Genomic DNA, 230,686 nt, shown 5'->3' on the forward strand with positions numbered 1-230,686 from the left:
TAGACACGCTAGGCTCTGTACGAAAAGTGATGTCTTAGACATCGCATGGCACAAGCCAATGAGGCCATTGCGGCAAAACCTCAAGCTGCATCCGAAATTTCGTATCGATTTGCGATCAATGGATTCCTTTCCTTGATGGTCGCGAACTCTACAGACTGCCAGGCATCCTGCGGTCACTTTGGGTTATCGAGGGATTTCGTACAGAGCCTAAAGACTATCAGGATCCCCAAAAAACATCTGAATCCGCGATCTCAACCAACGCTCCCCCGGATCATTATCCTGCGCGCCACGCCAGGCCATGTGCAGTTCAAACGTACGAGTCTCGATAGGCAGGTTCTCGGAGCGAACGCCTCCGGCTGCGGTCAGGACCTGCGCGGCGTAATCCGGCACGGTGGCGATGATGTCGGTGCCGGTCAGCAGTGTGGCCAGGCCGTTGAACTGCGGTACGGCGAGGACGACGTGGCGTTTGCGGTCGAGTTTTTCCAGGTGCTCGTCGATGAACCCGCTCAGGTCGCCGGCGAATGACACCAGTGCGTGGGGGCGGGCGCAGAAGTCGTCGAGGCTTAGCGGGCCGGGAATCGAGTCGGCGCGCAGCAACTGTGGCTTGCTGCGGCGCAAGACCTTGCGTTTGGCGTTGGCGGGTAGGTCCTGGGTGTAGCTGACGCCCACCGAAATCTCGCCCGAGGCCAGCAGCGGTGGCATCAGAATGTAATTGACCCGCCTGACCACCAGTACGATGCCGGGTGCTTCGGAGCGCAGGCGCTTGAGCAGGGTGGGCAGCAGGGCGAACTCGACATCGTCGGACAGACCGATGCGGAATACCGAGGTGCTGGTGGCCGGGTCGAATTCGGAGGCACGGCTGACGGCGGTCGAGATGGAGTCCAGGGCCGGGGAGAGCAGGCCGAAGATCTCCGTAGCACGGGCGGTAGGCTCCATGCTGCGTCCGGTACGCACGAACAATGGGTCATCGAACAGGCTGCGCAAGCGTGAGAGCGCGGCGCTGATAGCCGGTTGGCCGAGGAACAGTTTTTCCGCCGCACGCGTCACGCTTCTTTCATGCATCAGGGTTTCGAAAACGATGAGCAGATTGAGGTCGACACGACGCAGGTCGTTACGATTCATACAGAAGATCTCGGGCCATTGGTCGGTTGAGGACGTGAGCAGGGTGCGATAGTACGAGCAAATGCAGGTCGGGCGCAGGGAAAATTAGCTACCGCGCCGTCGAATGTTCACATGGCTTGCAATGTCCCGTCGACATGCGAACAATGGCGGCCAATATGCACCGTGGCGTTCAGACGCTGTCTGGCTGCGACCTGCAGCGCACAGGACACAATCGATGACAGGCATGTCGACTATTAATAGCCACCGATGGTGTTGCCGGCAATGCCCGGATAAAGTTTGTGGCATCAAGGTTTACCAGGCGAGGTTCTAAATGTCCCGCACGATCCGTTTTCACCAGTTCGGCCCGGCCGAGGTGCTCAAGGTTGAAGAGCAACCCGTAGCGTCGCCTGCACCCGGCGAGGTGCAAGTGCGCGTCCAGGCCATTGGTGTCAGCTGGTATGACGTACTCTGGCGGCAAAATCTCGCTTCGACCCAAGCACGTCTGCCTGCCGGTCTGGGTTACGAAATGGCCGGTGTGGTCACTGCGCTGGGCGACGGGGTAGATGACCTGCACGTGGGCGACAAGGTGGCCAGTTTTCCTGCGGCCGATGCCAACCAGCACCCGGTCTATGGCGAGAACATCGTCATGCCGCGTCTGGCACTGACTCGTTACCCCGATGCACTGACGCCGGTGGAAGCCAGCGTGCATTACACGCCGTACCTGGTGGCCTACTTTGCCTATGTCGATCTGGCGCGCATCAAGGCCGGGCAGACCGTGCTGGTCACCGATGCCAGTCATTGTTCAGGTCCTGCGTTCGTCCAGTTGGGCAAGGCGCTGGGCGTTCGCGTGATTGCGGCTACCAAGACTGACGATGCGCGTGAGTATCTGCAGTCGCTGGGTGCTGACAAGGTGGTGGTCACTGAAGATCAGGACCTGTTGATGGCGATCAACAAGTACACAGACAACCGTGGTGTCGATGCGGTTTTCGATGGCCTGGGCGGTCCGCAGATGTCGATCATGGGCGACGTGCTGGCACCACGCGGCAGTCTGGTGCTGTACGGCCTGCAAGGCGGCAATCAGACCCCGTTCCCGGCCTGCGCAGCCTTTCAGAAGAACATCCAGTTTTACGTACACTGTCTGGGCAACTTCACCGGCAAGCCGGAACTGGGCATCACTCAGGATCAGCAAGCATTGCAACGTGCCCTGCAGGACATCAACCAGATGACCGCAGACAGGGTGCTGGCGCCTCTGCAAACGCGCAGCTTCCCGTTCGAGCAGGTGGTGCAGGCGCACCGTTACATGGATGTCTGCCCGATTGGCGGGCGTGCGGTGCTGGAAGTCGAGTCGGTCTGACTCAGCACTTTTCCAGTCGACAGCGTTAGTGAGAAAGCCTTCCCCGCGGAAGGCTTTTTGCAGTGGACGCAATAAAAGGTACGGTTTATTAAGAGTCATCTGACTGATGTGTCTGCTTATCCTTTGCAGAAAGGACAGGGATGCTTGAGGTATGGAAGTTATTCGCCCGCATGAACATGCACAGCATGATCAACGGTGTGTTTGGGTTTATAAGTTTCTTCTATAGCGCGAATATACAGTCGAGATTTCCTACGGCCCCTGATGTAAGCGTTGCACGAGGCAAAGACGGTCAGGTGCGAGACGGCCTTTGTGTAAAGCCTTTGCGACGGCTGCGTGTCGGGGATTTAAGGGCATAAGTTATAAGGTTTGCTCGGTGGTTAAACAAACTGTTTAAAGCGAGTGTAAGCGACCGTTCAGGTGTGTCTGTTTTGTAGAACAAACTGTATATTGTAATTATTTGGGAGGCACTGATAATACTTGGGTAATTATTACTCAGGGAATGAGTCATGCTCGCATACATAGTTGATCGTCAGTCTGGTGTTCGAGGCTCTGCCTGCACAGTGCGGTGTCTTGATCGACAGGCAGGTGGCAGACAATGAGCTCCATACACGAACAAGCAATGAATTACGTTTACCAGCAGGTGTTGCAACGTCTGCTTGGTTATTTCTCACGTGCCGAGCGCACAGCGCTGCAGTTGTTGATTCAGCGCCTTATTGTCGCGGCGGGTGGTATCGAACGGATTTCCGCTTTCAAGGTACTGGTGACTTTCGGAGGAGGCAAGGACAGTGCCTACACACTGGCCTTTTTGCGTGCGGCTCAATTGAGCATTGCCTGCCGCTCGCCCGGCACCTTCAATTTGCGCGTCGCCACTCGCCGTCATGTGGGCATGACACCGGCGGTGATGGGTAATATCAACCGCACCTATTCAGCATTGTTTCTATACGACGATCCCCGGGTTGAAATGCTGGTGATCGACAACCAGTACACCCAAGCCTTCGAGCCAGACCTGCCTTTTTCCAGTGCTGGTCGCGAGCAGAACCGCATGGAAGTGCTGCTCGGTGGCCACCTTTCTGCGGGTGATGCGCGCACCACTTTTTGCAACACCTGTTACCTGGGGCTGGCAGAGTTTCTAGGGCGCGCACTGAGCTGGGGCAGCGGTGTCGACGCGGTGGTCAGTGGCGACTCGCGTAGAGAGCAGAAGCAGTACATCACCTGGATCATGCGCCTGGCGCAGCGCAACGGCCAACATCCCGCCCATTGGAGCAGCCAGACTCTGAGCGGAGTTCTGAAGATGATCGATACCATCGGCCAGGCCTACTATCACGAACTTTATGGTGAGGGCGGGGAAGGCCCTCGCGGTAGCCGGCCTGCCGCGTACTCCGGCAAAGCCAGCGCGCCAGCCTTCATCACCATTGCCGATCTGATCAGTTGCAAAGCCGACGAGCACTGGAACCTGCTCACCGAGTTTCTGGATTTTCGCTTCGACGATCTGGCGTTCAGCTTCAGTGAGTCGGATTGCGCCAATCCTTTACTCATGGCTCACATGCGTGGCCTGACCATGCAATACCTGCATGGGCGCAGCTACGCTGACGGGATCGCCGAATACCTGGAGCTGGCGGCTTCGTTGATGCGTCGAAAGCAAATGCCAGCGCGTCTGATTGACAAGGCGCTGAGTGCTTACGCCGGGCAGGCGCGCATCGATATGCGTCGGGAGCTGGCCTCAAGCTTCGCGCAGGAAGGCTTCGGCCTGAGTGAAACACAACTGGTGTGTATGGTGTTCTCGCCCTTCGTCGATCAGGGGCGCGGTCTGGAAACGTTTTTGCGCAGTTGCCATCCCGGCATGCTGGTCGCACTGCCAGACCTGCACAAGGCACTGTCAGGCTCGACTGCACCGGATCAGGTGATGCAGTGGCTGGTGGACATCAGCGGTCTGAGTCTCAAAGGGTTACAGAACCTCTATGACAAACAACGCGTGGACTTTGGCGACCCGAATTCGCTGATCGCCCGAATACGCGCTGCCGACCCTGACAAGGGACGGGTCATGAGCGTAGATCCGGTCACCGGCGAGGCGCTCGCTGAAGTGCTTTCCGGGCGCTGACCCGGCAGCGGATTATGGCTGCTGCCGCTTGCTCGGCATCAGCCTTGTCGTGATTGCCCGGACCCTTTGTTGAATGAGCGCCGGATGACTGCCATGAAAGACCACACGGACTTCGCCTATCAGGCGGTTTATCGCTATCTCGCTCGTCTTGTCGCTCAGGATCAGGCCGGGGCGGCACTCAAGATGCCGTCGCTGCGCCAGCTTGCGCGCCGCCTGCAGGTATCGATATCCACGGTGCAAAGTGCTTACTCGCTACTGGAAAAAGAAGGGCGCGTCTATTCGGTTGCCAAGTCGGGTTATTACTCGATGCCGCGCAGCAACGCATCAGACGAGCTGCCATGCCGCAGTGGCGACCTTTTGCACGCACTGCAATGCAATGCCAGGCGTGCCGGGATGCTGCTGTTGGGCGGCGATGAGCCAAGCGTGCTGCAAGTGCCGGAAAGCCCTTTACTGACGATGGAACGGGAGCTGGCGCGCCATTATCCGCGCTCGCGCGACGCCGATTTTCAGCCGTTCGGTGAGCTGGAATTGCGCACGGCACTGGCGGCTCGGTACACCCATGATGCCGAGCATTGCTGGCACGCAGACAATGTTTACGTCACGCCCGACCTATACGGGGCATTCAAAGTGGTGATCGATACGCTGCGGCTGCGCGGCGGCATTGTAGTGGTGGAGTCACCCTGCGCCTGGACCTTGCTGCGGTTACTGCAATCGTTCGATATCCGGGTTCTGGAGTTGCCGCAGGACGAACCCGGCAGCCTTGATCCGGGGAAACTGGAGCACCTGTTGCGGGAGAATAGCGTCGGGCTTGCGATATTTTCGTCGTTCCTGAACCCGCTGCGCGGCAGTGCACGAGCGTCGATTAATAGTCAGGCGCTGGCCGAAGTCATCAATCGCCATCAGGTCTGGGTATTGGAAAATGACAGTCACAGCGAATTGAGGTTTGCTTGCGAGCCCCATAATCTGCGTCATCTGATTGACCCGCAAAGACTGGTGATTATCGGTGCGTTCGACAAGAGCCTTGGCCCTGAGGCGCCTTACGGTTATTTGCTGTGCAAACAGCTTGAAGACCGCTGGCAAGCCGGTTTTCTGTTGCGCGCGTTCGAGCTGCCGCGCATACGGCAGAGGGCGATTGCCAGACTGTGCAGCAGCGGTCGTCTGGATACTCACTTGAACGGGTTGCGCGCTGTTCTGGCTGAGCGCGCGTCAGCGATGACGCAGCAGCTGGATGAGCAACTGGGTGAGGCGTTGCGCTACGAAGTGCCAGTGGGTGGCTGCGGTGTGTGGGCGCAAAGCAGGTACCCGGTAAACATGCGTCAGGTTTTCGAAATGATGCTGGCTGAGCGCATTGTCATCGCGCCCGGCGAGCTGTTCAGCCTGCAAGGCCGATATGCACAGCACCTGCGCATCAGTTATGCCATCGACTGGAGCCGGAACGTGGCCGGGTGGCTGGCTGTGCTGCGAGAGGCATTAAGTCGGGCGCGGCTGCGGTAAGCCGAGAATGGCGCAGCCGCCGATCCATTTGTATTTGCCAGACGCGATTCAAGGCTGTTAACTGGACGCTTGTCCAGTATTTGAAACCAGTGGCTTTTCCCAGCAGTGACTTCCCAGACCACCATTAATCCTGATCAGGCGCCAGCCCCTTCCAGCGATTCGCCCAAGCGCTATGTCGTGGCGGTACGCGCATTGTGCGAGTTCACGGCCAAGGTGGGCGACCTTGACCTGCGTTTCACGCCATCACCGACCGCTCAGGAAGGCATTGCCGGGCATAGGACCGTTGCGTCGCGGCGCAGCGCGGATTATCAGGCCGAACTGTCGTTGACGGGTGACTACCGCGAGCTGACCGTACGCGGCAGAGCGGATGGCTATGACGCAGCCCGCAATCAGCTGGAAGAAGTGAAAACCTATCGCGGCGATCTGGACGCCATGCCCGACAACCATCGCCAACTGCACTGGGCACAGGTGAAGGTCTACGGCTGGCTGCTCTGCCAACGCCTGCAACTGAAGGAGGTCAAGCTGGCGCTGGTGTATTTCAATATTGTCAGCGAGCAGGAAACCCTGATCAGCGAGCACTTCAGTGCCGCCACGCTGCAACAATTCTTCGAGCAGCAGTGCGCGATATTTCTTGGCTGGGCACAGCAGGAGCTGGCGCATACGCGGGCGTTGCATGCCACGCTGACAACCCTGAAGTTTCCACATCCAGCGTTCCGCACCGGGCAACGTGCTCTGGCTGAATCGGTGTACAAGGCAGCCAGCACCGGTTGTTGCCTGATGGCTCAGGCCCCGACCGGTATCGGCAAAACCGTTGGCACGTTGTTCCCGTTGCTCAAGGCTGCGCCCGGTCAGCAGCTCGACAGGATTTTCTTTCTCACGGCCAAGACGCCGGGACGCAGACTGGCGCTGGATGCCTTGCAGGTAATCAACTGCAGTGCGCCCGAACTCAGGCTGCGGGTGCTGGAACTGGTGGCGCGAGACAAGACCTGCGAGTACCCGGACAAGGCCTGCAACGGTGATTCCTGTCCGCTGGCCAACGGTTTTTATGATCGCCTGCCTGCGGCGCGCTCGGCTGCGCTGCAATCGCGCTGGCTGGATCAGGCCAGCGTGCGCGAGGCTGCGTTGCTGCATCAGGTCTGTCCGTACTACCTGAGCCAGGAGCTGGCGCGCTGGGCCGATGTGGTGATTGCCGACTACAACTATTACTTCGACCTCAGCGCATTGCTGTTCGGACTTGGCCAGCTCAATCAATGGCGAGTGGCGGTACTGGTCGATGAGGCGCACAACATGGTCGAGCGGACGCGGCAAATGTACAGCGCCAGCCTTGATCAGAGCCAGTTGAAAGCGCTGATCCAGACTGCACCCGAGCCAGTGAAAAAAGCCTTGCAGCGTCTCGATCGAGAATGGAATGCGTTACACAAGGCGCAACTCACTGATTATCAAGCCTACTCGGTGGCACCGGATAAATTCATCAATAGCCTGAACCTGTGCATTTCGACCCTCGGGGATCATTTCAACGAAAACCCGCAGGCCGTGGATGGCACGTTGCAGGGGTTTTATCTTGAGGCCATCGGTTTTGCGCGCATCGCCGAGCTGTTCGACGAGCACTTCATTTTCGATATCAGCCGACGCGAGGCGGGTGGCAAGCGCGTTTTGTCGCGGCTGAGCCTGCGCAACGTGGTGCCCGCACGTTTCATTCGGCCGCGCCTGACCGCTGCGCGCAGCAGCGTGCTGTTTTCTGCAACGCTCAGCCCCCGTCATTACTACGCCGACCTGCTCGGGCTGCCGACCAATACCGCCTGGATCGACGTCGAGTCGCCGTTTCATCACGACCAGTTGGACGTGCGGATTATCAGCCGAATTTCGACCCGGTTCACTCATAGGCAGGCGTCATTGGCACCGATTGTCGAGCTGCTGGCTGAGCAGTTCGAGGCCAGGCCGGGCAATTATCTGGCGTTTTTCAGCAGCTTCGATTACCTGCAACAGGTCGCGGAACTGATGGCGCGCACTCATCCGCACATTACCTTGTGGCAGCAGGCCCGCGGCATGGGGGAGGCTGAGCGCCATGCCTTTCTCGAGCGGTTTACCCTGAGCAGCCAGGGCATCGGCTTTGCGGTGCTGGGGGGCGCGTTCGGGGAGGGCATCGATTTGCCGGGCGCGCGCTTGATCGGCGCATTCATCGCCACCCTGGGCCTGCCGCAACTCAATCCGGTCAATGAACAGTTCAAACAGCGCATGGCCGCACTGTTCGGCGCTGGCTACGATTACACCTATCTCTACCCCGGCCTGCAGAAGGTGGTGCAAGCAGCGGGCAGGGTGATCCGTAGCCAGAATGACAATGGCGTCGTGATGCTGATTGATGACCGCTTTGCCGAGCCCAAGGTGGCTCAGCTGTTTCCGGCGTGGTGGCGACCTCAAACCTCAGGCGGTTAGGGATCAATACCCGAGCGTCGCTGTCGAACTGCCAGTAAACTGCCACGCTGATCATGTTTTAGCGCATGTCTTGAAATCGTGGCAGCCTTTTGTTTTTTTCAGTATTCGATGTGTTCATGGAGGTTGTATGAGTCTCAGTCCTTTCGCCGGCAAGCTGGCACCTGCGCAGTTACTGGTTGATATCCCGAGACTGGTCACGGCTTATTACACCGGCCAGCCTGATGCGTCGGTGCCAACGCAGCGTGTGGCGTTCGGCACGTCCGGGCATCGCGGCACCTCGTTCGAGCTGGGCTTCAACGAATGGCACGTGCTGGCCATCAGTCAGGCGATCTGCCTGTACCGCAAGGCCAATGGCATCGACGGTCCACTGTTTCTGGGAGCTGACACCCACGCGCTGTCAACGCCAGCTGCGGCCACTGCGCTTGAAGTGCTGGCTGCCAATGGCGTGCAGGTCATGATTTCGGAAGGTGACGAATACACCCCGACGCCAGCGGTGTCCCACGCGATCATCTGCTACAACCGTGGTCGCACGTCGGGCCTGGCTGACGGCATCGTCATCACGCCGTCGCACAATCCGCCGCAAAGCGGTGGCTTCAAGTACAACCCACCGAATGGCGGCCCGGCCGACAGCGATATCACCAAATGGATCGAGAACAAGGCCAACGAACTGCTGGCCGAAAAGATCGTCGGTGTCTCGCGCATCAGCCATGAAAAGGCCCTGCGTGCCGATACCACGCACCGCCACGATTACCTGAATACCTACGTCGCCGATCTGAAAAGCGTCATTGACCTGGACGCGATCCGCAATTCGGGTCTGCGTCTTGGTGTTGATCCGCTGGGCGGTGCCGGGGTGAATTACTGGTCGGCGATTGGCGAGCATTACGGCCTGAATCTGGACGTGGTGAACAAGTTCGTCGATTCCACGTTCCGCTTCATGACCGTGGACTGGGATGGCCAGATTCGTATGGACCCGTCCTCCAGCCACGCCATGCAAAGCCTGATCGGTCTTAAAGATCGCTATCAGGTTGCCTTTGCCTGCGATCCTGATCACGACCGTCACGGCATCGTGACGCCGTCGGGCGGGTTGATGACGCCTAACAGCTACCTGGCAGTGTCCATCGACTATCTGTTTCAGAACCGCCCTGAATGGCGCGCTGATGCAGCGGTCGGCAAGACCGTGGTCAGCAGTGGCATGATTGATCGTGTTGCCGCACGTCTCGGCCGTCGCCTGTACGAGGTGCCCGTCGGCTTCAAGTACTTCGCTCAAGGGCTGTTCGAGGGCTCGCTTGGCTTTGGCGGCGAAGAGAGCGCGGGGGCTTCGTTCCTGCGTCGTGACGGCACGGTCTGGACCACTGACAAGGACGGTCTGATCCCGGCGTTGCTGGCTGCAGAAATGACCGCGCGTACCGGTCGTGATCCAAGCGAAATCTACAAGACCATGACCGACGACCTGGGCGAGCCGTTTTCGACCCGTGTCGACGCCAAGGCCAACCCGCAGCAGAAGGCGCTGTTGAGCAAGCTGTCGCCGGAGCAGGTGACCTCCACAGAGCTGGCAGGCGAGCCGATCCAGCAGGTACTCAGCAAGGCACCAGGCAATGATCAGGCGTTTGGCGGGGTGAAAGTCATGACCGAGAACGGCTGGTTCGCGGCGCGTCCGTCAGGCACCGAGGATATCTACAAGATCTACGCCGAGAGTTTTGTCAGCGAAGATCACCTCAAGCGTCTGGTTGCAGAAGCCCAGGTGCTGGTCGATGGTGCTATTTCGCCGAAGTAAGGTGAACAGGGGCATGCCTGGGCTCACACAGGCCTGTCCTTGCTGATGCTTTTTGAAACCTCGGGTCGCAAAACGACCCGAGGTTTTTTGCTTCAAGGCGTAATGGTCAGTCGCGATAGAAGACTTGCACCAGGTGGTAACCGAATTTGCTCTTGATTGGGCCATGCACGACGCGTAACGGCTTTTTGAAGATCACTTGATCGATGGCGCCCACCATCTGTCCCGGCCGGACTTCGCCCAGATCGCCGCCACGTTTGCCGGACGGGCAGCTAGAATGCTTCCTGGCCAGCACATCGAACGCCTCGCCTTTGGCGATACGCTGCTTGAGCTGCTCGGCTTCTTCGGCGGTCTTCACCAGAATGTGGCGGGCCTGGGCTTTCATGTCGCAATATCACCTGTCGCAAAAGGCTGCCATTATGCCTGTACTGATCAGCACTTTCCTGCCTGGCGAGAAGCTGTTGCGCTTTACGCGTGCCGTCATGACGGCTCACTGTTTGTTCATTCATTTTGTACGGTATTGATTATGGATTTTCCGGCGCTGTTGAAGATTCTGGCCAATCAGGACGGATCGGACCTCTATCTTTCCACCGGAGCACCGCCGTGCGCCAAGTTCAATGGCGTGCTCAAGCCACTCGGCAGCGAGACGTTCAAACCCGGCGATGTGGCGTTGATTGCCCAAGGGCTGATGGACGAAGAGCAGAAGCTCGAATTTCTGCGTGAACTGGAGATGAACCTTGCGGTGTCGCTGGCGGGCATCGGTCGCTTCCGGATCAATATCTTCATGCAGCGCAACGAAGTGTCTATTGTTGCCCGTAACATCAAGCTGGACATCCCGCGCTTCGAGGAGCTTTTCCTGCCGCCTGTGTTACTCGATGTGGTCATGGAAAAGCACGGTCTGGTGCTGTTCGTCGGTGCAACCGGTTCGGGTAAGTCGACCTCGCTGGCAGCCCTGATCGATTACCGAAATCGCAACGCCAGCGGGCACATCATCACCATTGAAGACCCGGTGGAGTTTATCCATCGGCACAAGAAGTCCATCGTCAACCAGCGCGAAGTCGGCGTCGATACCCGCAGCTTCCGCGCCGCGTTGAAGAACACCTTGCGCCAGGCGCCGGATGTGATTCTGATCGGCGAAATTCGTGATCGCGAAACCATGGAGCATGCGCTGGCGTTTGCCGACACCGGACACTTGGTGATCTCGACCCTGCATGCCAACAACGCCAATCAGGCACTGGACAGGATCATCAACTTTTTCCCGGAAGAGCGGCGCGCGCAGTTGCTGCATGACCTGGGCAATAACCTCAAGGCGTTTGTTTCCCAGCGGCTGGTCAAAACGCCGGATGGCAAGCGTCGGGCGGCGGTGGAAGTGATGATGGGCACGCCGACCATTCGCGATCTGATTCAGCGCAACGAACTGACCGAACTCAAGGGCATCATGGAAAAATCCGCCAGCCTTGGTATGCAGACCTTTGACTCGGCCTTGTTCAATCTGGCAGTGGAAGGGGCGATCAGCGAAGAGGAAGCGTTGAAGAATGCCGACTCGCAGAACAACGTACGGCTGCGCCTCAAGCTTCACAGCGAAGGCGGAGCTGCGACCCTGACCACGCCGCCCCCGGCACCGACCGGCAGCAGCACCGCAAACACGGCGGAGTGGGGGCTGGTCGATGACGACGAGCGGGGCCCGCAGGCATAAGGTGGCGCGTAACACGCCAAGGCGGACGCGGAGCGTCGCACGATAATTGAGGTTATCGTTCCCTACGCTCCAGCGTGGGAGCGCCGTTCGTGACGCTCTGCGTCACAGATCTACGTCACGCTGCAGACTCAAGACCGGACGCATGAGGCCCAGCTCCTTATCACCCACTGAACAGCCGACAATGATCAACCCGAGTGCGCAGCTGCCAGCAATTCCTGGGTGTAGGGATGCTGCGGCGCATCGAACACGTCATGGCTGGCGCCGCGTTCTACCACTTTGCCGTCCTTGACCACAATGACGTCATGGGCCAGGGCTTTGACCACGGCCAGGTCATGGCTGATGAACAGGTAGGTCAGGCCATGTTTTTGCTGCAGATCGCGGAGCAGGGCGACGACCTGTTTCTGCACGGTACGGTCCAGCGCCGAGGTCGGTTCGTCGAGCAGAATCAGGGCCGGTTTCAGCACCAGCGCGCGAGCAATGGCGATGCGCTGGCGTTGACCACCGGAGAACTCATGGGGGTAGCGGTGACGACTCTGCGGGTCGATGCCGACCTCTTGCAGCGCACGAATTACCTCGGCGTCGCGTTGCGCGGGGGACAGTGGGCTGTGCACCTCCAGCCCTTCGCTGATGATCTGCGCCACGGACATGCGCGGGCTGAGGCTGCCGTAAGGGTCCTGAAAGACCACTTGCATCTCTTTACGCCACGGTCGCATCTGTTTCTGGCTCAAGCCGTCCAGTGCCTGCCCGCGAAAGCGGATGCTGCCTTGCGATTCCTGCAGGCGCAGGATCGCCTGGCCCAGTGTCGACTTGCCGGAACCCGATTCGCCGACGATACCCAGTGTCTTGCCGCGCTCGATGCTCAGGCTGATGTCGTCCACTGCTTTCAGGTATTCCTTATGGCGACGTAGAATGCCGCCGGTCAGCGAGAACCAGACTTTCAGGTTATCGACTTGCAGCACCGTTTCCCGGCTGTCGCGAGGCAGTGGCTCTCCCGCAGGCTCGGCATCCAGCAGCAAACGGCTGTAAGGGTGTTGCGGCGATTTGAACAGTGACTTGCAATCGGCCTGCTCGACAATCTCGCCAGCGCGCATAACACACACCCGCTGCGCCACGCTGTGCACCAGGTTCAAATCGTGGCTGATCAGCAGCAGCGACATGTTCAGGCGCTGTTGCAGTTCCTTGAGCAGCAAAAGGATTTTGCGTTGCACGGTGACGTCCAGCGCAGTGGTCGGTTCGTCGGCAATCAGCAACTCCGGCTCACAGGCCAGCGCCATGGCGATCATCACCCGCTGCCGCTGGCCGCCCGACAACTGGTGCGGATAGGCTTTCAAGCGCTTTTCAGGCTGTTGAATACCGACCAGTTGCAACAGCTCGACGATACGTTTTTGCGCTTCACGGCCGCTGATGCCGCGATGCAGCAACAACGTCTCGCCGATCTGCCGAGACACGCTGTGCAGTGGGTTCAGCGAAGTCATCGGCTCCTGGAAGATCATCGCAATCCGGTTGCCACGCAGCTCACGCAGGGTGCGATCATCGGCGCCCACCAACTGCTGCCCTCGATAAGTAATGCTGCCGGTGGTCTGCGTGCCGCTACGGGGCAGCAGTTGCAGGATCGAGTGCGCAGTAACGGATTTGCCTGAGCCGGATTCACCGACCAGCGCCAGACACTCCCCGCGCCGCACATCCAGGCTTAGGTCGCTGACCACTTTCTGGCCGTTGAACGCAACGCTCAGGTGGCGAATTTCGATCAGATTTTCCGACATGTCAGGACCTCGGGTCGAAGGCATCGCGCAGCGCCTCGCCAATGAACACCAGCAGCGTAAGAATCAGGGCGAGGGCAAAAAACGCGGTCAGGCCGAGCCAGGGCGCTTGCAGATTCTGTTTGCCCTGAGCGATCAGCTCGCCCAACGAAGCGCTACCTGCGGGCATACCGAAACCGAGAAAGTCCAGCGCGGTCAGGGTCGAGATAGCCCCGGTAAGGATGAAAGGCAAATAGCTCAATGTGGCCGTCATCGCATTGGGCAGGATGTGGCGCATGATCACTTTGCGATCCCCCAGGCCAAGCGCACGCGCGGCCTTGACGTACTCCAGGTTACGGCCGCGGAGGAACTCGGCACGCACCACATCCACCAGGGTCAGCCAGGAAAACAACGCCATGATACCCAGCAGCCACCAGAAGTCGGGTTCGACAAAGCCTGACAGGATGATCAGCAGATAGAGCACCGGCAAACCCGACCAGACTTCAAGCAACCGCTGCCCGAACAGGTCCACCCAGCCGCCGTAATAGCCTTGCAATGCGCCAGCGGTGATGCCGATCAGCGCACTTATGAAGGTCAGGGCCAGGGCAAACAGAATCGACACACGTGCGCCGAAAATGACCCGTGCCATTACGTCCCGCGCCTGATCGTCAGTCCCCAGCCAGTTGGTAGATGAGGGTGGGCTGGGGGCCGGAATGGTCAAATCGTAATTGGGCGTATCGGCGCTGAACGCAATCGGCGGAAACAGCATCCAGCCATCGCCCTTGGCAATCAGCTTGCGCACGTAATCGCTGCGGTAATCGGGCTGGAAAGGCAATTCCCCGCCAAATTGCTGCTCGGTGTAGCGTTTGAAAACCGGAAAATAAAGCGAGTGCTGATAACTGACGACCAACGGCTTGTCGTTGGCGATCAGTTCGCCGCCCAGGGTCAGGGCAAACAGGCCGCAGAACAGCCACAGCGACCACCAGCCGCGACGATTGCTGCGAAAGCGCTCCAGGCGGCGACGCGCCAGCGGTGAAAGGCTGCGCATCAGGCACTCCTCGCGCTGAAGTCGATTCTGGGGTCAACCAGCATGTAGCAAATGTCACCGACCAGTTTGATCAGCAGGCCGAACACCGTGAAGATGAACAGCGAACCGAACACCACAGGGTAGTCCCGTGAAACAGCCGCTTCATAGCTCATGCGCCCCAGACCATCCAGCGAGAAAATCACTTCGATCAGCAACGAGCCGGCAAAGAACACGCTGATAAACGCCTGAGGTATGCCACACACCACCAGCAGCATGGCGTTACGGAACACATGCCCATACAGCACACGCCGCTCGCTCATGCCTTTGGCGCGGGCTGTAGTCACGTACTGGCGGGTGATCTCGTTGAGGAAAGAGTGTTTGGTGAGCAGGGTCAGCGTGGCAAAGCCGCCGATTACCAGTGCAGAAACGGGCAGCACCAGATGCCAGAAATAATCGGCGATCTTGCCGAGGGTCGATAACTCATCGAAGTTGTCCGAGACCAGCCCGCGCACCGGAAACCAGTTGAGGGAGGTGCCGCCGCAGAACACCACCACCAGCAACATGGCGAACAGAAAAGCCGGCATTGCGTAGCCGATGATAATCGCGGTGCTGCTCCAGATATCGAACTGGCTGCCGTGTTTGACCGCCTTGCGAATCCCCAGCGGGATCGACACCAGGTACGTCAACAGCGTCGCCCAGAGCCCCAATGAAATCGATACCGGCATCTTTTGCAGGATCAGGTCCGTGACGCTGGCGCCGCGAAAGAAGCTGTTGCCGAAGTCCAGGCTCGCGTAGTTCTTCAACATCAGCCACATGCGCTCATGCAGCGGCTTGTCGAAGCCATACTGCCGTTCGATATCCTTGATCAGCTTGGGGTCCAGGCCGCGTGAGGCTCGGGAATGGCCGGCACCGACCGACTCGCTGGCGCCCGCGCCCGCTGTGACCCCGCCGATACCTTGCAGACGGGCAATGGCCTGTTCGACCGGACCGCCGGGCGCCGCTTGCACGATGAAGAAGTTGACCAGCAGGATGCACAGCAGGGTAGGGATGATCAGCAGCAGGCGCCGCAGAATGTAACCGAGCATTCAGTTGATCTCCGAAGGGAGGGCTGACGCACCGCGTTTCTCGGCAAATTGGGCATTGGTCAGCGGCGTCGGGCTGATCTCCCACCAGGTTTCGATGGCTTCGCTGTTGCTGGCCTGAATCTTCGGAATACCGAAACGGTTCCACCACACGGTGGATGAGCCTGGCGGGTAATAGTTGGGAATCCAATAGTCATTCCATTGCAGCACCCGGTCCAGACAGCGTGCGTAGTCGGTCATCGTCTCCTTGCTGTCGGCCTTGATGAGCCCGGCAATCAAGGTGTCCACTGCGGGGTCCTGAAGGGCCATGTAATTGCTTGAACCTGGGTCCATGGCCACCTTCGAGCCAAAGTTGTTGTACAGCTCGGCTCCAGGCGAGGTGGAGACTGCGTAACCGCTGACAATCATGTCGTAATCACGAGCCATGACCCGGTTCAGATACTGCGCTGCGTCGATCCGGCGAATGTCGAAATGGATACCGATCTGCGCCAGGGTGCGCTTATAGGGCAGCAGCATGCGCTCGAAACCGGTCTGGCTGTTGAGGAAGGTAAAACTGAACGGCTCGCCCTGAGCATTGACCAGATCATCGCCTTTCGGGGTCCAGCCTGCTTCTTTCATCAGGGCAAGAGCCTGCAGCTGTTTGTCACGAATAACGCCCGAGCCATCCGTTTGCGGCGCTCTGAACACGCTATGGAACACCTCTTCGGGAACCTTGCCTCGCAGAGGCTCGAGAATTTTCAGCTCGGCAGCCGTGGGCAATTGAGTGGCGGCCAGTTCAGAGTTGGAGAAATAGCTGCTTTGGCGGATGTACATGTTGCGCATCATCTGCCGGTTGGTCCATTCGAAGTCCCAGAGCATGGCCAGCGCCTTGCGCACGCGGCGGTCCTGAAACATGGGCTTGCTCAGATTGAATACGAAACCTTGTGAGCTTTGTATTGCGCCTGTGGCCAGTTGACCTTTTTGCAGACGCCCGTCACTGAGGGGCGGGCCGTCATAACGGATGGAGTAGCCGGTTGCTGAAAACTCGCGGTTGTAATCGTAGGCACCGCCTTTGAGGACCGTGCGCGCTACGTCGATATCACCAAAATACTCGACGGTGAACGTGTCGAAATTGTAGAAGCCCTTGTTGACCGGCAGATCCTTGCCCCACCAGTCGGCGTCGCGCTTGAAGGTAATGCTCCGGCCTGGGTCGACATGGCTGATGCGGTAAGGACCGCTGCCCGGCGGGATCTCGAATCCGGCGCCACTGGCGAAGTCGCGGGTTTTCCACCAGTGCTCCGGAAACACCGGCAGTGAGGCGAGGTCGAGGGGCAGGGTACGGCTGTCGTTGTTCTTGAAGTCAAAGCGGATCCGGGTTGCCGATTCGACCTGCAGGCCTTTGACCGCCTCGAATTGCGTGCGGTACTGCATGCTGCCTTGGGTCATCAGCAGTTCGTAGGTGTATTTCACGTCTTCGGCAGTGATGGGTGTGCCGTCAGCGAAGCGCGCCTTCGGGTTCAGGTAGAACCGCAGGGACAACCCATCCGCGCCGCGTTCCATTTTCTCCGCGACAAGTCCGTAAACCGTGTAGGGCTCATCCAGTGAACGTGTGGCCAGGGGTGAATAGAGCATGCCCGTGATTTGAGACACGCCCATGCCCTTGTCGGTAAACGGCATAAGGTGATCGAACTGGCCGATCTCGATGGCCGAGCGACGCATGCTGCCGCCTTTGGGGGCATCGGGGTTTACGTAATCGAAGTGTTTGAAGTCGGCCGGGTAACGTGGCGCTTCTCCGTAGACAGTCAGGGCGTGGTGTGGCTCTGCGGACACATCCTGGAAGGTGCCGACCAACGTCAGCGTTAAAGCGATCAACGATAAACAGGCAAAACGCATGACTCGAATCCTGACTGACATTCGTGGGCTGATGTCAGGGTTAAGGGCAAACTACTGGTACATGGCTCTATCTTCTACAGGCAAATCAGCGCTTCGCCAAGCCGCCGCTGTTCATTGCGCTGAACCTCGTGACCAACGAAAAAACAGGGCGCAAACGACAACGGCCCATCCGAAGATGGGCCGTCTGGTGCTCAGCGTGACAGGATTAATCCTGGCGGCTGGTCACTTCCAGCAGGTGATAGCCGAACTGGGTCTTTACCGGACCCTGGACGACGTTCACTGGCGCGCTGAATACGACAGTGTCGAATTCCTTGACCATCTGGCCTGGACCGAACGAACCCAGATCACCGCCCTGACGGCTGGATGGGCAGCTGGAATTGGCCTTGGCGATTTCTGCGAAATCAGCGCCGCCTTCAATTTGGGTCTTCAGTTCGTTGCACTTGTCTTCGCTGGAAACGAGGATGTGGCGGGCAGTGGCTTTAGCCATGGGAAACAATCTCCTGTTAAAAAAAAGAATCAGCCTACCGGATTCAGTGCGGCATTTCCCGACAAAGTTCCATCACCGGCATCATCTGTAGCGCAGCCGGTCAACCGCTCCGCGCAGCAATTCCTCGGTGCCTGCCCAGCCAAGGCAACCGTCGGTGACTGAAACGCCATACTTCAGCGTTCCTCCAAGCGGCTGGCAACCGTCGAACAAATGACTCTCGATCATCATGCCGATCAATGAGGTGTCACCCAGCAGCCTCTGTCCCAGCACATCATTGAACACCTGTGGCTGGCGCAATGGGTCTTTGCCGCTGTTGGCGTGGCTGCAATCCACCATGATTCGTGAGGCGATGTGGTTCTTCGCCAGACTGGCCTGCACCTGGGCAATCTGGTGCCGGGCATAATTGGGGCCGCCATGCCCACCGCGCAGCACGATGTGCGTGTTCGGGTTGCCCTGAGTGTCGATAATTGCCGGATGACCCTGTCGGTCCATACCGAAATGGCGATGCGGGTGAGCTGCTGAGCGCATGGCATCGCAGGCCACCGCTACGCCACCGTCGGTACCGTTCTTGAAGCCGACCGCCATGGGCAGGCCGCTGGCCATTTCCCGATGGATCTGCGACTCGGTGGTGCGCGCGCCAATAGCCACCCAGCTCAGCAGGTCGTCGAAATAGCCGGCAGCCATCGGTTGCAGTATTTCGGTGGCGATCGGTAAGCCCAGCTTGAGCATCTCGAGCATGAGTTGCCGCGATAACGCCAGCCCGGCGGCCATGTCGTCACTGCCGTCGAGATGCGGATCGTAGGCGAGGCCTTTCCAGCCTACCGTGGTGCGGGGTTTCTCGACGTAGGCGCGCATCACCAGCAGCATCTGGTCGCTGACTTCAGCAGCCAGCGCGGCGAGGTGCTCTGCGTATTCGAGCGCCGCCTGCGGGTCGTGGATCGAGCAGGGGCCGACGATGATCAACAGACGGGAGTCTTCACCTTCGAGAATGGCTCTTAACGCACGGCGATGGGTGGCGACCTGTCCGGTCAGCGCTGCATTCAGTGGCAAGCGGTTCTTGAGCTCAAGTGTGCTTGGCAGGCGTTTTGAGGCAGGGCTGGCGTTCAGCAGAGAAACGGCATTGCTGGACAGATCGGACGGTTTTACGGCAACGGACGAATTCATGTTCTGGCTTCCTGGGGCAGCGGGGCGCTCCCGCTCGAACCCTACTGGGGTGTTCGACAATGGGCTGTATCGGCCTGACGTTTACAGTTGCCACCTGGCAGTGACCGGTCGGAGGCGGCAGGCTGTTCCGAACGGGGCTGGCTAAATCGCCAGGCGGAGTCGAATTCGTTGCGGTAATAAGTGGCGTAGTTCATGTCGTTATCCTCGAATTGATGCAGTGATATTTTTCAGGGCTCTAAAAAACAAAACCCCCGATCGGGAAGCCGACCGGGGGTAGAGAATTCTCTGGTTGGCGTCCCCTTGGAGTGGGCGCCAGACAGGTATCAGGCGCGCCAGTGGCTAAACCAATACCCATAATAAGTGTTGAACTGAAGACCGCTGTCCGACGAGGCCGCACGCCCAGCCACAGCAAATGCACAGCGATCGACGCTGGAGCAGGCTTGAGGCAGTGGAAGGGCGGTTCGTGACATGGTGAATCTCCGTTGAATGAGCCGGAGCTTACTTCAAGAAAGGCAGGGCATTCAATTGGAAAATTCAATCGGGCTGATTATCAACGAACGCCGGATATGCGCTGCGAGCGGCAGGGAAGATACTCGGTTGAACTAGCGGTTTAACGAAGCACCCTGCGGTTTATTCCTTGTTTTCATTCAGCGTGGGGGTCTTCAGTAGTCGGAATCGTGCCTATCTTCATGCCCAGCAATACGGCCACCTTGTGCGCCTCGCCACGCCGTCCTTTCTTGCGACCTGCAAGCACCTGATAAGTCGTCGCCGGGTCAATGCTGTTTTCACGGGCAAATTGCTGAACAGATTTACCTTGTTGTTCTAGCCAGGCCTTGGCTTGTGCAGCGCTACGTATTCCGGGCATAGTTCAAAACCGTTCAAAATCGTTTAAATTTAGATCGATTCTACCATTCGTAAGGATGGGGTCAACAGGGTTATGCATTCAAATGAGTGGAATTGGATACCGACTAAGAAAAGAAAGAGAACGTCTGCGATTGTCCCAGCGTGTTTTCGGGGAGATCGGCGGTGTTGAAGCAAACGCTCAGGGCAAGTATGAAAGCGGTGAACGGACTCCAAAGGCCGATTACCTGGCCGCAGTGGCGGCCAGAGGTGTGGATGTGCTTTACGTGCTGACTGGAACGCCCACTCCGACCCCGGTCAATGATCTAAGCGATGCCGAAGAAAAAGTTCTGGGCAGCTATCGCATCCTGGACAAGAAGGATCAGGACGCAATAAGGCGTTTGACGATCACCATCGCCGAGCTTTCCTCACCCGGAAGTCCGGTGTGAGCACGCGGTTTACGTTACCTGTAACACGGCGCCTTTCAGGCAAGCAGAACTCTATGCAGGCTCATTCAAACACAACAATGACTAATTATTGCGAGTCATACTTCTCAATGCTAGGTCTGACTCGCCGTTTTTGTTATGGTGATTGGCATTCGTTATGACCGTTGCGCGAGGTGTCTGCTTGATTAGGGTGCTAGTTGTCGATGACCATGATCTTGTCCGGACAGGCATCACTCGCATGCTGGCCGACATAGACGGTCTGCAGGTTGTCGGGCAGGCGGACTCCGGTGAGGAGTCGCTGAAGAAGGCGCGGGAGCTGAAGCCCGATGTGGTGCTGATGGACGTCAAGATGCCAGGCATCGGCGGCCTCGAAGCCACGCGTAAAATGCTGCGCAGCCATCCTGACATCAAGGTGGTTGCCGTCACCGTCTGTGAAGAAGACCCGTTTCCGACCCGCTTGCTGCAGGCCGGGGCTGCTGGCTACATGACCAAAGGTGCAGGGCTGGCGGAAATGGTGCAGGCCATTCGTCTGGTGTTTGCCGGTCAGCGGTACATCAGCCCGCAGATCGCCCAGCAACTGGCGTTGAAATCGTTTCAGCCGCAGGTCAACAATTCGCCATTCGATCTGCTCTCCGAGCGCGAGATCCAGATTGCCCTGATGATCGTCGGCTGCCAGAAGGTGCAGACCATCTCGGACAAGCTGTGCCTGTCGCCGAAAACCGTGAATACCTACCGATATCGTATCTTTGAAAAGCTTTCGATCAGCAGTGATGTTGAACTGGCTTTACTCGCTGTACGCCACGGCATGGTAGATGCCAGCGCCTGAACATGACCCAGACATTCGACCCAAGTGCATTTCTTGCGACCTGTAGCGGTCGCCCCGGCGTCTATCGCATGTTTGACGCCGAAGCCACCCTGCTTTACGTCGGCAAGGCCAAGAACCTCAAGAAGCGTCTCGCCAGTTACTTTCGCAAGACTGGCCACGCGCCGAAGACCGGCGCGCTGGTGGCGCGCATCGCCCAGATTGAAACGACTATTACGGGTAATGAAACCGAAGCGTTGTTGCTGGAGCAGACCCTCATCAAGGAGTGGCGACCTCCTTACAACATTCTGCTGCGCGATGATAAGTCCTATCCTTATGTGTTTCTGTCCGATAGTGCGTTTCCGCGGCTGAGTATTCATCGTGGCGCCAAGAAGGCCAAGGGCCGATATTTCGGGCCTTACCCGAGTGCGGGCGCGATTCGCGAAAGCCTCAGCCTGCTGCAGAAGACCTTTCAGGTTCGGCAGTGCGAAGACAGCTATTTCAAGAACCGTACCCGACCGTGCCTGCAATACCAGATCAAACGCTGCAAAGGCCCTTGTGTCGGGCTGGTCGAGCCAGAGGTCTACGCCGAAGACGTGCGCCACTCGGTCATGTTTCTCGAAGGGCGCAGCAATGCGTTGAGCGACGAACTGAACACTGCGATGGAAAAAGCCGCGATGGCGCTCGATTTCGAACGTGCGGCCGAGTTGCGTGATCAGGTGGCGTTGTTGCGCCGTGTTCAGGATCAGCAAAGCATGGATGGCGGTACCGGTGATGTGGATGTGGTCGCTGCATTCGTCAATCCTGGCGGTGCCTGCGTGCATCTGATCAGTGTCCGCGGTGGCCGGGTGCTGGGCAGCAAGAACTTCTTCCCGCAGGTGGGCATAGAAGAGGAGGTCGGCGAAGTGATGTCGGCCTTCCTGGCTCAGTATTTTCTCGGCGGCATTGATCGGGAGCTGCCTGGCGAAGTGATTGTCAACGTCGTCAATGAAGACTTCCCGGCACTGATTGACGCCATCGAAGAGCTGCGCGGCGTTGAAATGGTCATCAGCCACCGCGTGCGCGGAACCCGGGCTCGCTGGCAGCAAATGGCAGTCACCAATGCCGAGCAGGCGCTGGCAGCGCGTCTGGCCAATCGTCAGCACGTCGCCTCGCGGTTTGAGGCGCTGGCTGTGGTGCTGGGTCTCGACGACCCGCCGATGCGCCTTGAATGCTATGACATCAGCCATTCCAGTGGTGAGGCGACGGTAGCGTCATGCGTCGTGTTCGGCCCTGAAGGCCCTATCAAGTCGGATTACCGGCGTTTCAATATTGAAGGCGTGACGGCGGGCGATGACTATGCGGCCATGCATCAGGCGCTGACCCGGCGCTACAGCCGCATCAAGGCCGGGGAGGGCAAGTTGCCCGACGTGCTGCTGGTGGACGGTGGCAAGGGGCAGATGTCCATGGCGCGCGACGTGCTCAACGAGCTGCAGGTCCCGGACCTGATTCTGCTGGGCGTGGCCAAGGGCACAACGCGCAAGGCCGGTTTTGAAACACTTTACCTGAATGACGCCGCTCATGAATTCACCTTGCCCGGTGATTCGCCTGCGCTGCACCTGATCCAGCAGATTCGTGACGAGGCTCACCGCTTCGCCATCACCGGTCACCGGGCGCGCCGTGGCAAGACCCGGCGCACGTCGACCCTTGAAGGGGTTGCCGGAGTAGGACCGACCCGGCGTCGTGATCTGCTTAAACACTTTGGCGGATTGCAGGAATTGTCCCGTGCGAGTATTGATGAAATCGCAAAAGCACCCGGAATCAGCAAAAAGCTGGCAGAGTCGATTTATGCAAACCTGCACAGCGAGTAGAATGCCCGCTCACCTCGTAGCTAGTTGTGCCGATGAATATCCCTAATCTGATTACCGTACTACGCGTTTTACTGATTCCGATCTTCATTTTGTTGTTCTACATGCCTTATCACTGGAGCTACATGGCAGCCAGTGCAGTCTTTGCGTTCGCTGCGGCGACCGACTGGCTCGACGGGTATCTCGCACGTCGTCTTGAGCAAAGCACGCCGTTTGGCGCTTTTCTCGACCCGGTAGCAGACAAACTGATGGTGGCGGTGGCTTTGGTGCTGCTGGTTCAGGCGCATGCCAACCTCTGGCTGACGCTGCCTGCGGCAGTCATCATTGGCCGTGAAATCGTGATCTCCGCACTCCGTGAGTGGATGGCAGAGATAGGCGCGCGTGCCCAGGTGGCCGTTTCCAATATGGGCAAATGGAAAACTGCTGCACAGATGCTGGCTCTGGTGATCCTGCTGGGCAACCCGCCCGCCATCACCTTTTGGGTAATTTTCGGCTATGCATTGCTGCTCGTTGCAGCGGGGCTGACCCTATGGTCGATGGTGCAATACCTCAGAGCCGCCTGGCCGCATCTCAAGACCACTGCCGAGAAAAAATAAGTTTTTGAATCAAAGGCTTGACGTCGTTATTCGAATCGCTAGAATAGCGGCCTGTCATCGAGACAATGCGGGAATAGCTCAGTTGGTAGAGCACGACCTTGCCAAGGTCGGGGTCGCGAGTTCGAGTCTCGTTTCCCGCTCCAAATTTTGATCTACAGACTTCCATTGGCATCTGTAGGTCGTTGAAAAGAGAAGCTTCGGCTTCTTTTTTCGTTCCAGTAAAAGCCACGGAAATCCACCGACAGCCAGCGTTTTTGAGGCCAAAATTGAGGCCAAAGAATGCGGGTGGTACCGGTTCCGGGTTGTTGCTAGGGTTGGATTGGGTTGACCAGCAGCATTGAGCCTAAGTCTCACGACTTAGGAGTTCGATGATGGCACTCTCTGATCTGACCGTGCGGCAAGCCAAGGCCGCACAGAAAACCTACAGTATCCCCGACACCGACGGCCTTAGCCTGGTGGTCACCACCGTCGGTGGAAAGTCGTGGCATCTGCGCTACTACTGGCTCGGAAAGCAAAAGCGCATCTCCTTGGGCAGCTACCCCGAGATCGGACTGCGCGAAGCACGCGCCTTGCGTGATGAAGCCCGGGCGCTTGTGGCGAAGGGCATCAATCCCCATACAGAACGCAAACAGAAGCGACACGCTATCAAGCTGGCCTCGGACTACACGTTCAAGGCCGTCTTCGATGCTTGGGTCGAGCATCGTGCGAAGGAACTCAAGGAAGGCAGAAACAGCACGCTGTCGCAGATCCAGCGAGTCTTCGGCAAGGACGTGCTGCCCTGCCTTGAGAAGATGTCGATCTACGACATTCGCCGGCCTCAACTCATGGGCGTCCTGGCGCGGATCGAGCGGCGCAAGGCTTTCACCACTGCCGAGAAGGTCCGCACTTGGCTGGGCCAGTTGTTCCGCTACGCCCTGGTCATTGTCGAGGGCATGGAGGCCAATCCGGCCACCGACCTCGATGTGGTAGCCGAGCCCAAGCCACCGGTAAACCACAATCCCTACCTGCATCTGTCCGAACTGCCCGACTTCCTCCAGAAGCTCAGGCTCTACAATCCGCGTGGCTGGCAAACGCAGCTCGGCATTCGGTTGCTGTTCCTGACCGGGGTTCGTACCGGCGAACTGCGGCTAGCCACCCCGGATCAATTCGACCTCGACCGAGGTCTTTGGATTATTCCGCCGCAGATCGTCAAGCAGCTTCAGGACGAGATGCGCAAGGCGGGTAGGCGTCCGCAGGACATACCGCCTTACATCGTGCCCCTTTCTGTCCAGGCCATCGAGATCGTGCGCTACCTCCTGCGTGTAATGCGGCCTGCCCAAAAGCATTTGCTGGCGCACCGCAGCGAACTCAAGAAGCGCATCAGTGAGAACACCCTCAACGCTGCCTTGAAACGAATGGGCTACGAGAATCAACTGACCGGCCACGGCATCCGGGGAACAATATCGACGGCGCTCAACGAGATCGGTTATCCCAAGATTTGGGTGGACGCGCAGCTTTCGCACTCCGATCCGAACAAGGTGAGTTTGGCCTACAACCACGCCATGTATGTCGAGCCGCGCCGCCGGATGATGCAGGATTGGGCTGACCGTCTCGATCTGCTTGAACAGGGCCATGTGAAAGATGCCAGTGCACATCTCACCATCCATATTGAAGGGACGCCTGCGATGGCGGAAGAGCCGGCGGCCATTGCCGCTGCTTCCGCTAAAGGCGACGTGTTGTCCACGCCGATCGCTGTGGCACCAAGCACTAAAGGAACCACCTTCCAGCGGCTTTCGCAGGTGCCTCCGCCCCCCATTCGGACGCCGAAACCGGAAGCATCCGCAATCCAGCGCGAGCGCGAGGAAATGCTGGCCATGTACGAGTCGCCTAGCTGCCTGCCGGTGCCGCTGTTCGGCAAGCTCGCCGGTAAGTCCAAGGACCAGATCAACCGCGAGCTGAAGGCAGGCAAGCTGCTGTCCATCAGCCTGGGTAATCGGGGGCAGCGTGTTCCCGATTGGCAACTGGTGCCACTCAAGCACAAGCTGGCCCAGGTACTTATGAATCAGTGCCAAGGAGCTGACTCATGGGACCTGTACCGAATGCTGACTCGGCCGCACCCGGATCTTGGTAATTGCGCAGCGATCGATGTAGTCACGCCGACCAATGTTGTCGCGGTCGTTCGGACCATTATGGGCGGCCGACATCATCCAGATGCCTCCGATACCGTCTCACCGCAAGCTATCCCCGGGGGCGCGCGGCAGAGCATTCGCCGGATGAATGGTGCGGCTGTATTAGAAAGCGCTTGAATGCCAACGCTGCGGCCTGATGACCAGAGCGGGGCTGCCCATTGTCACCAGGTTTCGGGTCGGGGTCGTCTCCAGACTTGGCGACCTGTTGTGCTCTGGGCTCAAGCTACTCAGCAGGTACGTCGGTTTCCCCTGACGCTAAATTTTTTGGGTTGATCGTTTGTGGGAAGCTCGCTAATTGCAAATATGGGTGCTTAGGCGAGAGATAAATCGCTCCAACGGAGCCGACAGGGTGCCACTGTCGGGGCGAAGCAGATAGGTAGTGATCACTGCCGACTCCGCCGCCAAGGGACGGATTACCACATCAGGCCGTTGGCAGCAGGATGCGGCCCTAGTTTCCGTGGTGAAGCCGAGGCCGAAGCCCGCGCCGACGAGAGTGAACATCATATCCAATGAAGACGTATATTCAACGACATTGGGCTCGCGCTTCAAAGGCCGAAGGAAGCGCCTTAGTTCACGGTAATAGCCCTCGCAAAGCTGCGGGTCACATAAGACAAGTGGGTGGTTCCCAAGCTCATGAAGTGGGACCTCCTTATGGACTAACAACTCATGCCGAGCAGGTACCGCAATCACTAGCGAGTCTTGCCAAAGTGGTTCGGCAACAAAGTCATCATCAATCTCGGCCGTGTATGCCAAACCTGCGGTGAAGTCGCCTGACCGTAGGCCACGCAACTGCTCGGCCAAAGGAACTTCGGACAGCCTTATTTCAATCTCCGGTTCTTTTTCACGGCAATGGGCCAAGAATGTGGAAAGTCGCCGGTCAACTGCGCCATCGGAAATTGCGATGCGCAGATTACCTCTTGAACCGGCTGCAATGGCCTTGGTATTTTCTCGTGCCTGCTTCAGGACGGTGAATAGCCTTCTAGTGTCATGCAAGAACGCAGTGCCGGCCGCAGTCAGTCGGGTGCCTCTACGATCCCGATCAAAAAGCACTGCGCCCAATTCATCCTCAAGTTCCTTGATAGTTCTGGAAAGCGGTGGCTGCTCAATATGGAGACGGTCTGCGGCCCTTGTAAAGTGCAACTCCTCAGCCAATACAACGAAGCAGCGAAGGTGTCGAAGTTCCATTAATTGCTTGCTACTTATTGTTTCGAATTGATGTGTGATCTGACTGCCAAGCCTCGTCAAGATCGGTGTCGAAGAAGATTTGGGTGCTACTTGTTTATTGCTTTGCCTGATTTGTTTGCGGAAAGAATTTATTCTCCAATAATGAAATTATTGACATGCATCTTATAGTCACTCCTGCCTTTGAGTGGCTTGACTTACAGTTGGATTATGTCCAGCTAAACGACTATTTTATCCGCGCTGGAACTATAGTAAGTCCCTATCTCATATTTCCATAGTGCATCTGTACTATTGATTAGGTAGTAGGAGGATGTGGATGAAACCATTTCGTAAATCATTATGAGGGCGTCTGTGCCTCGGTTAAAGCCACACCATACCTTGTTCGCATAAACAGAGGTCCATAGGCGTTCACTGAACGAAAAATCGTCTACGCACTTTTGAGCCGGTAAGGCGCGCCGAACATGCTAGTTCGCTTCTGAAGCGCGTACCGTAGGGAGGCCTGGCAAGCAGGCGTATTCCCCTGACGGGGCGAGGACGATTGATGAATCAGAAAGTGAAGACCGTGGTGATCGTGGCCGGATTCATAGCCGGCTTGGCACTTTCAACCAGCGCGTTGGCGCAGGCGTGTTGCCCAGGCGATGGGCATACCATTGCTGCGACCACTGGCTTGGGTCAAAGCATGCCGCCGGCGACCAACCTTGCGGTCGATCCATCATGGCGGGTCTATGCGTTTCGGCGCGATGGCGTGGAGTATCTGCAGGTCAACGATACCAAGGGCGTTGTGCGCGCAGCCCTAGGCCACATCAACGAAACGACGTGGGTCATGCCCATAGGTACGGACGTGAACCGCGTCACGATCACCTCCAGCGCCAATGACAATTCGGGCACTTTGATCTATCGATCGGGTCCGATTGCCATCAGAGTCTTGCAGGCAGCGCAGGGCAATTCCTGGGTATTCACGACATCCGAGAACTGATGCGATCTTGAACGGGTTCTGAGATAAGGAAGCTCAGGCTCAACGCATGGCGGCGGCGACAGGTGCCGCCATGCGTTGTGAGCCTGTCCAAAAACTCACCCTCCAGCGTCTCGTCGCCGCGCGGGACCGCATCGAGCACCGATGCGTCGGCGATGAGTTGGACGGCGACGCCCAGCCGTCCGCGCGACTGCCAGACCCGTGCTTTGACCAGATGCCGCCGTGCTAGCGGCAAAAACTCTACCGCGTTGAGCAGGCAGCGGTACGCGGCAAGCTGCAGGCCGACCGACATTCTTCTTGGATCCCCAAGCAAGCGGCAGCGAAACTCCGTGTCGCACTTGTTTGCGAGGGATACCGAAGCCAGCACGTGGTAGAGACCGTGCGTCTCGATCGCCAACGGATAGAGTACCTCGACATAGTTATCCAGCAACCGTGCCTGGATCAACCCGTTGCGGGTCATCTCCATCGCCGCAGCATAGTGGCCGCGTGTGCGCAGATACGTTATCGCGTTTCGGCGCAACCTGTTGAGCTGGACATTTATGTCCGTGTACTCGGCAACGCGGTTGCGCATTGCACGTTCGGAGGAGAGGTAGCCGGAATGGGCCATCTGTAGCGCCTGATCCCTGGATTGGCTGAAACTGCGGGCGTTCGCATACGCCGCCGAAAGTTGCGTACCGAAAGCCACCAGACCTATCGCGACGGCGCTGAGCAGCAACTGGACATTGAAGACATCGGCACTGAAGTACCCGTCGATACTCACCTTGGGCAGCGATAGCGCCACAGCCACGTTCACCACCACGATACCGAGCGCCGCACCCCGCCAGCCGTGACGCAGCGTCAACCCGATAGCGGGTGAGATCAGCGCGAGCATGAGCAATTGCTTGAGCAGCACGTCGGTGGACAAGGCGATCGCCACGAACAGCGCGCCGACCGCGGCAAGCGTCCAGACTGCGTGACGCAGAAGCGCTGCCGCTTCTTTTTCGCTCCTTGGTCGACGTTGCCAGAGCAGTGCCGGCAGAAGCAGCATCAACATGCCGAGAAAATCGCCCAGGGTGTACTTCACCAGCGTTTGCCACACCGCCGACACTTGAGGCCCGCCGAGGACGGCGTTGAAGGCCAGGCTGCAGCACGATCCCCAGATTGCCATCATCAACGCGAGCGCGAGGAGCCAATGGTTCTTGTGGGTTAGATTGGGAATGTGGCTGCGGGCGATCAGCGGCAGCAACGACACGATAGGCATGTAGAAAAATGCGCTGACGTAGGCCCATGCTAGGGTGTAGCCACGCACTTCCACCATTGGCACGCGGAGCATCAAGACGGCGGCGATGTCACCGATCAGCAGGTAAGGCCATTGGCGCCATGGCATCAGCAGCAACGTCACCAGCCTGAGCCCTGCGGGTAGATACCACTGATCGACGGACCAGCGTCGAAGCAGAAGAAACACAGCGCAGTAAACGATACTGAGCAGACATCCCCTTGCGAAATCCTTTGCAGCCATGTGCCCTTCCCTGGTACGGATACAGAGTAACTATAGAAGCCACTCCGACACGGGCGGTAGACAATTGCCCCGGTACCGTCATTGGTTACGAGGCGACCACCTCAAATAGGCGGCGGCTCGATAGCGGCACGTGTCGGGGCTCAGCGATGGTGCTGCTTTTATGTATTGGTGTCAGCGCGAGCGCACCAGCCGGTACTGGCGACGATCACCGTAGGCTGGTCCCTGCGTCTCGGTATTGGCGCATAGACGACCCTCGCACAGCGTCACGTCGGCTGCGTTGTAAGCACGCAAAAGCTCGGCGCGTAGTTGGTTGTCGCGGATGTCCTGCCGGTACTGCATAAGTAGCCAGCCGCCGCCAGCGAGCAACAGCAGCAAGCTCCCAAGCGTGATGGCGGCGCTCTTCCACAGCAGCAGGCGTTGCATGCGCTCGACGTGCTTGAGTTGGGTGGACAACGACTGCGCGCCCTCGCTGATCAAACTACCCGCGTGCTGCAGCCGCTTTTCAAAGCCGGCAACGGACTCGTCAAGGCCATTCTGCACCTGGCGAATCAAAGCATCCGGAACACGCTGCAACGTCTCCTGCACCGAACGCACGGTCACGCCCGGCAATGATTGCGTGACTTGTTCGAGGTGCTGTATTAGTCGCTGTTGTTGTCGATTGAGGTCAGCGCAGCTGCGCTCGAACTGTTCCATCAGCGCAGCGGCCTTGCTCGCCAGCGCCAGCGTGTCGAACTGGTTCATCATGATTCCTAGAACAGGACGTATGGACGATCAGAGACTGCGCGCACCGATACGCGGCGTTTCCTGTTGCTGCCTTTCAACCTGTTGCCGTTGAGTCTGCAGTGTTTGCTGCGCCGCCTGGTGCTCCTGCTGGTTCACCGTTTCGATCGCTTCAGCGCGCAGCGCACGACCAGGCTCGGCATTGGCCAGTTCCTTCGTCATCTGCCGGAACTGGCCCCGGTCGCCGCTCTGCGCGGCGGCCAGCATTCGATCCAGGAAGGCGCCGGGGTCCTCGTTCAGCGAGACATGCGCCTTGGGCTGCGCCGCCACGCCCTCGGGTACATTCAGCGGGGTCTGCCAGCCCTGCGGCGCGGTGCCGTGCTGTTTTGTGTCGTTCAACTGCTGCATATGCTCGGGCCAGTTGGGTACGCCAATGATGTTTCGCCCGGTGCCGGGCGGGAGGGGACCGCGCAATTCATCGACACCATCGAGGATCAAACCTTGCCAGCTGCGTGCGCCTAGTGTCACCCCGGTGCGAATCGACGCCACGTCGCCGCGGTATTTGTCGATCATCGGCGCATAGTGCTGCGCCAGTTGCTGCGCCGCTGGGTCTTCCAGCACCGAGCGATCCTGCTTGCCGTCGCTGTCCACTGGAAGGAAGTTATGTATGCGGTGCGAATCGCCTAAGCCTATCGCCGCTGCAAGCGGATTGCGCAGGTCGAGCGCGCTGTGGCTGTTGGCGTAGCCATCCCGCTCCAGCGTGGCGATCTCCTTAGGCACGGCATAGATCCGCACCTCGCCGTAGTGCCGGCTGGCCGCGCTGACCGGATCTCCGGCCATCACGTGATTGATGACATCGTGGCCGCCTTCGGGAATGCGCCGGTCCAGGCTGACCGCACCGTAGGCATTGAAGGTCTCCCCCTTTAAACCGAAATGGTGTGCCGTGATCTGGGTCAGGCCACCGCCAAGGGAATGGCCGGTGACGGTGACTTCGGGCCGATGGCCAGCACGCTTAGCTTGATGCTCCGCCATATTCATTGCGTGCCGGGTCAATTCGATAGCATCTGCTGCCTGCGCGTTGTGACGCGTGGCGACCATGCCACCATCCGCTAATAAACCATCTTGTATCGGCTGTCGGCCGAACTCACTACCGCGGTGCGCGACGACGATTTCGCCGTTGTCAACTCGCTGATAAATGATGCCTTGGTAGCCCGAAGGGCTATCCACATATTCGAGGCGTTTATACGAAACGCCGCCGATGTTGACGGGATTACTGCGCTCACCGACTTCTCGCGGCTTGCTATAGACATCATCGGCGAGCGCCGCATACTGCTGACTTGTTATGCTCATGGCGTTTCCTTGGTGGAGACGACAGTTACTTTAAACAGCTGGTTGCGCAATTCCTCCTTGAACCGCGATGGATCGGAGTAACCCGTGTCGGGGTAATTATCCATCTCGTCTTTTGGATATCCCCCTGACCAAAAATAGGTGACGCTAGGAACTGCGCTATAAATTTCCTCCTTGAATAGTCCCGGTTGAAACCGTGTCTCTTCGTGCTTTCCAGTTGCTCTCAACGTAATTGCGACTCCACTCAGCTCGAAATGACACACGCCTTTTCCGTAATAGTCGGAATCAACCATGCCATCGGCATAAATCGTCGCCACATACGTCGTTTCATTGGTTTTTTGAAAGCGCATGGGAATTCCATCTTCCTTCGACTTGCTCCACACACCCTCGATCGGCTCCATTGGCGTACATTGTTTATGGTTGGTCATCTGATAAAGCGCCGCGGCATCCACGAATCCAAACGGCCCCGGCGCATTCTCGATAGTCATCGTGATCCGATACGCCTGGGTGGGATGAGGATTTTTGCGGTAGATCGGATCGCCATCGGCGTCTGTCTTGCCAGGAACAGCATTCATAGGGTTACACCCCGCCAAGAAAAGAAAGAGAAGAACACCGGGAATATGAATTTTCATAGGCCGCCTCACACGACCAGCGTGCGTTGCGCAGCCTGTTGGGCCGCGGGGATTTCTTTGGCTAATTGCCGGCATGCGCGCTGGATGTTGATACGCTGCATGAGCAGTGCAACTATCAGAAATGCGAACAGCGTGCCGGTTTCAGGCACCCGCATTACAACAGAAAGTGAAATCGGAAGCGCAAACGCGCCAATGGTTAATGGCAACATAAACATCGTCGCGATCATTAGGCTCCATATCGATTTCCACAATTGCTTGGATTCCGCAGTACGCTTGCTGTTGGATTGTAAGCACTTGCAGACAAGTGCCGCCTGCACTGTGAGCCTCGACAACATGACCACTACCGCAACGTGCAAAAGTGCGCTCAAGCCGGCTACCCATTGCGCCAAAACGAATGAGATGCCGCTGTATAGGCTGTAAGTCAAGGCCGTCATGCAGGCAGTCAGAGACACCGACAGAATGACGGTGGTGAACAAGATGTAGATACGCTGAATCGATTGTTCCCAATCTGTATGTCGAGACGTGGCTTTCTGCGCCATCAGGTTTCTCCTTTACGCTGCGCTCAGAATGTGCGACTGACGGAATTTAGTGGCGTCCATCAATTACTAGAGAGGCCGATGGTATAGAAGAGGAAGAGCATGTTGTATGGGCTGAATTCATACTAGACCGCCGGTCTGAGCCAGTGACTGAACAGCCACCACGTACAACAAGAACGTCTCGAGAAATCCACGCTTTCTCATGACTCTCCCTCTTTGGGCAGGGTTTAGTGCCTTTGTCTATTTTGTATATCTTCTGGACTTCCTCAATCTGAGGTGCGATGTCATGTCTAGTGCCAAGCAAGACCAGTAATTAGTACTTCTGGAAAATTGGCTCCGAGCACGCTGCATAGATTACTCTGCATTCACCGCCATTCTCCTGCGAGCAAATACGTTCCACCTCCTTTTTAATGCTTTCAGGCGATGCTCCTGTTTTAATATGCAATGTCCCTGCTGACGATCGGCCATCGCGATAAGGCTCCGCAACGGCAGCGCATTGGTTTTCATAGGCCACCCAATCTCGACAGTCCTTTCCTCCTGCCTTGACACATCCAGCAATCGCATCTTGCTGCGCTTCGCTCTTAGATAGTTTTCCAATGGAAACACCAAGCGCTCCTACATCGGATTTATCAATTGAAACGGCACCCCAAGTTTTTATCCACTTGCCACTTGGGCGGGACTGCTGCTGAATAGGATTTTCTTGAGGGATTGGCGCGCATGCAGCAACGCCCTGTCCGCCTATTGGGTATTGTCCAGGTGGACAACCCTGCTCAGCCATCGCAGAGGACGCAAAGATAAACAGTAAAAAGGAAAGCTTATCCCATCTCATATTCATAACGCCTATCTAAATAATTAACTCTAACTCAAGCGCTACCGCCTTCATTTTTTATAGCATTGCCACGAGAGCCTGCAATTTGAGTTGGCTGCGAGTTTCCCGTTGACCCGATTGAGCGGGTTGAGTGTTGAGGGGCGGCAGCAGATGCGCGATCATCAATTTGATTGGAATTTCTAGCAATTTGCTGAGGAACATACGACCCCGCTGGCTGCCCCTGCGGCCCAGGGGACGAGGCTGCGCCATTATTGAATGCAGTGTAGGCCATGAACGTCCCCATCTGTCCCTGCCAGACTGCAGCCACCATTCCTGGCACCGTGACAATCACCAAGGTCATAATCAATCCAATCCCGCCTTGCTGCAAGGCTTGCGAAGACAATCCTTCCGCATTGTTCAGCGTGATGATTTTCGCCGCCCAATAGGCGGCGGCCGCCTTCGCGGTGAATTTTAGTACCATGCCAGTGACTACTGACAACATCGACATCGAAAACAGCGTGCCGATCACATAGAAAAGCCACCGTTTGAACAGGTCTTTGGTCTGATCGAACATCAGGAACAAGATGAAGATCGGGCCGATGCCGATCAGGAAAGCCATGGTGAACTTGAACAGCAGAAGCATCGCGCCGGCCACCATCGGCGGACCGGCGGTGCCGAAGCCCGCCATGAAGATGGCCCGGCCTTTCTTTTCCAATGCTTCGGGATCGTCGTGTACGACATTCACCGCATCCAGGGCGGTCAGCGCAATCTGCGTATAGGCCAGGTTCTTGTCTATCGCTTCGGCGGAACTCTCTTCCTCGCCCGTGAATAGCTCGTGGATCTCCTTGTCCAGATTCTGGGTCGCTGTTTGTATGGAGGAGCCATTGGCGCCTACTGCGGAGGCGAAGGTCACTATGATCACGATCTTAGCCGCCTTGGTCATCGTGGTCAGTGCGCTTTCGCGCGATTGCCCGGTTGCGATGCGATAGCCCAGCAGTAGTACCCACAGCGTGGTCGCCGTCAAGGCAATCGCGCTGACCCACTTCATGGCGCGGCCCATCACCTCGAAACCGAACTTGTCGATCTCGTTGGTAAAGTAGTTGTTGACCAGTTTGAAGAAAACGAAATCGCCGATGTTCATGTCCGCCATGGGCTGCAACCAGCTCATCGCTCCGTGGAAACTTCCGTCCATTGCTGCCTGCCTGTTTGTCGTGGTGGGACTCACGCGTCCCGGCGAATCAGTTCTCTAGTGCTTTTGCCAACGTGGCTGCTTGCACGATTTGTCCCAACGGGGCAAGCCAACCGGTCTTGTCGCCGTCCAGAGCCTTTCGAGACAAACGCGATTGGTCATCCTTGAGCGAGACGATGTAGTTGTCGTACGCTGTCATCTGGGCCTGCCAGTAGTCCAGGTCCATGGCGTTCTGTGCCACGAAGCGGTGGACCTCATTGTCGTTTGCCGCCAGGGCGCCCTGGCTGGTACCGCCGCTGTCGCGTTGCGCTTCCACCTGCTTGTTGAACTGAGTGTTTCGCTGGATCAAGCGCTTGAGCATGCGCACCGACTCGTTGTACTGCGCATTCTGGGCCAGCACCATGCGTGCGCAAATCTTGAGCTGTTCCTCCACCATGTCGCCTTCGTAGTTGGGGGCGAGCGACTTGAACTTATCCAGCAGGCCTTTGAGACCGGTGGTTTTGGCGCCTGGGCAGGTATCCCTCAGGCCGTAATCCTGCGGGCGTTCCTCAAAATTGTCCGGCATGGTGGATTCGCCAAGATTCAACCGCGGCAGCGAGATGAGCTGCTGCTTATAGTGCCCCAGCTCTTGCGTATACTGCTTGCGCGTTTCATTAAAACGTTCGGCCTGCTTTGTGTATTCCTGTGTCGCCTTTCCCATGGACATGTTGTCATTGACGAGCACCTGGGCGTTGGCTTGACCAGCGCAGAGCCCGCTAGCAAGCAACAGGCCGACAACGAAACGTGAAAACAGAAGGCGCGGGCGGCGGGAATGTTCAGTCATGACGAGCCTCAACGGTCTTGTTCGTACAGGTGGATGGCGGGACAGTAATGCGGAACCAGACGGCGCTGGCTGGCGGGCGATGAGCCTGCCAGATGGAGAAGGCATGTGCGGGATACGAGGAGGGCGTGAGTCGGGACGGCGCGAGGCGGTTTCGTTCATGCACAGATGCCCGAGCGGGCTGTTGGCCCGCAAGACATCGGTAGGTTTGGAGCCTGCTGCGGCCATCGTCCTTATGTGCAGTTGAGGCAGGTTGGCCAAACTCTGGCATAGACGAGATCAAATTTCCACTGCCGGCCACCATCGGCCAGTGTGGTCATCGCCTGTCGCTTGCCAATTCAAGGATATGGCGGGGAGGGTAGGAAAAATCTGACACGCCGCCACGGCAGTTTCCGGCCCGCCGCAAGGTGTTCGTTGCGCAGATCGGCGCACTGGACGATCTGGCTGACCGGCTCCCTGAGCAGATCGCGCAAAAAACGAAACGCGTAGGCCCAGATCCAGATCCAGATCCGGGCCAGAGGCGTTAGTGGACGCGCAGATATGGGTTGTTCGGCGGAACCTCATCAAAAAGATGCCTGGGATCTTGTAACAGGTAGCCGTGCAGCCGCCGTGATTTGCGTGGTCCGATGACATCGCAGGTCCAGATGTTCAATCCATTGTCTTGTTTGCGGTGTAGCAGCAGCTTCTCGAAGTGCTTCTGTACCCATTGCCATTCCTGCACGTTCTCCTGCTTAGCCAGAGCAGCGATCTGCGGGTGTTCCTGGGCATAGCGCTGGAAGACACCGGGACTGACCAGGTAAGCGGTATCGGCGACCGTATGCACCAACGCTTTGGCGTCGTTGATGATCAGCTTGCGTGATTCGATGCCTTGCTTCAGCCAGGCAATGAAGTGTTTGGGGGAGGGCAGTGCTTGCGACGGCTGGCCTTCAGCTGGGTCGGGTGTTTGCCTCTGTGTGGCGGTGGATTCCGCCTCGCCTGGCGGCAGGCTGGCAGATGCATCTTCGACAAGAGGCGTTGCCGGAGGAGACGGATCGCTGATCAACGACAGCAAGTCTTCCATCGCATCGACTTGAGCCGACGCGAGGTCGGCGAGTGTCGCTGAAGCCGCGTCCACAAACGAAGGGGGGCCGACGGGAGCGGGCGAAGGGGCAGGGGAGCCGCCGTTCTCCTCGATTGGTTCGCTGCCCGATGCTTCTTCGACGACGGTGCCACTGAAGGGCTGTGGGCGTTCTGCGGCTTCCCAGATCAATGCCGGGGCCAAGCGCAGCAGCGTGAAACTGTGCGACCAGCCGGTCTCGCTGGTGACCGTGGCTTTCCAGATGGCTTTGCCTTCCGGCGTTGCCTGGAGGATACCGTGGTCTTGCAACACATTGAAGACGGCGGTGTTGTTTGAAGGAATGCCATCGATGCCCTGCGCCAGCAAGTGTGCGCGCAGTTTGTCGGAGACGGTCTTGCTGACGAGCCACAGCGCATCGTGCGTCAGCCAGCCATCTGACGCCTGGGGCTGATTGAGCTTCAACTCTTCCTTGAGCAGGTAGCGCAGGCCGTCCAGCAGCTTGCGCTGCAAAGCATGCTTCGGTGCGGCCATCGCCTTTGCCGGATCACCTCCCAGTTCCTGGGCTACGGAGGCACGGTCGGCCTTCTCCACCAGTTCTCCGAGCACCCCGGCGTGCTCGTACTGTCCTGCCATGATGTACAGCAATGCAGCCCACAGCGATGGGAAGCCGCTGAGCCAGTCAAGGATGAAGCGATCAAGCACTTGGTGGTACAGCAGGCCGGTAGCTGCACTGTGCAGTCGGTACTCGCGATCCTCGCGGTAGCGGAATCGGTAGGGTTGCTTCAGCGGACCGTGCCAGGGGTGCCAGACACTGCCGTCGGCATGCTCTACATGTAGATCAACAGCGATCTTGCCGATGTCGTGAAGCAGTGCGGCGTAGGCGGTTGCCGCGGTCCAGGCTTCTGCTTGAGCGGCCTGGTCTTCGGGTGTTGTGCCAGCGGGCAGCAGATAGGACTGCCGCAGCTTGAGCGCGTAGGCAACGATCTCAAGCCCATGGTCGAGCATGCCGCCATGGTAGGCATGGTGGTGGCTCTCGGAGGCGGGGAATTGCTGCACAAGCGCGGCGTAGCGCTCCAAGGGCTTGCGGTACAGCGTGTCAAACTGCTGGCGAGACAGCGAAGTGCGCTGCCAAATGTGTTCCAACAACTTCTGACGGCGCGGGGTTGCTAGCAGAGACGCGGCCGTCTCCGGCCGTGTCAGCCCTTTCGGGAGGTCGGTGGCGGGTGCTGCCGACGGAGCGGTAGCGACCGAGGCCTGTTTTCGCCGGAACAGGGAGAGCATATAGGTGTCCTGGTGGTGGGCCGACCGGGAGGCCTTTTAGCCTTTTCGAGGTAGGGCCTTTCCCCTTGCACCCCATTCCCTTGCCTTTTCTGCCCTTGGGCCTTTAACCGTTTCGGTATAGCGGGGCATAGGTTGCGGTTCCAGCGTCAATGTGGAATCCGTTCGTGTGGATTGGGCGGTCAGCCTACGCTGCGCGGACGCCATTTCCGCCACTTGTGTTCTGGTAAAGGCGACAAAGTTGACAAAGTTGACATGTGAGACTAATGTTCGGTCTACCTTACATCGCCTGGAGATGATCATGTCCAATGCCGTCGAACTCATTGCTGACCGTCTGCCGCGCGTCACGAAGGAAGACGTGCGCCGCTTCGCCGCCATCGTCGATATCCGAGATGTCGGGGCTTTCGCGGCCGAGTTGCAGGCGTTTGTCCACGAGCGTGTAGAGGCGTTGGAGCTTCCCGCTCGCCTGGAGATGGAGACCATGCAGCGGACCTTGGAACGTAAGGCGTCCACGCTGCGCGCCGACAAGCGCTGGACACCGAATGAAACCGAAGTCCAGCGTGGCCGCACCGTGTTGTTGGAAACCTTTAACCAGCCGCATAACGTGCCGATCCCCGAATTCGCCAAGTTGGCGGACAAGTCGCGTCAGCAGATCTACAAGGACATCCTCGCCCGTCGGTTGCTGGCACTGAATGTGGGGATGCGCGGCCAGAAGCTGCCCGACTGGCAACTTGACCCGGTGAGGCAGCAGTTGACCCAAAGCGTGCTTCAGGAGGTCGAGGGCATCGACAACTGGACAATCTACGGTGCGCTGTCCGAACCGCTTGAAGGGTTGGGCGGGCGTTCGCCGGTGGATGCGGTGACGCCAGACTCGATCGACGTCGTAGCTGAGGCCGTGTTCAACGTGCTGGAGCATTGCCCTGTTCGAGCGCGCTGAAGCGAAGGTCAGGGTCATCAAGGATATCGACCTCATTGACCATGTGGACTGGCCGCGTTTCGTTGCCACCTATCGCATCGGCGTGTTGCTCGACCCGGCCCGGTGGAACCGGATGACGAAGCGTCCTGAAGCAGCAAGAGAACACATTGAAGCTCCAAGCCGAATGAATAGGACCAAGCTGGAATAGGCATTCTCGTGTAGCAGGAGACGACTATGAACACGACAACCCGCATCAGTACCGCAGAACGCCTCGGCCGCAGCGTTGGCCGTGGATGGCGCGCCTATGCGCGCGGCGAGCGACGGTTGTCGGGTTGGCTCGCCTCCAAGAGTTTGCCGATCGTTGGAGCCAGCTTGGGGTTGTGGGTGGTCAAGCTGGCTGTGCTGGGACTGCTGCTCTACTTTGCCTTCTGGTTCGCAGTCGTGGTGCTGGGCGTGATGGCCGCGGGATGGGCTGCGGCCGCCAATACTCCGGATGAGGAAGAGTGGCCTTTCACCGACCTCACCGAACTGCGAAAGACTCCTGGCTACGATCCGAATCTGTACAACGACACGTCGCACGAGTTGTACACCGACGATTGATCGCAACCGCAACCGCGCTATTTCAGCTTGCCCCCAGTGAGTGCCCCAGTGCCCTTGCCACCCGCTTGACCTGCGCCCTTGCTGCCATCTGAGAGTCCTTGGATGGCATGTCCGGCCCGAACCCCAACCCAGGTGAGGCTCGCCAGCCAAAATCCCGGAAGGACTAGGAACATTGTCCCTGTGACGAAGTTTAGCAGCATGTCGCCGAACGCATTGTTCAAGCCCACCAGCGGATCGAAGTTGTTGTGCGGCCGGTTCCAGCCCCAGCCCCATCCATAGAGCGCATCGAGGATGGTGCTGTCGATCCAGCGACCCAACTGGAGCCAAAAATCGATGAAGAACAGCGCGAACTGCACGACGCTGATGGTGACGACGGTCTTGAGGTCGTAGGTGCCCACGACCAATACTAGAGGAATGCAAATCACCAACGCCATCTTGAGCAGTGCGAGCACCATGGGCAGGGCCTGGCGCACCACGTCCATTGCGGGGAATGCTGCGATGCCCCCAACGGCCATTCCCACGTCGCCTGCCGCCCGCGTCACGATGTTCGGCAATGTCTTGTCGATCTGACCACCGTAGTCCGTATAGACCGAGCCTTGATTGAGTTTCTGCTGTCGCGGCGAGGCGATTGCACGGATCACCGAATCGTCCACGTCGGCGCGGCTCAGGAACCCAGCCCAACCCGCCAGCCGCGTGAGTAGGTTGGGGTCCACCTGGCCCAACAGCCGCGCCCGCAGGCCGTTGCTGCTATCGGCCCACCATTGCCGGCAGTTCGGGTAGCCGCCGCCGCTAGACACCTGCGCAAGCCCTGCGTCACGGTTGCTGTCGTAGGGCCAGTCCTCGCGCGGGGTGCTGGCGCGATAGCTGTCGTAGTAGCCGGCTGTATCCGTGAAGAAGCGTGAGCCGATCCACGTGACATCGTGCATCTGCTCTTCGTTAAGTTGCGGGCGCTGCATGAACAGCTTGGCACGGGCCGGCCCGTAGCAATCGTGGGTGAAATCCGCCACTTCCTGGGCCAGCACTGGATCGTCGATGCGCGTGGCGTCGATTTCGATCCGCATCTGCCTCAGATCGGTCCCGCAAGGAATTGCCGCAACAGAAGCGCCCGTGACAGCGCGCGAAAGCGCATGCATGAAGGCCCACCACACCGGCAACTTCGCGCTTTGGTTGTTGAGGGTCGAGAAGGACTGCGACCAGCCTGTTTCGGAAGGCTGCGGCACGCTGACTTGGCACTGCGCCGAGCGCGAGCTGTCGTACTGGATGGTGTTCAGATCCACGTCGATAAATGGGATGCCGGCGAACATTACCACCACGATAGCGACGAACACGCGGTTCTCGATACGCGCAGCCGAGAGCACGCCCTTGTTGCCTTCGTCGGCACCTTCCGTGCGCGCTTTGAGCCATTCCTGCACGATGATTGCCACAAAGGGCAGCGCAAACACACCGCTGGATACCAGCACAGCCCAGATCCCGTTATGGATGATCCAGGACACCAGCGTGAGGTAGTACTCCAGGTAGTCGGTTGTAAAAAGCGTCATGGCCTGACTCCCCCTCAGGTCTGCATCCGCAGGCTGATCTCCAGCGCCAGGATGGCGATGACACCGGCGATCTCGCTGCGCACCAGGCGGCGCCGTGCCTGCGCGTCGTCCTCGCGCGCCAGCAGCCGGCGGCGCATCCAGATCCATCCGTAAGCCGTAGCTCCGTACAGGCATAGTCGCCATGCCAAGAAGTAGCCTGCAGTGGCGGCCAGCCACTGCTCCCAGCCGGCAATACTGCCGACCAGGTAGATGCCGGCGACATTGGCCCCTACGGCAATCGCGACAATCGACACCGCCCACAGCAGCGCCTTCGCCGCGCGTCGGCTAAAGAGCCAGTGCGGGCGCAGCCAAGTCATGCTCATGGCCGGTCTCCTGGCTTGCCTTTCTGCAACTGATCGAGACGGTCAGGCACCGGGTCGCCTTCGTAGATACCGCGCGAACCCGCCGCGCGCGTGCCGTGGCGCTGGATGATGGCCATGGGCGAGTTGTTGGCCAACTCGCGGCGCAGTTCCAACTCGGTTTTGAGGTTGCGGATCTCCTGATCGAGCGTGTCGCTCTCGTGGTTCACGGCCTCGACCGCCAACTGGTTGGCCGCTACGTTGGGTTCGTTCTTACCCGTCAGTAACGTGCGCTGGAGCAGCAGCGCCTTTTCCAGCACTGACGAGAGCGCGACTTCGGACGCCAAGCGTCGCGCCAGCAGGTCTTGATCCGGCTCGTCGCGCAGCGCCTCGATGACGCCGCGGGTGATGGGCAGCGAACTACTGCCTGCCCCGCGCAGGTTCTCGAACGTCGTGTTGTTCGTCCCGGAGATGAGTTCTTGCAGGACTACGAGCTTGGCTTCGTACTCCTCCTGGATCAGCGGCGTTAGCCCTACGCCGGGCACTGTCTCGGTCTTGGTACAGGCATCGCAAGTGCGCTGCTCCTTCTCTCCCAGGACCCGCGTAGCCCATTCGACCGCCTGTTGCGGCGAGGTCCAGGTCTGGCAGGACAGAGTGGAGCAACTCGTCTGATCGATGGATGACGTGTCGGTCACGCCGCGGCCGTTGACCAGGTTGTAGCCCGCCCGAGTGACATCGCTGACTACTCGGATGGACGGCTGACCCACGCCGCCGGCATTGCTGCCGCCCACCCAGGGCACGCCATCGTTACCGCGCTTGGTTTCCGCTCGCTCGATCGCCGATACGGCGTCCGTACTCGACACTGCATCGCGCAGTGCCATGCTTTCCGCCATCTGGCTCCATCCAAGCTGTCCTCCCGCCTTGTCGGCCATCTTTTCGGCCATGGCGCGGCACGTCAGCTTCGAGCGATCGTAGTCCAGTCGCGCCTGCAGCACGCCATTGGTGAGCAGGTTGTACAAACCTGGATCGGCGCGCTGGATGATCAGCGCAGGCAGAGATGCCACGGCACTTGTTGCGCTCTGGATCACATTGCTCATGATCTGCTGGAAACCGTTCGTAACACCGTTGAGCTGGTTTTTCAGCGTGGTCTGGATGTCCATATCGCCGCAGATCAGGTTGCTGTTCCAGCCTGCACCGACTCCAATCGAGCGCATGCCTGCCGCGCCGCCCATAGACACCGCACTGCCACCGCCGATCGAGTACATCACCTCATCGCCGATGACGGGACCGCCCGTTTGAAAACCGGTCTGCGCCCACGCTAGGCCGCAGCCAAGGGAGAGCGCGCCAGCCAGCGCCGTGGGGCGCAGCAAGCGGCGCGCTTTGGTGGAGAGGTTCATCAATTCAGGACGTTTCATCGCCGTATCCTCAATAGAAATCGACGCTGCCGAGGAATACCTGGCCCCGGCGTTCGCAGCATGCATAGGGCCGCCACAATGCCCAGGCGTAGTCGCCTTGCTGGGCCTGTGTTAGGGAACCGCTGCGCGGGAAGACCGTGCAGGACGAGGACAGGACAGGCGTGAGTTCCTGCCATTTGCCGGTTGAGGCATCACCCTCCCTCAGTGCGCCTGCAGGCCAATAGCCGGGCCGTGAGTTCGCCAGTAGCGGTTGATAGACGTGAATCTGCCCGCGGCGCGTGACCACATCGCCAGCACGCTGAGCTACGACGGCGCCAGCCTTGTAGTCGTCCGTCTGCTGAAGGAAACCGCCGCGAGGATACAAATTGCCCCAAAGGTTCAGCGTCGAGCGCGCGCCGATCTCGCGCTTGCCCGGAATCAGCGACTCCGGGTAGGCCATCTCAGGCACGTTATAGCGCCAGGCTAGTGTGTCCAAGGTGCTGAGCAGATAAGGCATGAACGCCGTGCCCGCGCCCTCGCAGAAATAGCCCGATGACGATACGAACCGGTTAAACACTTCGACGCCTGGATGACCGACGACATCGGCGTTCTTGAATCGCGCGAGGTTGTTTTCATGGTCTTCGTTCGTGGTGCCGTCGCCGCCTGACTGGGCTGATCGGTTGGGCATGCTCATCGCCTGAACTTCGACCCAAGGGTTTTCGCCAGTGTTGCTGTAGCTGGAGACGACCGCATCCGGTATGTAATGACGTACCTTGACGGACGTGCGCACCGTGCAGCCGGTCACGGTGCAGTAAAGCCAGTAACAAATGCCCACCACCCTGTATTCAAGGCAATCGGGCGATGCCACTGAGCCGACGATGGTCGCGGTATTCAGGGCGTAGCTCGCTGTAGCGCTGGCCAACAGTAGCGAGGCCACAGCGACACGCAGGCGGCGTAGCAGGTCGAATGGGCGGATCACGGCTGTGCCCTGCGATACTGTTCGATACGCGCGATGGCGCGCGCCACGTCCGCCTCGCCATAGACCACATAGCGCTGGTCCACCACGACGGCCGGGATGCTGCTGATACCCAGGCTCCATGCGTCGGTGATGCCTTGGTAGGCGATGCCGATGCTGCGTTGAAGATCGGTGCCGTCTTGGCTCAAGCGCTGCCGGACGATGGCTGCTGCCCGTTCGGGGTCGTTTGGCAGATTCGCGGAAAGCTCTGCTTCGGTCTGGGATGCCTGGTCCAGCTCGATCAGCCGCTCGCCTCCCATGGTCTTGACCGGGTGGCGGCTGTCGGTGACGACCACCACATCTGCGGCAAAGGTGGCCGGGCTGAATGCCGCCAGGGAAGCCGGCAGCGCGATAGCCACGCCAAGGGCCCGCCAGCCTGACGCAAACTTGGAGAAAGATGCTGGCATGTCGCGTGCCCCGGAAGTTGATCAGGGCGATAGTCGAACGCCGAACTCGATGCAGCACCTACAAACAATGCGCATTGCGGGCACCCCACATACATCCTGTCTTCCTGGGGCAACAAAAGCACATCGCCGGTTAGAACGGCCTGCATCACGAAGCTTCGATCAAAGATCGGCGAGCGCCAAAAGCGTGCCTGCATGCTATCGATCAGCGACTGTGCTTCGATCTTTTCAGGACGAAGCACAGTTGTATCGGGCCCAGTGGTGACCAGGACATGCAACACAGGTCTATTTTCTGCCCTTCACCTGGCGAAAGCCGAGGGGCCGTCATTTCTGACAAGCTGGGCTATGGTTTCTTCCGCTGCTGATGTCGTTCGAGATGCTTTTCAGCTTGGGCGATGCATTCTTGTTGACGCTTGACGTAGGCATCGCCTTTCCGCAGACGGACCAGCATGCCCAGCGGGAACACGACGCAAAAATACATGGCAAAACCAACGCACAATAAACATGGCACGAGCAGCTTCATGCCGCCGTTCATGAAGGCAAGTGGCAGCAGCAAGAAGCCCATTGCTATTGCACCGAAACAGTATAGGCCCTGGATCAACAGGAAATGGGTGAGATTGGTAGGATCACTTCGGAGCCACTCGATTTTCCTGAGTTCAGCTCGATTGACGAGTAGGCCAAATTTTTTATCCAAAAAGCTGACCTGATCGAAAGCCCATTTCGCAACAATGAGCACAATCGTAGCAACAAGACTGGCCGCCACGTCCGATACATCAAAAGGAATTCCCATCTGCCAACCTCCACAAGTCAGTGATTAAGAGAGCCCATGCCCGGTACGACGCTTAACGTCCTTTGTCAGGTCTCTGATCTCACACCACTGATGTCTCAAAAGCTGCGACTGCCTCCTCAATACTTTCCCTTGTCATAGAGGTCACCAATCGGACTGTCCGGCTCACGGTCAGACGGCGACGCGAATGCGGCGAGGCCAGCGCGGTCAATCGCGTCGTAGTCTTCAAGGCCGAGGGCTACCTTGGCATGTCGCCGATGATGTCCGTAGGCATTTGCGTTGTGGGGTCCGCTGGAACGGCGGGTGTATGGATGGTCGTATCGGCCGACAGCATGTCCATGGCCGACAGCAGAGAGTCGCCCTCGATCGGCCCCTGCAGCAGGATGGCCTGACCGGTCTGGCGATCACGCAGCCGGACCGATGGCGTGGCGGTCACGCCGCTCTTCGTCGCTTCCGCGGCCTGGGCACGTATCGCAGCCTCCGCCCGACCGCTCGCCATGCATTGCTCGATAGCGGGCGTGACGTCGGGATAGCGCAGGCCATTGGGCAAGCCTTGGCCGTCGCTGCGCGTATGGGCATAGACCCATTCGATGGCCTGCCAGAAGGCAGCATGTCCGCCGGCCTCAGCGGCGCATTCCGCCCAACGCGCTTCGGCTGACGCTGCGGGCTCATGCGCTGCCAGGGGCATGTGGTGCCATTGCAGGGCCACATCCGCGTGGTCGCCCACCCAGCGCTTGAGCAGCGGGAAGTAGGACCGGCAGAATGGGCATTCGAGGTCCCCATAGAGCGTCAGCGTGAAACGGCCCTGCGAGTTACCCATCTGCCAGGGAGGCCCAGCCACCTGCGCAGTGTTGACTGGCGTTGGCGTCTGCTGTGAGGATTCGCCTGACGACCGGGACGGTAGCCATATCAGCCGGAACCAGATCAGCAGCAGCGCGGCCAGCACAGCAACCAAGGCCCAGAGCCAGCGAGACCGCCAGCGCCTGCGGCGGAACGCCTGCACCTGTATCGGAATGGAAGGACGTTTTGGCGTCATGGCTCTCTCCGGTGGCTATTGCGGCAGGTCCAGGGTCGGCGACTCGATGCCGCGCGCTTGGTCGATCGTCTCGGCTACCTTTACGGCGGCGTCCAATTCGCTGATGCCGTATTGCTGCATGAGCTGATAGCGCTCTGCTTTTTCCTCGGGCTCTGTTTGCGCCAGCGCGAGGTACAGGCTCGGCGGAACGGCTCGGAAAAGCACTTCCATCGACTTCGACAGAATGACCCCCTCTGTGAACTTGCCGGCCTCTTTTCTGGCAGACAGCATCAATGCCTTTTGAGCGGGCGAGAGTTCGCGGAATCGCGCGATCTTCTCCACCTCATCCGGCGGCATCGACAGGCAGATCCACCACTCGATCATGTTGAGCATGGGTTCTGCGGCACGAGGTAGATCGTCAATGTTCTGCGTCGCGAGCCAAAACCACGCACCCAATTTGCGCCACATCTTCGTGATCTTCACGACGTAAGGCGCGAGCAGCGGGTTCTTCGTAATGATGTGGCCTTCATCCGTGACATTGATGATCGGCCGACCGAGGTATTGGTCGCGCTCGGCGATATTGTTGACGGTGCTGATGAGGCTGATGTAAGCGATCGACAGCTGAGCGTTGTAGCCTTCACGGGCATAGGTTGCTAGATCGACCAGCGTGATGTCGGCCTCGGGCCACGGCGTACCGTCGCGGTCGAACATCTCGCCGTCCGTGCCTTGACAGAACATATCCATCGCGTCTGCCATCTCCAGCAGCCGCACGCGACGCATCTCGGGCAACGTCGGGTCTTGGCCGCGAGTGCGAAGCGCGTTGCGGACGTCGCGCGTGAGTACCGTGCGCTCTTCGTCTACGCAATACTCGGCTGCATCGAGGATGCACTGGCGGATCAGTGAGCGATCTGCCCGCGTCATTCTTGCTTCTTCTTTGTCCTCGCCGCCCGTAATCATCAGGCGGGCAGTGATCTCCAGTTCGCCGAGCACGTCGCGCTGCTCGTCCGCCTCCATGGCTAAGGCATCCGGTGGCAGGTCTTCGTCCAGCGCATCGGCATCGAGTGTCTGCATGTCGCTCGGCGTTTCGATCAGCCGGCGCGCATCAGCGAACGGCGCCAGGCTGATGCCCGAGCCAGGGGCCAGCTTGACCCGATTTACGGTCAGGCCTAAGCGCTTGGCGAAGTCGCTGAACAAGCCGAAGCTGTTGCCAGCTTCCACAACGAAGAGTCGTGGCCGGTAGAGCGCAGTGACCTGGTTGAGCAGGTTATTGAGCGTGGCGCTCTTGCCCGAGCCGGTGGGCCCGAAGAGAAACAGGTGGACGTTCATCTGCCTGTCCAGGCGATTGAGTGGGTCGAAGGTGATCGGGCCGCCACCGCGATTGAACATCGTGATGCCAGGGTGTCCTGTACCCTGGGCGCGTCCCCACACGGGCGACAAGTTCGCCAAATGCTGGGCGAACATCAGTTGCGTGTACCACTTGCGCCGATCTTTGGCGGGGTTGTAGCAGCAGGGCAGCCAGCGCAGGTAGCTGTTGAGCGGCGCGACCTCATCGTCCTCGCGCACCGGCTGCAAGCCGGCATTGAGCATCACGTTCGCCAAGTCCAAGCCGCGTCGGTCCAGTTCCGCCTCGTCGCGGCCTCGCAGATAGAACGCCAGGCTGCCTCTGTAGAGCTTGTGCGCGCTGCCGATCAGGGAGCGGGCTTCATGCACGTCCTTGAGCGTCTGCTCCGATGCCAAGGTTTCGCCAACCGCTTTCTTCGCCAGATGGTTCAAGTCCGATTCGAGGACATCCTGCGGCGTGGCAACCATTGTGAGACACATCAAAGTGTCTTCAGGCATTTGGTCGAACAGCGTGTTGATTGCATCGCCCTTGCGGGTTTCGCCTGTCAGGTGTCCTGTGCCAGGCGGTATGCGCAGCCGGTCGGTGATCAGCACGCGGTGCGGCATGCCATCGAAGTACCAGGTGCCGTGCGCCACATCGGAGCGTGGTTGGCTAAAGAACAGCCGCTGGCTGAAATCCCGCCCACTTGCCAGTTCGATTTCGCCGGTCTCGGTCTCATCTGGGTAGCGCGCTAGCGCATAGAAGCGCTCGCGGTCCTCTGCGTCAGGCCCAAGTAGCGCGGGACGCGGATTGAACCAGCGCAGTAGCCAATCGTGCACATCCGCTGCAATCATGCGCCGAGCCTGGATGCCGGCGTTTGCCAGGCCACCACACAGCCGGTCGCAGACGATGTTGAGCATCTGCTCTGGTGTCTGACCACGACGGCTCTCGTGTCCGATGGAGCGCCGATAGACGACCATACGCACGCGCCGCGTCTGGCCGCGCCAACGCAACCGCGTGACCACCGTGTCCTCGAACAGTCCTCCGGGCTTGGCCACCGCGCGCAGGTGATGCGCGAAGAATCGAAGGTAGAACTCAGTGAAAGCGGTATTGCGGGCGCGCGGCTGCACATAGTCGCGCAGAGTCTGCATGTACTGGTCGAAGCAGGGTTCGTCCTGTGCGTATAGCTGGAGCACCCAGGGGTTCTCGTCCAGTTCATCGAAGCTGTCTTGCAGGGCGTTTTCGAGCGCATCGCGGGCATGCGCAAGCCAGCCGGGTTCCCGGCCCTCGGTGCCAAGGGGCACCAGCTCGAAGAAGGCCGCCACCGACTGCCCGTCCTCCAGCAGCATGGACTTCGAGTGAGGCAGGAACTCCACCCATGGCAGCAGTTCAACGAACGATGGCGCGACGTCGTAAAGCGCCTGCTCGTCCCCTATGCTTGCCGGCCTACCGCCCTGAACCGCCGCGCCAGGTTCCGGAATGCCCGCCTGGCGCAAGGACTCTACGTGGCTCTGCCAGCCGTCCTGCTCGTCGTCGCCTGCGCCGGATGCGTTCAGCTTCGGCCAGAGGAGTTTCCAGCGCATCAGTAGTCCTCCACGCGCTCGCCCGGCATCGCGTACTGCACGCGCTGGTACAGCGGGAAGACTGTCGTGTAGCCCGGAACCGGCACGGGGTCCGTGCCCGCCAAATGCGGGAACACGTACATCACCAGGTCGGGGTTCGGCAGGCGTTGGAACTGGCGATAGACCTCGTTGCGTGCCGTGCGCGTGTAGTGCATCTGCTCTGCGGGCGCGGCCTGCATGTCGGCGTCAGTCAAAGGCCTACGCAGGCTTTGGCGCTCTTCGAGCAACTGGCGGCGCGCCACCTGACCGGCACCACCCACCGCGCCGCCGCCGGCCTCCTGCTGCCAGATGTCCATCATCGTGTGGTCGCCGTGGATCAGCAGATCCTCTTTGTTGGTGGCGCAGCCGCCCAGCAGCGCGAGGAGGAGGGCCAGCACAAGGCCCTTAGTCAAGATCGAGAGCATGATTTTCTCCTGCGCGGTGATCAACCTTGCGACCTTCGGGATCAAAGTCGATGGCGAGCGGTTCTTCGAGGTGGACGGCGACCTTGGCGCCGGGCTGGACATAGACGGCCGCGAAGGCCTGGCCGTACAGTTTGTTGACCCAGTTCGACATCTCCTTGACACCGCCCGCGAGAATCCGACCGACCGCTTCCTGACCGGTGATGCCTACGGTGCCAATGGAGCCGTCCGATCCCACGTAGGACATCTGGCCGCTGTCGCTCTTGATGAGCGAGGCCATGCCGGCACCAGCCGCCGTGATGAGGGCTTGCGAGCCGAGGTACTGCTGCGCATTGCTGCGCCGTTCGCCGCTGACGCATGGAATGCCGTAGGGATCGCTGATCCAACCCAGGCCCCCACTTTGTGAATTTTGCTGCTGATTGTTTCGCTGGTTGCCGTCGCGATCTTCGGGAATCGTGCGGATCGTTCCATCATGAAAGACGAAGGTGATGCTGCGCACCTGGCCGCGCACGCATGAAAGCGTCCAGTCCCCCGAAGCCGTGCCGCTGAACACTGCACCGGCCACGTCAGGAATGTCGATGCCGTTGGCGGTGAGATTGTCGGGGCCGACGAGGACTTTGAAGGGGTATGGGTCGTTCACGGTTCCGTCGATTGGGACGCGGCCAATCAGCGCCGTCATTGCCACCGATCCCATGAGCGTCGAGTTCGTCGGCACGGTGTATATGGGTTTGGTGTTTTTGGCCGCAGCGGAGTCCTCGACCGCCTTCGGTGCGGTTTGCTCTGGAGTGTCCAGCGTGCTCTGCGCAGGGCCGAAGCTGGTCGGAAAGTTCGTGCCGCTATTCGCGCCACGGCTGCCATTGCGGCCGTCGTCGGGCTTCTTGTCGTCCGGATCCACCCAGCGCATGCCGCCTTCCATCCCGACCTGGTCGCCGTCGTGCAGCCCCAGGCCCACTGGCAGATCGGTATTGCCGCCCCCGCGTCCGCCGATGCTATCCAAACGCCGCTGCAGGTCGGCGAGCAGACCCTCGGTCTGCTGGCGTTCACTGGTCGCCTGTTGCTGGTCGCGGCGCAGACTCGAGCGTTCGGTTTCCAGCGCCGAGTTGATGCGCTGGTCGATCGAGTTCTCGCGCTGGCGCAGGCGCTGGTTTTCCTCGCGCTGGGACTTGTTGTCTGACAGCGCGGTTTGAAGCTCGGTGCGCAGTTGCTTTACCTGGGCGACGAGCGTTGCCACAGTGTCGCGCGGGGTATCGCCCGCAATGCCCAAGGCCTTCATCTCTTCGGGTGTGAGTTGGTTACCTGTGTCGGATTGGGGCGGAGCCGACGTCCCGCCGCTGGGGAACAGCCGAATACCGACGAACAGCACCAGCAGGGCCACAGGAATCATCAGCCACTTCAGGAGTCCGTTACTGCGCATTGCGGACCTCCTTGCCGTCCATCGGGGCCTCGTCGTTGGCTTCCGGCTGCGGCAAATGTGTGGCCGGGTCGAAGCGCTGGATGGCAGGCAAAAGTGACTGCGCGAGGCCGTGCCCGCGCGTCACCAGGTACAGAACGGTAGTGTCCTCGGGCGTGCCGCGCGGGCCGAGTGCCTCATGCTGGAAGGTCGCGGTGAGGAAATCGCCTTGCAGCACGCGGGGGTCGAGCATGATCCAGCCGGTGCTGGTGTTGGTGAGGCGAACGGCCGTCACCCATTGGTCTTCCAGCCGCCACGAGGCGAGGGCGGTGGCACGTACCGGCAGCGTCGGCATCAAGGTACCAAGGTCCAGGTCCCGGCGCAGGTTGATCCGCATGACGCCCGGCAGCGGTTCGACGGTGCGCAGCGGCGCGTATAGGTGCTGCGCGGCAAAGCGTGTGAGTACCACCGGGATGGGCGTTTCTCGCCGGGGGGACCGTTCATCGGCCTGTTGATCGGCGGCCACTGGCGCCTTGTCGTCACCGGCCGGCTGATCGCCGTAGCGCGAGGGGGGCGCAGCGCTCTCGACGATGCGCACCGGCTCCAGCGCAGGCTCGCCATCCTTGGCCGGCTCGGCAGCAATGTCCAGCAGGATCAATGCCCCGGTGTTGGCGTCTTGCAGCTGCAGCCGCGTGGGTTCGATAGGCTCGTTTGCGCGCAGGTACACCGCGCCGCCTGCGCTCTGCACGCGCAGGCGTTCGCCCACGCCCGCAGGCACGCCGACGCGCACGTTCCGGTCGATGAACACGATGCGCTCCTGGCCGACCTTCAGTGGCACCGCCAGCGGCATGCGTTCCCAACGCAAAATTTCCACGGCCTGGGAGGCAGGAGTCGAGGCCATGGTCAGCAGCCCCAGCAGCGCGAGTACAGAGTGCTTCATGGTGTTTCTCCTTGAGGCGCTTGCGCAGGCAGGCCGCCAGCTGCTGGACGGGCCGACTCCGGTGCACTGATGCGCTGGGGCGTGCCGTCATAGCAATCGAGCGCCAGGCCGAATGGGTTGCGCGAGGGGTCGACATCCACCCGCGTGACTTTGATGGGGTAGCGCACCAGGGCGCGCTTGACCTGCTCCTCGCCGTAGTATTCGTCGGCGCTGATGTCCAGCGTCACCACCCATTCGCGGTCGGAGACCACGCGCACACGGGCGGTGGGATCATCGCCATAGCCGCGGCCAGGTATTTCGTAGATGCCGCGCACACGTTGCCGCAGTTCGCCCGTGTTGCGCCGGTAATCGAAGTCGGCACGCAGAAAGGCTTGGCAAGACGGCGTGAGGTACGGCGAAAGCGCATGCAGGTTTCGCGGGTAGTCTTCTTCGCCATTGGTCGGCCAACGATTCAATTGCTGGAACACGTAGAACGTGAAGGCATAGACCGATTCAGGTGGAACCTCCCACCATTTGCGAGTACTCCCCGAACGCAGGTCTGGGGGGACGTGGATCGTCAAGTCGCGCGGTGCGCTCCACCAGCCGCCGCCCATCACGAGGGCGACGATCACCAGCGCACCAGCTGCCAGACGAAGCGTTTTGATGTGCGCCTGGAGATGGGTGATCTCGTTCTTGAAACGGCTCATCGTGCGCCCCTTGTCATGGACCTATGAGTGGACCAGAAGCCTGAGCGCGAGATCAGCATATGCCCGCCCACCCAGCCAGCGGCGAGCGGATGGCGCGTGGCGATTCGCCACTGCAATTGCCTGTAAAGCCAGGTATCCGGCCGGCCGCGCTTGAGGCGGCGCAGGATTCCGCCGCCGATGAATAGGCCGAGGGCCACGCCTAATACAACGAACGTGGGCGCTAGCGCGATAGTGCGGAACACCCATGACAGCGGCGCGCCGACCAGCAGACCTACGCCGCCGGACAGAAAGCAGCAAATCCACAACTCGTCGGCAGTGAGGCCGCGCACAACCACGGGATGACGGTTGAGCCGGTGCGGAAGGAACGTCAGCGTTCCGTCAGCGCGGACGTGTTCGTGCTCGGACATGGCCAGTCCCCTTACAGGATGCCGGTGGCTTCGGTTAGGAGCCAGATACCGATCACGAGCAGCACTGCACCGATGGCGACGGTGAGTCCGAACTGACCCCAAGTTTTGCGGCCGGTGTGGATTTCCGCGTAGGTGCCGTATGCGTGGTAGCAGACGCCGATGAACATCGACGCCACGACCAGCAAGGCTACGAGCATGATGATGTCGTAGCCGTAATTGCGGATGGTCTCCATGATGCCGTTGCCGGCGCCGCGCGTGGGGTTCTCCAGTTGCGGCAGTCCCTGTGCGAACGACAGCGCGGGCAGCGCGGCTGCGCCCAGGGCCACAGTGGCACGCTGAGCAAGACGGGAAGTGAGGATGCGGCTTTGCATGGTCAGTCCTTTCAGGTCAGGAGAGTAGGAAGAAACTCAGGACGAGGTACATCGCGACGAAGCGGATGCACACGCCGAGGAACTGGCGCTGGTTGAGGCGGCTCTCGGACCACCCCACGTAGGCCGTTCGGATGGCCCAGACGCCCCAGACGAGCAGGACCGCGAAGACGACGCCGACCAGGACGGTCGCCATCGCGGAAGGCGCGATACCGCTGTTGGCCTGGAATGCCGATACCTGGGCAGCGTTCATGGCTGTTCCTCCGCGGTCGTACGCGGCGGCTCGGCTCCCCGCTCGGTGCGGTAGTCGCCGGCCAGTTCGGATGGATCGCGCGGCTGGGCACGCGAAGGATTGAGGTGATCCCGGATACCGGTGCGCACGCGCGCCAGATCAGCCTGGAGGCGCGGATAGTCGAAGTGGTAGCGCTCGCCCGGCGTGACGGGGGCATGCGCGGCGCTGTCCGCGACGGTGCGCTCCAGCGCATCGAGTTGGCGCAGCGCGGCGACCAGCTCCTGGCGCTGTGCCGGAGACTCGGCAAAGGACGTCGGGGACAGCCCCATCAAGAGGGCCATTGCGAGAACAGTGGGTACGCCGCGATGCGCGGCGCGCAGCCAGATCGAAGCTACCATCGCGCCATTCCTGTGTAAGCAGCAATGGCCAGATCGTGGCGATCAGCGCTGCTTTAAGCTGCGAACAATAGGAATCCACGGGTGACCGGATTGGTGGGCTAGTGGTGGGATCGGTGGATGCCTGCGGTATTCCTGCACCAAGGTGCTGGCACTGTGGAGCCCCAGCACATCATTCAGACTGTTGATGAGGGGGCTAAGGCGCACAAGCCGAGTGAACGGGCCGGCCCAGCGTCCTCGGTGCAATCGGACGTTGGGCGAGGCGGATGTAGAAACTCCAGATGTTGAGGTTTTTCATCGCCTCGATAGGCCTCAACGCTGCGGTTTCGGCCAAGGATGCGGCTGACTGGGCGTGTTAGCGCACGGCCCCCTCTGTGCGTCTGGTGGCCAATGTCGCGCCCACCGGCACGATACGGGTGCTGGCGACGAATCTAAGCGCCTAATGATGTGCCTGCGGGGCCTTTGGTGATCTGTATCACCAGCGCTGGCGTATCGAGGAGGTGTTCAAGCGTCTAAAGCATCGCTTGCATCTGGAGGCGGTCTCGGGATTGAGTCAACAGGCGTTGATTGTTGATGTGGCGGCCAAGGTGCTGGCGGACAACATGGATTGGCTGATGTGTGCTACTGCGCTGGATGCCTATCCTGTGGGCGAGGCCGCCCATCGCTGCAATCGGGCTTACGCGGCGGTGTGCTTGCCGCGCTTGCTGCTGCGCCTGGGGGATGTGCTTGCACAGATCAACCAAGCCTTGCAGCAGTTGGCCGCCTACACGCAGCGGTTCATGCAAGGTGGATCTCGCCCGCGGGCGCAACATCGCATCAAGCCTCATGCCCGATATGCGTCCAAGGGGTGACATGGGTTAATTCGGTGGATTCATCCAATCCGGAGGCCATCGGCATCGCCCCCAACGATGAAAACATCACCATTGAAACTCCGATGTCGTCGAATGACATCGACGAGCGACATCGCTCTTGAACATAAAAGGAGGATAAGGCGCAACCACCATCGTGGCCATTGGAGTCGTCAACTTCAATGTCGCTCAACCCTTCATCTGCGATGTCGTGCTAAAATTTGGGATAAACGTTTAAAGGCAGCGGGATAACCGGGCACATGCAACGAGGCCACCGCCATGACAGATAAGACGAATAGCCCCCATTCTCTGTGGGCCAAGATTATCTATTTTCCCCTCGCAATTCTCGCATGTTGCGAGCTTGCTTTCTGGGCTACATTAGAGACACTGCCCATACTTCAGAAGGCCGCCCTAGAGATTGACCCAGGCGGGCTTTTTTATGCTCTGTCCTTCCTTTTGCCTTTTGTCCTTTGGCCAATATATGCCGTGATCAGCGCGATTGCTTGCTTCTGGGCATTTTTCTCCCTACGGCACTCGGCGAGGCTTTTGAAGCTCGTTACAGTGATGCTTGCTGTGCTCTCCGTAGCCTTCTTCTACCAAATCTTTTGTTGGATATGATGACAGCGCGGGTTGGCCCGTGATCTGACGAAGCGCTCATTTGCCTCGTCGCAAATGTCCACAGAAGCCGCGGCTACCTTTGAAAATACAGCTTTCGCGTTTTTAACCTTTGTAAGTCCCGAAGAGGCGCGCAACCAAATCGTCCTGATGGTTGACTGTCCAGCGGCCGGAAAAGCCGACCCCTTTCCTCAACGACAGTACCGCCTCGAAACCAGCAATCGTCCGCCGTGCTGTGCTGAAGGATTGGAAGCCAGCGATATCAGTATCGATCCCGAACGGCCATCGCGTAATTCTTGGAGAAAAACGCCAGCCTACTACTCCACGAATCGTCGTCTTTCGTTCGCCGTGCGTGAGGTCAAGTTCCACTCAACACGAGATGGAGCCCATCGAAGTCAAAGAAAATGGCTTTTATCAAATTTCTTTATCTTCCTTTTGCTGTAGCAGTTTTAGGCTCGGCGTGGTTTAGCTACATGATGTTCATCAAGGACTTTTCCAGAGAACTGCACTTTGAAACCTGGGTATCTTGAGTTTAGCCTCTGTATTTGTTTTTATTTGCACATTTCAACTGTAGTCAATACGCTGGGTTTGGTAGGTTTCCACAATAATGGGGTGACCTTGCGAGGTGTCAACGCAAGAACCTGTTGGGGAAGTCCTGTCAAAAGAGGAAATTTACCTCTCCCATATGTAAAACTTTTCTTTTGGCGGGGGCAAGTGAGCAATAATGCTTGGTGGCGAAGACGTCTCATAATAAGGAGCCCCATACTTGGATATATTAATCGCTTAGCCTCTTCAATATATTTGCCTTTTAATTCGGCAACTATTTCACCCTCGCGACTGAACCGAGCTTAACCCTAGAGCTTTCGTAAGTTGTTAATATAATTAGGGGTTCTGACTTCTTTGTTCTTGCCATGAAGAGCGAATACCTTTGATTCCGTCCAGCATCTTCCGATGGAGCTGTCCCAGGCCATCGCATCGGACTGATTCGCTCAGCACGCGCGACACCCCGATTACCCAACAGCCTTCACGCGCAAGCGCCAGCTGCCGCTGCCCGCGCTGAGCTGGCTCAACGAAACCTTGCGTGCGCGCCGATCAAGCTCGGCTCCGATGATGTGTTGCTGATTGACCGGGGCTATCCGGCTGCCTGGCTAGTGCAATTGCTCCAGGAGCGGGACCATCGCTTCATCATGCGCGGTGACCAAAATCTTACCTTTGGCTCAAGGAAGCCACGGCCCCTCGCTCGGGAACGCGCCCGTAAGCATGGACATCCTAAACGACGTGAAGTAAGTGCCATTCGGGCTAGAGATACTTCTTGAAGCTCCCCGCAGTCAGACTCACGGCCAAGCCCAGCAAGGCTGCGCCGGGCAGCAGGATCAGCAACGGATGCACCGAGGTCGGCAGCGCCAGGTAGGTGACCCAGGGCAGCAAGGCCAGCGGCATCAGGCTTGCTTTTGCCCGGTGATAAATAAACCCAGATTCGCGGCCCGCGCCGAACCGGCGCACATCCCTCCGTACCAAGCCGTCGATCAGGCCCACGAATGCCGCCGTCAAGATCAGCGGCAGCATAAGCACCAGAACAAGCAGTCTCACTAGGAAAGTGAGCGTCGTGAAAGCCGAGGCAATCAGGTAGCTCTCGGTCCAGACATAGATCTGGCTGATGTAGTAGCGAAAGTTGTGCGTTTGCCCGTGGCTGGGCGCGCGGGCGTGCTCGGCAGTCAGGCTCATGCGCTCCAGCAGGCCCGAGCGCACGAACACCCATTCGTAGCCGGTATTCACCAACTCGTGCGCCGTGCGCCCTGGCTCCTGCACGACCAGGCTGCGCGTGAAGTGGTTGGAGAGGTGCCCTAGTTCGTACTGCAACATCTGTTGGGAGTGCCGCCAGCCCTGATCCTTCCAGAATAGGTGCATGCCGACACACTCCACGACGATCGAAAATAGCAGCGAGCCGATCAGCACTCCGAGCAGCCGAAACGGCAGCGTAAGGGTGCTGACGATCAGGCCTTGGCTCTGGTTCTGCTCTCGCTGCGCGGTTGAGGCGACGTCTTTCATGGCGAGGACTCGTTGCCGGCGTCATCTATCGCCCTGGCATCGGCGTTGGGCACAGCGGTGACCGCCTCATCAAGCAGGTCGCTGGGCAAGGCTGTGTCCTGTATGACCGGAGAACTGGTGAACTGCCACCACTGCGTGGTGTTGGTGTAGCTCTGGCGCATATAGCTAGCGAGCTGTTGCAGATCCTGCGGTATGACCTCATCGGGGGCAGGGGCCGGCAGCGGCATTCTGATCTTCCAGAGCTGACCGCCCTGTAGCAGCGCGAAGCACTGTCCTTTGGGTAGACCCACCACGTGCGATGGCTCGATCATCGGCACGCTGGACATACTGATACGGTCCTGCGTGTTCGACGTAAAGTCGGTCGCACCACGGATGTCTGAACTGTCGGTCGCGCCCGAGACGATGGTGGTGCTATAAACCTCGACTTTGGGCAGTTGCCGAGTCAGGAGTTCGGCCGTGGCCGTCTCCCGGACCCGCAACATGAACAGGTTGTTGAAGTTGCCGATCACCTGACCGGCCTTGGCCCGATTGCCAATGCGGGCCTCGATGTCCGAGAGCGTCTGCGTGTATGCGGTGACCTGCAGCCCGGCACCGCCGCCCTTGTTGATGAGCGGAATGAACTCGTCGCCCATCAGTTCGTTGAACTCGTCGGCGTGGATGTTGATTGGCACCCGCGCGCTGGCCGATGTCCCTGGCAGGCCGTCGTCGATTCCGTGCTTGTAGATGTGGCCTGCGACCGAGACGAGATCGCTGAACATCGAGTTGCCGACCGCTGCGGCGACTTCGGCGTCGGACAGCGCATCCAGACCCACGTAGACCATGGCACGCTTCCTGATCACCTGCATCCAATCGAAGATTGGCCGCGGGTCTGCCAGGTCGGAATAGTTCGGCGCCAAGAGCTGCGCGATCTTGCCGCTGGTGAGCTTCTCAAGCAGTGGCAAGAGGCTGGCGACGATCTTGTCGAAGTACGTTTTGTCGTACCGCACAGCTGAGCGCAGGCCATCCAGCACCGGGTCGTAGTTGCGCGCCTGGGAAAGGTACTGCTCCAGCGCCACCACACGTTTCTCGCGCCCGATCATGTTGCGGGGGATGTTCTTCTCGTTGAGCTTGGCCTCGATCTGGACGATTACCTCCCACGCCTTGGGCTCCGTCTTCGCGAAGTAATGCTGGGCGTACTCGATGAACAGCGCGTCGATATTGATGACGTGTCGCTGGATCAGCATGTAGTCCGGGCGCTGCCCAAGTTCCACCAATGCCCGGGCGATGATGTTCACGAAGCGCCAAGCGAACTCGCGGAAAGCCGCGCTGTTGCCTTCGCCGGAGAGCTGGCCGGCAACGCGGGTTGCGACTTCCGAGATGCGCCCGAAGCGCCCCACGGCGTTGTAGCGCGCGGAAATCTCCGGCCATCCCAAATGAAAAACGTAGAACTCGCCTTCGCGGCCCGCGCGTTTGGCCTCCAGGTACATCCGCTTCAGGAGATCGGCATCGCCCTTGGGGTCGATGACAATGACGACTTCATGCTCGCTTGCGGCGTTCTTGCGGCGGATGTCCTGGGTGATGAACAACTCGGCCAGTCTGGTCTTCCCCACGCGCGTCGTGCCCAGCACTAGGGAGTGCCCGACGCGTTCGCCCAGCGGCAGACTGACGTCCACTTCCTCCGGTTCGATGCCATGTAGCCGTGGGAGGCCGCCCACGAGCGGCAGCGGTCGCACCGGGTTGAAAGGCGCATTCCAGCCCGTGAGCCTGGGCAGACGCGAAAGCGGAAACGGCGCGAACTCCAGTCGCTCTTCCAGGCGCCTTGCCAGTCGATATGCGGGTGTCGGATCAACGTAGCGGCGGAACTCAGGCCGGTACGTCTGCATCAGCCGATGGGTGTGTTTCTGCTCCCACAGAAAGCCCCTGCCGATGAAGAGTCGCTGCTGGCTGACCGGCACGTCCTTGCTCGTCATCACATAGCGCGGCAGGCGGCGGATGTTGCGCCGGTAACGCAGGATGATGCGGGCATCGCGATAGCGGATCGCGCCGTAGGTAATGAATGCCAGCGCGCTGCCGACGCCCATGGCCGGGCTCAGCGCCAGCGACCACGGGGCCACCAAGGACAGAAACGCGGCGCCTGCACACGCTGCGACGGTGTATAGCTCCACCGCTGGGCGAAGCAGAACTTCAACCGGCTGTTTCCCCGACATGGCCTCATTGCTCGATGCTGGTGGCGGTGATCAGCGCCGGGTAGTGCCGCAGGCCCAGGCGTTCGGCCAGGTCGTCGCCGGACACGGGCGCGAGCGGCACGCCAGGCACCAGCGTGCGCAGCCGCGTCAAGGCCTGCACGGTCTCGACATTGACCACCAGGCCGACGGCGCGACGCTCGTGCAACGAGGCCGCATGGCGTCGCAGCCAGTCCTGGGAAGCCTTGTCGTCGCCGACGATCACGAAAGGCCGAAGGCCGGGTGCCTCGATTACCCGCCGCGCGACGGTACCGGGCGTGAGCCTGGCGCTGCGCACCGGCAGCATCGCGGCCTCGTCTGCGGGTGTCGCGGGAACCTGGGGCGTCGGGATGGGCGACCGCGCCGCGCCATCGGCCCGCGGCTGGAGGTTGAGGGCTTCGTAGTACGGCAGTGCCGACGCTCCGCCACGGTCCTCGACCACGATCATTGGCTCGCCGGCATACGAGGCCAACGGCAGGGCCGCCAGCAGCATGAGCAGGCCCCGCAGAGTCAGATGGAATTTCATCATGGGGAGATCTCCTGGCTCGCGGCGATCACCGCGGCGGTTGCACACGGGTGAGGTGGCGGGACACACTGCGCCGGTAGCGGGCGGCAGGCTCGCCGCCGGCGGGGCGGTGGTATCGGCCGATCGCGAGCAGCCAGTCTTCGCCGGGCACGTGTTGCTCCTTCAGGATTTCGGCTGCGATCGCAAGGTTTCGGTAAGGGTCCAGCAGGTCGCACGTACTGGTGAAGCGCTGCTTGTGGTAGCCCAGGTTGATTTGGCCCAAGCCGGCGTCGATGCGCGTGTGCGGCGTGGAGCGCATCGCCTGCTGCAAGCTGGAACAGGCGTCGGCGCGCGTGGCGAAGCGGCGTGACTGCCCGGCGATGTTGAGGGACCACGGCCATGGAACATTGCGTCCTTTGCGCTGGATGCCGCTCTCTTGCAAAGCCACGGCGTAGAGCACGGTCGAGGGAATGCCCGCCCGTTGCGCAGCAAGTTGGTAGGCCGGTGGCGGAACCTCTTGGGCTTGGGCAGCGCAGACACAAAGGCCGGCAGAGAGCACCACTGCTCGCAGGGGCCGCAAGAGGGGAGGAGCGGCTACGGCTGACGCTGCCATTGGCCATTTACCTCGCGCACGACGGCCGGCAGGTCGCCAGGTACACCCAGCGACAGCCAGCGACCGCCATCGTGGTTGAGCGTGATGCTGCCACTGCGCACCCGTGCCGGGTCGATCTGGGCGCGCTTGGCCCATTCGCGGATACGCGCGTCGTCCTGGCGACTGCCAACCATGTACAGGTCGAATTCGCCCCCCGAGGTTTGCAGACGCTGCACAAGCTGCTCGCAGGTCGCGCAGCCATCCTTGACGAACACCGCTGTGCGACCGCTGCCGCGCGCGGTGGCACTCGGCTTGTCATCGGGCAGGTTCACACGCTGCATACCGGGGTTCAGCCGCTGCCAGGCTTCGTCGTAGGCGCGCTGGTAGGCGAGCAGTTTCTCGACGCGACGCGCTTCGACCTGGACTTGCAGCTCCGCGTAGTGGCGCCGTTCTTCGTCCGAGCGAGCTTCGATACCTAGCGCGGTCAGTGGGTCCACGTTGGGCGATTGGATGCCCAGCGGGCCCTTCATCAGCTCCTGGTAGCGTGCCCATTCCTGGGGTTGCAGTCCCCAGTCGCGCGCCATGTGGTCGTCGAGGGGGCGGCCCGCCAGGGGGCGTTCCTGGTTGGGCGCATTACGGGACTGGGCTGTGGCAGGCTCCTGGGCCGAGGCCGACAGATGCAGCGCCGCCAGCAGCGAGAAGATCAGGATGGGATGGTGTTTCATCTCATGGTCTCTGCGTTAGGGAATCGCCACACGGCGGGTCTTCTCGCCGTCCTGGAACACGGCGGTATTCCGGTCGATGGCCTGCAAGCGCCAGGAACCAAACGCGTCGCCGGGCAGCAGTACCTGCACTTGGTCGGCGGTGAAATTTCCCGATGATGGGGCGACGGCTACGCTGCGCTGGCCGGCGCGCAACTCGGCACCCACGATGCGGAACGGCAGTGGGGTCGGCTCAGGCTTGGCGGCAGTGGGCTTGTTCTGCGAACGCGGCTTTGCAGGTGCCTGTCGTGTTTTGATCTGCTCGACCTCGGCGCGCAGTGCCTGAAGATCGTCCATGGCGGCAAGGCCGAACAGCGTCTGCTCGATATGTGCGATGCGGGCATCCAGGGCCTGCCGGATATCTTGCAAGCCAGCGGCGGTCGCGGCTGCTGGTCGCTGCTGCAAGGCTTTGGTGGTCTCGGTGAGTCTAGCGATCTGCGTTTCGAGACGCTGCATGCTGGAATCGACACGCTCCCGGTCGGCCAGATTGTTCATCGTTTGATGGTTCAGGATAGCGAAGACGCTCAGGCTGATCAGCCAAAGCCAGAGCAGGCTTTGCACGACGACGGCGGCAGTCGCGCGCCAGGAAGACTGTGAAACGTTGTTCATTGTTGGCCTCCCGCGAAAGGCAACGTCTGCATCGCGTCGGCGGCAGGTTGTCCGGGCGCCGGCGCGGTAGCGTCGCCGCTGACCTGCTCGAAGCAGACTCGGCGCGTGCGGTCATCTACACGCAGCTCCCAGGACGGACCGGCCAGCGTGAGCAGCGCATCGCGCAGTGTCAGGGGGCCCAGGTTCAAGTGCGCCGCCGGTAGCGGCAGCGCGTACAACTCGATCACGGCTTGCCCTGTCTCGCAGAGTTGGTAGCCGCTGCGCTTGAGTACATGCCGAAGTCCGTCGCCGACCGTGGCGCGGGCTTCTTCGGGCATCGAGACATCGACGGTCTGTAGCAGCAGGTCGCGCTGCGCTGCCATAGGGGCGAGTTCCACCAAGGTGTAGCGCCCAGAGCGCACGACCGGAATAAACTGCGGCGCCTCGGGTGTCGATGCGGGCGAGGTTTTCTCGAAGGCATCGGGCGCGTGCGACGCCGCGGTAGTCGCGCAGCCGCTAGCCAGCGCCGACAAGAGCAGGCCGATGAGTCCCGCCCGCAGGTTGCGTGCGGGATGGTGGAAACGGAGTGGAGAGGAGGGCATAGTCCGGCATCCTGAGACAGCGAGCCCTCACCATCACTGCTAAGGATGTGTACGGCAGCAAACAATGCGAATCACGTTGCGCCTGATTTTCCATCGCTTTCAAAGCCTGTCGGCATAGCCTGTGTAGGTAAGAACCTTGCGCCCCAGTGCCTTCCCCTGTTTGCAGGTATTGCTCAGCTCATGCTCTTTACAACAAGCTCGTGAAGCGGTGCTCTCACAGGAGATGTTATTTATAAGACGATGCATTCGCTAACTTCTAAAATAAATCAGTATTTATTAAATATAGGTTCAGAGCATGCGCTATATACAATTTCACATTTTGCTTGGGGCGTATTTTTATTATCTTCTGTGCAAATTTTTATCGCCGCGCTACTTGCCTCTGGGATAGTGGCTCGTCCAACAGCTCTGACGAAGCCGGTCGAGAATGGCTTTCCATTTATATGCGGCTCTACTATGACTGCGCACTGATTTTCGTATGTAAAAATAACTTTGCAATTGGTTTCTCCGTGTGAGGAGCAGCGCCTGATTGCGTCTTCCTCTGCCTCGGATTCAGAAAGCTTGCCAGTAGGAACGCCATAGTTTGTAGTTGAATTAATAGATCCTACTGCGATCGCGCCCCATGTTTTAATCCATTCCCCCGTTGGGCGAGGAGGCTCAGGCTGACGTTGCTGATAATAGCCTTGTGGGATTGGCCCGCAAGAAGTCATGTTTTCCACCAGCTTGCGCGGGAATTTGTCCTGGTGGACAGCCCTGCTCAGCTTGAGCGCTTTCAACGAAGCATGGGAGAAATACGACTAAAATCCCAAGAAATTTCATAGCATTCCTCTCATTCTGCATGGTGCGATTATTGCTCTGATTGGCTATACCATCGCCGCTGGAGTCGGGCCGCTCACGAATATGCGAACTGTACGTCAGGATGCGGTCTGAATAGCACGGTCGTAGGCCTCATTGTCAAATACAAAATAGCGAAACTTGATATATATGTTAATTTCATGCCGCTTGATCTCGAGTTTAGTACCTGTAGAAAAGTGGCTCTGTGCAGGCTGTGTACACAACTTTGCACGTCGTATTAGGCACTTTTTTGTTGAGCTCAATACATCTCTTAGAGGCTTCGGTACTTGCTTCGGCAATTGTTGCTGCACTTATAAATTTAATTAAGCCATCGGTAAGTGGTAATCCGTTTATTTGAGGTTCTGCGATGGCTACACATTGATTGTGATATGTGAACGCTACGTTGCAGTTATCCTTTGCACGCGAGGAACAACGCTTTAGTGAATCTTCCTCTGCATCAGACTTTGAGAGTTTTCCTGTAGTTATGCCATAGATCGTAGTTGAATCAACAGAGCCTACTGCGATTGCCCCCCATGTTTTAATCCATTCCCCCGTTGGACGCGGGGCAACTGGCTGCTGCTGAACGGAGTTTTCTTGTGGAATCGGCGCGCACGCTACCGCTCCTTGACCTCCGATCTGGTATTGCCCTGGGGGACATGCGCCTTCTGCTATGGCGTTAGATGCGAAGGCCATGATAAAGAGTAGAGGTAGGATCTTGAACATTTTGCCCCCCTTAAAGATGCTTGCGAGGCTAATCCGATAAGCTAGTATCCATCTTAACCTCATATCATCTCACCTCGAATTCAGTATTTGTGGAAAATTTGCTCTGTGCAAGCGGAGTACCCCACCTTGCATTGAGCAGAAGGTGTTTGTTTATTTTTTTCTTTACAGTCTTTGGCGGACATTTCACTTGCTTCCGCGATGGTTCCGGCTCTACTTGCACTAATCACGCCTGTAGAAAATGGCATTCCATTTATTTGAGGCTCGGCGAGCGCTACGCATTGATTGTGATATGAAATAAGAACTTTGCAATTATCCTCACCGTGAGAAGCGCAACGCCTTAGCGAATCCTCCTCCGCCTCAGATTTTGAAAGCTTACCAGTAGTTACACCGAAGCTCGTCGTGGCATCAATGGACCCCATCGCGATCGCCCCCCAAGTTTCTATCCATTCTCCGGTTGGACGCGGAGCAACTGGTTGCTGTTGACCGGAGTTTTCTTGTGGAATCGGCGCACATGCTACCGCACCTTGTCCTCCGATCTGGTACTGCCCCGGTGGACAGCCCTGCTCAGCTTGAACGCTTTCAACGAAGCATGGGAGAAATACCACTAAAGTCCAAAGAAATTTCATGGAATTCCTCTCATTCTTGCATGGTACGATTATCAGTGCTTGGGTGTGTGAGATAACAATGATCGATTTATGGCGTCTAAGATCTTATTCAAGCCAGGAAATATAGGTCAAATAAAATATTTTTCCTATAGCACAGCTGCCTTATTGACAGGCGGAGAATGCAGCTTGGTGTCTTGAAACATCAAGCCCTCTACATCAATGCTAACGACGTGTGCAAAAGCAAACAACGCACATCACGCTATATCCGATTTACTGGCCATGGCTCAAAAAAAACGGCCCCGAAGGGCCGTAAGTAGAGAGAGTCAGGCGGCGACAAGCTGCCGGGCCAGTGCGACCTCGACTGAATCACCGTCTTGGTTCAGGACATCAAGCCCCGATTCGGGCACGTCGCCCGAGGTGGACTGCGAGACCATGATTTTCTTGGCCATCAGCCCCAGACAGGTCATCTGCGAGGAGCCGGCGTAGCCAAGGTAGATCACTCGCACGTCCTCTTCTTGCCCGATGCGCCAGGAACGGCGAGCCGCTTGCTGGAGCGAGTACACGTTGTAACCCGATTGCATGAACACGATCGTCGGGAAATCCAACAGGTCCAATCCCGTCTTGACGAGTTCGGGGTTGGTGATGAGCACATCGATGCCGCGGTCCAACCGCTCGGCAATCCAGTCTTCGCGGCGGCTGGCATCTACGCTCGCGCGCAGTACCGCCACCTTGAAGCCTTCCTGTTCCAGCAGCATCTTCAGGCGCGACGTGGTGTCGCGCTTGCCGGTATAGACCGTATAGGTCAGGACCTTGCGCCCCTGCGCCTTCTCCTGCTTGCAGACGTTGATTAGCTCGCGCTCCTTGGGAGTGATCTCGAACTCGTTGAACTGAGCCGGGACGAATGCCAAGGTGTCCCGCGTGCGCGGATGCACCACGGTCTCCGACCGGAAACAGCAATCCGGCCAGGCCAGCAGCACGTTGAGAACCACCCCTAGCAAGGTCGTGTCGCGTCGCGCCAGAGCCTGCTTCAGCTGCGTGTTTAGCCGACCCGCCAGGTCGCGGTAGGCCGCGGCTTGTGCCGTGTCCATCGCGACTTCACGGAACTCCTCGTCATACGGGGGCAGAACGTCGCCACCGATGTCCTTGAGCTTGAGGAAGATCGTGAACGGCAGGATGCAGCGCAGCACGCCCTTGGGGCCGAAGCCCGGAGCCTTGACCGTTCGGACACTGACTTTCGTGCCTTTCGCAGTCTTGTGCGCCGTGCCGGTGCTCTCGGAATAGATGTCCTTGAGGACACCGTGATCGCGCATGAACGCCATCGCGGCCGAGGTCATGCTGCCGTTCGTGGTCGGGCGGTAGCCGTCTTCGATCATCCGCCCGGGAAGGGCTCGGAACAGCAGATAGAACAGGTCGTCACCGTAGCCACCCATCAGCGTGCCAGTGAGCAGCAACGTCTTGCGAGACTTTGCTGCCAGCACACCCATGGCCTGCCCTTGGGCGCTGCCGCCGTTCTTGTACTCGTGCGCCTCGTCGGCGATGAGTAGGTCGAACGTACCTTGAGGAAGGTATCTCTTGATGAACTCGGACGGCTGATAGCCTCCCTCACCAAACCCGAACTCCATGTTCGCCATCGCACGTTCCATGCGCGTCGCCTGGCGGTCTGAGAAGACCAGCTCGCCGCGGTCATCCATCAAGTTGATGAACTCATGGATGTTGTCGCCCAGCATCGATGCCAGAAAGCCGTCACCGAACTTCTGCATCAGCTTCTGCGCGGTTACTTCCCCAATTGTCGGGATGCGTTTCAAGGCTTTGAGGACGGCCGAGGACTGGTCGCTACCGGACAGGCTTCTCGGGCGGACCAGAGTCCAAAGAGGCGCGGCGCAATGGCTGCACTTCCTGCGGTACTCCTCGGCTTCGAGTTCGATCGGATTGACCGGTTCGCCGTCGAGGTCGGTGATGGCATGGCCGCAGTCCGGGCAGGCTGCTACGTCGCCGTCGCGGGTGCGCCGCCGGCTGAAGACGGGCCGCCAGTGGAAGCCCATCCGCATCCGCACGCGCCCCAGGACGAAGAACTCCTGAGCCGTGGGCTGCACGCTCAACTGCTCGCGCAACTTGATGAGCTTGACCAGTGTGTCGGGGCCGTTGAGTACCCAGACCTTTGCGCCGGCCACCGTCTCCTGAATCTCTCGCCGCCACTTGTAAACCAGATGCGGTGGCGAAAGAACCAGGGTGCGGCGGTAGCCCTCGGCATGGAGCACGGCGGCCGTGGCGATGCCGACGGTCGTCTTGCCGCAGCCCATTTCGCCGTTGACGATCGCGGCGCGCTCGCCACGGTCGATAAGCAACTCGGCGGCGGCATGGACGACTTCGGCCTGGGCCTCAAACAGTTTGCGCTTGAGGCTGGTGACAATGAGCTGACGGTGCGCCTGCGGCTGGCCCGTATAGACCGGCGGGTTTGCGCGATTGAGGGAGTCGAGCAGTTCGTCGCCGAACTCACCGACAAAATCCTGAAGGCTCAGGGTCAAAGGGGAAGATTCCGCATCGAGCAGTTCGCCCTGCACGGGAGTGTCTTCTGCGGCAGTAGAGTCGAGATCGAGGGACATGGTGATGCTCCAAAGAAAAATGGGGCATGCACCACCCCCAGCGGGGCAATGGCATGCCCCGGGGTGGGAAGATCAATCTCAATCGGCAAGCGGCCGACGGTGGATGGAAAACGCAGGCCTTGGCAGCCTGTGGGTGAAACGTGCTTAGTCTTCGGACCGCAGCACGATGAGGGTGAAATGGCGTTTCGCATCGGTGACGATGCGAATGCTCAGCTCAGGGTGGACCACGTAGTGCGACTCCAGCGATGCGCCCGATTGCAGTGCGATGCCGTTGGCTTGCCATTGCTCCTCGGTGACTTCACCCCAATCGCCACGGGCGTGGCGACGGAAGTACGGAAGCGGGTCCAGACGGCCAGAGCGGACCATGCGGTCGATGCCTTTGCTGAGGATGAGTGCGCCGATGGGAAACAGCAGCTCCCGGCAGTAGGTCTCTATGCGATGCGATGCCATGGGCTCCTCCTTGATGTAGCATTGAGCCACGACACCCCTGGCGGAGTGAAGTGGCTCCGTCAGGTGGATGGGATGACGATGTGCTGTCTTCAGATCATGTCGCGCTCTTCGGGAAGCTGGACCACCGTTGTCTGGTGGTCTTCGCTGGTCCTGACGATCAGCACCAGCTCCGGCGTGATCCGGTAGTAGGAGATCATCAGGTTTTTCTGTTGGAGTGCGGCGTCGTTGGCTTGGCGGGTCGCCTCGTCGATCTCTCCCCAATCGCCGCGCACATGACGCTGCACATAAGCGAGGGGATCGATGAGACTTTTGCAGGCCAGCCAATGCACCTTTTCGCTCAACTGCAGCGAGGCCGGTGCGAACACTGGTTGCTTCTGCTGCGCAGGCCGCTGGAACAGACGTGAGAGCATGGTGTTTCTCCTTTGATGAAGTGCAGCGGGACGTCAGGCGTCCGGGGATTAGCGGATGGTCAACACCTCGCCCCGTGTCGGGGAGCCAGGCGTCATATCCCATGCGCGGATGACGGGGACGAACTTGTCGGTGAGGATCCGGGTTTCGGCGATGGAGCCGTCGTCGCGTTCGGTGAATTCCCTCTGGAGCGTCTTGTCCTTGTGGGTGTCACCTTTGACGACGAGCAGGCGCCCTGTCTTGGAACGCACCACGCCTGATATCGCGCCCGCGGCCAGGGCCAAAGCGAGATGCCAGTGGGAAAGAGCACGCGCTGGAGGACGCAGCGACTGCTGCGCGGCCCCCAGGTGCGTGTCCAGCGATGGCCAGAGGCCTTGGAGCCGACCAACCTCATCGGCGAACTGCTCCGGCTCCATCGTCACGCGGAAAAAGTGCTCCGGCTCGGCCGGACTGGCGGGGACGATGTAAGGCTGGAGCGGCCATTCGCTCGGCAGCTCCTCGGCTTCGACTTCGCCAAGCCCAACCTGCAGCAGCAGATTGCGCATAGTCTTGACGCCATCCGGCGCCTGCTCGCGCTGGCGCATCCGGCGGCCGAAGATCACCAGCTGCTTGAACTGCGTCTCTACCGCTCGGTAAATCCGCAGGTCCGTGTAGTGGCGCGTCAGCCAGCCGACCAGCTCCGCATCCAGCACGTAGCCTGGAACGATGAAGACCAGCACACCGCCGTACTGCAGCAGCGACAAGGTTCGCTGATAGAACAGCTTTTCGAGGCGGGCGCGGCCCTGGCCCTGATACCCAATGTTGCCGTTGACGTCTTTGGACAGGTCGCCATACGGAGGGTTGAGCCAGAGCAGCCCGAAGGACTGCTTGGAAATCATCGTGTCCATCAGGTCCGCGTGCAGGCAGTGATCGGCCAGGCCGCGGGCATGGCGTGCCCGCTCCGCGTCGAACTCGACAGCGAACGCCTTGGCCTGCTCGCGCCCGAGGGCATGGGCGGCTTCAGCGATCGCCACGCCTTCGCCTGCGCAAGGATCGAGAATGCACATCGGTCCGTCGCTTGGCATGAGTGCGTTGAGAGCTCTTTCGAGCGTGGGTTCATCCGTAGGGAAGTATCCATTGCGAATGAAATTGCGGGCGAGCCGCGGGAACATGAGGGCCATCAATATCTCCTGGTTGGTGGGGATGAATGGTGGAAGCCCGCCAAGGCGTGCCTCCACGGGTAGGTCAAGCCGTTACCGCTTTGGGCGCAGAAATCTTGGCCGGATAGGCATCGGCGGTGAGCACGTCACTGCGGATCAGGGTGCCCAGCGCCAGAGTCAGCGCTGGCACGTCGATGGTGAGCTGATGGCCTTCCAGTGGCCCGAGGGCGAACGGAAGGCGGGTCAGCATCTCGCGGGTTTGCAGCAGTTCCAGCACGGTCTCGCGCCAGTGATCGAGCAAGGGCAACGGGCAGGTGTCCCGCACCAGCATCCACAGGCGGTCGAGCCGGTGGGCGCTGTCGCGTGGCAGCAATGCCAGCGCGCTGGCGTTGGCTTTGTCGGGCTTGACGCAGCGCCGGTCGAACAGCCACACGTTGGAAAGAGAGCCGAACAGCGTGCGCCGGTAGGCGCGTGTGACGCGCTTTTCCAGTCGATCAACGTTGCCGATGAACACCGGGACGCTGCCACCCTGGTCGGTGATGACGTGGAACTGGTCCAGTCCCTGCTCGTCGCCGCCAAGGGTCAGACGAGCTAGGAACTGCTGGACGGCGGTGTCGCGCGCCCAGATCGAAAGGAAGATCAGGTTGCCTTGATTGTTGCCGACGCAGGCGTCGGCCATCACGTCCGGGCATTCGTCGATGCGATACAGCGTGGTGGAAGAAGTGTTTGCGGGCATGGTGATGTCCTCGATTGACCGGGAACAGCACCGCCCTCGGAGGCTGGTGCTGCCCCTGGGCTGGAAGGAAAACGCTCAGTCCGGCTCGAACTGCCGGGTGTGCGGATTGAAATGAAGCACCTCGTCTGATGCTGTGATCGGCGTGAAGCCGTCCAGGTAGATGTTGTTGAGGTACTGGTCGCGGTAGGTCAGTGCCTGCCGCGCCTGTTCCTCGGTGAGACCGTTGTTGATGAAGTACTCCAGCATTTCCTCGTCCGAGGAAACTTCGTCGTTGGACAACTGCTCTTCAACGAATGCCAGCAGCGACCGCGGGAGCATTGCCAGGATCAGGCTCATGTCGGTTTCTCCTGGTTCAGACCATCAGCGCCGCGGCGGGTACGCAGTTTGCAGTTCGGCCTGTCGGCTCCACTCTTGCGTTTTGAAGTCCAGCGCGAAACCCAGCTCGTTCAGGCGGGCGATTTGTGCGCGCAAGGCGCGGCGGTCAATGGTCGAATCCAGCTTCACAGATTCGCCCAGCGGCCACAGTGCGCCGAACAGCGCGGCGTCCGGATCTTCTTCGCTGCCGGGGGCGGCAGACGCAGCGGGCGGCGGCGCATCCACACCGAACGGCGTGGTATCAATCAGCGGGTCCGCCGATGCCTCCAAGGGGGCAGGTTTGGCGGGTCGCGAGGCTCTGGCGGGCTTGGCCGACGTTGCCACCGGCTGCGCCCCAAGCTCTTCTTCGAGCGGATCGACATCCTGTGTGGCGAAGCTGCGTGCCTCGTCACGGCTCAGCTTTTCTATGCCGTTGAGCGTCATTCCGTCCAGGCTGGCGCGGATCTCGAACCGCATGCCGCCGCCGACCGGATAGGACTTCGGAAAGATGTACCTGATGACGAATTCTCCGTCGTACTTGCCTTCGGGGTACTGCTCCAGCTCGGGGTCTTTGACCTCGAACACACCAAGGTGTGTGGAAAGGCGGCCGACCGGGAACGGGCCGTACTTACCGCGGACGGTGCGCAGCGTGAGCTGGCCCGGGACGACGATGGGCGATACCGATCTCTCGGGCACCGATGTGACTGCCATGATGGCTCTCCTTTGAGAAATAGGAAAAAGCGGCTTGGCCCCGTGAGGGGCCAAGCCGGGTCAAAACGAAGCAACCAATGCCAGTTCCTGCTCCTCGACCGCACCTTCGTGCTCGCGCTCGGCGTACTCGATAGGTTGGTCGGAAACGGGGTTGGCGGCCGTGTCGATGATGGTGTCGGCTTTGGTCGCGGATGCGTCCATCTCCGGCGGCGCCTTGGCTTGCGCCTGGCTCGTCGGATAGACCTGGGTGCCGTCGATCTTGATCAGACCGATGTGGACCAGCGTCGATTCCAGGCTCGCGGCAGGTTCCCCGGCGTGCTCGCCCTTGGTGCGGATGTACGGATCGATCTTCATGTCGTTGAGACGGAAGGCGATCAGCACCTTGCGATCCCCTTCGATGGCCTGCACGCATCGGCGAACCAGATGCTCGGCTTCAGGGGTGGCGACGATCGTGTCGAAGTACCGGTATTCCGGTTCATCGACAGGTCCTGTCAGTGCGGCGATGGAGCACGACAGGAACGGATCGCCACCCTTGGGGGTGACGTCCTTCGGACGGTTGAGGTAGCCGATGCCACGGGTAATCAGCTCGTGCTGCTCGATCGAAGCCAGTTCGGCCCTATCGATCAGCTCGGCCTTGAGCAGTCGCGCCTTGAGAGACGCGGCGGCCTTGCCCTTGTGCTCGCCCTTGTCGCGGATGTACGCATCGCCCCAGAGGTCGCCGAGGCGGAAGCGCACCAGCGGGCGCTGCTTGGGATCTTCAACGCCGACGTAGCGCTGAACGAGCTTCTTGGCCTCTGCACCCGAGACCTTGACGTCGAAGTAGCGATAGCTGGGATCCCTGGCGGGGCCGACCAGCGCGGCGATGGTGCATGCAACGAAAGGCTGCGCACGGCGGCCGCCCCTGACGGGTACTTCACGGGCACGTTGCAGATAGCCGATGCCTGAGGTGTGCAGATCGAAGTACGATTTCTCGTTGGACGTGGTGTTCATGGTGAATCTCCATAGGGAAGAAGCGGAGACACACCGAGCCCACGCAAGCGGGGAAGGGTGCGTAACCCCGCGATGGGTTGATAAGGCGAAAGCATCCGCCACCGGACAGGCCGGTGGACGCTCGCAGGTGGATGCGGTGCGAGCTGGCTCGGTCACGCAGCGGGAGCTGCGCCGCAACCTCGAAGACCGATGGTTGCCTGGCATGTCGCTGACAACGTCAGCAGGCATGGGGGCAGCATGGGCGGAGCTTACTCTCGGGGCAGCAATGAATCGGCAACCGATCGCTTCCCTTTGTCCAGGTCGACCATCGTCTGCCACAGCAGTTGCAGCGGAAGCGACGAAATCGTAAGAAATATTCTTAAAATTCAGATGTTTAGCGAATTTCCTAGTCCAGCCCCCCGCACCGGAGACTTTCCTAAAGTTGTGGTCAGGCATAGTTTCGGTAAAGTGGTGCGGCGCGAGCCTCACTCTGGAGCACTCATGCCTAACTATGCAGATGCTTAAGTGCTACACCCCACCTTCTCGCGTAAGACTTGGTACAGAACTTCACCGCACCCCCTCAGACCGCGCCGTCCGCCTCTACGAACCGACTAAGAGCCACCCGCCATGCCGAGAACCACGCATCGCCTAATCCAGCCGACGCCACAGCAAGCGGCGCGGGCGCTGTCTCGCTGAGCCACGCTTATCGCAAGTCGCCCACAGACAAGCACGTCATTTCAATCACTACCAGGGAGGTATTCACCATGAAGCTACGCACTATTTCCGCCACTATCGCACTGGCTGCGACTTTGGGCCTTGGCCTGAGCGCTACAGCTCGCGCCCAGGCGCCGGACCCTTGCACGGTCTTTCTTTGCATGGCCAGCGTGTCCGGCTCCGGAACGCCGACTCCCGAATGCTCGGCGCCGATCGCAGTCTTCCACGCTATCCAGGTATGGAGCCCGCAGTTCAACCCGCCGGCCACGGCGGAGGCACGCCGGACATATCTGACGACATGTCCAGGCACGACCCCAGCAAATCAAGCCATCGTGGAATCCATTATCGAGAAGTGGGGCTACAGACCTTGACTGGCATCGCCCGCTGACCCATAAAAGCGCTTGTTTCTGAGAATTTGCGGGGATACCGCTACACCCCTGTTTGCATGGGTATCGCGCATTTCCTTTCTGTGCCATTGCGCTTCTATGCATCGGGCGGTGGGAAGTGAACCCACTCCCTTTTATATGTTCGTCCGCAGGAAAGCGCACTACGCTTCTACGAACCGATTAGAAACCACTCACCATGCCGAGAACACACATCGCCTAATCGCGCTGCCAAAATAAATAACTGTTTGTCTTAACCTACAGAGGAAGTTCGTTTTGCATACCGCCATCAAGATCGTCGCCATCAGTAGCCTTGCCTTTACGCTTGCTGCGTGCGGCAGCGCCAAAGACGCCAACAAGAGCAACTTCAGCAAGGCCATCCAGGCGTACCTGGACACTCAAGAAGGGCCTATGCGCTTCGATTCCTGCAAAGGGCTTGCCGTTCACCCTGGCGAATCAAGATATGCTGAGCGGCCAGAACAAGAAGCGCGCCGATGCGCTGGTCGATGCCGGACTGTTGACGAAGCGAGACACCGAAGTCAAAGCCATGTTCGGCAACAAGATGGAGCCAGCCACCGAGTACCAAATCACTGACACCGGTAAGAAATTCCTCGTCGCCAACGGTGCGAACACGCTGGCTGGGCAAGATGCCTTCTGTACCGGCAAGTACACCGTCGTGGAAGTGGACAACTTCACTGAACCCAGCGACATGATGGGCGTAAAGCTGTCGCAGGTGAACTACCGCTACAAGGTAGACGGTGCAGAAGACTGGGCCAAATCGGAAGTCATGCGTGCCAACTACAAGAATTTTGCGGAACAGACTCAGGGAGACATACAAGCCAAGGCGGCGGTCATCCTGACCAACGATGGGTGGATGCATGAGCGTCTATTCAAGCGTGGATAAAGAGCGCTGAATAAGTTCTAAAAAAAGGCCCTTCATCATAAGTGAAGGGCTTTTTTCTTCTGGCTGCTGCATCAATGCCCGGAACAGTCCGGATGCTGGCTTACTGGGGATATTGCCGACCACTGGCGAGGGCCGAGTGGCGGTTGCCGCGTTACGCGGGAGGCACCGCCTCCAGCGATAGATGCGTGGCGGTGGCGGAAAGCACCAGGTCGTCAGTGGTGTGCAGAATGCGAGTGAATAAGCTGTCCTTCGGATCAAGGTACTCGGCGAAGTCATCGCCGCCCAGTTCGGCGAGCGCTAGTTCCCACCAGTTGCCAAACGGGTCTGTATCCGGATTGCAGCCGACGGCATAGGCTAGCAGCTTCACCCGCCCATCCGGGCGGCGCTCGCCGTTCTCGGCGAGGAAGTATACGCCTTGGTCCTTGACCAGGATAAGGCGGCATTGGCTGGCGATCGCCTCGGTCAGCACAGGGCGAAGGTCGGCCCCTTTGAATCGCAGTGACATAGTCGAAATCTCCTTCGTGGACTAGAGAAAAGGCCCTCCACCCGGATGGATGGAGAGCCTGTGGGGCACAAGGCCAGAGGGACTGAAACGCCGTGATGAGGGTTCGGTTCAGCCGAAGAACCGTCTGGCTTCAGTGCGGGGCGTCATGCCGGCAGCGCTTGGCGCGGTCGAGTCGCCTTCGTGTTGATGACGCTTACGTCGATCAGGCGCCAACGCCCGTCATCGATGAGTCGCTCCAGCACTTCGCCGAGCATGTCGAAGTACACCTCGTCATGCCGATCGATCAACTCGTCGTCTCGGTGCAACTCCACCACGTAGGCATCCCCTGCGCGGTCGTACAGCACCGTTACACGGCCCTCGAACTTCGCGGTCGAGACCGTGAAGCTGATCGCCGGAGGTGTCTCGATGATCTTGGACGGTTTCGGATCGACCCAGGTGAAATCCCGGGCACCGGCATCGACCAGCATGTGGGTGATGCGCCGGAAGCCATCGGGCGCTGGCATTTCCTCCAGTTGCTCGATGAGCTGGCCCAGTTCCATGCACTGCGGTTTGGGGATAGGCAGCTTGGCCGGTGCGGAACCAAGGATGTGCGTCTTGACGGTGTAGGGAATGCCGTCGGACGTCATCTCGGTGCGTACTTCCGGGGTGTCCGCGCGCAGTCCGTCGAAACGGCGCCGCGCGTAGGGTTGGACATGCACCTTGGCGCCTTCGGAGGGAACGACGGTCACCAGTTTGGGATCGAGCACAGCGAACTCGCTGGGCTTGAGCTTGACGACGATGGCGTCATCAGTCGCCACGACCACGCGCCCATCGAAAGGCATGGGATCGATGGCGAAGCCCAATGTTGAAGACTGCGGCTGATCATCGAATACGCGGTACTTGAACGACCGCACATTGCGAGGTACATGGCCTGCGACAAGCGTAGGCATCATAGATTTGATGAGGGAACGGTCCATGGGAAACTCCTTGAGGAAGAATCAAGGGATTCCCCACCCGCAAGGGAGAGGTCCCTTGTGGGTGGCGTGGATGGACGCGTCCGCGTCCGTGGAAAGAAACGACCAGTGCGGTTTCCCGCACTTGCAGCCTTTAAGGTCTCGGCTGCCTGGGCATGTGTCGGCAACGCCGACGAACATGCAGGGAAGAATGGCGCTGCAGCAGGCTGTCGGCTCGAAGAAAATGACATCGCGCCGCACCCGCTTTTCAGCGCATTGCAGGCAAGAAAAAGACCTGATGAGTGGTTGGCAAGGTCAGGCTTCGGACACGAAGTGGCGTTTGCGCTGACGCGGGAAAGAACACATGCTGTGCTGATTTCTGGCTTTGGGTCAGGCCTTGCGCTGCGCGACGTGAAAGAGCTTGAGGGACATGGCCTAGGCGGCACATGTCCCTTGTGGGTGGGTGAGCGAAAGGCAGTGTTATTCCGGAGACCGGCTTCACCAACCGCTGTAATTCAGTATCAGGTCGGCGAGTACCTTGCGATGTTGTAGATCGAGACCGCCGAAGTCGGCAAGCCCATGGAATCCGCAACGTTTCAGAAGCGCGCCTCCCTTGCGCTCGTTGTAGAAGCTGACCATCGCGGCAAGAAACATGCGTTCCCCACTGCTCAGGACGCTAATGGCCTTGCTGATCCTTGGCACGTCGGGGCACATATCCCATTTGTCGCGTGCCAGGTTTAGCCCTTCGGGTGTGCCATCGCCAAACCATTGAGGCCCAGCGAGTTGCACACCGCGTTTCCAGGCATGGAGAAACGCATCGGACGCCGCAGCGAAATGCCGCTGCTCCTGTGCGATTTGATCGACGATTTCTCGAGGCAGATGCTGGTTCATGACGTGGCTCCTCCAGTTGGATCAGGGATTGGCCAGTTGGGACCAGCCGCCACTTTCGAGGGCGCTTTGAGCTGCGGCATAGCTTCGGAAGTACTCGCGAGATTCCCGCGAGACGGGACCTTCGCTATTGCGTGTGCCGATGTAGTGGCCTGCGGCGCTCTGCAGGACTTCGAGCGGCAGTAACTTGCCGCAATAGATCAAAGCCAATTGGCCGAAAGAGGCTTGTTGGGACATGAGTGGGCTCCTAGGAAAGCGGGGCCTTGTCCCTCACGGGATGGCAGCTCCCGCACGCGGTCGAAAAGAACGCATCAGCGTCACAAGACGCGTGTCCGCAGACTCGATGCGACGGCGGACTGGTGGGTAGCACGGGAGAACCCCGCGGCGGCCTCGAAACTCAGGCTGCTGGCATGGTGCTGACGGATCAGCGACACATGCGGGCAGCGTCGCGCGCGGGCCGGGCCAAGTCAGCGGAAAATTGGAACCCGTTCCGGTCCCGATTGATGGCCGCGAAAAAGAAAGCCCGGCATCGAACTGGCGGATGGCCGGAGTGGAACCTGCAGCAGCCTGGACAACCTGGCTGCTAGATGCTGCCGACATGTCGAGCGTGCCGTAAAGAGAATGGCGTGCCTGGGGTGGCGAGCATCAAACCGAAGCGGTCAACCTCTTCTTGTGCAGGCACTGCACCAGCCGCTGACCCAGCCACGCGACGCAGGGCACGGCCATCGAGTTGCCGATCGCCTTGTATCGCGGGGCATCTGTGGCGGGCTTGCCGCGATAAGGGACCAGCGTGTAGTCGTCGGGCATGCCTTGCAGCCGCTCGCATTCCAGTGGCATCAGGCGCCGCACCTGCCATTGCGACCAGTCTCCCAGAACGGGATCATTCCAGTCGTACCGGAAATGCGCCTCATAGTTAGGTGCCAGCACATGACTCTTGTCCACGCCATCGCCACTGATGCGCAGTGCGGTCGATATGCCGCCGCCAAGCTCGGCTGCAAGACCATGCTGCCTGCCCCGCAAAGCAACGCAGGCCACCATCGGCACCCCGTAGCCTGGCCTGCCATTGGACAGGATGGTGCAAGCCACCTGCCCATGGCCTGACTCAAATCGCACTTCGCCGCGATTGTTCTGCGCGAATGCGATAGCCGGTACCACTCCTGCGTTCGCATGGCTGTGGCGATGCCCGCCTGCACGCAGGGTTGGCGCCCAATCCACTGTCGCATCGGCTCCACAACCTTGGGCGGTGAAGGCAATGATCGGCGCACCTTTGCCCGTACCTTCTTCGCCGCTGCCCTTGCCCCCGTTGGCGGTGTCGAGGGTGTGGGTGATGCTGCCGGCGACTGACAGCGCCATGAACGTCTCCGTGCGGATGTCATGCTTGGTGTCCGCCAACAGGCATGCGGCCACATCGACAGGGCCGATGCCTTCACCGAATCCAAACGTCGTCTTGACCTTGCCGTAGTGTTGCTTCAGTCCCCTGAAGTCGCCTGCTGCCTCAGCGCCAAGTCCAGCAGCGCCGGCAGTGCCTTGCCACGGCGCGAAGCCCGGCGAAGGATGCCCGCGCAGGCCTGCACGCTCAAAAAGTATTTCGGCGGGATCGAAACCATCTCCACCACCTGCCACAAGAAACACACGCTTGCGACGTTGGGCGACGCCGAAATATTGAGCGTCGAGCACGCGCCAGGCGATGCGGCGCCTGGGGCCAGACACGTAACCTGCGTGCGTCCATTTTTCCCCTGGCGGTTCGAGCGCACGGCTTTCTCCGGCCAATGCTCCCAGGAAATGCCCGAAGGCGTTGCTGCGGTCGTTGAGGACGCCTGGGACGTTTTCCCAGACGATCGTGGCCGGCGAGCGGTGTTTTTGGTGACGGGCTTGGTCGATGGCATTGGCTAACTCCACATAGGCAAGGGTCAAGGCGCCGCGCGGGTCATCCAGTCCCCGGCGCGCGCCGGCCACGCTGAACGATTGGCATGGCGTGCCGCCGACCAGGATGTCGGGGGCCGGCACGGTACTGGCCTGAACCTGGCGAGCGATCGTGGTCATGTCGCCCAGGTTGGGCACATGCGGGTAGTGGTGTGCGAGCACGGCGCACGGGAACGGCTCGATTTCGGCAAACCACGCGGCTTCAAGGCCGAGAGGTTGCCAGGCGAGGCTCACGGCCTCGATGCCGCTGCACACGCTGCCGTAAAGCAGCGGCGCGCAAGGTTGAGGGTGCATATCGGCTCTCCTGTTCGTGTGGCCCAGGCCAATGGCCGGGCCGGGATGTTGATGGGCAGGAGAAAGGCGCCGAAGGCCGCAGGGCCTTCGGCTCGGGAGAAAAGAAGAAGCCACCCGTGGGCTGATTTGCAGGCCCGGTCGTCGCTAGAACCGTCTGCTGTCAGCAATCACACCCGGCCCATGTCGTGGCTGGGGCCGGCATCGTCTGGCGCACATCCGCGCACAAAGGGAGCCCGTTTTTGCGCCGGCGGGCACCGGCACCGAATACCGCTGACCGCAAGGGGTCTCCCGATGGCTTGTGTGAGCGGGCAAGCCATCGGGGGACCCTTCGCAGAGGCGGAAGAAATGCAGATCAGCAGCGCGCGCGTGGCGCGATTCTTGGAGGAGTTACCTTCAGGTCCCGCGGCCGGGGGCGGCTCGGCGGGACGCGCACACGGATCAAGAAGGCGATGTGCGCTGGGCGTCCCGAAAGGGCGCGGGACACGAGCCATGCCGCAGAAGGCGAGCACGGCTCACGGGGGAGAGGGGTCGATCAGGAGCCTTTGCGGCCGCCACGGCGCGGACGTGAGGCTGCGCGCTTAGACGTACCGGATTCGACTGGCAGCGTGCCTTTGCAGTCAGGGTAGCGATTGCACGACCAGAACGGGCCGCTTTTGCCGATGCGCTGGCGGGTAGGTGCGCCACATTGCGGGCATGCCGGCCCTTGGGGAACCTTGATGGACAGGGACGCGCTACCGTACTGCGCGATCAATTGTGAAATCCATGCGGCCTGCTTGCCAATGAACACGTCCAGCGTGAGCTGGCCGGCTTCGATCATGTCGAGTGCTTGTTCCCAGACAGCGGTGGTGCCTGGATCGGCAATTGCCGCCGGCACCGCGCCGATCAGAGTGAAGGCCGCGTCCGAGGCGCGGATGGCGCGCCCCTTTTTCACAAGGTAGCCACGTGCGATCAGGCCGCCGATAATGTTGGCTCGCGTCGCTTCGGTACCGATGCCGACCGTATCCTTGAGCTTCTGTTTCAAGCGCGGATCCGAGACCAGCTTGGCAACGCCTTTCATGGACTTGACCAACTCGCCCTGCGTGTAGGGTCGAGGTGGCAACGTCTTGAGCGCCTTCAGATCCACACCGGTCACTTGGCACGCCAGGGTCTCGCTCAGCGCGGGCAGCACCTGGCTGCGCGCAGCGGTATCGCCTTCCTCATCTGGCTGAGGCTCGGCCAGAACCAGGCGCCAGCCCTTGACCACGACCTGCTTGCCGGTCGCTGCCAGTTTCTGCTGGCCGCAGGAGAAGTTCGCTACGGTGCGGTCGAACTCGTGATGAGGAAGGAACTGTGCCAGGTAATGCGCGCGGATCAATCGGTACACGGCCAACTCCTTCTCGCTCATAGCCGAGAGGTTTGCCGGTTCTAGCGTTGGGATGATGCCGTGGTGCGCCGACACCTTCGCATCGTTCCAGGCACGCGAACGCACGGAGCGGTCGAGCTGGTCCATGATCGCTCGTAGCGAGGAATCGGTCTTGAGCAGGCTGTCGAGGACCGTGGGCACCTCGGAGAACATGCTTTCAGGTAGATATCCGGAATCCGAACGGGGGTACGTGGTGGCCTTGTGCGTCTCGTACAGTGCTTGGGCAATGTTCAAGGTTTCCTGCACGTCCAGCCCAAGCTGCTTGGAGCACACCTCCTGCAAGGTGCCCAGGTCAAACGGAAGCGGCGGGCTTTCCCGCACGCGTTCGGTTTCGACCGAGACCACCTGGGCGCTGCCGGCCGCATGTACCTGCTGCGCGGCCTGCTGTGCCACCGGCTGCTGCAGGCATCGGCCGGCGCCGTCGGTGCAGGCGTCGGGCGGGATCCACTGCGCGCTGAAAGCCTGGCCGCCTGCGGATAGGGACACGTCGATGGCCCAGTACGGCACGGAGACGAAGGCGGCAATCTCCCGGTCGCGGTCCACCACTAGCTTGAGAGTTGGGGTCTGGACGCGCCCGACTGACAGCACGCCGTCGTAGCCGGCTTGGCGCCCCAGCACCGTGAACAACCGGCTGAGGTTCATGCCCACGAGCCAGTCGGCGCGCGAGCGCGCCAGCGCCGAGTAGTACATCGGCAGCGTCTCGGCCGATGGCCGAAGCTTACCGAGCGCGGTGCGAATGGACGTATCGTTGAGGGCTGACAGCCATAGCCGTTCGATGGGACCGCGGTAGCCGCACAGGTCGATAATTTCGCGGGCGATGAGTTCGCCCTCGCGGTCGGCATCCGTGGCAATGACCAGTTGGGTCGTCTTAGCCAGGAGCGCTTTGACGACTTTGAATTGCGTGGCGGTCTTCGGTTTGACCTCGACCCGCCAATGCTCGGGAATGATAGGCAACTGCTCGATGGACCAGCGCTTGAGCTGCTCGTCGTAGGCTTCGGGCGGTGCCGCTTCGACGAGATGGCCGATGCACCAAGTGACAGTGACGCCGGAACCGCTGAGGCAGCCTTCACGGCGCTGCGTGGCGCCGAGAATCCGACCAATGTCTTTGCCCTGGGAAGGCTTCTCGCACAAGAATAGCCGCATGTCCGTCCGCTCGATTTCCGTGGTTCATTGAGTTGCTGGAATCGAGGATGCCGAGCGCTGCCAAGAGCAGCAGCAAACAAGCCGCATGCTGCGGCGACCGCTTTCACGGAGGATGAAATCGCTTTGGAGAAAGACGCGTAGCCGGAAGTGCGCGGGCAGGGAGCCGAGGTATACGGGAGGGCGTGGACTTCGGTGGACGTAGGTGGAGCTATCCCCTGGGGATAATTTGTGGCGAGCGGAGGAGGGCGGAGCACTGCGGCGTTCGCCCTCCATGCAGGGTCATTTCCTACGTTTCGCCTCTTTCGTCGCAGTCGTTTCCTGGGCGGCTTGGGGCTTCGTCTCTGCCTCTTGGGGCTTCGGGCTAAGGGTCACGGACTCAATGCGGTACGGCAGGATGCCGACGCTACGCGCGTTGATTTGCCAGGTTTCGCGTGGCTGATCCTCGTTGTCCGTCCAAGATTCACGCTCCATGCGGCCGACGACCAGCACGCGCATGCCTTTCTGGTACAGATCCTTCCAGTGCTCGGCATCGCGGTGCCAGAGTTCGACGGGCGCCCAAAAGCCTCCGCGATCGTCGAAAGAACCGTCCTTCTTGGGAACGGGGTTGTCGAAATAGACGTTCAGGCGCAGGAGGCGGCTGGGCTCGTCGTTGCCATTGGGGAATTCGCGATATTCCGGTGGCGAGCCGATGTTGCCTTCGCCAGAAAAATGCGTGCTCATGATGCAATCTCCGTGGTGGTTGAAATGCCCGTGCCTCTCCGGCCCCAGGCGCGTGCAGGAATGCCTGGCGCAGTCATCAATCGCGCATCGCGGCGGGGAGGGACGTGAGCCGACGCAGATAGGCGGCATCCGCTTCGCTGGCTTTGCTGGCGCATTCCTGCGCCTGCCTGCCCAGGGTGTGCAGCAGGCTGATCTGCATGTTCAACGTGATGCGCTGAAGCTCGATCGCGTGCAGATCGGCCAGCAAGTTGACGGGCGTGCTGGTGCTGGCGATCAGTTCCTGCCACAGCGCCACGCCCATGGCCGACCTGTCGTGCCTGCGCCACCGCAGAAAGGCCGTGCCTGCGCCAGTGGACTGCTGGGCCAGTTCAATGGACAGCAGGTGGAACGGGTGCCCGCACGCCTGTGACAGCACCTGTCGCTGCGCCAAGGCAATCAACTCGTCGCGCATTGCGAAGCACTGACTGGCCCAGGTCTCGAAGGCCCCTTTACCTTTAAAAGGCTTCAAAAGGCCTTTTAGAGAGGCTGCATGTTTCATCCGCATGAAAGCAGCCTGTTCCAGTGGACGGAAACAGCGCGGTTCCCGATTCGTGTCGTTCATGCCTGTTCGTCCTCGACGGTGCTGGCCTCGGCCGGATCGGCGGCAGTGCTTTCGTCGGTGGGAGGTGCAGCTGCGGCAGCGCTATCACCGCGCTGTTGGAGCCCGCGGCGCACGATGGGCGGCGAAAACTTCGAGCGTCGTGTGCCTTCGAGTACGTCTTGCGGCAGCTCGCCGAATTTTTCCAGCGCGACCCGCGCCGCCGCATTCTTGGCCGCGAAATCATCCCGAGTGCAGCCCGAGTAGCGGTATTGCTGTGCCAGGCTGAACAGGCTGCGCAGAGCATGCGCGCCCTCGTTGAGCCAGCGCTCCAGCGTGCTGCGGTCGATGAGTGCGGTGTGATGGGCAAGGATCAGCTTGCGGGCGATGTCGTCATAGTCGGCAAGGAGATAGACCGCAGCAAAGCCGAGCTGGGCGTTGACGAAGAGGGGCAATTTAACCGGCTGCACGTTGAGGTTCTCGCCCAGGCTCAATGCGGCGGGGACGCCCGCCAATGCCTGGTCCACCTGTTCGCGCAGCGATTGCAGCGTGGTTTTGGTCTGGTCGAGTTTTTCCTCGATGCGCAACATCCACCAATCGCTGTATGGGTCGTCCTGCTCCGAGCCGCGCTTCATCTTGTTCATCACGGCGATGTAGCCGTTCAGGCCGACGATGCCCGGTCGCCCCTCGGCGGCAGCGCGGCCATGCCAAATGCGGGATGCGTGATGGGTATGCAGCGTCAGCGACATCGCGCTGCGCAGCGAGCCGAGATTCAATTGCAAAGGTTCATTGGTTGCCATGGTCTGTCCGCTCGCTTTGGAAAAGGAGCAGCCAGCATTGGCATGCGGCAGAAGGCCGTCAGTCAACAAACCGAAATCGGCCAAGCCCCGGTTTAGGGAGTGGCCGCTACGAGCGACGCGAGCTATCCCCAGGGGATAGCTCCATGGCGCGCCAAGGAGCGCTGTTCGCCAAGGACAGGCCGCGCACATATGATCCAGTGCATGGCATCTCGATGCCTGCCCCATATCTGCTTGGCGTCTTGCACATCCGAGCGGCTATCCCCAGGGGATAGCGCTCCTGACAGCCACAGGCATCTGCTTCATGATCTTTCGGTCCGACAAGTCAGGCCTTGCGCAGAAGGTCGCGTAGCTGTTCGATGTTCTGCCGGGCTACCTCGGTCGGAACCACATTGCGCGGTGCCACTGGTGGCTCATTGCACGCAGGAGGAGGAGCCAGTGATGCCATCTCGGCTTGCTTGGCCCACGCATTGAACTCACCCCGGATTGCGCGCTGGATGATGCCGAACAAATATCCCGCTGGATTGCGAATGGTCGAGCCTCGACAGCGGTCCGCCCATTCATCCAGCACGGCTTGCCGCAGTGACGCATCGACCTGCTGTAACGCAACCAATGCGCCCGCCTGCTGCTCTTCCTTCAGCGCGAGGAAGCGATCAGGCATGCGAACATCCGGCGTCCCTCGCACACGCTCACCCTCATGCGCGGTAGTACGTATTTTATTATTACTTTTACTACGTACAGTACGGTCCTGCTTCGGATTCCGAAGAGTGCCGTCGTGCCTGGAATTCAGCCCCGCTTCGGATTCCGAAGAATGGTGTTCGCCATTCCGAAGAAGGCTTGAAGCCCCTTCTTCGGAATCGTGGGTGGCGTCTTCTTGTGGATAACTCTCGCATACAGCTATGCCTTGTTGAGCCAGGCGTTCGGCAAGCACCTGCAGGCGCGATGGCAACGTGCGGCCTGACAGCAGCGGGTCTTCCGCGATTTCCTTAAGCGTGTTGAGTCCAACCATTTGCACAGCCTTTGCAGAATGGCTCAGTGATTGGCTGACCAGCTCCAGATAGTCGGCGTCAAGCTGTATCGCCTCGAACGGAGTCAAGGGCTCATCGTGCAGCACATACAGGTTGCCGAGGATGCGTCCGGTCTTAGGGTCGCGGCGTCTGCGCACCAGACTCAACCAGCGTGTCAGGCGCAATAGCGTCAAGGCGCGGGCCACGGTTTCGTGGGAGGCTTGTCCTGCGCAGGGCGTTGACGCTAGCCATGGTCGAAGTTGCTCGTATGTCGGGAACGCGGTGACGCCATCCTCGTTGAGCATCATCCGGAACACTTGCCATGCATTGCGCTCCAGTGGCGTCAGACGTCGATCGAGGAACAGCCGCCGCGGTACGCTCTCATGCCGATTGCCGCTGAACAGGAAACCGTCTCCGGACGTACGCGCAGACGCGGGCTCGCTGATTTTAGGCGTAAGGTCTTTCAGCGCGCTGTCGAACAAATCGGCGAGTGCTACGGGGCCTTTGCGTGGTGCTCGCGACGTTGCGTCATCCACGGCCATAGGTCATCCCAATCCTTGGTCGATCCAGTTTTTGATCGTGGCCCACACCACCGAAAGCGGCAGTGACATGGCTTCTGCCAAGTCCATGGCCGCATCGAGAATCGAGGACTCGTCCTCCATATCGACGTGTCTGCTGCTGGTCACGGCCTTCCACTGCCGCCACAGCTCCGTGTCCTGGGCTTCGTCTAAAACGGCATGGCGCCCCTTGCGTTTGGGCAGGCCGAGGACTTCGCGGCGAAGGGCGACCTCCTGGTGGGTCAGACCGTAGAAGCGGCTCACCATCTCCGTACTTGCTGCCAGCCTGAGCATGCGATCAACCGTGGCGATTTCCTTCTCCACGTCCTTCGCCTGCTTGAGCAGCCGAAGGAGCACTTCGCGGTTGACCGTCACGGAACACCACGAGACGCTGGCGTTTGCCAGTACGCTTATCAGCACCGGGTGCTTGAGCGCATCCAGCTCTTCCTCACCGAATCCCATGGATTTGCAACGACGCAGTTGCCCATTGCGCAGGTCGTAGAGTGCCTGGGCGATGACCGCTTGGTTGAGGGGGTGGGGTGCAGACATGCTGGTCTTCCTCGTTCAAGAATCGGGAGCCGTGGCACCGGCTTCCAGATCCAGCAGGCGTCGGGCCAACCGCAGCAACCGGAACAGCTTGACCAGCGCGGTATCGCTCAATCGCCTGGTGAAGTCGCCTTGACCGTGTAGCAGTGTCGGCAGATCGGTGACGAGTTGCTCGTTGGGGCCGGCATCGGCCGGCTGCTGACCGGCTAGAGATCCCAGCAACGCCAGCACGGCATGTTCAAGCTGCCAGGGTGCCTGGGCGCGACATGCGAACCCGATGCCGTCGGGACGGTCCTCGATGAACTCGTCCAAGTCCGCCTCGCCGGCGATCTCGCGCGCGAACTGCGCGATATGGATGCGTAGCCGGTCTGGCGCGTCCAGGCCGGGTTCGATGTACCAGACGTCGGAGATGGGATAGAGGCCACCGGCCTGTACTGGGATGGACTGCAATACGTTGGCTGAGAAGTCCGGCGGTACCGCATCGCCCAACTGGTCCGCGATCATCCGTTGGATGGACTGGAGCCGCTCTGTCGTTGGTGCCGGCGAGACGATATGGTCTTGCAGCAGCTCTCCAGCTGCTGCTGCAGGGTTTCCGGCGGATGCTTTGCCAGCGTCCGTATCATTTTCGCACGTGATGGGGTCGCCCGCTGACCGCGTTTTAGGTGGCGAAGGAGTATCGGTGGACGGCGCCGGTTCGACAGGCGGTCGCGCGATGGCTCCAGGCTCAGGCAATGCGGGCGGTGCCGACGGCGGCGTCGGTTGGCTAACCAGCGCACGGTGGCGGCTCTCGGATTCATTCAGGTCCAAGGCCAGCACATCGTAATTGACGCCCAGCAGCTCTGACATCTGGCCGATCAGTTCGTCCTGCACCCGCTGAGGAGCAAATTCGTCCGCCTGGATGTCGAACTGCGACAGCACCTCCTGAAAGAAATTGTTGAAGTTCAATGGAAGGGAGCGACTTTTGGCGTAATACTCCCAGGTGCGCTCGCAGGCCTTGCGCATGACCGAAAGCCGCTCGACCTGATGACGGCCCAAGCCTCCATAGAGCACGGTCGGAATCGCAGGTAGTAGGTAGCGCACTGCATCGGCCATGCGGCTTATGTGCGACTGCTGTACGGGATAGCCGTCGGCAGCGAGGCGGCGGGCTAGTTCGGACTGGCTCAGCGTGGCGCCGCTTTCCTCTTCATAGAACTCGCGGGCTTTTTCGACGCCCAAGGCGCGCTCGATGAACGTGAGGCCGCCGCGCAGCTCGTTCTCGGCGAGGTGTCCGGTCAGCGCGACGATTTCTCCGCGCGCAGGCCAGGGCCGGAAAAGGCACGAAATACGGAAGAAGCGCTCGTCCTTCGTCTCTGTCCAGAGTTCACGTAGGATCGCGAGCCGCGTGTTGCCACCATTACGAATGATGTAGTGCTCGTCGCCCGGACGGCGCGTGATAGCAGGTGCTGCATCCAGGCCGCGTTCGCGGATGGACGCCTTGATTTCTTCATAGGCTGGGTTGCGCTTCATTCGCGGGTCGTGGTCGTAGGGCCGCAGCTGGTCCAGCGTCACGACCATCGGTGTATCGGCAATCGGGTCGCTCAAGGCCGTGACCGATGGACCGCAGCGCTCGAACCCGGCTGCAAGCAGCTTGCCGGCCATGTCCTGGGAGGATATCTCAGCCATCGCCTCGTCCCTCGGCGTTAGCGACCCTTATCATGCTGGCCTCGCGCTCGGCACGGCGGATTTGCGCACGGGCGTTGAGGGGCGCCCGATGGTCGCTTGCGGTTGAGCTGGTGTAGATGGCAGCGCAGCCGGCCTTGGTGAACTTGAGGTGTCCGCCAGGTGTACGCTTGACGTGCCAGCCTTCGCTCGTAGCAAACTCGATCAGAGCGCGCAGGCGCTTATGGCCACGGGCCAGTTCATGTACGTTCGCCATGGGGCCTCCCAGTTTCAAGAGGACGCGCTGGACGGCCGGAGACTTGGATAAATTTGTCTTGCCACTCAGGGAACAGCTCCCCGGCGAGCGTGCGCATGGTGTCGAGCGCGGCGGGCGCAATTCTGCCCGGTGGCTGGCGATGCTCGACGCGATGCACCGGCAGACCACGGGTAGCGGCGCGGGGATAGGCTTCAATGGCTGGCACGTTGGTACCCAGCACGCGAATGCCAGCATGGTTTTGAAACAGGTCGCGCAGCGCCTGTTGGATCAGCCGCGCGTTGATGGATACGGAATGGACTCGATTGATAAGCAGGTGCAGCGGAGGCGGTTCGATGCCGAGGTGTCGATACGGAGCGATGTCCTCCAGCAACTGCATGGTGCCACGCCGCAACTCACGGGCCGCAAGGATTTCCGGAGTGACGGGCGACAGTGCTAGGTTGGAGGCCAACACTGCCATCTCCAGCAGCACCGAACGCGCGCCCTGCGTATCGATCAGCACCAGGTCATAAAGTGGTGCCAGCGCCGGCAGCATGTGGCGCAGCCGCAGGCGTCCATCTGGAGCATGCAAGAGCAAGGTGTTCAGTTCACCTCGATGGTCATTCGAGAGCACCAAGTCCAGACCTGCGATGATGGTGCGGGACACGAGTCGGCCGAGGTCGCGTTCATTGAAGGCCAGCAACTCATAGATGCCGCAGGGTGCGCGGTGGGCCAGTTCATAATAAGAGGAAAGCGTGGGCTGCACGTCGAGGTCGAGCAGCAACACGCGCAGTCCCGCGTCTGCGGCGAGCCCGCCGAGATTGGCGGCCGTGGTCGTTTTGCCAACGCCGCCCTTGGTCGAGATGATGGATACAACCTGCATGGTGCTCTCCGTCTAAAGGATGGGAAAATCCGAGGAGGAGAGAGGATCAGGTTCGGTTATTGAGGCGTTCGGCGATCCACTGATCGATCTCGACCGAATCCCAGCCCACAGCCCGTACGCCGAGGCGCCGCGCCTGTGGGAACTGACGCTTTTTCATCAGGTTGTAGATGTGAGCGCGCTTGAAACCAGACTTCGCTTCGACTTCACTGAGCCGCAGGATGCGGCGCTCGTTCGGTTGCAGTACCGGTGTTTGCAACATGGTGGTCACTCCTGAACGCTCAGTGGCGTTTGTTGGCGTGACCCCTATTCAATAGACATGGCTGCGGAAAGACATCGCAAATGCAATCTCTGCAATCCCGCATACATGCTGGAAACCGTCACGCGGCTGCCCTATGGACATCCTTCTGGACATCGGCTCGCGTTGTTGCCCCACCAAGGGCCGTTGTGTCGTTATGCCTACCGGGTGGACGGACAAGACTTAGCCAGCCCTCGACCAACGAGAAACAACACGCTCGATATCAGAGGTCACGGTTCCAACGTTATGGGGGACGTCAAATCCATCAAGGCCGATTCGATATGGTCTGATACACCCATGGTTTCACTATGCACGCAGGATGGAACAGCGACAGTTCAATGCCCGTTGGATGGAAAAAAAACCAAGCATCTCATTCTGTTTTGGCATCCTGATATATCGAGATAGTATCCAGCAGTGATGTGCCATGGATTGTTTGAAACGGGTGCGTGTAGCTCCCAATCCGACGCCAGTCGGGTGTTCTACGCAGTGACGTGTCCCGCATGAGCATGCCGCGCAAGCCACGACTGTGGCCACCGCGAAGACTGAGAGCACCAAGCTTATATTTCTTGTCCTACCAGCCTTAAGCCAACCTCAATCTCTACGCGGCGCTTCACGCGCAGACTTCGGGGGAAGCGGTCGATGCTGCGATGATGGTTCTATTAGAGCTGAAGACTGTCTAGGTAGAGAATCGTAGATTTCGAAGGCTCAGGGGGAAGGCGCACATTCCATATGTTGAGCGCAATATAAAATTCAATAAATAGCTTGGCCTGCACGCGCTGATCGGGTTTCTGGTTCTAAAGGGACGCTCCACGATTTGGCTATAGCACAGTTGCACTATAGCTTCGATGCGTAGCGTGATTCTAAACTCGAGCAGACATCTGGTACTTATATTGAGTTGCCGCAGAGTGCGATGAATATGATATTTAAATACTTGCCCGGATCAGTATGTTCTTTGACTTCTGACCGCTACCGTTACTTGATTTTCGCAACGCTGTTGCTGCTAAGTGCCTGTGGTCAGCCTGATAACAATGGCCGAGACAACGTGCGTAATAATATGCCACCTATTCACTTCGATCAGACTGTAGAGCTTATTCTTGAAGGTGGCAATTCGGCGCGTGAAACCTATCAGAATACTCTTCGTAATTGTCGGGCTGCGGGGATGCAAACCAGGGAACTGACGGAGCATGACGCCGCCCTGGTAGGCATTACCCGTTATGAAGGCTGGTTTGAACCCAATAGGGAGGTGATTCGAGAGCGCAGTTGGGAGGTCGCCAACGACGGTCCGGCCGGTACCTGTTTGTTCAGGCTGAAAATGTCAGGTTTGCAGGAAACTACAACTGCTGAACACTACGAGCAACTTGATCTCGCGACCGGAGAACGCAATGTGCAACCCTCGACGCCTGATGCTTTATTGCGTCTACCTATCGGAAAGGATGAAGAACAGACAAGTGCGGGCTTCGAGGGGCCTCAACGGAAAACTGTGTTTGGTCAGCCCTGTAATGAATGGCTAAATCGGTCGAGTGGTTTCAGGCAGTGTGTATGGGCAGCAGGCACAGAGTGGGGATTCACCTCGACAGGATTGAACGACTATCGCCCACGTCGCGATTTTATCGTGTTGGAACAGATGCCATTAAATGACCAAGGTTTCAAGGTCACTACGTCCACTATCACGATCGGCAAAGCATTTGATCCATCTACACTTAAGACGCCTTCGTCGGGCGATAGGAACTGATACATAACTGACTTCTACTTAGTCATACTTAATATTCATAAGTTTCCACTTGATCGATGTTGATCGTAATTGGTTCGGTGGTTGATTTCAATGGCAATGTATGTCAGGAGTTTATTGGGTATTTATTTGGGTTTTGCTTTTTGTTTAGAATTGCTCTTGGCTTTCTAGAGAGAAGTGATTTCGGGTTGTGAGCTTTCATGACTTAATTTTTTAATTGGCTAGATGGCTGTGGCTCAGGAGGCGTCGGCCCTAATCCGACCGATCGCGGTAAGCTCGGCGGCAAGCGGCATCCGATCGTCGACCGCAATGGCATCATTCCCTTGGCGTGCAGCGTCATCTGCGCTCAGCGGCTTCCAGGGTTTTGCTAGCCACTCTAAGCCCATGCGCCTACGGTTTGGTTTCCCTCTGTAAATTGGCGAGGCCACAGGCAAGAAATGCGCACAAGGAACTTGCGATCAGGGCCCAGCGAGCCCCTTGCTGGGAGTTAAGACTCAGGAAAGCGGCTGCGATGACGCCACCAATCATTTGGCCCAGCAACCTGACGGTAGCTAGAACGCCGTTGGATCTTCCGCTTTCTTGCGCGGAACTGTAGCTCAGCAGCAGTTTTAGGTTAGGCGTTTGAAATATACCAAAGCCGGCTCCTGCCATATTGCACGTTATCTCCAATCAAGCAATTCCCGGTAATATGTGTGAGCGCCGAGATTCTGACGTTGTCCCCGATCGTGGCGTCTCGCTCTAGGCACACAAAATGTGAAATTACGCTATTAGCGCCTACTTTGACTCGGGCGCGAATAACGAAGTTGTGCCCTATGATGGAATTTTCTCCTATGCAAGCACCCGAGCACAATAGCGCCCCCCCGATCTTATCTTTGCTCCTCGCCCTATCATGATAGGCCCACTATTAACAGCCTCTCACCATTTTTCCTGATGCCAAACATGAGCAAATTAGTATTTATGAAAAATAGGCTCTGAGCACGCGTTATATATAATCACGCACTCCGCCCCCGGGGTTTCTTGATTATTCACAGAGCACTTTTCTTTTGCTAACTTGCTTGCTTCGGAAAGCGTGTTTGCTCCAATGAACTCAGATGATCCATTTGCAAATGGTTTCCCGTTTAATTGAGGCTCAGCGATAACTGCGCACTGATTTATATAAGCCAACCCAATTTGGCAATTTTTTTGCCCGCGAGAGGCGCACCGCTGTAAAGCATCTTGCTCTGCTTCAGCTTTTGATGGCTTTCCCGTGGTCACGCCATAGTTTGGAACGGAATCACTGGACCCCATCGCGATCGCACCCCAGGTTTTAATCCATTCCCCAGTTGGCCGAGGGGCGACAGGTTGCTGCTGAACGGAGTTTTCTTGTGGAATCGGCGCGCACGCCACCGCACCTTGACCTCCGATCTGGTACTGACCTGGGGGACATGCGCCCTCTGCTACGGTATTGGATGCGAAGGCCATGATAAAAAGTAGAGGTAGGATCTTGAGCACTTTGCCTCCCTCAAAGACCCTTGCGAGGCTAATCCGGTAAGCTAGTATCCCTCTTAATCTCATATCAACTCACCTCGAATTCAGTATTTGTGGAAATTTGCTCTGTACAGGCGGTGTACCCCACCTTGCATTGAGCAGAGGGTGTTTTTTTATTTTTTTCTTTACAGTCGTTAGCGGACAATTCACTTGCTTCCGCGATTGTTGCGGCTCTACTTACACTAACCACGCCTGTAGAAAATGGCACTCCATTTATTTGAGGCTCAGCAAGCGCTACACATTGATTGTGGTACGAAATAAGAATTCTGCAATTATCCTCGCCGTGGGAAGCGCAACGCCTTAGCGAATCTTCCTCCGCATCTATCCTCGTTAGCTTTCCTGTAGTGACCCCGTAACTTGTGATGGCGTCAAGGGACCCCATCGCGATCGCCCCCCAAGTTTTTATCCATTCACCGCTCGGACGAGGCGCTGGCGCTGGCTGCTGAGAGCCCTCTTGTGGTATGCGCGCACACCCTGCCACCCCTTGTCCGCCAACAGGATATTGGCCAGGAGGGCAGCCCTGTTCTGCCATGGTGACACCCGAAAGAACCAAGCATGCCACGTAAAATATCGTCCTAAAAATCATAAGGCGTTCACCATTTCCCTTGATGCCAAACATGAGCAATCAATATTTTTGGAGAATAGGACTCTGAGTCCCCCATGCCGGTAATCGAATACAACTCAGCCACTACGCGATGTAAAATGCTATCCATTTGTTCTCCCTCTACGGTCTCTTTAGCGAACGCCTGAGTTGCAATAAGTAGCATGCAAAGCTAATCATTCTACTTTAGAAAAGCAAAGATTCTGCATTCGTATAGTGCACCGCAGATATCAATACTTAGAAAGGAGAATGTGCAATAGTCTATGTGTACTGTTGTTTTTTCCTTTTGTTTTTTGCGGCATGTGATAAGCCATTATTTGCTACCAATTTTTGTTTTTAGAACGACTGGCCCTCGTCGGAGTAAGCAGTAGAAATCCCAGTCCGAGGCATTGCGGATTTCATGCACGTCTACCTGCGTGGCATCAGCCCCGCTCAAGTAGCGCCCGATGTGTCATTCATAAGTATGCTCATAGCGGGCTGCGGTGTGAACTGCATCAAGATTTATGCTGATTTTTCTTCGTCTTTTGTTTCTTCGCTTCGCTCTGTTAAGGAAGCAGCCCTTTGCCAAGACTGAAGGACTTGACCTGCATCCGGCAGCCGCTCCCACCCTTAAGTGGCTCGGCTTCCAGCGGGATGGCGTTCAGATAGGTGCCTGCGCCGTCCACGGTACAGCCAGCCGCATCGCTAGGCAATTCCACAAAGCCCCACTTCATGCCGCCGGACCACGTGCAGACGCTTTGACGGTCGTTCTGCCAGCGTGTACAGGGCTGACCTTTAATCTGCTCTTCGCCTATCAGCTTCCAGCCTATAGACTGCAAGTTCTGACGTTCTTGAATGCGCGAATCGCTGTCGATCGCTTCATACAGACCTGTATCGTCTTCATTCGCGCTTTGGTCCACGTGTGCTTCAAGCTTGATGAGGCATGTAGTTTTTGCTCCATCGCCATCAGCGCCGAATGTCCAACTAGTCTGACGTGCAGATTGACGTCGCGCGTCGATCAATATCTCAACTTCACCGGTCCCCAGTTTCGCCTCGTCCGTCGAAGACAGGGCGCGCGTGGGCATTCCCGATCCTTGGCAAGCGTCTAGTTTCGCTCGATAGTTTTTGCGCTCCCAATTCTCCCCAATCATGATCGACTCCCAAGTAAGGACAACGTGCAAAGCAGGGAGGGATTTAGAGCCGCTATTGGGAGTTGATGCAGGTTTCAATTCTTCTTTGGTTGCATCGTTCGGTGTCGCCTCATAGGCTGAGGTATCGTTCTCCTTACGAACGGTCCCGCCGGAAAAAGTGAATACGCCGATTGCTATGATGGTTGTGAGCAAAATCGTAATGGCTATATAGTTGCTAGAGCCTTGACACAATAGCTTGCTGTAAAAGCGATTTCGTTCAAGAGGTTTTTTCATCTGGAATTATCCTTGGTGGAGTTTCCTTGGGACAGGTTCTTCAATCCGTCCTAGCATAAAACTCGCAATGTCTGAGGTCGTCACCTTATTCTTAGTCGGTACTGCGCTATGCCTATGACATTGCTTTTTATACGGGCGTTTAGCTAGGGTGAGTGGCCCTAGATAGGTAAAATGGTCATCCGATATTCATATGTGGACTAGATTTAATGGGCCAAATTCGGTATGATCGGATCATTACTGATGATGATCGCCAGAGTCATAATTCCACAATTTTCTCCATCTTCCTAGCCGGAAAAATGTGTTTGTTACTGACGGTATAGTGACGCTAGATACCGATGTTGATCACTGTAAAATTTAATCACGCGTACACTTAACTGACTCTGCTTCCGTGGACTATTACATGATCTGCATAGTGCGAGTTCTGGAGTTTTGCTAGCCGCTCTTAGTCCTGCTTTACCAACTCTACCCTGCGGTTTTGCGCCTTACCCGCTTCAGTGGTGTTGTCGGCTACCGGGTTAGCGTCGCCGAAGCCGACAGCCAATAATCTGTCCGCCTCAATTCCTCTGGCGGTAATGGCGGCTACAACTGCCTTAGCCCGGCCTTCCGAAAGCGTCTTGTTGTGCGCGGGATCGCCGATCCCATCGGTATAGCCGTTGACAGCTAGTTTGAGTGCTGCGTCGTCCTTGAGCAACTGCGCGACCTGCGCGATTTGCGGCTGCGAATCCGGCAGTACGTCAGTCTTGTCGGTGGCGAAGTTGACGTGCAGCGCGACCTTGCCGTTCTTGTCGATCTGCGTCTTCAGTTCGCTGGCAGGCAGCAGGCTGGCGGTGACCTGCAGCGGCTTGGTCTCGGCGATCAGCAGGCCGCCGCCGAACTGGTAGCTGCACAGGTGGATCCAGATATCGCGATCGGCGCGATGTACGACGAAGACCTGCGCGGGGTTGTTCCAGATATCGCCCAGGCCGCTGTTGTACTTGCTTGCGACATTGCGCGGCCATTCCTCGATCTTCTGAGTAGCCGCTTCAGTAAGCTTGCCATCGAAGATCTTCTTGCCGCCGAGCGCGGTGACGACAGCCTCGATGTTGCGTTCCAACTCCAGGTCGGAGAAGGTCTTGCCCTGCGCCGCGTCGATGTGCGCCGACCAGACCTTGCCCTCGACCGGCTGCAGGCGATCGCCGGTCCAGAACGGCACCTGATCGAAATCGGCAATATCTGGTGTGGCTCCCGCGACATAGCCGCTGGGTAGGGCAATGTACGGGAAGTCTCCCAGCGGCGCGCTGGACACTGGCAGGCTGCCGGCATCGAATACCTTTTTGTGTGCTGCCTGTGCGGATGATGTGGCCTGAGCACTAAGGCCGAGAATCATGGCTAACGCAAGTGTAACCGCTGCTGTTTCTTTCAATAACGGCATCTTTTCGTCCATACATCAAATTTGTGAATGTTGACCCTATTACTAACACGTTACCGATGCAGTATTACGATGCCGATGCTAGCCATAACACGCAATAGTACATCTGTCCTATTGCCTCGCCTTTCACAACGGGATCACAAATGCTTCGCCGTTAATCTATACCCCGCACTTAACTTTCACGTAATTAATCTTTTCATCGACGTCAACTAGAACTTTTTTAAATATAACTATCTGAAAATTCGAGCGATCTATCGCATTCGTTGGCCTCAACCACAATCCCTATCTGCATCTGTCCGAGCTTCCCGCCTCCCTCCAGAGGCTCAGGCTCTATAACTCGATGGACCGCAAACCCAGCTGGGCATTCGGCTGTTACTTCTTACTGAGGTGCGGACCAGGGAATTGCGGTTGCCTACCTCGGATCAGATTGACTTAGATCTCATCACTCTGCCGCAGCTTGTCAAGTAGTTTCAGAGCGAAATGCCAAAGGCCTGCAAGCGTCCGGAGGATATGTCGCCATCCATCGTATCCCTGTCTGTCTATGCTATCGAGATCGTGAGTTACCTACTGAGCGTAATGCGGCCTGCTAAAATGCTCTTTTCGACGCACCGCATTGCGATCAAGTAAACCATCAGCGAGGATTGCTATTGCGCGGGCTTTTGCTCAACGAGTTGCGGTGCGTGTTGTGGCGTATTTGCGTTATTTGGGGGACTGAGTGCCGCCGGGCTCTTTTTTTGCAACCTGAGCCGGCCCGACAAGGTGGGAATAGTCTGGATCTCTGTTCTGGCGTGGGGTATCAAAGGGAAATGGCTCAGAACTGTTTGAAATCAACACGGAGATCTGCTGCATTTCCACGTCCCGGCTGCCGCTCCAGACCAGGTCATAACCAAGGTTTTTGCCACCACGCTGTTCATAGCGGCGGTAGTATTCTCTGGTGCCGCGATAACCCTCGATGATGAACAAACGGCCTTTTCTGGATGAGTGGGTTACGGTGGTTTGACCGTCACTAGTCAGGTCGTTATACATCCCGTCGATAGCGTCGGGTTTGACGTTATCGGCACGTAATATCTCGATCGAAACACTTTTGTCTTCGAAATCAATATCGACCAACGTGACCAAGTTCGACTCTGGATGCGTGGTTCTGGTGAGTAACATCGAAGGGTAGGCCAGCTTTACGCCGGACTTGGGCTCAATGATGGTCACCCAGTCCCATTTCATCAGGTTAGTCGCCGCCAAGTCTCCCAAGCGCACTGCGAGGTCGGCATTTAGTATCCCGGTGCCAGGTTGCTTGTATTGCCGCTGAGCGGTTGCGATAGCTTCCCGGGTGTCTTTACCAAACTATCCATTAATCCAGCCCTTGTAAAAACCGCCCCAAACCAAGCCTTCCTGAATCAGCTTTCGTTCATCGATATTTAGCATGCCTTCGGTGTTGTCGGCATTCTGCGAGGCGTAGGGTTTAGCCGGAGTTGTCACACCGGCAAGCACGCCTGCAGGATGCGAGGCAAACGTTACAACAGGCGTGATGACTGCTGCGCGCAAGATCCGACTTCTCCAGCTCGTCAAGGAGCGGGTTGCTACGGTCGCTTTCGTCAATGGAATAGCCCCTAAAGTGCGCTTGCCGGAGAAAGTAAGCTTGTCATTTTGTTGTTATTCAGTTATGGGTGGTGCCTCTTAGCACGTCCATTGCATAGCCGCTGATACTCGTTCCCGTCAGGTCGGCTTGATCGCAACTTTAAATTCGCCGTTCGTGACTGTAGAAAGTGGTATCTGCTTTATAACGTGCAGAGGACGCCGGAACTCCCAGCTTTCGTCGACTTCGTAAGTCAGGTGTTTGTGATCAATGGCGATCACACCTTCGTAGCAGATCAAAGTCTGCCTCAATTCGTCGTCACTGAGTAACGGCTGCGGATCGGCTTTCTGCTGATTAGTTCGCCAGCGCGCATTAAGGAAAGCACGGCAGGCGGAAGCGCTGGGCGGCTTGCGGTCTTTGATCGTATCCGATGGCAGTTTTCCACTGGCATTGACGCAGACACATAAGGAAAATTACATGTGCGCCCATAAAACCTGCCGTTGCTTCACAAGGTGTTGCTGCCCAGACGGATGCAGTAGTCATACTCGTTTTTATCCTTGAATACTGCACTATGGACGGCATTTATGTCGGTTGCGAAGTCACGCTATCGGTTGAATCTTCAAAGGTTTGTTAATAGCAATTTACGGGGGAGCGATAAAATTGCAATAGCACATCTGTACCATAGGTGCCGCGACTGCGAGTGTGCTTATAACGAAAGTTAACAAGAGAAATGATGAAGCGGAGGAGTGCGCGAGGAATTGTCGTCCGAAAATATTCTGGCCGAGCCTAATACTTACTATCGGATTGTTGAACTTTATGGTGCTATAGGTCATGGACCATTCAGGTGCTGTTCGTGGTCGCTTTCAGCATCGGGGTGGCGTGCCCACACTTTGGGCGACCGTAGTTTTTTGCTGCGCCAAGGTACCGAGATTAATGCGACGATTACTCATGCGCCGGGTTTTACAAAGAACAAGGGCGGAAAACGTTACCTGATATACATCATGCGAAGAAAGCAAATCCATATTTCTTTGGGATGAAAGTGCACCTCGGTGTCGATGCTGAATCTGGTTTTGTGCATAGCTTAGTGGGCACGTCGATGAATGTCGCGGACTTAAACCGGGTCGATCAATTACCGCACGGGAAAGAAACTTACGTTTCTGGCGACGCGGGTTACACCGGCGTAGTAAAGCGCCCCTAGCATCAAGATCGCCAAACGATCTGGTCGATGCTGCTCGGCCCGTCAGCTATATAATAAAGCATACAAATAAGAGCCTGATCGGGCGCATGCGTCGCAGCATCGAATACACGATAGCTCAAGTGCGTGCTGAGGTTTCCCCTAAGGTATAAATGAAGTCTTCGCAGGCAAGAGTTGCGTATGACGCGCTTATTGAACCCGCTCTCTTACCACCGCAGCAATAGTACAGATGTTCTATCTATAGCGGTGGCATTATGCTGTTAGGTCATGTGTGCTATTGAGGTTGACGGTCGTCAAAGCTCCAATGTCCACCCTATGAATCAAAGCCATTTTCAGCCGGCTCGTACATCTATATCGGTTAATCAAGTTACGGCTGCATAGGCTTCCAAGCATCAGCTTGTCCTTTTATTGAAAAATATGGAGGCAGAATTGTTTTTATGGTGCATTCCTCATGATTGACGCGCTCTACAGTCATGCTATTTCGGTCTGAAGCACTCGACGCGCAGAAGCGCAGTATGTTGGGGACAGTCTTATTAGTCAGCCCTATGTCGATGCGCTTGGCGGCCGCCGTCGCGCTGCTGTTCTGCATCTGCATGGGCCTGTTTCTGACCTTCGCTACCTACACCAAACGTACTGCTGCAAGCGGTGTGCTGCTGCCTGAAACAGGCCTGATCAGGATTTATGCGCCACAAGCCGGTGTGGTCAACCATCTGCGCATTACCGAAGGACAGCCGGTGAATGCCGAAGCCGTGTTGATGGCGTTGTCCAGTGATACGCAAAACGGCGAAGCGGGCGGTGCGCAACGGGCGATCAGTCTGTCGATCAAACGCCGCCAGGAAAGCCTGACTCAGGAGATCGACGAGACTCTGGCCTTGCATCAGCAGGAGCTGGAGGGCAAAAAACGTCAGGTCGAAGCGCTGGAAACCGAGCAGCAGAAAATACTCGCGCAAATCGACCTGGCGCGTCAGCGGCTGGCGTTGACCAAAGGGATTGCCGAACGCTACGCCAACCTGCAACGCCAGGATTACGTATCGCGTGATCAGCTTCAGGAAAAAGAAGACGCTGTGCTGGACATGCGCTTGCGCGGTGAAGAACTGAATCGCTCGCTGCTGACCGTGCGCGCCGAAAGCACCAGGCTGCGCGCGGAGCTGGTCGAGCTGCCGTTCAACCAGAGTAAGCAACTGGCCGACCTGCAACGCAGGCTGGCGGAGAGTCAGGACCAACTGGTCGAAAGTGAGACCAAGCGGGAGATTCTGATCACTGCGCCAACCGACGGTGAGGCAACCGCCCTCTCGGTCGCCAACGGTTCACGGGTCGACAGTGCGCGGCCGCTGCTGAGCATCGTGCCTACCGATGCAACACTTCATGCGGAGTTGTATCTGCCCAGTCGCTCGGTAGGCTTTGTACGCGTGGGCGATACCGTGATGTTGCGTTACCAGGCCTATCCCTATCAGCGCTTCGGCCTGCAGCCGGGCACCGTGTCGTCAATTTCCCGTACCGCATTGCCCGCTGATGAAGTCATGACGCTGGGCAATATCTCCGAACAGATGCGCGAGCAGGGCCCTTTCTATCGGGTCACGGTCGCGCTGGCGTCTCAGACCATCGAGGGTCAGGGCAAACGCGAGCGTTTGCGCTCCGGTATGCAGCTGGACGCCGACATCATGCAGGAAAAGCTACCGCTCTATGAGTGGCTGCTCGAGCCTTTGCGCGGAATAGGAAAGCGCCTTTGAACCTCAAAAATGCGTTCACTTTCGGGGTCGGAAGAAAACTGCCGGTGGTGCTGCAGGCCGAAGCCACTGAGTGTGGCCTGGCGTGCATGGCCATGATCGCCAGTTACCACGGACAACACAGCGACCTTTTTTCTCTGCGTGAACGTCTTTCGCCGTCGATGAAAGGCGTCAACCTCAAGCAGCTGACCCGCATGGCCGCGCAACTCGGACTAGGCAGCCGGGCACTGCGCGTCGAATTGAGTGCGCTGGGTCAACTGCAACTGCCTTGCGTGCTGCACTGGAACTTCAACCATTTTGTGGTGCTCAAGGAGGTCACTGCGCACGGCGTAGTGGTGCACGACCCAGCGCGTGGCCTGTGCAAGCTGTCGCTGGATGAGGTGTCGGCGGCCTTTACCGGCGTGGCGTTGGAGATGTGGCCGGAGAGTGATTTCCAGCCGGTCGCTGTCCGGCCGCCCATTCCGTTGCGCAAACTGCTGGGGCGAGTACGCGGCTTTGGCCGGGTGCTCACCCACGTGCTGCTGTTGGCGCTGGCGCTGGAGCTGTGCACCATTCTCAGTCCGTTCTTCATGCAGACCGTGATCGACAAGGTGCTGGTCAGTGCCGATCTGGATCTGCTGGCGGTGCTGGCCATCGGTTTCGGCATTCTGTTGATCATTCAGCACAGTGTTGCGCTGGCCCGCGGGTGGGCGCTGATGTACCTGGGTACGATGCTCGGTTCACAGTGGCAGATTAACGTGTTCACTCATCTGCTGCGTTTGCCGGTGGCGTTTTTTGAGCGCCGCCATCTGGGCGATATCGTCTCGCGCTTCGGCTCTCTGAAGTCGATCCAGCAGACGGTCACCACTTCGTTCATTGAGGCGATGCTCGACGGACTGATGACCGTCATCACGCTCGGACTGATGATTGCTTACAGCCCGAAGCTGGCGCTCGTCGCCGTGGTGGCGATGGTGATTTATGCCCTGGCGCGCTGGGCCTGGTTCGGGCCGTTGCGGCGAGCCAGCGAGAATCAACTGGTCCATGCGGCTCGTCAACAATCGCACTTTCTGGAAAGCGTGCGCGGCGTGCGCACCATCAAACTGTTCAATCGCCACGAGCAGCGCTGCAACGCCTGGAGTGCCTTGCTGGTGGAAGAAATCAACGCCGGTCTGCATCCCCAGAAACTGCAACTGGCCTATCGTACCTTCAACGGCGTTCTGTTCGGGCTGGTGACGATCATTATCATCTGGCTGGGCGCCAGGCTGGTGCTGGAAGGGCAGTTCAGTGCCGGAATGCTGATTGCATTCAACTCGTACAAAGAGCAGTTCAACGGCCGCGTCGCCGGGCTGATCGACAAGATCGTTGACGTCATCATGCTGCGCCTGCATGGCGAGCGCCTGGCTGACATTGTGCTGCAGGAGGCCGAGCCGGTTTCTGGCCTTGATGCATTCGATGACGCCAGCAGTGAGAAAGCGCCCAGCCTTGAAGTGCGTGATCTGCGCTTTCGCTATTCCGAGTATGAACCTTACGTGCTGGACGGTGTGTCGATCCATGTCCGCGCTGGCGAGTCGGTCGCTATCGTCGGTCCATCGGGCGGCGGCAAAAGCACTTTGCTCAACGTCATGCTCGGCATCCTGGCCCCAAGCGCTGGCAGTGTCCTGCTGAATGGACTGCCGGTCGGGCCTGAGCATGTCAACACGCTGCGGCGCCTGACCGGCACGGTACTTCAGGATGATGTGCTGTTCGCCGGGTCGATTGGCGACAACATCAGCTTTTTCGAGACCGGTGCCGATCAGCACTGGATCGAGCAGTGCGCCCGGCTGGCCGCTGTTCACGATGATATTGCTCAGATGCCGATGGGCTACAACACGCTGGTGGGCGACATGGGCACGGTATTGTCCGGCGGCCAGAAGCAGCGGGTATTGTTGGCCCGGGCGCTGTATAAAAAACCGCAGTTGCTGTTTCTTGATGAAGCGACCAGCCATCTGGACATTGCTCGCGAAGCGGCGGTCAATCAGGCGCTTCAGGCGTTGAACATCACCCGGATCATTGTTGCCCACCGACCAGAAACCATTCGCTCGGCGGATCGGGTCGTGGCGCTTGCCAATGGTCGAATTGCCTACGACGGCCCTGTGCTCGAAGAGCCTTCAGCGCAGGGCTCCGAGCCGTGATGCGCGGTGTCGGCGGGTGGGCTTTGTTGAGTGCCGCCGGTATGTTGCTGGCGTCGCTGTGCATGGCGGATAACCGCGTGGAGGCTTGCCCTGGTTCCAGTAGGCTGCCGGATACCCTGAACCTCGCAACGGCGGTGTCTGTCGCGTTATGTGCCGATCCCAAGCTGCGTGAAGCGTGGCTGACCGAGCTGGCGCGTCAGGCGGAAATGGACGCTGAGCACTCGGCCTACTACCCGAACGTGGAAGGGCAGTTTCAAAAAGGTCGGGCTGGCAAGACCACGCGTTATCCGGGTTTCTCCGAAGCCAATTCAAGGCTGAACGCCAGTACCAGCATCTACGGCCTGAACATGAGCTGGGTGCTCTTCGACTTCGGGCTTCGCGCCGCAAAAGTCGAAAGTGCCCGCCAGTTATTGAACGCCGCCAGTAGCAGCCGCATTGAAGAAGTGCAGAAGTCGATGCTTGCCACCGCCAGGGTCTTTTACCAGGTGCAGGCCAACACCGCGTTGTTGCAGGCCAAAGTCAGTGCTGAACGTCTTGCCGACAACAGCTTGAAAGCTGCTGACGCGAAATACCGTGCTGGCGCCGGCGAGCAGACGGATCGTCTGCAGGCGCAATCCAGTTTTGCCGAAGCGCAGCTGGATCGGGTAATGGCGGAAGGTGACCTGGCCGCGGCGAGAGGCGAATTGGCCAGCCAGCTCGGGTTATCGCCTGCTGCCCCCCTCAAACTGGTTGCGCTGGATGAACCGGGCAGCGAAGACGTGGCGTTTCTGGGCGACGTCAATGCGCTGATGGAGCAGGCCAAGGCGTTACATCCGGCCATAGAAAAAGCCCGCGCAGACTGGGCGGCGAGTCAGGCAAAAGTTGAGGCAGCGAAAGCCCAAGGCCGACCTACCGTCTCGCTGTTCAGCAACTACAGTCGTCAGGACACGCCCGTCGAGCAGGTTTCGACCCGGCAGGAGATAGACACCTGGACAATCGGCGTGCAAATCACGGTGCCGATTTTCGATGGCTTTCTCAATCGGCGCAGGGCGAGGGCTGCCAGTTACGAAAGTGCTGCTCGCGAACAGGCGTTGCATGAGGTTGAAAACAGTATTGCGCTGAGCGTCTGGAAGAGTCAGCAGGCGTTGGAATCCAGAACCCGCGCACTGGCCATCAGTCGTCTGTTTGTCGAAAGTGCGAGTAAGTCTTATGAAATTGCTCAGGGTCGTTACAAAGCTGGTGTTGGCAGTATTCTGGAGCTTCTGCGTTCGCAGAATGATCTGGCTTCAGCAACGCAGAAACGCGTGGAATCTTTGGTCAACTGGCACAACGCCAAGCTGCAACTGGCATCTGACCTTGGCAGTCTGAACATCGGAGACTGAATATTTTCAAGCGCTTAGTAGATCGCCAGGCTGTAGAATTGCGCTGCGGCGGCTCGAGTGGATATGCCCAGCACCTTGAACAGACTGGACACGTGCATACGCACGGTGAAAAGCGATATACCCAGGTCCCTGGCGACCTCCTTGTTGTTTTTTTCGCGCCACCACGCTAAGTATTTGCTTGTGACTGGCAGAAAAGGGGGGTATTGAATTAACGGCCGATTCGATGAAAATCGAGGCTTCAGATGTGTAATTGACGATTGTCCCCCCTGACGGATGGCGACGATGGATTCGGCTATTTCCTGCGGATTGATATTTTCAGCAATAAAGCCGTCAGCACCGTATGTCATTACCTGGGAAATAGTTTCTGGATCGCAGGTCATCGAAACTATGATCATAGAGGTACGTTGGAGTTCAATGCATAATTCTACAATTTTTGCATCGAGTCTAGTCCGGAAAAGTACAGGTTTAGCATGCGTGTATAAACTTCCATTTGCAGAGCGTGCCACGGACAGGAACTCATTAATTTTTCGGGCTTGCTAGATGACGGTCTCTGGCGGAAGATGTTCAGTGGTACGCAACACGCTTTCACAAAAGAAGGAGAGGTTTGGGAGTCACCACCTATGAGGTTACACACTGATCTTATTTCAGATTATAAATAGCTTCATCGTTATTCTCAAAAATTATGTTTATCTTTTGCGACACGCATTCAGGCTGATTGTTTTCGCTAACATCTCAGTTATCAAAAGGCAGGGCAGAATCACAAGAAGTGGAATGGCGCTAGAAATCCGACTAATGTTGAAAGCTTTTTATTGAGTACTTGTTAGAGTCGGCGGGACGGTTGGAGTCCATAATACGATCCTGTCAGCGCTGGTTAATAGTCGATGCAACGGTTTGCCACGCTGGTGCCGAACACGATCTCCAGGTATTCAAGTATCCACTTGGCCACCCAGTGCTGATCGCTATACTCCGCCACAGGTTAGCCTTGTTTATCGGCACAGCCAGTATGCATAATCAGGAGATTGGCATTTGAGCCAAAGAACTATCGCTAATGTGTTACGAGTGCTCTGGATTCAGCATGTCCGCTAAAGTATGTAACAGAGTGCAAGGTAGGTAAGCGTATTTTTTGTCCAAACTGCCGCGGCTTTCAGAGTTGAGTTCGCATTTGTTATTGGTTCGGGAAAGACGCGTCAATACGCCCTTACCTGAACAACGGTAAGGGCGTGTAGCAGATCAGCTCACGAAAGGCCCGCGAATGTCTGACGGCGGAGGTACATCGGGAAACGGGAAGGTGCAGATAGGTTCAGGTTTGATCGCGCCGGGATCTGGCACTGGCAAGATGGTGTAATCTGCGCCACCTGCAACGCAGTGCAACTCCGTGTCAGTCAGTTCATAATCTTGGGACGAGCTGATGCCTGCTAAGGTCTCGATGATTTGCTCGTTGAGAATAATCATTTCAAACCTCCTCACGCTGGTAGGAAAACGTCTTTCCAAACAGTTTTATAAAAAGGATGCCCGAGGCTCATTAGCCATAAACTTCATATCTGGCGGCTAGCAATATGTGATTTCTTTAGCCCGATCGTGAGTTGGAGGCAATATGAGACCCAGGCAAATCCAGCTTACCGTTTTTTACAAGCGTACAGTTCTAAGGGTGAATTTTATTTCTCCTATTATACTCCCAAAGCTGTGTGGTAGTGGCCACTGCAGCAAACATTCCCACTGACCAAAGTTCATTCCAAGCCAGGTCTATAAGTGCTGCAACAAGGAAGCAGATGGCGGCAAGCCAGAACATCTTTGGCGAATTGACGGTTTTTCCAAATAGTTTTTCACGATTAGGAATCACAGCTACACTCCACTTTTATGTGGTTTGAACGTCGTCACCAATACTCTGAGACCTTGCGACTGATGTTCTATAGCGTCGAGTAGGTCTGGTAGGCGTCGAATGCACTGACCGCTGCCACGCCAACCAGTATGGCGCCAGCTCCGACAGCAGTAACCGGCGCCAATGCTGCTGCTGCAGCCACCACGCCAACCGCTTTTACCCCGTCGCTCACTGTCATGGCACCGCCAATTTGTGACATTTCATTATCGCTGAGTTCACGTACAGTCAATTTCTCGCTCATGTCTCATTACCTTCATTTAAAGTTAATAAAAAATGTTTGATAAGTTGGCGACTGTCACTACGAGTCGCGTTGATAATAATCAACTGGTGGCTCGCGGATTTAAATAGTACAGATGTACTAGTGGCTGATTGAGCAATGATTTTCGCATGGGGGCATCTTGTGAGAGCTGTATTGGAGGACTTTCAATTTTGGTGAGATGCACCAGTTCGAAGAAATAAAAGGTCGAGCACGGATGACGCAGAAGCGCGTCGCTGACGCTTGTTAGGCAGGTGAGAGAGAAAATGCCGTAAGCACTTCCTGATCGGGATAGATAGAAATCGTACTCTGAAAGAGCTTGATAACACTGATCGAATCCCTCCACATTTCATCTGAGCGTTGAGCCAGCATCGAAGGCGATACCAAGACGGATAAGGCTAGCCTCGATCGCGCAAGCCGAATCGTTTGATTGAAAGGGCAGGTTATTGATCGAGTGAGTGATTAAGTGTTATGTTTAGTACTCAGACTGCTCTGTCGGAGGTCGAACTGCAAGTCCTTGGTGCTACGAAACGGTACATCAGAGGTTGCTGACGTATGGCGCAGCCAGTGCGCATAGGCCCGCCCCTTCCCAAGCTCCTGCGCGAAGGCACCAGCATTACCGTACGACTGGGCGTAGGCTATTTGCTTTGGCTTGGCGTCAAAGTGCTACGTTCTCGTAGCCCGATTTGCTTCCGACCAGCCGCTCAACAACCTCTGCCGAGCATTTTGCTCACTGGATTCCTCCTGGCAGCACTCAGTCTGAAGCCTGTTTAAGGTTTAGTGAGTTTTCAACTCTTCTTCAATGAATGCAGAGATCATCGCTCTGTATACCCGCTCCACGACATCAGGTGAGGCGCCGGAATCGGTTGCAATTCCGCGCACTTTGCTGATGACCTGCTCAACCCTCGCTGGAGCGCGCACATCATAAGTGGTTTTTTTGAAAGCCGCCGTTGGGTGACGAGGTTGCCGCGCCTGGCGAGGAGTGCAACCACATCGCGGTCGAGGCGGTCTATGTGTTGACGAACTTCTTCGATTGATGTGCAGAGCGTACGTCCATGCGTGCAGTGATTAAAGGCTGTCTTGGGCACCTCTGGCGACGCTTATTGCGGATTTTGTCCATTCTGGCCATTGCCTGAACCGCTGATATTTTTTCATAACGCGGTGCCAGGTATGGCTACAGGATTGCATCAGCTTTGAACGATACTAATGGGAGCCTCAATGTATATTTGAAGACGTTATGATGGATTCTCCGATCGAAGCAGGAAGCCATATCACCATTGGCAAAGCACTGACACCGCTACGCGACGAGGGCGTCCTGATCATCGGCAGTACCGTCAGTTACCACGGCGGGCTGCGCCGCCTTGGCCAGGACATAGCGGGCGCCACGCGGCGCTTCGATTACTGGCTGGCGGCAGGCCTGCAAATACCTGACCCCGTCGCTCGCGCACGCGCTTGAGAAATAGGAGGACGCGGCGGACGCACGGATTTGCCATCCTCTCAGCGAGCATTTAACGCCCCTGTTCGTTACGATTGGTACTATCGGCAGCGACATAGGGTGACGTGTTTTTCACGATCACCTGTTCGGTAACATGAAGTATTCGGCTTACCCATTTGGTTGATCTGCTGCGTAGATTGCATCTAAAACTCTAGGTCGCGTGGTCTTAGAGAGAAAAGCCTGGCCAGATCCTGGCATGGGTGCCAACCGTAACCGATGAGCCAGCTCATTGCGTATCTTTGGCCTTGCGGCGTTGTCACTCGGAACACTTGGGAAATCAAAATCAATGGAACGATCACGGAAGTCTCGGCAATCGGGATTGATGATATCTTCATCCCGGAAGACATCATTATCCCCCTATAAACCGGGCACTGGCGAAAACTCGATCATTGCCCAAGCGCTCAGGGAGCGCCTGGAAATAAACTCAATTTGATTCAACCACCGCTGCCACACGATCAAAGTTCTGGACCGCCAGGTCCTCCCTGGCGATCCAGAAAGTCGCTTGGCCACAATCCCCAAACTTGAGGTTGATGGCGGGATCCCAGGCGAGCTGCAGCAGGCATACCGGCTCCCCCTCGATATCAGGCATGGCGCCCTGCAAAAGCGGAACATGCCCCAACATCTGATGGACTCTTGCCCTGGCACAGTACCTCCGTCCATCGGCATGCTTGCGATAACTTTCCTCATACGGCAAGTGCTCGCCTTCAAGGTCACGATAGAGCGGTGATGGAATCAACCTGGCGGAATCAGGTGAGCCAGCGACGTACGCAATAGAGGCCAGCAGACCTTTTGTGAAGACTTCACCCATTCTTGCATCGGTGATCGTGGTGCCTTCATTCTCGTCGCCGATCTGTCCAATAATCCAGTTTCGGAAGGCCTCCCTCGTGGCCTTATCAGGGACGTTATCCCAGCCGAGTCGACTGGCGTGTTCCACCCAGTCCAGCACATCCTGATCAGCCGCGAAACTGCGTGTTTCCTTGTTTCGGGAATTCCCTGCGATCCGCGCCAGGCGATCTATCATGATACCCACCTGGGGGAAATCAAGCTGATAGCGCAGCCACTGGGCAGGGAACTCCCAGGATTGGGACAGCGGCCGCTCCCAACGGAAAATGGCGTCGGCGTTGGGCATTAGCCCGGTCGCCGCCACGGCTGCTCCCAGGCTCAGTTCTGACCATCGTTGGTGGTAGGCCGCCACGGCTGGCCTTGAGCTGTCTTCCGGCGTTGGCATGTCGTATGGCCAAGTGTCCATCCGCCGTGCAACCAATGACCACTGCACATGGAGGCGCGGTCCACTCTCACCGGGTAACAGCCACCCCGGTCCAGCGTATGGGCTGTCCGCTTTATTCACGTCTTGAATCGGACGCAGATGTTCCGGTGCCGGGCGCTCGGGCTGGTCCGCTGGCACAGTTGGCGCGTACAGCACACGGACGCGTTCCCGGGGGGCATCTGTATCCCATATCTGTTCTTCGTCGTTTACAGCAAAGAAAAACAACATGCCCTGCGTTGGCATCAGCGACTCTACGCGTGGCAACTCCGCGCAGTCGATCTGGGCGAGGAAATGCATGGGAGTTGGCTCACCGTAACTGACACCTGTCGGCCATTCAAAAGTCTGCGGCAGTTGCGGCAGACCGCCCAGCCGACTGCGTACTTTGGGGAATGCGGTGGGTGGATAGACCCGTTGCAGCACGATACCGGTTTTGCGGTACTTGTGGATGTAAGTCTCAAGCCTGGCTTCCGCTTGGTGGTCGCGCAGGCTCGCGTCATAAGGGGACTGTGTTTGAGCTTCCATTTCCTGAGCCTCTACGTTGCAGCGTTAGGACGAAGCCACGACTCGTCAATGCTCGTAAAGAACCACGCCTTTTGGGCAAGTGCCGGGTGCGATGCCGTGAGCATTAACAACTACAAGAAAAAATAGCGCGGGGCCTTTAGATAACCGTGGTTAGCGAATCCACAACCTTTGTCCTGGAATTTAAAACATAATTGAAGGATTGATGAATTTCGATAGCACAGGTGTGCTATTGAAGTGCGGGAGGTCTTGGGTGATCTTCTGATGAGTGCTTTTGTGAATACTCGGCACTGGCTGTCGTTCGATGACAGTGGGGCATTGAGTTGTGCACGTTGGCTCATGGGTTTAAACGGGTCCGGTTTCGCAAGTGACACGCTGCCAATAGAGGTGTCCGCAGTGGACCATGTTTCGCCGGTTGGAAAGCAGCTTGCTCCACGACGCCAAGCGCGTAGCAGCTTGGTTAATTGCTGCGCCGTCGCACTATGGGCCGGTGCGCTGCAGGCTTCTTTCGCGAGCCCACAGCCCGAAATCATGCCTGCTACTAATGCTGTTGGGCAGGCTGTGCTGGAGGTGACCCCAGAGGTGCTGGCGCAACGTATTGTGCGAATGATTATTTCGATCCAGGGCAAGCAGGATGTGGCACGTTTACAGGTCGAGAAAGAATTCGGCGTGAAGTTGAAATACGACGCTAACGATCCTCAGGCGTTCTGGATTTCAGGCGAACTGGTAGGTGGTAAGCGCTACTCGCTGGAGTCAATATCGGACGCGAACGGCCAACTTGCCAGCCGACTGGGCTTTGAGTTCTTTAGGAGTGCTGGGACGCCAGACCAGGTAGCCTGCGCGCAAACCATCGCGCTGTATCGCCAGTCGTTGGTCGATGGCGGCTTCAAAGCACAATGGGTCGGCTCGCCGCGTCGTGGAAGTCCTGCCAGATGGCGTTTCGAGCGCAACAGTGTCGTGGTGACGGCCCTCGACGGCGCCGATACGCGCGAGGATAACGCGCAAGCCTGTGTGTCGAAACTGATGGTTCTGGTTTTATCTTTTCAGCGAGTTCCTTGAATGCCGCTGACGAACTCGCACACTCTTTGAGTTTTAAATCCGTTCCTTGCAGGAGCTGCCCAAGGCTGCGACGCGGCAGTTTTAACGGTAGAGTCGCTCCCGTGGCAGGATCCCTCGCGATAGGCACTGGCTGATCGGCAGGGTTTAGACTGGTGGTATGTGCGACTGCCGACGTCCCGACAGTCATTGCTGCAAGAGTGAGCGGCAGCAGTATTATTTTGCTCAGTACTAGATGTCCATTGTTTCAGAACGCGTACTGGTTTCTAAAGTATTTTTTTCAAAAAAAGTTTCATTGTCTGCGTCCGCTGGCAATCATCAAGAGTGAAAGTACAGTGAGGAAGAGCACGAATACCGGCAATGCGAAGCTGAAAGGCGCAGCCTCGGAATAAGACAGAAGCTGTGTAATCATGAGTCCAGGCTCGGCGGTTGGAGGACTGACTCCGGCGCCTAAATAGGACAGTGTTGCTAAAGCCAGAATGGCTGATGCAGCACCAAGCGCGGAGAAGGTCATGAGTCTTGATGACAACTCAGGCCATAAATGTCGGCGTATCACGTAGAGTGGACGGTGCCCCTGCTGGCGGCTGTCTGACCCTGCTGGTGAAGCTAGCACGGTGCGTGAAAGGGCGCGTGTCATGCTGAAGTATTCAGTCCATAGCACCAGTGCGATAGCGCCATATATCGCCAGAAGATTTCCCGGAAATATCACGACAATCAGTAGCACCAACAGTAATCGGGGCAGGGCCAGAAAAACTTCGGCCAGCAGGCTGAGACATTTATCTATGACACCGCCTGTCCAGCCGGCAAGGATGCCCAGAAGTATTCCGGGTACTGCGGCTGTGATGACAGTAAACACAGCGAACCCTAGCGATAAGCCTACAGCGGCGGCTAGCCGCGCTAGCATGTCACGGCCCAGTTCGTCTGTGCCCAGGGGATGTCCATGCATGGGCCCTGACAGCGGCGCTGTGAGATCCATTTCTACACTGCCCACTCCCCAGATCAACGGCACCAACACGGCAAACAGTATCAGCGATGCGAGAATGGATAATCCTATGAAGCGAGACAGGGCATGCATCGCTGGAGAGTTGCTCTGGATAGCGGCTTCGTGGCTCATGAGTTTCTCCGAGGAGAATTGATGGAGTGGTTCACCAGGTCGACAATAGTATTGAGGAGCACGAACATCAGCCCGATCCCCAAAGCGCTACCCTGCATCATTCGTGAGTCGCGATCGGCGATAGCATGCACCAGTTCCATGCCGATTCCAGGCCAGGCAAAAACTGTCTCAACGACGATGATGCCTTCCATCAGATACACGAGTTGAGCGCCGAGAGCGGTGACTATCGGGCCCCTTATATCGCGTAAGCCGTGCAGCCTGAATACTTCGAATGCGCTGAGTTCTTCAAGTCGTCCGGAGGCGTAATGGGGTGCTGAAGTGACTGCTAATGTGGCGTCTCGCGCGGCAAGCGAAGACACTGCTGCCAAACCCAAAGCGAGGGTGATAGTTGGAAGGATTGAGTGAGCGAATGTTGCGTGCCCTTGAGCCGGCAGCAAACCCATGGGCACAGCGAAGATCAATACAAAAATAATCGCCAGCACAAATTGCGGAATTGCGCGTATTGCTGTGCTCAAGAGCAAAAGCGTGCGATCCGCCCATCCACCCCTGCGCAAGCCTGCAATGATCCCAAGCGGTGGCCCGATCAATAGGGAAAGTATCAACGCACCGACGGCCGGGGGGATTGAACTCCCCAAACTTTGAGCAACCCTGTTCAGTACGGGCTCCCCCGAGACTATCGAACTGCCGAGATCAAAAGTCAGGACGTCACCCAGCCAGCCTAGAAAAAGCCACGACACAGACTGATCAGGGCTCAACGGCGTACGAAGCTGAAGGATTATGGATATGAACGTCAGTGTCCCAACCAGCACTGCAACCACGAATGCATGCAACAGGCGAAGGCTCAACAAGCGAATCATGCTGCGTACTCCTCGGCGCGATCAGGTTGAGGATTGCCAGTGGCATACACCTTCACCTTGCTGATGTAACGGTAGATGCTGTACGGGCGCGACGGCTTTGACGATGAAACCGCTCCAGTGGCCGTATCTGTTGCGACAGGCGCACGTTCGCCGACGGGGTTGGCACGGGTGGTATTAAGCATTGGATGTCCATGTCTTGTGAATACGGAAGTCTGCTAGAGCCAGGCCCGTGCAAACCGTGCTTATGGGAATCACAGCTCTGCGGTGCCCCGCAGTTAGAGGGTGCGGGGCCATGCACCCTTCGCCTAGAAGTCTTCTGAATGCATAAAGTAAATCAGCGGACAATATTTGAAATAGTACACCTGTACTATGTTTGCCTTTCGCGGGAAGTGTTAGGTTCAACCCATTAATCGGTGGCATCGCCTGCTACAAGTATTAAGGATCTTGATTTACAATAGGCATAAAGTTCACAGTAAAACTACTGAAAGGGGAATGTTCATTCTTGAACGGCATCATGAAAGTCTCGGCGGCAGTTGGTTTGGTCGCATCCGCAGCGTGCATGACACTGCCCGGTTTGGCCGCGGGCAATAATCCTGCTCAACCCAGTGCTGCCGAACTTGAAGCTCTATTGAAAGACGTGATGAATTCGGCGTATGGCGCTGATAATTACGACGCGTCGCGAAAGTGCTGGAAGCACTCTTTTCAGGCAGGTCAGGACTCTTTGGATTACTGCATGCTGGGTACTGTTTCCAGAGTCGTCAGTGCTAACAACGGCAGCACTGTTTACGTGCAAGCCCACAGTGATCCTGAAGCTGAAATATATTCCCAGGTTGATCCCGGACTGGAAGGGCTTTTTTTGGCTGTGCTGGATGCTGACCAGAACCTGAAACTACTGGCTTCCAGGCCGGCAGCTGACAAAGGGCAGGCAGGCAATTGCGGATGTCTTGATGCCAGAATAATCCAGGTCGGACCTGATCGATATGGCTGGCTGTCCACCACTGGCGGTATCTGGCAGGGCGTGCAAGTGACTCGTTATTCACTTGAGGTTCCCGTTGGCGATGAGATTCGTGATGTTTCGGGGATTCCGCAGATCAGTGAAAACTCACCGGATGAAACCCACGAACTGAAGATCAAGAGTGACGGCGGTGTGGTAGCAGGCATGTACCCGGTGCAAGTCATCAGCAAACGCGGCGATGAAGTGCTCGACACACGTTTGGTGCAGTACGACGAAGCCAAACGGATTTACCAGTGGGCTCAATGAGTCGCAGCCGCTAAAGCCATGCAGCAAATATTTGCCGCATGCTACAGCGATATATCAGCTCAATGCAGGCGTCGCGTAACCCACGTCTTGCATCTGGTTCATTTTGAAAGTCAGCAGTAATGAGCGGAGTTCAGCAGGGCGTACGGGCTTGGACAGTATCGGAATATCCGGATCGTTGAGTGATTGCTGTACATGCTGTAAATCATGACCGGTAATCACGATAGCGGGTATCCGTCTGCCGTGCATTTCGCGCAGATAGGCAATGCTGTCAGCACCGGACGCGGTCCGGTCAAGGTCGAAGTCGGTGATGACAAGGTCGCAATCCACTCGGGTCTGGGGGATCGCTGACGCGGTCTGCACATCGCAGCCCCATTTTCGCAGCAACATTGCGGTTGCTTGCAGAACGTTGTGGTTATCTTCAATCAGCAACACACGCAAGCCTCCGAGCAGGCGTTTGTTCCAGTCTATATCAGGCGCTGGGGCCACTACATTTGCGGGTACGATAGGCAGGCCGTCAACGATCACGGATGTACCGCGGCCCGGGCGTGACTTGATGCTGAGTTCCAGTTTCAGCAATCGGGCAATACGGCTGACAATACTTAACCCAAGGCCGACACCCTCGATGTCTTGATCACGCTTTTCACGAACCCGATAGAACTCATTGCACAGGTGCGGTAGATGTTCCGCCGATATCCCGCGGCCAAGGTCATAAACGCCAATGCTCAGCTTGCCTTTATGCTGTCGGCAGCCAATCAGGACCGGTTTGTCTGGCGCATATTTGAACGCATTTGAAAGTAAATTCTGCACCAGCGTGCACAATAACGTGGCGTCACATCGAACATGTTGACGACACGGTCGCAGTCGGACTTCAACGCCTGCCCAGTTGGCCGCTTCACTGTTCTGACTGACCAGACTACTCAATAACGCGTCGACATCGATGGTTTCCAGATGCGGCTTCATATCGCCCTGATTGAGGGTGTAGATATCCAGCAACGAGCGGAAAAGTTGCTCAACGGCGCTCAACGCCCGGTCGATGTTGTCGACCAGTTGACGCTCATCAGTGCCTAGTTGCCCGTCGCGCAGGCAGGCAGTGAACAAACTGATGGAGTGAATCGGCTGACGCAGGTCATGACTGGCTTGTGCCAGGAAGCGTGACTTGGCTTCATTCGCGGCCTGGGTTTCCTCAAGCGCGATATGCAAACGCGAGAGCAGAAAGTAAACGAATAACGGCAGCACCAGCATCGTCAGGATCATCATTACCGCGACGGCAGGGTGTTGCTGCAGGAAAGGTGTGAACTGGATGATCAGCGCCAGGGAGGCCAGGGCAAATCCGGTGGACATCAACAGGTAAGTGCGCCCGTAGCGCATGCCGTAGCCTACCGTCATGCTCAACATGACTGAATAGACGGGCAGCATCGTTTCGCCCCCGACAGTAATCGTGACAATCCCGGCCATGTTGTCGACCACCAGGGCAAACATCCTGCGCGTCGTTGAAGCGCCGGGCTTTTGCGCGATGCGTATGATCAACCCCGTATTGACGATACCGAAGGCGAAGCAATAAGCCAGAATGACCCACGTCCGCGTAGCCGTCATATCGTCCATTTCATAGGCGATGAGTGTGTACAGCGCGGAGGTGGCAATTACCGCCATGCGCAATAGAGCCTGGATCATTTCCAGGTCTTTGCATTTGGTGAGTATCGATATCATTGACATCGCTGCGCCTTATCCAGGTATTGACTGAAAGATTGCCAGGTTGGATCAAATAATGCGGTTATAGCACCGGACTCTTTTGTCTTCCCTTGCAAGGGGGGCCGTATGTTTTTAGTGGCCCATGCGCAAGCACGAGGGGGCGCTGGTCCTCTGGAGCGTTGAAGCCGAAATGGAGTCATTCCTGCATTTACTTGATGACCAGACGGGAAAACTGAGCTGCGGCCGCTGAACGTGTCGGCACGCCCAGTACCTTGAGCAGACTGGAAACATGGATGCGTACAGTAAAAGGTGACACACCCAGTTCCTTGGCGATTTCCTTGTTGGTTTTGCCAGAGGCCACCAGACTCAGGACCTGCTTCTGGCGAGCTGTCAGGTGGCTGAGAATCTTCACGTCAGCATCGTCAAGGATCAACCCGCCGGGTTTGTATTTGACGACAATCTCACCTTCGCGGATAGCGAGGATGGATTCTGCAATTTCCTGGGGGTCGATGTTCTTGCCGATAAACCCGTCCGCGCCATTTGACATGACGAGGGAGATGGTCTTCAGGTCATCGACCATGGACACCACAATGATGGACGTGCGTTTGAATTCCGCGCGCAGTTCGGCGATAGCCTGAATCGAACTCAAACCGGGGAAATGCAGATCCAGAAATAACATATCTACTTCAGCACCGGACCGAGCCAATGCCAGCACTTCATCGAGATTGCTGGCCTGCTCAATGACCGACCCGGGCAGCAGTCGCTCGATGGTTCGAAACATGCCTTCACGAAACAGAGGGTGGTCGTCAGCCACGATAATTCTGCACGACATTCGTCTGTCTCCGTAATTCAGGGGAGCATCATACCTACGAGGACGCGATCTGTATCAAATTGATACGCAGTCAGAGTGTGGTTTCGTCGCAAAGTTGCACTGACAAGGGAACTTTTCAGACGAAAATGTGTGTGCGATTGTAGCGGTCTAATGATTCTCGGCCGATTTGCTTCGGGCAAAACACAACCGCAGAACCGCCAAGGCTCTCTTCAAATGGCTCAAAGCCGAGGGCTACGGCGGCTACAGCCAGCTGACCGCCTTCATCCGCGCGTGGCGCGGCTCGCAAGAAAATTCTTGCGAGCCTTCGTTCCGTTGACGTTCGCGCTGGGCGAGGCTCTTCAGTTCGACTGGAGTGAAGAAGGTCTGCTAATTGCCGGGCTGTATCAGAACCGGCAACGTCATGCGTCGAAGCGCATCCCTGTAGATCGTTTCGTAGAATGCATGCCTGCGCCTTGAGGTAGGTCTGAATACCCAGTGCATCGCTATTACGAAGCGTCAGTAGACTCGGCAGTTGCGAGACTCGTTACTGTATCGAATCGACGCGCCCAGTTGGACCACTTACAGTGGTACTTGCGTCACTCTCGTTGCACATCGACGAATTGTGACGCGTTAAGCGCTTATCAGGAGAACCACATGAAGCCTCGGTTGAAAGCCCTCACTATCATTAGCTTGGCGATCTCACTAGGAGGATGCAACGCGTTCTTAGCAACCGCGAAGATCCCAACAGCTTCCGATCACTTGGCGATACCTCGTGATCTTCCGAACCAACGTCTGTTTGACTGCGCCGAACTCAGCATCAGCAGACTCTCTGCCACCGATAGTTCTTGGAGAGAGGTCACTCATAAGGACAGCTCCAATGGAGTACTTGAATCCGGAACCTTTGGCGACAAGAACCGCACCGGTTTCCGTATGCGCATCGAACGTGCACAAGGGGCGAACCAGGCAGATATAACACTTAGAGGTGGTGGCCCTTACTTTATTGACCTAGGGGTTACACAGGCGATGAAGAGCCTCAAGACGTTGTTAGACTCATGTGTCTCTGGCAGATAGCAATAGCAATAGCAAACCACTCATGGATTGAACACAACATGCCCAAGTATACGATTGAAGCGAGATCCCTCGATGTTTTTGGTGTCGCTGGACACGATTTTTGGGTTTCGTGCGATGAGGAAGGTAAAGCCCTAGCTGAATTGCATGGCCTAGCGGCGAAGGGCTGATATTGCGCCCGCGGGGGAGGGGGGGCGAAACGACGCATTCGTGACAAGTTGTAGCTCACACCGCTAATCGAATGATGGCCTGGATCGACCAGATAAATCATGTACAGCGTCCGCCTGAAAACCACTTGGAAGTAAGTATGGTTTGGGTCGTCCTCATCGCCGCGGTTTTTTGTGTCGTACCCCACCTTGAATATCGAAGGGGCGCGCGACGTATTCGTCCACTCGGTGGTGCCCGAGCGCATTCTCAGGAAATTGGCGATGGCAGTACTCAATAGCGGAAATGGATGTGAGCCAAAATATTCCCAGTGCTCTCCATCACCCCTATTCGGTTCCTATTCGGCTGCTACTTCAGAGCTTCCTGAACATAGGCTCAGTCCGATCGGTGTAACTGAGTCAGGACCGCATGTGGCTGCCCGGCGCTACTCAGGCAGGTCGCGCCGTCTGACCAAAGGCGGAGTGAGAAGCCAAAATTACGAGCAACCAACACAGCCCGGTGCGACGCATTACATGCCTGCTCAAAGAAACTGAGTCAATCGGTCGCATCGGTAGCGACTGTCTGGCGCTTACGTTAACGCCAGATCAGTCCCGTGAACAATAGTACGCATGTGCTATTGATGCGCTCTGATCTACGGGCTCAATATGATCAAATGAATATTGATTGAAAGAACATCAGGCTGCAGTAATTAATTTTTTGCGTCCGGCATCCTGGCTTCCTGATTTAAGCAGAGCTGACGTTGCGCGGTATGGACTTAGCGTTTAATTCGCATAGAAAAACAGGGTGCTTTCATGCGCGGGATCAGTGACAAGCTGTTTGGAAGCGCCCCGGTGTGTTGTGTGCTGGTGCTCACTTTTGTATGGGGGAGTACGGCTAGCGCCGAGTCATCCTCTGCGCTCACGGAACCTGTGGGCGGCTGGCGTTACAACGGCCTTCTGGACCGAAGTGAAGCACCGCGAGTCGCGTACCCGACGCCTCCCATCGACCGCGGTGAGCAGCGCAGTCGCACCATGATCGAGGGCCAGATCAAGGCCCTTGGCAAGCAACGCGGCCCCAATGTTCTCGCGGTCAACGGCAACCCTTTGAACCTTTACACCGATGAGCAGGGGCGCTTTGCTCGGCCATACGCCTTTGGTGCGGGGTCCAACAGTGTTGAAGTGCGCAGCGCCGAAGGCAAATCCCTCAAACGCGTGCAGTTTTACGAAGCCAATAACCAGCGCACGCCAGCACGCATTCGAGTCGTGCTGGGATGGGATGATCCAAATGCCGAGCTCGACTTGCACATCGTTACGCCCGACGGCCAGCACGCGTTCTTCGCCCATCCGGTGCTGACCAACGGCGGCGGTCTGGATACCGACAGCGTGGATGGACCTGGCCCCGAGATGTTCACCATGACTGCGCCGCTGCAGGGCACCTACCTGATTTACGTGAATTACTGGGGCAACTACAGCAGTGGCGGCGGTTACAACTTCGATGAAGCCAGTAACGAAAAGGAAGTGATCACTTCGCAGATAAACCTGGTGCTCAACGAAAATACTGTCAATGAAAAACGCGAGACATTCATCGTGCCTTTGCGTGGCATCGGTGACCTGCTCTTGGTCAAAACATTCAACTATTGATCATCCCCTCCCACGGATGAATTGGGTTTTGTGAACATGAGCGATAACTCGACTTCAGCGACTTCCGAGCCAACCGGCACGCCCGTCGTAAAACCTGTCCGACGCTGGCCATTGCTGTTGGGCGGGCTGTGTGTGGTCGCCGGTGTTGCCGGTGCAATGGGTTGGCTGATGCTCAAACCCAAGGGGCCGATGGTCGAAATTGCCAGTGACAAACTGCACTTGAGCCGTCCGGATGGTTTGCTGGAAACCACATCTTTGAGCCAGTTGCCCAAGGATTTGCTGGCGGTACCGTTCCTTAAGGACACACTCACCGAAGATTTCGTTTTTTATTACGAAACCCATACTGATCGCCTTGGATTGATCGGTAGCCTGCGCAGAATCATCTACGAATATGAGCTGACATTGCAGGACACCCTGATTGAGCAACTCCTTGATCAGCCTGCGGACATCGCGCTGTGGCGCGGCAAGGACGGGCGACTCAAAGACTTCCTTATGGTCATTGATCGTGGCGGCATGGCCAAGATGCTGGAGCAATTGGTCAAAGTGCTCTATGACCCGCAACTGAGCGAAATCGGTGTGGTGAAGATCGGTTCCGATGAGGTTCCGCTCTATCTTTTGAATTACAACGCAAGCAAGTCGCTGGCGTTCGCCTCCTATGGCGACAAGCTGGTAGTAGTGTCAAACCCGAACAAAATCGCGGGGCGTGATTCGACCCTGTATGGGCAGGCGCCGTCCAGCCTGAGTCAGCCTCTGGGGCAGGAAGACGGAAAGTCTGCCCCGGAGTCGGGCAGTATTTCGCCCGAAGCCCTCGCCGCATTACTCAATGGCGAAAAACTGTTTACCGAGGCATTTGGGCTGCAGCCGCGCGCGCCGCAGGTCAAGCAACGGCTGTCGGTCAACGCCAGTGTTCTGGCCATGGGGTATCAGCGCTTTATTCCGAACTTCGCTGGCCTGCGTTTCGAAATGGACGAGAAGGGCTGGCACAGCTTTCTGGCGATGAACGAAACCGAGCATCAGCCAGGTTTTGATTTCAATCCGATCTGGCAAGCGATGCCCATAGGTGCCAGCGCGTGTGTGGCTTTGCCCCTAGCGGCCGCGCAACAAAAGCCATTGCTGGTAAAGCTCGGAGCAGAAGAGACGGTTGCGCAGGCGCTCACTGCGCACATCTCTGATGCAGCGGGTCTTTGCTGGTATGCCGATTCACGTTTGTACACGCCGTTGCTGGTTGCTCATCTGACCGACAAGAACAGCGCCAGCCTAGATGGTGATCTGGGCAAGCTGTTCGGTTCCATGGTCGGCTCCTACGAGGCAAATACCGAAGGTCATGTGTTCCCGGTAGTGGAGAAGCAGCAGGGCGACACTCATCAATGGCAGCGACAGGTCAGCACCCGTTTTGGTCCGTATCTGGCCAGAGAGGCGGAAAACCCTGACGCGGTCAGCGGCAATGCGTTCATGAAGGTCAGTCTGGCGCGGCACGGTTCGACACTGCTGTTCTCCTTGGACGACCAACTTTTGGACAAAGCCGTCGGCACCCTCGACAAACGGTTCCCGCCGCTGGCTGACGTGTTGCCGGCCGATCAACTGGTTCCGGTCTATTTCAACCCGAATGCCATTGCGCAACTCCTGCAACAGGAAACTCTGGGCAGTCTGCCCAAGGACATGGAGCCGGTTTTTTACAACGCCGCGCAGACGCATCTGATCCCGAAATTGCAGAAACTCGGTGGGTACGGCAAGTACGCACTGACGCTGCCGCAAGGCACTGAACCCGATGGTCGATGGCAGTGGTTGCCATTGGAGTGGAAGCCGCTGTGATTGCTCTGGGGCGAGGCCTTGCTCTGCTGGCGATACTGCTCGGCAGTCCCGCGTTTGCCAGTCAGATTCCAGCGCTCGACGCGCAGCAGTCTCAGGTATTTCGTGCCTGGTTTGTACGCATTGCTCAGGAACAACTGGCCCAAGGCCCCAGCCCGCGTTGGTATCAGCAGGATTGCGCGGGCTTGGTGCGCTTTGCCAGCAACGAAGCACTGAAGGTTCACGACGACAAATGGCTGCTCAGTAATGGTTTGTCCAATCGTTACCTGCCGCCCGAGATGCAATTGAGCGACGCTCAGCGGGGGCTCGCCCAGCAATGGCAGCAAGGCAACGGACAAACCGGCCCCTACGTGAATGCGATCAAACTGATTCAGTTCAACAGTCATCTGGTAGGGCGCGACATGGCTCAGGCCCGACCCGGTGACCTGATGTTTTTCGATCAGGGCGATGACCAGCACCTGATGATCTGGATGGGTCGCTACATCGCCTATCACACCGGCACCACGACACCCACCGACAACGGCATGCGCTCGGCAAGCTTGCAGCAACTCATGACATGGAAGGACACCCGATGGATACCCGACGCTGCCAACCCGAATTTTATCGGCGTCTATCGACTCAACTTTCTCTCCCAATGATCGGTGCCCGCATGCCGCGTATTTGCTCTCTGATTACATTGTCGCTGGCACTGTTGCTGCCTATGACTGGCGTCAACGCCGATGACAGCGTCGAGCCAAGCGGCTACGGCGCAGTACCGGGAGAAAGTTTTTTTCTGCTGGCGGACAGCAGCTTTTCCAGCGATGAGCAGGCCAAAGTGCGCCTTGAAGCTCCGGGCCGTGACTATCGCCGGTTCCGCATGCAGCCTTATGGCGGCGCAGATATCCGCGTGTATCGCATCGACAAACCCACGGACTTCCTCAAGCGCCAGAAAAATCTGCACCGCGTGGTCAGTGAGGGGCAGTTCAGGGGAGAAGGGTTGTCCAACACTCTCGCGTATCTCTGGGATAGCTGGTATCGCCAGTCCCGGCGTGTCATGCAGCGTGCGTTTTCCTATGAGTCCCGCAAGCAGGTTACAGAAGAAGTACCTGAACTGAAGATGGGTAACGCGATGGCTGCGCCTACACCGTACGAGGCGCAAGCGCAGTTCGCTTTGATCCCCGGCCTGCCGGTGGTGAGTCAGTTCCGTTACCCGATCTGGGAAGCAAAACCGATCCAGCCACCGGCCGGTGTTGACCTTAACGGCTCGTCCAGCAAATTCATCAAAGTCGTGCCCGGCAACGTCTACATCCCGCTGGGCAAGTTAAAGCCCGGGCTGTATCTCGTGGAGGCGCTGATCGGCAAGTACCGCGCCACGACCATGGTGTTCGTCTCCAATACCGTTGCAGTGAGCAAGGTTGCCGGTGAGGAGCTTCTGGTGTGGGCTGCCCGCAAAAACGAAGGCAGTCCAGTCGAGAAGGTAAACGTGCTCTGGACCGATGGCCTGGGCGTCATGAGCAGTGGCGCGACTGATGCGCAGGGTTTGATCAGACTCAAACACGTCAGTCCCGAACGCTCATTCGTGATCGGTGAAGACCAGGAGGGCGGTGTTTTCGTTGCGGAGAATTTCTATTACGATAGCGAGATCTACGACACCAAACTCTTCGCGTTCACTGACCGGCCGTTATACCGCCCAGGAGACTGGGTCTCGTTGAAGATCGTCGGGCGGGAGTTCAAGAATGCCCGGGATTCCGTGGCACCAGCGGCAGCGGACGTAGACGTGACCATCCTCGATGCCACCGGTACTGCGCTGCAGTCCCTGGCGCTCAAGCTGGATTCGGAGGCAGGCGCCCAAGGCCGCTTTCAGCTCCCGGACAATGCCGTTGCCGGTGGTTACGAAGTGCGTTTCAGGTACAAGGATCAGGCCTACAGCAGCGCGTTTCGTGTAGCAGAGTACATCAAGCCGCACTTTGAGATATCCCTGAACCTGGCCAAACAGGACTACAGCATCAACGAGCCGGTGAAAGGCAACCTGACCTTGCTCTATCCGGACGGCAAGCCTGTGGCGAATGCAAAGCTGACTCTGAGCTTGCGCGCTCAGCAGCTGTCGACTGTGGATAATGAGCTGCAATACCTCGGGCAGTTTCCGGTTGAATTGAAGAGCGCCGAGCTCACCACTGACGCGAAGGGTAACGCGACGCTTGACCTGCCTCCTGCGTTCAACCCCAGCCGCTACATGCTCACCGTGTTTGCCAGTGACGGTGCGGCGTATCGGGTCAGGACCACGAAAGAAATCCTGATTGACCGGGGTGCCGCTAGCTACCGGATTACCGCCCCACAACGGTTCAGCGCAGTCGGCGAGAAGGTTGTCTTCGGCTATACGAACGAAGGTGGCAGCGAGCAAAACCGGTCCGTCACACCCGCCAGCTATAAATGGGTACGACTGGAGGACCAGAGCAGCGGCGGTGACAAGCTCGTCTCCGCGAATGAGGCTTTCAGCGTGACCTTTCAGCGCCCAGGTACTTATAACCTGACGTTGATGGATGAAAACGGTCGTTTGCTGGGGGCCACCGGCCATTCGGTAAGCGGTGACGGCGTCAAGGCGGTAGCGGGTACCGTTGAAGTGATTTTCGACAAGCCCGAGTACACCGTCGGCGACGAAGCTACTGCGCTGATCACCTTCCCTGAGCCCGTCAGCGATGCGTTGCTGTCTCTAGAGCGCGACAAGGTTGAAGCCACGGCGTTGCTGTCCAAGGGCGGCGACTGGTTGAAGCTGGAAAAGCTCAACGATATCCAGTACCGGGCGCGAATTGCCGTGAAGGACAACTTCGCTCCGAACCTGACCTTCTCGGTGCTGTACACCAAAGGCGGGCAGTACAGCTTCCAAAACGCCGGGATCAAGGTCGTTGCACCGCAGATCGACGTGGCCATTGCCACCGACAAAGACGCTTATCGGCCGGGCGACACCGTGTCCGTGGACCTGACGACCCAGTTCGCAGGCAAGCCTATCCCGGCACACCTGACGGTCAGCGTGGTTGACGAAATGATCTATGCGCTGCAACCGGAAATTGCGCCCGCCATCGACCAGTTTTTCCACCACCCGCGCCGCAACAATGTGCGCACCAGTGCCAGCTTGTCCTTCATCAGCTACGACGTCGCGTTGCCCGGCAGCCCGACGGCACCAGGCAAAGCCAATCGCAGTGATCGCAGCGTAAAAGTGCTGGAGCGGCCACGTCGTGAGGACGTTGACACCGCTGCGTGGGAGCCTGAACTGGTGACCGATGCAAACGGCAAAGTGCGCTTCACCTTCAAAATGCCGGACTCGCTGACTCGCTGGCGCATCACTGCCAGGGCCATCGATCAAACAGGACAAGTCGGTCAGAAAAGGCAGTTCGTGCGCTCGGAAAAACCGTTGTATCTGAAATGGAGCGGGCCAACCCGATTCCGGGCCGGAGATAAGCCGGACCTCGGCGTGTTCGCGTTCAGCCAGGCCGACCAGCCGGTCAAGTCAGAACTCTTGACCCACTACGCTGGAGCCGAGCAGCGCATACCGGTGACCCTGAACAAAGGCATCAACTACATCGCGTTGCCTGGATTCCCGCTGGCGAGTGGCGAATGGAAGGCCGAGTTGGTGCAGGACGGTAAAACCGCCGATGCGCTGGCCGTGAACCTGACCGCCACCGGTGAGGGCTGGCAAGTCACGCAGAGCCAGAATCTGGACGCCGTCAGTGGTGATACGCCGCTGACCTTGCCGACCGACGCGACCGCCATTCGACTGCGTCTGGATGACAGCGCACAAGCGCTGTTTCGTTCGGCGCTGGATGATCTGCTGAGCTACCCCTATGGCGGTGTCGAGCAGATAGCCAGCCGTTTGCTGCCACTGGGCATGGCGTATCCGGTGCTGTCATCTGATCCGCAAATCAGAGACCGCTTGCGCTTGATTATGCAGAACAGCCGTTTACGTCTGGTGCATCTGGCGGGGCCGTCGGCAAGCTTTACCTGGTGGGGCTATGGCGGTGAGCCCGACGCGTTCCTCACGGCTTACGCTTACTATGCCGACTGGCACGCTAGCAAGGCGTTGGCATTGTCGCTGCCGCCAGAGCATTGGCAGCGCGTGCTGAATGTCTATGCGAAGCAGGCCGGTAAAACGCCGCTGTTGCAACGTGCGCTGATCCTCTCGTTTGCCAGGCAAATGCAATTGCCGATCAATACGTTGCTCGGTGGCTTGATGGATGACCTGGCGAATGCAGGCGAGGGTGCTCAGGCCAACGTGATTGACATGGATGAGGGCAGCATCGTCATGAATGCGCCGGACTCTGCCTTGGGCCTTGCAGCCGCGCGGGTCATGACGGCTTCGCTGGCCAGGCAGAACAAGGTGATCATGCCGGAGGCGTTCAGTCGCCAGTTGCCGGGTGCCCAGCAGCGTCTGGATGTCAGCTCCGAGCCATTCGTCGAAGCCTTGAACCTGTCGCTCAAAGCTTTCGATCAAGAGCGTGCGCGTGCGTTGTTGCAGCGTTTGCTGCCTCAGCAATCAACCCTTGAGCGTGCTCTGGCGTTGAGCTGGTTGCAGCGCAGTATCGATCAGGCGTCGCCGACCATCGCGCTGGCACCAGGCGAAGGCTGGAAGAAGCGCTACGGTGCCAGCGGTGAAATGTACTGGACCTGGGAGGGTGCCAATCCCATACCTTCGTCGTTGTCATTGGCCGGAGCCCAGGAACGCCCTCTGCGTGCGTTGCTCAGCTACCAGACCCGGCAGCCTGCGGTGGAGCCCATGCCTGTGACCGTCACTCGCCGACTTTCTCGTCTTATGCCGGGCACTGAAGCATTCACCTTCAGCCTCGAAGCCGTGGACGGCAAACCGCTGTCCAGCGACAGCCTCTATCTGGATGAAGTCATCATCACCAGCAAGGCTGCCAAGCCACTGCGCTACGGCATGATCGAAGTGCCACTGCCGCCCGGCGCTGATATCGAGCAAACGACCTGGGGTATCAAACTCCAGGGCAAGGTGGGCACGGAAGCGACGGCGCTCGAGAAAGCACGCTTCGAGCCGGGCCAGCTGGGCTACGCGATTCCGGTGGATGCCTTGAGCGGTGAGTTGCGCATGCGGCATCTGGTGCGCTTCTCGCAAAAAGGCCAGTTCAATCTGCCGCCGGTGCGCTTCACGCAGGTCTACGCGCCGCAGCATCAGACCCTTGAGCAAAAACCTGCATACGGCCAGATCAAGGTCAACTGACGTGCGTTCACGCTGGCTCTGGATGGTGCTTTTTTTACTCCCTGCGCTGGCCTCGGCGCAGGAAGACCCAATTCAGGTTGCGTTTAAGGGTGAGCTGTTGTCCCTCAACCGCACCGGACTTGTTTCTAAAGGACCGTTGCCCGCTGATTTACAGGCACCGCTGGGCAGTCTGTGGAAGTTATTTGTCTACGCCTGGTTGGCAGACACCGGCGCCACCGAGCCCGCCTACGAGTGCCGAGGGCAGTCCGAAGAAGAAGTTTATTGCTGCACGGCCGGTAGCAGCATTGGCCGCGACCAGGCATTGGTGAAATCCTGTGGCTTGTATTTTGAGCCTCAGCGTCTCGGCATTTCCGATCCGGACTGGCGGGCTTATTGGCAAGCGCGCAAAGCACCGCCATGGCTGCTCAGCACTTCCACATTGCAACCGCAGACAAAAGTGCCTGTTGCGCAATTACTGGAAACTCTCGGCACGCTTCCGGCACAAGATCAGGCTCGACGAGTGCTGCTTGATGTGGTGCTGGGCGCGGCGGAAAGCAATGTCGTTGGCGCGCTGGGTGGCCTTCTGCGGATCAAAACCTGGAGCTGGTTTGCCGACGACGCCGCTGCGCAACGTGAGGGCGGCTTTGCCGGCTGGACCGTGGACGGCACGCCCATCTGGGCGCAGGGGCGCGGCACCAGCCAGACGGTCCTGCGCAATTACAGCGAGGTCCTGGCGTCGGTACTGCCCGCAGGCTGGCCTGCCGAGCCTGGACGTTGTGTTGAAGTCGATCTGTTTTCACGTTACCCGATCGGGTACGTGCTCAAGGCGGGCCGCGCCGTTGATTCAGGCCCCTTGCAGGGTGACTATCGCGTCGAGTTTTTGAATGGCAACCAACTGGACATCCACAGCGACGGCGAACTCTTTCTGGTGAAGGACAAACTCGTCGCCCGGCTGGACCGCGAAGAATATGTGGCGCGGGTGCTGCAACGCGAAGCCAGGGCAGAGCCCGCCGAAGCCGCCAAGGCGCTGGCCGTCGCGATTCGCACTTACCTGCTGCAAAACGCCGGCCGCACGGGTGAATGCCTGACCATTGATGACAGCAGCAACCGACAGCGCGTAGCGCCGCGCCCGGCGAATGCCGAATCACGCGGTATAGCCGCATTGACCAGCGACCTGATCCTCGTGGGCACGAATGTGACCTATCACTTGACGCAACCGGGTGCCGACAAATTGTCCTGGGAGCAAGCGGTAGAACAAGCCAACGCGGGCCAGCGATACGACGCGATCCTGTCCCACGCCTATCCACGCGCAAGCCTCAGTCGCTGGGACAATCCGGTCGCGTCCTGTACAGCATTGCCCGACGCTCAGGAGTGGCTGCAAACAAAGCGCCGGGTCTGGCGTCAACGGCTCGAAGGGGAGGTGGGTTACAACGAAGTCAGTACGTTTGCAGTATGCCGTGTGGCCTTCGGTAATCCTCATGTCGACCGCGAACGCAACCGGATCTACGTACGCGGCGTGCTGTCGCTCCAGGACCGTCTCGACCTGACACACGAGTACCTGCACCTGGCGTTCGAGGCACATCCCAATGGTCAGGATGAAGCGTATATCGAAGGGCTTGCTCGGCATCTTTTGCTGGAATAGCACCCGTTAACTTACCAGCAATGGCCACACAAACTATCCCGCAATAATTAAGGGTCGTTGGTCATGACGAGGAAGCCGATAGCACACCTGTACTATCGAAAAATTTCAGAGCGTCGAATATGATTTTTTCACGATTCGACCCATTTCAGTAATTTTGAACGAGACGGTATATGACAAGCATGATGAACGAAAGGTCTGAGCCGCCGGTAGAGCTTTCCGTCCAGCCAGCCGCTGTCAGAGTTTTAAGAAGCGCAGCCACAAAACATGCGCTTGTCGCCGCTCTGCTGTCTTCATTGGTGGGGTGTACTTCGATTCCGAGTCAGGAGCTTAGTAGTGTAAAAAATGCCCAGGGGAAAGATGTCAATGAGGCCATCGCAAAACTTGCGCCTCTAATGGGCGGCCCGCCGGATTGGGTACAGCCTAATAGTAAAAATCCGGCGAACACCGACTATGGATGGACCCGATATAAGGGTACGTTTTCGGAGAATAAATATATGGGCTCCACTGATGACCGGAGCGCCGGGTATCTGCAAATTACCGATCATTACCAACAACAAACGTGGAGAGAGTATTGCTCCGTCAACGTCACCGCTGACTCTAAAGACATCGTAGTGGACTACAAGGTGGAAAACTGTGGTTTTATGGACGCTTTTTTTGGAAGTGGTGAACTTAAGAAAAATTGTGGTCTGTGTAAGCTGGCTGAGTAACATTAGTTCAGGACTGTAGGTCTCAAGCTTGCCAATAGTTGGGGGGGCTACCCGTGAGTTGGTGAGCGGTTGATGATACTACATTATGAGATAGCTCTATGAGACGTAGGGTCTATTACTTAGTTATTGTATGCGGTGTCCTACCCACGTGTTTTTTCTCATCTCGTTTGCTACCTCTGTTAAGTCTGTAAGCATACTAAATGCACAACATAACTTGCAGCGCTGTTTGCTACCGTCGTCAATTGTGCTGGTCGCTGCATGTGGGTCTGACTGATACTTCATGGTGTTGCGGCGTATATTTGCTTATTACTCAATGAATAGTCGTCGGCAGGGTACTGGTATAGCTGTTTGACTGAAAGTTTTGCGTTTCGAGTTGTTATACCCATGCTAAAAATCAAAACCCTTTGAGCGATAACAGTGGGAGATCAACTATGCTTGCGGGCGTCCTCAGTATTGCACAGCACAGAGCAGTGTGTGTATTGACTCTATGGCTAAGCGGCGCACTTGCTCCGGCTATGGCGCTGTCGCCTGTAGAGCAGCCCATTGATGCCATGGAAGCGCTGGAGGATTTCCGCTCAGCGGATCTTGCGTGGACATCGCCCAAAATGCGCGATTTTATGCAGGTATGGTTCGATGTGACCGAGCTGGACGAGCCGCCTTGTGGGCCCGCTGACATGAAGTTATCGCCGATCACGACGGTCTGCGAATATAAACCAGACAATCAGACTGATCTGTCAAGGCCGCCACGATTATTGGTTGGCATCGTCGGCAAAGACGCGAATACCGCCCGTATTGTCAGTGTCGTGAGTGAACGGGCGCTCAACGACGTCTCTTGGAATTGCCGTCCTTCGCAACTGAATACAGTTGTGTGCACGCCTGTTGGTGGTGACAGTGCTGAGGATGACCGGTTATTTACCCAATGGGATAAATGGCTGCCCCGGACGGAGAGTGAGTGGTTTGCCTGGCACGCAACAGATCCTGAGATGAGGTACATCCAAAGTGCAGTCGCGTCAGGCGGAACAATGCCGGCTGATGTCCCGCGATTGCTCTCGTGGAAAAATTGGCAAGGCGAGGCCATGAACACTGTACGGATCGAGCGATTGGTCATGATCGGTCAGTTATGTCGGGTGTTGGATCAGGCTGACGCTGAAACCATTACGCGCAATGCTCGCGTGCAACTGAGCTATAGCCAGTTCGCATTGGCTGATCAGGACAGGCGGCGCGCCAAAGAATGGTTGAAGGCGCTGCGTATCGGTGCAACTCAGTCTGCGAGGTTGTCTGACGCGACCGATGAGGCATCCTGCAAGCGTTTTGCTGCGCCCTATGGAACCCTGTCAAAACTCCTGACCTGGACAGACAAACAGCAGGAAGCGAGTCCGGGCGTACGAGCAAGTCCCAGAACATTGCCCTGAGAAACGGCTGGGCGCATATGGATATGTCCTGTTTGAGCGACCGGGGTGGCGTTCCACTTCACTCGCGATAGCGTAAGGCAGACGGTAACTTCTCACGGCGGAATAAGCGTTTTTCTGTTGGAGCGATGGACACCGGGATCTTCAGGACAGCCGTTATTCAGAACAATCCTGCCTTTATCTTTTGCTCAATGATCTGACCTAACTCACGCCCGGGGGATTGATAAAGCAATGAAGAGTGCGGGCAGTGTAGTGCATGTTTGAACGGGTGTGGATCAATCAGATGTTGTGAATAACCACAATGCTGGCAGTACACCAACTCGCCCCAGAGTCTCCAGTGCTTGTTCCATGCCTGCAGTGGGAGATAAGGTATAGTCATCTGGGCCTACCGTATATTGAAAGGTGAGTCGCATGCGTTTAACTGAGTTCGTACGGTTGGCCATCTCCTCAATATCGACGTCATGTGTGGCCGGTATTTAACTCCACAGTCAATTCCTGCATAAAGGACGCCATGATGTCTGCATTAATCTGCCGCTGATCTAACGAAAATCATTCGTTTTTTTATGGCTGTCAGGTTAAGTTTCATATAATGAGTCGCGCAATAGTACGGATGTACTATGCGCTATTACACTCATGTAATCTTCCAGCAAGATGTTATAGGTAGTTTCCCATAGGTCCGCCCGAGGCTGCTGATTACAGCGATTCATCCTGAATGCGGTATAGCATCCAGCACGCTTCTCGCTTGAAGAACAATGAGAGTTGATAGCCCGTATCTGGTTTGGTCAGTTTGATCACTGCCTGGTCTGGTCCCTTGAGCCGCTTGGCAAGCGTCAAACCTTGATCGTGCTGCTGCTGATCGCTGGGCATCAGCGGAAACTCCAGTTGAGACTTGTCCAGTAGCTCAGAGACAGGACGAGGTTCCGGTTGCGCCTCGGGATCGATGTACTCGCTCTGCAACGGCATACTGACAAAGGCTTTCTGTACCTCAATGTCGTTGGCGAAGCGTTTCAGGAAGCCATCGAAATCCTGAGCCGGGCACGCCGCCAAGTTTGCCTGCGCAGGCAGTTGAGTATTTGCGGCGAGTGATGGCGCACTGTAAAGCGTAGCGGCAGAGATCACCGACATAGCCAGCAAAACGGCTCCGCGGGTTCCTCTGTAAGCAAGCGTATTCATCAAAGCGCCTCCGACCATTCTTTGTGGATAGCCGCAATGCGCGCTGCGTACGCCACTGCGAGGCAGACGGCATCCTTGCACGCGCGGGCCAAGGCATCGCGCCACTCTTTCTGTTGTGCGCCCATGGGGTCCAGAGCCTTACCGGTCTCACCATCGACCCCTTTGGTTTCTGCCCTCACGTCGTCGACCAGATTCAGCATTTTGGTTTCCTGAGCTCGCAGGCTGGCACTGGAACAGGCGATATCTTCGAGCGTGGTCAACTTTGCACTTTCATCGTCGCAGCGCTCGGCAAACCCAAAGTTGGAAAAGCCGGGTGGAATATCGTCGGCTCCGGCATTTGCGTGCAGGATCAAGACAAGGAGAAGGGCGCTTGTAACGCACAGGCCAGTCCTTTTTTTCATCTGTCTGCCTTTTTCGATGGTGATCGACACAATAGAGGATCTTTCGACGAATTTAAAAAATACTACACCTGTACTATTGAAAAGTCTTGGGCGTTGGGAAATGCTTAATCTTTGAAACCCCTCATTGAACCGGATTTAAATCATGATGCGATGCCTGGCTGTATTGTGCGCAGTAGTATTCTCCCTGCATGCATCTGCGGAGGACAAATACTCTGCGGAATATGATGCGTGCGTCGAGAAGTCTGAAGGTATTACCTCCAACCTGAACGACTGCAATAGCAAGGAACTGGCGTTACAGAATACCCGTCTGAATGAGTCCTACAAGGCCGCGATAGGCGCACTCTCGGACGAGCAAAAAACCCAACTGCGCGATGCGCAACGGTTATGGGTGAAATACAGGGACGCCAATTGCTTCATGTATTACCACTTTTCGGGCGGCACCATGGATCAGATCAATGGCGCTGGCTGCATGTTGACCATGACCATCGACAGAACTGAGGAGCTCAAGTGGTTTGCCGAAACTGGAGAGTGAACTGAAATGCCCTGATGGCGTATCACAAACGGGTGCGAAGGCCCCATTCAGGATGGGGCCGCTGTTCATCAAGGAGAAGACAGCTTTTTCGGCACTGGATATTGGCTGCCGTCATATTCCAGCGCGAAACGGGTAACAACCGGTTCGGCAGAGATTCTTTCGCACTCTTCGCCCTTGGGCCGGTTCTGGGTGTCAATAACTTTCTGCTCAATTTCCAGGGCCGCGAGACCTTTATTGCTTTTGTCCGAGATGGAGATTGTGCGCTGCGTCTCGGTAAACTCGCCAGCGCAACGAGTGTCCCATTCACCGTTGCTTCTTTTAACCTCCAGCCCGCTCATCACCGGCTGCAATTGAGCGCCTGGCAGCGCTGCGTACAACGTCAGGACTTTACTTTCGAACGGATTGGGACGCGATGAGCCCCCATAGTTCACTCTCACACCAAACGCCCGCAGCTTCGGTGCCAACTGATAGCGGGCAGTATCCAGCTCCAGTCCGTAAAAATAGATGGCGTCTGAACTGATCGCGGCCGCTTGATAGTGCTGCGAGATGATCTTGCCATTGCTGGCGTTCGCGACGATTACACCGAGGCCATAGTCGCCCTGGCCATCCTCGGTGACATTTTCGGCGAAGGGCATAGCTGCCAAAACCTGGCTGGAGTTAGCTGGATTGCTTTTGCACACCGCGTGCTCGCTGTCGAGCTTCAAGTCCGGGCGCAGCGTCTTGGCCCATCCCCGAATGTGGTCTGTACAGTTGGCCGAGGCAAACAACGGTAACGCAAGCAATGGGAAGAAAAGCAGGGGTAAAACGGCAAGTTTACGCATCGAGCTGTAATCCGTTAATAAGGATAAGAAGAATGAGTGCCTGCGGATACCGTCTCGTCAATCTCCACCTCTTGAAGTAGCTCGGATCTCACGATAAGGCATTCTTGTCTGAGTACCCGCTATCAGCGTAGACAGGCGGAATGATACGACCACGACCAGTGTTTTCTGCGGCTGCGAAATAAAGCAGTCAGGATCTTGAGCGGGTTCATTAAGATTTCTTCACAGAGGATTAACGTATTCTCCGGTTAATTTTCTACGGTGAACAAAGGCAGGGCGTTGTAACAGCGCTACTGCATTGACTCCCCCCTCCACCCTGAGTCGAGTTAAGGCCCCCAGCGCTCATCCACAGTTTTTCGGATATCTGTGTCGTAAACCAAGGTCACGTTATCTGTCTCACTAACGGCCTTGGCCAGCGCAAGGAATATCGTGTTGCACGTGTGATGACCCACTCGCAACTCGCCGAATTCAGGCTTCGCCCCCAGTGTCCATATACGACCACGAACTCCATCGTCATGGCTCAATTCTGACCAGATAAAAACCGATGCTTCCGGTTTGCCATCCACATTGAGGTTGACGTTACTACCCACGCGCGCCCCCTCAAACCGCACCTGGTAATAACCCTCGAGAGCTTCCCACTCACCCGATGGGGTTCTTGTGAACAGCAGAGGGGATTCATCGCCATTAGAGCCGGCCCTAGCCTTTGACGGCGAAGCGCGCAGCGTACTGAATGCCATCCAGCCAAGCAAAATAACGCCCAGCACTAGCACCGACCAGAGTCCGATACGCTTCCAGTCGATACCTGATGCGTCATCCGGTGACATCGGGATCAGTTTGACCTGCATATTCTCGGGCTCGGCGCGGCCCAGGCTGTTCATTTTCTGCGCGCTATAGTCCGGGATTAGCGTTGCAAGCGGCAGATTGGCGGGTTTTGCTGCGGAGTTGCCGGTAGCCAGCGTAAACGGGCCGTCGCCCCTGGCCAGGAACACCACCTGCGGCGCACGCAACGCGAAACGCAAGGCGGGCGACGAAGAGCCCAGTCCGCCGCCGCGTTCGTCGAGTTCGAGTTTCACCTGACGCACGATTGTGCCGTTGGTCTCTACTTCATTCTGGATAACCTCCTTACCGTCTTGCGCCAGCCGGTAAAGCAGACCATTGCCGATGGATTGCCAGGGCGCCTTGCTGTCGGTTCGACCGTAAAAGCGGCCCGGGGCGACGCTGTTAGCCTGGGCCATGTCGACTTGCAGGCGCTCGACGGGTAGGCCAGTCGGTAATTGCCAGATATAGCTGCCGGCTTTTTCAACGCTGCCAATCACGGGTTCCGACCAGGCAAGCGGTAACGGCGGGGTGTCGGTATTCACCGTCACCAACTGCACTGACGTGAGCATCGGTGCTTCGGCCGAGGAGCGCCATATCAGGCGCAGATAACGTGCGGTGCGACCGGGCAGGGTGACTTCGCGCTGTTCTACTGTTTGATCGTCGAATGACAGACGCGCTACCTGGCTTGCGCCCCATGGACTCCAGTTCTGCAAATCATCGCTGGCTTCGATGCTGAAACGCTGAAAGCCGTCTTGAGCGCTATCCCAGTCAAGAATCAGTTTTTGCAGAGGTTGTCTGATGGTGCTCGTGTCCAACAACCATCCGCGCAAAACCTGTTCACCGGGGGCTGCGTCATCCTGAGGTTGAACCTCCACGAGCGTACCAGTGGCGCTGCGCTCGACTTTGATCCTGGGCGCTCTGTCGAGCTCGTCCGCTCGGTTGTAGAGAGGGAACCACTTCACCATCGTCGGCGCTTGTGATTGCTTCGCCTGAGGCGGATTTTGGTCGAGGGCATACGCCTGAGCCTGGCCCTGAGCATTAAAAATGCGCAGATCGCCCAGATCCTGCTGTCGAGAATTGAGCTGCACATTCATGGGTAGTTCAATGCGATACCACGGGCCGTTACCGCTTAATTTCAAGGGGGTCTGGCTGGCGAAATCTGCCTGGGTGTCATCAGCGCTGGCAAGTGTCGAGCCAAGCAATGCGACACCACACAGGGCAAGCCGGAACAGCTGCTTATAACTCAAGAGTGTGCTCCTCATAGTGACAGATCCGGCTTGCCGGCACCTGAATCAGCTTTTTGCGCTGTAGTCTTTTTTGGCGGAAGAGGGGCGAAGTAGCCCACCACCAATAGCAGGATGCCGACCCCGATGAAGGAGATGACACGCGCCATACCGCCACGGTCGCTCAGCTCTACCAGGAACAGCTTGGCAACCACGACACCGATCAGCACTGCGCCGGTAACCCACACTTCACGCTGTCTGCGAAGATGACCGCCGATCATCAACGCCAGTGCTATCAGCGTCCAGACGATGGAGAGTGCCGCTTGCAGGAGTGCGGGATCGATGGGGCTGCGGAACACCATCCCGGTGATCAGGGCGAACAACGAAGCCCCCCCCGTAATAATCGCCAGCCGTTCGGCATGCTTAGCCTCAATGCCAAGCAGCGGCAGGTTATTACGGGTCCAGTTCACGATCCCTAACAGGGCAAACAACATGCCCAGTTCCAGAGGGTTGAGCAATGGTATGTAAGGCAGCGGGTCGGCTTTGACGTAGCTGTCATAGTTCATCAACCAGAACCACCCCAGCAACCAAAAGACAAAGGGAACGGCGGCCCAAATGCGATATACCTTTGGATACGCGTCGACCGGCCATGGCCAGCGTCGGCTCGCGGCCATGGCAATCAGGTAAAAGCTGGGGATCAGCGAGCCCGCAAGGGAAAACCAGGCGCTGTAAATAGCATTGGAATCGACAAGGTTGTCTACGCCGTATGCCAGCTCAATGCTAAGCAATACAACGCATAACCAGGCACCCAGAATGTGGGCACCCGCCAAGGCCCTGCGAGGCAGCAAGTCAGGCAGGCGATGCAATGAGAGCATGTGCACCACCAGCAATGCGGTCCACCCCACCCACGCCCAGTGTGCAAACGGGTGCATGTACTCGGTCGCCGAGAAGACAAGTACAAGCCAGCTAACCGGTGTCAGCCCCAGGCATAGCGCAGCCAGGCCGGGCCAACGCCAATGTCTCGCCCCAAAAGTCCACAAACCGATGCTGATCGCGACTGACAGCGGTAACAACGAAGCGAGCAGGGTTCGAGGTGCCAGGTGCATGTTCGCTACGAGTAACGACGTTCCCCACCATGCACCGCCCCAGACCAGCAATAGTGCGGAAAACGCATTCTCATTCATGTAGCGCAAGGTCTTGATGCGGTGCACCTGCAGGGCGCTGAACAGACCGGAAAGGGCGATAATCATGGGTGTCCAGAAATCACCCCCTTCTGTCGAAGGGAAGTACCATGTTGTCATATCGCCCATGAATGCCACACCGGCAGCACCTTGCAGCAGCACGCCAAAGCCACGAGCCAGCAGACGTTGTTGGCGCATGCCCAGCCAGAAGATTGCCGCGCCTTCGATGGCCCAGGCGCTGGTGGTCCATTTCGCGCCCAGCCCCAGCGGAATAGCGAGGGTGGCAAACACGATACCGAGTGCGAGGCAGGTTTCCACCAGTAACAAGGCACGCCCTGGCGCCCGGCCAGAAAGCAGGCGGGCGATTCCCATGTAAAGCAGGCCCAACGCCAACGCGCTGAACGCCGAGCCGAATTCGAGATCGGCTGTCAGTGCATATTGCAGACCGAAGCCTACCAGTGGCGTACCCAACAGCAGCGTGCCGTCAACGTAGTTACCCTGGCGTCGGGACCATTGCAGCATCGCCTCGCGGCTGGCGTCTATCGGTGCGTCGCTGAGCTCCTGCAGTTTGCGTCGGGCAAACAGAAGGCCGATGGCCAGATACATCAGGAAGAACAGAATCAGGAACGGCTCGACGCTCCAGAACATATCCGGGGTGTAGGAGCGCAACCCCCATGCTACGCCAATCCCGAAAGTGCCAAAAAAACCGATCAGGTTGAGCAGACGCCAGGTCTTGAACCAGGCGATAGCGAAAATCCCGACGTTGAGCAAAGCGAAGTAGCTGAACAGCGTGACATGACTGCCCTGGCCTGTGGAGGACAGAATCGGCGCGGCAAAACCGCCCAGTGTCGCCGCACAGGCCAGCGCCAGGGAGTTCTGAGTAATCGCGAGCATGGCGGAGAACAGCATGATGACCACCAACAGCGCAAAGCCCAGCGTCGGGTCCAGTAACTCATGCACGCGAATGGCGCCGCTGACGGTCAGGTACAGCACGCCGACGCCGGTGCCTTGCATCATCAGCGCGAAGGCTGGATTGCGGTGGCGCAGCCACCAGCCCAAGCCGAGCAATGCGATTGCGCTGCCAGCAACCCCCGCGTATCGGGTTTCGATCGGCACTACAACGCCTTCGGTGGCGTAGCGCAACAGAAAAGCGAGCCCCAGAAAGAGCACCACAGCCCCTATTCGCAGCACAGTATTGCCGCCCAATAACCAGTCACGCGCAGCCATGAAAACGACGTTTACAACGTTCGGCGTAGCGGGTTTTAGTGGGGTTGGTCGAGCGGTCGGCTGGCTGGTAACCGGCGGCTCTGCTGGCTTTACGGGTACGTCCGGTGTTTGCGAAGGAAGGTCCCAGACGAACTCCATCTCAGGCACTTGGCGGGCAGAAGTGGAAGTCGTGTCTGGAAGCGGAGCAGATGCGGCGGTTGGCCCTGACGATTCTGATGACTGTACTGGCATCGACTCCAGCAGGGAGATGCGCGCTTGCAAGGTTCCAATCTGTTGCTGCGCTAGCGCCAGCTGTTCGCTTTGCCGGGTAGACTCCAGGCTCAGCGTTGTGACACGACGATTGAGCCATACGCCCAGTGCAAGTAACAGCAGGGGGGCGCCAATGACCCAGATATAAGCCGGATTACCATTGAGAAATTCGGCTATCCCCAGACCCATTTCCAGAAGAAGAGACAGCACTCAATAACATCCTTTTTGGTTGGCAACAGGGGAGCATTGATGGCTCGCTATTAAGCGCCAGTGCGTGACGAGGCAGTCGAAAAATCTGCGAGCCGTCGCCTGAAAGTTATGGCTAAGCGTGAAGTTTGAAATCTGCACTTATTTTCAATAACTTAAAGCGTTTGAGGCGCGTATAAAATAGTACACCTGTACTATACCGTTCTGAGGTAACCCGCTCGTATAAGTGTCAATACAATGATCTTTTATAAACGGAATTTGAATGCACACTTCACCGCTGGCTTTGCCTTCAAGGCCTGTGACCATTCTCGGTTCCGGGCATGCGCTGCCGAAGAGAATAGTCACCAGTATAGCCCTCGATCATGAGTTGGGTCTGGCGGCCGGGAGCGTCGAGCAGATCAGCGGGGTCGTTCAGAGGCATGTCGCGTCCAGCACCGAAACAGCCGCGAGCCTGGGCGCGACTGCCGCGCGAAATGCTTTAGCGGCGGCCGGCATCAAACTGGACCAGATCGACTTGATTGCCTGTGCCAGCGGCACTATGGACCAAGGCATGCCGTGCAATGCTGCGTTGTTGCAACGTGAATTGGGCATTGGTGACTCGGGCATTCCCGCCATGGACATCAACGCCAGTTGCCTGGGGTTTATCGTCGCCGTCGACACCTTGTCATGGCCCCTCGTCGCCGGTCGTTACCGGCGCGTTCTGCTGGTTTGCTCCGACATCGCTTCCTGCGGACTGGACTGGCAGCATGTAGAGGTCAGCGGCATTTTTGGCGACGGTGCAGCGGCTGTGGTCCTTTGCGCTAGCGAAGGCGGGGCAAAAATTATCGCCTCGAACCTCAAGACTTTTTCCGAAGGTGCGCATTTATGCCAGATCCCGGCCGGGGGATCGCGCTTTCACCCCCGGCGTATCAATATCCCGTTTGAACCTTTGACCCGTTTTTCCATGCAGGGCAAAGGCATATTCCGTCTCGCCGCGAAGCACCTGCGCACGTTGATGAATGAGCTGCTGGATCAGGCGGGCCTGACTCAGGAGCAAATTGATTGGGTGATCCCTCATCAAGCCAGTCAGCTAGCGATGCAGCATGCGGCCAGACGCCTGGGTTTTGCTCCGGAGAAAGTCATCGACGTGTTTGCTCACCACGGCAACCAGGTGGCCGCCTCGCTGCCGACAGCGCTGGACATTGCGATTCGTGATCAGCACATCCAGCGCGGGCAGATCCTGATGTTGATCGGTACCGGTGCAGGGTTATCGATCGGCGGCATGATCCTGGAGTATTGATGAAGATTCTGGTGACCGGTGGCACCGGTTTCATTGGTCGGCATATCGTCTGGCGACTTGTCTCCCAAGGTTGTGAAGTGCTGTTCAGCGGCCGCAACGCGGCAGCAGCAGCCGATGTCATTCGCCATAGCCCTGGTGCGGCTCAGTGGCTTGCACTGGAGCACGGTTCTCCAACCGGGGCGAACGCGCTGATCGAGGCTACGCGTGGCTGCACGGCGGTTGTCCATTGTGCCGCGTTGTCCTCGCCTTGGGGAACGACAGAAGCGTTTGCGCGAGCCAATCTGCTGGCCACCGAAGAGGTGCTGAACGCCTGCCGCGTCAATCAGGTGAAACGCCTTGTGCACCTATCGACGCCCAGCCTGTACTTTGCCTTTCTTGATCGGCTCGACATCCATGAAAACGAACCTTTGCCTGCGCCCGTCAACGATTACGCGCGCACCAAAGCGCTGGCCGAAACGATGGTGCAGGAAGCATGTCTTGCCGAGGCGGTGATTCTGCGCCCGCGCGCGGTATTCGGCCCGTGGGACGGTACGTTATTACCGCGCCTGTTGCGTGTCATGCAGCGCGGTCACATACCCCTAATGCGCGGCGGCAGGGCCCAACTGGACCTGACCTGTGTCGACAACCTGGTACACGCCATGGAACTGAGCCTCAATCAACCGTTGCCCCGCAAGGTCTGCACTTACAACGTGAGCAACGGTACGCCGCTGGCCGTTGAAGATCTGCTGCAACGCATTGCCGAACAATTTCAGCTGACGCTGCGAACCCGACGCCTGCCGTGGCGGCTGGTGGATGCCGTGGCGCTGGCGTTCGAAACCAACGCTCGCCTGCGGCAAAGTGGCGAGCCTTTATTGACTCGCTATGGTGCTGGAGTGCTTGCATTCAGCCAGACCCTTAATCTGGACAGAATACGCAACGAGCTCGGTTACCGCACGGTGATCACTCTGGATGAGGGCATTCGCCAACATGCTCAGTGGTGGCTTGCGCAACAGGGCGTTAAACAATGAGCCGGACGGTGAGCCTCAACGTTTTGCGTGCCGGTTGGTGCCGACACCTGGCATGCATGGCAGATCGCTGCGCTCGTTGGGCGCCCACGCGTTTCCCGTCATTGTGCGGGCTGATTCGCCATCCCGTTGCTGGCTGGATCCTGTACGACACGGGCTACGCTGAGCATTTTTTCAAGGCCACCCAGGCCCTGCCAGAGCGCTTGTATCGCACAGCGGTGCCGGTTCAATTACCCGTGCAGGAGCAACTGCTCGCTCAACTGAACGGCTTCGGCATCCAGCCGGACGATATCCGCACGGTGATCGTTTCGCATTTTCACGGCGACCATGTCGCCGGGTTGCGAGACTTCAATCAGGCGTCATTCATTGCCCTAGATGCTGACTGGCAGTACATCGAAAGCCTACGTGGCTCGTGTTGGCGGGCCACCCTTGGCGGTCATTTGCCTGTCTTGTTGCCGGACGATTTCGCCAGTCGGCTGACCCTTGCCGACCGTTGCAGGCAAGCAATCTTGCCGGAATGGATGGCCCCCTTCACTCATGGCCTCGACCTGCTGGGTGACGGCAGCCTGATCGGTGTGCCGCTACCGGGACACAGCCATGGCCAACTGGGTCTGTTTATCCCTGATGCCCAGGGGCGTCCGGTGTTTCTGGTGGCCGACGCCTGCTGGTCCGTGCCTGCTTGCCGCGCAGAGCGGCTGCCTGCGGCGCCTGCGCTGTGGTTTGCCGGTCACGACGCCGGACAATACCGACAGACCTACGCCAGCCTTGGCATGCTGATTCGGCGAGAACCCGCAGTGGCGGTGCTGCCTTCGCACTGCACCCACGCCTGGGAGGCGTTCAGCAATGAGCAGTGAACGCTTGATCGGCAAGCTGCGCAGCGCACTGAGTTTTCTCAACAGTCGCTATCGCTTGCGGTTCACCCGACGAGAGCAACTGGAGGCGTGGCAGGCACAACAGTTAAAGCGTTTTTTGCAAGACATGGTGCCGACAGCCGAGCGCTTCAAAGACCATCGATTCACCCGGCTGGCGGACTTTCCACTGATGGACAAAGCGACAATGATGAACGACTTTGCTGCGTTCAACACTCGCGGTCTTGGTCTGGATCAGGTCTTGCCGCTAGCGCGCCGGGCAGAGGAATCCCGCGACTTCAGCCACACGCTGGACGATATAACCGTGGGGCTTTCAAGTGGCACTTCCGGTAACCAGGGCGTGTTTCTGGTCAGCGCCCTTGAGCGTCAGTGTTGGGCAGGGATTCTCCTAGCGCGGACCTTGCCGGGCCGCTTCCTTCCCCGTCTGCTGTGCTTCTGGCAAGCGCCACTGCGGATCGCTTTTTTTTTGCGTGCCAACAGCCGCTTGTACACCACACTGAGCAGTCGCCGTATCGACTTCGTTTTTCACGACCTGACGCTTGGGCTCGATGCGTCACTTGAACGTCTGCAGACGCAGAATCCTGATGTGCTGGTGGCCCCAGCGACCTTGTTGCGGGGGCTCGCTGAAGCCTCATTGAACGGGCGTTTGTCGATACGCCCAACGCATATTCTTTCGGTGGCCGAGGTGCTTGAAAGCACGGATGCAGATGCCGTACTCAAAGCCTTTGGGGTAATGCCGCAGCAGATTTATCAAGCCAGCGAAGGCTTTCTCGGTTACACCTGCGAGCAGGGGACTTTGCACCTCAATGAAAGCCATCTGCACATTGAGCCTGAGTGGCTCGACGCCGAACACACCCGTTTCCAGCCCATCATTACCGACTTCTCCAGACGCACGCAGATGATCGTGCGGTATCGCCTCAATGATGTGCTGCGCGTTAGCGACGCCGATTGCGCTTGCGGGCGTGTTGAACGGGCGATTGCCGCTATTGAGGGACGTGCCGACGACATCCTCTGGCTTCCTGATTTGGCAGGGCGTCAGTTGTGCGCGCTGTATCCGGATGTCGTGCGCCGGACCTTGCTGATGCATGGCGCTAAGCTGCAGGAATATGAGATCCACCAGACTGGCCTGAACTGGCAGATCAACGTGCCGGCCAGCCGCGATCATGACGCGCTGTGCAAGGTAATCAGCGAAAATCTTCATCAGTTATGTGCCGGGCAGGGCGTGCGTTCACCGGAGTTCAGCTTCGGTCACTGGCGAGCGCCGCCCTCGCACGTCAAACGCCGACGTTTGAAACTCCTGCAATTGCCTGAGGGACTGCCATGCACGTACTGATTCTGGGGGCTCGTGCACCTGCATGTCTGGAGTGGGCGAGGGCCTTCAACGAGGCTGGCTGGTCTGTAAGCGTGGGTGATTCGCTGGGTCAGCCGCTGAGCCGTTTCAGTCGTTCAGTGCACGACTTCGTTCGTTTACCCGAGCCCAGACTCGACCCTGCAGGCTGGATCGAAGCGCTGGCCAGCGCGATCAAGGCACAACGTATCGACCTATTGCTGCCAACCTGCGAAGAAGTGTTCTATCTGGCCCATGGTCTGGAGAGCCTCAGGCCGTTGTGCCGAGTGCTGACCAGTGATTTTGCGCTGTTGCACCGACTGCATCACAAGGGGCATTTCGCGGCCATGATTCATGGCTGGCCGTTATCGACACCCGAAACCCGGCTGCTGACGGATCACCAGGCTGTCCTTGCGCTCAGCACGGAGATTGCGCAGTGGGTGTTCAAACCGGCTTACTCGCGTTTCGCTTCGCAAACCCTGATTCAGCCCGACGCGAGGCAGTTGAGCAAGGTTCAGCCCAGTATCGAGGCGCCGTGGGTTGCGCAGCGTTTCATTAAGGGCCTTGAGTTCTGTAGCTTCAGCGTGTTGATCGAGGGGCAGTTACGCGCTCATGGCGTCTACCAGCCGCGCTATCGGGTGGGCCGGGGTTCGGGGATCTATTTTGCGCCTGCGACGCCCGAACCTGTGCGTCGATTCCTGGAGCAGTTCGGCGGTGAAACCGGCTATACCGGGCAGATCGGTTTTGACTTTATCGAAGATCAAGCAGGCCGTTTCCATGTGCTGGAGTGCAACCCGCGGGCGACCAGTGGCGTACACTTGTTCGACAATCAGCGCCAGGCGTTGGTGAAAAGCCTTGGCGAAGCATCGAGCGGCGTAATTGAGCCTACCCAGGAACCGCGAATGATCGCACTGGCGATGCTTTTACTGGCTGCGCCTTCACGTGCGTTGCGTGCGGGGTTCTGGCGCGATTACCGGCTGGCCTGCGACGTGATCGTTCAGCAAGGAGACGTCCTGCCGCTGGCTGCCCAATGGCTGAGCCTTGGGGAAATCATCTATCGCGCTTCCTCCCGCCGCTGCGGATTGCTGGCCGCGTCCACCGCCGACATCGAATGGAACGGGCAGGCATTAGAGGAGCCACCACAGTGAAGCTATTGTTTCAGGAGCAACTCCTTCAGGAGCCGGTGACCCCCCACGACAGTCCAGCCCGACAATACGTCCGCGGCTGGAGCGAGGCAGGACTGATCGCCAATGTCAGCACGCGGATGGCGCTGCTGGACACCGGGACGCAGCAGCTTGCGGTGAGCATCAATGACGGACACGGCCCTGAAGACAACTGCTATGTGGTGTCGCCCCGTACCGCCTACAGCGGTTACGCCCGCGAAGAACTCAACCGCATTGGCCGCCCGTGGTTGACCCGACCACTGAGCGCCCTGACCCAAGGCGTCGATGCCTTGTTGAGCGCAGCCAAAGTCGACAAGCTGGTTCAGGTCAACAACTGGCTGCTGTCGACCAATCTGCATCCCGCTGACTGGGATCTGAACGAGCTGCCGCAGATCAGTGCTTTTTTGCAGCGAACATTTCCTGATCACGCGCTGTGTTTTCGCTCGATCAATGAGTTCAGTAACCGTGAACTGAAACAGCGTTTGCAAGGGCTCGGCTTCCTGAGTATCCCTAGCCGACAGGTGTATGTATTCGACGGCCGGAGCGGGGCAGATGCACCGTTCCTCCGGCATCACAACACCCGACTCGACCGCACACTGTTGCGCCGCAGCCCCTATGAGGTAGTGCCTGGCTCTGCCCTGAGCGACAGTGATTTTCTGCGGGTAGAACAGCTGTATAACCTGCTGTATCTGGAAAAATATTGCAGGCTCAACCCTCATTACAGCGCCCGCTGGATGCAGCGTGGTCAACGTGAAGACTGGCTGGAGCTGCGTGTTCTGCGCAACCCGGATGGTCGTATTGATGGCGCGTTGGGCTGGTTTGCCAATGCCGCTACCATCAGCACCCCGATTGTGGGATATGACACTGCATTGCCACAGAGAACCGGCTTGTACCGGCAATTGACCTGTCTGTGCCTGCTGGAAGCCGCCGAGCGCCGCACCGTGCTGAACTTCAGCTCTGGCGCTGCAGGTTTCAAACGCCTGCGTGGGGGCCAGCCGCAGATCGAGTACAGCCTGATCAAGGTCGCCCATTTGCCTTGGCAGCGTCGCTGGATATGGCGATTGCTCAGCGTTTTGCTGCATGGAATAGGTGTGCCCCTCATGAGAGCACTCAAACTGTGAATCACCTTACTCAATGGTGGCCGGTAGCGCTGAGCCACAAACTGAAAAAAGACCCGATGGCGTGTCAAGTTCTCGACATGCCACTGGTGCTGTTTCGCGTCGACGATGGACGCGCTGCCGCATTGCCGGACCGCTGTCCCCATCGCTTTGCGCCATTGAGTCAGGGCCGGGTTCGCGATGGACATATCGAATGCCCTTATCACGGTTGGCGGTTTTCCGCAGACGGCCGTTGCACCCGAGTACCCGGCACTGATCAGTGCCCCTCAAGCAAAGCATTGCTCAACAGCCTGGCCTGTTGCGAAGCCCACGGCCTGGTGTGGGTCTGCCTGAGTGATCAGCGTCCAACTGAGGTGCCGGTTGCCCCGGCCCAGCAGGGGCAAAAACTCGATACGTTCTGGATGACGGATCAAGTGCAGTGTTCATTGCAGGACGCCGCAGAAAACTTTCTGGACGGATTTCACACCCATTTTGTTCACGCCGCGTGGATTCGTCACGATAAGCAGCGCCAACGCATCTCGGTCCTGGTTCGTGCGCTCGATGACGGTATCGAAGCGATTTACAGCGATGAGGGCAAACAGTCAGGGCTTATCTCGCGATTGTTCGAAGGGCAGCGGGGCGAGAGCATGGGGCGTTTTCGTCTGCCAGGGCTTTCGGAAATCGAGTACCGCAATGGCAATGATTGCCTCAATCTGCTGGTCAGCGCCTGGATGACTCCTTGTGCTGACGGGCAGCTGCGGGTTTTCGCGCGAGTCGCGACGGCCCGGGGTAAAACTCCCGCCGTGCTGAAACGTGCCGTATTGCGGCAGGCGTTCAAGGTCATCTTGCGGCAGGACCGACAGATTCTGGAGCAGGTCAGTGCCAACAGACGACGCTTCCAGCAATACCCGGTCAAGCCGCTGGATGGCCCGCAAGACTTGCTGGGGCCTGGCATCCGGCATTTGCTTGAGCTGGGGCAGTCGCTGGTTTTTGACGAGCGCTCCGTTGATATATCGCTGTGAGGCAAACCCAATCCGGTAGGACCGAATTCATTCGGGTAGGCGGTATTTCAGTCTATAAAAAGGCTGCGAATGTACCGGCCCCTTCGCGAATAAATTCGCTCCCACGGATTTGTTTTTGCAGGCCAACATTGAATCTCCCACTGGTAAAAGTCTCAGGATCTGCGGTTGGAAAAACTCACTGTCGACTCTGCGCATCCTGGCGATCGACTGAATCGTTGGCGTCTTTCTGGTAGCGCGGCGCGAAGTGCGGCAACAGTAACCGCGCCCAGGCGGACACAATTTTACCGGCTTCTTGAGGACAGCGTGCAGCCCTGGATTGTGGAAGCAGCCCTCGATCAACAATTGAGGCGTACTCCTGTGGATTACGGCCATACACCATGCAGAGCAAGTTGTAATACCGCTGTTCGTTCAGGGAGTGCTCGTCCGAGAATGCATCGTGGAGTGCATCGCTATTTTGCAGTGACGCATTATTTTTGAACCAGGTGGCGGTCATCGACAATACCCGGGTGAGCTGCTCAGGGGTTTCATCACGGTTTACATGCATCAGGATCATGGTCGCCGCCATTTGATCAACTGCGTCTTCTTCGCGGCCGGTAGAGGGCAGGTTCAGCAAGTCGATAAATGCATGGCCGGTTTCATGCAGCAGAATAAAACGCAGGTTGGACTTCACGTAATCGGTCGGGAAATCCGGATCGTTGTTCGTATTCAGTTCATCGGCCTGACGCAGCAAGTAGTTAACCATCTCATAGCAGAGGAAGACCGCCGAGTCTTTCGGGCTGTAGAACGAATTCACCATCCCGCACTCCATGGCCACATAGTGCAGAGGGCGAGGCATCATGAACATGCCGTCCATGGCGTCAATTTCGACGTTACCAACCAACAGGTCGGCCTTGCGTGTGAAACGATAGGCTTCTTCCAGCCTGGCATCGCGAGGGGCTTGGTACGTATAGGAAAAGCGTGTGCCCTTGCCGTCCGAGACATCGATTTTTTGCGCATTCTTTGCTGCAGGTTGCGGCTGGGTGGGTTGCACAGGTTGCTGTGCGGGTGGTGGAGTATTTGCGTTGTTCTGAGGCGGGTTGCCGCCAGACTCGTTTTTCGCAGCCTGAGCCAGCCCGACAAGGTAGGAATAGTCAGGCTCTCTGTTTTGGCGAGGGGTATCAAAGGGCTCGAAGCTGTTTGAAATCAATACCGAGATCGCCTGCATTTCTGCATCCCTGCTGCCGCTCCAGACCAAGTCATAACCACGGACTTCGCCACCACGCTGTTCATAACGGCTGTAGTATTTACCGGTGCCGCGATCACCCGCGATGATGAACAAGCTCCCTTTTCTGAACGAGTAAGTCACGGTGGATTTACCGTTGCCGGTCAGGTCGTTGTACAGCGCGTCGATGGCGTCGGGTTTGACGTTATCAATACGTAATAGCTCGATCGAGACACTTTTGTCTTCGGCGTCGATATTGACGAAGTTGGGTTCCGGGTTAGTGGTTCTGGTGAGCAACTTTGAAGGGTAGGCCAGCGTCACGCCGGATTTGGGTTCGGTGATGGTCGTCCAGCCATACTTCGTCCGGTTATTCAGCGCCATACCACCCAGATGCACGGCGAGGTCGGCATTGAGCATTCCGGTGCCAGGTTGCTTGTATTGCTGCTGAACAGTAGCAATGGCATCCCGTGTGCCTTTGCCGAACTGGCCATCGATCCAGCCGTTGTAAAACCCGCCCCAGATCAAGCCTTCCTGGATCAGCTTTCGCTCATCGAAATTGAGCGAGCCTTCGGTGTCGTCGGCATTCTGGGTGGCGTAGGGGTTCGCGGGTGCCGTGACACCCGCGAACACGCCTGCAGGCTGCCAGGCAAAGGTTGCAACAGTCGTGATCAACGCCACGTGCAGCATTCGATTTTTCCAGCTCGTCGAGGAGCGGGTAGCTACGGTCCCTATCGTCAATGGAATAGCCCCTGAAGTGCGCTCGCCGGATAAAGTAGGTTCGTCATCGTTCAGTTCAGTTGTCAGGTAGTGCTTCATAGCCTTCCAGTGCATAGCCACCGATACTCGTGCCCGTCAGGTGAGCGTCATCGCACCTGTAACTTCGCCGTTCGTAACTGTAAGAAGTCCGTGTCTGCTTTATGTCGCGAAGAAGCTGCCGGAATTGCCAGCCTTCCTCGACTTCGTAAGTCAGGTGTTTGTCATCAATGGCGACCACGCCATCGGAGTAGATCAACGTCTGCCTCGATCCGTTGTCACTGGGCAGAGTATGCGGATCGGCTTTTTGCTGATCGGTTCGCCAGGTCGCCTCAAGGAAAGCACGGCAGGCGGAAGCGCTGGGCAACGTCCGGTCTTCGATCGTGCTGGGTGGCAGTTGCCCGCTGGCATGCGCGCAAATGGGCAGGACCAGAAGTACAAGTGAAACCATGAAGCCTGCTGAGGCTTTACGAGGTGTTGTTCTCCAGACGGATGCAGTAGCCATACTCCGTAGTTATCCTTAAATGCTCCACAGTCGGCGGCTTTTAATGTCGGCTATGAAGTCACGCTATCGGCCGCAATTGCGAAGGTTGGTTATTAGCAATTTACGGGGAAACGATAAAATTCCAATAGACATCCGTACTATAGGTGCCACGATCGTGCGTGTGCTAATAACTAAATTTAACAAGCGTTTTTTTAACGGCTCCGTGAAGATACCGAGATGCTCAAGGTAAGCGCGCTGTTTGTTTTCCTGGCATTGACGGTTGATATAAGTCGCCGCCAGGCGTGCATGGATTAAAGCTTCGGCTGATATTAAAGTCAGCCGCTTCTTGCATGACAATGGTGAAGGTTGCTTCATCCTCGCTTTGCCAGTGCTCCAGTAGCGCCTGGTAACTCGGGACGAGCGTCTTTGGAGCCGTGAAATCCGTTTCGATGTTGAACGCCTGGGGAAACAAACCAATCAAGAAAGCGTCACTCGTGCCGCGCTTTATTCTGCGCATCTCACGCATCGTGTTAATGCGCTGGTCTTTCTCGGCTATTTCGATAAATAAACGGGCACAGATCTTGGCGCGGCCCCACCAGGAAAACATCGCCGCACCGGCAGCCCTCATGCCATATTTAAACTCTCTTGACCAGTTTCCCAGATCCTGACGCATATGGCTGTACATACCGTCCCAACTCAGCAAGAGCGTTCTTAAGGATGCGGCACGCTGGAGCGTGTGGCTGAGCATTGGCCTGTCGCCGCGAAGAAACGCGTTACAGCTGGCCAAATCGTAGTAATGAGCCAGGCTGTCCAAAGGCAGTCCTGTCTTGGCGTGCATTGGCCCTGGAGCATCTGTGTAGCCCTGAACAGCCGCTGTGAAGCGCTCGTATTTGCCACTAAGCCCGGCGTGTTCGTTCCACTCGCGACAATCCAGTGCGATGGGCTTTAGGGAAGGATGGATATTGCTTTGCATGCGAAGCGGCACTCCTGAGTCTGATGATGTGAATGCGATTATTGAGGGTTTTGCAGAAACACCACATACCCCGAAAATCCCTCACTGCGCTCCAGATAAGCCGGTGCGTTCCACTCACCGCCCTGAATCAGTCCCACTTTGAAAGGCAGCCCTAGGCGACTCAGTCGTGGCAGATAGGCTTTGTAATCCGGAATGCTGTGCCTGCCCTGATAGGTTTGAACCACTACCTCATCGATCACGCCTTTGAGCTCGCCGATGACTGAAGCGTCGGCGTTGCTGCTCCAGTCCATCAAGCCCGTGATGCTCAACTGATAGTTGTCGGGAAGGCGCTGGCGCAGATCGCGCAGGAAATCCACATATTCGTTGAGGTAACGCGTACGGGCGTCAAAGTCTATCTGAATGCCGACAACGTTATTACCGGCCTGCTGCCATCTATTGAGTTGCCCGAGCAACTGCGTGTAGACAGATTCCGGCCAGCGTAGGGTATGTGCACGATAAACAATCCAGAGCTCTTCCTGAGGCAGCCTGGAGACTGGCATGCCCTGAGCGAAAAAATTCACGCGCCGATACCGCTCATTGCGTGAACTGCTGATTTGTCCTTGCAGCACATACAGCGTTTTGGCCTTGGCGAGCACGTCTTGCGATGACACTCCTCCCCATAGCCAGAACGCATCATATCCGTCGGCCTTAACTGCGGCAGATGCCGTAGCAACATGCAGCAGGCTGACCAAGGTCAGCCATAACAGCGCCCGCATTTACCAGTAATACTGTTGGGATTTCGCCCAACGCGTATCAGCAAATTCCTTCTTGAGGTCCTGGAACCAGAATCTACGGACTTTGGGTTCTACATCCTCTCCGCCACAACTATTGATACCGGTTGGCCCATAGCAATTGATGCCGCGGTAAAGCGCATAAGCGACGTCTGTATGGGTGGCCTTTGGATCGTTGATGACCGTGACATAAGCGGTATGTCGCGAGAACGACTCGCCCGGGAAACCCGAGGGACCGTTGCCCAGCACGCCATCAGTCGGCCTTTCATTCAGTGGCGAGTCGTCCAGATGGTTACGCAACATGAACTCGCCCATACAAATCAAACCCTGGGAGTCGCCCGGGTTTTTGTCCAGTGCTGCCGCAGTTTCGGCAATGCCTGGGCAACGGTAACCGGACTCTGCCTTTTCACCGTTCCACTTGAACAATGCCAGTGAATGGCCCTGATCATATTGATAGCCCAAGCTGTAACTGAGCTTGGTGTCAGGCACTTGATCAGGCAGTTGTTTCAGGTCCTTGGCAAACGCTGCGAACTGACCGTGCACCAATTGTTTATAGAGCAGCAGGAAGAGGGCGGTGTCGCGTTCAGTTTTGCTGATCCCTTGACTAATTTGTTGACGAAGCAGGTCTGCATTGGCCGATTTGGCTAGCAGGATATACCGCACTTTCTCGTTCTTGATCGGTGAGTCTGCGCGGAATGCATCTGCTACCTGGCCGTTTCGCTCATAGTTCATTGCCAGCACGAGTTGCAGTTGCTCTTGCTGCAAAGGCAATTGGGCCTTGCTCAACAAGTGCAGCCAGAGTTGCTGTGCCTTCTTGTCGTCCTTGATAGCTTCAAGGGCTAGGCCCCGCAACATTTGCTGGCTGAACGCGACATAGCTCAGCGTGTCGGGCACCTCGGACGGCAACAATTGCAGCGCGCGATTCGGATTTTTTTCGGTATAGAAGGCGACCGCTGCTTGCAGATAGCTGAAGAGTGCTGGCTGTTGAGCAAAAATATCCTTCTGCTGAAGCAGCGCCGGTTCAGTCAACGTGTTCGAGATCCCCACCCGCATCCACATCAGGTCATTGACAGCCGTAATCAGTGGCGAACTGACAGGCGCTTTGTTGGGGGTGATCAGCTTCAGATCCAGTTCGCGAATCAGCGCATTGTAGGCGGTGCTGTCGGCTTGAGTGACTTTGTCGATGTCGGCAAACATTGCTTCGTACTCGGCAGCAAGCTTGTTGGTGTCCTGTAACAGCCAGTAGACACGGCGCAGCAGCCCTTTGGCGGTGGCGGAATACGTGCCCGACGGGAACGTTTCAAGGTACTTGTCGAAGGCATTCTCGGCGCGTTGGGCAGCCGCTTTATCGACCCGGTCAGGCTTCAACTCGCCGTAATCAAAGGCCTTCTCCTGAGCCAGGTTCAACTCGCTGCGGCCGATCATGTACAGCGATGTGTCTTTCAACCAGGGGTTGGGATTATCCGCGAGCGACGTGAAGCCATAGGTGGATTCAAGGAACCGACCGCTGTAAAAATCTCCCGCAGCCTCCAGATAGGTAGCAAAAGACTTGCCTGCAGTGGACTTCACATCCACGGGCAGCATGCTTTTAACTTGCTCTCGCTCCCAACTGCACGACGAGAGCATGCGCAACCGACTCGCGCCTAGTGCAGAGCGTTCAGCAGGAGATAAGTCCGCAGTCTTAACCAGCGCCTGAATAAAATTTGCAGCTGTCTGTTCATTGTTGCTTCGGCAACGACTGCCTTCACCGTTGACCAGTGTCGAGCTGGCGACCTCTGCCTGCTCGCGCTTGATTCCAAGGCTTGTCAGCAATGCATCAAGGCTCTGACCTTTTACGCTATCGGGAGACTTCTCGTCCGCATCGTCTGACCCAGGTTGAAGGCGGTAGTAGGCGAAAGGCACCTCACCATAACCTTCTGCGATGTCATCTTTGCTCAAGGGCGCGGGCGTTAGCGGCAGTTTGCCGGAGTCTGCCAGTAACAGGCGCAAGTTGACGGTGCTGTCATTACTGGGGCTGAGAAAAGGGAGATTGCTGCAAACGCTGAATTGATTCTTATTGACTGACCAGGTCGGCGCGCACGAGTCATCATCACTTGCCTGAGCCTGGAAAGCAGTGATCGCACTTACAGCAAGAGCCAGAGTAGTCAGCAACCGATGGTGCATAGAACATCCTTCATAGATAACTAACAGATCAGCGATGCGCATGAGTGGCATTGAGAAAGGCTATACCGAGGGGCCACACGAACAAATAGCACACATGTGCTATTGAAAACGGCCTGGCATGAATGAATTAATTGCTGTCATTGGGTACATCTTTTCGAAGACGATCACCAAACGCGAGTCATAACAGGCGAGCACGATCAGAATCCATCAAGGGGTTGTCCATGGAACTAGCTCCTGGACTGAACGTTAGAAGATTTTTTCGACATGCCGCGCTATACAGTTCAGGGGTCGTCATCGGAGTTTTCATCTTTCTGATGTGGGACTCGGTGCGTTCGCCATCTTTTCTAACTGATGGATTACCCACTTCATGGAACGCCGCGTCTGCGGAATTTGACAGCCGACTGCGCACCCGTTTTCCATTGGGTATGCCCGCAGGTGATTTCATTCGCGAACTCAACAAGGAAGGTTTCAAGCCCACGTGGTTTGAGAGGGCAGGTTATTACGGTGCTGTACGACGCGAGGGATGGATACCGTGCAGAGTGACTGCCCGGGTCCGCTGGCAGCCTGGGCCGGGTGATACGCTGGCTTACGTTGACGGCAACTACCGGGAGGAGGGCTGTCTGTAAAACCCCATCAACAGTTTCCCGGGAAACATCAGATCAAGAATTACCAAGGATTCCCGTAATGAAGTACCCCGCGGTTGCAGTTCTTTTGCTGGCTTTCTCCTCTCAGCATGCTCTGGCGCGATTCATGGATTGTGGTAAGGCATCAGCCGAAATAGAGCATTTGATATGCGCCGACCCCCGCTTGGTGGCTGCTGACGCGGCAATGGGTAAAGCCTATGCGGAGATCCTGAAGAGCACCGATGATGCCGGAATTCGCAGCATGCTGATTTCGAGCCAGCGTCGCTGGATTGCGGCAAGAGATCAGGGGCTCGGGGAACTGCGTAACAGTGTTAATGAGCGGACAGGTGTGCCATACACCCGGCAGGCACGTAGCAATATCGTGCTGAAAGCGATGCAGGAGCGTACTCGGCAACCGGGCCGGACTTCAGATCAGGCATCGGCGAAACCTGGCCTGGTTCAGCGAGCGATTGACCAGCGTACGTTTGATGCAGGATTTACAGGTGGCCAGTTTGACGGAAGTATCGTTGAATGTGAATTTGTGCCACAAGCGGATGCGTATGCTTACGGTTGTTTCGGGACTCGTTTTTTTCAGAATAACAACCGGGTCTGCAGTGTTTCTCAGGACTGGGCCAGCGGGGAGCTGTATCAGACCCGCTCTGTTGCGGACGTCATTGGAGGTAAGCCGAAGATGATTGCCACATGCAAGTCGGGTATCAAGGATTGCGCTGAAGGCAGTCATGGCTGGAGTGCAAGGTCCGGGCAGCCGGATGCAGATACGCAACGTATCTATGACCAGATTGGTAAACAAACGCTGACCAGTCTGGACGTCGAACTCTGGGCCGAAGAGGGCAATGAGCAGTGGTTGAAACAATGCCTGACAGATCCCGGTTTTCCATGGGGCGCGTCTGCAGACCTGAACGCCATGTTTGACGAGATTTACGCGTCGAGAAAGCCAGTCGGGTTTGAGCAAATCGATGTCAGCGATGTGGTCACCCGATATTTTCCGCTGAATACCCGCCATGCTGCGCTCATCCAGTCATTCACGCCACCCGGGACATGGACGATTGTTGAGGATCTGCCAGACAGACTTGTCGTTCGGGATAACCGGGGGCGAGCTATGATTGAACCTGATGCCAGTTCCGTTGTGATGACCTTCGCGTTCAGTAGAGACAGTACGCTTAGTCAGGTAACTGCCGTTCTCATAAAAAGCCAGTAGAGAGAAGCTGGTCTGGATCACATCGCAACTTGGCGCAACATTGAACGCTTTCCCGTGAGCGAGCAGGACACTTCAGTTTGCCCGCCCATACCAACCTTCAATACGTGATGGAGTTATAAATGTCTAAGCTTGCAGAGTTTCGTTTGCTGGAAAGAAAATTGGCCGAACAGCTCAAAGAGCTGGATGCGCTGAAAGGCGATGAAGAGCTAAAGAAAGAGATCGAATTCGAAACCAGATTACGCAACCTGTTGGCTGATTACAGTTTCAGCCTAAAAAATGTGGTGGCGGTGCTTGATCCCCAGGCCTTTGCTCTCCGACTCGAGACTGAAAAGCCCGTCAGCGCGCGTAAAACCCGTAGAGCGCGAGTAATCAAAGTGTTCAAGAACCCTGAAACCGGGGAGGTTGTTGAAACGAAAGGAGGCAATCATCGCACCCTTAAAGAGTGGAAGGCCAAGTACGGTGCAGATGTCGTGGACTCGTGGCTCGCCAACTGATTTGAATAAGCAGACACCCAATAGTGCGCCGGGGTGCGGCCGTATGATTTTTCATACATGACCCCGGCTTTTTCTTCGATACACCTTAATTGCTTTATTCCCTTCCATAGCACATGTGTACTATTTTTTAACGGACTGGTAGCGGGTATAGTCTGTTTTATATCGCTATCGCTCTGGAGACGAAACTGCATGTTAAAAAAAATCGCGTTGACGCTTCTTATTGCTTCAAGTCTCGCAGGCTGCAATGTCATTGCCAGCAAAACCAATGTGCTGGATGACGAGAAGATCAAATCGATTGGCGCTGGAGCTTTGGGTTATGCGCCAGAAGATTTGACCCTCGTCAATCGTCGTACCGACGGCACTAACACCTACGCCAACTTCAAGACCAACGATAAAAAAGAGTTCGTTTGCATTATTAACGGTGGCAACCTGCTGACCATGGGCATGACCAATCCGCCTTCATGCTCGAAAAAGGGCGAACCCGTCAAGCAATCGCCTTACTAATATCGACAGTCACTCGTTCAATTTTAATGGGTTGATCTCGGTGTATGACACGGTGATCAACTCAGGTTTTTTTCAACGCTTAATAACCCTCGTTTTCATAAGTATTAACCATCATGAAATAGTTAATTCTTCCAGCATTGTTAATTATGAGGAAGTCGGGCTGCAGTACGATAAACCCGGAGAGAGGCATCGCCAGCGAGCTGGTAGGGCAGAATGTAAGTGAGGCTTTGAATCGTCTGGTACTCTCCATGGGTAGCCCAGATATATCACTCCCTCGATCAGCAATCCTGAATATACCTTTTATGAGTGGATGAGCAACGAAAGTTATTGCGACGTCCCACGACTCGCCGGCTCATACACTAACGCCTCTCGAGGCCAAGTGCAGGATGTAGCAAATTGGACCTCAGATCGCAAACACGGCCTGCAGGATAAATATGACCGGTAACTCCAAAGGCCTTATCGAGTACTACTAAACCATAGGCTGTGGCTTTATGGGGATGGGTAATGCTGGATCGCTGCACAAGTGGAGGGGGATTAACTAAGGTTACTCGCAATTCAGTTTTCGGGGCCTAATCGACATTGGTCGATCGGCTCTCTTCGGTTCTCATCAAACAGCATGCAGACTACTGGATTGAAAAGTATTTTCTGTAGGATCTGCCGAAGGCTGCGAAGCATTTCTCCTAATCCACCGCGATCGCAGTCTTCGGCAGCTCAGGCCCAATGTTTTCCGCGAGACAGTGCGGTGCCATCGATACCGGGGTAGCTCTCATCAACAAGCTACAACTATTGAGTTTGGAATGCTTTTCCGAGCTCACGAGCACCGCGGGGCGGCGGTGGCGATCTGTCTGATACACCGCTATCGCGGCCTTGTGGTGCTCGATGGAGCGCCAACCCGTTCGTTCCTACAGTCCAATATTTGCTCCGGATACAGGGGCGGCTCCTACGCAATAAAAGCCCACATCTGCAGCATGGTCATATAGCACATATGTGCTATTGAGCGCGTTTGTAGCGACTGATACCGTCCCAGGTTTGTCTTTGCGTCGACGCAGCCAATGATTCGTGCAGCGAGAGCCAGACGGAGGGCGTTTATTACGGGCGAAGAGGCGGTCCATGGGTGAAATCAGTTTCAGGCGTCGTCATTCAAAACAAGCGACGCGCTTGCTAGCTTTGCTGGTCGTGGCCTGGAGCGGGGCATTTGCAGGCTCTGCGGTGGCCAGCGACAAGTCATCAGGGATATGTATTGCCAAGGCCGATTTTCGCCAAGGTTCGCCAGTCGAGACTCAAACGCGGATCAGCAACGCGCGCGGCGTACCTGGTCACAACAAAACCGAAACCCTCGACCGTCAGTCATTTGCCGGCGCCAATTCGCTGGTACAGGTACATAACACGCTGATTAATAACGCCACTGAGTGCACCGGTTACGCCTTCGTCGACCTGGTGGATGGCAAGCTCGTCAAATCCGGCAACCAGCACGGCAGCGGTGCTTCGCTGGTCACTACTTATAACGAGTCCCCACTGGCTGTCCCGAGCGATCTGCAGCCGGGGCAAACCGTCACGGTCAGCTATCTCAGCAAAACTGTCACGACCGGGCCGGGTGTCGAGTACGAGATCACTGAAAAGCACACCTATATCGGGCGAGAGGCAGTAACGACCCCGCTGGCCACCTTCGATGCCTGCAAGTTCCCCAATGAGATTTCCTCAGGACTAACTAACAGCAAAGATGGGCAAAATCTGGCCGTCATCGAGAGTTGGTTTGCGTTTGACGGCAGTATCGCGGCGGCTTATAGAAACTTTTTTCCTGCCCATGGTGGATTGCAGGGCGCGACTAACGAAACGATAAAATCGTCACGACCTTGCAATAACTTGCTATGAAACTGCGCGCTTGATTTATCGGATTGTTGCGTGAACGGACTCGCCTCGGCCTCGCGCCGATTCATGTTGGAAGAAGGCATCGTTGATGATCTTCCCCGGCACTTTTCAATAACGGGTTCTGAAGAAAGAAATGATCATGCTCAAGACAACTCTTGGCCTTGCCGTTGCAATCGTATCGACTCAAGTTTTTGCTGGCGGCTTCGCCCGAACCGAACAAAGCATCAGTTCCATGGGCAGTGGACAGGCGGGGCGTGCATCTGCCGCCAATGACGCTGGTACCGTGTACGGGAATCCGGCAGGCATGGCGCGCCTGGAGGGCACACAGATTACCGCCGGCGCTACGTTTATCGACGCCTCTACGGATATCAGCAATGTCAGCGGTCGTTCCACTGGCAGCAATGACGGCGATATGGTGCCGTTCAGCACTGTGCCCTTTGGCTTCTATACACAAAAGCTCGATGATCATTGGTCCTTTGGCTTCGGAGTCTATGCTCCGTTCGGCCTGTCGACTGATTACGAAAAGGGATTTCAGGGGCGGATGTTTGCCAGCAAGAGCGACATCAAGGTCATCACGCTGCAGCCCACCGTCAGCTACGCCTTCAACGACAGATTGTCGATTGGCTTAGGCCCCACTTTCAACCGGATTGCGGGCACGCTCGAGTCAGATGTAACACTGAATCCGGCCATTCCTGACACCAACGTCAAGGTCAAAGGTGATGACACTGCAGTAGGTTTCAATCTGGGCGTCTTGTTCAATGCCACCGATACCACCCGGGTCGGGCTGACGTACCACTCCAAAGTGGATTACAAACTGGATTGCCACACTCAGGTCGCGACGGGCGCAGGAACCCCTTCGGTATTGCTCGCGAGCAACCGCTATGACTGCACGCTGAAAGTGACCACTCCTGAGTCCTACGATTTTTCGGTTACCCAGGAAGTAACCGATGCCTGGAAACTCTTCGCCAGCGCGACCTGGACCGGCTGGAGCAGCATGCAGGACCTGAGTTTGCGCAATCAGCCGATCTCGGCGGCACAGGGTGGTGTGTTGGCGTCGGCTTTGACTGGCTCCATTCAGGAAGGGCTGAACTGGCATGACACTTGGGCTTATGCCATAGGCACTGCTTACCAGCTGAATCCGCAATGGGTAGTGCGCGCCGGTTTGACATTCGATCAATCGCCGACTAGCAACACCAATCGTTCGCCACGAACGCCAACGGGTGATCGGCAGATATTCAGTGTCGGAGTCGGTTACAACGTGACGCCGCAACTAACGATTGATCTGGCTTATTCCTACCTCAAGGAAGAAAGTGTTGACGTCAGTCGCTCCAATGTCTTAGCGAGTTACAGCGCGACTTATGAGAGTCACGCTAACTTGTTTGGAGTAGGGGCTACCTATCGGTTCTGACCTAGCCCGATTCGCCCTGAGAGCGAGAACCGATGCCTTATCAATATTTAAAAGGCATCGGTCATTGATCAATAGGTTCTGAACGCTCGTACCACGTCACCTCTGAAATCAATATGTATCTCGGTAATTTTTACCTTTTTACCTGGGGTGTTGCTGCCTGAGAGTGTGCCAGCGTCATTCACTACTTCCTGCGCTTCACCCGCCTTGATTTGTCCACCAATGATGGCGCTGCTTGCAGAACTTCCGCCCGCGCCCGAGTACCGACTGGTATATTTATAAGCCATGTCCGCGAGCTTACCTAATTTTGAATCTTTGCTGTCATACACCCACTGAGCAGTGTTATCACCTAAATTATCACGCACAGAGGTAGGGTCACCGAACTTTTCACGAATCTGTTCCTTTGACGATTTTCCAACAATAATGTTCGCCTTGATGAACTCAGGAGCATACTTGGAATCGCCCGTCAAAGAATCCAGTCCCGGAATTGAATTCCCGACACCGCTTGAACAGGCCGTCAAGGCCATCGTGATCATCCCCGCACTTATTAGACCTTTAAATTTTGCCAGTTGGCAATAAGTACCCATGACTGTTACCTCTGATCTAAGAGTAGTGTGGTGTTAATATTTTTTGCGCCGGTGCGACTGCAAATGGCACATACTTGTAATGTGGAGTGACCAGTCAAAGCATACCTTTAACGGTGAGTCGGATTCCGTCTATTGCGCTAGCTTAAAGGTGCTGTTGCAGAATTGCCTATAGTACAGATGTGCTATTGCCTGAAAGAAATGGCAAGCAATAACCTTTGCGCATCTACCCTCAAGTTTTGATTTTTGCTGAAGTGATCAGTCGCCAAGTTGCTGCCACCTGTTGTGGTCACGGACCCCAACAGTGATCAATAGTAGATGCGCGCCAATTTCAACTTTCGCAAACCAGAATGCTACGAGCGGTTGCATCGGAAGGCTTTACTTGCTTAGAAAATTGCTGGCCGGTGCGATTGCGATTCTGTCAGTCGTAACCGGGATGATGGTGCTTTTCGTCGTGTTTCTGTTTAAACAGTTCACGACAGACCGCACGCCAACCTGTAGCGTTGGATATGCAGTACAACAAATCTTGAGGTCTGGGTGACGGAACCAGGTCGTTATGCCGTGACGCTGCGTTACCCCTACAGCGATGGCGTCGAGCGGGAGAAAGCCTGGGCTCTGGCGGGAGGTGATACCCTTGAGAACCACACATATTGTGAGTAGGAATCTCCGTTAGTGTTTCAAGGCCTCATTCAGGAGATACCCAGCGGCATAGAGACGCTGAACCAGCAGGTCATGCACCCTAAATTAAACTCATGGGAAAACACCTATCTGAATGCCGATCTGGTTAAGAGAAACTTGAGACGGGTCATTATCAGGTGAATGTGCAGCGGGGAGGAAGCCTGGCCGATACGCCCCCAGCCCCACTCGAGATCCAGTTTGGCAAGGCTCATCAGGGAAAATAAATCCGACTTTGCGACTTGCTTTATGAGTCTTCCATGCCTCATCTTTAAAATTATACGAAGCAAGATCGGGCATCACCGCCAGGCTAACGGCAGGGTTACTCATGAAAGACCGGAAAAACGCTGAGCTGGATCAGGCCACGCTGAGATTAACTGTGGCGACGGTGGCGATCACTTATGTATCGTTGATAGGTTTTTTGCCGGGATACTATGTCGCGCAATATGAACCGATCATTGCTTACTATGCTGGCTTTCTGGTGGTCTCGTTTATCTTGCGGCAATACATTATCAGTCACCCTGGCGTATTTCCGGCCCGACGGGTATTCGGGATGGTGCACGATTACACCGGAATTTCAGTCGGACTGGTGGTCGGCGGGGAGGCGACGCTGCCGATCTTCAGCGTCATGGTCTGGGTCACGCTAGGGAACGGTATGCGCTACGGCTCGCGCTACCTGGCCATTGCTTCGTCCCTGGCACTGTTGGCGATCCTGATTATTTATCAGTTGACTCCGTACTGGCAGGCTCAACCGTTCATGGTCCTGATGCTGGTCGCGGTCACCATTCTGGTGCCGGGCTACGCTCACATCTTGCTGGTCAGGACACGCCAGGCGTCTGAGCAGGCGACCGTTGCCAATCAGCAGAAAGAACGTTTTCTTGCGCAGGCCAGTCACGACCTGCGTCAGCCCATTCACTCCATAGGCATGTTCACCGCCTGCCTGCGTTCAAGCCCACTTGGGGATTACGAGCGCAAGCTGGTAGACAACATCGATCGGTCGCTGCACAACGTAGCACAACTATTCCGCTCGATCCTGGATATCTACACACTGGACAGCGGAAAGGTGTCGGCCAAATCAGACGTGGTCAATCTGGGCGAAATGCTCGCTGAAATCGCCCAGCAGAATATCGCCGCGGCGCGCTGGGCCGGTGTCGAACTCAGAATCCGGCCATGTAACAAGTGGGTGAGGGTAGACGTTACGCTGCTTGCCACCATGGTTCAGAACATACTGTCCAACTCGCTCAAATACGCACCAAACCATCCGGTACTGATCGGTGTACGCAGCCATAATGGAGGGCTGTCGATCAATGTCCATGATCAGGGGCCGGGCATCGCCGCCAAGCATCTCCCCAGCGTCTGGGATGAGTTCTATCGAATACGTCACGAGCGTGACAAGGATGTAGAAGGCGTGGGATTAGGCCTGTCCATTGTTAAACGACTCAGCCAGATCATCGGCGTGCAGATTCAGATTAAATCCAAGGTGAATCGCGGTACGAGCGTGACCATTCACGGCCTCGAAGAAGTCGCTGCGCCCGTGCAGCAGCCGCGGAAGAAAACACTTGGGCACAGCCTGCTCAAGGGTGTCAAAATTTGCCTGGTGGAGGACGACAACAACGTCCTCATGGCCACCGCAGCTCTGCTTGAACGTTGGGGCTGCGACGTACAGACCGCAAGTTCGGCAGAAGGGTTGAGCACCAACTGCGACATTATCGTGGCGGATTATGATCTGGGTACGAAGGCGAACGGCCTGGATTGCATTGATAGCATCCGGACCGCTCGTGGCTGGGACGTGCCGGCCTTGATTGTCACAGGCCGAGAAGTAGACATGGTCCAGGAGGTTTCGCAGGCGCGGGACATCTCTGTGCTGTCAAAACCGCTGAGACCTTCGGAACTGCGCCTGACGCTGCTGTCGATGTGTGAGAAGCCTGCGGAGCGTGCCTGATCAACATAGCGGCGAATGGTCGCCACTCCACATCTGGTTAACGTGAACAGTATTGAAGATAGGTAAGCATTGAATGTCGCTGAGAGTCATGGTGGTTGGCGGGTACGGAAATTTCGGCACGATTGTTTGCCGACACCTGATCAACATGCCCAACGTTGTGCTTGTGATTGCAGGGCGCAACCCTGAAAGGCTGGCTGATAGTGTCAGCACGCTGCAAGGCCAATCGGGCGCTGTGTGTGAGAGTTGGTGTGTTGATGCCATGGGAGTAGAGTTCGGTTCGGCATTGCGCGGGCGGGATATCCAATGGGTCATCCACACGGGTGGGCCATTTCAAGGGCAGTCCTACGCCGTAGCAAAAGCGTGTATCAAAGTCGGTGTCAACTACTGTGACCTGGCGGACTGCCGCGCTTTCGTCAACGGTATCGACATTTTAGACGCAGCAGCCAGGCAAGCAGGTGTAACCTTGCTCAGCGGCTGCAGCTCTGTACCTACGCTGTCATCAGCCATCATTGATCAGTACCGTCACCGCTTCAGCCGTATTGACGTCATTAAACACGGCATCTCCTCCTCGGCAAAAATGCCAGGATTGTCCACCGTTGAAGGTGTACTCGCTTACGCTGGCAAGCCGATCAAACAGCTACGAGGCGGGCAGGTCCACGAGGTTTCGGGCTGGCAGGATCTGACCTTACGCAAAATGCAGCATCTGGGGACGCGCTTGCTGGCTAACGTCGACGTGCCAGATATCGACATTTTTGGTGACCGTTACGGCGCACACACCCTGAGTTTCAAGGCAGGCTCTGGGCTCAAGCTTGGCGGCATAGCCAATTACTTGTTGGCGGCCGGCTTACGTGCAGGGCTTCTGAAGGACCGGATGGGATGGGCCGCACGACTGCATCGCTGGGGGACGCTATTCGAGCGCTTCGGTGACGGTCTCAGTGCCATGTACATCGATGTCGAGGGTGTCGGATTGGACGGTGAATTCCTGACCATGAATGCCCAGCTAACGGCGCACAACGACAAAGGTCCGGAGATTCCCAGTTGTGCAGCGGTAGCGTTAATGGCTAAAGTCGCTCAGCAGTATCGTCCACAGCCAGGTGCCCGACCCTGTGTGGGGGAGATTAATGTTGACGAGTATCTGGCGGCTATGAACGATCCGCAGAATATACAGCTGGCTGTACGCTTTTCAGATGAGCAGGGTTGATCAATGCTTTATCTGGCGATGAAGTATTTACATGTGATCGCGGCGATCTTCCTGTTCGGATTCGGCATGGGCTCGTTTCTCTATCTGATCGCTGCCAATCGCACTCGCAACCCACAAGTCATCGCTCATGTCTGTGCGATGGTGGTGCGTTTCGATACCTGGATTACCACGCCCGCCGGCTTTCTTCAGCTCGGTACGGGCTACCTGCTGGTGACATTTGCGGGGCTGTCGATGACTTCGCCTTGGTTGATGACTTCGGTGGCGATCTTCATTGGCGTCGGTGCCCTCTGGCTGCCGGTCCTCGTCCTGCAAAAGCGGATGCAAGGGCTGGCATTGAGCGCGGTTGAGCAGGGCCTGTCGCTGGATTATCGATACCACACTCTCTATCAGAAATGGTTCTGGATGGGCATTTTCGGATTTCTGGGCATGTTCGTCGTGGTGCTAATGATGGTGACTAAGCTGACCCCGTGGCAGTGGCTTGAGATATTGGTGGCCTGATTATTTACGGCAGTTGGCTGAGCTGCTCGGCCGTCGGGAACCCGTCGACCCTGAACCTGATCGGGTAGAGCGTCGCGGGCTTCATCAACTCGCCGAACCTTCGTTCAAGTTCTTCCCATTCCACAATGCGAGGATGGGTAGATCCATCCTGTAGAGGTTGCACAAGCGAAACCCAGTCTGTTTTGGGTAGTAGCGTGATTACGTTTTCTGTCCAGCTACAGATAGAAAAAGTGCTTTCGCTGGACTCATCCGATTTGTAGAGCGAGTAAGACGCAACGAACACATCCTCCTGGTGTTCGTCGTGGATCGCATCAAGAAGCGTCTTTTGTGAAGCGTACTCATCCTGAAGGAGAACGCGTTCCAGTGTGGCGAGAAGGACCCGGTTGTCCTTGTCCTGAGGCAAGAACGTGACGACCTTCTCGTCCTGATACGTATATAACTGGCTTGAAACAACGCATTCGCTTTCCGTCACCTGGAAACAGACCTGAATCATGTGGCGAATCGCTTGCTCATCCTCGTCGCCGGCCACCATCAAAACATCGCGGGTCGGAATCATGAAAACGGGTTGTCCCTGCAAGGGGATTCGCTGCAAAACGTCAGGCAGTAGTACCCGACTGATGTCATAGCCGTCGCTCCAACGACCGGCATGAAGTCCCGGCGAGATTTCTTCGAAGCGGTACTCGGTGTCCTCACGCAAGTTTTGAATTGCAATCGATAATCCTTCGTCCAGCGTGATGTCCCAGTCATCGGGTATACCGTTAAACAAGATTGATCGCGAGTCGGGGTAGTCGACGGCGAGCAGTACAGCGCAATCCTTGCCAAAGGCTCGTTGGGCTATTTCGAACGGAGCATCCCAGCCTTTAGTGCGGACCTGGTTCAAGCGAATTTCCTCATACGTCGTCAGGTTACGAATAACCGGTCGCAGCAGGGATCTGGCGTCCTCGAAAGTCCGGCGTGATGCCGAGGGGGCGGAGTTGGCGTGGATAAAGGCCGACACATACTTGACCACTATTTGAGTCTTTTCGGATTTATCAGCGTTCTGATATTCCTCAAAAGCATTATGAAGGTTCAGGTAGCTGTTATCGCCATGCTGGATCCTGAACTCTTCCGGACGGTAGTCAAGGGGGCCAGTGAAGCCTTTTTCTCGCGTAGCAGCGATGAGGTATTCGGCGAACTGCTGTTTCGTCAGCGGACGATTGAGAAGGCGGTTGAGCAGTTTTTTGAGCATGCTTTTCAATCCCTGCAATTATATTTTCGAGACCTGCACTCTAGCTGCCAGACTTGTCGTGTTGAATAGTACAGGTGTGCTATTGAATGCTAAAGAAGGTATGAGATTATCAGGGGCGATTCAAAGTTTGTTCGGTTCTTATTGTCAGCAACTATGGGAGAAACCTTTGGTGCTTAACTACGCTTTGGTTGTGGCGGTCCTATCCCCACTCGTAATCACCCCTGGCATGGCTGTTGCCGCAGAGCCTGACTGGTGGCTAATTTTCGGAAGTGGTGATCAGCCAAAAAGGCAAGTCATATATGCCGATGCTCTTTCCGTCGCGGACACTCCTTCGAAATCAGCATCTGAGCCCTCTCGCTCAGTGGATGTTGTTTATGTATTCGAAGAGAAAGACAAACCTCTCTTCACCCTGTACAACATTTCCTTTCAGTGTAAAGCTGGCCGGTACAGCGTAGAGGCGGCGAATTCCAAAATGCGTTCGGGCGAAATCACCCAGGGACCTACAAGCACTCAGTGGGAACCGGTTGCCCGCACTGTGCTGGAGCGGCCCTATGATTTCGTCTGTAACGCAAGCTCTCGGCGAACTAACGGCATGATCAAAATCGGTGGTGGGCCGGTGACGGCGAGTATGTTGCAGGAGTTCACGTATGAGGCGTTCTGGGATCCTGCGAATAACGTCCCACGTCAATGAACAGGTAACGTCAGGTCAGCGCTGCCATTCCGGTACGCTGAGCGGAAGTCTAGTTCGTTAGCTCATAGTCGACAGAAAAACTTAATATTTGCTAAAAATCGGATCAGAGCAAGCGGTGTATAGGACCTTACACTCACGGCCACCGCTATCTTCTTTGCAACTGTCCATCGCCAAATCATTCGCCCGCTGTTCCGAAGCGGAGCATTGAACGACGCTGTTGATTTCACTTTAGATCAGTGCGACACACTGACTTTTAATTGATTTATCGACTGCAGTCCGTCAGTTGGTTACCAGAAAAAATGCCAACAGCCAGGAAGTGTCGTGCGCACCTGTCGAACGTTTAGGCGCGCGAAGCTCGATGGTGTTTGTTTACGCGGTGGCGCAGTTTCAGGTGCCCATGCATCTGATACGCGGCGTCATTAAATAGGCACAATCCTCCATGAGAACGTAGTGATGAAGCGAACTATTAATATTTGCTATGCTGCTTTTTGCGTTACCGCGTTGATGGTGCCCGTCTCAGTCAGGGCGCAACAGTCACCGCCACATGCAGGCACTTACGCCACCGAAGGTGGTTGGGGCCAACTGGTCATCGGATCTGTCGATGCGAAGGGTATTCAGACGTTTTCGCTGGACACCGAAAACGCCGGTAGTGGCTGTACGTTTTCCGGCCGGCTGAACCCCGGAGGAGGAGCGGTTGTTTACGAAGGCGATGCCCCAGGCCAATGTTCACTGGATCTGACTATCGCGCCCAAAGTGTTGATGGTGAGTTCATCTACAAAAGAACAGTGTCGAGAGTATTGCGGCAGCAATGGAAGTTTCGAAGGTGATTACCACTATGTGCCTGCCTTCTGCGCTCACCCCGCGTTGGACAAGACGCGTCGAGCGTTTAAAAAGCTCTATGACGAGAAAGAGTACGCCCAGGCCGAGACGGCCTTAGCGCCTGTTTATCGTGAGTGCCTCGGCACAGTGGGGATGATTGATGAGGGCGGTCTGCGCAATGACTATGCACTGACGCAGTATAAATTAAATGACAAGGCCGGATGCTTGGCGACGCTGTCGAAATATCGTTATGACGCAGCGAGGGCAGATGACGCAATTACCCAAGACATGGCAGCTGCCGTCGCCGACGATTACTTGAGCATGATCCATGCTGCGCGCACGAACCTTACGCTCTGCGCTCAATAAAGGGGTGTTCAAGGGATAGGCAACTCAGGACGGAAAGTGAGTTGCCAGAGTAAAATGTGAGTTGGCCCGCTTCTTATTGCATCAGTCAATATATGCCCCCAGTCAGGCCCGCACTGAGGGCCTCCGGGGGGAGCGACGCTGCCCGGTCAAGCCGTCTTTGCAAATGCCGTCATGATGGGCCTCAGCCACCTCCGATATCAGAAACAACTCAGGTTGCAGGAATCTAGGCGGCTTCTGCTAGCCGGTGAGCATCGTGCGTCCGGCGTAGCATTCGCTCTTAGTTATGAAAGCGCATCGCAGTTTAGTCGCGTATTCATGGCAGTTCGGTGCGTCGCCTGCCCGTGATGTGCGGGAGATACGGCAGGCGATTGGAATTCAACAAGGTCCTGACGCGAAGCACTGCCCGCGTTGAGAACAGGCAGACCATTCACTCAGGCTCGGTGGCGAGATTAGCGATGGTGACCTATCTTTTCTCAGCGGGGCATTGGGTAAGCGCAGGCGAACACGATTACAGTGTAGGCTTGGGAACGGGAGTGTTAGGAATAAACTTGGCATTTTCAGGTCTTACCGGACAGCCGTCGGACAAGCCCCACCGCGTGATGACGCCACCCTCGACAAGGAACTTTTGAACGCACCAGACATACCTTGGGTTATATCCACCGGCGCCTGCAAGCCTCAGGTACTCATAAGAAAGCATCGTGGAACCGTTCTCCATTTTATAGCTGTTGTTTGGCGTTCCCCATGACATGACCAAATCATCTGCCGAGGATCCTATCCATGAGGCCTGCACATCCTCAACTGTCTGATAACGCTGGTTAGAGCACCCGGAGAGCACGACCCCCAACAACACGACACCCAATAACTTCATACCCTGACTCCGTTAATCAATCGCGCGATAGGCTTGTCGTAGCGCTGAGTTATTCTTGGTTTTCAAGTTTTAACCTGAATGAAAAATTCCACTTTCATCTTGCGGTGTTAAAACTCGCCAGTAGGTTCAGGCTGTTAGATCAGTCATTTGATGAACCGTTATACGCCCCGTCGTCAGCCTGAAAAATAGTACACGTGTACTATTTTGCTGAACGCAGAAACGCTCTAGGTTGAAGAAGAAAATTCTGTCATTCACCTCGGATCTCTGATGACCGCGCAGTGCTGTTGGTTATTTCGACGGCCGTTAAAGTGCTGGGTGAGCGTTCCGGAGCGGTGTGGTGCGATGCTGCGAGTCTCGCTAATCGTGAGTATTACAATCGGCAAAGGACAGTAGCTACGATCCCCAACAAGATTCGTAAACAAATCGAATGGACTGCTAAGCATGGCGGTATAGACAAATATTGGGGCCGCCCCAGCATCACATTGCTGGCTAGCAGGGGATGGCGTTTCTGGCGTTACTGGAAATCGACGAGCTTACAGAAGGGAAGGATTGGCCAAGTTTGCTCAATCCTTTCTGCAGCGGCGATCAGTTGCTATTGTATAAAGGATGGTTAAGCCGCGTTAAAGGGCCCGAGCGTATGCCAGTAGGGCATTACGACAGGATCAGGGAGGCAATATGTACGATTTTATAGGCGACATCCACGGTCAGAGTGAGCGTCTGGAAGCATTGCTGGTACTGATGGGGTACACCAAACGCGGAGGTACATACAGCCACCCGAAACGCAAAGCATTCTTCATCGGCGATCTGATCGATCGAGGTCCTCGACAAGTGGAGACGCTTGAGATCGTAAGGCTGATGGTAGAAGGCGGACACGCTCGAATCGTTCTAGGAAACCACGAGTTCAATGCCTGCGCCTGGGCAACGCCTGACCCAGAAAATGCGGGTAAATTCCTGCGCGATCACAACGAAAAGAATCGCCGTCAACATAGAGCCTTCCTAGACCAAGTCGGAGAAAACAGCGCACTGCACCACGACCTCATCGCGTGGTTCAAGAAAATGCCGGTGTACGTGGAGACGCCTGAGTTCAGAGCGATTCACGCCTGCTGGCATGCGCCGCTTATTGAAAAGTCAGTACCCTATTTGGACGCAAACAACGCCATTCTTCCAGAGTCATGGGCACCGATGAGTCGCAAGGACAGTGAGCCCTATCTCATTATTGAAACGCTGCTGAAGGGCACTGAAATCGATTTGCCCTCCGGCCTGAGCTATCTCGATCCTGATGGTACCGAGCGAACCCGTACCCGTACGCGGTGGTGGGATGAATCAGCAAAAACATATCGCTCAGCCAGTATGCTCAAAAGCAGCTTGCTGCATCAGCTTCCCGAAGACCCGATTCCTGAGAAAAATCTCCTTGTTTACGACAAGGCCGCGCCTTTGTTCATAGGCCATTACTGGCAGACCGGACGTCCCACAGTCCTTAATCCACAGATCGTTTGCCTTGACTACAGCATCGGCAAAGGGGACAAAGGGAACGAAGCTATGTGCTTATCGATGGAATGGGGAAAGGTTGCTTACGAACGTTGCTTTTGTATGGGTTGATGCACTTGAATGCGAGCTCTCCCAGCATTCATTAGCTGAGTAATAGGGCCAGAAGGCAGGCTCACAGGGCTCTGTCACTAGCGAATCTGGATGCAAGCCGACAACTTTTGCTTGCACCTTCGGCGGGCTCAAGACTCGTCGAACTCACATGGCTGATGGTCGATACTAGGTTACGCTCACTCTACGCCATCGCCGTGAGGCCTCAAAAAGCCATTGGCTGGATCGAGGCATCTGACTTAGTTAATAGGCGTGACAGATATTACCGGCTTCTTCTGGCAGCTTCCCCACACCCAAACTTTGTCAAGTGGTCGACGCCTGCGCCTGTACTTTGTCAGAAAAAAGTGTCCGACGAAGTGGCTTTGGAGGTGTTCTGTAACGGCAAGGAGGCGGCCTTATCAAGACGTTGAGCGGTATAGCGGACGACTGCCGGTGACGACCACCACATCTGCAGCAAAGGTAGGATGATCGTTGTTGCACGGGTTGCTGTACGGGTGGGGGCGTATTTGAGTTACTTGGGCGACGGGTTACCGCCGGCGTCGGTATTTGCAGCTTTAGCCAGCTCGACAAGGTGGGAATAATCTGGATCTCTGTTCTGGCGTGGGGTATCAAAGGGAAGGGGCTCAAAACTGTTTGAAATCAACACGGAGATCGGCTGCATTTCCACGTCCCGGCTGCCGCTCCAGACCAGGTCATAACCAAGGATTTTGCTACCACGCTGTTCATAGCGGGCGTAATATTTTCGGGTGCCGCGATGACCCTCGATGATGAACAAACTGCCTTTTCTGAAGGATTTAGTTACAGGGGACTTACCGTCGCTAGTCAGGAACCTGTACATCTCATCCATAGCGTCAGGTTTGACGTCATCGAGACGGAATATCTCGATCGAAACACTTTTGTCTTCGGAATCAATATCGACCAACTTGGCCGGGTTCGATTCCGGATACGTGGTTCTGGTGAGTAACATCGAAGGGTAGGCCAGCTTTACACCGGATGTGGGCTCGAGGATGGCCACCCAGCCGCAATTCATCCGTTTAGTCACCGCCAAGTCACCCAAGCGCACCGCGAGGTCGGCATTTAGCATCCCGGTGCCAGGTTGATTGTACTGGCGCTGAGCGTTTGCAAGAGCGTCCCGGGTGTCTTTACCAAACTGGCCATCAATCCGGCCGTTGTAAAAACCGCCCCAAACTAAGCCTTCCTGAATCAGTTTTCGTTCATCGACATTGAGCGAGCCTTCGGTGTTGTCGGTATTTTCAGAAGAGTTGGCGCGCTCGGGTGCTGCGACATCCGCGAACACGCCTACAGGCTGCCAGACAAAGGTTGCGACAATCGTGATGAACGCCACGTGCAGCATTCGATTTTTCCAGCTCGACGAGGAGCGAGTTACTACGGTATGTATCATCAATGGAATAGCCCCTTAAGTGCGTTTGCCAGATAAAAAATTCGTCATCGTTTGGTTCAGTTATCGGGTATTGCTTGATAGCACTTCGAGTGCATAGCCACTGATGCTTGTTCCGCTCAAGTGTGTGTCAATACACCTATAACTTCGCCGATCGTAAGCCCGGACAACATGTGGTCTTTGATCGTACTGGGTGGCAGTTGCCCGCTGGCATGGACGCAGATGGGCAGAATCAAAAGTACGAGCGACGACATGAAGCCAGCCGTTGCTTCACGAGGTGCCGCTGTCCTGATGCAGGCAGCAGCCATACTCCGTATTTATCCCTAATTGCTGCACTGTCGACGGTTTTTTCTCGGCTGCGAAATCACGCCACCGGCAGAAATAGCAGATGGTTGTTATTATGAATTTACGGGGAAACGATAAAACTCCAATAGCACATCCGTACTATAGGGCGCGCGATAGTGAGTGTGCTAAAAACTGAAGTTACTCCAATTCGCCGAGCACGTCGCGCTGCTCGTCCGCCTCCATGGCTACGGCATCCGGTGGCAGGTCTTCGCCCAGCGCATCGGCATCGAGTGTCTGCATGTCGCTCGGCGTTTCGATCAGCCGACGCACATCAGCGCGCCAGGCTGATGCCCGAGCGAGGAGCCAGCTTGATCCGATTTACGGTCAGGACTAAGCGCTTGGCGAAGTCGCTGAACCACAACGAGAAGCCGTGGCCGGTAGAGCGCAGTGACCTGGTTGAGCAAGTTATTGAGCGTGGCGCTCTTGCCCGAGCCGGTGGGCCCGAAGAGAAACAGGTGGACGTTCATCTGCCTGTCCAGGCGATTGAGTGGGTCGAAGGTGATCGGGCCGCCACCGCGATTGAACATCGTGATGCCAGGGTGTCCCGTGCCCTGGGAGCGTCCCCACACGGGCGACTGTGTGTACCACTTTTTCGCCCAAAATTTTCACATAAGTTTCTAGTCTTCGGCCAAGGCTACTTCTTGAAATAAATCCTGCAATAGCCTCTGTGTACTATTTATTTTTTGAATAATCTATGGGGAGCTGGGAAGATTTTGGAACAGACAGTGGGTGGTTTTGTTGCGGTCAGGCCTGACTTGGCGCCGCAATTGGTGATGATCTACGATGAGAGCGGCACTGCCTGGAACCTGCCCTCCAAATTAGTTTTCTGGCCCCGCCCGAGCAATGGTCAGCCTAATGGCGATCGAAAACGTCTGTTTTTCTTAGCTAATACGTTTCTACTCAGCGGCAAAACGATATGAATCGAGTGCTCTTTCGAAATCTCAATGCGCTCTACAGCTGGACTGTAGCGATAGCATGGTGCGCCATATCAAACTATGCGGCCATTGCACTTTTGCTGAATAAAAGTGGCACAACCGATGTGACCGTTCAGACGATTGTTATCCTGTTCTTGCTGATCGAGCCATTTATTTTCTTTAAATTTACGCAGCCCCCTATCATTTCCATTTGGGAGGAGGGCAGTGATAATTTGTTAATCGTACGCCGATGGCTTTGGAAAGTTCAAAAAGAACATGTCAATCGTCAGCTTCTGCCGATGCCCGCGATTGAAGAGGAAAGCGATAATGAAGGTGGGAAAATCTATCGATGCCTCCTTCGTACGTCTGCTGACAGGGTCGAATTCGGAACCTATCGCCGACGTGAGCGGGCTGAAGTCGCTTGCGACAGAATGCGGAAAATCCTCTCAAGACGGCCGTAACGTTTGCTCTGTTTGCCCTCATGTCTAGGTACGGAGTTTTTCCGGAAGCCTAGAGATGATTTCCTTTAGTAACGGCGCTGCGTTATTCGCGATGGATTCCAGCCTCCGGTGAAGGCCGATGAAGGCGGCATCCTCAACCCATGCTTTCCGTATGCGTACGGGCAAGTCGCCTTGAGCTACTGGGTCAATAAGGTGTGTGGTCCGGACTGTTAGGGTTCAACAGCTACTGTTACCTAAGTTACCGAACGGGAGCGCACCCCAGGTTTTTATCCATTCTCCACTTGGACGAGGAGGCTCAGGCTGACTTTGCTGATAATACCCTTGGGGTTGGCCCGCATGACGTCATGTTTCCACCAGCTTGTGCGGGAATTTTTCATGGCGGACAACCCTCATCAGCTTGTGCGCTTTCAACGAAACATGGGAGAAATACGATTAAAACCCGAAAAAATTTCATAGAATTTTACTCCTTCGTGCTATAGGAATTAATGCTCGAATTTGCTGTGTTATTGCGCCTTGACTTGAGCTGCGCACGATTATACTAATGTGCATGAGGAAACTGCCTAGATACATCAGGCTCCAGCTCTTCAGAGGTACGACGCAGGCTTTTTATTATTCGGGTCGCAAGTAATCGATTGGGTAACAGGGGATATGGCTTTTGTATGTTAACCAGAAGGTATGTCGGGCAAACGCTAACGTAGGGGCCACCCCCTTCTTCTCGCTGCTGCAGCGCGTTCAGATTGAACGCGCTTGTCACAATCATGCTGCACCGACTCAGTTCACTCCGGGGTGATTGAACCCGCCTGCTCTTGATACCCTTTTCGGAGTTTTTCCGCGATCAGCTTTTCTGCTTCACGCAAAGCGCGTTCGGGACTGTCGAGGGACTTGATCAATGTCTGGCCCTTGGTGCCGATACGGCCAAAACTCACCGTGACCTCGACCTCCGCCACGCCAATACGCCAGAACTTGTTGGAGTTGCCTTCTCCAAAGGTGAACTCGCGCATCAAGGGTGACGCTTCAGTGGTGAATGGTACGTCGGCCGCAATTTCGACGGTTCCCTCTGTCTGTTCCAGTTCTTGCAACGCATGCGTTTCCTCCCCCCTTATCAGCCATTCGATGCGATTGAGCACGTCCTCCGAATCGCGCAGCCAATCATGGCTGAGCACGTCGATAATCTTCCAACCGAAACTGCGCAGTACCGTCGGGCGAAAGATATAACGCTCACGCACGTCAGTTGCAGCTCTATCACCGTCCAGCAGCACGCCGAGGCTGAAGTGTTCGCCGCTGGCGTCACTGATCGCCAGGTCACAGCGGAACTGCGAACGTCCAACATATTCCTGGACCGAATGCCCGCGTTTGCGCAACTCGGCTGCGATGGCGCCGCGCAGGTGGTCCTTGGGCAGGCTGACGGCAAAGGACTGCTTGGCGCCTGGATTGAGGTTGGCAAGGATACCCTGGGAGCGCAGCCCATCCCCGCTGGCACTGGCCTGGGCGAATTGCAGGAACGCACGCAGTGCGGCGGCACCATCGTTGTGGGTGTTGGTGATGGCTTCGGACTCAATGCTGGAGACAATTGCCATGCGCTTGCGGGCGCGACTGAGGATCACATTAAGGCGTTTTTCCCCGCCACGCTGGTTGATTGGGCCGAAGTTCATCAGCATCTTGCCGTTCGGTCCTGGCGCGTAGCAGATGCTCAAGATGATCACATCACGCTCATCTCCTTGGACATTCTCCAGGTTCTTGACGAAGAGGCCATTGAATTGCCCGGCATCTTCACGCACGTACTCACGCTCAAGCCGGGTGGCAAAGGCCGAGTCGCCGCTGGCCAAGTCTTCCAGGGCCTGCTCGATGGCACCTTGCTGGGCCTCGGAAAAGGCCACGATACCCAAGCTAAGACCAGTCTCCCGTTGCAGCAGCTCCCGTACCAGGTTGGCGATATACCCGGCTTCGGCCAGGTTGCTGCGGCTGAGGTAGACACCGTCGCTCATCTTCAAGAAGCTGATCGGGTTTTCCAACAGAGTGTCGGCGCCCTGGATCACTGCCTGGGCGTCCGTGGAGCCAAGGGCTGCGTGAGCCGGGGCAGGGCGCTCGATACGACGGTCGGGAATGGTGATCAGCCGCCCTTCGTAGAACGCTGCATTGGAGAAACTGATCAAGGCTTCGTGGCGACTGCGGTAGTGCCAAGCCAAGAGGGTTGCCGGCAAGTTTCGCGCGGCTTGGCTCAGCAGGCTGTCGGCATCAAGGTTAATTGCGATTTGTTCGCCATCCTCCATGGCAATCAGTTCGTTATCGTCCTGATCGCCCGCGCTTGAGAAGAAGTTAGTCGGTGGCAGTTGCATCTCATCACCGACCACAATCACCTGCTGAGCACGGCTCAGTGCAGGCACTGCTTCTTCGCTGGGGATCTGACTGGCTTCGTCGAAAATCACCACGTCAAACAGGTCCGGTGTCAACGGCAGGGTGTCGGAAACCGACAGCGGGCTCATCAACCAGATGGGCTTGAGGTCGTTGATCACGCGGCCACTGTCGCCACTCGCCATTTCGCGAATGGAACGATAGCGCATGGTCTTGCCCAGCTCATGTTCCAGTTCACGGCGGCCTTTGGCGTAGGCTTTTTTGAACTCACGAGCCTGGGCGTCGAGTTGAGTCACAGACATCGTCGATTGCTTCACATGCTCCAGAAAGCGCTGGTGCAGCGTCGCGCTAAGCACTTGGGCATTGCTTTTGAGCAGGTTGCATTCAGCCTGGCTGACCTGGCGCGCGGCCAAACTCAAGGCCGGGCCGTCGAAGCGAGCCAGCTGTGGATTGGCGCGATACAGGCGGGCCAGGTTTTCCTGGGCAATCAAACCGTCCAGTGCGCTTTGCGCCAAGGCGTACTGTTGCACAACCGCCAGGCAGACAGGATCTGCCTGGTGTAGCTCATTGAGCAGGGGCAGGGTGTCTGGCAGCTCGTCGAGTTCTTCACGCAGGTCGCGCAGGTACTCTGCCAACTCGCCCAGGCTCAGCGCCGGGTCGAACACACAATGTTGCGCGACCATCTCGGCCAAGCGCGCCACCGGCTGGCGCAGGCCGGCTTCCTGGCGTACACCGGACAGGGCGTCCGTATTACCTCGCAGGCCCTCAACCCATTGGCGCAACAGCGGTGATGCGCTCAGTTGCTGGAGCAAGGCTTGCAGGTTGTGCACGAACAGGTTGATATCCGGGATGCCATAACGGTCTTGCAAACGTTGCTGCTCGGTATGCAGCTCGCCAGTGGCGCGATGCTCGCCGGCCAGGTTTTCCAGCACGCTCCGGAAACTGGGTCGAATCGCGTGCTGACTGAAGTCGTAGCGTCGTCGCAATTCACCGCGCAGCCGCCACCAAGCGGGTTGCAGCCAACGCAGCAGCGAGCCTTCCAGCCGCTGTACCAGATCGATGGCAGCCTGGGTGTCCTGGGGCGCGAGTTTTTCACGCCAGTGCTGCGTGAATTCACGGGCGTTGTGTTGCTGTACGGCGAGTGCTTGCAATGCCGCCTGCTCGGCGTGCAGCGCTTGCCCTCCCGATGAGTCCGGTTCCAGCAGGTCGAGGTGCGCTGCCAGGTTGGCGCTGGTCAACTGTTCGGCGGCCTGGGTCAGCACGCACGCATCCGCCAGGCGGGTGTCCCCGGACAACAGGCTCGAAGAAGATTCCAGGAATTGCTCGACGCTGTCCATTAGCTCACTGGCTTCATCTAGAAACGCCTTGAGTTGGCCGTACGCATGTTCGTGGGTAATCAGGCTTGAGGCCAAATGGCTAAAAGGATGACGTGCCAAGCTGTCGAGGCCAAAACGTTCTTTGATCGCCTGATACACTCGACCAGTCAGCTCGCTTTGTGCCTGCCAATGGCGCCATTCGGGTAAACGTTCCAAGGCTTCGGGGGGCAGCTTGGCAGCAACGGGCGGCAGCTCGATCAGATGACGCACCAACTCGCGTACCGAGCATGCCAAGGACTCCGGCATACCGCGCATTGCCTGTTCAAAACGCTCTATCAAGCCCAGTTGTTGGCTCAGGCCGGCCAGTAAGGTGTCGCGCCGTGCTTGCAACTGCGCCGACTGCGCATCACCGGCGATCCAGCGCTCATAGCAATCGCGCAGCTTGTCCACGAAGGCCTTCTTGTCGGTCTGGGAATCGTGGATCAGGCAGCACAACTCACCCAGTTCACTTTGTTGCAGACGGTGGAACACCACGTCCAGCGCTGCACGTTTTTCACAGACAAACAGCACTCGCAGGCCGCGACCGGCATAGTCCGCGATCAGGTTTGTGATGGTCTGGGATTTGCCGGTGCCTGGCGGTCCCTGAATGATGAAATTACGCCCGGTACGGGCCAGACTAACGGCAGCATTCTGCGTAGCGTCGCCAGCAACCACGTTCCATTGTTCGGGTAACGGGATCGGGTCGGGGGCCTGGACCTCGACGTCCCGAGGCTCGATGGAGAACATCCGGTCAAACGCTTCGTTCTGCGCCGATTCGTCGATCAACTGTGCATAATCACGCACCAGCGACATCTTGCGATAATTGAAGTTGGCCAAGGTCACCTGGGTCAAGTCTATGTTCCAGGCGTAGCGATGCCCCTGGTTCTCGGGCATGGCGAAGGTGCTATTTTCGGCGCTGCTGGCAACCATCTGAGGGTGTTGGTTGCGCAGAGCGGGCTTGGCGCCTACGGCCAGGCGCAGCGGCAACTCGCTGGGCAGCACCTTCTGCTGGAACAACTGCACGCCCAACGGACGGAAATCTTCGCGGTCGTAGCTGAAATCTGGCTTCATCAAAGGCGCAGACATGCGTTGGCGGGCACGACGGCGCTGGAAGTGGTGCAGATGCTGCACAGCCTTCTGGTGGATCAGCTCGATTTGCGGTTTACTTTGCAGGCGTAACTCGACGCCGGGCTCCGTCAGTTTGATCTGGTGCGCAATATCGGCATGGATGTCTTCCAGCGAAGTCTTTTGTAGGTCGACTGTTTCCGGCAACTGGATGTCGTAGAGCTGACGCAATTGATGACGCAGTACCGGGTTGAATTCGGCCTCGGTTTCATCGCACTGCAACACGAATTGGTCACGTACCCCTTTTTTGCGACTCAATTCCACCGGCAGCCATAGCAGCGGAGTGACGATGCGTTCTTCCGGCGTGTCCTTGAGGTTGTGCCAGCGCATGAACGCCACCACCAAACGAAGATTACTGAAGCCGAATTCGGCGCGGTCTCGGCGGGTTTCCTGGATGATGCGCTCCAGCGACGCCTGCAACCAGCTCTGGTCTTCGAACCGTAGCCATTGCTGCAGGCCGACAGGTTTACCGCTCAGCAATTGTTCGGAGAATCCGCCGAAGGTGGGCTGCCAGGTGCACAGCGCTTCGGGCCGGATACTTTCAATGCGCATCACCAACGGAACACTGGCCACGGTCAAGTTGACAGTGGCCTGGGTAGGCCGGAAATACAGCAGGCGATTGCGACGTGAAAGGTCAAATAACCGGTTGCGCAGATGTTCCAGCACCACAGTGCGCCGCGAAGCAGGGCCTTCGGTCTGGGCCAACACTCGCTCGACATCGAGGCTGACGGGCTGGTCGCGCCAGGACTCCAGACGGCGTGTCAGCGAGCCTACATCTGTGGCGCGCTCATGGCGGTTGAGCTCAGTCATCTCGACGATTAGGTTGGCCAGCACCGGGTTGAGTCGGCCATTTAGCTGGAACAGATTGCGACGGTGCCGTGCAAACGTCTTGAGATCATTGATATCGGCGAAATCCAGCCCGCACGCCAGGCACGCCAGCAACTGGCCGAGCTGGAATATATCGGTGATCTCATCGTGGTGCCCGAGGCGATGCTCCCAACTTTGCAGTTCCGGGAGGAACACCGGGTAGTCGATGGGTTGATGCAGGTCTTCTTGGACTTGCAGGTCGGTAATGGCAACGCCGCTTTCCGAATCCCGAATCAGGCGGACTTTGCCGACGACATTAAGCGCCGATTCCGGATTGGGTTGCACCTGCTTGATTGCTTCCAGCGCCAGTCGCGGAGGGACACCCTCGGGATTGCGCAGTTGCAGCGTGCGTTCCGGCCCCTGCATCACATCGAGATAACCGAGCTGGGCGACACGTCCCAGTTCATGCAGTTGCGCCACTTGACGTAAAAGCGGTAGCGCGAGGAACAACACATCGTCGATGGGCACGGCAGCGCCATCGTGGCTATTCAGTAATTGAGTCAATGTGACGGGCTGAATTACTGGGTCCATGTGTCGACCTCCGCTTTGAGCGTACGAACGATCGGGTCGAGCTCACGTTTTGGTAATTTAATATCGCGCTTAAGCACTTTGATAAAGTCGTCGGCGCTGCCGAGTTTCCTGGCGGTGCGCGCGGCGTGCAGGAGGGCTTCATCCCGCAGGTCGCGGTCCACCACGCTCAGGTCGAGCATAATGAAGTGCAGGTATTCATGGATGCTTGTGTCGATACGCTCGGCATTCAGCGTCGCTAGGTCGAGTGGCGTTTCATTATCTCTCCAGTCGGGAAAGAAACCGCGCACCTGGTTGAGCACAACCTCTGATTGCAACACGGACGTGCCGATGAAATGGGCAATAAAGCTGCGGGTTAGGTCGGTCAACTCGACCTGACCAGTCACGTCCAGGCGATTGAGCGACAACGGCCCGCGCAACCGGCGATCCAGCCAGTTATCCGTATCCGGGAGTTGCTGCCACCAGCTGTCGACCGCCTGGGCGCGTAGAAACGTCTCCGGATGGGAAATGGCCTTCGATAACTGTGCATCCTTGCCATCAAGCTCGCGGGCCTGCTTCAAGTAGCTGGCGGCATCAACGCTGACAATTCCGGTGTGAATCTTGACCAGCGAGGTAATCGACGCTTCTGGCCCATTAGCCACCAGTGCCGCGCCGCGGTCCGCATAAATTTCGGTGTGCAGGCTATATAGACGTGCAGTCTCTTCCAAGCTGGGCGGCGTATTCACATCGGACATGGCATGATTGAGAATCCGCTCGGCGGTGAGAAAGTCGCCACTGTGCTCAGACCATAAACGGTAATGGGCCAACTCATGTCCCAGCAACGCCGGTAACTCTTGGGCGTCCAGCCTCTCAAGAATCGGCCCGTAAAACACCACATGCACTTCACCGGCCAGGTAATACAGGCTCGCATTCATCGCGCCGTCGCCAGCTTGGTAAAGGGTGGCGGGTGCCGTAATCTGCAAACACTGCAATGCTGTTTCACAGGCCTGATAGGCCTGCGGATGGGTTTCGGGACTTAAGCGATAGGTGTCACGCAGCAATTGCGCACGTACATCCTGGGCGTGTTCCTGCTGAACGCCTAAGGACGAGGCCCATTCCCATACTACAGGTTCATGGGCTTTGAGGTAGTCGACCACACGCTGGTGGTAAGGCAGTGGCGTCAGGCTGCTGATATCCAGCACTGGGGTACTCATCGCATTCAAACGTCCTTGAGAGGATACGGCTCCATACACTGCGTGGGCAGCAGAGACTGGGCTGGCATCCCGGTATCAGTGATCGGCAATAAACGCGTAGCATACCTAGGGTGTGGGTAAAATACTTGTGAAAGTATATATATCTGTGCAGCGTCGCGAAGCGGTGGGGGGCTATGGCTGAGCACGTGTGGCAGGAATACCCAAGAGTTATTGCTCAAGGCTATTATTCGATTTTCGGATGATCAGGCAAGGAATCGCATGAACGCGGCAGCACAGTTTCGCAAGATATATTAGCGCAGCTCCCTGATATCGATGCCTGATACACGCTTGAAGGCGACAAGGAGATCGGCGAAGTTAGTGGCTTTGGTACTGTTTGACGTGCGCACGATCACTGGATTGGTTCGAAGGTCGCCATTAAATTTAGTGTATATAATCTCTCGGATAAAGTTCGACTCTGCCGTGAGATTGATGGGAAGACGGTTTGGGTATTTTGATTTCTATAAGGAAGTAAATGGCTGGGAGGCTTATAGAAGTCTGCGCGCGAAGACTTCCCGGTTCGCCAGAGTTTTTAAGCGTCTGAGCATGCCGTCATGCTTCTGTATGCCGATTACTGACGACCCGAATAATAAAAAGCTTGTCTCGTCCCTGTGAAGAGCTGGAGCCTGATGTATCTAGGCAGTTCCCGCCTGTATCCGTACGGTGCAGGATTGGGTAACAGGCGATATGGCTTCTGTATGTTAACCAGAAGGTATATTGGAAAAATGCTAACACAACAGATGCAGATATTAGTGATCTTCTGGGTCGGCAACTGCATCATTCTATTACGTTAAACAGTAATTCAAGGCTGATCGGCGCGAGCGCGCTTTGAGTTAGCAACTTCACGTAAGACTCGACATTGCAAGGATGAGTCCATGTCGACTTCGTAATCGACGTATTTGCCCTCGCATCGTTGGCTGGAAGGCGTCGTTCTCAATGCAGACATCTTGCTCGACGCCTTCGAACGGACGCTCTACGCGAGGAAGCCGGATTGCTCTAGTTGTCTGATTCATCACAGCGACCGAGGAGTTCAGTAGGTATCGATCTATTACATGGGGGGGCACCGAGGTTGGCAGTCCCTGTACGTTGGTGGAAGTCTCTGTATGAGCGTTATTGCCTAGGAAGGAAAACGAGGCTACAATTGAGTCCTTCGCTAACGAAGCAGGCGAAGAAAACAGTTGGAAAACAATGACTTAGTGCTTCAATGCATGTCTCGTTTCCCGCTCCATATATAGCGTTACAGGATTCGAATGAATGTTGTAGCGATGAAATAAAGGACCTTCGGGTCTTTTTTTTCGTTTCCGCGAAAACGCGTCTATTTAGAGCCATCCTCAATTTCCCCACGTCAATCCACGTGCCCGACAGGGTGCTTGAACGCGCTTGATCGGTCACTCGACTAATACGCATCGAGCAGGACCGGCTTAAATATTTCTCAAAAGCATACCGAAGTGTACATTTTAGATTGACGAGCTCTCGTTGAACGTCTAAAACTGTACTCCTTGGTACAGCTTTGATGAGGTCAGCCCTCTTGGTGTCCACACTCCTCAGCTGAACAACGTCAACGTGCATTCCCGCCCGTTAATGCTCTGCGTTGAGCACTGCCGGCGAACGTCTGAATTTAAATGACCCGATTGTTCTGGAGAGTTATGCATGCGCGACCATATGAATCTGACCTGGCTGTTGCTGTCTGGGTTTCTTGTCACGGGGTGTGCCAGTCATGAACCCTCACCTTATTCAGGCGTAGGGTCTTCGCTTGAAATGCGGCCCAACCAACAGGACGGCACCGGTCGTATGCCATTTAAATATTCAACGTCAGTCAACTGGCACAAATACGACCAGATCATGCTGGAGCCAGTAGTGATTTACTCCGGAGCAGACGCGCAGTTTTCAGGCCTGGAGCGTAAGGACAAGACAGTTCTGGCCAACGACATGACGGTCAAATTTTCGGAAGCGCTGGGGCAGCATTTTCGGTTCACGGCAACTCCCGGACAGGGGACATTGAGGATTCGTCTGACACTGACCGGGGCAGAGACCACAGTGGCGGGTTTGTCGACGTTCTCCAGATTCGATATCGGGATGGGGTCCTACAACCTCGTCCAGGCTGCAAGGGACCGTGAAGGTACATTTACCGGGTCCGTCAGCTATGCGGTCGAGATCTACGATGCGTCCACTTCGCAACTTTTGGAGTCTTATGTGAGTCGCCAGTATCCGAAAGTCTATGACATAAGCTCCACGTTCGGGCGCCTGGCGGCGGCGCAGGCAGGCATATCCCGCGGGGCAGAGGAGTTGGTTGATATTTTGCTTTCTGATTGAAGTCGGGTGGTACGTCTTGATCAGATATCCATTCTTATTCCTGTTCGGCACGTTGATCTTTTCAAGTATGCATCGATCAACATTGTTACGTTGAGTGGAGGTTATGCCTGCCCGGCTTCAAGTAAGCTTTCCTGGACGCCACTTCAAGCTGCCCATGGCTTGGAGCGCTCACTGAAGAGTGCACCTATGTTTGAATTGTCGAGTTTTTTCGCAGCGTTGTGTGTCTACGTGATCGGCACCGTCAGCCCAGGGCCGGCTAATCTGGCGATTGCCAATACTTCCCTTAATTACGGCCGTACGCCGGGCCTTGTATTGGCGGCTGGGGTAATTTCCGGTTCGTTGTGCTGGGGGGCGATGACCGCTGCCGGGGTTTCTGCGCTGTTGATGTCCAACCCGCAGATATTGCTGTGGCTGAAAGTGCTGGGGGCCTGCTACCTGTTCTTCCTCGCCTGGAAGTCGATTCGCGGGGCTTTGTCCCCGGACGCCGCTTCGGTGTCGCGGGTAAGTGAAAAGCAGGCCCGTTACCTGGGGTTCTATCTTCAGGGCCTTGGCATTCACCTCACCAATCCCAAAGCGGCTTTCACCTGGTTCACCGTGACCACCGTTGGGCTCAGCGCCAACGCGCCTGCGTGGGCCAGCTTCATGCTGGTGGCGGGTTGCGCGCTCTTGGGATTGCTGATTTTCTGCACGTACGCGCTGGCATTTTCCGCACAGTCGGCGGAGCCGTTCTTCACCAGAACCCGCAAATCGTTCGGGCTGATTTGCGGCGTTTTCTATTCGATCATTGCCATTGGCTTTCTCGGCTCGCTGTTCTGAACATGCCAGGGCAGTAGTTCTGCTGCCGGGCACCTTTCCAGTGAACGTCCGGAAGAAAGGTGCGTGTGTTTCCCGTTTGTTCAACGCCGACCAGCTCGCGTACTCACATCCACCCACACCGCCAGCACCAGAATGCCGCCCTTGACGATCATCTGCCAGTAACTGTCGACATCGAGCATCGACATGCCGTTATCCAGGCTGGTGATCACCAGTGCGCCGAGCAGGGCACCGTAGACGGTTCCTGAGCCGCCGCGCATTGACGTGCCGCCGATGAAGCAGGCCGCGATGGCGTCGAGTTCGCCCATGTTGCCAGCCGAGGGCGAGCCCGCCGCCAGGCGCGCGGTGTTGACCAGCCCGGCGAAGGCACACATGACCCCCATGATGCCGAAGATCCACAGTTTCACCGCTTGCACGTTGATGCCGGACAGGCGCGTGGCTTCCATATTGCTGCCGACGGCGTAAACCCGCCGGCCGAATACGGTCTGGCTGGTGACGTAACTGAACACCCCGAGCAGCACCAGCAACAACAGAACCGGAACCGGAATACCGTCGTAGCTGTTCAGGATGTAGACAAACCCGGCCAGCACGGTGCCAATCAACGCTACGCGCAACAGGTCTCGCACCATCGAGTGCGGCGCCAGACCATGCAGGGCGCGGTTACGGCGCTGTTTCCAGGTCAGGAAAATCGTCAGCGCCATCAGCAGCAGGCCCAGTCCGGTGCCTACCGCGTGCGGCAGATAACCCTGACCCACATAGACCAGCGACGGCGATACGGGTGCAATCGTGGTGCCTCCGGTAATCCCCAGCAATACGCCACGAAACGCCAGCATGCCGCCGAGTCCGACGATGAATGAGGGAATGCGCAGGTACGCGGTCATGTAGCCGTTTGCCAGGCCGATCATCAAACCGCACAAGGCCACCACGCTCAGATTCGCCAGCAGCGGGACGTGATAGACCACGTCGAGAATCGCTGCCAGGCCACCCAGCAAGCCAAGCATCGAGCCGACCGACAGATCGATCTCGCCGCTGATGATCACCAGCACCATGCCGCAGGCCAGGATTCCGGTAATGGACATCTGGCGCAACAGATTGGAGAGGTTGCGCGGGGTCAGAAACCCGCCATCGGTTTGCCAGCTGAAAAACAGCCAGATCACCGCGATGGAAATCACCAGTGCGAGCATCTTGTAGCGGGTGAAGAACTGTTTGACCTGATTCATTTACGCGGTCTTCCGCTCGTTATTGTTAGGTGTGTTATCAGGGGCGTCCGGGTGGCTGAGGGCGGCAGCAAGCACCTGTTCCTGGGTGAGTTCGTGGTTGATGAAGTCGCCGCGCAGCTGGCCTTCGCCGATCACCAGCACGCGGTCGGAAACACCCAAAACTTCGGCCAGTTCCGACGAGACCATGATGATCGAAACGCCTTCAGCGGCCAGCGCGCCCATCAGCTTGTAGATCTCGTATTTGGCGCCTACATCGACGCCTCGCGTGGGTTCATCGAGAATCAGCACGCGAGGTTTGGTCAGGAGCATCTTCGCCAGCACGGCTTTCTGCTGATTGCCTCCAGACAGGCTGGTGATCGGCAGGAACGGGCTGGCGGTCTTGAGGTGCATCCGCGAGATTTCCCGGTCGATGCTGCCCAGTTCGGCTTCGGCGTCGATGCGGGTCATATTGGCGTAATTGTCGAGAACGGCGAGAGTGATGTTCTGGCCCACACCGAGGTCCGGAATGATGCCTTGACGCTTGCGGTCTTCGGGAACCATGCACAGTCCGGCGCTTATGGCCTTGCGCGGTGTACGCGTATCGATGAGCCGGCCGTCCAGCCATACCTCGCCGGTGTAGCGGCCCGGATAGGCACCGAACAGCGCCGAGACCAGTTCCGTACGGCCAGCACCCACCAGCCCGGCAATGCCGAGAATTTCCCCGCGTTTCAGGACAAACGAAATGTCGTCCACGCGTTTGCGTTTGGGGTTATCGACGTCGTAACAGGTGATGTGCCGTGCCTCGAAAATCACCTCGCCGACCTCGTGCGGTTCGGTGGGATACAGGTTGCTCATTTCGCGCCCGACCATCTGGGTGATGATCTTCGGGATGTCCATTTCCGTCATGGCGGTGGTGGCAATGTGTTTGCCGTCGCGGATCACCGAGATGGTGTCACACACGGCCGCCACCTCATCGAGTTTGTGCGAGATGTAGACACAGGCAACGCCTTTGGCTTTCAGGTCGCGAATAATATCCAGCAGCACCTCGATTTCCGAACGCGTCAGGGCCGAGGAGGGCTCATCAAGGATCAACAGCCGTGCCTGCTTGTTCAGCGCCTTGGCGATTTCAACCAGTTGCTGATAGCCACCGCCATACTGCGAAACCGGCAGCGCCACGTTCATGTCGGGGACTTTGAGCTCGCGCATCAGGGCTTCGGCACGGTGGATCATGGCCGGGTAGTTCATGCGGCCGCCCGTCAGGGTCAGCTCGTGGCCCATGAAGATGTTTTCAGCCACAGAGAGGTCCGGGACCAGTGTCAGTTCCTGATGGATAATGACGATCCCGGCGGCCTCGGTTTCGCTGATCGACTGCGCTCTCAGAGGCTGACCGTCCCAGAGAATCTCGCCCTCCCAGGTGCCATAGGGATAGACCGCCGAGAGGACTTTCATCAAGGTCGATTTTCCGGCACCGTTTTCACCGCACAACCCCACGCATTCGCCGGGTCTGACCTTGATGTCGATGCCGTTCAGAGCGTTGACGCCGCCAAAGGTTTTGATGATGCCGTTCATTTGCAGCAGATAGTCGGACATGGCGAATAACTCGGACACAAGCCACGGGCTGGCGCAGGCAGGACACCTGCGGGTCCGATTCAGCGGATCCCGCAGGGTAGCGCTCAGGTTCTCTGTCGATGCTGTTCAGCCCGACCGGTCATTTCCCGTCAATCTGTTCCTTGGTGTAAAAGCCGTCTGTGACCAGCAGGTCGAGGTTGTCTTTGGTCAATGGCGTCGGGGTCAGCAGGATGGTGTCGACCTTTTTGCTGCCATTGTCGTACTGCGAGCTGAAGGCAGGTTTTTCGCTACGCGCCAGTTGCACCGAGAGCTTGGCCGCTTCAGTGGCGATCAGCTTCAGCGGCTTGTAGACCGTCATGGTCTGCGTGCCATCTTTTACCCGCTTGATCGCGGCCAGGTCAGCGTCCTGACCCGAGATAGGCACCTTGCCCGCCAGTTGCTGCGCTGCCAGCGCCTGAATGGCGCCACCGGCTGTGGCGTCGTTGGAGGCTACGATGCCGTCAATCTTGTTGTTATTGCGGGTCAGGGCGTTTTCCACAATGCTCAGCGCTTCGGTGGGGTTCCATTCCTTCACCCACTGTTGGCCGACAATCTTGATATCGCCCTTGTCGATGGCTGGTTGCAGCACTTTCATCTGGCCTTCGCGCAGTATCTTGGCGTTATTGTCGGTCGGCGCGCCACCGAGCAGGAAGTAATTACCTTTGGGTGCCGCTTTGAGCACGCCACTGGCCTGCATCTCGCCGACCTTTTCGTTATCAAACGAAATGTAGGCGTCGATGTCAGCGTTGAGGATCAGCCGGTCATAGGACACGATCTTGATACCGGCCTTCTTGGCTTCGGCAACCGCGTTGGTCAGCACCGTGGCGTTGAACGGCACGATGACAATCACATCCACGCCACGGGAAATGAGGTTCTCGATCTGCGAGATCTGCTTTTGCTCATTGGCATCAGCCGATTGCACAAACACCTTGGCGTCCATTTTTTCAGCCGCTGCAACGAAGTAATCCCGATCTCTGGACCAGCGTTCCAGACGCAGGTCATCAATCGAGAAACCAATTTTCGGGTGGGCGGCGTCAGCCATCACAGGCAGGGACAGGAGTGCCAGAGCACTGGCGAGTAGTGTACGTTTCAGGGTGTTCATGAGGGTGCGTCCTTTTATTGTTGTTTGAAGACACTGGCATCCGTTGTGATGCCGATACAACTGTAGAGCGTTACCGGGTGCCGCGTGCATGGATTTGTCGTGAGAATGTCACAGCGCCCCGGCCTTGCCTTTCGTCAGGTGTAGATAAAGCGGTTGACCACACCTTCGAGCCATTCCTGACGGCCGCTGACCGGCTGCGGGTTCAGCTCGTGGGTGAACGCATGTTCGGCCAGCGAGGCGAGACTGAACTCACCCGCAAGCACCGACTTGCCGAACGGCTGCTGCCACCCGGCGTAACGTTGATCCTTGAATTGTTGCAGCTTATCGTTCTGCAGCATGGCCGCAGCCCGCTCCAGTGACAGGGCGAGCACGTCCATCGCGGCAACATGGCCGTAAAACAGATCTACCTCTTCGAGGCTCTGGCGCCGGACCTTGGAATCAAAATTGTAGCCGCCATGGGTGAAGCCACCTGCCTTGAGGATTTCATAGGTGGCGAGGGTCATTTCTTCGATGCTATTGGGAAACTGGTCGGTGTCCCAACCGTTCTGCGGGTCACCACGGTTGGCGTCGATGCTGCCGAAGATGCCCAGCGAGACGGCGGTGGCGATTTCGTGATGAAAGCTGTGCCCGGCCAGCGTGGCATGGTTGGCTTCGATATTGACCTTGATCTCGTTTTCGAGACCGTACTGTTGCAGAAATCCGAAAACCGTGGCGCTGTCGTAGTCGTACTGGTGCTTGGTCGGTTCCTGGGGCTTGGGTTCGATCAGCAGATCACCTTTGAAACCGATCTTGTGCTTGTGCTCGACCACCATGCGCATGAAGCGTCCCAACTGTTCGCGCTCGTGTTTCAAATCGGTGTTGAGCAGGGTCTCGTAACCCTCGCGACCGCCCCACAGTACGTAGTTGGCTCCTTTCAGGCGCAGGGTAGCGTTCATGGCACTGAACACCTGAGCGGCAGCGTAGGCGAACACCTCAGGGTCCGGGTTGCTGGCAGCACCTGCGGCAAAGCGCGGGTTGCTGAAGCAGTTGGCGGTGCCCCAGAGCAGTTTGATCCCGCTCTGTTCCTGGTGGCGCTCCAGGTGATCGATCATCTGCGCGAAGTTATTGCGGTACTCCTTGATTGAAGTGCCTTCCGGGGCGACATCAGTGTCGTGGAAACTGTAATAGTCGATGCCCAGCTTGGAGAAGAACTCGAACGCCGCCTCGGCCTTGCCGATTGCCACTTCCATCGGATCACCGGCACGTTGCCACGGGCGCTTGAAGGTGCCGACGCCGAACATGTCCGCACCCGGCCAGACGAACGTGTGCCAGTAGCAGGCAGCCATCCGCAGGTGCTCGCGCATGGGTTTGCCGAGGACCAGTTTGTCGGCGTCATAGTGGCGAAAGGCGAGGGGCGAGTCGCTGTCGGGGCCTTCGTAGATAACCTTGTCGACAGTGGGGAAGTACGGCATGTGCGATTTCCTTATTGTTCTTGGATTGATCGTCTGTTGATCTTGGCGATGTCTCGATACTAGCAACGGCCTCATGGCTGCTGATTATGAAAATCATCAACCGGCAGTGCGATTTTGAGTATTGAGATTCGCCTTTCACGCGCCTAGTCTGTTGAAAAGCATCGCGCTTCCCGGATCGGCATAAAAACAATGAAAACCGTACCTCCTGTGCACCGCATCGCACTGTTGTTCAACGGCAGCAAGATCTACGATCGCGGCATTATCAGCGGCATTGGCAATTACCTCAGCAGCACCCGTGTGTCCTGGGACCTGTTCCTTGAGGAAGACTTTCTCTGCCGTCTGAAAGGCATCGAGCGCTGGCAGGGTGACGGGATCATCGCCGACTTCGATGACCCGCTGATTGGCGAGGCGCTGGCCGGCATCAGATTGCCGGTCGTGGCAGTCGGCGGCTCCTACCAGGATGAGCGCGCCTATCCAAAAGGCATCCCCTATGTCGCCACCGACAATCACGCGCTGATCAAGGCCGCCTACGAACACCTGATCGAAGCAGGGCTGACGCGGTTCGCCTGCTTCAGTCTGCCCGAGGCACAAGCCAACCGCTGGGCGCAGGAACGGGAAAAAGCCTTTCGCCGGTTGCTGCACCGCGATGGCCTGCACGCCGAGGTCTATCGCGGCATGGGCACCAGCGCTCCACTCTGGGACAGCGCTGTCGAACAGCAGATCGCCTGGCTGCAAAGCCTGCCCAAACCCATCGGCATTATCGCGGTGACCGACGCCCGCGCCCGGCAGTTGCTGCAGGCTTGCCTGACCGCTGGGATTGCCGTGCCCGAGCAAGTCGCACTGATCGGCATCGATAATGACCCGCTGACCAGAACCCTCACACGTGTGCCGCTGAGCTCGGTGATCCAGGGAACCGAGACTATGGGAAGAACTGCCGCGCGTCTGCTCCATCAAATGTTGCACGGCATGCCGGCCACCGGCACCCAGATCCTAATCCCGCCGGAGGCAATCAACGTGCAGGCCTCTAGCCTGCATCAACCGCTGGGTAACCCCTACGTTATGCAAGCGATGCTGTTCATCCGCCAATACGCCTGTCAGGGCATCAAGACCGCACAAGTCGCCGCCTACGTAGGCGTGTCGCGCTCATCGCTGGAGGCGCACTTTCGCAAAGCGCGCGGCTGCAGCGTGCATGACGAAATCCTGCGCTTCAAACTGGCCGCCGCTGCCAACGGGCTGGAAAAAACCGATTCGGCCATTGCAGAGATTGCCCGCAACTGCGGCTTCAAATCGGCGCAGTACCTGCATACCGTGTTTCGCCGCGAGTTTGGGTGTACGCCGAGGGAGTATCAGACGGGAAATGCGGTGACACGCTGAATGCCTGCGGGAATCGGGTTACTGACCTCCCTGAGCCCCGCCCAGAAACATTCCCACCGCCTGATTTACCAGCATTTCCACCTCGGACATCGGCATGGGAGCGGGCTCCTGCTGGAACAGGCGCTCGCCGGTTTCGGCAGTCAACAGTGACAGAAATTGTCTGGCTCTTAGTCTGGGGCAGGCTTTTGTCAGCTCACCGTTGGCCATCGCACGTGACATCAGGTCCGAAAGTGCTTCTACGCACTGACTGGGACCCGTGTCATGGAAACGCTTGCCAATGTCTGAGCGTCCGGATTCCGACAGGACCAGCCGGTAGACATTGATGGCCTTTGAGTCATGGGTCAGGACCTTCATCATCTTGCGTCCAAAGCGGACCAGTGATTCGTGCAACGCGATGTCGTCCGCGGACTGCAGCAGTGAGGTCAAGGCGTCGTACAAATGAGAGGTTGCGTACATCTTCACCACAGCGCTGAACAGATCCTCCTTGCAGCGAAAGTATCCGTAGAGCGTCGCCTTCGACCCACCCAGTCGGCGTGACACCTCTGTCATGGAGGTGCCGTCATAGCCGAGGTCGAGAAATACCCCGGCGGCGACCTCGACGATGGCCAGACGACGTGCTTCGGTGCGTGCTTTCATCATTCCTCCATAAGCGTACTGAATGGTACGTTTAAATTGACAGCGCGTCAGCTCCCAGCTAAAACATACACCACCGTACACTTATGAATACCCGACTCCCGGAAGCAGTGGCTTTTAACTGTGCAGCCAGCAATCGTCGAATGTGTGATCGAGTGATTTTGCAAGAAGAAGAGGTAGAGCGATGGAAACCATACAGTTACATGAAATGCTGACTGTTCACCTGCACATCGACACACCGCAAGCGCTACACCAGCCTGGACAGGGGCCACGGAGCAGCAGTGAAATACTCGGAGGAGAATTCCATGGCCAACGTCTGCAAGGGGCGGTCGTGCCGGGAGGGAGTCTGTTTCTTGTACCGCAGGATGAGGAGCTTGTGCGATTCAGCCTGTATTACACCTTGCTGACCGACGACGGAATAAGCATGCATGTTGTTGGAGAAGGCCTCACGGCGGTTGATACCATTGCCGTGCAACATCTGAAAGATGACGGGTCGCGGGTAGCAAGATCCTTGGCTCGCTGCACATGCAACATTCAGTTCAGTGTCCCTGAGGGTGTTCATGAGTACCTGCAGAAACACCTGTATATCGGCAGGGTCAATGTCATGGCGGGTAGCGACGGGATGACGATCAGTATTTTCCAGGTTGACGAGACTTGAAGGTCTCGCCAACAGGTCACGCCTGATCATCACTTCCCTGCAAAAAAGCTCATCCCCTTGCCAATCGCACACGTATAACTCACCGCCTTGCCCACCGGCTGATAGCCCGGAACGCTCAGCGTTGTCATGCTGAAATCCGCCGTGCCGTTGGAGCGCACCTGATAGCGGATGAATTGCTCGATGGGTTTGTTATCGCGGTCGAGGGTGAAGTGGGTGTCGGAGAAGGCCAGGGTGCCGTCTGCAGTTATGCGGTAGGTTTCTATGCGCTTGCCGCCCCTGGTTTTCGAGGGCTCTGCGCCTTCGACCGAGGATTTGCATTGCCCCAGGTCAAGCACCACGGCGACCGACTCCCCGGTGTTCAGTGCCTGGGTAATGGCGGGATAACTGACCAGTGCGTCGCCCGCATGGGCAAGGGCAGGCAGTGATAATGCAAGTAACGCGGCATAGTAACGTTTCATGGCTTCTCCAGTAATGCTGACTGGCTAATGGCTTCCAGTCATGTCCGGGGGGTTAAAAAGCAGCACGAACCCTAGCACATGGTATTTCCCAAGTGGGCCGAAAATTGCAGTGGCACAGCTGTGGATCCGTATTCTTCATCCTTTCCTACCTTTAGCCGATAGCGTTAACGGTGTTAATCGTATCGTCAATTAAGGGAAGGGGACTGAACATGCTGAGACAGCTGAAGATTGCCGCGCGGACTTCCGTCTGCTTTGCGCTGATGGTCGTTCTGGTACTGGGGCTCGGCATTTTCAGCCTTGTGCAACTGCACGGTATTCGAGAGCAATCATTGGAGATCGAAAACGACTCTCTGCCGGGCGTCGCGCTGGGCGATGACATCGCTCTGGCGTTCGAGAGAACCCGTACTGCCGTCGTCAAGATGCTGGTTAGTCAGGGCGCCGCGCAGGTTGCCGAGGCCCATGCTGATTTCATCGATAAAAAAGCCGGATTTCAAAAAGCCATACAGGCTTACAGCCCGCTCATCACCGCTGACGACGAGCAAGCGCTCATTACCGGACTGACAACTGACTATCAGGCCTACGCTGACAAGGCCGAACAAAGCTACAAACTGGGTAAAGACAACCAGGCCGCGTGGGGCGATATGAAGGCCATTGCTGACGATATCGAGGCCTCGCTGCGCAAGCTGGAAAAACTCAACGACGACTCCGAGGCCGATTCCAGCGCGTCCTCCACAAAGGTCTTCGAGAATGCCTTGATGGTGACGCAATTGGTCATGCTGTTCACGGTACTGCTGACGGTGCTGCTTGCCTGGCGCCTGACGAAAAGCCTGGCAGTGCCTATCAGCCAGGCGCTGCAGACCTCTGAAACCATCGCCGCCGGTGATTTGCGACCGATTTTGATCAACCGCGAGGGCGTCGATGAGGCGGCCTTGCTGTTGCAGTCAATGGAACGCATGCGCGGCAGTCTGAGCAAGACCCTGACGCAAGTGGGTGATGCCGCCCATCAACTGGCGTCTGCCACTGAGGAAATGAGTGCGCTGATGGTCAACAGCAACGCCGACCTTGTGGTGCAGAACAGTGAAATCGAAATGGCTGCCACAGCCGTCACCGAGATGAGTCAGGCAGTGGACGAAGTGGCACGCAACGCGGTCGCCACTTCGGAGGAGTCGAAAGCTTCTTCGGAGTCTGCCCGCAAGGGGCAGGATGAGCTGAACCATACTGTAACCTCCATTATCGAGCTGACCCGCAACGTGAGTACTGCATCAACCGAGGCCCAGGCACTGGCGACCCGCACACTGGACATCAGCAAGGTGCTGGATGTCATTCGCGCCGTGTCCGAGCAAACCAACCTGTTGGCACTCAACGCGGCAATCGAGGCAGCGCGGGCAGGTGAGGCAGGGCGCGGTTTCGCTGTGGTCGCTGACGAAGTACGTGCGCTGGCGCATCGCACCAGCGAATCGACCCGCGAGATCGAAACCATGGTCGGGCACATTCAGTTGGGCACCAAAAGCACGCTGGCGGCGCTTGAAGTCAGTACCGAGCAGGCACAACGCACCAAGCAGCAGGCAGAGTCAGCCAACGCTGTACTGGCGACGATTGCCCATTCGGTCATGGTTATCGACGAACGCAACACGGTAATCGCCAGCGCCTCCGAAGAGCAGGCACTGGTTGCCAGAGAAGTGGACCGCAACCTGGTGCGAATTCGCGACCTGTCGACGCAATCGGCAGTCCGCACCGGCCAGACCGGCAGCGCCAGCCAGTCGTTGGCAGAGCTGGCCAGCGGGCTGACGACCACCTTGAGGCAGTTCAAACTCGGTTGAGACCGGCTGAAGCTGTTGGCTGGGCAACAGCCAATCGGCAATCTGTTCTGCAGCAGGGTCTGATAACGCCTGTTGCCGGCCGGCAAGCGACTCTCGCAATCGCGGAATAACGCCTGCCGGCAGGGCTTGGCCTGGTTGCAGACCAGCGTGACAAGGCTTTGGGCATGACCTGTGCACTGCTGATCGGGATTGTTTTCCTGAGCCAGTGGAGCTACCCGAATGCCTGATGCCATCCCGCCTGCCAAGCCAACTCGCCTGAGTACAGTATGGCGCACTCTGGCGCTGACACTGTTTGCCACCAGCCTCGTCGCAACGGCACATGCCGATGACGGCAACGTGCCTTCGCTGGCGGGTAAACGCATTGCGATCAGCATGACTGGCACCAGTCATTACTTTGATATCAAGACCTTTCAGGCCCAGGTCGATGAGGTCAAGCGCCTGGGCGGCACGCCGATCACCCTCGACGCGGGCCGCAATGACAAGAACCTGGTCAATCAATTGCAGACGGTAGTCACGCAGAAGCCCGATGCAGTGATCCAGACGCTGGGCACGCTCAGCGTCATCGATCCCTGGCTCAAGCGCATCAGCAAGGCTGGCATTCCGCTGTTCACCATTGATGCACCGTCGCAATACAGCCTCAACAACACCACCTCTGACAACGTCGCCACCGGCAAGGCGCTGGCCGGGCAGTTGATCAAGGATGCAGGCGGGAAGGGCAATGTGCTGGTGTTCAATGGTTTTTACGGCGTGCCGGTCTGCGCCATTCGTTACGACCAGCTCAAGCTGGCGCTCAAAGATCACCCGGAGCTGAAAATCATCGAGCCTGAGCTGCGCGATGTAATCCCCAATACGGTTCAGGATGCTTACTCGCAAGTGTCTGCACTGCTCAACAAATACCCCAAAGGCAGCGTTTCGGCGATATGGGCGGCCTGGGACATTCCGCAACTGGGTGCCAGTAAGGCCTTGATCGATGCCGGGCGGACCGAGATCAAGACTTACGGCGTCGATGGCACCCCGGAGGTGCTGGAGCTGATGCGCCGCGAAGACTCGCCGATAGGCGCCGTGGTCGCTCAGCAGCCGGTATTGATTGGCAAGACCGCTGTGCAGAATGTCGCGCGCTATCTGGCCGGGCAGCGTGATTTGCCCAGGGAAACCCAGGTTCCGACGTTGCTGACCACCGCTGCCAACCTGCCGGAAGTGCAAAAGCTCCGGGGCGATAACTGACACGGGGGATTGATCATGTTTTCAGCGAAAACGCAGGGTGCAGCGGTGCCTGCCTTGCACCTCACAGGCATCAGCAAACGTTTTGGCGCTACTCAGGCGCTCGACGGCGTCAATCTGCGGGTCGACTCGGGCACGATTCACGGATTGGTCGGAGAAAACGGTGCGGGCAAGTCGACGCTGATCAAGGTGCTGGCTGGTATTCATCGCGCTGACGCAGGCAGCCTGAATATCCACGGTCAGCCTTTCGCTGCTGTCACGCCGCGCCACGTCGAGGCCATGGGCGTGCATTTCATTCATCAGGAACGTCTGCTGCCGGGCAGCTTCACGGTCGGGGAAGCGCTGTTTTTCGGTCAGGAGATCAAGCGCGGTCTGTTGGTCGACCGGCGCGCTCAGGATCGTGAGGCAGCGCGGCTGCTGGAGGATTACTTTGCAATACGCCTGCCGAATGGGGCATTGGTACGCGATCTGGACAGCGCCCAGCGACAGATATTGCAGATTACCCGCGCGCTGCTGGCCAAGCCCAGGGTTCTTGTGTTTGACGAGCCCAGCGTGTCACTGGTCAAACAGGAGGTGGATCGCTTACTGGCCATCGTGCGGCGTTTGCGCGCCGAAGGCCTGACCATTCTGTATATCTCCCATTACCTTCAAGAAATCGAATCGCTGTGCGATCAGGTCACGGTGCTGCGCAACGGGCGTGATGTGGCCGTGGTCGATCCTGCAATGACCAGTCCCGCACAGATTGCCCGGTTGATGGTCAATCGTGACGTGGGTGAGCAGTACATTCGCTCGCAGACGGTTCCCGGTGCCGATGTTTTGCAACTGCGCGGGCTGGGGGCAGGGCGTTACTACGACGCGGTTGATCTCCGCGTGCGACGTGGCGAAGTGCTTGGCTTGACGGGGCTGGTCGGCTCGGGGGCCAAGGAGCTGCTCAAGAGCCTGTTCGGCTTGCTGCCCCCGGATCGCGGCGAGTTACTGCTCAATGGCCAGCCATTACGCCTGAAATCACCTCGCGATGCGGTGCGCCAGGGTATTGCGCTGGTCCCAGAGGAGCGCCGTAGCCATGGCGTGGCTCCGGCGCTGTCAGTGCTGGAAAACATCACACTGGCCAGTCTTGGGCGATTCAGCCGCTGGGGGTTCCTCGATGGTGCTGCTCAGGCTCGCGAGAGCAAAAGACTGATCGATGAGCTGGCAATCAAGACGCCAGGTCACGAGTCGGCGGTGCAACTTCTCAGTGGCGGCAACCAGCAAAAGGTCGCGCTGGCCAAGTGGCTGAGCCGGCATTCCTCGCTGTATTTACTGGACGAGCCCAGCGTAGGTGTCGATATCGGCGCGAAAGTGGAAATCTACCGGCTGATAGCGCGGCTTGCCGAGGGCGGTGCGGCGGTACTGGTGTTGTCGTCGGACTTGCCAGAACTGATCGGCATTACCCATCGCATCGTGGTGCTGCACCGTGGACGTGTGGCGGGCGAGTTCAATTCCAAAACCACCGACAGCGATGAGCTGCTGGCCTGCGCCACCGGTGCCAGTGAAGGCCGCCGTAGTGTCGTCGAAACACTCCCTGAGGAGGCTGATCATGCCCACGCTTGAAGTGCTTGACAGTCTGGAAGCCGAGCCGCCGCACCAGTGGCTCGTGCGCCTGGCGCGGCGCGGGTCGCTGCTGGTGTTCCTGGCGATTTTGCTGGTGTTCGCCATCAGCGCACCGAATTTTCTCAGCGTCGGCAATATCAGCAACGTGTTCGCTCAGTCGGCCGTGCTTGGCATTCTCGCGCTGGGTCTGACCTGCGTTGTGATCGGTGGTGGCTCCAACGTGGTCAGCGGCGGGCTGGACCTGTCTTTGGCGGCCAACCTAGGCTTGTGTGCGGCGGTCTACAGCAGCCTGAACAACGCCGGTTTCGAGGCCTGGCAGTCAATTGCGCTGACCTTCGCTTGCGGCCTGCTGGTCGGCGCGTTCAATGGCCTGGCAGTGGTGCTGTTACGTCTGCCGCCGCTGTTGGCGACTCTCGCGAGCATGAACCTGATCGCCGGGCTGGAACTGGTGCTGACCCAAAATACCGTGCTGGCCACTGATTCGGAGCTGCTAGACAGTCTGGCTTCAGGTATCTGGCTCGGTATCCCGGCGCTGGCATGGGTTTTACTCGGCGTCGCCGGGTTGCTTTGGCTGTTGATTCAGCACAGCGCCTTTGGCCTGCGTCTGTATGCCATCGGCGAGTACCCGCAAGCGGCGAAGGCGGCCGGCTTGAACCTGCAACGCTATGTGTTTGCCAGCTACGTGATTGCCGGTGGCTGCGCCTCCATTGCGGCCTTTTGCTCCGCTGCGTTTTTCAGCGGCAGTACCACGGGCTCTGGCGACCTGCTGCTGTCGGTGGTGGCCATCGCCTTCCTTGGTGTGGTGTTCTCGCGCCGTCTGACGGCGAACATTCCCGGCACGTTGTTGGCGACGCTGTTATTGGGTTTCCTGATCAATGGCTTTCAATTACTGAACATCTCCAACTTCTGGGTCAACGGGGTGCAAGGCCTGTTGATTCTGCTGGTTGTGGCATTTTCCGGCGCACTTGACCGACGGGACGGTGAACAATGAATAGCTTGACCCTGAACACCTCTTCGACGCTGGTAAAAGTGCTGCCGCGCTTGCTGCCAGCGGTGCTGCCGCTGTTGGTACTGATCATCCTGCTGTTCTTCGCCATCAATGCGCCGGGGTTCCTCAGCTGGGGTAATCTGTCGAGCCTGGTGCTGAACAATTTCGTCCTGCTGGCCATCGTTGCCATTGGCATGACCTGGGCGGTCGCGGTGGGTGGTATTGACCTGTCGGTGGGCACTGCGCTGGATTTTGCCAGCCTCGGTTTCGTGGTGGCGCTCAACGCCGGTCACGGCCTGGGTGTAGCCATTGCAATTGCCTTGCTGGCGGGCGTTGCGGCTGGCGTGTTCAACGCGCTGCTGATCGCCGGGCTGCGTATTTCGCCATTTCTGGCGACGTTGGGCACCTTGTTCATCGGCACCAGCGTGCAGCAATTACTCTCCGACGGCGGCCAGCCGATCTACATTGCCCAGAGTGCGCTGCCTGGAATCAGCGGCGTGTCGATCCTCGGCGCGCCACTGCCGCTGGTGGTCGTGCTGCTATTGGCAGGTGTTTACGGGGCGGTGCTGGCGCGTGGACGTTTGGGGCGGGAAATTCTGGCCGTCGGCACGCAGCCGCAACTGGCTTACTACTCGGGGCTGTCTACGCGACGTATCGCAGCGCTGGTGTTTGTCGGCAGCGCGCTGGCCTGTTCGATCGCGGGTATTCTGCTCAGCTCCACGGTCAATGCCTACGTGCCGATGTCTGGTAATGCGTACCTGATCAATGCCATTGGCGCCGTGTTCATTGGCACGACGCTGAGCCGCCAGGCACGACCCAACATCGTAGGCACGTTGCTGGGTGTGTTGTTCATCAACGTCATTGCCAATGGCTTGCTGTTGATTGGCTGGAACTTTTACTGGCAGCAGGTGGCGACCGGGGCGCTAATTTTCATGGTTCTGGCTTTCAGCTTTGCCAGTCGCCACCTGCTGCGTAATGCCGCCTGAACGAGGCTTCAGGCTTTATCGGTGCCGCTGCCGATCTGCCAGACAAAGGGCGGCTCGGTGCCGTTGATACGCCAGTCGCCGACAATCCGCGCCTTGTAGATCAGCGGATTGTGTGAGGCGGCCGTGCGTGCATTGCGCCAGTGGCGATCCAGTGCCTTGTTGACGCTGACGCCCGAGGCGCCCAGTGCGTTGAACAGCTCGGTGGCTGAACGCAGCACCAGCTCCGAGACAATCACCTGCGCCTTGGCGGTCTCGATTTCGGCGGCGATATTGGCGTCCTTTTCCAATTGCGGGTCATTGCCAAAGCGTGCCACGTACGCCCGTTGCAGTGGCTCGGCCGAACGCAACGTGGCCGCTTCTGCGGCATACACCTGCGCGGCGATCTGCCCTACCACCTGTTGCACCTGTGAATCCTGGCTGACGCTGCCGGCATTGCCGTGGCTGAAGATACGTTTGCGGTCACGCACCTCTTGAGCGATGTCACGCTCGACCGCCCGGCCAATACCTGCCAGCACCGCCAGCAGCACCAATTGATAAAAAGCCGTCTGGTATTTGAAGCGTTGTTCGAACGGGATGACATGGCTCGCAGGCAGCGGCACATTGTCGTAGACCGACGTGCCGCTGCCGGTGGTGCGCTGACCGAACCCGTCCCAGTCATCACTGTGGCGCACCCCCGCATGCTTTGCGTCCACCACCGCAATCACATCGGCACCGGTGTCTGCGCGTTGGGCGTAAACGTCGATCCAGTCGGCGAAAATACTGCCGGTGCTGTAGTACTTGGTGCCGTTGAGCACAAAGCCATCGCCCTGAACGCTGACCTTGGTAATCACGTCACCGATTTTCACCGCGCCGACTTCGGTCCAGCCATTGCCTACAAGGTCACCTGCCACGAAACGCGCGAACCAGGTGTCACGTTCCGCGGCCGGCGGCGCATTAAGCCGGTCTTCGACAAAGGCGAAGTGCGCCCGCAAGGCCTGCGGAATGTTCGAATCGGCCTCGGCCAGTTCTATCAAAAGCTGAAACAGCTGGCCGATCGAGGCACCCGCACCGCCGTATTCGGTGGGTACCCGGACTGCGCCGAAACCTGCTTGCTTGAGCCAGGCAATCGGCTCATAGGGCAGGGCGCGGGCCTTTTCGCGCTCGACGTTACCCGCGCTGATCTCGCGGAAGATAGGGCGGAAGCGGTTGGCGAGGGTTTCATAATCGGTGCCCAACGAGAGTGGGTTAGAACCGGTTGATTGAGTCATGCAGTACTCCTGAGCAGGTCGGCCAGTGAATGGGTCGTTCAGTTCAGTGCATGCTTTGTGCCTGATCATAAGCTTTTGAATTCAATGATTATTTTTCTTAATGACCGGTCTGCCTGTTGTAAGGGCAACAGCGGCCCAACAGCTTGTCGGCAAACCGCACATTCTTAACCGCGTTCCGTGGGGCACTGTTCAATCTGCAACAGCGTCTGCACATTTTGCGTGGTGTGATGCTGCTGGTTATCAGGATATTTACGTAACTAACTGTTTTTAAATGTAAATAATTTTCGGCATGGGCTGTGCAATGTTCAGGGTTACGTGTGTTGAGTGTTTTTCAACCTGTCGCCAACGATCAGGAGCCGTTCATGAGTAACCCATCCCCGACGCCGCCCAGCGCAAACGTGATTGCCTCGGACGCCGAAGCCATCGCAGTCGCCAGGGCACTGGCCAGCCGTTTTGCCGAAGAGGCTTCGCTACGTGATCGCGAACGCCGTCTACCGTTTGCCGAGCTGGATGAATTCTCCGCCAGCGGCCTGTGGGCCATCACCATTCCCAAGGCCTATGGCGGCGCTGGCGTTTCCTACGTCACGGTCGCAGAAGTGATCAAGATTATTTCGGCCGCCGACCCTTCGCTAGGACAGATCCCGCAAAACCACCTGGGCGTGCTCGATATCCTTTTGCAGACCGGCACCGAAGAGCAGAAGCGTCATTACTTCGGTAAGGCGTTGGCGGGTTACCGCTTCGGCAATGCGTTTTCGGAATCGAAAAGCAAGAACGCCGGAGCCTTCCAGACCCGCATTCGTTTCGAGGGCGAGCAGGCCGTGCTGGACGGTGAGAAGTTCTACTGCACCGGTGCGTTGTTCGCGCACATCGTGCCGGTAGCCGGTGTCAATGAACAGAATAAGGCCTTCATTGCCTTCGTCGAACGCAACAATCCGGGCCTGACCATCATCGATAACTGGGACGGATTCGGTCAGCGCACCACGGCCAGTGGCGGCGCGGTCCTGAAAGACGTACGGGTGCCGTCGAGCGCGGTGATCCCGGCGCATCGGGCGTTCGATGAACCGACCGCCGACGGGCCTATCTCGCAGATCATCCAGGCAGCGGTGGACACCGGTATCGCCCATGGCGCATTTGAAGAAACCCTCAAGCACGCACGTCTGGCGCGGCCGTGGATCGACAGCCAGCAGGATTTCGGCTGGCAGGACCCATTCAGCATTGCTGCCATTGGTGACTTGCAATGGCGACTGCACGGCACCGACGCGATCCTTGCCAAGGCCGGGCGTGCCATCGATCACGCCTTGGCTGAACCGAGCGAAGCCAGCGTCGCGCAAGCGTCGGTGGTGGTTGCGCAGGCCAAAGTGCTGTCGGCGCAGATTGCCTTGCTCGCCAGCAGCACACTGTTCGAACTGGCCGGTACTCGCTCGGTATTGGGCAAGCTCAACCTTGATCGCTATTGGCGCAATGCACGCACCCACACGCTGCATGACCCGGCGCGCTGGAAATACCACCTGATCGGCAATCAGGTGCTCAACAACATCCCGCCGCCACGTCACGCCTGGAACTGATCAAGGAGCAACCTCATGCCTCATCCCGCTATCACCGCGCAACTGGCCGTCGCCACCGAAGACCTTGGCCACGCCCGCCAAGGCTTGCAACAAACTCTTGATTACCTGCGCGAGCAGGGCCAGCCGTGGTCATTCAGCAATCTGCACCGCATTGTCGATGACCCTTATGTGATCAGCAAAGTCGGCGATCTGCAGATTCGTCTGGACGTTGCTGCTGCCTTGCTGGAGCGCGCGCAACGCCTGGAAGGTTCGTCAGAGCAGCGCTTGATCGCCAGCAGCGAGGCGGTTATCGCCAGTGCCGATGCGCTTCAGGCGGTCGGCAACATTCAGTACGAACTCACCGGGCAACGCATTTCGCTGCCAGCCCAGCCCCATCGCGAACCGTTGCGCTGGCACTACCAGGTGATCGGCAATCAACGCCTCAACGGCGTCGTGCCGCCGCAGCTTCAGGAGTAGCTCTATGTCTCGTCAAATACGCCTCAATGCCTTCGACATGAATTGCGTAGGCCATCAATCGCCAGGTCTTTGGGCGCACCCGCGTGACCGTTCGTGGCAGTACAAGGACCTGGAATACTGGACTGATCTGGCCAAAATTCTTGAGCGTGGCAAGTTCGACGGGCTGTTCATCGCTGACGTGCTGGGCATCTACGATGTCTATCGCGGCAATGGCGAAGCCGCTATCCGCCAAGCCACGCAGGTGCCGGTCAATGACCCGTTGCAATTGATCCCGCCCATGGCATTGGTCACCGAACATCTGGGTTTTGGCTTGACGGCGTCGTTGTCGTTCGAGCATCCGTACCCGTTCGCGCGCCGTATTTCTACGCTGGACCACCTGACCAAGGGCCGGGCGGGCTGGAATATCGTGACGTCTTATCTGGAAAGCGGTGCGAAGAATCTGGGACACAAGACCCTGACTGAACACGATGCGCGCTACGACTATGCCGAGGAGTACCTGGAGGTTTGTTACAAACTGTGGGAGGGCAGCTGGGAAGAGGGCGCCATTCTGCGTGACCGCGAGCGGCGGGTGTTCAGCGACCCGAGCAAGATTCATGAAATTCGCCACGTCGGCAAACACTTTCAGGTCCCCGGCATCCATTTGTGTGAGCCTTCGCCGCAACGCACACCGGTTCTTTATCAGGCCGGCGCTTCAAGCCGTGGCAAGCAGTTTGCCGCCGAGCATGCCGAGTGTGTGTTCGTGGCTGCGCCGTCCAAGGTGCTGCTGAAAAAGACCGTTGCTGATATTCGCCGCCGTACTGCCGAAGCGGGTCGTGACCCGGCCAAGGTGCTGATCTTCAATTTGCAGACGGTGATCCTCGGTGAAACCGACGCAAAGGCGAAAGCCAAATTCGAAGAGTACAAAAGCTGGGTCAGTTACGAGGGAGCCATGGCGCTGATATCTGGCTGGACCGGTATCGACTTCAGCCAGTTCAAGCCTGACGAGCCGCTGCGGCATGTGCACACCAATGCCATTCAGTCGGCCGTCGAGACTTTTTCCACCGCCGACCCGAACACCGTCTGGACCCCGCAGGCGCTGGCCGATTGGGTAGGTATCGGTGGGTTCGGTCCCTTGTTTGTCGGCAGCCCGGAAACCGTTGCGGACCTGTTGCAGGAGTGGGTTGAAGAAACGGATGTCGACGGATTCAATCTGGCCTACGCGCTGACCCATGAAACCTTTATTGATGCGGTTGAACTGTTGGTGCCGGAACTGCAGAAACGCGGCGTCTACAAGACCGAATACGCCTCAGGCACGTTGCGTGAGAAGCTGTTTGGCGACGGCCCGCGCCTGGAAGCAGACCATCCGGGGGCTGCCTTCCGCGACCTGGCAGCACTGAACCGTAACCGGCAGACCGAGAGTGCCTGACGGCGTACTGACTGTCGCCGCGCAGTAAAGATCGGACGCAGAGCGTCCAGAACGGCATACCGACGCCTGCGCTCCAGCGTGGGGGGGGGGGGGGGGGGGGGGGTTGTGGCGGCATGATGAATACTCTTGTTCCTGCCTCTTTCCTTCAGGCAATAAAAAACCGACCCTGAGGTCGGTTTTTTAACAAGCGTGTCGCTTAGGCTGCAGCAGCAAGGCTCAGAGCCTTGATGTGACCGTTCAGACGACCTTTATGGCGAGCAGCCTTGTTCTTGTGGATGATGCCTTTGTCGGCCATACGGTCGATAACAGGCACTGCAAGAACATAAGCGGCTTGCGCTTTTTCTGCGTCTTTTGCGTCAATGGCTTTAACTACATTCTTGATGTAGGTACGAACCATGGAACGCAGGCTGGCGTTGTGGCTGCGACGCTTCTCAGCCTGTTTTGCACGTTTTTTGGCGGAAGGTGTGTTGGCCACCGTCGAGCTCCTCGAAAGACTTTGTGAAATAGCAAACAAAATAGGCCGCGAATCATGCCGATGAGTTGAAGTCTTGTCAAGGGCAGTTAAGGTGTTCCGCTGAGTGGTTGCTACATTTGACCGGAGGATTTATTTCCGGCCTGTGACCTGTAAACTCGCGGCCTTTGCTTCGGGCGTTTTTGCGGCGCGAAGTATCGCATAAATGGCTGGCTTAATCGCCCATCCTTTGCCAAGGCGCACAACTCTTTCCATGAATCTACTCAAGTCACTTGCCGCCGTCAGCTCTATCACCATGGTTTCCCGGGTTCTGGGCTTCATTCGCGACACCATTATCGCGCGCACTTTCGGCGCCGGAATGGCAACGGATGCGTTTTTCATTGCCTTCAAACTGCCCAATCTGCTGCGGCGCATTTTTGCCGAAGGGGCTTTTTCCCAGGCATTCGTGCCGATTCTGGCTGAATACAAGAGCCAGCAGGGCGAGGAGGCGACCCGCACGTTTGTTGCGTACGTGACCGGGCTGCTGACGCTGGCGCTGGCGCTGGTGACGCTGCTGGGCGTTATTTTCGCGCCTTGGGTGATCTGGGCCACGGCGCCAGGCTTTGTCGACACGCCAGAAAAGTTTGCGCTGACCTCGGATCTGCTGCGCGTGACCTTTCCTTATATATTGCTGATTTCCCTGTCCTCGATGGCCGGTGCGATTCTCAATACCTGGAACCGCTTCTCGGTGCCTGCATTCGTGCCGACGCTGCTCAACGTCAGCATGATCTTCTTCGCGCTGTTCCTTACCCCTTACTTCGATCCTCCGGTGATGGCGCTGGGCTGGGCAGTGCTGGTCGGCGGCTTGCTACAGTTGCTGTACCAGCTGCCGCACCTGAAAAAGATCGGCATGCTGGTGCTGCCGCGTCTGAATCTGCGTGATACCGGCGTCTGGCGGGTCATGAAACAGATGCTGCCCGCCATCCTCGGCGTGTCAGTCAGTCAGATTTCTCTGATCATCAATACGATTTTTGCCTCGTTCCTCGTCGCCGGCTCGGTGTCGTGGATGTACTACGCAGACCGCTTGATGGAATTGCCATCCGGCGTGCTGGGGGTTGCGCTGGGTACGATTCTGCTGCCGATCCTGTCCAAAACCTACGCACAACGGGATCGTCAGGAGTATTCACGGATTCTCGACTGGGGGCTGCGTCTGTGTTTTGTGCTGGTGCTGCCTTGCACGCTGGCGCTGGGGTTGCTTGCCGAACCGTTGACCGTTTCGCTGTTTCAATACGGCAAGTTCGATGCGCTGGACTCGGCCATGACCCAGCGTGCGCTGGTCGCCTATTCGGTCGGGCTGCTGGGGATCATCCTGATCAAGGTGCTGGCACCCGGCTTTTATGCTCAACAAAATATCCGCACCCCGGTGAAAATCGCGATCTTCACCCTCATCGTCACTCAGTTGCTCAACCTTGCGTTTATAGTGCCGTTGCAGCATGCAGGGCTGGCGCTGGCGATTAGCGTGGGCGCGTGCATCAACGCCGGCCTGCTGTTCTGGCAGTTGCGCAAGCAACAGCTGTTTCAGCCGCAGCCGGGCTGGACGAAGTTTCTGCTGAAACTGGTCGTTGCAGTTACCGTGATGTCGGCCGTCCTGCTGGGGATGATGCATTTCATGCCCGCGTGGGACCACGGACAAATGCTTGAGCGCTTTCTGCGTCTCGGTGCGCTGGTGGCGGCGGGTGTCGTGACCTATTTTGCAATGCTTCTGTTACTCGGCTTTCGCCTCCGGGATTTCGCCCGCAAGGCGGTCATGTAGGTCGCTGCACAGCGGTTGGCTGTCGGTTTTTTTTTCATTGCGCGCCACGAACCGCTGTCCGGTCTTGGCGTGTTGCCTGTCGTCCGTGGCCTTGTGTGGTTATAATCGGCCACTTTATGAGCAAGAAGTGCGTTATGCAGCTGGTTAGAGGCCTTCACAACCTGCGCCCCGAACATCGGGGCTGCGTCGCCACGATTGGCAATTTCGACGGTGTACACCGCGGCCACCAGGCTATCCTGGCGAGGTTGCGTGAGCGTGCCGTCGAGTTGGGTGTGCCCAGCTGCGTGGTGATTTTCGAGCCACAGCCGCGTGAGTTTTTTGCGCCCGACACGGCTCCGGCACGCCTGGCGCGTTTGCGCGACAAGCTTGAGCTGCTTGAAGCCGAGGGCGTTGACCGGGTACTTTGCCTGTCCTTCAATCAGCGCCTGTGCAAACTCAGTGCGGCGAGTTTCGTGGAAACCGTGCTGATCGACGGTCTGGGTGTTCTGCACCTCGAAGTGGGCGACGATTTTCGTTTTGGCTTTGACCGGGTCGGTGACTTTGACTTCCTGCAACAGGCCGGCACAACTTATGGCTTTACCGTAGAAGCGGCGCAGACCGTTGAGATCGATGGCATCCGGGTCAGCAGTACCAAAGTGCGTAAAGCCCTGGCTGCGTCGGATTTTGCCCTTGCCGAGCGTATGCTGGGTCGTCCGTTCCAGATAACCGGACGGGTATTGCATGGCCAGAAGCTGGCGCGGCAATTGGGTACGCCCACCGCCAACGTACAACTCAAGCGTCGTCGCGTGCCGCTGAGCGGGGTTTACCTGGTCAGCATGGACATCGACGGCAAGGCTTGGCCGGGGGTCGCCAATATTGGTGTGCGCCCGACAGTGGCCGGTGATGGCAGTGCCCACCTTGAGGTGCATCTTCTGGATTTTGCCGGCGACCTTTACGGCCGGCGTTTAACGGTGGCTTTCCACCACAAGCTACGTGATGAGCAGCGTTTTGCCTCGCTTGAGGCGCTCAAGACGGCGATCAATGCGGACGTCGCCGCCGCCCGTGCCCATTGGCATGGTTAACCTGATGGACATGTATCAAAAATAGTCGACCGAACGCAGACATTTTGCATGCATAGCCTAACCAAGAGCCTGAAATGACCGACTACAAATCCACGCTAAACCTTCCGGACACCGCCTTCCCTATGAAGGCCGGCCTGCCCCAGCGCGAGCCGCAAACTCTGCAGCGCTGGGACAGCATTGGCCTGTACCAGAAGCTGCGCGAGATTGGCAAGGATCGTCCCAAGTTCGTCCTGCACGACGGTCCTCCGTACGCCAACGGCAATATTCACATCGGTCATGCGGTCAACAAGATTCTCAAGGACATGATCCTGCGTTCCAAGACCCTGGCGGGCTTCGATGCCCCTTATGTGCCGGGCTGGGACTGTCATGGTCTGCCGATTGAACACAAGGTCGAAGTGACCCACGGCAAGAACCTGTCCGCCGATCGCACGCGTGAGCTGTGCCGCGCCTATGCAGCCGAACAGATCGAAGGCCAGAAGTCCGAGTTCATCCGTCTGGGCGTGCTGGGCGACTGGAGCAATCCGTACCTGACCATGAATTTCGCCAACGAAGCCGGGGAAATCCGTGCGCTGGCGGAGATGGTCAAGGGCGGTTTCGTCTTCAAGGGCCTGAAGCCGGTCAACTGGTGTTTCGACTGCGGATCGGCATTGGCCGAAGCCGAAGTCGAATACCAGGACAAGAAATCCTCGACCATCGACGTCGCGTTCCCGACTGCCGACGAGGCTAAGCTGGCCGCAGCGTTCGGCCTGCCTTCGCTGGGCAAGCCTGCGTCCATCGTCATCTGGACTACTACGCCTTGGACCATTCCGGCCAACCAGGCGCTGAACGTTCACCCGGAGTTCGAATATTCGCTGGTCGATGTCGGCGACAAACTGCTGGTGCTGGCGTCCGAGCTGGTCGAAAGCTGTCTGGCCCGTTACAAGCTGGAAGGCACGGTCATCGCGACCACCACCGGTCAGGCGCTGGAACTGATCAATTTCCGCCACCCGTTCTACGACCGTCTGTCGCCGATCTACCTGGCGGAATACGTCGAACTGGGTGCGGGCACCGGTATTGTTCACTGCTCGCCTGCCTATGGCGTGGACGACTTCAATATCTGCAAGCAGTACGGCCTCAGCAACGACGACATCATCAGCCCTGTGCAGAGCAATGGTGTGTATGTCGAGTCGCTGGAGTTTTTCGGTGGCCAGTTCATCTTCAAGGCCAACCAGAACATCATCGACAAGCTGGTCGAAGTCGGCAGCCTCATGGACACCGAAACCATCAGCCACAGCTACATGCACTGCTGGCGCCACAAGTCGCCACTGATTTACCGCGCCACCGCGCAGTGGTTCGTGGGCATGGACAAGCAGCCTGAGAGCGGTGAAACGCTGCGCAAGCGTGCGGTCAAGGCCATCGAAGACACCGAATTCGTACCGGCCTGGGGTCAGGCGCGCCTGCACTCGATGATCGCGAACCGTCCTGACTGGTGCATCTCGCGTCAGCGCAACTGGGGCGTGCCGATTCCGTTCTTCCTGCACAAGGAAAGCGGCGACCTGCACCCACGTACCGTCGAGCTGATGGAAGAAGTGGCCCAGCGCGTCGAGAAAGAGGGCATCGAAGCCTGGTTCAAGCTGGACGCCAGCGAGTTGCTGGGTGACGAAGCCGGCAAGTACGACAAGATCTCCGACACTCTGGACGTCTGGTTTGACTCGGGCACCACGCATTGGCATGTACTGCGCGGTTCGCACCCGATGGGCCATGAAAGCGGTCCGCGTGCCGACCTGTACCTGGAAGGTTCCGACCAGCACCGCGGCTGGTTCCATTCGTCGCTGCTGACCGGTTGCATGCTGGACGACCACGCACCGTATCGCGAACTGCTGACCCACGGGTTTGTGGTCGACGAGAACGGTCGCAAGATGTCCAAGTCGCTGAATAACGTAGTCGCGCCGCAGAAGGTCAACGATTCGCTGGGTGCAGACATCATGCGCCTGTGGGTATCGGCAACTGACTATTCGGGCGAAATGGCGGTTTCCGATCAGATCCTGCAGCGCAGCGCCGATGCCTATCGTCGTATCCGCAACACTGCACGCTTCCTGCTTTCGAACCTGACGGGCTTCAACCCGGCGACCGACATCCTGCCAGCCGAAGAGATGCTCGCGCTGGACCGCTGGGCCGTGGACCGCACCCTGCTGCTGCAACGTGAGCTGCAAGAGCATTACGGTGAATACCGCTTCTGGAACGTGTACTCGAAGATCCACAACTTCTGCGTGCAGGAGCTGGGTGGTTTCTATCTGGACATCATCAAGGATCGCCAGTACACCACGGCTGCCGACAGCACTGCGCGTCGCTCCTGCCAGACCGCGCTGTTCCACATCTCGGAAGCGCTGGTACGCTGGATCGCGCCGATCCTGGCGTTCACCGCCGACGAGCTGTGGCAGTTCCTGCCGGGCGAGCGCAACGAATCGGTGATGCTCAACACCTGGTACGAAGGCCTGACCGAAATGCCTGCCGAGTTCGACATGGACCGCGCCTACTGGGAGCGGATCATGGCGGTGAAGACCTCGGTCAACAAGGAGATGGAAAACCTGCGCGCGGCCAAGGCCATTGGCGGCAACCTGCAGGCTGAAGTGACCTTGTACGCAGAAGATTCACTGGTTGCTGACCTGTCGAAGCTGAGCAACGAACTGCGTTTTGTGCTGATCACCTCGACCGCCAGCGTTGCACCGTTCGTGTCGGCTCCGGCGGATGCGGTGGTCACCGAAGTAGCGGGTCTGAAACTGAAGGTGGTCAAGTCCAGCCACGCCAAGTGTGCCCGTTGCTGGCATCACCGCGAGGATGTCGGTGTGAACCCCGAGCATCCGGAAATCTGCGGCCGTTGCGTAGACAACATCAGCGGTGCAGGCGAGGTGCGTCACTATGCCTAACGCCTCGTTTGGCCGGCTGGCCTGGCTGTGGTTGACCGTGCTGATTGTGGTGATAGACCAGGCCAGCAAGTATTACTTCGAGAATGCGTTGAGCCTGTATCAGCAGATCGTGGTGATTCCGGATTTCTTCAGCTGGACCCTGGCCTACAACACGGGTGCTGCCTTCAGCTTTCTGGCAGATGGTGCCGGTTGGCAGCGCTGGTTGTTCGCCCTGATCGCGATTGTAGTCAGCGCGGTACTGGTGGTCTGGCTCAAGCGTCTCGGTCGCGATGACACCTGGCTGGCCATTGCGCTGGCGCTGGTGCTGGGCGGCGCGTTGGGTAATCTCTATGACCGCATCGTATTGGGTCATGTGATCGACTTCATTTTGGTTCACTGGGAAAACCGCTGGTATTTCCCGGCCTTCAACGTCGCCGACAGTGCAATCACCGTCGGCGCGATCATGCTGGCGCTGGACATGTTCAAGAGCAAAAAAACCGGAGAGACCGTCAATGACTGAGCAACCTTCGACTCAAGGCTCGTCTGGCGAGCTGCGCATCGGTCAGAACACACAGGTCACCTTGCACTTCGCCCTGCGTCTGGAAAACGGTGATACCGTCGACAGTACGTTCGAAAAGGCGCCTGCCACGTTCAAGGTCGGCGACGGCAACTTGCTGCCCGGTTTTGAAATGGCGATTTTCGGTTTCAAGGCGGGCGACAAAAAGACCGTGCAGATTCCACCGGAAAACGCCTTTGGTCAGCCCAACCCACAAAACGTGCAGATCATGCCACGCTCGCAGTTCGTGGGCATGGAGCTGTCCGAGGGGTTGCTGGTGATCTTCAATGACGCGGCCAACACCGAGTTGCCCGGCGTGGTGAAAGCCTTCGATGACGAGCAGGTCACCATCGACTTCAATCACCCGCTGGCGGGCAAGACCCTGAGCTTCGAAGTGGAAATATTCGAAGTGCAGGCGATTCTGGCTTCCTGATCTTCGCCATCAAGCCCGGCTTCGGCCGGGCTGTTCCGCACATGAGGCACAGCATGCAAATCAAACTCGCCAACCCCCGCGGCTTCTGTGCCGGAGTGGATCGTGCGATCGAAATCGTCAATCGTGCTCTGGAAGTGTTTGGTCCGCCGATCTACGTGCGCCATGAAGTTGTTCACAACAAATTTGTCGTCGAAGACCTGCGCTCTCGCGGTGCGATCTTCGTCGAAGAACTGGACCAGGTGCCGGACGACGTCATCGTTATTTTCAGTGCCCACGGTGTTTCCCAGGCCGTTCGCACAGAAGCCGCAGGTCGTGGCCTGAAAGTGTTCGATGCCACCTGCCCGCTGGTCACCAAAGTACATATCGAGGTCGCCCGCTACAGCCGGGACGGTCGCGAGTGCATTCTGATCGGTCATGCCGGTCACCCGGAAGTCGAAGGCACCATGGGTCAGTACGACGCCATCAATGGCGGCGCGATCTATCTGGTCGAGGACGAAAGTGACGTCGCGAAGTTACAGGTCCGCAACCCGGACTCGCTGGCCTTCGTGACCCAGACCACATTGTCGATGGACGATACCAGCCGTGTCATTGACGCCTTGCGCACGCGTTTCCCGGCCATTGGCGGGCCGCGCAAGGACGACATCTGCTACGCCACACAAAACCGTCAGGACGCCGTCAAGCAACTGGCCGACGAGTGCGACGTGGTATTGGTGGTGGGCAGCCCGAACAGCTCCAACTCCAACCGTCTTCGCGAACTGGCCGAGCGCATGGCCACCCCGGCGTACCTGATCGATGGCGCTGAAGACATGCAGCAGAGCTGGTTCGACGGCGTGCAACAGATCGGCATCACCGCCGGTGCATCGGCTCCGGAAGTGCTGGTGCGTGGGGTGATTCAGCAACTGCACGCCTGGGGCGCGACCGGCGCGGATGAGCTGGCGGGTCGTGAGGAGAACATCACCTTCTCGATGCCCAAGGAGCTGCGCGTCAAGTCGCTGCTCTGACATCGCTCAGCCGCACAAGGCTGTTTCCCTTTTTGTGTCTTCGATCCTGACCCGGCCGGTGGCAGCCACTATCACGCGATAGCGGCTGACCGGCTGGTCCCTGACGCAAACATGCAGCGTATCGTTAGTCCTGCCCCGCAACCCTCCAAGGCCATTGAAGCTCAGCTGTCTGGCTCGCTTTGGGCTGCCAGCAACCCGTGTCTCACCGCCATTGGCGCGTTCCACCAGTAACGTATCGTTTTCGTCAGGCCCTTTGCCATCTGTGTCGAGTATGATCCGCCAGCCATTGCTCCAGTCTTGCTCGATGGCGTAAATCGTCACGATCTGATTGCGCGTGATCGCGGCGACTCTTGCCGAGCGGATGCCGCTGGCCAGCTCCTGAGCCGTTGCGAGTCCACGATTTGATTCGATCAGTTCCTTGAAAGAAGGTGTTGCGATGTTGGCGAGAATGGCGATCAGTGCAACCACGATGAGTAATTCGACCAGTGTGAATCCTGCATGCTTCATGTGCTTTCCTCCCTGGAAAACGCCGTTTCCGAACCTTGCGGACGTTCGTCGTCGCAAAACAACCGTACGTCTCGCTATGGATTTTCCTGCGGCGTTGCTGCCTTATAGTCATAACGTCTAGGAGACACTCAATGCGTCATATAGCCAAGGGATTCAGCCTCATCGAATTGTTAGTCACTGTGTCCCTGGTGGGCATCCTGGCGGCTATCGCGATCCCGAATTTCACCAGCTCCATCCAGAGCAACAAAGCCGACACAGAACTCAGCGATTTGCAGCGAGCGCTCAACTATGCGCGACTTGAGGCGATAAACAGGGGAGTGACAGTGCGAATTGCACCGACCAGCGGGACCGCCTGGACCGGCGAATTGCAGGTGTATCTGGCTTCCGACACCAAGACGCCGCCTACTGCGCTTCGTACCATTGCCGCTATGAGCGGCGGGGGGACGCTGGTATCGAACCCTAACGTAGCGGCATTTGACTTCAATAATCTGGGCGGGCTTATAGCCCCGGCTTCGGCGGTAACCATGACCTACACCCGAGGCAGCACGACTAAAAACATGAGTATTTGCCTGACTGGGCGGATTGTCCTCGGTGGAAGCTGCTGATGCTTTACAACACCCGACATCGCCAGACCGGCATGACCTTGATCGAGGTACTGGTTTCGGTACTGATCCTGGCTATCGGGCTGTTGGGGGCTGCGGCTATTCAGCTTAATGCGCTCAAATACACCGACAGCTCGACCATGAGCAGCCAGGCCAGCTTCATTGCCTACGACATGATGGACCGTATTCGCGCCAACGTTGATGGTAATGCGAGTGCCAATGGGTCGAACAGCAATGTGTTGGCGACTTATGGTTTGGCAAGTCTGGATTTGGCCCCTGTTGCCAACCTGAACAAGGCCAGAGATCAGGATCTGTCTGATTTCAGAGCCAATATCATTAATTTTGCAAGCACGAGCGGCACGGGCAGCATTGTGGTCAGTGACTCTACGTTGGTGACTATTACCGTTGGCTGGAGCGACACACGTGCCGCCGGTGCGAGCAATCAGGCAACAGGCAGTGCGACTGTTACGCCGCCACCTCAAAGCTTCAAGCTAGTCTCGCGCATCGGGGTCTCCCCATGAGAAAAGCTTCCAGAGGCTTCGGACTGGTCGAAATCATGGTGGCACTGGTGCTCGGGCTGGTAGTGAGCCTGGGCATCATCCAGATATTCACCGCTTCCAGAGGCACGTTTCAGAGCCAGAACGCTGCCGCGCGCATGCAGGAAGATGCCCGTTTCATCTTGAGCAAACTGGTACAGGAAATCAGGATGACCGGTATGTATGGCTGCCTTAGCTTCAGTGGTTACATACCTGTTTCGCCAGCTATAACCTATCCCATAGCGATGGATAACCCGATCCTGTGGGATAACGCGAACAATAAACTGACGCTGATAACTGCTGATATTGGCACTACAGGAGGCTCGCCCACCTGGACGATCATTTCGGATTGCCAATCAACGCTCCAGCTATATGCCGGTGCGCGTGCTCCAACTGCCGGGCAAACCGCGTTTCCCTTGCGGCAACTGGTTTACACACTGAGCGGCACAGACCTGACTATCCAGGCCACCACGGGTGGTAAGCCAGAGCCGCTGCTACAGAACGTGGTCGGACTGGATTTTCTCTTCGGCATGGTGGGCAATCCGATGACTTACACCCGGACCATTACCGAAGCCAATGCCGGCGATATACGCAGCGTCCGCATCCTCTTGACGCTGAAGGACCCGGATGGACGCGTCAATACTCAGCAGTACAGCGTCGTCGCCTATTTGCGTAACCGCTTTTGAACAGGCCGAACATGAACAAGATCGTGCGCCTTAATGTGCCCCATGCCTTCGCTGCCCGACAGCGCGGCATGGTGTTGCTGGTCAGTCTGGTATTCCTGCTGCTGCTGACGCTGCTGGGTATTTCATCGATGCAGAACGCCACGTTGCAGGAGAAGATGGCGGGCAGCGTAATGGTCCGTAACCAATCCTTTCAAATGGCTGAAGCGGCGTTGCGCCTTGGGGAGTCGGAGATTAAAAAGGCGGGTTTCTCAATGGCTGTGTGCTCTCAAGCCAATTGTGCGCCACCTACCGACTTCAATACGGTGCAAGGCAAAGGTGCAGGTAGCGCCGGTGTGACGTGGTTTGAAGCGGCGGGCGGCGGGGTGTATGCCATTCAGAATCTGGGCACTACGATGACGCCGGTAAAGTGTAAAACTTCAAGTGCCGCGACGCTTTATCGGGTAACTGCTGTTGCTCCCGTTTCCAGTCAGACCGCCCCGCGCACGGTGCTGGAGAGCATTTATGCCAACTGTTAAGGTGCTGCGTGGTGCATTGAGGTACATTTACGGCGCATTGTTTGCGTTGTACATGACGACGCCGGTTTACGCGTTTACCCCCGCGCAGGTGCCATTGCTCAGTGCATCGGCGGTGGCGCCGAATCTGATGCTGCTCGTGGATAACTCCGGGAGTATGTACAACATCATCTGGGCGGCAGGGTTCGATCCGACGATTAAGCGGTCGGACATCACTTATTACTCCACTCAATGTATAAGTGGTTTCATCACCGTTGTCTGTCCTTTTGCGAGCACGATCTCGGGAGACGATACGTTGTCGTTGGGAGATATCAACGGCATCAGTATTTTCGATCTGTCGCTGCTTTGCCCGTCGGGAGGGCGTCCCGTTTTTCGCGGTAATATTCGATACTGCCTCGCCCTTCCTGATCCTGCCGGAGGCGGGCTAACGCGTTATACCGCCAATTACCTGTCCTATCTGATCGATCTGGTCCAGCCTAACTTCGGAGTTCGCAACTACCTTACTGGTGTCATCCCCAACGATTACCGGATGAACGTTGCCAAAACCGTAGCAACCAATCTGGTGACCAACAATACGTCGCTAAGAATCGGGCTTGCCACGTTCAACGATCCGAATAATTTCGACCTCGGACCAGGTGGCAAGATTGCAAGAGTCGTCACCGATCTATCCCCGGTGGCAGGCACCACCAATGGCGTCACTCAGGCCCAGGCTAATGACAATATTACGGCCCTCAAGCAGGCCATTGCCGACCTGAACCCGACAGCCAACACCCCGCTGGCTGAGACCTATTATGAGATCACGCGGTATTTTCGCGGCATGTCACCGTACTATCAGAACGGTTCGAACTATGTGAGTCCGATTCAATACCGTTGCCAGAAAAACTACGGTGTCGTGGTTACCGATGGCTTGCCAACCTACGATCGAACCTTCCCGACCAACGACCCAGACGATGTTCTGAATACCACTCGTTCGCTACCCAACTGGGATCTTAATGCGGCCAACGATGGAGACAATCTGTCGGGTGATGGTGAGGGTGACACGCTGTATCTGGACGATCTGGCCAAATTCGCTTACGACATTGACCTGCGACGCGACGCTGTGAATCCAGGCGGTGACCTGACTGGTAAAAGTTGGGATAACGCAGGTTTCACCAAGCAAAACCTGAGTACCTACACCATCGGTTTCACAGCATCGAACCAGATGCTGATTGATGCTGCAGACGACAACCATGGGCATGGAAAGTATTTTCAGACCAACGATAGTGCTGGTTTGAACGCTGCATTGAACCTTGCGTTGAGTGATATTTACGCGAAGGCGGGTTCTGGCGGAGGTGCGTCATCGAACTCCTCGTCCTTGGCGTCGGGCACGCTTTTCTTCCAGACGCTGTATGACCCGACTGACTGGCACGGCACGGTAAATGCCTTCAAGCTGGATGCCAGCACCGGGGCTACAGGTGCTCTCGCCTGGTCTTCCGACACAACGATATTAGCGAGCTCTACCCCTCCGCCGACCTACGAAAGCTGGAATACGTTATCGTCTGCGGTCATTGCGCTGAATTTCACTGCCCTGTCTCCTGCCCAGCAAACTGCATTTACTGCTACGTTGCCTAATGGCGTGAACGGTTCGCAAATGATCGCCTGGGCCAAAGGCACTGCAAATGCGGCGTTGCGAACTCGCACGCGAGTGCTGGGCGATTTGATCAATACCAATCTGCTGGTTACGAGCCCTTCGGAGAAGACGTCCACAGATTACGGCACCGGCACGTCCTACTCTGATTATCTGACCATCAAGGCCAACAACATGAGCTCAAGCCTGCTGGTCAATGCCAACGACGGTTTCTTTAACGTGATTACTCCCGGCACAGGCAAGCGCACTTACGGCTATATGCCATCGACGGCGCTGAACTCGCTGGCCACTATCGCAGCAAGCAACTATGGGGCAGGGGTGCATAAATTTACAGCAGACGGGCAGATAGCTGTATTTGATACCCAGAATGGCAGCGGTGCTACGTGGCGCACAGTCGCTGCAAGCGGACTGGGCGCCGGCGGCAAGGCGTTCTTTGCTATCAGGCTGTTTGAGGGCACAACCAATAACGTAGGTGCTCTTTGGGAAGTCAAAGCGCCTGACACCTCTAACACCAACAACAAATTCAATAATCTGGGGTACACCTACTCCAGGCCTGAGGCCGCCCGAATGAATGACGGCACCGGGATAGTCGTGGTCGGCAATGGTTACGGCAGCTTTACCGGCCGAGCCTCTCTTTTCGTGCTGAATGCGTCGACGGGAGCGCTGATCGCTGAAATCCCTACTCCGGCCATTGGCAGCGAAACGGATAACGGGCTGTCATCGGTAAAGCTGCGCGTGAACTCGCAGAACGTGGTTCAGGCGGCTTACGCAGGCGACCTGAAAGGGCGCATGTGGAAGTTTGATTTGAGCTCTAATGCTGCCAGCGGCTGGAAGGTTGCATTCAGTGGATCGCCTTTGTTTACTGCGCCACGAGGCGCGGGCCAGCCGATTACCGTACAGCCCTATATTCTGGACCACCCTCTTAACGGAAAGCTTATCTATTTCGGGACCGGCAAGTTTCTTGAAACGGCCGACAAGCAGACAACTGCGCTACAGGATTTCTATGCCATATGGGATGCAGACGGAGGAGTTGGAGGTATCGTAGAGGGTAACCTGCAGGCCCAGCAGATCGTTTCGAGTACGACCGGATCTGGAGCAACCTATTTTACCTCCAGGTCGAATAAAGTGGATTGGACGAGCCAGAAAGGCTGGTATTTGCCGCTCTCTACAGGCGCGCCATATGTGGGTGAACGAATTATCTTCCCGGCACAAACCATCAGGGGGCGAATTGCGTTCACTACAGCGGCGGTAAACTCAACTGATCCCTGCGAAAGTACGGGGACAGGTCGACTGTTAGAGCTGGAACCGATAACCGGCAGTATGCTCACTTATCGCTTCCTTGATACCAATGGGGACGGTGACATCACCACCAGCGATATATTGGTGTCTGGCATCGGTTTTGGCGCGGGTATTCCAAATCTGGCTTCGGTGGTTTCTTCGTCCTCCAATGCAGTGACCTATGTAACGGACAGCAAAGGAAATATCTTCGGTTTTATAGAGCCCTTATCTGCGACGGTCTTTCAACGCATCATGTGGCGACAAATCCAATAGGGAAACTAATCATGCGCGCGACATCCAGGGGCTTTACGTTGATCGAACTCATGATCGTCGTGGCGATTGTCGGTATTCTGGCCGCCATCGCTTATCCCAGTTACACCGAGTACGTAAAACGCACTCAGCGTTCGGCTATCGCCAGTCTGCTGTCGGAGCAAACGCAGGCGCTGGAGCGCTATTATTCTAGAATCAGTCCGGCTAGCTACGCCGGGGCGACGGTGGTGGCTGCCAATACGTACTACAAAATTACGCCGGTCCTAAACGCCACCGATTTCACCCTGACAGCCGACCCCATCCCGGGCTCGATGATGGCTGGCGACAAGTGCGGCAGCTTCGTGATCACCAACACCGGAGCGCGCACCAATCCAGGCGCCACAGCCGGCGTGACCCCGAAAGACTGTTGGGGCCGCTGAAACCGTTTTCCTGTCCCGAGAGCAAGATGTCCAAGCAGAAAGTAGTCATCGTCGGCGGTGGAGTCATAGGTCTGCTGACCGCCTTCAATCTCGCTTCCGAACAGGTCAACGTCGTATTGCTTGATCGCTCCGCCGTCGGCCAGGAATCTTCATGGGCCGGTGGCGGGATCGTTTCGCCGCTTTATCCATGGCGCTACAGCCCGGCGGTCACCGCGTTGGCGCACTGGTCGCAGGACTTCTATCCGCTCCTCGGTGAGCGCTTGTTCGCGCAGACCGGCGTCGATCCCGAAGTTCATACCACCGGCCTGTACTGGCTCGACCTCGATGACGAACAGGCCGCGCTTGAGTGGGCTGCCCGCGAAAAGCGGCCCTTGAGCAGTGTCGATATCTCGGCTGTGCATGATGCCGTGCCGGTGCTGGGGGAGGGGTACTCACGGGCGATCTACATGGCCAATGTGGCCAATGTGCGCAACCCCCGGCTGGTCAAATCGCTTAAGGCGGCCTTGCTGGCGATGCCCAATGTCGAGATTCGCGAGCAGTGCGAAGTCAGCGGCTTTGTGCGTGAAGGCAGCAGGGTTTCAGGCGTTAACACACCGTCAGGTGCTGTCATCGGGGATCGGGTGATTCTCACTGCAGGCGCCTGGAGCGGTGAGCTGCTCAAGACTCTCGGCGTGGACCTGCCGGTCGAGCCGGTAAAAGGTCAGATGATCCTCTACAAATGCGCATCGGATTTTCTGTCGAGCATGGTGCTGGCGAAAGGGCGTTATGCAATCCCGCGTCGTGACGGGCATATCCTGATCGGCAGTACGCTGGAACACGAAGGGTTCGACAAGACCACCACGCAGGCTGCTCTGGAAAGCTTGAGGGCATCGGCCATTGAGTTGCTACCAGAACTGACCAATGCCGAACCCATCGCCCAGTGGGCCGGGCTGCGTCCAGGCTCACCCGAAGGCATCCCCTTTATCGGGCCGCTTGCCGGTTTCGAAGGGCTTTGGCTGAACTGCGGTCACTACCGCAACGGGTTGGTACTGGCCCCTGCGTCGTGCCAATTGCTCACCGACTTGCTGCTGGACCGCAAGCCCATCATTGACCCAGCGCCTTACGCACCGGCAGGCCGCCTGCATTTCTGACTGACTGCATTCACTCAGACTGTACAGTCATCGGCCTGTTGTTACCCTGCGCCCTGATCCTGAACCAGATCGAATACATGGCGGGCAAGAACACCAGTGTCAGTACCGTACCCGCGAAGGTGCCGCCGATCAGCGTGTAGGCGAGCGTGCCCCAGAACACCGAATGGGTGAGCGGGATGAAGGCCAGAATGGCCGCCAGCGCCGTCAGTATCACGGGGCGCGCACGTTGTACGGTTGCCTCGACCACCGCCTGAAACGGATCAAGCCCTGCCTGCTCGTTATGATGAATCTGGCCGATCAGAATCAGCGTGTTGCGCATCAGAATGCCCGACAGGGCGATCAGCCCGACCAGTGCATTGATGCCGAACGGTTGCTGAAAAAGAATCAGCGTAGGCACCACTCCGATGAGTCCCAACGGGCTGGTCAGGAACACCATGACCATGGCCGATATCGAGCGCACTTGCAGAATGATGATGATCAGCGTCACCGCCAGCATGATGGGGAACAGCGGCAGCATCGCGTCCATCGCCTTGCCGGACTCTTCGATTGAGCCTGCCTGCGTAATCCGGTAGCCACTGGGCAAGGTGTCGATTATTGGCTGCAACTGCCGGGTGATGGCTGTCGACACATCGGGTGGTTGCAGGCCGTCGGCGATGTCGCCGCGCACTGTGATGGTCGGCACGCGGTCACGACGTCGCATTACCGGCTCTTCCATGCGCACGTCGACGCTCCCCACCTGCGACAGCGGAATACGCTGCCCGTCGGCGCCTGCGAGGGTGAAGTCCATTATTTTCGCCGGATCGAGGCGCGTGTCTCCAGCTGAGCGGGCGATCACCTGCACCGTGCGAATGTCCTCACGCACCGCAGTAACGGGCAGGCCCGTCAGAAGGAACTGCAGCTGTTGCGCGACCTGGCTGGAGCTCAAGCCGATGGCCTGCATGCGGTCCTGTTGCAGGGTGAAATGCAAAGTCGGTGTGCGGCTGCCCCAGTCGGTATTGACCGTGCGCATCATCGGGCTGGCGGTCATGACCTGCTGCACCTGCGAAGCAATGCTACGCAGCATGTCCGGGTCCTGGCCGCTGACACGATAGGCAACAGGGAATGCTGAATACGGGCCGAATACCAACTGTGTGACCCGCACACGCGCTTCCGCCGCCAAGCCTTCGGAGATCGCCTGGCGCAATCGGTGTTTCAGCGTTTCGCGTTGTTCCTGGCTGTCAGTGCGGACCACGATCTTGGCGAATGACGGGTCAGGCAATTCCGGGCCCATCGCCATGTAGAAACGTGGCGCACCCTGGCCGATGTAGGCGGTGACGATGGTAGCTTCGGCCTGCTCGGCCAGCCAGTTTTCCACTTTTGTGGCGGCGGCACTGGTTTGCGCGATTGATGTGCCGTAAGGCATCTGCACTTCGACCAGTACTTCAGGGCGATCAGACACCGGGAAAAACTGCTTCTTGACCAGCCCCATGCCCAGCACGGCCAGCACAAAAAGCCCGATGACCGAACCTGCGACCATCCATTTGCCAGCGATGATCCTGGCTAGAATCCGGCGGAAACGGTTGTAGCGCGGTGTGTCGTAAAGCGCTGCGTGCCCGCCTTCGACCTGCTTCACGTCAGGCAGCAGCTTGACGCCCAGATACGGTGTGAAATAAACGGCGACGACCCACGAGGCAATCAGTGCAATGCCCACGATCCAGAACATGTTGCTGGTGTATTCGCCCGCAGTGGAACGTGCGAAGCCGTTGGGCATAAAGCCGACGGCGGTGACCAGCGTGCCGGATAACATGGGGGCGGCGGTGTGGCTCCAGGCGTAGGCAGACGCGGCGATGCGGTCATAACCTTCTTCCATTTTCACCACCGTCATTTCGATGGCAATGATCGCGTCGTCGACCAACAGTCCTAGGGCCAGGATCAGCGAGCCCAGTGTGATGCGGTCAAAATTCTTGCCGCTCATGGCCATGATCACGAAGACCATCGCCAGGGTCAGCGGTACGGCGGCAGCGACCACCACGCCGACACGCCAGCCCATGCTGATGAAGCAGACCAGCATGACCACCAGCAGGGCGACGAAGAACTTGATCATGAACTCGTCGACCGACGAGCTTATGTTGACGGCCTGATCGGTGACTTTATTCAGGCTCATGCCTAGTGGCAGCTCGGCGTTGATCGCGCCGACTTCTCGATCCAGTGCCTTGCCCAGGTCCAGGCCGTTCCAGCCGTCACGCATGACAATACCCAGCAGCAGCGCGGGTTCGCCGCCACTGCGAATCATGAACGTCGCCGGGTCTTCGTAACCGCGTTTGACCGTTGCGATGTCCGCCAGCTTCAGCGTGCGGCCCTGCGCCACGACCGGTGTGTCGCGGATTTTCTGCAACTCATCGAACGCGCCATCCAACCGAATGAACACCTGCGGCCCACGGGTTTCAACCGAGCCTGCCGCAGTCAGCGCATTCTGGTTGTTCAGTGCGGTGAATACGTCCTGAGGGCTGATCCCCAGCGTTGCCAGTCGCTCATGCGAGAACTCAACGTAAATCCGTTCCGGCTGCTCGCCGACGATATTGACTTTCTTCACGCCTGACACATGCAGCAAGCGTTGGCGCAGAGATTCGGCGTCCCGGACCAGCACGCGCTGTGGCTCGCCTTTGGCCTTCAGCGCGAACAGTGCAAAAGTGACATCAGAGTATTCATCGTTGACCATCGGCCCGATGACTCCGGATGGGAGTGTCATGGCCTCGTCACTGATTTTCTTGCGCGCCTGATAGAACTCATCCGGGACCTGTGAGGGCGGCGTGCTGTCGAGCAAGGTCAGGGTTGTGAACGCCATACCCGGTCGGGTGTAGGTTTCGGTACGGTCGTACCAGCGCAGTTCCTGCAGGCGTTTTTCGATCTTTTCCGCGACCTGGTCTTGCATCTCCTGCGCAGTTGCGCCGGGCCAGACCGACACCACGGTCATCACCTTGACCGTGAAGGCGGGGTCTTCAGCGCGACCCAGTTTGAAAAACGCAATGATTCCGGCCAATGAAATCAGGCAGATCAGAAACAGGGTGATCGAGCGCTCACGCACCGCCAGTGCCGACAGGTTGAAACGATCACCGCTCATGGTTGCGCACTCTCGGCCACGCTGGCCGCCGCTGGCGCGATCACTCTTACGGGCTGGGCGTCATGCAGCAGGTGTGCGCCCAGGGCGACTATCGGCACGCCGGGGCTGAGCTGGGTGCTGATAAAAGCGTGCTCGTCATCAAGGTGGCGGACGGTTACCGGCGTCCAGTAAGCCTGCGCCGACTCGCCTTTGATGACCCAGATGCCCGGTCCCTTGCCCGCGTCGTACAAGGCGCTGATCGGTACCTGGAAAACGTCCTGTCCGAAGGCGTCTGTGCCTGGAATTTTCACGGTGATGGTGGTGCCCAGCGGCGCATTGGCCATATCGCCTTCCAGCACATAACGCGCCTCGAAGGTGCGGGTCTGGCGGTCTGCAACGTCCGAGAGCTGTCGCAGCCGAGCGCTGGTGTTGAGGTCCTGATTGCCGAACAGCGTGGCTTGCGCGGCAGAACCTATGCGCGGTCGCAGGTTCTCCGGGAGCTGAATGACGGCTTCACGAGGCCCTGCATGTGCAACCCGCACTACCACTTGTCCGGCGCTGACGACCTGGCCAGGTTCAACGAGGGTTTCCATGACGATACCGTCGGCATCCGCGATGAGTTCTGCATAACGGGTCGCATTGAAAGCAACTTCTGCCTGCGCTTCGGCGGCGCTGAGTCGAGCCTTGGCCGAGTCGGCTGCGGCTTTGATCTGGTCGTAGTTTGAAGCCGATATTGCGCCGCTGCTGCGCAGGTTTCGGTAGCGCGCCTCATCATCCGCCGTCTGCCTGGCCTGCGCTCTGGCGGCAGTCACTGCCTCGCGTTGCGCCTGGGCAGCCAGTTTCAGGTCTGCAGGATCGATACGCATCAGCGGTTGCCCGCGTTTTACGGCTTGCCCAGTGTCGACAAATCGCTCCAGTACCTTGCCGGAAACCCTGAAGCCCAGATCGCTTTGCACTCTCGCCGCCACAGTCCCGGTGAAGGCGCGGGGTGCTACGACAGCCTCTTTGAGGGTTGCGACGCGCACCAAAGGCGATTCGGTGCGCGGGTCCGATTGCGTCTTTTCGCTGCAGGCGGTCAGTGCGATCGGTAGAACACAGGCAAAAGTGAGCAGGGCGAGGCGGTGCCGGAGCATGGGAATCTCAACGTGCAGTGATCGAGACCTGCACTTTGATTCTAGTGACCAAATTAGTCAATAGTCACAAATCTGTTTTACTCACGGCGACAGGCTGCGTAGCACCAGGCTGGACAGTTGGGCGGGGCCTTCGTCTGTGTAATCGAAGCTGTGCTGCAGGAGCAGCGGATTGGAGTAGGTTCGCATCACCAGGTAGATCGCCGCGACGGTTTCATCAAGCGGCGTCTTGCGCTCGAAGTCGCCGGTTTGCCGACCTTCCTGGAGAATCTCCTGAAGGATTTCCTGGAGCTGTTCCTGATAAATCAACGTTGCCTGCCAGTGCTCAGTGGCTGCCGAAGCGGCGATTTCGTACAGCTTGCGATCTTGTGAGAACAGCCGCACGCTGGCGTCGACAACCGACTTGAACATGCGTCGCAGCTTTTCCGGTGGGGTGCTCGCGTCGTTGACCGCTGCGCGGACTTCAGCCTCGATTTCGCTCAGGCAGTTGGCGCAGATCATCTCGCCGATGGCCTGTTTGGACTCGAAGAACTTGTAGATATACGCCTTGGAAAAACCGATGGCCCTGGCGAGATCAGAGACAGTGGTCTTGCCGTAACCGTATTGGCTGAAATGCTCCGTGGCCGCAATCACGATCTGATCACGAATCTCATGGTCTGCCGGACCACGGCCTGCTGCGGGATTGCTGATGGTTTTGTTCATGGGGGGAGCTTACTGGCATTGATAGGAGTGGACAATGAGTGACTGCGCTTGAGAGTGGTCATGATTATTGCTGCTTCAATACTTCGCAACACCCGAGCTAGACCGGACGCGGAGCGTCCAGAACGGCATACCGACGCAGAGCGTCGGCACGATAGGTGTTCCTTCGGACATTCATGATCATCGTTCCTCACTCCAGCGTGGGAACGCCTTTCTGGACGCTCCGCGTCCGATTCTCAGCGCTCGGCGCTGCGTGCCTCACAGCTCCAGCCGATAACCCACCCCATACCGCGACTGAATCGGGTCCTGCCCAGGGCAGGCCTGTTCCAGTTTGCGGCGCAGGTTGCGTTTTCCCCCTGCATTACCCTCACGGCCAGCGCGGGCCCGAGCAGCACCAGCCTGTCCGGACTGTTCAAGTCAGGCACCGGAGCCTGGAGTTTTGCGCCGAGGGAATCGTTGAAAGTTTTCTCGATTGCACTTGAATAACTATGATGCTGGAACTTTTCAACCGTACCCAGTGTGTGGCCATTGACGGGGCGCACTGCGGTTTTGATCCTTCATGAACAGGAGTTCTCATGAAACCCACGCTACCCCGATACACCCATGTCCTGATATTGCTGGCCAGCTCAGTCCTCTTTCAGGTTCCGGCTCAGGCCAGAACTTCGCTTTCAGCGGCCAGCGGCAACATCGCTCAACTCGCAGTGGTCAAGCCGGTAAAGGCCTGCGCTGCGTTAAGCGATCTGGAGCTCAGCGACATTGGCGGGCAGGGTAGTCGCGTAGTGTCAGCCAGCGAATCCACACGCGCCGGTATTGCCGTCTGTGTGGTGGAGGGACGGCTGGCACCGGAGATCGGTTTCAGGCTCGAACTGCCGACCGGCACCTGGGCGCAACGTTACCTGCAAGTCGGATGTGGCGGGCTGTGCGGCAACATCAACACGACAGTGCGCGCCGCCGAGCGCTGCAGGCCGCTGAATACTGGCGCGTTCGCCGTTGCAGCCACCGACATGAGACATCAGGCATCGGACACCACCTTTGGCGATGACCCGCAAAAGCGGATCGACTTCGCCCATCGCGCCGTCCACCTCACGGCGCTGGCGTCGAAGAAGCTGATCAGCGCCTTTTACGGGCAGCAAGCCGAATATGCCTATTTCAGCGGCTGTTCCGATGGCGGACGCGAAGCCTTGATCGAAGCCCAGCGTTACCCCGATGATTTCGACGGCATCATCGCCGGCGCCCCGGCGCTCAACTTTCAGGTGCAGAAAACGCTGTATCACGGCTGGATGACCCGCTCCAACACCGGGCCGGATGGCAAACCCATCCTGCTGGCCGCAAAGCTGCCGCTGCTGCACAAGGCGGTGTTGGCCAAGTGCGACGTGCTGGATGGGCAGATTGATGGCCTGATAGCGGACCCGCGTATCTGCCACTTCGATCCTGCTTCGCAGCAGTGCAAGACTGCAGCGGACACCAGCAACTGCCTCAGCGAGCCGGAAGTCGCAGCGGTCAAGCGTTTCTACGAAGGCCCGAAAGATCCCGCCAGTGGTGAGCGCTTGACCCTCGGTGGCCCACAGCCTGGCTCGGAACTGGCCTGGGCTGGCGTGTTCGTGCCGGTGGCTGCTGATCAGATCGCATACAGCGAAAAAGCTGCATCAGAGGCTATTCGCAACGTGGTATTCGAGAAAAACCCCGCAGCGGATTTCGACCTTCGCACGCTGAACATCGATAAAAACACGTTCGATAAACTGCGCCCGTTGCACGCGTTGTATGACGCTACCAACCCCGATCTCTCCTCATTTGCCAACCGTGGCGGCAAGCTGATCCTTTGGCACGGCTGGTCCGACCCGAACATCTCGCCGCTCAACACGCTGGCCTACCACGAAGCAGTCGAAGCGCAGATGGGCAAGGCGCGCGCTGAGTCGTTCGAACGCCTGTACATGCTGCCTGGCGTCTACCATTGCGGTGGCGGGGAAGGGCCGAGCCTGGTCGACCTGCTGACACCCATAATGGCCTGGGTCGAAAAAGGCCAGGCACCCGACGCCATCGTCGCCAGGCAGGCGATGCCCGACAAGGCGGGCAACAGACAGATCCCGGCACAGCAATCGGCGGCCGCGTTCCTGATCAATGATGATGTCGCCAACCGAGGCCGCACCCGCAAGGTATTCCCGTATCCGTACATGGCCGAGTATGACCACAAGGGCTATTCGAAACGCGCCAGCAGCTATCGACGCGCAGAGCCCTTGACCACAGAAAAAGCGCAACAATGGATGGGGTCAGCGTTCTTTCGGCCATACACACCTATCGAGCGCTAGACCGGCGGGGTAATTATTTTCGCCTCGTTCTTGACATGGCATGCGAAGCAGTAGAGAATTGCGTCCATTCCTGAACGAGGAATTGAAAAAAACCCTTAAGATTCAATGGGTTGGAAGCCAAAGAAATTGTGGTTTCCCATGCAGTTCAAAATACGTTTGATGTTGCGGTAAAACATTTGACGTTTGAGGCCGAGTAGCAAAATGGTTATGCAGCGGATTGCAAATCCGCCTACGCCGGTTCGATTCCGACCTCGGCCTCCACTATTTGAAAGCCCCGCAGATTAAAGTCTGCGGGGTTTTTTATTGAGCGCGGAAAAGGGGTTCCGAAACTTCCTCATTTGACTCTCCCGCCAATGCTCCGCGCTGGCCATGCTGGAGCGCGGAACGAGAGGTGCCCTGAAGAGCACCACTCACCCGCACAGTCACTCAAACCGACTCGCATTGATGTAGCCATACTGATTCTGCTGATAAATCGTGTAAGGCAGCAGCACGGTATCGGCGATTCCGGATGCACCCATGTCGAGCAATACCCACGCAAGACCGGCGCGTACCTGATTAGGGCTGGCTGATTGCGGCCCAGCGTTCAAATTACAGAAATCGAGCATGACCCCGCTGTACACCCGGGGTATCGATGAGCATGTTGATTTCCAGCGCGTGAGTTTTTCCCCGGCTACAGAGTCCGGCCTGAACACGGTATTGATTGTTCCGCATCCTGTCAGGGCCAGAGTGAGCAATAATATGCAGTGGATTTTCACCTGATGCGCACCGGTCATTGCCGATTTTTTTGATGCCACGCAACTCGATTTCATAACAACGTTCCTTGTATTTTCAGTGCGTTTGGGACGCCAGGTCGATCACCTTCGGTACAGTGCATTTGTCACTACTTGATTCAGCGGGTGGTCATACCTATACGGGCAGTAGCACGATTATTGCTTGCCAGGCCTGTCCAGCCAGTAAGCTCAATCGAGGTGATTTCCATGAGCAAGCCCCTTGTCCGGTGGCCGATCAACCCGCACAGAACAGCAGTCATCGTCGTTGACATGCAAAAAGTCTTTTGCGAGCCGCAGGGGGCGCTGTACGTCAAGCGCACTGCTGATATTGTCGAGCCTATCCATACTTTGCTGCACGCCGCCCGTGCTGCTCAGGTGGCGGTGGTTTATCTACGTCATATCGTGCGCGGTGATGGCTCGGACACCGGGCGCATGCGTGATCTCTACCCCAATGTCGACCAGATCCTCGCGCGCCATGACCCGGATGTCGACATCATTGAGGCGCTGGCGCCCCGGGCTGGTGATGTAATCATCGATAAGCTGTTCTACAGCGGCTTTCATAACACCGACCTGGACACCGTATTACGTGGCCGTGATGTCGACACCCTGATTGTTTGCGGCACGGTCACCAATGTCTGTTGCGAAACCACCATCAGGGACGGCGTGCACCGCGAGTACAAAGTCATTGCCCTGAGCGATGCAAATGCGGCCATGGACTACCCCGACGTGGGCTTCGGCGCCGTGTCGGCAGAAGAGGTTCAGCGTATTGCATTGACCACCATTGCCTATGAGTTCGGCGAAGTCACGACCACTGCTGATGTGATTCAACGTATCGAAAGCGCTTAGCGGCGCAGCCACTGTGCGCGGTTCTGGCCCGTTTTCAGTGCTCACGCATTCAAACCATGCGCTCTGTTTCAGACCGTTTGATCTGAAAAGCACGCGCAAAATGCTAACTCCTTGTAAGCATTGTGGAATTGATCAATGGCACAGTTTCTGCTCATGCCTCGCTGACCTTCACCCTCGCCGGTGAGCCTTTTCCGTGTTGTGTCAGCGAGAGGAATCAGCCGTATGACTCTGCAATATGTGCCCATCATCAACCTTGCTCCCTATTTTTCAGGAACACCGGACGGCAAGGCCGCCGTGGCGCAGGCGGTCAATCAGGCGTGCAAGGACCTCGGCTTTCTGGTAATCACCGAACACCAGATTCCAGATGAGTTGATTGAGCGGGTTTCACGTCTGACTCGACAGTTCTTCGATTTGCCACTCGCTGAAAAGCGCAAAGTCGACCGGCCAAGCCCGGAAATGGTGCGGGGTTACAGCGCAGTGGCTGAGGAGAGTCTTTCGTATTCACTGGAAGAAAGTGCGCCGGGCGACCTCAAGGAGTCATTCTCCATCGGGCCCAGTGATGTGCCCGCCGAGGACTACTACCACAACGCCGTGGCAGGCCCACACTTCGCGCCCAACGTCTGGCCAGCCGAAGAGCAGGTGCCAGGCTTTCGACAGGCTTACAGAGAGTATTTCGAGGCGATGAGCCAACTGGCCCAATCGCTGATGCGCCTGTTCGCGCTGGCACTGGAGCTGGACGAGTGTTTCTTTGATGACAAGATCGATCGGCACATCAGCATGTTTCGCAGCCTGAGCTACCCGGACATCAAGACCGAGGTCGAAGCCGGGCAGCTACGCGCCAGTGCGCACACCGACTACGGCAGCCTGACCATTGTGCGTCCCGACAACGCGCTGGGCGGTTTGCAGGTCCGCAACCAGAAGGGCGAATGGGTCGATGTGCCCTATGTCGAAAACGGTTTCGTGGTCAATATCGGTGACCTGATGATGCAGTGGACCAACGATCAGTGGATCTCCACCTTGCATCGCGTCGTCAACCCGCCCATGACCAGCGAGCAGGACAACCGACGTCAATCGCTGGTGTTCTTCCACCAGCCAAATTACGACACCCTGATCCAGTGCTTGCCCGGCTGCCTGCCACCCGGCGCAACGCCTCGCCATGCGCCAGTCACCTCCGGCGATCACCTGCTGGCCAAGTTCGTCAAACAGACGACCTTCGGCGGCAGCAAGGTGGCCTGACATGAATACATTGTCTTACGTAAACGTGTTTGCTCAGGACGTAATTGCCCTGAGCAGTTTTTATTCGGAGTTGTTTGGCTTCAGTGAAATTGAGTCGATCAGATCGCCGATCTTTCGCGGGCTGGACACCGGCAAATCCTGCATCGGCTTCAATGCGCTCGATGCTTACGAATTGCTGGGGCTGGATGAATTCGAAGGCAGCACCGGCTGCCGGTTCCTGCTGAATATCGATGTTGATGAACAGGAGGATGTGGACCGTCTTGTGCCAGTGGCGGTGGATCTGGGTGCCAGGTTGGTGAAGGAGCCGTATTTGACGTATTACAACTGGTATCAGGCCGTGTTGCTGGATCCTGAGGGGAATGTGTTTCGGATTAATTATATGTTTTGAGCGCCTGCCGACGTAGCGTGCGAGTGAAATCGCATAAGTGGCAGGCGGATTAATAACGCAAGGCAGGATACTGGGATGCTTAGTGGCCGCAGGTGAGGTGATTGCGTGCAAATGACTCTATTCAGGTTCGACGGCCTTTACGAGCAGATGGCTGGGAAAGCTCTCTATCTATCGAGTCTGTCGAGCGCTTCGTTCAGCGCCGAAATGGCTGATAGAGCCCATACGTGATGCTGTTCTGTGCTGTGGCCGAGCGTCACGTCGTATCCGAGCATTGACGATGCATGAGCGCGCAGACGCTCAATGTTTTCGCCAGCGTACGGGGCGCGCTCTTCCAAATAGTCACCCAAGCCTTTCACAAGGATGGATATCGCACTGAATGCCGCAGCACGCTGAAACAGATCATCCGTCCCACGGGCAGCGCTGAGAAGATCCTCTATTTTGTTGAGAGCCTGTTTTGGATCGTTCATTAGCAATCTCGGTGGGTGAACCTACATAGCCAAAAGCTACTACTCGATGTCCCCTGACGCTACTGTCATTCCATCCAGTCTGTATGCCTGGCCAGCGCGACGGCAGGACGACCATAGCTTACAAAGACGGCTTGATCGCCTATGACTCTCGCGCTGGGCACTAAACGACCCTTACAGACGACGATTGCAATAAGCTGCTGTAGACGGTCAAGGGCGCTCACTTCCTTTGTACAGGCGCTGCCTGCGACTTTGATGCCCTGATCGCCGCTACTTGTTAACGCAGCATCGGCACCGCTTGAGGCGTCTGATTATGTGTACGAAGGTGAAACGCTCTGGCTGATCCGTCATGACGAAAAGACCGGGTTCTGGAAGAGCAGGATCAGGCTTGATCGCTCAGCCGCTATCGGCTGCGGATCGCCATTAGCCCTGGCGGCAACGGACATGTGCGCCGCTGCCGCGGAAACCATTGAGGTGACCAAGATGCGGGATACGTGCACTGGTGGTTTGGTGAGGCCGCTGGTTATTCAGGGGGCGAGCGTTCAGTAGGTCAGGCTTTCTTTTGGTAGGGACTCATCTTCACAGCTAAAAGAGCTCGCTCCTTTGTCAGTGGCTTCATCACCCCCTTGGCGTCATCAAGCAGCATGTACAGAAAGTATCGGTCGTCCTGATCTCGTAATATCCGGTAAACCTCTGCATACACTTTCGAGCCAGGGGCTACGGTTCGATCTACAAGCAATTCATAGCTAACGATATGCAGGTTCTTCAGCGCCGCCTGGAAGTCTGCATTGATTCCGGCTTCCCACCGGTTACCTCCGCGCACGCTCAAGATGACTCCTACCAGCAGAATCAGCGCGAATCCCGCTAGCTCAAAAAGGTTCGTTCCCTGCTCCACGCGCCGATCTCCCACGATTCCTGATTCGCTGTTAGTCACTAATCTGCGGATATGGCCGGGATTATGGAGAAGGACCTGATGAAGCTACAAGCTTTCGCGTTGATTGCGTTTGCCCTTTCCGGGTGCGCCAACCACCCGGGCGATTGTGCGTTGGGGGTTATGAGGGATGACGATGACTGTCTGCCCGGGACTAAGAGTTATTAGCGACGTCATTGGGCATACGGAAAGTTTAGGAGCCCAACGAAAACGATTAGGTCGGTAGCTCGTGTAACTGGATGGCCGGGAGCGCAATGCATTGCACGTCATCGCTATGAAAGATACTTATGTGTTCATTTGAATTGGTAGAAGTATCTTAATCACTCGGTCGAGTTGTTTTTGTATGGAGGCTTAAGGTTTAGCATGAAGTTATCTTGTTAGGTTTTGCACGAAAAATCGGTGTGGGTAGAATTGCCGTCATGATTCTCTGGAGGTCCGCGCGGTAAAAGTAAGCAGTCGGCCTGCTTCAGTTTTCAATCAGCGTCAACACGGAAATTAATTATATATAAAATTTAATACAAAATATATCTTATTAAATATCAGGTAGTTAACTTGATATTAGGCCTTAATGCACCTCATGAAAACATTAATTTCTCACAGTACAAGCAAGAGGTGTCACTATGATGATGGCCAAGTGACATTATCTCTGCAGGGAATGAAGTCTGTAGCCGCTGCATGACTAAAATACCCCAATCATGCCAAGGAAAGGCTTGTTTTTCAGGACTGATAGAATGTTCGACAAACTCAGTATTTCGCAAAAGCTTTACTTTAGTTTTACCGTCATTGTCCTCTTCATAGCTGCTTTGGTCGCAAGTTCTTATAGAGGATTTGGACAGGTCGAAGATGCGACTGACTATAATCTCCATAGTTATCAGGTTATTCGCGCGTCACAATCGGCACTTGAGCAGCTTATAAATATAGAAACCGGTATGCGAGGCTTTGTCATATCTTCGAAAGATGTTTTTCTGGAACCGTTAATATCCGGTCAGAAACGCTTTTCTGAAGAGCTTGACTTGCTCAAGCGCTTGACGGCGGATAATTCAGAGCAACAGCGACGACTTGCCTCGCTTGGCGAGATGCAGAAACGTTGGCTTGATGAAGATATCAATCCAATCCTCGCCATGCGCAGGGATCTGACCGCGCGCAACACTTCCTCTGACGAAGTGGACAAGCGCGTTACATCAGGCGCCGATAAAGCGAAGATGGACGGCATGCGAGCTACGCTTGCCGAGATCACTGCTGAGGAGAACAAGCTACTTGTGACGAGAAGCCAGCAAATGGTCGACGCCAAACATTTTGCCATACTGGTATTGATCTACGGTGGCCTTGCAGCAGCGCTGCTCTCTGCAGTCCTTGCTACTGCACTGGGGCGTAGCACTACCGCACGCCTACAACTGGCGATTGATGCTGCCACCGCAATTGCCAACGGCAAACTGGATACTGTGATCGACACAAGCAGTCGTGATGAGCTGCCCAAAGCCTTCGACCGGATGCAAATCCGCTTGCGTGAAATGATTCAACAGATAAGCCAGGCAGCCAATCAATTGGTAGTTGCCGTGCAGCAGATTTCCGGGGCGTCCGAGCAACTTTCCGGGGCGATTCAAGAGCAGTCAACGTCGGCATCTATGATGGCTGCTACCATCGAAGAGCTGACGGTCAGTATTCATCATGTTTCTGAAAACGCCGATGAGGCTCACCAGCTTGCCAGCCGCTCAGGTCAGCAATCCAAAGATGGTGCACTGGTCATCGAAAATACCCTGTCGAGCATGAATGGTATAGCCAAGACTGTGCAGCTCTCGTCTGCTCAAGTTGCAGATCTGGGTCAGCACTCCGAGCATATTTCGTCAATTGTCAGTGTTATCCAAGGCATCGCCGATCAGACCAATCTGCTGGCGCTTAACGCCGCCATTGAAGCTGCTCGTGCCGGGGAACAAGGTCGCGGATTTGCTGTGGTTGCCGACGAGGTGCGCCTGCTGGCTCAAAACACCGGCAAGTCGACCAAAGAGATCGCTGGCATGATCGAGAAAATTCAGGCGGGTGTCCGGGAGACGGTCGAAAGCATGCGCACTGGTGTAGTGGAAGTCAACCAGGGCGTCGAGATGGCCGGGACTGCGGGTCAGGCCATCATCGAG

General features: G+C 57.4%; 194 protein-coding genes, 2 tRNA genes and 12 pseudogenes (1 of these 208 cut by a window edge). 88 read left to right on the plus strand and 120 right to left on the minus strand.

Features of this window, described 5'->3' with window-relative positions; all coding sequences use genetic code 11:
• Window positions 1-207 precede the first annotated feature (207 nt).
• Complete coding sequence (locus tag N018_RS11715) at window positions 208-1,122, minus strand: LysR family transcriptional regulator (protein ID WP_024646296.1); 915 nt, start codon at window positions 1,120-1,122, stop codon at window positions 208-210.
• Window positions 1,123-1,432: 310 nt separating this feature from the next.
• Here N018_RS11715 and N018_RS11720 point away from each other — a divergent pair, with 310 nt between their 5' ends.
• From N018_RS11720 to pgm, 5 genes are all read left to right on the plus strand, one after another.
• On the plus strand, window positions 1,433-2,455 hold the full coding sequence (locus N018_RS11720; protein WP_025389663.1) for a zinc-dependent alcohol dehydrogenase family protein: 1,023 nt from the start codon (window positions 1,433-1,435) through the stop codon (window positions 2,453-2,455).
• A 595-nt stretch (window positions 2,456-3,050) separates the two neighbouring features.
• Window positions 3,051-4,553, plus strand: coding sequence for a hypothetical protein (locus N018_RS11730; protein ID WP_025389665.1), 1,503 nt, complete (start codon window positions 3,051-3,053; stop codon window positions 4,551-4,553).
• A 93-nt stretch (window positions 4,554-4,646) separates the two neighbouring features.
• Window positions 4,647-6,047, plus strand: a complete 1,401-nt coding sequence (locus N018_RS11735) for a PLP-dependent aminotransferase family protein (RefSeq protein ID WP_025389666.1) — start codon at window positions 4,647-4,649, stop codon at window positions 6,045-6,047.
• Between the two features lie 177 nt (window positions 6,048-6,224).
• Window positions 6,225-8,480: an ATP-dependent DNA helicase gene (locus N018_RS11740; RefSeq protein WP_025389667.1), complete on the plus strand. Its 2,256-nt coding sequence runs from the start codon at window positions 6,225-6,227 to the stop codon at window positions 8,478-8,480.
• A gap of 127 nt (window positions 8,481-8,607) precedes the next feature.
• The gene (gene pgm / locus N018_RS11745) at window positions 8,608-10,254 is read left to right on the plus strand and encodes a phosphoglucomutase (alpha-D-glucose-1,6-bisphosphate-dependent) (protein WP_024646290.1); all 1,647 of its coding nucleotides are present in this window, start codon (window positions 8,608-8,610) and stop codon (window positions 10,252-10,254) included.
• Window positions 10,255-10,360: 106 nt separating this feature from the next.
• On the opposite strand, the gene N018_RS11750 is transcribed toward pgm, so the two are convergent.
• Window positions 10,361-10,636, minus strand: coding sequence for a peptidylprolyl isomerase (locus N018_RS11750; protein ID WP_024646289.1), 276 nt, complete (start codon window positions 10,634-10,636; stop codon window positions 10,361-10,363).
• Window positions 10,637-10,777: 141 nt separating this feature from the next.
• Here N018_RS11750 and N018_RS11755 point away from each other — a divergent pair, with 141 nt between their 5' ends.
• Window positions 10,778-11,947, plus strand: coding sequence for a PilT/PilU family type 4a pilus ATPase (locus tag N018_RS11755; protein WP_025389668.1), 1,170 nt, complete (start codon window positions 10,778-10,780; stop codon window positions 11,945-11,947).
• 185 nt (window positions 11,948-12,132) lie between these two features.
• Here the strand turns inward: N018_RS11755 and N018_RS11760 are convergent, their stop codons facing one another.
• From N018_RS11760 to N018_RS11790, 7 genes are all read right to left on the minus strand, one after another.
• Entirely contained in the window at window positions 12,133-13,710 is a 1,578-nt protein-coding gene (locus tag N018_RS11760) for an ABC transporter ATP-binding protein (RefSeq protein ID WP_025389669.1), read from the minus strand.
• 1 nt (window position 13,711) lies between these two features.
• Window positions 13,712-14,734: an ABC transporter permease gene (locus N018_RS11765; RefSeq protein WP_025389670.1), complete on the minus strand. Its 1,023-nt coding sequence runs from the start codon at window positions 14,732-14,734 to the stop codon at window positions 13,712-13,714.
• Window positions 14,734-15,798 (minus strand): microcin C ABC transporter permease YejB, encoded by a 1,065-nt coding sequence (locus N018_RS11770; protein ID WP_024645869.1) that lies wholly within the window; start codon window positions 15,796-15,798, stop codon window positions 14,734-14,736. The genes N018_RS11765 and N018_RS11770 overlap by 1 nt, the downstream gene beginning before the upstream one ends.
• Window positions 15,799-17,667, minus strand: coding sequence for an extracellular solute-binding protein (locus tag N018_RS11775; RefSeq protein ID WP_025389671.1), 1,869 nt, complete (start codon window positions 17,665-17,667; stop codon window positions 15,799-15,801).
• A gap of 205 nt (window positions 17,668-17,872) precedes the next feature.
• The gene (locus tag N018_RS11780; RefSeq protein ID WP_007249421.1) at window positions 17,873-18,154 is read right to left on the minus strand and encodes a peptidylprolyl isomerase; all 282 of its coding nucleotides are present in this window, start codon (window positions 18,152-18,154) and stop codon (window positions 17,873-17,875) included.
• Window positions 18,155-18,235: 81 nt separating this feature from the next.
• Window positions 18,236-19,318, minus strand: a complete 1,083-nt coding sequence (locus N018_RS11785) for a 3-deoxy-7-phosphoheptulonate synthase (protein ID WP_025389672.1) — start codon at window positions 19,316-19,318, stop codon at window positions 18,236-18,238.
• Window positions 19,319-19,961: 643 nt separating this feature from the next.
• Entirely contained in the window at window positions 19,962-20,183 is a 222-nt protein-coding gene (locus N018_RS11790; RefSeq protein ID WP_038401204.1) for a DNA-binding protein, read from the minus strand.
• Between the two features lie 82 nt (window positions 20,184-20,265).
• Between N018_RS11790 and N018_RS11795 the strand changes: the two genes are divergently transcribed.
• The 6 genes from N018_RS11795 to N018_RS11820 all read left to right on the plus strand — a co-directional run bounded on the left by N018_RS11795 (window position 20,266) and on the right by N018_RS11820 (window position 26,134).
• Entirely contained in the window at window positions 20,266-20,607 is a 342-nt protein-coding gene (locus tag N018_RS11795; protein WP_025389673.1) for a helix-turn-helix domain-containing protein, read from the plus strand.
• Window positions 20,608-20,785: 178 nt separating this feature from the next.
• On the plus strand, window positions 20,786-21,430 hold the full coding sequence (gacA, locus tag N018_RS11800; protein WP_007249425.1) for a response regulator transcription factor GacA: 645 nt from the start codon (window positions 20,786-20,788) through the stop codon (window positions 21,428-21,430).
• A gap of 2 nt (window positions 21,431-21,432) precedes the next feature.
• Complete coding sequence (gene uvrC, locus N018_RS11805) at window positions 21,433-23,256, plus strand: excinuclease ABC subunit UvrC (RefSeq protein WP_025389674.1); 1,824 nt, start codon at window positions 21,433-21,435, stop codon at window positions 23,254-23,256.
• A gap of 32 nt (window positions 23,257-23,288) precedes the next feature.
• Entirely contained in the window at window positions 23,289-23,849 is a 561-nt protein-coding gene (pgsA, locus tag N018_RS11810; RefSeq protein WP_007249427.1) for a CDP-diacylglycerol--glycerol-3-phosphate 3-phosphatidyltransferase, read from the plus strand.
• 67 nt (window positions 23,850-23,916) lie between these two features.
• A tRNA-Gly gene (locus tag N018_RS11815) sits at window positions 23,917-23,992 on the plus strand.
• Between the two features lie 228 nt (window positions 23,993-24,220).
• Complete coding sequence (locus tag N018_RS11820; protein ID WP_229631349.1) at window positions 24,221-26,134, plus strand: tyrosine-type recombinase/integrase; 1,914 nt, start codon at window positions 24,221-24,223, stop codon at window positions 26,132-26,134.
• A 174-nt stretch (window positions 26,135-26,308) separates the two neighbouring features.
• Here the strand turns inward: N018_RS11820 and N018_RS11825 are convergent, their stop codons facing one another.
• Entirely contained in the window at window positions 26,309-27,202 is an 894-nt protein-coding gene (locus tag N018_RS11825) for a LysR family transcriptional regulator (RefSeq protein WP_003474182.1), read from the minus strand.
• Window positions 27,203-27,740: 538 nt separating this feature from the next.
• On the opposite strand from N018_RS11825, the gene N018_RS11830 reads away from it, so the two are divergent.
• On the plus strand, window positions 27,741-28,175 hold the full coding sequence (locus N018_RS11830) for a hypothetical protein (RefSeq protein WP_025389676.1): 435 nt from the start codon (window positions 27,741-27,743) through the stop codon (window positions 28,173-28,175).
• On the opposite strand, the gene N018_RS11835 is transcribed toward N018_RS11830, so the two are convergent.
• The 9 genes from N018_RS11835 to mobH all read right to left on the minus strand — a co-directional run bounded on the left by N018_RS11835 (window position 28,156) and on the right by mobH (window position 38,060).
• Window positions 28,156-29,670, minus strand: coding sequence for an MASE1 domain-containing protein (locus N018_RS11835; RefSeq protein ID WP_025389677.1), 1,515 nt, complete (start codon window positions 29,668-29,670; stop codon window positions 28,156-28,158). The genes N018_RS11830 and N018_RS11835 overlap by 20 nt on opposite strands.
• Window positions 29,671-29,841: 171 nt before the next feature.
• The gene (locus N018_RS11840) at window positions 29,842-30,411 is read right to left on the minus strand and encodes a hypothetical protein (RefSeq protein WP_025389678.1); all 570 of its coding nucleotides are present in this window, start codon (window positions 30,409-30,411) and stop codon (window positions 29,842-29,844) included.
• A 30-nt stretch (window positions 30,412-30,441) separates the two neighbouring features.
• On the minus strand, window positions 30,442-31,740 hold the full coding sequence (locus N018_RS11845) for a lipase (protein WP_025389679.1): 1,299 nt from the start codon (window positions 31,738-31,740) through the stop codon (window positions 30,442-30,444).
• On the minus strand, window positions 31,737-32,369 hold the full coding sequence (locus N018_RS11850) for a hypothetical protein (protein WP_038401209.1): 633 nt from the start codon (window positions 32,367-32,369) through the stop codon (window positions 31,737-31,739). The genes N018_RS11845 and N018_RS11850 overlap by 4 nt, the downstream gene beginning before the upstream one ends.
• Before the next feature lie 8 nt (window positions 32,370-32,377).
• Window positions 32,378-32,908, minus strand: coding sequence for a hypothetical protein (locus N018_RS11855; RefSeq protein ID WP_025389681.1), 531 nt, complete (start codon window positions 32,906-32,908; stop codon window positions 32,378-32,380).
• 310 nt (window positions 32,909-33,218) lie between these two features.
• Window positions 33,219-33,740 (minus strand): DUF4189 domain-containing protein, encoded by a 522-nt coding sequence (locus N018_RS26410; RefSeq protein ID WP_229631358.1) that lies wholly within the window; start codon window positions 33,738-33,740, stop codon window positions 33,219-33,221.
• A 28-nt stretch (window positions 33,741-33,768) separates the two neighbouring features.
• Window positions 33,769-34,905, minus strand: coding sequence for a type IV secretion system protein (locus tag N018_RS11865; RefSeq protein WP_025389683.1), 1,137 nt, complete (start codon window positions 34,903-34,905; stop codon window positions 33,769-33,771).
• A gap of 46 nt (window positions 34,906-34,951) precedes the next feature.
• The gene (locus N018_RS11870) at window positions 34,952-35,725 is read right to left on the minus strand and encodes a hypothetical protein (RefSeq protein WP_025389684.1); all 774 of its coding nucleotides are present in this window, start codon (window positions 35,723-35,725) and stop codon (window positions 34,952-34,954) included.
• A gap of 520 nt (window positions 35,726-36,245) precedes the next feature.
• Window positions 36,246-38,060, minus strand: coding sequence for a MobH family relaxase (mobH, locus tag N018_RS11875; protein ID WP_025389685.1), 1,815 nt, complete (start codon window positions 38,058-38,060; stop codon window positions 36,246-36,248).
• Between the two features lie 298 nt (window positions 38,061-38,358).
• On the opposite strand from mobH, the gene N018_RS11880 reads away from it, so the two are divergent.
• Both N018_RS11880 and N018_RS11885 read left to right on the plus strand, forming a co-directional pair.
• Window positions 38,359-38,994 (plus strand): hypothetical protein, encoded by a 636-nt coding sequence (locus N018_RS11880; protein WP_025389686.1) that lies wholly within the window; start codon window positions 38,359-38,361, stop codon window positions 38,992-38,994.
• A gap of 213 nt (window positions 38,995-39,207) precedes the next feature.
• Window positions 39,208-39,573: a DUF3742 family protein gene (locus N018_RS11885; protein ID WP_025389687.1), complete on the plus strand. Its 366-nt coding sequence runs from the start codon at window positions 39,208-39,210 to the stop codon at window positions 39,571-39,573.
• A 17-nt stretch (window positions 39,574-39,590) separates the two neighbouring features.
• On the opposite strand, the gene N018_RS11890 is transcribed toward N018_RS11885, so the two are convergent.
• The 16 genes from N018_RS11890 to N018_RS11965 form a co-directional block, all read right to left on the minus strand.
• Entirely contained in the window at window positions 39,591-41,111 is a 1,521-nt protein-coding gene (locus N018_RS11890; protein WP_025389688.1) for a conjugal transfer protein TraG N-terminal domain-containing protein, read from the minus strand.
• Between the two features lie 14 nt (window positions 41,112-41,125).
• A complete protein-coding gene (locus N018_RS11895; protein WP_025389689.1) occupies window positions 41,126-41,473 on the minus strand; it encodes a hypothetical protein in 348 nt (115 codons plus the stop codon).
• Complete coding sequence (locus tag N018_RS11900; RefSeq protein WP_025389690.1) at window positions 41,470-42,864, minus strand: integrating conjugative element protein; 1,395 nt, start codon at window positions 42,862-42,864, stop codon at window positions 41,470-41,472. The genes N018_RS11895 and N018_RS11900 overlap by 4 nt, the downstream gene beginning before the upstream one ends.
• Window positions 42,865-42,874: 10 nt before the next feature.
• A complete protein-coding gene (locus N018_RS11905; protein WP_025389691.1) occupies window positions 42,875-43,822 on the minus strand; it encodes a TIGR03756 family integrating conjugative element protein in 948 nt (315 codons plus the stop codon).
• Complete coding sequence (locus N018_RS11910) at window positions 43,819-44,265, minus strand: TIGR03757 family integrating conjugative element protein (protein ID WP_025389692.1); 447 nt, start codon at window positions 44,263-44,265, stop codon at window positions 43,819-43,821. The genes N018_RS11905 and N018_RS11910 overlap by 4 nt, the downstream gene beginning before the upstream one ends.
• Before the next feature lie 340 nt (window positions 44,266-44,605).
• Entirely contained in the window at window positions 44,606-45,052 is a 447-nt protein-coding gene (locus tag N018_RS11915) for a hypothetical protein (RefSeq protein WP_025389693.1), read from the minus strand.
• Between the two features lie 235 nt (window positions 45,053-45,287).
• Window positions 45,288-46,085, minus strand: coding sequence for a DsbA family protein (locus tag N018_RS11920; protein WP_025389694.1), 798 nt, complete (start codon window positions 46,083-46,085; stop codon window positions 45,288-45,290).
• A gap of 15 nt (window positions 46,086-46,100) precedes the next feature.
• Window positions 46,101-48,968, minus strand: a complete 2,868-nt coding sequence (locus tag N018_RS11925) for a conjugative transfer ATPase (RefSeq protein ID WP_025389695.1) — start codon at window positions 48,966-48,968, stop codon at window positions 46,101-46,103.
• Window positions 48,968-49,411, minus strand: coding sequence for a TIGR03751 family conjugal transfer lipoprotein (locus tag N018_RS11930; RefSeq protein ID WP_025389696.1), 444 nt, complete (start codon window positions 49,409-49,411; stop codon window positions 48,968-48,970). The genes N018_RS11925 and N018_RS11930 overlap by 1 nt, the downstream gene beginning before the upstream one ends.
• Entirely contained in the window at window positions 49,392-50,822 is a 1,431-nt protein-coding gene (locus N018_RS11935; protein ID WP_025389697.1) for a TIGR03752 family integrating conjugative element protein, read from the minus strand. The genes N018_RS11930 and N018_RS11935 overlap by 20 nt, the downstream gene beginning before the upstream one ends.
• Complete coding sequence (locus N018_RS11940) at window positions 50,812-51,738, minus strand: TIGR03749 family integrating conjugative element protein (RefSeq protein ID WP_025389698.1); 927 nt, start codon at window positions 51,736-51,738, stop codon at window positions 50,812-50,814. Before N018_RS11940 ends, N018_RS11935 begins: the two co-directional genes overlap by 11 nt.
• Window positions 51,735-52,424, minus strand: coding sequence for a PFL_4703 family integrating conjugative element protein (locus N018_RS11945; protein WP_025389699.1), 690 nt, complete (start codon window positions 52,422-52,424; stop codon window positions 51,735-51,737). Before N018_RS11945 ends, N018_RS11940 begins: the two co-directional genes overlap by 4 nt.
• The gene (locus N018_RS11950; RefSeq protein WP_025389700.1) at window positions 52,421-52,831 is read right to left on the minus strand and encodes a TIGR03750 family conjugal transfer protein; all 411 of its coding nucleotides are present in this window, start codon (window positions 52,829-52,831) and stop codon (window positions 52,421-52,423) included. Before N018_RS11950 ends, N018_RS11945 begins: the two co-directional genes overlap by 4 nt.
• An 11-nt stretch (window positions 52,832-52,842) precedes the next feature.
• Window positions 52,843-53,202, minus strand: coding sequence for a TIGR03745 family integrating conjugative element membrane protein (locus tag N018_RS11955; protein WP_025389701.1), 360 nt, complete (start codon window positions 53,200-53,202; stop codon window positions 52,843-52,845).
• A 16-nt stretch (window positions 53,203-53,218) separates the two neighbouring features.
• Window positions 53,219-53,452 (minus strand): TIGR03758 family integrating conjugative element protein, encoded by a 234-nt coding sequence (locus tag N018_RS11960; protein WP_025389702.1) that lies wholly within the window; start codon window positions 53,450-53,452, stop codon window positions 53,219-53,221.
• Entirely contained in the window at window positions 53,449-53,829 is a 381-nt protein-coding gene (locus N018_RS11965; protein ID WP_025389703.1) for an RAQPRD family integrative conjugative element protein, read from the minus strand. Before N018_RS11965 ends, N018_RS11960 begins: the two co-directional genes overlap by 4 nt.
• A 467-nt stretch (window positions 53,830-54,296) precedes the next feature.
• Here N018_RS11965 and N018_RS28020 point away from each other — a divergent pair, with 467 nt between their 5' ends.
• Window positions 54,297-54,677 (plus strand): transposase, encoded by a 381-nt coding sequence (locus N018_RS28020; RefSeq protein WP_267872194.1) that lies wholly within the window; start codon window positions 54,297-54,299, stop codon window positions 54,675-54,677.
• Between the two features lie 717 nt (window positions 54,678-55,394).
• Here N018_RS28020 and N018_RS26415 read toward each other — a convergent pair.
• The 19 genes and pseudogenes from N018_RS26415 to N018_RS12050 form a co-directional block, all read right to left on the minus strand.
• A pseudogene (locus N018_RS26415) lies at window positions 55,395-55,550 on the minus strand (IS6 family transposase); the annotation flags it as partial.
• A gap of 1,038 nt (window positions 55,551-56,588) precedes the next feature.
• Window positions 56,589-57,338, minus strand: coding sequence for a TIGR03747 family integrating conjugative element membrane protein (locus N018_RS11980; protein WP_025389706.1), 750 nt, complete (start codon window positions 57,336-57,338; stop codon window positions 56,589-56,591).
• Entirely contained in the window at window positions 57,335-59,524 is a 2,190-nt protein-coding gene (gene traD / locus N018_RS11985) for a type IV conjugative transfer system coupling protein TraD (RefSeq protein WP_025389707.1), read from the minus strand. The genes N018_RS11980 and traD overlap by 4 nt, the downstream gene beginning before the upstream one ends.
• Window positions 59,525-59,528: 4 nt before the next feature.
• Window positions 59,529-60,068 (minus strand): integrating conjugative element protein, encoded by a 540-nt coding sequence (locus tag N018_RS11990; RefSeq protein WP_025389708.1) that lies wholly within the window; start codon window positions 60,066-60,068, stop codon window positions 59,529-59,531.
• A gap of 25 nt (window positions 60,069-60,093) precedes the next feature.
• Window positions 60,094-60,657, minus strand: a complete 564-nt coding sequence (locus N018_RS11995) for a transglycosylase SLT domain-containing protein (RefSeq protein ID WP_195757174.1) — start codon at window positions 60,655-60,657, stop codon at window positions 60,094-60,096.
• Entirely contained in the window at window positions 60,639-61,361 is a 723-nt protein-coding gene (locus N018_RS12000; RefSeq protein ID WP_025389709.1) for a TIGR03759 family integrating conjugative element protein, read from the minus strand. The genes N018_RS11995 and N018_RS12000 overlap by 19 nt, the downstream gene beginning before the upstream one ends.
• Window positions 61,362-61,376: 15 nt before the next feature.
• On the minus strand, window positions 61,377-62,006 hold the full coding sequence (locus N018_RS12005) for a hypothetical protein (protein WP_025389710.1): 630 nt from the start codon (window positions 62,004-62,006) through the stop codon (window positions 61,377-61,379).
• On the minus strand, window positions 62,003-62,587 hold the full coding sequence (locus tag N018_RS12010) for a PilL N-terminal domain-containing protein (protein ID WP_025389711.1): 585 nt from the start codon (window positions 62,585-62,587) through the stop codon (window positions 62,003-62,005). The genes N018_RS12005 and N018_RS12010 overlap by 4 nt, the downstream gene beginning before the upstream one ends.
• Window positions 62,588-62,853: 266 nt before the next feature.
• The gene (locus N018_RS28555; RefSeq protein WP_418903477.1) at window positions 62,854-63,294 is read right to left on the minus strand and encodes a DUF4189 domain-containing protein; all 441 of its coding nucleotides are present in this window, start codon (window positions 63,292-63,294) and stop codon (window positions 62,854-62,856) included.
• Between the two features lie 304 nt (window positions 63,295-63,598).
• Window positions 63,599-64,204 (minus strand): DUF4189 domain-containing protein, encoded by a 606-nt coding sequence (locus N018_RS28560; RefSeq protein ID WP_080274820.1) that lies wholly within the window; start codon window positions 64,202-64,204, stop codon window positions 63,599-63,601.
• Window positions 64,205-64,221: 17 nt separating this feature from the next.
• Window positions 64,222-64,767 (minus strand): DUF4189 domain-containing protein, encoded by a 546-nt coding sequence (locus N018_RS26430; protein ID WP_080274821.1) that lies wholly within the window; start codon window positions 64,765-64,767, stop codon window positions 64,222-64,224.
• 302 nt (window positions 64,768-65,069) lie between these two features.
• Complete coding sequence (locus tag N018_RS12015) at window positions 65,070-67,349, minus strand: helicase-related protein (RefSeq protein ID WP_025389712.1); 2,280 nt, start codon at window positions 67,347-67,349, stop codon at window positions 65,070-65,072.
• 144 nt (window positions 67,350-67,493) lie between these two features.
• A complete protein-coding gene (locus N018_RS12020) occupies window positions 67,494-67,799 on the minus strand; it encodes a hypothetical protein (RefSeq protein WP_025389713.1) in 306 nt (101 codons plus the stop codon).
• 89 nt (window positions 67,800-67,888) lie between these two features.
• A complete protein-coding gene (locus tag N018_RS12025; protein ID WP_025389714.1) occupies window positions 67,889-68,209 on the minus strand; it encodes a hypothetical protein in 321 nt (106 codons plus the stop codon).
• Between the two features lie 48 nt (window positions 68,210-68,257).
• Window positions 68,258-69,424, minus strand: coding sequence for a DUF6094 domain-containing protein (locus N018_RS12030; protein ID WP_409554887.1), 1,167 nt, complete (start codon window positions 69,422-69,424; stop codon window positions 68,258-68,260).
• A gap of 7 nt (window positions 69,425-69,431) precedes the next feature.
• Window positions 69,432-70,082 (minus strand): hypothetical protein, encoded by a 651-nt coding sequence (locus tag N018_RS12035; RefSeq protein WP_025389716.1) that lies wholly within the window; start codon window positions 70,080-70,082, stop codon window positions 69,432-69,434.
• A gap of 75 nt (window positions 70,083-70,157) precedes the next feature.
• The gene (locus N018_RS12040) at window positions 70,158-70,418 is read right to left on the minus strand and encodes a hypothetical protein (protein ID WP_025389717.1); all 261 of its coding nucleotides are present in this window, start codon (window positions 70,416-70,418) and stop codon (window positions 70,158-70,160) included.
• 24 nt (window positions 70,419-70,442) lie between these two features.
• A complete protein-coding gene (locus N018_RS12045; RefSeq protein WP_025389718.1) occupies window positions 70,443-71,147 on the minus strand; it encodes a DUF3275 family protein in 705 nt (234 codons plus the stop codon).
• A gap of 60 nt (window positions 71,148-71,207) precedes the next feature.
• Window positions 71,208-72,137 (minus strand): DUF3577 domain-containing protein, encoded by a 930-nt coding sequence (locus N018_RS12050; protein WP_025389719.1) that lies wholly within the window; start codon window positions 72,135-72,137, stop codon window positions 71,208-71,210.
• Between the two features lie 1,512 nt (window positions 72,138-73,649).
• Between N018_RS12050 and N018_RS12060 the strand changes: the two genes are divergently transcribed.
• The gene (locus N018_RS12060; protein ID WP_229631368.1) at window positions 73,650-74,117 is read left to right on the plus strand and encodes a hypothetical protein; all 468 of its coding nucleotides are present in this window, start codon (window positions 73,650-73,652) and stop codon (window positions 74,115-74,117) included.
• 151 nt (window positions 74,118-74,268) lie between these two features.
• On the opposite strand, the gene N018_RS12065 is transcribed toward N018_RS12060, so the two are convergent.
• From N018_RS12065 to N018_RS12135, 15 genes are all read right to left on the minus strand, one after another.
• A complete protein-coding gene (locus tag N018_RS12065; protein ID WP_025389721.1) occupies window positions 74,269-74,622 on the minus strand; it encodes a DUF3085 domain-containing protein in 354 nt (117 codons plus the stop codon).
• A gap of 143 nt (window positions 74,623-74,765) precedes the next feature.
• Window positions 74,766-75,578: a hypothetical protein gene (locus N018_RS12070; protein ID WP_025389722.1), complete on the minus strand. Its 813-nt coding sequence runs from the start codon at window positions 75,576-75,578 to the stop codon at window positions 74,766-74,768.
• Between the two features lie 474 nt (window positions 75,579-76,052).
• Window positions 76,053-76,445: a hypothetical protein gene (locus N018_RS12075; protein ID WP_025389723.1), complete on the minus strand. Its 393-nt coding sequence runs from the start codon at window positions 76,443-76,445 to the stop codon at window positions 76,053-76,055.
• 21 nt (window positions 76,446-76,466) lie between these two features.
• The gene (locus N018_RS12080) at window positions 76,467-76,679 is read right to left on the minus strand and encodes a hypothetical protein (protein ID WP_025389724.1); all 213 of its coding nucleotides are present in this window, start codon (window positions 76,677-76,679) and stop codon (window positions 76,467-76,469) included.
• Between the two features lie 408 nt (window positions 76,680-77,087).
• Window positions 77,088-78,659, minus strand: coding sequence for a DNA cytosine methyltransferase (locus tag N018_RS12085; protein ID WP_025389725.1), 1,572 nt, complete (start codon window positions 78,657-78,659; stop codon window positions 77,088-77,090).
• A 532-nt stretch (window positions 78,660-79,191) separates the two neighbouring features.
• A complete protein-coding gene (locus tag N018_RS12090) occupies window positions 79,192-81,204 on the minus strand; it encodes a DNA topoisomerase III (protein ID WP_025389726.1) in 2,013 nt (670 codons plus the stop codon).
• Window positions 81,205-81,483: 279 nt separating this feature from the next.
• The gene (locus tag N018_RS12095) at window positions 81,484-81,924 is read right to left on the minus strand and encodes a single-stranded DNA-binding protein (RefSeq protein WP_025389727.1); all 441 of its coding nucleotides are present in this window, start codon (window positions 81,922-81,924) and stop codon (window positions 81,484-81,486) included.
• A 76-nt stretch (window positions 81,925-82,000) separates the two neighbouring features.
• Window positions 82,001-82,525, minus strand: a complete 525-nt coding sequence (locus N018_RS12100; RefSeq protein ID WP_025389728.1) for a DUF3158 family protein — start codon at window positions 82,523-82,525, stop codon at window positions 82,001-82,003.
• Window positions 82,522-83,301 (minus strand): PFL_4669 family integrating conjugative element protein, encoded by a 780-nt coding sequence (locus tag N018_RS12105; protein ID WP_025389729.1) that lies wholly within the window; start codon window positions 83,299-83,301, stop codon window positions 82,522-82,524. The genes N018_RS12100 and N018_RS12105 overlap by 4 nt, the downstream gene beginning before the upstream one ends.
• Window positions 83,302-83,623: 322 nt before the next feature.
• Window positions 83,624-84,847: an STY4528 family pathogenicity island replication protein gene (locus tag N018_RS12110; protein ID WP_025389730.1), complete on the minus strand. Its 1,224-nt coding sequence runs from the start codon at window positions 84,845-84,847 to the stop codon at window positions 83,624-83,626.
• Window positions 84,848-84,850: 3 nt separating this feature from the next.
• The gene (locus N018_RS12115; protein ID WP_025389731.1) at window positions 84,851-85,411 is read right to left on the minus strand and encodes a DUF2857 domain-containing protein; all 561 of its coding nucleotides are present in this window, start codon (window positions 85,409-85,411) and stop codon (window positions 84,851-84,853) included.
• 15 nt (window positions 85,412-85,426) lie between these two features.
• The gene (locus tag N018_RS12120; protein ID WP_025389732.1) at window positions 85,427-87,070 is read right to left on the minus strand and encodes a ParB family protein; all 1,644 of its coding nucleotides are present in this window, start codon (window positions 87,068-87,070) and stop codon (window positions 85,427-85,429) included.
• Entirely contained in the window at window positions 87,063-87,323 is a 261-nt protein-coding gene (locus N018_RS12125; RefSeq protein WP_025389733.1) for a hypothetical protein, read from the minus strand. The genes N018_RS12120 and N018_RS12125 overlap by 8 nt, the downstream gene beginning before the upstream one ends.
• Window positions 87,307-88,182 (minus strand): ParA family protein, encoded by an 876-nt coding sequence (locus tag N018_RS12130; RefSeq protein ID WP_025389734.1) that lies wholly within the window; start codon window positions 88,180-88,182, stop codon window positions 87,307-87,309. Before N018_RS12130 ends, N018_RS12125 begins: the two co-directional genes overlap by 17 nt.
• A gap of 46 nt (window positions 88,183-88,228) precedes the next feature.
• Entirely contained in the window at window positions 88,229-88,441 is a 213-nt protein-coding gene (locus tag N018_RS12135) for an AlpA family transcriptional regulator (RefSeq protein ID WP_025389735.1), read from the minus strand.
• 946 nt (window positions 88,442-89,387) lie between these two features.
• Here N018_RS12135 and N018_RS12140 point away from each other — a divergent pair.
• Together N018_RS12140 and N018_RS28570 are read left to right on the plus strand one after the other, a co-directional pair.
• Window positions 89,388-90,209 (plus strand): hypothetical protein, encoded by an 822-nt coding sequence (locus N018_RS12140; RefSeq protein WP_025389736.1) that lies wholly within the window; start codon window positions 89,388-89,390, stop codon window positions 90,207-90,209.
• 230 nt (window positions 90,210-90,439) lie between these two features.
• Window positions 90,440-90,559: pseudogene (locus N018_RS28570) on the plus strand (IS5/IS1182 family transposase); the annotation flags it as partial.
• Between the two features lie 260 nt (window positions 90,560-90,819).
• On the opposite strand, the gene N018_RS28575 reads toward N018_RS28570, so the two are convergent.
• The 7 genes from N018_RS28575 to N018_RS12165 form a co-directional block, all read right to left on the minus strand.
• Complete coding sequence (locus tag N018_RS28575) at window positions 90,820-90,954, minus strand: hypothetical protein (protein WP_418903478.1); 135 nt, start codon at window positions 90,952-90,954, stop codon at window positions 90,820-90,822.
• Window positions 90,955-91,154: 200 nt separating this feature from the next.
• Window positions 91,155-91,697: a DUF4189 domain-containing protein gene (locus N018_RS26450; RefSeq protein ID WP_229631370.1), complete on the minus strand. Its 543-nt coding sequence runs from the start codon at window positions 91,695-91,697 to the stop codon at window positions 91,155-91,157.
• Window positions 91,698-91,761: 64 nt separating this feature from the next.
• On the minus strand, window positions 91,762-92,352 hold the full coding sequence (locus tag N018_RS28580; RefSeq protein WP_080274825.1) for a DUF4189 domain-containing protein: 591 nt from the start codon (window positions 92,350-92,352) through the stop codon (window positions 91,762-91,764).
• 527 nt (window positions 92,353-92,879) lie between these two features.
• Window positions 92,880-93,737: a hypothetical protein gene (locus N018_RS12150; protein WP_025389738.1), complete on the minus strand. Its 858-nt coding sequence runs from the start codon at window positions 93,735-93,737 to the stop codon at window positions 92,880-92,882.
• A 442-nt stretch (window positions 93,738-94,179) separates the two neighbouring features.
• Window positions 94,180-95,148, minus strand: coding sequence for an OmpA family protein (locus N018_RS12155; protein WP_025389739.1), 969 nt, complete (start codon window positions 95,146-95,148; stop codon window positions 94,180-94,182).
• A 696-nt stretch (window positions 95,149-95,844) separates the two neighbouring features.
• Window positions 95,845-96,363 carry a hypothetical protein gene (locus N018_RS12160; RefSeq protein WP_025389740.1) on the minus strand — a complete coding sequence of 173 codons (519 nt, stop codon included), beginning with the start codon at window positions 96,361-96,363 and terminating at the stop codon, window positions 95,845-95,847.
• Between the two features lie 120 nt (window positions 96,364-96,483).
• A complete protein-coding gene (locus N018_RS12165) occupies window positions 96,484-96,684 on the minus strand; it encodes a hypothetical protein (protein ID WP_025389741.1) in 201 nt (66 codons plus the stop codon).
• 921 nt (window positions 96,685-97,605) lie between these two features.
• Between N018_RS12165 and N018_RS27415 the strand changes: the two are divergent.
• The 4 genes and pseudogenes from N018_RS27415 to N018_RS12180 all read left to right on the plus strand — a co-directional run.
• Window positions 97,606-98,047, plus strand: a pseudogene (locus N018_RS27415) (transposase); the annotation flags it as partial.
• 336 nt (window positions 98,048-98,383) lie between these two features.
• Entirely contained in the window at window positions 98,384-99,640 is a 1,257-nt protein-coding gene (locus N018_RS12170; protein WP_025389742.1) for an HlyD family secretion protein, read from the plus strand.
• Window positions 99,637-101,787, plus strand: a complete 2,151-nt coding sequence (locus N018_RS12175; protein WP_025389743.1) for a peptidase domain-containing ABC transporter — start codon at window positions 99,637-99,639, stop codon at window positions 101,785-101,787. The genes N018_RS12170 and N018_RS12175 overlap by 4 nt, the downstream gene beginning before the upstream one ends.
• Complete coding sequence (locus tag N018_RS12180; RefSeq protein ID WP_038401216.1) at window positions 101,787-103,148, plus strand: TolC family protein; 1,362 nt, start codon at window positions 101,787-101,789, stop codon at window positions 103,146-103,148. Before N018_RS12175 ends, N018_RS12180 begins: the two co-directional genes overlap by 1 nt.
• A 14-nt stretch (window positions 103,149-103,162) precedes the next feature.
• Here N018_RS12180 and N018_RS12185 read toward each other — a convergent pair.
• The 3 genes and pseudogenes from N018_RS12185 to N018_RS12195 all read right to left on the minus strand — a co-directional run bounded on the left by N018_RS12185 (window position 103,163) and on the right by N018_RS12195 (window position 105,268).
• Window positions 103,163-103,672: pseudogene (locus N018_RS12185) on the minus strand (LuxR C-terminal-related transcriptional regulator).
• A 706-nt stretch (window positions 103,673-104,378) separates the two neighbouring features.
• Window positions 104,379-104,600: a hypothetical protein gene (locus N018_RS12190; RefSeq protein WP_025389745.1), complete on the minus strand. Its 222-nt coding sequence runs from the start codon at window positions 104,598-104,600 to the stop codon at window positions 104,379-104,381.
• 455 nt (window positions 104,601-105,055) lie between these two features.
• Window positions 105,056-105,268: a hypothetical protein gene (locus N018_RS12195; protein ID WP_025389746.1), complete on the minus strand. Its 213-nt coding sequence runs from the start codon at window positions 105,266-105,268 to the stop codon at window positions 105,056-105,058.
• 642 nt (window positions 105,269-105,910) lie between these two features.
• On the opposite strand from N018_RS12195, the pseudogene N018_RS28030 reads away from it, so the two are divergent.
• Window positions 105,911-106,051 (plus strand): annotated as a pseudogene (locus N018_RS28030) (LysE family translocator); the annotation flags it as partial.
• Between the two features lie 9 nt (window positions 106,052-106,060).
• Here N018_RS28030 and N018_RS26475 read toward each other — a convergent pair.
• Window positions 106,061-106,371: pseudogene (locus N018_RS26475) on the minus strand (chorismate mutase).
• 149 nt (window positions 106,372-106,520) lie between these two features.
• Between N018_RS26475 and N018_RS12200 the strand changes: the two are divergent.
• Complete coding sequence (locus tag N018_RS12200; RefSeq protein WP_025389747.1) at window positions 106,521-106,739, plus strand: hypothetical protein; 219 nt, start codon at window positions 106,521-106,523, stop codon at window positions 106,737-106,739.
• A gap of 463 nt (window positions 106,740-107,202) precedes the next feature.
• On the opposite strand, the gene N018_RS25725 is transcribed toward N018_RS12200, so the two are convergent.
• Entirely contained in the window at window positions 107,203-108,567 is a 1,365-nt protein-coding gene (locus tag N018_RS25725) for a DUF1963 domain-containing protein (protein WP_025389748.1), read from the minus strand.
• Between the two features lie 246 nt (window positions 108,568-108,813).
• Here N018_RS25725 and N018_RS12210 point away from each other — a divergent pair, with 246 nt between their 5' ends.
• Complete coding sequence (locus tag N018_RS12210) at window positions 108,814-109,623, plus strand: hypothetical protein (protein WP_154219950.1); 810 nt, start codon at window positions 108,814-108,816, stop codon at window positions 109,621-109,623.
• Between the two features lie 289 nt (window positions 109,624-109,912).
• Here the strand turns inward: N018_RS12210 and N018_RS12215 are convergent, their stop codons facing one another.
• From N018_RS12215 to N018_RS12225, 3 genes are read right to left on the minus strand one after another with little or no spacing between them, the layout of a single operon-like run.
• Window positions 109,913-110,734, minus strand: a complete 822-nt coding sequence (locus N018_RS12215) for an ABC transporter permease (protein WP_025389750.1) — start codon at window positions 110,732-110,734, stop codon at window positions 109,913-109,915.
• A complete protein-coding gene (locus N018_RS12220; protein ID WP_025389751.1) occupies window positions 110,731-111,591 on the minus strand; it encodes an ABC transporter permease in 861 nt (286 codons plus the stop codon). The genes N018_RS12215 and N018_RS12220 overlap by 4 nt, the downstream gene beginning before the upstream one ends.
• Window positions 111,588-111,773, minus strand: coding sequence for a hypothetical protein (locus N018_RS12225; RefSeq protein ID WP_025389752.1), 186 nt, complete (start codon window positions 111,771-111,773; stop codon window positions 111,588-111,590). The genes N018_RS12220 and N018_RS12225 overlap by 4 nt, the downstream gene beginning before the upstream one ends.
• Before the next feature lie 377 nt (window positions 111,774-112,150).
• Here N018_RS12225 and N018_RS12230 point away from each other — a divergent pair, with 377 nt between their 5' ends.
• Window positions 112,151-112,852, plus strand: coding sequence for a hypothetical protein (locus tag N018_RS12230; protein WP_229631372.1), 702 nt, complete (start codon window positions 112,151-112,153; stop codon window positions 112,850-112,852).
• A gap of 54 nt (window positions 112,853-112,906) precedes the next feature.
• On the opposite strand, the gene N018_RS12235 is transcribed toward N018_RS12230, so the two are convergent.
• Window positions 112,907-114,523, minus strand: a complete 1,617-nt coding sequence (locus N018_RS12235; RefSeq protein ID WP_038401780.1) for an ATP-binding response regulator — start codon at window positions 114,521-114,523, stop codon at window positions 112,907-112,909.
• 226 nt (window positions 114,524-114,749) lie between these two features.
• Window positions 114,750-115,373 (minus strand): response regulator, encoded by a 624-nt coding sequence (locus N018_RS12240; RefSeq protein WP_025389755.1) that lies wholly within the window; start codon window positions 115,371-115,373, stop codon window positions 114,750-114,752.
• A gap of 160 nt (window positions 115,374-115,533) precedes the next feature.
• On the opposite strand from N018_RS12240, the pseudogene N018_RS26480 reads away from it, so the two are divergent.
• From N018_RS26480 to N018_RS12280, 8 genes and pseudogenes are all read left to right on the plus strand, one after another.
• Window positions 115,534-115,769, plus strand: a pseudogene (locus N018_RS26480) (IS21 family transposase); the annotation flags it as partial.
• A 1,646-nt stretch (window positions 115,770-117,415) separates the two neighbouring features.
• Entirely contained in the window at window positions 117,416-118,204 is a 789-nt protein-coding gene (locus tag N018_RS12250) for a YfaP family protein (protein WP_025389757.1), read from the plus strand.
• A 36-nt stretch (window positions 118,205-118,240) separates the two neighbouring features.
• Window positions 118,241-120,016: a DUF2138 domain-containing protein gene (locus tag N018_RS12255; protein WP_025389758.1), complete on the plus strand. Its 1,776-nt coding sequence runs from the start codon at window positions 118,241-118,243 to the stop codon at window positions 120,014-120,016.
• Window positions 119,980-120,651 carry a DUF1175 domain-containing protein gene (locus N018_RS12260; RefSeq protein ID WP_051476171.1) on the plus strand — a complete coding sequence of 224 codons (672 nt, stop codon included), beginning with the start codon at window positions 119,980-119,982 and terminating at the stop codon, window positions 120,649-120,651. Before N018_RS12255 ends, N018_RS12260 begins: the two co-directional genes overlap by 37 nt.
• A complete protein-coding gene (locus tag N018_RS12265) occupies window positions 120,648-125,222 on the plus strand; it encodes an alpha-2-macroglobulin family protein (RefSeq protein ID WP_080274829.1) in 4,575 nt (1,524 codons plus the stop codon). Before N018_RS12260 ends, N018_RS12265 begins: the two co-directional genes overlap by 4 nt.
• A gap of 22 nt (window positions 125,223-125,244) precedes the next feature.
• Window positions 125,245-126,843 carry a DUF2300 domain-containing protein gene (locus N018_RS12270; RefSeq protein ID WP_025389761.1) on the plus strand — a complete coding sequence of 533 codons (1,599 nt, stop codon included), beginning with the start codon at window positions 125,245-125,247 and terminating at the stop codon, window positions 126,841-126,843.
• A 170-nt stretch (window positions 126,844-127,013) separates the two neighbouring features.
• Window positions 127,014-127,550, plus strand: a complete 537-nt coding sequence (locus tag N018_RS12275) for a hypothetical protein (RefSeq protein WP_025389762.1) — start codon at window positions 127,014-127,016, stop codon at window positions 127,548-127,550.
• A 431-nt stretch (window positions 127,551-127,981) separates the two neighbouring features.
• Window positions 127,982-128,962, plus strand: coding sequence for a hypothetical protein (locus tag N018_RS12280; protein WP_038401222.1), 981 nt, complete (start codon window positions 127,982-127,984; stop codon window positions 128,960-128,962).
• Window positions 128,963-129,652: 690 nt separating this feature from the next.
• On the opposite strand, the gene N018_RS12285 is transcribed toward N018_RS12280, so the two are convergent.
• Together N018_RS12285 and N018_RS25730 are read right to left on the minus strand one after the other, a co-directional pair.
• Window positions 129,653-130,132, minus strand: coding sequence for a hypothetical protein (locus tag N018_RS12285; protein WP_154219951.1), 480 nt, complete (start codon window positions 130,130-130,132; stop codon window positions 129,653-129,655).
• Window positions 130,132-130,563 (minus strand): hypothetical protein, encoded by a 432-nt coding sequence (locus N018_RS25730; protein WP_025389765.1) that lies wholly within the window; start codon window positions 130,561-130,563, stop codon window positions 130,132-130,134. The genes N018_RS12285 and N018_RS25730 overlap by 1 nt, the downstream gene beginning before the upstream one ends.
• Before the next feature lie 112 nt (window positions 130,564-130,675).
• Here N018_RS25730 and N018_RS12295 point away from each other — a divergent pair, with 112 nt between their 5' ends.
• The gene (locus N018_RS12295) at window positions 130,676-131,065 is read left to right on the plus strand and encodes a lysozyme inhibitor LprI family protein (RefSeq protein ID WP_025389766.1); all 390 of its coding nucleotides are present in this window, start codon (window positions 130,676-130,678) and stop codon (window positions 131,063-131,065) included.
• 68 nt (window positions 131,066-131,133) lie between these two features.
• Here N018_RS12295 and N018_RS12300 read toward each other — a convergent pair whose 3' ends face one another.
• From N018_RS12300 to N018_RS12310, 3 genes and pseudogenes are all read right to left on the minus strand, one after another.
• A complete protein-coding gene (locus N018_RS12300) occupies window positions 131,134-131,886 on the minus strand; it encodes a hypothetical protein (protein ID WP_025389767.1) in 753 nt (250 codons plus the stop codon).
• A gap of 707 nt (window positions 131,887-132,593) precedes the next feature.
• Window positions 132,594-133,964, minus strand: a pseudogene (locus N018_RS12305) (DUF3999 domain-containing protein); the annotation flags it as partial.
• On the minus strand, window positions 133,961-136,792 hold the full coding sequence (locus N018_RS12310) for a DUF2339 domain-containing protein (protein ID WP_025389769.1): 2,832 nt from the start codon (window positions 136,790-136,792) through the stop codon (window positions 133,961-133,963). The pseudogene N018_RS12305 and the gene N018_RS12310, both read right to left, overlap by 4 nt.
• Window positions 136,793-137,051: 259 nt before the next feature.
• Between N018_RS12310 and N018_RS12315 the strand changes: the two genes are divergently transcribed.
• The 7 genes from N018_RS12315 to N018_RS12345 are packed head-to-tail and all read left to right on the plus strand — an operon-like array spanning window position 137,052 to window position 144,550.
• Window positions 137,052-138,068 carry a beta-ketoacyl-ACP synthase 3 gene (locus tag N018_RS12315; protein ID WP_025389770.1) on the plus strand — a complete coding sequence of 339 codons (1,017 nt, stop codon included), beginning with the start codon at window positions 137,052-137,054 and terminating at the stop codon, window positions 138,066-138,068.
• Window positions 138,068-139,075: an NAD-dependent epimerase/dehydratase family protein gene (locus tag N018_RS12320; RefSeq protein WP_025389771.1), complete on the plus strand. Its 1,008-nt coding sequence runs from the start codon at window positions 138,068-138,070 to the stop codon at window positions 139,073-139,075. Before N018_RS12315 ends, N018_RS12320 begins: the two co-directional genes overlap by 1 nt.
• An 8-nt stretch (window positions 139,076-139,083) precedes the next feature.
• Entirely contained in the window at window positions 139,084-139,926 is an 843-nt protein-coding gene (locus N018_RS12325) for an MBL fold metallo-hydrolase (RefSeq protein ID WP_229631374.1), read from the plus strand.
• Window positions 139,916-141,274: a F390 synthetase-related protein gene (locus N018_RS12330; protein WP_025389773.1), complete on the plus strand. Its 1,359-nt coding sequence runs from the start codon at window positions 139,916-139,918 to the stop codon at window positions 141,272-141,274. Before N018_RS12325 ends, N018_RS12330 begins: the two co-directional genes overlap by 11 nt.
• Window positions 141,262-142,416 carry a hypothetical protein gene (locus tag N018_RS12335; protein WP_025389774.1) on the plus strand — a complete coding sequence of 385 codons (1,155 nt, stop codon included), beginning with the start codon at window positions 141,262-141,264 and terminating at the stop codon, window positions 142,414-142,416. Before N018_RS12330 ends, N018_RS12335 begins: the two co-directional genes overlap by 13 nt.
• The gene (locus N018_RS12340) at window positions 142,413-143,552 is read left to right on the plus strand and encodes a hypothetical protein (RefSeq protein WP_025389775.1); all 1,140 of its coding nucleotides are present in this window, start codon (window positions 142,413-142,415) and stop codon (window positions 143,550-143,552) included. The genes N018_RS12335 and N018_RS12340 overlap by 4 nt, the downstream gene beginning before the upstream one ends.
• The gene (locus N018_RS12345; RefSeq protein WP_025389776.1) at window positions 143,549-144,550 is read left to right on the plus strand and encodes an aromatic ring-hydroxylating oxygenase subunit alpha; all 1,002 of its coding nucleotides are present in this window, start codon (window positions 143,549-143,551) and stop codon (window positions 144,548-144,550) included. Before N018_RS12340 ends, N018_RS12345 begins: the two co-directional genes overlap by 4 nt.
• Window positions 144,551-144,725: 175 nt before the next feature.
• Here N018_RS12345 and N018_RS25735 read toward each other — a convergent pair whose 3' ends face one another.
• The 5 genes from N018_RS25735 to N018_RS12370 all read right to left on the minus strand — a co-directional run bounded on the left by N018_RS25735 (window position 144,726) and on the right by N018_RS12370 (window position 150,894).
• The gene (locus N018_RS25735; protein WP_025389777.1) at window positions 144,726-146,438 is read right to left on the minus strand and encodes a DUF4344 domain-containing metallopeptidase; all 1,713 of its coding nucleotides are present in this window, start codon (window positions 146,436-146,438) and stop codon (window positions 144,726-144,728) included.
• 106 nt (window positions 146,439-146,544) lie between these two features.
• A complete protein-coding gene (locus tag N018_RS12355) occupies window positions 146,545-146,955 on the minus strand; it encodes a hypothetical protein (RefSeq protein ID WP_025389778.1) in 411 nt (136 codons plus the stop codon).
• A gap of 274 nt (window positions 146,956-147,229) precedes the next feature.
• Window positions 147,230-147,961 carry a hypothetical protein gene (locus N018_RS12360; protein WP_025389779.1) on the minus strand — a complete coding sequence of 244 codons (732 nt, stop codon included), beginning with the start codon at window positions 147,959-147,961 and terminating at the stop codon, window positions 147,230-147,232.
• A gap of 38 nt (window positions 147,962-147,999) precedes the next feature.
• Complete coding sequence (locus N018_RS12365; RefSeq protein WP_025389780.1) at window positions 148,000-148,716, minus strand: DUF3142 domain-containing protein; 717 nt, start codon at window positions 148,714-148,716, stop codon at window positions 148,000-148,002.
• Window positions 148,717-150,894, minus strand: coding sequence for a hypothetical protein (locus N018_RS12370; protein WP_025389781.1), 2,178 nt, complete (start codon window positions 150,892-150,894; stop codon window positions 148,717-148,719).
• Between the two features lie 684 nt (window positions 150,895-151,578).
• Here N018_RS12370 and N018_RS12375 point away from each other — a divergent pair.
• The 5 genes from N018_RS12375 (at window position 151,579) to N018_RS12395 (ending at window position 157,011) form a co-directional block, all read left to right on the plus strand.
• Entirely contained in the window at window positions 151,579-152,736 is a 1,158-nt protein-coding gene (locus N018_RS12375) for a lysozyme inhibitor LprI family protein (protein WP_025389782.1), read from the plus strand.
• 119 nt (window positions 152,737-152,855) lie between these two features.
• Window positions 152,856-153,230: a histone-like nucleoid-structuring protein, MvaT/MvaU family gene (locus N018_RS12380; protein WP_025389783.1), complete on the plus strand. Its 375-nt coding sequence runs from the start codon at window positions 152,856-152,858 to the stop codon at window positions 153,228-153,230.
• A 189-nt stretch (window positions 153,231-153,419) separates the two neighbouring features.
• Window positions 153,420-153,734, plus strand: coding sequence for a hypothetical protein (locus N018_RS12385; RefSeq protein ID WP_025389784.1), 315 nt, complete (start codon window positions 153,420-153,422; stop codon window positions 153,732-153,734).
• Between the two features lie 1,110 nt (window positions 153,735-154,844).
• Complete coding sequence (locus tag N018_RS12390) at window positions 154,845-155,606, plus strand: hypothetical protein (protein WP_025389785.1); 762 nt, start codon at window positions 154,845-154,847, stop codon at window positions 155,604-155,606.
• Between the two features lie 136 nt (window positions 155,607-155,742).
• Window positions 155,743-157,011: an OmpP1/FadL family transporter gene (locus N018_RS12395; RefSeq protein WP_025389786.1), complete on the plus strand. Its 1,269-nt coding sequence runs from the start codon at window positions 155,743-155,745 to the stop codon at window positions 157,009-157,011.
• Between the two features lie 68 nt (window positions 157,012-157,079).
• On the opposite strand, the gene N018_RS12400 is transcribed toward N018_RS12395, so the two are convergent.
• Window positions 157,080-157,595, minus strand: a complete 516-nt coding sequence (locus N018_RS12400; protein ID WP_025389787.1) for a hypothetical protein — start codon at window positions 157,593-157,595, stop codon at window positions 157,080-157,082.
• Between the two features lie 747 nt (window positions 157,596-158,342).
• Complete coding sequence (locus N018_RS27420; protein ID WP_154219952.1) at window positions 158,343-158,597, minus strand: hypothetical protein; 255 nt, start codon at window positions 158,595-158,597, stop codon at window positions 158,343-158,345.
• On the opposite strand from N018_RS27420, the gene N018_RS12405 reads away from it, so the two are divergent.
• The 3 genes from N018_RS12405 to N018_RS12415 all read left to right on the plus strand — a co-directional run bounded on the left by N018_RS12405 (window position 158,596) and on the right by N018_RS12415 (window position 161,908).
• Window positions 158,596-160,209, plus strand: coding sequence for an ATP-binding response regulator (locus N018_RS12405; protein ID WP_025389788.1), 1,614 nt, complete (start codon window positions 158,596-158,598; stop codon window positions 160,207-160,209). The two genes, N018_RS27420 and N018_RS12405, sit on opposite strands and share 2 nt — an antisense overlap.
• A 73-nt stretch (window positions 160,210-160,282) precedes the next feature.
• Window positions 160,283-161,410: a saccharopine dehydrogenase family protein gene (locus N018_RS12410; protein WP_038401226.1), complete on the plus strand. Its 1,128-nt coding sequence runs from the start codon at window positions 160,283-160,285 to the stop codon at window positions 161,408-161,410.
• Between the two features lie 3 nt (window positions 161,411-161,413).
• Window positions 161,414-161,908, plus strand: coding sequence for a DUF2269 family protein (locus N018_RS12415; RefSeq protein WP_025389790.1), 495 nt, complete (start codon window positions 161,414-161,416; stop codon window positions 161,906-161,908).
• A 4-nt stretch (window positions 161,909-161,912) separates the two neighbouring features.
• Here N018_RS12415 and N018_RS12420 read toward each other — a convergent pair whose 3' ends face one another.
• Window positions 161,913-163,136, minus strand: coding sequence for a hypothetical protein (locus tag N018_RS12420; RefSeq protein ID WP_025389791.1), 1,224 nt, complete (start codon window positions 163,134-163,136; stop codon window positions 161,913-161,915).
• On the opposite strand from N018_RS12420, the gene N018_RS12425 reads away from it, so the two are divergent.
• The 3 genes and pseudogenes from N018_RS12425 to N018_RS26490 all read left to right on the plus strand — a co-directional run.
• Window positions 163,135-163,827, plus strand: coding sequence for a hypothetical protein (locus N018_RS12425; protein ID WP_025389792.1), 693 nt, complete (start codon window positions 163,135-163,137; stop codon window positions 163,825-163,827). The two genes, N018_RS12420 and N018_RS12425, sit on opposite strands and share 2 nt — an antisense overlap.
• A 453-nt stretch (window positions 163,828-164,280) precedes the next feature.
• Window positions 164,281-165,012, plus strand: a complete 732-nt coding sequence (locus N018_RS12430; RefSeq protein WP_229631384.1) for a hypothetical protein — start codon at window positions 164,281-164,283, stop codon at window positions 165,010-165,012.
• A gap of 171 nt (window positions 165,013-165,183) precedes the next feature.
• Window positions 165,184-165,424, plus strand: a pseudogene (locus tag N018_RS26490) (helix-turn-helix domain-containing protein); the annotation flags it as partial.
• 96 nt (window positions 165,425-165,520) lie between these two features.
• Here the strand turns inward: N018_RS26490 and N018_RS12435 are convergent.
• Window positions 165,521-165,880: a hypothetical protein gene (locus N018_RS12435; protein WP_025389793.1), complete on the minus strand. Its 360-nt coding sequence runs from the start codon at window positions 165,878-165,880 to the stop codon at window positions 165,521-165,523.
• 675 nt (window positions 165,881-166,555) lie between these two features.
• On the opposite strand from N018_RS12435, the gene N018_RS12440 reads away from it, so the two are divergent.
• Entirely contained in the window at window positions 166,556-167,479 is a 924-nt protein-coding gene (locus tag N018_RS12440) for a metallophosphoesterase (RefSeq protein ID WP_229631394.1), read from the plus strand.
• A 508-nt stretch (window positions 167,480-167,987) separates the two neighbouring features.
• On the opposite strand, the gene N018_RS12445 is transcribed toward N018_RS12440, so the two are convergent.
• Entirely contained in the window at window positions 167,988-168,830 is an 843-nt protein-coding gene (locus N018_RS12445; protein ID WP_025389794.1) for a peptidoglycan-binding domain-containing protein, read from the minus strand.
• Between the two features lie 531 nt (window positions 168,831-169,361).
• Window positions 169,362-169,813, minus strand: a pseudogene (locus tag N018_RS12450) (conjugative transfer ATPase); the annotation flags it as partial.
• Between the two features lie 323 nt (window positions 169,814-170,136).
• On the opposite strand from N018_RS12450, the gene N018_RS12455 reads away from it, so the two are divergent.
• Window positions 170,137-170,595 (plus strand): hypothetical protein, encoded by a 459-nt coding sequence (locus N018_RS12455; RefSeq protein WP_025389796.1) that lies wholly within the window; start codon window positions 170,137-170,139, stop codon window positions 170,593-170,595.
• A gap of 776 nt (window positions 170,596-171,371) precedes the next feature.
• Here the strand turns inward: N018_RS12455 and N018_RS12460 are convergent.
• Together N018_RS12460 and N018_RS12465 are read right to left on the minus strand one after the other, a co-directional pair.
• Window positions 171,372-176,825 (minus strand): WGR domain-containing protein, encoded by a 5,454-nt coding sequence (locus N018_RS12460; protein ID WP_025389797.1) that lies wholly within the window; start codon window positions 176,823-176,825, stop codon window positions 171,372-171,374.
• The gene (locus N018_RS12465; RefSeq protein ID WP_025389798.1) at window positions 176,813-178,015 is read right to left on the minus strand and encodes a M48 family metalloprotease; all 1,203 of its coding nucleotides are present in this window, start codon (window positions 178,013-178,015) and stop codon (window positions 176,813-176,815) included. The genes N018_RS12460 and N018_RS12465 overlap by 13 nt, the downstream gene beginning before the upstream one ends.
• A 907-nt stretch (window positions 178,016-178,922) precedes the next feature.
• Between N018_RS12465 and N018_RS28035 the strand changes: the two are divergent.
• The 3 genes and pseudogenes from N018_RS28035 to N018_RS12475 all read left to right on the plus strand — a co-directional run.
• Window positions 178,923-179,085, plus strand: a pseudogene (locus tag N018_RS28035) (IS3 family transposase); the annotation flags it as partial.
• 616 nt (window positions 179,086-179,701) lie between these two features.
• Entirely contained in the window at window positions 179,702-180,364 is a 663-nt protein-coding gene (locus tag N018_RS12470) for a DUF3313 domain-containing protein (protein ID WP_038401229.1), read from the plus strand.
• 186 nt (window positions 180,365-180,550) lie between these two features.
• Complete coding sequence (locus N018_RS12475; RefSeq protein ID WP_025389800.1) at window positions 180,551-181,180, plus strand: LysE family translocator; 630 nt, start codon at window positions 180,551-180,553, stop codon at window positions 181,178-181,180.
• Window positions 181,181-181,260: 80 nt separating this feature from the next.
• Here the strand turns inward: N018_RS12475 and N018_RS12480 are convergent, their stop codons facing one another.
• From N018_RS12480 to xylA, 4 genes are all read right to left on the minus strand, one after another.
• Window positions 181,261-182,397 carry a sugar ABC transporter permease gene (locus tag N018_RS12480; RefSeq protein WP_025389801.1) on the minus strand — a complete coding sequence of 379 codons (1,137 nt, stop codon included), beginning with the start codon at window positions 182,395-182,397 and terminating at the stop codon, window positions 181,261-181,263.
• A complete protein-coding gene (gene xylG, locus N018_RS12485; RefSeq protein WP_025389802.1) occupies window positions 182,398-183,966 on the minus strand; it encodes a D-xylose ABC transporter ATP-binding protein in 1,569 nt (522 codons plus the stop codon).
• A 118-nt stretch (window positions 183,967-184,084) separates the two neighbouring features.
• The gene (xylF, locus tag N018_RS12490) at window positions 184,085-185,086 is read right to left on the minus strand and encodes a D-xylose ABC transporter substrate-binding protein (RefSeq protein ID WP_025389803.1); all 1,002 of its coding nucleotides are present in this window, start codon (window positions 185,084-185,086) and stop codon (window positions 184,085-184,087) included.
• 134 nt (window positions 185,087-185,220) lie between these two features.
• Window positions 185,221-186,537: a xylose isomerase gene (xylA, locus tag N018_RS12495; RefSeq protein ID WP_025389804.1), complete on the minus strand. Its 1,317-nt coding sequence runs from the start codon at window positions 186,535-186,537 to the stop codon at window positions 185,221-185,223.
• 189 nt (window positions 186,538-186,726) lie between these two features.
• Between xylA and N018_RS12500 the strand changes: the two genes are divergently transcribed.
• Entirely contained in the window at window positions 186,727-187,911 is a 1,185-nt protein-coding gene (locus N018_RS12500; RefSeq protein ID WP_024645880.1) for a XylR family transcriptional regulator, read from the plus strand.
• An 18-nt stretch (window positions 187,912-187,929) separates the two neighbouring features.
• Here the strand turns inward: N018_RS12500 and N018_RS12505 are convergent, their stop codons facing one another.
• Entirely contained in the window at window positions 187,930-188,547 is a 618-nt protein-coding gene (locus N018_RS12505; RefSeq protein ID WP_025389805.1) for a TetR/AcrR family transcriptional regulator, read from the minus strand.
• Window positions 188,548-188,728: 181 nt separating this feature from the next.
• Between N018_RS12505 and N018_RS12510 the strand changes: the two genes are divergently transcribed.
• Window positions 188,729-189,202 carry a DUF3237 family protein gene (locus tag N018_RS12510; protein WP_025389806.1) on the plus strand — a complete coding sequence of 158 codons (474 nt, stop codon included), beginning with the start codon at window positions 188,729-188,731 and terminating at the stop codon, window positions 189,200-189,202.
• Window positions 189,203-189,231: 29 nt separating this feature from the next.
• Here N018_RS12510 and N018_RS12515 read toward each other — a convergent pair whose 3' ends face one another.
• The gene (locus N018_RS12515; RefSeq protein ID WP_024645883.1) at window positions 189,232-189,660 is read right to left on the minus strand and encodes a VirK family protein; all 429 of its coding nucleotides are present in this window, start codon (window positions 189,658-189,660) and stop codon (window positions 189,232-189,234) included.
• 209 nt (window positions 189,661-189,869) lie between these two features.
• On the opposite strand from N018_RS12515, the gene N018_RS12520 reads away from it, so the two are divergent.
• The 5 genes from N018_RS12520 to N018_RS12540 all read left to right on the plus strand — a co-directional run bounded on the left by N018_RS12520 (window position 189,870) and on the right by N018_RS12540 (window position 196,265).
• Entirely contained in the window at window positions 189,870-191,480 is a 1,611-nt protein-coding gene (locus N018_RS12520; protein WP_024645884.1) for a methyl-accepting chemotaxis protein, read from the plus strand.
• A gap of 219 nt (window positions 191,481-191,699) precedes the next feature.
• A complete protein-coding gene (locus tag N018_RS12525) occupies window positions 191,700-192,704 on the plus strand; it encodes a sugar ABC transporter substrate-binding protein (RefSeq protein WP_025389807.1) in 1,005 nt (334 codons plus the stop codon).
• A 15-nt stretch (window positions 192,705-192,719) separates the two neighbouring features.
• Window positions 192,720-194,291 (plus strand): sugar ABC transporter ATP-binding protein, encoded by a 1,572-nt coding sequence (locus N018_RS12530; RefSeq protein WP_025389808.1) that lies wholly within the window; start codon window positions 192,720-192,722, stop codon window positions 194,289-194,291.
• Window positions 194,278-195,282 carry an ABC transporter permease gene (locus N018_RS12535; protein ID WP_025389809.1) on the plus strand — a complete coding sequence of 335 codons (1,005 nt, stop codon included), beginning with the start codon at window positions 194,278-194,280 and terminating at the stop codon, window positions 195,280-195,282. The genes N018_RS12530 and N018_RS12535 overlap by 14 nt, the downstream gene beginning before the upstream one ends.
• Window positions 195,279-196,265 (plus strand): ABC transporter permease, encoded by a 987-nt coding sequence (locus N018_RS12540; RefSeq protein WP_025389810.1) that lies wholly within the window; start codon window positions 195,279-195,281, stop codon window positions 196,263-196,265. The genes N018_RS12535 and N018_RS12540 overlap by 4 nt, the downstream gene beginning before the upstream one ends.
• An 8-nt stretch (window positions 196,266-196,273) precedes the next feature.
• On the opposite strand, the gene N018_RS12545 is transcribed toward N018_RS12540, so the two are convergent.
• Window positions 196,274-197,512, minus strand: coding sequence for an acyl-CoA dehydrogenase family protein (locus N018_RS12545; RefSeq protein WP_025389811.1), 1,239 nt, complete (start codon window positions 197,510-197,512; stop codon window positions 196,274-196,276).
• 362 nt (window positions 197,513-197,874) lie between these two features.
• Between N018_RS12545 and N018_RS12550 the strand changes: the two genes are divergently transcribed.
• The 3 genes from N018_RS12550 to N018_RS12560 are packed head-to-tail and all read left to right on the plus strand — an operon-like array spanning window position 197,875 to window position 200,938.
• The gene (locus N018_RS12550) at window positions 197,875-199,077 is read left to right on the plus strand and encodes an SfnB family sulfur acquisition oxidoreductase (protein ID WP_025389812.1); all 1,203 of its coding nucleotides are present in this window, start codon (window positions 197,875-197,877) and stop codon (window positions 199,075-199,077) included.
• Window positions 199,078-199,092: 15 nt separating this feature from the next.
• A complete protein-coding gene (locus N018_RS12555; RefSeq protein ID WP_025389813.1) occupies window positions 199,093-199,533 on the plus strand; it encodes an acyl-CoA dehydrogenase in 441 nt (146 codons plus the stop codon).
• A gap of 4 nt (window positions 199,534-199,537) precedes the next feature.
• Window positions 199,538-200,938 carry an LLM class flavin-dependent oxidoreductase gene (locus N018_RS12560; protein ID WP_025389814.1) on the plus strand — a complete coding sequence of 467 codons (1,401 nt, stop codon included), beginning with the start codon at window positions 199,538-199,540 and terminating at the stop codon, window positions 200,936-200,938.
• A gap of 196 nt (window positions 200,939-201,134) precedes the next feature.
• Here the strand turns inward: N018_RS12560 and rpsT are convergent, their stop codons facing one another.
• A complete protein-coding gene (gene rpsT, locus N018_RS12565; protein ID WP_003344603.1) occupies window positions 201,135-201,413 on the minus strand; it encodes a 30S ribosomal protein S20 in 279 nt (92 codons plus the stop codon).
• Between the two features lie 250 nt (window positions 201,414-201,663).
• On the opposite strand from rpsT, the gene murJ reads away from it, so the two are divergent.
• From murJ to ispH, 6 genes are all read left to right on the plus strand, one after another.
• On the plus strand, window positions 201,664-203,202 hold the full coding sequence (murJ, locus tag N018_RS12570) for a murein biosynthesis integral membrane protein MurJ (protein ID WP_024647387.1): 1,539 nt from the start codon (window positions 201,664-201,666) through the stop codon (window positions 203,200-203,202).
• A gap of 134 nt (window positions 203,203-203,336) precedes the next feature.
• Window positions 203,337-204,263, plus strand: a complete 927-nt coding sequence (gene ribF / locus N018_RS12575; RefSeq protein ID WP_024647388.1) for a bifunctional riboflavin kinase/FAD synthetase — start codon at window positions 203,337-203,339, stop codon at window positions 204,261-204,263.
• A gap of 74 nt (window positions 204,264-204,337) precedes the next feature.
• Window positions 204,338-207,169, plus strand: coding sequence for an isoleucine--tRNA ligase (gene ileS, locus N018_RS12580; protein ID WP_025389815.1), 2,832 nt, complete (start codon window positions 204,338-204,340; stop codon window positions 207,167-207,169).
• The gene (lspA, locus tag N018_RS12585) at window positions 207,162-207,668 is read left to right on the plus strand and encodes a signal peptidase II (RefSeq protein WP_025389816.1); all 507 of its coding nucleotides are present in this window, start codon (window positions 207,162-207,164) and stop codon (window positions 207,666-207,668) included. The genes ileS and lspA overlap by 8 nt, the downstream gene beginning before the upstream one ends.
• The gene (locus N018_RS12590; protein WP_024647391.1) at window positions 207,661-208,137 is read left to right on the plus strand and encodes an FKBP-type peptidyl-prolyl cis-trans isomerase; all 477 of its coding nucleotides are present in this window, start codon (window positions 207,661-207,663) and stop codon (window positions 208,135-208,137) included. The genes lspA and N018_RS12590 overlap by 8 nt, the downstream gene beginning before the upstream one ends.
• 53 nt (window positions 208,138-208,190) lie before the next feature.
• The gene (gene ispH, locus N018_RS12595) at window positions 208,191-209,138 is read left to right on the plus strand and encodes a 4-hydroxy-3-methylbut-2-enyl diphosphate reductase (RefSeq protein ID WP_024647392.1); all 948 of its coding nucleotides are present in this window, start codon (window positions 208,191-208,193) and stop codon (window positions 209,136-209,138) included.
• Window positions 209,139-209,144: 6 nt separating this feature from the next.
• On the opposite strand, the gene N018_RS12600 is transcribed toward ispH, so the two are convergent.
• On the minus strand, window positions 209,145-209,645 hold the full coding sequence (locus N018_RS12600; protein ID WP_025389817.1) for a GspH/FimT family pseudopilin: 501 nt from the start codon (window positions 209,643-209,645) through the stop codon (window positions 209,145-209,147).
• 131 nt (window positions 209,646-209,776) lie between these two features.
• On the opposite strand from N018_RS12600, the gene N018_RS12605 reads away from it, so the two are divergent.
• Genes N018_RS12605 through thiO form a run of 7 tightly spaced genes read left to right on the plus strand, consistent with a single transcriptional unit; the run spans window position 209,777 to window position 216,705 of the window.
• The gene (locus N018_RS12605; RefSeq protein WP_025389818.1) at window positions 209,777-210,250 is read left to right on the plus strand and encodes a GspH/FimT family pseudopilin; all 474 of its coding nucleotides are present in this window, start codon (window positions 209,777-209,779) and stop codon (window positions 210,248-210,250) included.
• A complete protein-coding gene (gene pilV, locus N018_RS12610) occupies window positions 210,250-210,768 on the plus strand; it encodes a type IV pilus modification protein PilV (protein ID WP_025389819.1) in 519 nt (172 codons plus the stop codon). Before N018_RS12605 ends, pilV begins: the two co-directional genes overlap by 1 nt.
• Window positions 210,765-211,469, plus strand: coding sequence for a PilW family protein (locus tag N018_RS12615; protein WP_025389820.1), 705 nt, complete (start codon window positions 210,765-210,767; stop codon window positions 211,467-211,469). The genes pilV and N018_RS12615 overlap by 4 nt, the downstream gene beginning before the upstream one ends.
• 11 nt (window positions 211,470-211,480) lie before the next feature.
• Window positions 211,481-211,984, plus strand: a complete 504-nt coding sequence (locus N018_RS12620; RefSeq protein WP_024647397.1) for a pilus assembly PilX family protein — start codon at window positions 211,481-211,483, stop codon at window positions 211,982-211,984.
• A complete protein-coding gene (locus N018_RS12625) occupies window positions 211,971-215,159 on the plus strand; it encodes a pilus assembly protein (protein WP_025389821.1) in 3,189 nt (1,062 codons plus the stop codon). Before N018_RS12620 ends, N018_RS12625 begins: the two co-directional genes overlap by 14 nt.
• A gap of 11 nt (window positions 215,160-215,170) precedes the next feature.
• On the plus strand, window positions 215,171-215,575 hold the full coding sequence (locus N018_RS12630; RefSeq protein WP_024647399.1) for a type IV pilin protein: 405 nt from the start codon (window positions 215,171-215,173) through the stop codon (window positions 215,573-215,575).
• A 26-nt stretch (window positions 215,576-215,601) separates the two neighbouring features.
• Entirely contained in the window at window positions 215,602-216,705 is a 1,104-nt protein-coding gene (gene thiO / locus N018_RS12635) for a glycine oxidase ThiO (protein ID WP_024647400.1), read from the plus strand.
• A 10-nt stretch (window positions 216,706-216,715) separates the two neighbouring features.
• On the opposite strand, the gene N018_RS12640 is transcribed toward thiO, so the two are convergent.
• From N018_RS12640 to N018_RS27430, 4 genes and pseudogenes are all read right to left on the minus strand, one after another.
• Entirely contained in the window at window positions 216,716-219,805 is a 3,090-nt protein-coding gene (locus N018_RS12640) for an efflux RND transporter permease subunit (RefSeq protein WP_024647401.1), read from the minus strand.
• Complete coding sequence (locus tag N018_RS12645; protein ID WP_024647402.1) at window positions 219,802-220,917, minus strand: efflux RND transporter periplasmic adaptor subunit; 1,116 nt, start codon at window positions 220,915-220,917, stop codon at window positions 219,802-219,804. Before N018_RS12645 ends, N018_RS12640 begins: the two co-directional genes overlap by 4 nt.
• Before the next feature lie 81 nt (window positions 220,918-220,998).
• Window positions 220,999-221,616, minus strand: coding sequence for a TetR/AcrR family transcriptional regulator (locus N018_RS12650; RefSeq protein ID WP_024647403.1), 618 nt, complete (start codon window positions 221,614-221,616; stop codon window positions 220,999-221,001).
• Between the two features lie 255 nt (window positions 221,617-221,871).
• Window positions 221,872-221,961: pseudogene (locus N018_RS27430) on the minus strand (two-component system response regulator BaeR); the annotation flags it as partial.
• A gap of 227 nt (window positions 221,962-222,188) precedes the next feature.
• Here N018_RS27430 and N018_RS12660 point away from each other — a divergent pair.
• On the plus strand, window positions 222,189-223,919 hold the full coding sequence (locus tag N018_RS12660; protein ID WP_025389823.1) for a tannase/feruloyl esterase family alpha/beta hydrolase: 1,731 nt from the start codon (window positions 222,189-222,191) through the stop codon (window positions 223,917-223,919).
• A 187-nt stretch (window positions 223,920-224,106) separates the two neighbouring features.
• Window positions 224,107-224,180, plus strand: a tRNA-Cys gene (locus N018_RS12665).
• Between the two features lie 161 nt (window positions 224,181-224,341).
• On the opposite strand, the gene N018_RS12670 is transcribed toward N018_RS12665, so the two are convergent.
• Complete coding sequence (locus N018_RS12670) at window positions 224,342-224,728, minus strand: YceK/YidQ family lipoprotein (protein ID WP_025389824.1); 387 nt, start codon at window positions 224,726-224,728, stop codon at window positions 224,342-224,344.
• Window positions 224,729-224,896: 168 nt separating this feature from the next.
• On the opposite strand from N018_RS12670, the gene N018_RS12675 reads away from it, so the two are divergent.
• From N018_RS12675 to N018_RS12685, 3 genes are all read left to right on the plus strand, one after another.
• Window positions 224,897-225,535: an isochorismatase family cysteine hydrolase gene (locus tag N018_RS12675; RefSeq protein ID WP_025389825.1), complete on the plus strand. Its 639-nt coding sequence runs from the start codon at window positions 224,897-224,899 to the stop codon at window positions 225,533-225,535.
• A 222-nt stretch (window positions 225,536-225,757) separates the two neighbouring features.
• Window positions 225,758-226,771, plus strand: coding sequence for an isopenicillin N synthase family dioxygenase (locus N018_RS12680; RefSeq protein ID WP_025389826.1), 1,014 nt, complete (start codon window positions 225,758-225,760; stop codon window positions 226,769-226,771).
• A 1-nt stretch (window position 226,772) separates the two neighbouring features.
• The gene (locus tag N018_RS12685; protein ID WP_024645897.1) at window positions 226,773-227,159 is read left to right on the plus strand and encodes a VOC family protein; all 387 of its coding nucleotides are present in this window, start codon (window positions 226,773-226,775) and stop codon (window positions 227,157-227,159) included.
• Window positions 227,160-227,323: 164 nt separating this feature from the next.
• Here the strand turns inward: N018_RS12685 and N018_RS12690 are convergent, their stop codons facing one another.
• Both N018_RS12690 and N018_RS12700 read right to left on the minus strand, forming a co-directional pair.
• Window positions 227,324-227,626, minus strand: a complete 303-nt coding sequence (locus N018_RS12690; RefSeq protein WP_024645898.1) for a hypothetical protein — start codon at window positions 227,624-227,626, stop codon at window positions 227,324-227,326.
• 547 nt (window positions 227,627-228,173) lie between these two features.
• Window positions 228,174-228,557, minus strand: a complete 384-nt coding sequence (locus tag N018_RS12700; RefSeq protein ID WP_195757176.1) for a hypothetical protein — start codon at window positions 228,555-228,557, stop codon at window positions 228,174-228,176.
• A 728-nt stretch (window positions 228,558-229,285) separates the two neighbouring features.
• On the opposite strand from N018_RS12700, the gene N018_RS12705 reads away from it, so the two are divergent.
• Window positions 229,286-230,686, plus strand: partial view of a methyl-accepting chemotaxis protein gene (locus N018_RS12705; protein ID WP_025389828.1) — the 5' portion only. The gene runs 222 nt beyond the window's last position; 1,401 of the gene's 1,623 nt are visible here — the first part of the coding sequence; the start codon lies at window positions 229,286-229,288; the stop codon falls past the right edge of the window.

Source organism: Pseudomonas syringae CC1557 (assembly GCF_000452705.1).
In the GTDB taxonomy this organism is placed as follows: Bacteria; Pseudomonadota; Gammaproteobacteria; order Pseudomonadales; family Pseudomonadaceae; genus Aquipseudomonas; species Aquipseudomonas syringae_F.

Excerpts from the sequence above, each read along its gene's own strand:
- N018_RS12300 (WP_025389767.1), bottom strand. The coding sequence starts at position 131,886 with ATGCGTAAACTTGCCGTTTTACCCCTGCTTTTCTTCCCATTGCTTGCG.
- N018_RS12515 (WP_024645883.1), bottom strand. The coding sequence starts at position 189,660 with ATGAAACGTTACTATGCCGCGTTACTTGCATTATCACTGCCTGCCCTT.
- N018_RS12320 (WP_025389771.1), top strand. The coding sequence starts at position 138,068 with ATGAAGATTCTGGTGACCGGTGGCACCGGTTTCATTGGTCGGCATATC.
- N018_RS11940 (WP_025389698.1), bottom strand. The coding sequence starts at position 51,738 with ATGAAGCACTCTGTACTCGCGCTGCTGGGGCTGCTGACCATGGCCTCG.
- N018_RS12065 (WP_025389721.1), bottom strand. The coding sequence starts at position 74,622 with ATGTCACTGCGATTCAAAGGGGCCGACCTTCGCCCTGTGCTGACCGAG.
- N018_RS12275 (WP_025389762.1), top strand. The coding sequence starts at position 127,014 with ATGACAAGCATGATGAACGAAAGGTCTGAGCCGCCGGTAGAGCTTTCC.
- N018_RS11720 (WP_025389663.1), top strand. The coding sequence starts at position 1,433 with ATGTCCCGCACGATCCGTTTTCACCAGTTCGGCCCGGCCGAGGTGCTC.
- N018_RS11865 (WP_025389683.1), bottom strand. The coding sequence starts at position 34,905 with ATGGACGGAAGTTTCCACGGAGCGATGAGCTGGTTGCAGCCCATGGCG.
- N018_RS12215 (WP_025389750.1), bottom strand. The coding sequence starts at position 110,734 with ATGAGCCACGAAGCCGCTATCCAGAGCAACTCTCCAGCGATGCATGCC.
- N018_RS12050 (WP_025389719.1), bottom strand. The coding sequence starts at position 72,137 with ATGAACACCACGTCCAACGAGAAATCGTACTTCGATCTGCACACCTCA.
- N018_RS12005 (WP_025389710.1), bottom strand. The coding sequence starts at position 62,006 with ATGAACAACGTTTCACAGTCTTCCTGGCGCGCGACTGCCGCCGTCGTC.
- N018_RS12295 (WP_025389766.1), top strand. The coding sequence starts at position 130,676 with ATGATGCGATGCCTGGCTGTATTGTGCGCAGTAGTATTCTCCCTGCAT.
- N018_RS12475 (WP_025389800.1), top strand. The coding sequence starts at position 180,551 with ATGTTTGAATTGTCGAGTTTTTTCGCAGCGTTGTGTGTCTACGTGATC.
- N018_RS12640 (WP_024647401.1), bottom strand. The coding sequence starts at position 219,805 with ATGAGCGGTGATCGTTTCAACCTGTCGGCACTGGCGGTGCGTGAGCGC.
- N018_RS12020 (WP_025389713.1), bottom strand. The coding sequence starts at position 67,799 with ATGGCATCGCATCGCATAGAGACCTACTGCCGGGAGCTGCTGTTTCCC.
- N018_RS12265 (WP_080274829.1), top strand. The coding sequence starts at position 120,648 with ATGATCGGTGCCCGCATGCCGCGTATTTGCTCTCTGATTACATTGTCG.
- N018_RS12395 (WP_025389786.1), top strand. The coding sequence starts at position 155,743 with ATGCTCAAGACAACTCTTGGCCTTGCCGTTGCAATCGTATCGACTCAA.
- N018_RS11825 (WP_003474182.1), bottom strand. The coding sequence starts at position 27,202 with ATGGAACTTCGACACCTTCGCTGCTTCGTTGTATTGGCTGAGGAGTTG.
- N018_RS12130 (WP_025389734.1), bottom strand. The coding sequence starts at position 88,182 with ATGCAGGTTGTATCCATCATCTCGACCAAGGGCGGCGTTGGCAAAACG.
- N018_RS11750 (WP_024646289.1), bottom strand. The coding sequence starts at position 10,636 with ATGAAAGCCCAGGCCCGCCACATTCTGGTGAAGACCGCCGAAGAAGCC.
- N018_RS11845 (WP_025389679.1), bottom strand. The coding sequence starts at position 31,740 with ATGAGCATAACAAGTCAGCAGTATGCGGCGCTCGCCGATGATGTCTAT.
- N018_RS12385 (WP_025389784.1), top strand. The coding sequence starts at position 153,420 with ATGTTAAAAAAAATCGCGTTGACGCTTCTTATTGCTTCAAGTCTCGCA.
- ribF (WP_024647388.1), top strand. The coding sequence starts at position 203,337 with ATGCAGCTGGTTAGAGGCCTTCACAACCTGCGCCCCGAACATCGGGGC.
- N018_RS12035 (WP_025389716.1), bottom strand. The coding sequence starts at position 70,082 with ATGCCCGCAAACACTTCTTCCACCACGCTGTATCGCATCGACGAATGC.
- N018_RS12150 (WP_025389738.1), bottom strand. The coding sequence starts at position 93,737 with ATGAAAAAACCTCTTGAACGAAATCGCTTTTACAGCAAGCTATTGTGT.
- N018_RS11735 (WP_025389666.1), top strand. The coding sequence starts at position 4,647 with ATGAAAGACCACACGGACTTCGCCTATCAGGCGGTTTATCGCTATCTC.
- N018_RS12620 (WP_024647397.1), top strand. The coding sequence starts at position 211,481 with ATGAACAAGATCGTGCGCCTTAATGTGCCCCATGCCTTCGCTGCCCGA.
- N018_RS25725 (WP_025389748.1), bottom strand. The coding sequence starts at position 108,567 with ATGGAAGCTCAAACACAGTCCCCTTATGACGCGAGCCTGCGCGACCAC.
- N018_RS11785 (WP_025389672.1), bottom strand. The coding sequence starts at position 19,318 with ATGAATTCGTCCGTTGCCGTAAAACCGTCCGATCTGTCCAGCAATGCC.
- N018_RS11980 (WP_025389706.1), bottom strand. The coding sequence starts at position 57,338 with ATGAAAGACGTCGCCTCAACCGCGCAGCGAGAGCAGAACCAGAGCCAA.
- N018_RS12140 (WP_025389736.1), top strand. The coding sequence starts at position 89,388 with ATGAATATGATATTTAAATACTTGCCCGGATCAGTATGTTCTTTGACT.
- thiO (WP_024647400.1), top strand. The coding sequence starts at position 215,602 with ATGTCCAAGCAGAAAGTAGTCATCGTCGGCGGTGGAGTCATAGGTCTG.
- N018_RS12670 (WP_025389824.1), bottom strand. The coding sequence starts at position 224,728 with ATGAAATCGAGTTGCGTGGCATCAAAAAAATCGGCAATGACCGGTGCG.
- N018_RS11920 (WP_025389694.1), bottom strand. The coding sequence starts at position 46,085 with ATGACGCCAAAACGTCCTTCCATTCCGATACAGGTGCAGGCGTTCCGC.
- N018_RS12520 (WP_024645884.1), top strand. The coding sequence starts at position 189,870 with ATGCTGAGACAGCTGAAGATTGCCGCGCGGACTTCCGTCTGCTTTGCG.
- N018_RS12420 (WP_025389791.1), bottom strand. The coding sequence starts at position 163,136 with ATGCTCAAAAAACTGCTCAACCGCCTTCTCAATCGTCCGCTGACGAAA.
- N018_RS25735 (WP_025389777.1), bottom strand. The coding sequence starts at position 146,438 with ATGCTGCACGTGGCGTTGATCACGACTGTTGCAACCTTTGCCTGGCAG.
- N018_RS28555 (WP_418903477.1), bottom strand. The coding sequence starts at position 63,294 with ATGACTTCTTGCGGGCCAATCCCACAAGGCTATTATCAGCAACGTCAG.
- N018_RS11910 (WP_025389692.1), bottom strand. The coding sequence starts at position 44,265 with ATGCCAGCATCTTTCTCCAAGTTTGCGTCAGGCTGGCGGGCCCTTGGC.
- N018_RS12120 (WP_025389732.1), bottom strand. The coding sequence starts at position 87,070 with ATGGCTGAGATATCCTCCCAGGACATGGCCGGCAAGCTGCTTGCAGCC.
- N018_RS12380 (WP_025389783.1), top strand. The coding sequence starts at position 152,856 with ATGTCTAAGCTTGCAGAGTTTCGTTTGCTGGAAAGAAAATTGGCCGAA.
- N018_RS12605 (WP_025389818.1), top strand. The coding sequence starts at position 209,777 with ATGCGTCATATAGCCAAGGGATTCAGCCTCATCGAATTGTTAGTCACT.
- N018_RS12375 (WP_025389782.1), top strand. The coding sequence starts at position 151,579 with ATGAAGTACCCCGCGGTTGCAGTTCTTTTGCTGGCTTTCTCCTCTCAG.
- N018_RS12330 (WP_025389773.1), top strand. The coding sequence starts at position 139,916 with ATGAGCAGTGAACGCTTGATCGGCAAGCTGCGCAGCGCACTGAGTTTT.
- N018_RS12240 (WP_025389755.1), bottom strand. The coding sequence starts at position 115,373 with ATGTCGTGCAGAATTATCGTGGCTGACGACCACCCTCTGTTTCGTGAA.
- N018_RS11955 (WP_025389701.1), bottom strand. The coding sequence starts at position 53,202 with ATGCAAAGCCGCATCCTCACTTCCCGTCTTGCTCAGCGTGCCACTGTG.
- N018_RS12155 (WP_025389739.1), bottom strand. The coding sequence starts at position 95,148 with ATGCCGTTATTGAAAGAAACAGCAGCGGTTACACTTGCGTTAGCCATG.
- N018_RS12095 (WP_025389727.1), bottom strand. The coding sequence starts at position 81,924 with ATGAGCACGCATTTTTCTGGCGAAGGCAACATCGGCTCGCCACCGGAA.
- N018_RS12390 (WP_025389785.1), top strand. The coding sequence starts at position 154,845 with ATGGGTGAAATCAGTTTCAGGCGTCGTCATTCAAAACAAGCGACGCGC.
- N018_RS12555 (WP_025389813.1), top strand. The coding sequence starts at position 199,093 with ATGCCTCATCCCGCTATCACCGCGCAACTGGCCGTCGCCACCGAAGAC.
- N018_RS11770 (WP_024645869.1), bottom strand. The coding sequence starts at position 15,798 with ATGCTCGGTTACATTCTGCGGCGCCTGCTGCTGATCATCCCTACCCTG.
- N018_RS12015 (WP_025389712.1), bottom strand. The coding sequence starts at position 67,349 with ATGTCCCTCGATCTCGACTCTACTGCCGCAGAAGACACTCCCGTGCAG.
- N018_RS11850 (WP_038401209.1), bottom strand. The coding sequence starts at position 32,369 with ATGAAAATTCATATTCCCGGTGTTCTTCTCTTTCTTTTCTTGGCGGGG.
- N018_RS11830 (WP_025389676.1), top strand. The coding sequence starts at position 27,741 with ATGAATCAGAAAGTGAAGACCGTGGTGATCGTGGCCGGATTCATAGCC.
- N018_RS11790 (WP_038401204.1), bottom strand. The coding sequence starts at position 20,183 with ATGCCCGGAATACGTAGCGCTGCACAAGCCAAGGCCTGGCTAGAACAA.
- N018_RS12600 (WP_025389817.1), bottom strand. The coding sequence starts at position 209,645 with ATGAAGCATGCAGGATTCACACTGGTCGAATTACTCATCGTGGTTGCA.
- N018_RS12370 (WP_025389781.1), bottom strand. The coding sequence starts at position 150,894 with ATGCACCATCGGTTGCTGACTACTCTGGCTCTTGCTGTAAGTGCGATC.
- N018_RS12465 (WP_025389798.1), bottom strand. The coding sequence starts at position 178,015 with ATGAGTACCCCAGTGCTGGATATCAGCAGCCTGACGCCACTGCCTTAC.
- N018_RS11870 (WP_025389684.1), bottom strand. The coding sequence starts at position 35,725 with ATGACTGAACATTCCCGCCGCCCGCGCCTTCTGTTTTCACGTTTCGTT.
- N018_RS12510 (WP_025389806.1), top strand. The coding sequence starts at position 188,729 with ATGGAAACCATACAGTTACATGAAATGCTGACTGTTCACCTGCACATC.
- N018_RS27420 (WP_154219952.1), bottom strand. The coding sequence starts at position 158,597 with ATGAGTAACCCTGCCGTTAGCCTGGCGGTGATGCCCGATCTTGCTTCG.
- N018_RS12685 (WP_024645897.1), top strand. The coding sequence starts at position 226,773 with ATGAATACATTGTCTTACGTAAACGTGTTTGCTCAGGACGTAATTGCC.
- N018_RS11895 (WP_025389689.1), bottom strand. The coding sequence starts at position 41,473 with ATGAGCATGACTTGGCTGCGCCCGCACTGGCTCTTTAGCCGACGCGCG.
- N018_RS11820 (WP_229631349.1), top strand. The coding sequence starts at position 24,221 with ATGGCACTCTCTGATCTGACCGTGCGGCAAGCCAAGGCCGCACAGAAA.
- N018_RS26430 (WP_080274821.1), bottom strand. The coding sequence starts at position 64,767 with ATGAAATTTCTTTGGACTTTAGTGGTATTTCTCCCATGCTTCGTTGAA.
- N018_RS12455 (WP_025389796.1), top strand. The coding sequence starts at position 170,137 with ATGAATCGAGTGCTCTTTCGAAATCTCAATGCGCTCTACAGCTGGACT.
- ispH (WP_024647392.1), top strand. The coding sequence starts at position 208,191 with ATGCAAATCAAACTCGCCAACCCCCGCGGCTTCTGTGCCGGAGTGGAT.
- N018_RS12110 (WP_025389730.1), bottom strand. The coding sequence starts at position 84,847 with ATGGCCGTGGATGACGCAACGTCGCGAGCACCACGCAAAGGCCCCGTA.
- N018_RS11880 (WP_025389686.1), top strand. The coding sequence starts at position 38,359 with ATGTCCAATGCCGTCGAACTCATTGCTGACCGTCTGCCGCGCGTCACG.
- N018_RS11960 (WP_025389702.1), bottom strand. The coding sequence starts at position 53,452 with ATGAACGCTGCCCAGGTATCGGCATTCCAGGCCAACAGCGGTATCGCG.
- ileS (WP_025389815.1), top strand. The coding sequence starts at position 204,338 with ATGACCGACTACAAATCCACGCTAAACCTTCCGGACACCGCCTTCCCT.
- N018_RS12625 (WP_025389821.1), top strand. The coding sequence starts at position 211,971 with ATGCCAACTGTTAAGGTGCTGCGTGGTGCATTGAGGTACATTTACGGC.
- N018_RS12355 (WP_025389778.1), bottom strand. The coding sequence starts at position 146,955 with ATGGTTTCACTTGTACTTCTGGTCCTGCCCATTTGCGCGCATGCCAGC.
- N018_RS26410 (WP_229631358.1), bottom strand. The coding sequence starts at position 33,740 with ATGAATATGAGATGGGATAAGCTTTCCTTTTTACTGTTTATCTTTGCG.
- N018_RS12100 (WP_025389728.1), bottom strand. The coding sequence starts at position 82,525 with ATGAACGACACGAATCGGGAACCGCGCTGTTTCCGTCCACTGGAACAG.
- N018_RS12010 (WP_025389711.1), bottom strand. The coding sequence starts at position 62,587 with ATGCCCTCCTCTCCACTCCGTTTCCACCATCCCGCACGCAACCTGCGG.
- N018_RS12000 (WP_025389709.1), bottom strand. The coding sequence starts at position 61,361 with ATGAAACACCATCCCATCCTGATCTTCTCGCTGCTGGCGGCGCTGCAT.
- N018_RS11715 (WP_024646296.1), bottom strand. The coding sequence starts at position 1,122 with ATGAATCGTAACGACCTGCGTCGTGTCGACCTCAATCTGCTCATCGTT.
- N018_RS12070 (WP_025389722.1), bottom strand. The coding sequence starts at position 75,578 with ATGGACCGTTCCCTCATCAAATCTATGATGCCTACGCTTGTCGCAGGC.
- N018_RS12480 (WP_025389801.1), bottom strand. The coding sequence starts at position 182,397 with ATGAATCAGGTCAAACAGTTCTTCACCCGCTACAAGATGCTCGCACTG.
- N018_RS11730 (WP_025389665.1), top strand. The coding sequence starts at position 3,051 with ATGAGCTCCATACACGAACAAGCAATGAATTACGTTTACCAGCAGGTG.
- N018_RS12415 (WP_025389790.1), top strand. The coding sequence starts at position 161,414 with ATGCTTTATCTGGCGATGAAGTATTTACATGTGATCGCGGCGATCTTC.
- N018_RS12160 (WP_025389740.1), bottom strand. The coding sequence starts at position 96,363 with ATGAAATGGGACTGGGTGACCATCATTGAGCCCAAGTCCGGCGTAAAG.
- N018_RS11835 (WP_025389677.1), bottom strand. The coding sequence starts at position 29,670 with ATGGCTGCAAAGGATTTCGCAAGGGGATGTCTGCTCAGTATCGTTTAC.
- N018_RS12195 (WP_025389746.1), bottom strand. The coding sequence starts at position 105,268 with ATGAGCGAGAAATTGACTGTACGTGAACTCAGCGATAATGAAATGTCA.
- N018_RS12690 (WP_024645898.1), bottom strand. The coding sequence starts at position 227,626 with ATGAACGATCCAAAACAGGCTCTCAACAAAATAGAGGATCTTCTCAGC.
- traD (WP_025389707.1), bottom strand. The coding sequence starts at position 59,524 with ATGTCGGGGAAACAGCCGGTTGAAGTTCTGCTTCGCCCAGCGGTGGAG.
- xylF (WP_025389803.1), bottom strand. The coding sequence starts at position 185,086 with ATGAACACCCTGAAACGTACACTACTCGCCAGTGCTCTGGCACTCCTG.
- pgm (WP_024646290.1), top strand. The coding sequence starts at position 8,608 with ATGAGTCTCAGTCCTTTCGCCGGCAAGCTGGCACCTGCGCAGTTACTG.
- N018_RS12180 (WP_038401216.1), top strand. The coding sequence starts at position 101,787 with ATGCGCGGTGTCGGCGGGTGGGCTTTGTTGAGTGCCGCCGGTATGTTG.
- N018_RS12125 (WP_025389733.1), bottom strand. The coding sequence starts at position 87,323 with ATGGCGAACGTACATGAACTGGCCCGTGGCCATAAGCGCCTGCGCGCT.
- N018_RS12315 (WP_025389770.1), top strand. The coding sequence starts at position 137,052 with ATGCACACTTCACCGCTGGCTTTGCCTTCAAGGCCTGTGACCATTCTC.
- N018_RS11925 (WP_025389695.1), bottom strand. The coding sequence starts at position 48,968 with ATGCGCTGGAAACTCCTCTGGCCGAAGCTGAACGCATCCGGCGCAGGC.
- N018_RS12105 (WP_025389729.1), bottom strand. The coding sequence starts at position 83,301 with ATGGCAACCAATGAACCTTTGCAATTGAATCTCGGCTCGCTGCGCAGC.
- N018_RS12630 (WP_024647399.1), top strand. The coding sequence starts at position 215,171 with ATGCGCGCGACATCCAGGGGCTTTACGTTGATCGAACTCATGATCGTC.
- N018_RS12425 (WP_025389792.1), top strand. The coding sequence starts at position 163,135 with ATGCTTTTCAATCCCTGCAATTATATTTTCGAGACCTGCACTCTAGCT.
- N018_RS12025 (WP_025389714.1), bottom strand. The coding sequence starts at position 68,209 with ATGCTCTCACGTCTGTTCCAGCGGCCTGCGCAGCAGAAGCAACCAGTG.
- pgsA (WP_007249427.1), top strand. The coding sequence starts at position 23,289 with ATGAATATCCCTAATCTGATTACCGTACTACGCGTTTTACTGATTCCG.
- lspA (WP_025389816.1), top strand. The coding sequence starts at position 207,162 with ATGCCTAACGCCTCGTTTGGCCGGCTGGCCTGGCTGTGGTTGACCGTG.
- xylA (WP_025389804.1), bottom strand. The coding sequence starts at position 186,537 with ATGCCGTACTTCCCCACTGTCGACAAGGTTATCTACGAAGGCCCCGAC.
- N018_RS12660 (WP_025389823.1), top strand. The coding sequence starts at position 222,189 with ATGAAACCCACGCTACCCCGATACACCCATGTCCTGATATTGCTGGCC.
- N018_RS12255 (WP_025389758.1), top strand. The coding sequence starts at position 118,241 with ATGAGCGATAACTCGACTTCAGCGACTTCCGAGCCAACCGGCACGCCC.
- N018_RS12675 (WP_025389825.1), top strand. The coding sequence starts at position 224,897 with ATGAGCAAGCCCCTTGTCCGGTGGCCGATCAACCCGCACAGAACAGCA.
- N018_RS12560 (WP_025389814.1), top strand. The coding sequence starts at position 199,538 with ATGTCTCGTCAAATACGCCTCAATGCCTTCGACATGAATTGCGTAGGC.
- N018_RS12460 (WP_025389797.1), bottom strand. The coding sequence starts at position 176,825 with ATGGACCCAGTAATTCAGCCCGTCACATTGACTCAATTACTGAATAGC.
- N018_RS12405 (WP_025389788.1), top strand. The coding sequence starts at position 158,596 with ATGAAAGACCGGAAAAACGCTGAGCTGGATCAGGCCACGCTGAGATTA.
- N018_RS12540 (WP_025389810.1), top strand. The coding sequence starts at position 195,279 with ATGAATAGCTTGACCCTGAACACCTCTTCGACGCTGGTAAAAGTGCTG.
- N018_RS12190 (WP_025389745.1), bottom strand. The coding sequence starts at position 104,600 with ATGATTATTCTCAACGAGCAAATCATCGAGACCTTAGCAGGCATCAGC.
- N018_RS12500 (WP_024645880.1), top strand. The coding sequence starts at position 186,727 with ATGAAAACCGTACCTCCTGTGCACCGCATCGCACTGTTGTTCAACGGC.
- N018_RS12680 (WP_025389826.1), top strand. The coding sequence starts at position 225,758 with ATGACTCTGCAATATGTGCCCATCATCAACCTTGCTCCCTATTTTTCA.
- N018_RS12545 (WP_025389811.1), bottom strand. The coding sequence starts at position 197,512 with ATGACTCAATCAACCGGTTCTAACCCACTCTCGTTGGGCACCGATTAT.
- N018_RS11990 (WP_025389708.1), bottom strand. The coding sequence starts at position 60,068 with ATGATGAAATTCCATCTGACTCTGCGGGGCCTGCTCATGCTGCTGGCG.
- N018_RS11930 (WP_025389696.1), bottom strand. The coding sequence starts at position 49,411 with ATGCTCTCGATCTTGACTAAGGGCCTTGTGCTGGCCCTCCTCCTCGCG.
- N018_RS11935 (WP_025389697.1), bottom strand. The coding sequence starts at position 50,822 with ATGCGCAGTAACGGACTCCTGAAGTGGCTGATGATTCCTGTGGCCCTG.
- N018_RS12615 (WP_025389820.1), top strand. The coding sequence starts at position 210,765 with ATGAGAAAAGCTTCCAGAGGCTTCGGACTGGTCGAAATCATGGTGGCA.
- N018_RS12040 (WP_025389717.1), bottom strand. The coding sequence starts at position 70,418 with ATGAGCCTGATCCTGGCAATGCTCCCGCGGTCGCTGCTGGCATTCGTT.
- N018_RS28580 (WP_080274825.1), bottom strand. The coding sequence starts at position 92,352 with ATGTTTGGCATCAAGGGAAATGGTGAACGCCTTATGATTTTTAGGACG.
- N018_RS11915 (WP_025389693.1), bottom strand. The coding sequence starts at position 45,052 with ATGGGAATTCCTTTTGATGTATCGGACGTGGCGGCCAGTCTTGTTGCT.
- N018_RS12080 (WP_025389724.1), bottom strand. The coding sequence starts at position 76,679 with ATGTCCCAACAAGCCTCTTTCGGCCAATTGGCTTTGATCTATTGCGGC.
- mobH (WP_025389685.1), bottom strand. The coding sequence starts at position 38,060 with ATGCTCTCCCTGTTCCGGCGAAAACAGGCCTCGGTCGCTACCGCTCCG.
- N018_RS12085 (WP_025389725.1), bottom strand. The coding sequence starts at position 78,659 with ATGCACCCTCAACCTTGCGCGCCGCTGCTTTACGGCAGCGTGTGCAGC.
- N018_RS12260 (WP_051476171.1), top strand. The coding sequence starts at position 119,980 with ATGGCAGTGGTTGCCATTGGAGTGGAAGCCGCTGTGATTGCTCTGGGG.
- N018_RS12365 (WP_025389780.1), bottom strand. The coding sequence starts at position 148,716 with ATGCGGGCGCTGTTATGGCTGACCTTGGTCAGCCTGCTGCATGTTGCT.
- N018_RS12230 (WP_229631372.1), top strand. The coding sequence starts at position 112,151 with ATGACACTGCCCGGTTTGGCCGCGGGCAATAATCCTGCTCAACCCAGT.
- N018_RS12200 (WP_025389747.1), top strand. The coding sequence starts at position 106,521 with ATGATGGATTCTCCGATCGAAGCAGGAAGCCATATCACCATTGGCAAA.
- N018_RS11765 (WP_025389670.1), bottom strand. The coding sequence starts at position 14,734 with ATGCGCAGCCTTTCACCGCTGGCGCGTCGCCGCCTGGAGCGCTTTCGC.
- N018_RS12400 (WP_025389787.1), bottom strand. The coding sequence starts at position 157,595 with ATGGGTACTTATTGCCAACTGGCAAAATTTAAAGGTCTAATAAGTGCG.
- N018_RS12360 (WP_025389779.1), bottom strand. The coding sequence starts at position 147,961 with ATGCAAAGCAATATCCATCCTTCCCTAAAGCCCATCGCACTGGATTGT.
- N018_RS12435 (WP_025389793.1), bottom strand. The coding sequence starts at position 165,880 with ATGAAGTTATTGGGTGTCGTGTTGTTGGGGGTCGTGCTCTCCGGGTGC.
- N018_RS11995 (WP_195757174.1), bottom strand. The coding sequence starts at position 60,657 with ATGGCAGCGTCAGCCGTAGCCGCTCCTCCCCTCTTGCGGCCCCTGCGA.
- pilV (WP_025389819.1), top strand. The coding sequence starts at position 210,250 with ATGCTTTACAACACCCGACATCGCCAGACCGGCATGACCTTGATCGAG.
- N018_RS12645 (WP_024647402.1), bottom strand. The coding sequence starts at position 220,917 with ATGCTCCGGCACCGCCTCGCCCTGCTCACTTTTGCCTGTGTTCTACCG.
- N018_RS12090 (WP_025389726.1), bottom strand. The coding sequence starts at position 81,204 with ATGCGGCTATTCTTGTGCGAGAAGCCTTCCCAGGGCAAAGACATTGGT.
- N018_RS12335 (WP_025389774.1), top strand. The coding sequence starts at position 141,262 with ATGCACGTACTGATTCTGGGGGCTCGTGCACCTGCATGTCTGGAGTGG.
- xylG (WP_025389802.1), bottom strand. The coding sequence starts at position 183,966 with ATGTCCGACTATCTGCTGCAAATGAACGGCATCATCAAAACCTTTGGC.
- N018_RS12445 (WP_025389794.1), bottom strand. The coding sequence starts at position 168,830 with ATGCTGCACGTGGCGTTCATCACGATTGTCGCAACCTTTGTCTGGCAG.
- N018_RS12135 (WP_025389735.1), bottom strand. The coding sequence starts at position 88,441 with ATGTTGCAAACACCGGTACTGCAACCGAACGAGCGCCGCATCCTGCGG.
- N018_RS12410 (WP_038401226.1), top strand. The coding sequence starts at position 160,283 with ATGTCGCTGAGAGTCATGGTGGTTGGCGGGTACGGAAATTTCGGCACG.
- N018_RS11855 (WP_025389681.1), bottom strand. The coding sequence starts at position 32,908 with ATGGCGCAGAAAGCCACGTCTCGACATACAGATTGGGAACAATCGATT.
- N018_RS28560 (WP_080274820.1), bottom strand. The coding sequence starts at position 64,204 with ATGAGGTTAAGATGGATACTAGCTTATCGGATTAGCCTCGCAAGCATC.
- N018_RS11775 (WP_025389671.1), bottom strand. The coding sequence starts at position 17,667 with ATGCGTTTTGCCTGTTTATCGTTGATCGCTTTAACGCTGACGTTGGTC.
- N018_RS11900 (WP_025389690.1), bottom strand. The coding sequence starts at position 42,864 with ATGAAACGTCCTGAATTGATGAACCTCTCCACCAAAGCGCGCCGCTTG.
- N018_RS11755 (WP_025389668.1), top strand. The coding sequence starts at position 10,778 with ATGGATTTTCCGGCGCTGTTGAAGATTCTGGCCAATCAGGACGGATCG.
- N018_RS12530 (WP_025389808.1), top strand. The coding sequence starts at position 192,720 with ATGTTTTCAGCGAAAACGCAGGGTGCAGCGGTGCCTGCCTTGCACCTC.
- N018_RS12505 (WP_025389805.1), bottom strand. The coding sequence starts at position 188,547 with ATGAAAGCACGCACCGAAGCACGTCGTCTGGCCATCGTCGAGGTCGCC.
- uvrC (WP_025389674.1), top strand. The coding sequence starts at position 21,433 with ATGACCCAGACATTCGACCCAAGTGCATTTCTTGCGACCTGTAGCGGT.
- N018_RS12115 (WP_025389731.1), bottom strand. The coding sequence starts at position 85,411 with ATGTCTGCACCCCACCCCCTCAACCAAGCGGTCATCGCCCAGGCACTC.
- N018_RS12440 (WP_229631394.1), top strand. The coding sequence starts at position 166,556 with ATGTACGATTTTATAGGCGACATCCACGGTCAGAGTGAGCGTCTGGAA.
- N018_RS11945 (WP_025389699.1), bottom strand. The coding sequence starts at position 52,424 with ATGAGCCGTTTCAAGAACGAGATCACCCATCTCCAGGCGCACATCAAA.
- N018_RS12270 (WP_025389761.1), top strand. The coding sequence starts at position 125,245 with ATGGTGCTTTTTTTACTCCCTGCGCTGGCCTCGGCGCAGGAAGACCCA.
- N018_RS12075 (WP_025389723.1), bottom strand. The coding sequence starts at position 76,445 with ATGAACCAGCATCTGCCTCGAGAAATCGTCGATCAAATCGCACAGGAG.
- N018_RS12220 (WP_025389751.1), bottom strand. The coding sequence starts at position 111,591 with ATGATTCGCTTGTTGAGCCTTCGCCTGTTGCATGCATTCGTGGTTGCA.
- N018_RS11840 (WP_025389678.1), bottom strand. The coding sequence starts at position 30,411 with ATGAACCAGTTCGACACGCTGGCGCTGGCGAGCAAGGCCGCTGCGCTG.
- N018_RS11950 (WP_025389700.1), bottom strand. The coding sequence starts at position 52,831 with ATGTCCGAGCACGAACACGTCCGCGCTGACGGAACGCTGACGTTCCTT.
- N018_RS12235 (WP_038401780.1), bottom strand. The coding sequence starts at position 114,523 with ATGATCCAGGCTCTATTGCGCATGGCGGTAATTGCCACCTCCGCGCTG.
- N018_RS12650 (WP_024647403.1), bottom strand. The coding sequence starts at position 221,616 with ATGAACAAAACCATCAGCAATCCCGCAGCAGGCCGTGGTCCGGCAGAC.
- N018_RS12550 (WP_025389812.1), top strand. The coding sequence starts at position 197,875 with ATGAGTAACCCATCCCCGACGCCGCCCAGCGCAAACGTGATTGCCTCG.
- murJ (WP_024647387.1), top strand. The coding sequence starts at position 201,664 with ATGAATCTACTCAAGTCACTTGCCGCCGTCAGCTCTATCACCATGGTT.
- N018_RS12170 (WP_025389742.1), top strand. The coding sequence starts at position 98,384 with ATGCTATTTCGGTCTGAAGCACTCGACGCGCAGAAGCGCAGTATGTTG.
- N018_RS12285 (WP_154219951.1), bottom strand. The coding sequence starts at position 130,132 with ATGAATACGCTTGCTTACAGAGGAACCCGCGGAGCCGTTTTGCTGGCT.
- N018_RS12535 (WP_025389809.1), top strand. The coding sequence starts at position 194,278 with ATGCCCACGCTTGAAGTGCTTGACAGTCTGGAAGCCGAGCCGCCGCAC.
- N018_RS11780 (WP_007249421.1), bottom strand. The coding sequence starts at position 18,154 with ATGGCTAAAGCCACTGCCCGCCACATCCTCGTTTCCAGCGAAGACAAG.
- N018_RS12470 (WP_038401229.1), top strand. The coding sequence starts at position 179,702 with ATGCGCGACCATATGAATCTGACCTGGCTGTTGCTGTCTGGGTTTCTT.
- N018_RS12280 (WP_038401222.1), top strand. The coding sequence starts at position 127,982 with ATGCTTGCGGGCGTCCTCAGTATTGCACAGCACAGAGCAGTGTGTGTA.
- N018_RS12225 (WP_025389752.1), bottom strand. The coding sequence starts at position 111,773 with ATGCTTAATACCACCCGTGCCAACCCCGTCGGCGAACGTGCGCCTGTC.
- N018_RS12590 (WP_024647391.1), top strand. The coding sequence starts at position 207,661 with ATGACTGAGCAACCTTCGACTCAAGGCTCGTCTGGCGAGCTGCGCATC.
- N018_RS12430 (WP_229631384.1), top strand. The coding sequence starts at position 164,281 with ATGAAGCGAACTATTAATATTTGCTATGCTGCTTTTTGCGTTACCGCG.
- N018_RS11795 (WP_025389673.1), top strand. The coding sequence starts at position 20,266 with ATGAGTGGAATTGGATACCGACTAAGAAAAGAAAGAGAACGTCTGCGA.
- N018_RS12525 (WP_025389807.1), top strand. The coding sequence starts at position 191,700 with ATGCCTGATGCCATCCCGCCTGCCAAGCCAACTCGCCTGAGTACAGTA.
- N018_RS11760 (WP_025389669.1), bottom strand. The coding sequence starts at position 13,710 with ATGTCGGAAAATCTGATCGAAATTCGCCACCTGAGCGTTGCGTTCAAC.
- N018_RS11965 (WP_025389703.1), bottom strand. The coding sequence starts at position 53,829 with ATGGTAGCTTCGATCTGGCTGCGCGCCGCGCATCGCGGCGTACCCACT.
- N018_RS12045 (WP_025389718.1), bottom strand. The coding sequence starts at position 71,147 with ATGGCAGTCACATCGGTGCCCGAGAGATCGGTATCGCCCATCGTCGTC.
- N018_RS11885 (WP_025389687.1), top strand. The coding sequence starts at position 39,208 with ATGAACACGACAACCCGCATCAGTACCGCAGAACGCCTCGGCCGCAGC.
- N018_RS11890 (WP_025389688.1), bottom strand. The coding sequence starts at position 41,111 with ATGACGCTTTTTACAACCGACTACCTGGAGTACTACCTCACGCTGGTG.